210 protein-coding genes, 5 tRNA genes and 4 pseudogenes (1 of these 219 running past the window's edge) are annotated in these 229,413 nt (G+C 72.7%); 118 read left to right on the top strand and 101 right to left on the bottom strand.

Translation table 11 applies throughout. The features are described from left to right. The 4 genes in view from P696_RS46340 to P696_RS0117695 are tightly spaced (each overlapping or abutting the next) and all read left to right on the top strand, a layout consistent with a single transcriptional unit that may run on beyond the window. Positions 1-357: the final stretch of an alpha/beta fold hydrolase gene (locus P696_RS46340; protein WP_064744053.1), read on the top strand. It extends 564 nt beyond the left edge of the window; only the last 357 of its 921 coding nucleotides appear in the window; its start codon lies off the left edge, out of view; it ends in the stop codon at positions 355-357. Further along, complete coding sequence (locus tag P696_RS0117705; protein ID WP_026413366.1) at positions 354-1,520, top strand: glycosyltransferase; 1,167 nt, start codon at positions 354-356, stop codon at positions 1,518-1,520. Before P696_RS46340 ends, P696_RS0117705 begins: the two co-directional genes overlap by 4 nt. Continuing rightward, positions 1,517-3,364 carry a class I SAM-dependent methyltransferase gene (locus P696_RS0117700; protein WP_051467807.1) on the top strand — a complete coding sequence of 616 codons (1,848 nt, stop codon included), beginning with the start codon at positions 1,517-1,519 and terminating at the stop codon, positions 3,362-3,364. Before P696_RS0117705 ends, P696_RS0117700 begins: the two co-directional genes overlap by 4 nt. Beyond that, positions 3,357-4,520 carry a hypothetical protein gene (locus P696_RS0117695; protein WP_026413364.1) on the top strand — a complete coding sequence of 388 codons (1,164 nt, stop codon included), beginning with the start codon at positions 3,357-3,359 and terminating at the stop codon, positions 4,518-4,520. The genes P696_RS0117700 and P696_RS0117695 overlap by 8 nt, the downstream gene beginning before the upstream one ends. Before the next feature lie 15 nt (positions 4,521-4,535). On the opposite strand, the gene P696_RS0117690 is transcribed toward P696_RS0117695, so the two are convergent. Next, a complete protein-coding gene (locus tag P696_RS0117690; RefSeq protein WP_034485367.1) occupies positions 4,536-5,264 on the bottom strand; it encodes a LysR family substrate-binding domain-containing protein in 729 nt (242 codons plus the stop codon). Positions 5,265-5,319: 55 nt separating this feature from the next. Between P696_RS0117690 and P696_RS0117685 the strand changes: the two genes are divergently transcribed. Next, a complete protein-coding gene (locus P696_RS0117685) occupies positions 5,320-5,703 on the top strand; it encodes a DUF5997 family protein (RefSeq protein WP_026413362.1) in 384 nt (127 codons plus the stop codon). 93 nt (positions 5,704-5,796) lie between these two features. Here the strand turns inward: P696_RS0117685 and P696_RS0117680 are convergent, their stop codons facing one another. After that, positions 5,797-7,380, bottom strand: coding sequence for an MBL fold metallo-hydrolase (locus P696_RS0117680; protein WP_026413361.1), 1,584 nt, complete (start codon positions 7,378-7,380; stop codon positions 5,797-5,799). A gap of 118 nt (positions 7,381-7,498) precedes the next feature. Here P696_RS0117680 and P696_RS0117675 point away from each other — a divergent pair, with 118 nt between their 5' ends. The 3 genes from P696_RS0117675 to P696_RS46330 all read left to right on the top strand — a co-directional run bounded on the left by P696_RS0117675 (position 7,499) and on the right by P696_RS46330 (position 22,284). Further along, positions 7,499-12,316, top strand: coding sequence for a non-ribosomal peptide synthetase (locus tag P696_RS0117675; RefSeq protein ID WP_084337681.1), 4,818 nt, complete (start codon positions 7,499-7,501; stop codon positions 12,314-12,316). Further along, positions 12,313-20,469, top strand: coding sequence for a non-ribosomal peptide synthetase/MFS transporter (locus P696_RS46335; protein ID WP_051467806.1), 8,157 nt, complete (start codon positions 12,313-12,315; stop codon positions 20,467-20,469). The genes P696_RS0117675 and P696_RS46335 overlap by 4 nt, the downstream gene beginning before the upstream one ends. A 90-nt stretch (positions 20,470-20,559) precedes the next feature. Next, a complete protein-coding gene (locus P696_RS46330) occupies positions 20,560-22,284 on the top strand; it encodes an AfsR/SARP family transcriptional regulator (RefSeq protein WP_051467805.1) in 1,725 nt (574 codons plus the stop codon). 111 nt (positions 22,285-22,395) lie between these two features. On the opposite strand, the gene P696_RS0117660 is transcribed toward P696_RS46330, so the two are convergent. The 4 genes from P696_RS0117660 to P696_RS46325 all read right to left on the bottom strand — a co-directional run bounded on the left by P696_RS0117660 (position 22,396) and on the right by P696_RS46325 (position 25,789). After that, positions 22,396-22,587 (bottom strand): DUF1059 domain-containing protein, encoded by a 192-nt coding sequence (locus tag P696_RS0117660; RefSeq protein ID WP_026413359.1) that lies wholly within the window; start codon positions 22,585-22,587, stop codon positions 22,396-22,398. 239 nt (positions 22,588-22,826) lie between these two features. Further along, complete coding sequence (locus tag P696_RS0117655; protein ID WP_026413358.1) at positions 22,827-23,051, bottom strand: hypothetical protein; 225 nt, start codon at positions 23,049-23,051, stop codon at positions 22,827-22,829. Between the two features lie 27 nt (positions 23,052-23,078). Further along, positions 23,079-24,581 carry a class I adenylate-forming enzyme family protein gene (locus tag P696_RS0117650; RefSeq protein WP_281174954.1) on the bottom strand — a complete coding sequence of 501 codons (1,503 nt, stop codon included), beginning with the start codon at positions 24,579-24,581 and terminating at the stop codon, positions 23,079-23,081. A 116-nt stretch (positions 24,582-24,697) separates the two neighbouring features. Further along, on the bottom strand, positions 24,698-25,789 hold the full coding sequence (locus P696_RS46325; protein WP_170026491.1) for a cucumopine synthase-related protein: 1,092 nt from the start codon (positions 25,787-25,789) through the stop codon (positions 24,698-24,700). 452 nt (positions 25,790-26,241) lie between these two features. Between P696_RS46325 and P696_RS46320 the strand changes: the two genes are divergently transcribed. The 3 genes from P696_RS46320 to P696_RS0117630 are packed head-to-tail and all read left to right on the top strand — an operon-like array spanning position 26,242 to position 29,639. Beyond that, a complete protein-coding gene (locus P696_RS46320; protein WP_051467804.1) occupies positions 26,242-27,351 on the top strand; it encodes an NAD(P)/FAD-dependent oxidoreductase in 1,110 nt (369 codons plus the stop codon). Beyond that, positions 27,352-28,590: a cytochrome P450 family protein gene (locus P696_RS0117635; RefSeq protein WP_026413356.1), complete on the top strand. Its 1,239-nt coding sequence runs from the start codon at positions 27,352-27,354 to the stop codon at positions 28,588-28,590. It abuts the gene before it with no gap. A gap of 44 nt (positions 28,591-28,634) precedes the next feature. After that, positions 28,635-29,639: a methyltransferase gene (locus P696_RS0117630; RefSeq protein WP_026413355.1), complete on the top strand. Its 1,005-nt coding sequence runs from the start codon at positions 28,635-28,637 to the stop codon at positions 29,637-29,639. A gap of 48 nt (positions 29,640-29,687) precedes the next feature. Here the strand turns inward: P696_RS0117630 and P696_RS46315 are convergent, their stop codons facing one another. The 4 genes from P696_RS46315 to P696_RS0117610 all read right to left on the bottom strand — a co-directional run bounded on the left by P696_RS46315 (position 29,688) and on the right by P696_RS0117610 (position 33,677). Further along, a complete protein-coding gene (locus P696_RS46315; protein WP_211245774.1) occupies positions 29,688-31,148 on the bottom strand; it encodes an MFS transporter in 1,461 nt (486 codons plus the stop codon). Further along, entirely contained in the window at positions 31,145-31,849 is a 705-nt protein-coding gene (locus tag P696_RS0117620; RefSeq protein ID WP_026413354.1) for an SGNH/GDSL hydrolase family protein, read from the bottom strand. The genes P696_RS46315 and P696_RS0117620 overlap by 4 nt, the downstream gene beginning before the upstream one ends. 139 nt (positions 31,850-31,988) lie before the next feature. Then, positions 31,989-32,333, bottom strand: a complete 345-nt coding sequence (locus P696_RS57455) for a hypothetical protein (RefSeq protein WP_026413353.1) — start codon at positions 32,331-32,333, stop codon at positions 31,989-31,991. A gap of 204 nt (positions 32,334-32,537) precedes the next feature. Continuing rightward, positions 32,538-33,677: a phosphodiester glycosidase family protein gene (locus P696_RS0117610; RefSeq protein WP_211245773.1), complete on the bottom strand. Its 1,140-nt coding sequence runs from the start codon at positions 33,675-33,677 to the stop codon at positions 32,538-32,540. A gap of 118 nt (positions 33,678-33,795) precedes the next feature. On the opposite strand from P696_RS0117610, the gene P696_RS58775 reads away from it, so the two are divergent. Then, on the top strand, positions 33,796-33,930 hold the full coding sequence (locus P696_RS58775) for a hypothetical protein (protein WP_281174949.1): 135 nt from the start codon (positions 33,796-33,798) through the stop codon (positions 33,928-33,930). A 123-nt stretch (positions 33,931-34,053) separates the two neighbouring features. Here the strand turns inward: P696_RS58775 and P696_RS0117605 are convergent, their stop codons facing one another. Further along, a complete protein-coding gene (locus tag P696_RS0117605; protein ID WP_026413351.1) occupies positions 34,054-34,587 on the bottom strand; it encodes a hypothetical protein in 534 nt (177 codons plus the stop codon). A gap of 239 nt (positions 34,588-34,826) precedes the next feature. On the opposite strand from P696_RS0117605, the gene P696_RS0117600 reads away from it, so the two are divergent. Then, positions 34,827-35,015, top strand: a complete 189-nt coding sequence (locus tag P696_RS0117600; RefSeq protein ID WP_026413350.1) for a hypothetical protein — start codon at positions 34,827-34,829, stop codon at positions 35,013-35,015. A gap of 40 nt (positions 35,016-35,055) precedes the next feature. Continuing rightward, complete coding sequence (locus P696_RS0117595; protein ID WP_026413349.1) at positions 35,056-35,439, top strand: hypothetical protein; 384 nt, start codon at positions 35,056-35,058, stop codon at positions 35,437-35,439. A 15-nt stretch (positions 35,440-35,454) separates the two neighbouring features. Here the strand turns inward: P696_RS0117595 and P696_RS46310 are convergent, their stop codons facing one another. After that, positions 35,455-36,612, bottom strand: coding sequence for an ROK family protein (locus tag P696_RS46310; RefSeq protein WP_034485364.1), 1,158 nt, complete (start codon positions 36,610-36,612; stop codon positions 35,455-35,457). A gap of 116 nt (positions 36,613-36,728) precedes the next feature. Between P696_RS46310 and P696_RS0117585 the strand changes: the two genes are divergently transcribed. The 7 genes from P696_RS0117585 (at position 36,729) to P696_RS58155 (ending at position 42,248) form a co-directional block, all read left to right on the top strand. After that, on the top strand, positions 36,729-37,457 hold the full coding sequence (locus P696_RS0117585) for an amino acid ABC transporter ATP-binding protein (protein WP_026413348.1): 729 nt from the start codon (positions 36,729-36,731) through the stop codon (positions 37,455-37,457). A gap of 125 nt (positions 37,458-37,582) precedes the next feature. Continuing rightward, positions 37,583-38,521, top strand: a complete 939-nt coding sequence (locus P696_RS0117580; RefSeq protein WP_026413347.1) for a glutamate ABC transporter substrate-binding protein — start codon at positions 37,583-37,585, stop codon at positions 38,519-38,521. A 36-nt stretch (positions 38,522-38,557) separates the two neighbouring features. Then, positions 38,558-39,202, top strand: coding sequence for an amino acid ABC transporter permease (locus P696_RS0117575; RefSeq protein WP_026413346.1), 645 nt, complete (start codon positions 38,558-38,560; stop codon positions 39,200-39,202). Further along, positions 39,199-40,074, top strand: coding sequence for an amino acid ABC transporter permease (locus tag P696_RS0117570; RefSeq protein ID WP_026413345.1), 876 nt, complete (start codon positions 39,199-39,201; stop codon positions 40,072-40,074). The genes P696_RS0117575 and P696_RS0117570 overlap by 4 nt, the downstream gene beginning before the upstream one ends. Before the next feature lie 11 nt (positions 40,075-40,085). Continuing rightward, entirely contained in the window at positions 40,086-41,030 is a 945-nt protein-coding gene (locus tag P696_RS0117565) for an asparaginase (RefSeq protein ID WP_245627705.1), read from the top strand. Continuing rightward, positions 41,027-41,773 carry a copper homeostasis protein CutC gene (locus P696_RS46305; RefSeq protein ID WP_034485361.1) on the top strand — a complete coding sequence of 249 codons (747 nt, stop codon included), beginning with the start codon at positions 41,027-41,029 and terminating at the stop codon, positions 41,771-41,773. The genes P696_RS0117565 and P696_RS46305 overlap by 4 nt, the downstream gene beginning before the upstream one ends. A 265-nt stretch (positions 41,774-42,038) precedes the next feature. Further along, a complete protein-coding gene (locus P696_RS58155; protein WP_245627704.1) occupies positions 42,039-42,248 on the top strand; it encodes a zinc-binding dehydrogenase in 210 nt (69 codons plus the stop codon). Here the strand turns inward: P696_RS58155 and P696_RS46300 are convergent. Next, positions 42,220-42,735 (bottom strand): Lrp/AsnC family transcriptional regulator, encoded by a 516-nt coding sequence (locus tag P696_RS46300; protein WP_051467802.1) that lies wholly within the window; start codon positions 42,733-42,735, stop codon positions 42,220-42,222. The two genes, P696_RS58155 and P696_RS46300, sit on opposite strands and share 29 nt — an antisense overlap. A gap of 94 nt (positions 42,736-42,829) precedes the next feature. Here P696_RS46300 and P696_RS0117545 point away from each other — a divergent pair, with 94 nt between their 5' ends. Further along, positions 42,830-44,287, top strand: coding sequence for a pyridoxal phosphate-dependent decarboxylase family protein (locus tag P696_RS0117545; RefSeq protein ID WP_051467801.1), 1,458 nt, complete (start codon positions 42,830-42,832; stop codon positions 44,285-44,287). Between the two features lie 75 nt (positions 44,288-44,362). On the opposite strand, the gene P696_RS46295 is transcribed toward P696_RS0117545, so the two are convergent. The 11 genes from P696_RS46295 to P696_RS58150 form a co-directional block, all read right to left on the bottom strand. Next, the gene (locus P696_RS46295; protein WP_051467800.1) at positions 44,363-45,127 is read right to left on the bottom strand and encodes a metallophosphoesterase family protein; all 765 of its coding nucleotides are present in this window, start codon (positions 45,125-45,127) and stop codon (positions 44,363-44,365) included. Continuing rightward, positions 45,124-45,369, bottom strand: a complete 246-nt coding sequence (locus tag P696_RS0117535) for a BON domain-containing protein (protein ID WP_026413343.1) — start codon at positions 45,367-45,369, stop codon at positions 45,124-45,126. Before P696_RS0117535 ends, P696_RS46295 begins: the two co-directional genes overlap by 4 nt. After that, on the bottom strand, positions 45,366-45,491 hold the full coding sequence (locus P696_RS58770) for a hypothetical protein (RefSeq protein ID WP_281174948.1): 126 nt from the start codon (positions 45,489-45,491) through the stop codon (positions 45,366-45,368). Before P696_RS58770 ends, P696_RS0117535 begins: the two co-directional genes overlap by 4 nt. A gap of 275 nt (positions 45,492-45,766) precedes the next feature. Further along, positions 45,767-46,429 carry a response regulator gene (locus tag P696_RS0117525; protein ID WP_051467799.1) on the bottom strand — a complete coding sequence of 221 codons (663 nt, stop codon included), beginning with the start codon at positions 46,427-46,429 and terminating at the stop codon, positions 45,767-45,769. Next, positions 46,422-47,795, bottom strand: a complete 1,374-nt coding sequence (locus P696_RS0117520; RefSeq protein WP_245627703.1) for a sensor histidine kinase — start codon at positions 47,793-47,795, stop codon at positions 46,422-46,424. The genes P696_RS0117525 and P696_RS0117520 overlap by 8 nt, the downstream gene beginning before the upstream one ends. 23 nt (positions 47,796-47,818) lie before the next feature. Further along, entirely contained in the window at positions 47,819-48,559 is a 741-nt protein-coding gene (locus P696_RS0117515; RefSeq protein ID WP_026413340.1) for an ABC transporter permease, read from the bottom strand. 1 nt (position 48,560) lies between these two features. Then, complete coding sequence (locus P696_RS0117510; protein ID WP_026413339.1) at positions 48,561-49,466, bottom strand: ABC transporter ATP-binding protein; 906 nt, start codon at positions 49,464-49,466, stop codon at positions 48,561-48,563. Between the two features lie 114 nt (positions 49,467-49,580). Next, positions 49,581-50,819 (bottom strand): ferritin-like domain-containing protein, encoded by a 1,239-nt coding sequence (locus P696_RS0117505; RefSeq protein WP_026413338.1) that lies wholly within the window; start codon positions 50,817-50,819, stop codon positions 49,581-49,583. After that, complete coding sequence (locus tag P696_RS55975; RefSeq protein ID WP_026413337.1) at positions 50,816-51,760, bottom strand: HvfC/BufC N-terminal domain-containing protein; 945 nt, start codon at positions 51,758-51,760, stop codon at positions 50,816-50,818. Before P696_RS55975 ends, P696_RS0117505 begins: the two co-directional genes overlap by 4 nt. Next, the gene (gene bufB, locus P696_RS46290; protein WP_064744051.1) at positions 51,753-52,745 is read right to left on the bottom strand and encodes an MNIO family bufferin maturase; all 993 of its coding nucleotides are present in this window, start codon (positions 52,743-52,745) and stop codon (positions 51,753-51,755) included. Before bufB ends, P696_RS55975 begins: the two co-directional genes overlap by 8 nt. Next, positions 52,742-53,308, bottom strand: coding sequence for a hypothetical protein (locus P696_RS58150; protein WP_051467798.1), 567 nt, complete (start codon positions 53,306-53,308; stop codon positions 52,742-52,744). The genes bufB and P696_RS58150 overlap by 4 nt, the downstream gene beginning before the upstream one ends. A gap of 436 nt (positions 53,309-53,744) precedes the next feature. On the opposite strand from P696_RS58150, the gene P696_RS52595 reads away from it, so the two are divergent. From P696_RS52595 to P696_RS0117460, 6 genes and pseudogenes are all read left to right on the top strand, one after another. Continuing rightward, entirely contained in the window at positions 53,745-54,074 is a 330-nt protein-coding gene (locus P696_RS52595; RefSeq protein WP_157429753.1) for a hypothetical protein, read from the top strand. Positions 54,075-54,103: 29 nt separating this feature from the next. Next, positions 54,104-54,880, top strand: coding sequence for an MFS transporter (locus P696_RS46280; protein WP_026413335.1), 777 nt, complete (start codon positions 54,104-54,106; stop codon positions 54,878-54,880). Continuing rightward, complete coding sequence (locus tag P696_RS46275; protein WP_034485358.1) at positions 54,814-55,356, top strand: cytochrome P450; 543 nt, start codon at positions 54,814-54,816, stop codon at positions 55,354-55,356. The genes P696_RS46280 and P696_RS46275 overlap by 67 nt, the downstream gene beginning before the upstream one ends. Before the next feature lie 458 nt (positions 55,357-55,814). Continuing rightward, positions 55,815-56,132: pseudogene (locus P696_RS59320) on the top strand (PA domain-containing protein); the annotation flags it as partial. Between the two features lie 100 nt (positions 56,133-56,232). Continuing rightward, positions 56,233-56,898: a M28 family peptidase gene (locus P696_RS59315; protein WP_425394154.1), complete on the top strand. Its 666-nt coding sequence runs from the start codon at positions 56,233-56,235 to the stop codon at positions 56,896-56,898. Between the two features lie 426 nt (positions 56,899-57,324). Next, a complete protein-coding gene (locus P696_RS0117460; protein WP_157429751.1) occupies positions 57,325-57,747 on the top strand; it encodes a hypothetical protein in 423 nt (140 codons plus the stop codon). 155 nt (positions 57,748-57,902) lie between these two features. Here P696_RS0117460 and P696_RS52580 read toward each other — a convergent pair whose 3' ends face one another. Beyond that, positions 57,903-59,552 (bottom strand): M28 family peptidase, encoded by a 1,650-nt coding sequence (locus P696_RS52580; protein WP_051467795.1) that lies wholly within the window; start codon positions 59,550-59,552, stop codon positions 57,903-57,905. A gap of 496 nt (positions 59,553-60,048) precedes the next feature. Here P696_RS52580 and P696_RS0117450 point away from each other — a divergent pair, with 496 nt between their 5' ends. Continuing rightward, a complete protein-coding gene (locus P696_RS0117450; RefSeq protein WP_084337663.1) occupies positions 60,049-61,905 on the top strand; it encodes a bifunctional metallophosphatase/5'-nucleotidase in 1,857 nt (618 codons plus the stop codon). A gap of 224 nt (positions 61,906-62,129) precedes the next feature. Then, a complete protein-coding gene (locus tag P696_RS0117445; RefSeq protein ID WP_026413331.1) occupies positions 62,130-63,068 on the top strand; it encodes a hypothetical protein in 939 nt (312 codons plus the stop codon). A gap of 31 nt (positions 63,069-63,099) precedes the next feature. Here the strand turns inward: P696_RS0117445 and P696_RS57450 are convergent, their stop codons facing one another. From P696_RS57450 to P696_RS0117400, 8 genes are all read right to left on the bottom strand, one after another. Beyond that, positions 63,100-64,137, bottom strand: a complete 1,038-nt coding sequence (locus P696_RS57450; protein WP_051467793.1) for a helix-turn-helix domain-containing protein — start codon at positions 64,135-64,137, stop codon at positions 63,100-63,102. 157 nt (positions 64,138-64,294) lie between these two features. Further along, the gene (locus tag P696_RS46255; protein ID WP_051467792.1) at positions 64,295-64,747 is read right to left on the bottom strand and encodes a S26 family signal peptidase; all 453 of its coding nucleotides are present in this window, start codon (positions 64,745-64,747) and stop codon (positions 64,295-64,297) included. Then, on the bottom strand, positions 64,744-66,609 hold the full coding sequence (locus P696_RS0117430; protein WP_026413330.1) for an ATP-binding cassette domain-containing protein: 1,866 nt from the start codon (positions 66,607-66,609) through the stop codon (positions 64,744-64,746). Before P696_RS0117430 ends, P696_RS46255 begins: the two co-directional genes overlap by 4 nt. Next, complete coding sequence (locus tag P696_RS52570; protein ID WP_026413329.1) at positions 66,606-67,202, bottom strand: TlpA family protein disulfide reductase; 597 nt, start codon at positions 67,200-67,202, stop codon at positions 66,606-66,608. Before P696_RS52570 ends, P696_RS0117430 begins: the two co-directional genes overlap by 4 nt. Before the next feature lie 34 nt (positions 67,203-67,236). After that, on the bottom strand, positions 67,237-67,779 hold the full coding sequence (locus P696_RS0117420; protein WP_157429750.1) for a MauE/DoxX family redox-associated membrane protein: 543 nt from the start codon (positions 67,777-67,779) through the stop codon (positions 67,237-67,239). A gap of 169 nt (positions 67,780-67,948) precedes the next feature. Then, positions 67,949-68,152: a hypothetical protein gene (locus P696_RS0117415; protein ID WP_026413327.1), complete on the bottom strand. Its 204-nt coding sequence runs from the start codon at positions 68,150-68,152 to the stop codon at positions 67,949-67,951. 197 nt (positions 68,153-68,349) lie between these two features. Then, complete coding sequence (locus P696_RS0117405) at positions 68,350-68,892, bottom strand: TlpA disulfide reductase family protein (RefSeq protein ID WP_026413326.1); 543 nt, start codon at positions 68,890-68,892, stop codon at positions 68,350-68,352. 368 nt (positions 68,893-69,260) lie between these two features. Continuing rightward, entirely contained in the window at positions 69,261-69,731 is a 471-nt protein-coding gene (locus tag P696_RS0117400) for a MarR family winged helix-turn-helix transcriptional regulator (RefSeq protein WP_245627701.1), read from the bottom strand. Positions 69,732-69,908: 177 nt separating this feature from the next. Here P696_RS0117400 and P696_RS0117395 point away from each other — a divergent pair, with 177 nt between their 5' ends. Beyond that, positions 69,909-70,106 carry a hypothetical protein gene (locus P696_RS0117395; RefSeq protein WP_026413324.1) on the top strand — a complete coding sequence of 66 codons (198 nt, stop codon included), beginning with the start codon at positions 69,909-69,911 and terminating at the stop codon, positions 70,104-70,106. Positions 70,107-70,246: 140 nt separating this feature from the next. On the opposite strand, the gene P696_RS46245 is transcribed toward P696_RS0117395, so the two are convergent. Further along, positions 70,247-70,870, bottom strand: coding sequence for a GNAT family N-acetyltransferase (locus tag P696_RS46245; protein ID WP_051467791.1), 624 nt, complete (start codon positions 70,868-70,870; stop codon positions 70,247-70,249). Between the two features lie 132 nt (positions 70,871-71,002). On the opposite strand from P696_RS46245, the gene P696_RS0117385 reads away from it, so the two are divergent. The 3 genes from P696_RS0117385 to P696_RS55965 all read left to right on the top strand — a co-directional run bounded on the left by P696_RS0117385 (position 71,003) and on the right by P696_RS55965 (position 74,332). After that, a complete protein-coding gene (locus P696_RS0117385) occupies positions 71,003-72,034 on the top strand; it encodes a hypothetical protein (RefSeq protein ID WP_026413323.1) in 1,032 nt (343 codons plus the stop codon). A gap of 55 nt (positions 72,035-72,089) precedes the next feature. After that, positions 72,090-73,235: an acyl-CoA dehydrogenase family protein gene (locus tag P696_RS0117380; RefSeq protein WP_034485353.1), complete on the top strand. Its 1,146-nt coding sequence runs from the start codon at positions 72,090-72,092 to the stop codon at positions 73,233-73,235. A gap of 590 nt (positions 73,236-73,825) precedes the next feature. After that, complete coding sequence (locus P696_RS55965) at positions 73,826-74,332, top strand: hypothetical protein (protein ID WP_157429749.1); 507 nt, start codon at positions 73,826-73,828, stop codon at positions 74,330-74,332. Here P696_RS55965 and P696_RS59310 read toward each other — a convergent pair. The 3 genes and pseudogenes from P696_RS59310 to P696_RS0117360 all read right to left on the bottom strand — a co-directional run. Next, positions 74,280-74,645: pseudogene (locus P696_RS59310) on the bottom strand (DUF3995 domain-containing protein); the annotation flags it as partial. The gene P696_RS55965 and the pseudogene P696_RS59310 overlap by 53 nt on opposite strands. 126 nt (positions 74,646-74,771) lie before the next feature. After that, positions 74,772-75,257, bottom strand: a complete 486-nt coding sequence (locus P696_RS0117365) for a hypothetical protein (protein WP_026413320.1) — start codon at positions 75,255-75,257, stop codon at positions 74,772-74,774. Positions 75,258-75,439: 182 nt separating this feature from the next. Continuing rightward, positions 75,440-75,982, bottom strand: coding sequence for a hypothetical protein (locus P696_RS0117360; protein ID WP_034485350.1), 543 nt, complete (start codon positions 75,980-75,982; stop codon positions 75,440-75,442). Positions 75,983-76,260: 278 nt separating this feature from the next. Here P696_RS0117360 and P696_RS46235 point away from each other — a divergent pair, with 278 nt between their 5' ends. Further along, positions 76,261-77,202: a hypothetical protein gene (locus tag P696_RS46235; RefSeq protein ID WP_034485346.1), complete on the top strand. Its 942-nt coding sequence runs from the start codon at positions 76,261-76,263 to the stop codon at positions 77,200-77,202. 232 nt (positions 77,203-77,434) lie between these two features. On the opposite strand, the gene P696_RS0117350 is transcribed toward P696_RS46235, so the two are convergent. Beyond that, positions 77,435-77,944 (bottom strand): RICIN domain-containing protein, encoded by a 510-nt coding sequence (locus tag P696_RS0117350; RefSeq protein WP_084337659.1) that lies wholly within the window; start codon positions 77,942-77,944, stop codon positions 77,435-77,437. 201 nt (positions 77,945-78,145) lie between these two features. Between P696_RS0117350 and P696_RS0117345 the strand changes: the two genes are divergently transcribed. Next, on the top strand, positions 78,146-79,192 hold the full coding sequence (locus P696_RS0117345) for a helix-turn-helix transcriptional regulator (RefSeq protein ID WP_051467788.1): 1,047 nt from the start codon (positions 78,146-78,148) through the stop codon (positions 79,190-79,192). Positions 79,193-79,369: 177 nt separating this feature from the next. Here P696_RS0117345 and P696_RS0117340 read toward each other — a convergent pair whose 3' ends face one another. The 3 genes from P696_RS0117340 to P696_RS0117330 form a co-directional block, all read right to left on the bottom strand. Further along, positions 79,370-79,672, bottom strand: a complete 303-nt coding sequence (locus tag P696_RS0117340; RefSeq protein WP_026413316.1) for a hypothetical protein — start codon at positions 79,670-79,672, stop codon at positions 79,370-79,372. A 39-nt stretch (positions 79,673-79,711) separates the two neighbouring features. Next, positions 79,712-80,122 carry a hypothetical protein gene (locus P696_RS0117335; protein ID WP_026413315.1) on the bottom strand — a complete coding sequence of 137 codons (411 nt, stop codon included), beginning with the start codon at positions 80,120-80,122 and terminating at the stop codon, positions 79,712-79,714. A 74-nt stretch (positions 80,123-80,196) separates the two neighbouring features. Further along, positions 80,197-80,715, bottom strand: a complete 519-nt coding sequence (locus P696_RS0117330; RefSeq protein WP_026413314.1) for a DUF2231 domain-containing protein — start codon at positions 80,713-80,715, stop codon at positions 80,197-80,199. A gap of 117 nt (positions 80,716-80,832) precedes the next feature. Here P696_RS0117330 and P696_RS0117325 point away from each other — a divergent pair, with 117 nt between their 5' ends. The 3 genes from P696_RS0117325 to P696_RS0117310 all read left to right on the top strand — a co-directional run bounded on the left by P696_RS0117325 (position 80,833) and on the right by P696_RS0117310 (position 83,989). Beyond that, a complete protein-coding gene (locus tag P696_RS0117325) occupies positions 80,833-81,555 on the top strand; it encodes a helix-turn-helix transcriptional regulator (protein ID WP_026413313.1) in 723 nt (240 codons plus the stop codon). Between the two features lie 28 nt (positions 81,556-81,583). Then, on the top strand, positions 81,584-82,810 hold the full coding sequence (locus P696_RS0117320; RefSeq protein ID WP_245627700.1) for an NAD(P)/FAD-dependent oxidoreductase: 1,227 nt from the start codon (positions 81,584-81,586) through the stop codon (positions 82,808-82,810). Positions 82,811-82,963: 153 nt separating this feature from the next. Beyond that, complete coding sequence (locus P696_RS0117310; protein WP_034485344.1) at positions 82,964-83,989, top strand: DUF2804 domain-containing protein; 1,026 nt, start codon at positions 82,964-82,966, stop codon at positions 83,987-83,989. 16 nt (positions 83,990-84,005) lie between these two features. Here P696_RS0117310 and P696_RS0117305 read toward each other — a convergent pair whose 3' ends face one another. Further along, complete coding sequence (locus P696_RS0117305; RefSeq protein WP_084337657.1) at positions 84,006-84,827, bottom strand: SAM-dependent methyltransferase; 822 nt, start codon at positions 84,825-84,827, stop codon at positions 84,006-84,008. Between the two features lie 111 nt (positions 84,828-84,938). Beyond that, positions 84,939-86,150 (bottom strand): DUF5753 domain-containing protein, encoded by a 1,212-nt coding sequence (locus P696_RS52560; protein ID WP_051467787.1) that lies wholly within the window; start codon positions 86,148-86,150, stop codon positions 84,939-84,941. Positions 86,151-86,446: 296 nt separating this feature from the next. On the opposite strand from P696_RS52560, the gene P696_RS0117295 reads away from it, so the two are divergent. Continuing rightward, the gene (locus P696_RS0117295) at positions 86,447-86,752 is read left to right on the top strand and encodes a hypothetical protein (RefSeq protein ID WP_026413309.1); all 306 of its coding nucleotides are present in this window, start codon (positions 86,447-86,449) and stop codon (positions 86,750-86,752) included. A 25-nt stretch (positions 86,753-86,777) separates the two neighbouring features. Here P696_RS0117295 and P696_RS0117290 read toward each other — a convergent pair whose 3' ends face one another. Then, entirely contained in the window at positions 86,778-87,044 is a 267-nt protein-coding gene (locus P696_RS0117290) for a helix-turn-helix transcriptional regulator (protein ID WP_026413308.1), read from the bottom strand. 86 nt (positions 87,045-87,130) lie between these two features. Between P696_RS0117290 and map the strand changes: the two genes are divergently transcribed. Further along, positions 87,131-87,931 carry a type I methionyl aminopeptidase gene (map, locus tag P696_RS0117285; protein WP_026413307.1) on the top strand — a complete coding sequence of 267 codons (801 nt, stop codon included), beginning with the start codon at positions 87,131-87,133 and terminating at the stop codon, positions 87,929-87,931. A gap of 71 nt (positions 87,932-88,002) precedes the next feature. Here the strand turns inward: map and P696_RS52555 are convergent, their stop codons facing one another. Together P696_RS52555 and P696_RS46220 are read right to left on the bottom strand one after the other, a co-directional pair. Next, complete coding sequence (locus P696_RS52555) at positions 88,003-89,934, bottom strand: hypothetical protein (protein ID WP_157429748.1); 1,932 nt, start codon at positions 89,932-89,934, stop codon at positions 88,003-88,005. A gap of 219 nt (positions 89,935-90,153) precedes the next feature. After that, a complete protein-coding gene (locus P696_RS46220; protein ID WP_051467785.1) occupies positions 90,154-90,531 on the bottom strand; it encodes an HGxxPAAW family protein in 378 nt (125 codons plus the stop codon). 177 nt (positions 90,532-90,708) lie between these two features. On the opposite strand from P696_RS46220, the gene P696_RS0117270 reads away from it, so the two are divergent. Then, positions 90,709-92,034, top strand: a complete 1,326-nt coding sequence (locus P696_RS0117270) for a hypothetical protein (RefSeq protein ID WP_026413306.1) — start codon at positions 90,709-90,711, stop codon at positions 92,032-92,034. A 52-nt stretch (positions 92,035-92,086) separates the two neighbouring features. On the opposite strand, the gene P696_RS0117265 is transcribed toward P696_RS0117270, so the two are convergent. Continuing rightward, the gene (locus P696_RS0117265) at positions 92,087-92,992 is read right to left on the bottom strand and encodes an NADP-dependent oxidoreductase (RefSeq protein ID WP_026413305.1); all 906 of its coding nucleotides are present in this window, start codon (positions 92,990-92,992) and stop codon (positions 92,087-92,089) included. Between the two features lie 330 nt (positions 92,993-93,322). On the opposite strand from P696_RS0117265, the gene P696_RS46215 reads away from it, so the two are divergent. Together P696_RS46215 and P696_RS0117255 are read left to right on the top strand one after the other, a co-directional pair. After that, on the top strand, positions 93,323-94,396 hold the full coding sequence (locus P696_RS46215; RefSeq protein ID WP_051467784.1) for a rod shape-determining protein: 1,074 nt from the start codon (positions 93,323-93,325) through the stop codon (positions 94,394-94,396). An 83-nt stretch (positions 94,397-94,479) separates the two neighbouring features. Next, entirely contained in the window at positions 94,480-95,019 is a 540-nt protein-coding gene (locus P696_RS0117255; protein WP_026413304.1) for a toxin-antitoxin system HicB family antitoxin, read from the top strand. A 79-nt stretch (positions 95,020-95,098) separates the two neighbouring features. Here P696_RS0117255 and P696_RS46210 read toward each other — a convergent pair whose 3' ends face one another. Next, entirely contained in the window at positions 95,099-98,086 is a 2,988-nt protein-coding gene (locus tag P696_RS46210; protein WP_051467783.1) for an ATP-binding protein, read from the bottom strand. Between the two features lie 74 nt (positions 98,087-98,160). On the opposite strand from P696_RS46210, the gene P696_RS0117245 reads away from it, so the two are divergent. Beyond that, a complete protein-coding gene (locus P696_RS0117245) occupies positions 98,161-98,685 on the top strand; it encodes a hypothetical protein (RefSeq protein WP_034485341.1) in 525 nt (174 codons plus the stop codon). Between the two features lie 150 nt (positions 98,686-98,835). Then, positions 98,836-99,360 carry a hypothetical protein gene (locus tag P696_RS52550; protein ID WP_051467782.1) on the top strand — a complete coding sequence of 175 codons (525 nt, stop codon included), beginning with the start codon at positions 98,836-98,838 and terminating at the stop codon, positions 99,358-99,360. 115 nt (positions 99,361-99,475) lie between these two features. Here the strand turns inward: P696_RS52550 and P696_RS46200 are convergent, their stop codons facing one another. From P696_RS46200 to P696_RS46195, 4 genes are all read right to left on the bottom strand, one after another. Beyond that, entirely contained in the window at positions 99,476-100,045 is a 570-nt protein-coding gene (locus P696_RS46200) for an HdeD family acid-resistance protein (protein WP_034485339.1), read from the bottom strand. A gap of 113 nt (positions 100,046-100,158) precedes the next feature. After that, entirely contained in the window at positions 100,159-100,836 is a 678-nt protein-coding gene (locus P696_RS0117230) for a VIT1/CCC1 transporter family protein (RefSeq protein ID WP_026413302.1), read from the bottom strand. A gap of 20 nt (positions 100,837-100,856) precedes the next feature. After that, positions 100,857-103,439: an ATP-dependent Clp protease ATP-binding subunit gene (locus P696_RS0117225; RefSeq protein ID WP_026413301.1), complete on the bottom strand. Its 2,583-nt coding sequence runs from the start codon at positions 103,437-103,439 to the stop codon at positions 100,857-100,859. A 120-nt stretch (positions 103,440-103,559) separates the two neighbouring features. Then, entirely contained in the window at positions 103,560-103,850 is a 291-nt protein-coding gene (locus P696_RS46195; RefSeq protein ID WP_034485338.1) for a PGPGW domain-containing protein, read from the bottom strand. A gap of 364 nt (positions 103,851-104,214) precedes the next feature. Between P696_RS46195 and P696_RS0117215 the strand changes: the two genes are divergently transcribed. Continuing rightward, on the top strand, positions 104,215-104,634 hold the full coding sequence (locus P696_RS0117215) for an SsgA family sporulation/cell division regulator (protein ID WP_026413300.1): 420 nt from the start codon (positions 104,215-104,217) through the stop codon (positions 104,632-104,634). A gap of 144 nt (positions 104,635-104,778) precedes the next feature. On the opposite strand, the gene sthA is transcribed toward P696_RS0117215, so the two are convergent. After that, a complete protein-coding gene (gene sthA / locus P696_RS46190) occupies positions 104,779-106,278 on the bottom strand; it encodes a Si-specific NAD(P)(+) transhydrogenase (protein ID WP_084337653.1) in 1,500 nt (499 codons plus the stop codon). A 94-nt stretch (positions 106,279-106,372) separates the two neighbouring features. Between sthA and ppgK the strand changes: the two genes are divergently transcribed. Continuing rightward, positions 106,373-107,203 (top strand): polyphosphate--glucose phosphotransferase, encoded by an 831-nt coding sequence (gene ppgK, locus P696_RS46185; protein WP_034485542.1) that lies wholly within the window; start codon positions 106,373-106,375, stop codon positions 107,201-107,203. 46 nt (positions 107,204-107,249) lie between these two features. Here ppgK and P696_RS0117200 read toward each other — a convergent pair whose 3' ends face one another. The 9 genes from P696_RS0117200 to P696_RS0117160 all read right to left on the bottom strand — a co-directional run bounded on the left by P696_RS0117200 (position 107,250) and on the right by P696_RS0117160 (position 117,818). Further along, positions 107,250-109,622, bottom strand: a complete 2,373-nt coding sequence (locus P696_RS0117200; protein ID WP_026413299.1) for a glycoside hydrolase family 38 N-terminal domain-containing protein — start codon at positions 109,620-109,622, stop codon at positions 107,250-107,252. Then, positions 109,613-110,815, bottom strand: a complete 1,203-nt coding sequence (locus P696_RS0117195; protein ID WP_034485335.1) for a CehA/McbA family metallohydrolase — start codon at positions 110,813-110,815, stop codon at positions 109,613-109,615. The genes P696_RS0117200 and P696_RS0117195 overlap by 10 nt, the downstream gene beginning before the upstream one ends. Then, positions 110,812-111,891, bottom strand: a complete 1,080-nt coding sequence (locus P696_RS0117190) for an ABC transporter ATP-binding protein (RefSeq protein WP_026413297.1) — start codon at positions 111,889-111,891, stop codon at positions 110,812-110,814. Before P696_RS0117190 ends, P696_RS0117195 begins: the two co-directional genes overlap by 4 nt. After that, positions 111,888-112,703 (bottom strand): carbohydrate ABC transporter permease, encoded by an 816-nt coding sequence (locus P696_RS0117185; RefSeq protein WP_034485334.1) that lies wholly within the window; start codon positions 112,701-112,703, stop codon positions 111,888-111,890. The genes P696_RS0117190 and P696_RS0117185 overlap by 4 nt, the downstream gene beginning before the upstream one ends. Beyond that, on the bottom strand, positions 112,700-113,617 hold the full coding sequence (locus tag P696_RS46180; RefSeq protein WP_034485333.1) for a carbohydrate ABC transporter permease: 918 nt from the start codon (positions 113,615-113,617) through the stop codon (positions 112,700-112,702). Before P696_RS46180 ends, P696_RS0117185 begins: the two co-directional genes overlap by 4 nt. Further along, positions 113,589-115,061 (bottom strand): extracellular solute-binding protein, encoded by a 1,473-nt coding sequence (locus tag P696_RS46175; protein WP_245627699.1) that lies wholly within the window; start codon positions 115,059-115,061, stop codon positions 113,589-113,591. Before P696_RS46175 ends, P696_RS46180 begins: the two co-directional genes overlap by 29 nt. Positions 115,062-115,163: 102 nt before the next feature. After that, positions 115,164-116,003 carry an aminotransferase class IV gene (locus P696_RS0117170; RefSeq protein ID WP_026413295.1) on the bottom strand — a complete coding sequence of 280 codons (840 nt, stop codon included), beginning with the start codon at positions 116,001-116,003 and terminating at the stop codon, positions 115,164-115,166. Next, positions 115,993-116,970: a chorismate-binding protein gene (locus P696_RS0117165; RefSeq protein ID WP_026413294.1), complete on the bottom strand. Its 978-nt coding sequence runs from the start codon at positions 116,968-116,970 to the stop codon at positions 115,993-115,995. Before P696_RS0117165 ends, P696_RS0117170 begins: the two co-directional genes overlap by 11 nt. Positions 116,971-117,095: 125 nt before the next feature. Next, positions 117,096-117,818 (bottom strand): ArsR/SmtB family transcription factor, encoded by a 723-nt coding sequence (locus P696_RS0117160; RefSeq protein WP_026413293.1) that lies wholly within the window; start codon positions 117,816-117,818, stop codon positions 117,096-117,098. A gap of 135 nt (positions 117,819-117,953) precedes the next feature. Here P696_RS0117160 and P696_RS0117155 point away from each other — a divergent pair. The 4 genes from P696_RS0117155 (at position 117,954) to P696_RS52545 (ending at position 119,808) form a co-directional block, all read left to right on the top strand. Continuing rightward, positions 117,954-118,025: transfer RNA gene (locus P696_RS0117155), tRNA-Gly, on the top strand. Between the two features lie 27 nt (positions 118,026-118,052). Next, positions 118,053-118,126: transfer RNA gene (locus tag P696_RS0117150), tRNA-Cys, on the top strand. A 1-nt stretch (position 118,127) separates the two neighbouring features. Further along, positions 118,128-118,202 (top strand) — tRNA-Val (locus tag P696_RS0117145). A 196-nt stretch (positions 118,203-118,398) separates the two neighbouring features. Beyond that, positions 118,399-119,808, top strand: coding sequence for an RICIN domain-containing protein (locus P696_RS52545; protein ID WP_051467781.1), 1,410 nt, complete (start codon positions 118,399-118,401; stop codon positions 119,806-119,808). Between the two features lie 137 nt (positions 119,809-119,945). Here P696_RS52545 and P696_RS0117135 read toward each other — a convergent pair whose 3' ends face one another. After that, entirely contained in the window at positions 119,946-120,269 is a 324-nt protein-coding gene (locus P696_RS0117135) for a thioredoxin family protein (protein ID WP_026413292.1), read from the bottom strand. A 255-nt stretch (positions 120,270-120,524) separates the two neighbouring features. Here P696_RS0117135 and P696_RS46165 point away from each other — a divergent pair, with 255 nt between their 5' ends. The 3 genes from P696_RS46165 to P696_RS0117120 all read left to right on the top strand — a co-directional run bounded on the left by P696_RS46165 (position 120,525) and on the right by P696_RS0117120 (position 124,245). Continuing rightward, complete coding sequence (locus P696_RS46165; RefSeq protein ID WP_051467780.1) at positions 120,525-121,745, top strand: SGNH/GDSL hydrolase family protein; 1,221 nt, start codon at positions 120,525-120,527, stop codon at positions 121,743-121,745. 200 nt (positions 121,746-121,945) lie between these two features. Further along, a complete protein-coding gene (locus P696_RS0117125) occupies positions 121,946-122,416 on the top strand; it encodes a VOC family protein (protein WP_026413291.1) in 471 nt (156 codons plus the stop codon). Between the two features lie 191 nt (positions 122,417-122,607). Continuing rightward, on the top strand, positions 122,608-124,245 hold the full coding sequence (locus P696_RS0117120) for an ABC-F family ATP-binding cassette domain-containing protein (protein WP_026413290.1): 1,638 nt from the start codon (positions 122,608-122,610) through the stop codon (positions 124,243-124,245). A gap of 12 nt (positions 124,246-124,257) precedes the next feature. Here P696_RS0117120 and P696_RS46160 read toward each other — a convergent pair whose 3' ends face one another. Further along, positions 124,258-125,112, bottom strand: coding sequence for a hypothetical protein (locus tag P696_RS46160; RefSeq protein ID WP_034485331.1), 855 nt, complete (start codon positions 125,110-125,112; stop codon positions 124,258-124,260). A 145-nt stretch (positions 125,113-125,257) separates the two neighbouring features. Between P696_RS46160 and P696_RS0117110 the strand changes: the two genes are divergently transcribed. From P696_RS0117110 to P696_RS0117100, 3 genes are all read left to right on the top strand, one after another. Beyond that, positions 125,258-126,556, top strand: a complete 1,299-nt coding sequence (locus P696_RS0117110; protein ID WP_026413289.1) for an alkaline phosphatase family protein — start codon at positions 125,258-125,260, stop codon at positions 126,554-126,556. Between the two features lie 174 nt (positions 126,557-126,730). Next, positions 126,731-126,802: transfer RNA gene (locus P696_RS0117105), tRNA-Gly, on the top strand. Between the two features lie 29 nt (positions 126,803-126,831). Beyond that, positions 126,832-126,906: transfer RNA gene (locus tag P696_RS0117100), tRNA-Val, on the top strand. Positions 126,907-127,127: 221 nt separating this feature from the next. Here the strand turns inward: P696_RS0117100 and P696_RS0117095 are convergent. Then, entirely contained in the window at positions 127,128-127,394 is a 267-nt protein-coding gene (locus P696_RS0117095; RefSeq protein WP_157429747.1) for a hypothetical protein, read from the bottom strand. Positions 127,395-128,074: 680 nt separating this feature from the next. On the opposite strand from P696_RS0117095, the gene P696_RS46155 reads away from it, so the two are divergent. Beyond that, complete coding sequence (locus P696_RS46155) at positions 128,075-128,584, top strand: VOC family protein (RefSeq protein ID WP_051467779.1); 510 nt, start codon at positions 128,075-128,077, stop codon at positions 128,582-128,584. A gap of 69 nt (positions 128,585-128,653) precedes the next feature. Here P696_RS46155 and pdxR read toward each other — a convergent pair whose 3' ends face one another. Next, complete coding sequence (pdxR, locus tag P696_RS0117085) at positions 128,654-130,105, bottom strand: MocR-like pyridoxine biosynthesis transcription factor PdxR (RefSeq protein WP_245627698.1); 1,452 nt, start codon at positions 130,103-130,105, stop codon at positions 128,654-128,656. A gap of 87 nt (positions 130,106-130,192) precedes the next feature. Between pdxR and P696_RS0117080 the strand changes: the two genes are divergently transcribed. Together P696_RS0117080 and P696_RS46150 are read left to right on the top strand one after the other, a co-directional pair. Continuing rightward, positions 130,193-130,795 (top strand): DsbA family protein, encoded by a 603-nt coding sequence (locus P696_RS0117080; protein WP_034485528.1) that lies wholly within the window; start codon positions 130,193-130,195, stop codon positions 130,793-130,795. Further along, a complete protein-coding gene (locus P696_RS46150) occupies positions 130,792-132,060 on the top strand; it encodes an MFS transporter (protein ID WP_051467778.1) in 1,269 nt (422 codons plus the stop codon). The genes P696_RS0117080 and P696_RS46150 overlap by 4 nt, the downstream gene beginning before the upstream one ends. Positions 132,061-132,078: 18 nt before the next feature. On the opposite strand, the gene P696_RS0117070 is transcribed toward P696_RS46150, so the two are convergent. Further along, complete coding sequence (locus tag P696_RS0117070) at positions 132,079-132,534, bottom strand: carboxymuconolactone decarboxylase family protein (RefSeq protein ID WP_026413285.1); 456 nt, start codon at positions 132,532-132,534, stop codon at positions 132,079-132,081. 141 nt (positions 132,535-132,675) lie between these two features. Between P696_RS0117070 and P696_RS0117065 the strand changes: the two genes are divergently transcribed. After that, on the top strand, positions 132,676-133,545 hold the full coding sequence (locus P696_RS0117065) for a sigma-70 family RNA polymerase sigma factor (RefSeq protein ID WP_026413284.1): 870 nt from the start codon (positions 132,676-132,678) through the stop codon (positions 133,543-133,545). A 116-nt stretch (positions 133,546-133,661) separates the two neighbouring features. Further along, positions 133,662-134,297 carry a DUF6518 family protein gene (locus P696_RS46145; protein ID WP_051467777.1) on the top strand — a complete coding sequence of 212 codons (636 nt, stop codon included), beginning with the start codon at positions 133,662-133,664 and terminating at the stop codon, positions 134,295-134,297. Between the two features lie 28 nt (positions 134,298-134,325). Here P696_RS46145 and P696_RS54515 read toward each other — a convergent pair whose 3' ends face one another. Then, positions 134,326-134,496 carry a DUF3073 family protein gene (locus P696_RS54515; protein WP_084337651.1) on the bottom strand — a complete coding sequence of 57 codons (171 nt, stop codon included), beginning with the start codon at positions 134,494-134,496 and terminating at the stop codon, positions 134,326-134,328. Positions 134,497-134,666: 170 nt separating this feature from the next. Here P696_RS54515 and P696_RS0117050 point away from each other — a divergent pair, with 170 nt between their 5' ends. The 7 genes from P696_RS0117050 (at position 134,667) to P696_RS0117020 (ending at position 142,225) form a co-directional block, all read left to right on the top strand. Beyond that, a complete protein-coding gene (locus P696_RS0117050; RefSeq protein ID WP_026413283.1) occupies positions 134,667-135,011 on the top strand; it encodes an ArsR/SmtB family transcription factor in 345 nt (114 codons plus the stop codon). Positions 135,012-135,124: 113 nt separating this feature from the next. Further along, the gene (locus P696_RS0117045; protein ID WP_026413282.1) at positions 135,125-135,610 is read left to right on the top strand and encodes an NADH-quinone oxidoreductase subunit B family protein; all 486 of its coding nucleotides are present in this window, start codon (positions 135,125-135,127) and stop codon (positions 135,608-135,610) included. Then, the gene (locus tag P696_RS0117040; protein WP_026413281.1) at positions 135,607-137,622 is read left to right on the top strand and encodes a proton-conducting transporter transmembrane domain-containing protein; all 2,016 of its coding nucleotides are present in this window, start codon (positions 135,607-135,609) and stop codon (positions 137,620-137,622) included. The genes P696_RS0117045 and P696_RS0117040 overlap by 4 nt, the downstream gene beginning before the upstream one ends. After that, the gene (locus tag P696_RS0117035) at positions 137,619-138,563 is read left to right on the top strand and encodes a respiratory chain complex I subunit 1 family protein (protein WP_026413280.1); all 945 of its coding nucleotides are present in this window, start codon (positions 137,619-137,621) and stop codon (positions 138,561-138,563) included. Before P696_RS0117040 ends, P696_RS0117035 begins: the two co-directional genes overlap by 4 nt. Positions 138,564-138,573: 10 nt before the next feature. Then, positions 138,574-139,233 carry a hypothetical protein gene (locus P696_RS0117030; RefSeq protein ID WP_026413279.1) on the top strand — a complete coding sequence of 220 codons (660 nt, stop codon included), beginning with the start codon at positions 138,574-138,576 and terminating at the stop codon, positions 139,231-139,233. Then, positions 139,233-140,729 carry a proton-conducting transporter transmembrane domain-containing protein gene (locus tag P696_RS0117025; protein WP_026413278.1) on the top strand — a complete coding sequence of 499 codons (1,497 nt, stop codon included), beginning with the start codon at positions 139,233-139,235 and terminating at the stop codon, positions 140,727-140,729. The genes P696_RS0117030 and P696_RS0117025 overlap by 1 nt, the downstream gene beginning before the upstream one ends. Further along, positions 140,726-142,225 (top strand): hydrogenase large subunit, encoded by a 1,500-nt coding sequence (locus P696_RS0117020; protein ID WP_051467776.1) that lies wholly within the window; start codon positions 140,726-140,728, stop codon positions 142,223-142,225. The genes P696_RS0117025 and P696_RS0117020 overlap by 4 nt, the downstream gene beginning before the upstream one ends. A gap of 49 nt (positions 142,226-142,274) precedes the next feature. Here P696_RS0117020 and P696_RS0117015 read toward each other — a convergent pair whose 3' ends face one another. Next, a complete protein-coding gene (locus P696_RS0117015) occupies positions 142,275-142,820 on the bottom strand; it encodes an NADPH-dependent FMN reductase (RefSeq protein WP_026413276.1) in 546 nt (181 codons plus the stop codon). A 131-nt stretch (positions 142,821-142,951) separates the two neighbouring features. Between P696_RS0117015 and P696_RS0117010 the strand changes: the two genes are divergently transcribed. The 5 genes from P696_RS0117010 (at position 142,952) to P696_RS0116990 (ending at position 149,522) form a co-directional block, all read left to right on the top strand. Beyond that, positions 142,952-143,545, top strand: a complete 594-nt coding sequence (locus tag P696_RS0117010; RefSeq protein WP_026413275.1) for a TetR/AcrR family transcriptional regulator — start codon at positions 142,952-142,954, stop codon at positions 143,543-143,545. Next, on the top strand, positions 143,542-144,939 hold the full coding sequence (locus P696_RS46140) for an MFS transporter (RefSeq protein ID WP_084337647.1): 1,398 nt from the start codon (positions 143,542-143,544) through the stop codon (positions 144,937-144,939). Before P696_RS0117010 ends, P696_RS46140 begins: the two co-directional genes overlap by 4 nt. Further along, the gene (locus tag P696_RS0117000) at positions 144,929-146,410 is read left to right on the top strand and encodes a pyridoxal phosphate-dependent decarboxylase family protein (protein ID WP_051467775.1); all 1,482 of its coding nucleotides are present in this window, start codon (positions 144,929-144,931) and stop codon (positions 146,408-146,410) included. The genes P696_RS46140 and P696_RS0117000 overlap by 11 nt, the downstream gene beginning before the upstream one ends. 61 nt (positions 146,411-146,471) lie before the next feature. Beyond that, the gene (locus tag P696_RS0116995) at positions 146,472-147,197 is read left to right on the top strand and encodes a DUF981 family protein (protein ID WP_026413273.1); all 726 of its coding nucleotides are present in this window, start codon (positions 146,472-146,474) and stop codon (positions 147,195-147,197) included. A 222-nt stretch (positions 147,198-147,419) separates the two neighbouring features. Then, the gene (locus tag P696_RS0116990) at positions 147,420-149,522 is read left to right on the top strand and encodes a hypothetical protein (RefSeq protein WP_026413272.1); all 2,103 of its coding nucleotides are present in this window, start codon (positions 147,420-147,422) and stop codon (positions 149,520-149,522) included. Positions 149,523-149,611: 89 nt separating this feature from the next. On the opposite strand, the gene P696_RS52540 is transcribed toward P696_RS0116990, so the two are convergent. From P696_RS52540 to P696_RS0116975, 3 genes are all read right to left on the bottom strand, one after another. Continuing rightward, positions 149,612-151,438 carry a relaxase family protein gene (locus P696_RS52540; RefSeq protein WP_051467774.1) on the bottom strand — a complete coding sequence of 609 codons (1,827 nt, stop codon included), beginning with the start codon at positions 151,436-151,438 and terminating at the stop codon, positions 149,612-149,614. Positions 151,439-151,460: 22 nt separating this feature from the next. Beyond that, positions 151,461-151,895 carry a plasmid mobilization protein gene (locus P696_RS0116980; RefSeq protein ID WP_026413271.1) on the bottom strand — a complete coding sequence of 145 codons (435 nt, stop codon included), beginning with the start codon at positions 151,893-151,895 and terminating at the stop codon, positions 151,461-151,463. 165 nt (positions 151,896-152,060) lie between these two features. Then, complete coding sequence (locus tag P696_RS0116975) at positions 152,061-152,747, bottom strand: methyltransferase domain-containing protein (protein ID WP_026413270.1); 687 nt, start codon at positions 152,745-152,747, stop codon at positions 152,061-152,063. Positions 152,748-152,775: 28 nt separating this feature from the next. Between P696_RS0116975 and P696_RS54510 the strand changes: the two genes are divergently transcribed. Continuing rightward, a complete protein-coding gene (locus P696_RS54510) occupies positions 152,776-153,195 on the top strand; it encodes a MerR family transcriptional regulator (RefSeq protein WP_084337645.1) in 420 nt (139 codons plus the stop codon). Here the strand turns inward: P696_RS54510 and P696_RS46130 are convergent. Beyond that, positions 153,098-153,733, bottom strand: a complete 636-nt coding sequence (locus tag P696_RS46130) for a helix-turn-helix domain-containing protein (RefSeq protein WP_051467773.1) — start codon at positions 153,731-153,733, stop codon at positions 153,098-153,100. The genes P696_RS54510 and P696_RS46130 overlap by 98 nt on opposite strands. Positions 153,734-153,777: 44 nt before the next feature. On the opposite strand from P696_RS46130, the gene P696_RS0116960 reads away from it, so the two are divergent. From P696_RS0116960 to P696_RS52535, 4 genes are all read left to right on the top strand, one after another. Then, entirely contained in the window at positions 153,778-154,425 is a 648-nt protein-coding gene (locus tag P696_RS0116960; RefSeq protein ID WP_026413268.1) for an HAD-IA family hydrolase, read from the top strand. Between the two features lie 67 nt (positions 154,426-154,492). Continuing rightward, complete coding sequence (gene ligA, locus P696_RS0116955) at positions 154,493-156,583, top strand: NAD-dependent DNA ligase LigA (RefSeq protein ID WP_026413267.1); 2,091 nt, start codon at positions 154,493-154,495, stop codon at positions 156,581-156,583. Positions 156,584-156,630: 47 nt separating this feature from the next. Beyond that, positions 156,631-157,611, top strand: coding sequence for a TY-Chap domain-containing protein (locus P696_RS0116950; RefSeq protein ID WP_026413266.1), 981 nt, complete (start codon positions 156,631-156,633; stop codon positions 157,609-157,611). Positions 157,612-157,799: 188 nt separating this feature from the next. Continuing rightward, entirely contained in the window at positions 157,800-158,456 is a 657-nt protein-coding gene (locus tag P696_RS52535) for a DNA/RNA non-specific endonuclease (protein WP_026413265.1), read from the top strand. A 62-nt stretch (positions 158,457-158,518) separates the two neighbouring features. On the opposite strand, the gene P696_RS46120 is transcribed toward P696_RS52535, so the two are convergent. Then, positions 158,519-159,745: a cation:proton antiporter domain-containing protein gene (locus P696_RS46120; protein WP_034485503.1), complete on the bottom strand. Its 1,227-nt coding sequence runs from the start codon at positions 159,743-159,745 to the stop codon at positions 158,519-158,521. A gap of 94 nt (positions 159,746-159,839) precedes the next feature. Between P696_RS46120 and P696_RS52530 the strand changes: the two genes are divergently transcribed. Together P696_RS52530 and P696_RS46115 are read left to right on the top strand one after the other, a co-directional pair. After that, on the top strand, positions 159,840-160,490 hold the full coding sequence (locus tag P696_RS52530) for a DNA topoisomerase subunit B (RefSeq protein WP_051467770.1): 651 nt from the start codon (positions 159,840-159,842) through the stop codon (positions 160,488-160,490). Positions 160,491-160,510: 20 nt separating this feature from the next. Further along, positions 160,511-160,984: a nucleoside phosphorylase-I family protein gene (locus P696_RS46115; protein WP_051467769.1), complete on the top strand. Its 474-nt coding sequence runs from the start codon at positions 160,511-160,513 to the stop codon at positions 160,982-160,984. Between the two features lie 15 nt (positions 160,985-160,999). Here the strand turns inward: P696_RS46115 and P696_RS0116930 are convergent, their stop codons facing one another. Further along, the gene (locus tag P696_RS0116930; protein WP_026413264.1) at positions 161,000-161,536 is read right to left on the bottom strand and encodes a MarR family winged helix-turn-helix transcriptional regulator; all 537 of its coding nucleotides are present in this window, start codon (positions 161,534-161,536) and stop codon (positions 161,000-161,002) included. Between the two features lie 123 nt (positions 161,537-161,659). Between P696_RS0116930 and P696_RS46110 the strand changes: the two genes are divergently transcribed. Beyond that, positions 161,660-162,535: an NAD-dependent epimerase/dehydratase family protein gene (locus P696_RS46110; protein WP_034485330.1), complete on the top strand. Its 876-nt coding sequence runs from the start codon at positions 161,660-161,662 to the stop codon at positions 162,533-162,535. Between the two features lie 129 nt (positions 162,536-162,664). Here P696_RS46110 and P696_RS0116920 read toward each other — a convergent pair whose 3' ends face one another. Further along, positions 162,665-163,678 carry a phytanoyl-CoA dioxygenase family protein gene (locus tag P696_RS0116920; RefSeq protein WP_084337639.1) on the bottom strand — a complete coding sequence of 338 codons (1,014 nt, stop codon included), beginning with the start codon at positions 163,676-163,678 and terminating at the stop codon, positions 162,665-162,667. A gap of 164 nt (positions 163,679-163,842) precedes the next feature. Here P696_RS0116920 and P696_RS46105 point away from each other — a divergent pair, with 164 nt between their 5' ends. Further along, entirely contained in the window at positions 163,843-164,676 is an 834-nt protein-coding gene (locus P696_RS46105) for a response regulator (RefSeq protein WP_051467768.1), read from the top strand. Positions 164,677-164,678: 2 nt separating this feature from the next. Then, positions 164,679-166,457 (top strand): sensor histidine kinase, encoded by a 1,779-nt coding sequence (locus P696_RS0116905; RefSeq protein WP_034485329.1) that lies wholly within the window; start codon positions 164,679-164,681, stop codon positions 166,455-166,457. A 50-nt stretch (positions 166,458-166,507) separates the two neighbouring features. Here the strand turns inward: P696_RS0116905 and P696_RS46100 are convergent, their stop codons facing one another. Further along, on the bottom strand, positions 166,508-167,524 hold the full coding sequence (locus P696_RS46100; RefSeq protein WP_051467834.1) for a helix-turn-helix transcriptional regulator: 1,017 nt from the start codon (positions 167,522-167,524) through the stop codon (positions 166,508-166,510). A 63-nt stretch (positions 167,525-167,587) separates the two neighbouring features. On the opposite strand from P696_RS46100, the gene P696_RS0116895 reads away from it, so the two are divergent. The 5 genes from P696_RS0116895 to P696_RS0116875 all read left to right on the top strand — a co-directional run bounded on the left by P696_RS0116895 (position 167,588) and on the right by P696_RS0116875 (position 172,520). Continuing rightward, positions 167,588-168,724: an epoxide hydrolase family protein gene (locus tag P696_RS0116895; protein WP_026413262.1), complete on the top strand. Its 1,137-nt coding sequence runs from the start codon at positions 167,588-167,590 to the stop codon at positions 168,722-168,724. A gap of 431 nt (positions 168,725-169,155) precedes the next feature. Next, a complete protein-coding gene (locus tag P696_RS52525; RefSeq protein WP_084337637.1) occupies positions 169,156-170,310 on the top strand; it encodes a pentapeptide repeat-containing protein in 1,155 nt (384 codons plus the stop codon). Positions 170,311-170,478: 168 nt separating this feature from the next. Beyond that, entirely contained in the window at positions 170,479-171,003 is a 525-nt protein-coding gene (locus tag P696_RS0116885) for a carboxymuconolactone decarboxylase family protein (protein ID WP_026413261.1), read from the top strand. 62 nt (positions 171,004-171,065) lie between these two features. Beyond that, a complete protein-coding gene (locus P696_RS0116880; protein WP_026413260.1) occupies positions 171,066-171,911 on the top strand; it encodes an alpha/beta fold hydrolase in 846 nt (281 codons plus the stop codon). 180 nt (positions 171,912-172,091) lie between these two features. Beyond that, entirely contained in the window at positions 172,092-172,520 is a 429-nt protein-coding gene (locus P696_RS0116875; protein WP_026413259.1) for a hypothetical protein, read from the top strand. 36 nt (positions 172,521-172,556) lie between these two features. Here P696_RS0116875 and P696_RS0116870 read toward each other — a convergent pair whose 3' ends face one another. Next, complete coding sequence (locus P696_RS0116870) at positions 172,557-173,129, bottom strand: TetR/AcrR family transcriptional regulator (RefSeq protein WP_026413258.1); 573 nt, start codon at positions 173,127-173,129, stop codon at positions 172,557-172,559. Positions 173,130-173,200: 71 nt separating this feature from the next. On the opposite strand from P696_RS0116870, the gene P696_RS0116865 reads away from it, so the two are divergent. The 3 genes from P696_RS0116865 to P696_RS0116855 all read left to right on the top strand — a co-directional run bounded on the left by P696_RS0116865 (position 173,201) and on the right by P696_RS0116855 (position 175,862). After that, a complete protein-coding gene (locus tag P696_RS0116865; RefSeq protein ID WP_026413257.1) occupies positions 173,201-173,698 on the top strand; it encodes an FBP domain-containing protein in 498 nt (165 codons plus the stop codon). 159 nt (positions 173,699-173,857) lie between these two features. After that, on the top strand, positions 173,858-174,064 hold the full coding sequence (locus P696_RS0116860) for a cold-shock protein (protein ID WP_026413256.1): 207 nt from the start codon (positions 173,858-173,860) through the stop codon (positions 174,062-174,064). A gap of 88 nt (positions 174,065-174,152) precedes the next feature. Continuing rightward, positions 174,153-175,862 (top strand): DEAD/DEAH box helicase, encoded by a 1,710-nt coding sequence (locus tag P696_RS0116855; protein WP_026413255.1) that lies wholly within the window; start codon positions 174,153-174,155, stop codon positions 175,860-175,862. Positions 175,863-176,091: 229 nt separating this feature from the next. On the opposite strand, the gene P696_RS0116850 is transcribed toward P696_RS0116855, so the two are convergent. From P696_RS0116850 to P696_RS0116840, 3 genes are all read right to left on the bottom strand, one after another. Beyond that, the gene (locus tag P696_RS0116850) at positions 176,092-176,841 is read right to left on the bottom strand and encodes a hypothetical protein (protein ID WP_026413254.1); all 750 of its coding nucleotides are present in this window, start codon (positions 176,839-176,841) and stop codon (positions 176,092-176,094) included. Next, on the bottom strand, positions 176,784-178,313 hold the full coding sequence (locus P696_RS0116845) for a HEAT repeat domain-containing protein (RefSeq protein ID WP_026413253.1): 1,530 nt from the start codon (positions 178,311-178,313) through the stop codon (positions 176,784-176,786). Before P696_RS0116845 ends, P696_RS0116850 begins: the two co-directional genes overlap by 58 nt. A gap of 101 nt (positions 178,314-178,414) precedes the next feature. Next, positions 178,415-178,621 (bottom strand): hypothetical protein, encoded by a 207-nt coding sequence (locus P696_RS0116840; protein WP_157429746.1) that lies wholly within the window; start codon positions 178,619-178,621, stop codon positions 178,415-178,417. Between the two features lie 214 nt (positions 178,622-178,835). Between P696_RS0116840 and P696_RS0116835 the strand changes: the two genes are divergently transcribed. After that, a complete protein-coding gene (locus P696_RS0116835; RefSeq protein WP_026413251.1) occupies positions 178,836-179,801 on the top strand; it encodes an MBL fold metallo-hydrolase in 966 nt (321 codons plus the stop codon). Positions 179,802-179,876: 75 nt separating this feature from the next. Here the strand turns inward: P696_RS0116835 and P696_RS0116830 are convergent, their stop codons facing one another. The 7 genes from P696_RS0116830 to P696_RS0116800 all read right to left on the bottom strand — a co-directional run bounded on the left by P696_RS0116830 (position 179,877) and on the right by P696_RS0116800 (position 188,022). Continuing rightward, positions 179,877-180,911 (bottom strand): 2-hydroxyacid dehydrogenase, encoded by a 1,035-nt coding sequence (locus tag P696_RS0116830; protein ID WP_026413250.1) that lies wholly within the window; start codon positions 180,909-180,911, stop codon positions 179,877-179,879. Between the two features lie 9 nt (positions 180,912-180,920). Then, positions 180,921-181,580: a histidine phosphatase family protein gene (locus tag P696_RS46090; protein ID WP_051467766.1), complete on the bottom strand. Its 660-nt coding sequence runs from the start codon at positions 181,578-181,580 to the stop codon at positions 180,921-180,923. Next, positions 181,577-183,070 carry an FGGY-family carbohydrate kinase gene (locus tag P696_RS0116820; RefSeq protein ID WP_026413249.1) on the bottom strand — a complete coding sequence of 498 codons (1,494 nt, stop codon included), beginning with the start codon at positions 183,068-183,070 and terminating at the stop codon, positions 181,577-181,579. The genes P696_RS46090 and P696_RS0116820 overlap by 4 nt, the downstream gene beginning before the upstream one ends. Next, positions 183,067-184,584, bottom strand: a complete 1,518-nt coding sequence (locus P696_RS0116815; RefSeq protein ID WP_026413248.1) for an FGGY-family carbohydrate kinase — start codon at positions 184,582-184,584, stop codon at positions 183,067-183,069. Before P696_RS0116815 ends, P696_RS0116820 begins: the two co-directional genes overlap by 4 nt. A gap of 18 nt (positions 184,585-184,602) precedes the next feature. Beyond that, the gene (locus P696_RS0116810; RefSeq protein ID WP_026413247.1) at positions 184,603-185,853 is read right to left on the bottom strand and encodes a sugar ABC transporter permease; all 1,251 of its coding nucleotides are present in this window, start codon (positions 185,851-185,853) and stop codon (positions 184,603-184,605) included. Then, positions 185,846-186,742 carry an ATP-binding cassette domain-containing protein gene (locus P696_RS46085; protein WP_051467765.1) on the bottom strand — a complete coding sequence of 299 codons (897 nt, stop codon included), beginning with the start codon at positions 186,740-186,742 and terminating at the stop codon, positions 185,846-185,848. Before P696_RS46085 ends, P696_RS0116810 begins: the two co-directional genes overlap by 8 nt. Before the next feature lie 203 nt (positions 186,743-186,945). Further along, a complete protein-coding gene (locus P696_RS0116800) occupies positions 186,946-188,022 on the bottom strand; it encodes a substrate-binding domain-containing protein (RefSeq protein WP_026413246.1) in 1,077 nt (358 codons plus the stop codon). A gap of 354 nt (positions 188,023-188,376) precedes the next feature. On the opposite strand from P696_RS0116800, the gene P696_RS46080 reads away from it, so the two are divergent. Next, positions 188,377-189,225, top strand: a complete 849-nt coding sequence (locus tag P696_RS46080; protein ID WP_245627697.1) for a DeoR/GlpR family DNA-binding transcription regulator — start codon at positions 188,377-188,379, stop codon at positions 189,223-189,225. 195 nt (positions 189,226-189,420) lie between these two features. Beyond that, positions 189,421-190,578 (top strand): hypothetical protein, encoded by a 1,158-nt coding sequence (locus P696_RS0116790; protein ID WP_026413245.1) that lies wholly within the window; start codon positions 189,421-189,423, stop codon positions 190,576-190,578. 144 nt (positions 190,579-190,722) lie between these two features. Here P696_RS0116790 and P696_RS58145 read toward each other — a convergent pair whose 3' ends face one another. Next, positions 190,723-191,094: a hypothetical protein gene (locus P696_RS58145; RefSeq protein WP_026413244.1), complete on the bottom strand. Its 372-nt coding sequence runs from the start codon at positions 191,092-191,094 to the stop codon at positions 190,723-190,725. On the opposite strand from P696_RS58145, the pseudogene P696_RS59065 reads away from it, so the two are divergent. Beyond that, a pseudogene (locus P696_RS59065) lies at positions 190,976-191,458 on the top strand (MMPL family transporter); the annotation flags it as partial. The gene P696_RS58145 and the pseudogene P696_RS59065 sit on opposite strands and share 119 nt — an antisense overlap. 71 nt (positions 191,459-191,529) lie before the next feature. Here the strand turns inward: P696_RS59065 and P696_RS59060 are convergent. Both P696_RS59060 and P696_RS0116775 read right to left on the bottom strand, forming a co-directional pair. Next, positions 191,530-192,165 (bottom strand): annotated as a pseudogene (locus P696_RS59060) (sensor histidine kinase); the annotation flags it as partial. 418 nt (positions 192,166-192,583) lie between these two features. After that, positions 192,584-193,963 (bottom strand): outer membrane protein assembly factor BamB family protein, encoded by a 1,380-nt coding sequence (locus P696_RS0116775; RefSeq protein ID WP_026413243.1) that lies wholly within the window; start codon positions 193,961-193,963, stop codon positions 192,584-192,586. A 180-nt stretch (positions 193,964-194,143) separates the two neighbouring features. Here P696_RS0116775 and P696_RS46070 point away from each other — a divergent pair, with 180 nt between their 5' ends. Next, the gene (locus P696_RS46070; protein WP_211245772.1) at positions 194,144-194,572 is read left to right on the top strand and encodes an RNA-binding S4 domain-containing protein; all 429 of its coding nucleotides are present in this window, start codon (positions 194,144-194,146) and stop codon (positions 194,570-194,572) included. Here P696_RS46070 and P696_RS0116765 read toward each other — a convergent pair. Continuing rightward, on the bottom strand, positions 194,547-195,887 hold the full coding sequence (locus tag P696_RS0116765; RefSeq protein WP_034485324.1) for a cytochrome P450: 1,341 nt from the start codon (positions 195,885-195,887) through the stop codon (positions 194,547-194,549). The genes P696_RS46070 and P696_RS0116765 overlap by 26 nt on opposite strands. 58 nt (positions 195,888-195,945) lie before the next feature. Beyond that, positions 195,946-196,962, bottom strand: a complete 1,017-nt coding sequence (locus tag P696_RS0116760; protein ID WP_026413241.1) for a zinc-binding dehydrogenase — start codon at positions 196,960-196,962, stop codon at positions 195,946-195,948. Positions 196,963-197,117: 155 nt separating this feature from the next. On the opposite strand from P696_RS0116760, the gene P696_RS0116755 reads away from it, so the two are divergent. Both P696_RS0116755 and P696_RS0116750 read left to right on the top strand, forming a co-directional pair. Then, positions 197,118-197,750, top strand: coding sequence for a TetR/AcrR family transcriptional regulator (locus P696_RS0116755; protein WP_026413240.1), 633 nt, complete (start codon positions 197,118-197,120; stop codon positions 197,748-197,750). A 214-nt stretch (positions 197,751-197,964) separates the two neighbouring features. After that, positions 197,965-203,496 (top strand): ATP-binding protein, encoded by a 5,532-nt coding sequence (locus P696_RS0116750; RefSeq protein WP_026413239.1) that lies wholly within the window; start codon positions 197,965-197,967, stop codon positions 203,494-203,496. A 26-nt stretch (positions 203,497-203,522) separates the two neighbouring features. Here the strand turns inward: P696_RS0116750 and P696_RS0116745 are convergent, their stop codons facing one another. After that, on the bottom strand, positions 203,523-204,455 hold the full coding sequence (locus tag P696_RS0116745) for an MBL fold metallo-hydrolase (protein ID WP_026413238.1): 933 nt from the start codon (positions 204,453-204,455) through the stop codon (positions 203,523-203,525). Between the two features lie 179 nt (positions 204,456-204,634). Between P696_RS0116745 and P696_RS0116740 the strand changes: the two genes are divergently transcribed. Beyond that, positions 204,635-204,856, top strand: a complete 222-nt coding sequence (locus tag P696_RS0116740; protein WP_026413237.1) for a hypothetical protein — start codon at positions 204,635-204,637, stop codon at positions 204,854-204,856. Between the two features lie 20 nt (positions 204,857-204,876). On the opposite strand, the gene P696_RS0116735 is transcribed toward P696_RS0116740, so the two are convergent. Continuing rightward, positions 204,877-205,314 carry an SRPBCC family protein gene (locus P696_RS0116735; protein ID WP_026413236.1) on the bottom strand — a complete coding sequence of 146 codons (438 nt, stop codon included), beginning with the start codon at positions 205,312-205,314 and terminating at the stop codon, positions 204,877-204,879. Between the two features lie 122 nt (positions 205,315-205,436). On the opposite strand from P696_RS0116735, the gene P696_RS0116730 reads away from it, so the two are divergent. From P696_RS0116730 to P696_RS0116690, 9 genes are all read left to right on the top strand, one after another. Beyond that, positions 205,437-206,645, top strand: a complete 1,209-nt coding sequence (locus tag P696_RS0116730; RefSeq protein WP_026413235.1) for a Tm-1-like ATP-binding domain-containing protein — start codon at positions 205,437-205,439, stop codon at positions 206,643-206,645. Then, positions 206,642-207,472 (top strand): phosphoenolpyruvate hydrolase family protein, encoded by an 831-nt coding sequence (locus P696_RS0116725; RefSeq protein ID WP_026413234.1) that lies wholly within the window; start codon positions 206,642-206,644, stop codon positions 207,470-207,472. The genes P696_RS0116730 and P696_RS0116725 overlap by 4 nt, the downstream gene beginning before the upstream one ends. A gap of 162 nt (positions 207,473-207,634) precedes the next feature. Continuing rightward, positions 207,635-208,972, top strand: a complete 1,338-nt coding sequence (locus P696_RS46065) for a cytochrome P450 (RefSeq protein WP_157429744.1) — start codon at positions 207,635-207,637, stop codon at positions 208,970-208,972. A gap of 140 nt (positions 208,973-209,112) precedes the next feature. Then, a complete protein-coding gene (locus tag P696_RS52520; protein ID WP_051467761.1) occupies positions 209,113-209,883 on the top strand; it encodes a class I SAM-dependent methyltransferase in 771 nt (256 codons plus the stop codon). Further along, the gene (locus tag P696_RS0116710) at positions 209,880-210,875 is read left to right on the top strand and encodes an aspartyl/asparaginyl beta-hydroxylase domain-containing protein (protein ID WP_034485320.1); all 996 of its coding nucleotides are present in this window, start codon (positions 209,880-209,882) and stop codon (positions 210,873-210,875) included. Before P696_RS52520 ends, P696_RS0116710 begins: the two co-directional genes overlap by 4 nt. 35 nt (positions 210,876-210,910) lie before the next feature. Further along, positions 210,911-212,137: a cytochrome P450 family protein gene (locus P696_RS46055; RefSeq protein WP_034485316.1), complete on the top strand. Its 1,227-nt coding sequence runs from the start codon at positions 210,911-210,913 to the stop codon at positions 212,135-212,137. Positions 212,138-212,161: 24 nt separating this feature from the next. Then, positions 212,162-213,088 carry a LysR family transcriptional regulator gene (locus tag P696_RS0116700; RefSeq protein WP_026413232.1) on the top strand — a complete coding sequence of 309 codons (927 nt, stop codon included), beginning with the start codon at positions 212,162-212,164 and terminating at the stop codon, positions 213,086-213,088. 135 nt (positions 213,089-213,223) lie between these two features. After that, a complete protein-coding gene (locus P696_RS0116695; RefSeq protein ID WP_026413231.1) occupies positions 213,224-213,916 on the top strand; it encodes a type 1 glutamine amidotransferase domain-containing protein in 693 nt (230 codons plus the stop codon). Positions 213,917-213,944: 28 nt separating this feature from the next. Continuing rightward, a complete protein-coding gene (locus tag P696_RS0116690; RefSeq protein WP_026413230.1) occupies positions 213,945-214,958 on the top strand; it encodes an NADP-dependent oxidoreductase in 1,014 nt (337 codons plus the stop codon). Positions 214,959-215,072: 114 nt separating this feature from the next. Here the strand turns inward: P696_RS0116690 and P696_RS0116685 are convergent, their stop codons facing one another. The 5 genes from P696_RS0116685 to P696_RS0116665 form a co-directional block, all read right to left on the bottom strand. Then, entirely contained in the window at positions 215,073-215,972 is a 900-nt protein-coding gene (locus tag P696_RS0116685) for an alkaline phosphatase family protein (RefSeq protein WP_026413229.1), read from the bottom strand. A 217-nt stretch (positions 215,973-216,189) separates the two neighbouring features. Next, on the bottom strand, positions 216,190-216,885 hold the full coding sequence (locus tag P696_RS55955) for a DUF5666 domain-containing protein (RefSeq protein WP_051467760.1): 696 nt from the start codon (positions 216,883-216,885) through the stop codon (positions 216,190-216,192). Positions 216,886-216,925: 40 nt separating this feature from the next. Further along, positions 216,926-218,242 (bottom strand): ABC transporter permease, encoded by a 1,317-nt coding sequence (locus P696_RS0116675; RefSeq protein WP_026413228.1) that lies wholly within the window; start codon positions 218,240-218,242, stop codon positions 216,926-216,928. Further along, positions 218,239-219,060: an ATP-binding cassette domain-containing protein gene (locus P696_RS46045; RefSeq protein WP_051467759.1), complete on the bottom strand. Its 822-nt coding sequence runs from the start codon at positions 219,058-219,060 to the stop codon at positions 218,239-218,241. The genes P696_RS0116675 and P696_RS46045 overlap by 4 nt, the downstream gene beginning before the upstream one ends. Further along, positions 219,057-220,298, bottom strand: coding sequence for an efflux RND transporter periplasmic adaptor subunit (locus tag P696_RS0116665; RefSeq protein WP_026413227.1), 1,242 nt, complete (start codon positions 220,296-220,298; stop codon positions 219,057-219,059). The genes P696_RS46045 and P696_RS0116665 overlap by 4 nt, the downstream gene beginning before the upstream one ends. 168 nt (positions 220,299-220,466) lie before the next feature. On the opposite strand from P696_RS0116665, the gene P696_RS46040 reads away from it, so the two are divergent. After that, positions 220,467-222,077, top strand: a complete 1,611-nt coding sequence (locus tag P696_RS46040) for an MFS transporter (protein ID WP_064744049.1) — start codon at positions 220,467-220,469, stop codon at positions 222,075-222,077. Here the strand turns inward: P696_RS46040 and P696_RS0116655 are convergent. Continuing rightward, the gene (locus P696_RS0116655; protein ID WP_211245771.1) at positions 222,049-222,735 is read right to left on the bottom strand and encodes a TetR/AcrR family transcriptional regulator; all 687 of its coding nucleotides are present in this window, start codon (positions 222,733-222,735) and stop codon (positions 222,049-222,051) included. The two genes, P696_RS46040 and P696_RS0116655, sit on opposite strands and share 29 nt — an antisense overlap. Before the next feature lie 92 nt (positions 222,736-222,827). Between P696_RS0116655 and P696_RS52515 the strand changes: the two genes are divergently transcribed. The 7 genes from P696_RS52515 to P696_RS0116620 all read left to right on the top strand — a co-directional run bounded on the left by P696_RS52515 (position 222,828) and on the right by P696_RS0116620 (position 229,235). Then, complete coding sequence (locus tag P696_RS52515; protein WP_051467758.1) at positions 222,828-223,283, top strand: hypothetical protein; 456 nt, start codon at positions 222,828-222,830, stop codon at positions 223,281-223,283. A gap of 40 nt (positions 223,284-223,323) precedes the next feature. After that, positions 223,324-224,148 carry an SMP-30/gluconolactonase/LRE family protein gene (locus P696_RS46030; protein ID WP_051467757.1) on the top strand — a complete coding sequence of 275 codons (825 nt, stop codon included), beginning with the start codon at positions 223,324-223,326 and terminating at the stop codon, positions 224,146-224,148. 104 nt (positions 224,149-224,252) lie between these two features. Next, positions 224,253-224,822 (top strand): bifunctional 4-hydroxy-2-oxoglutarate aldolase/2-dehydro-3-deoxy-phosphogluconate aldolase, encoded by a 570-nt coding sequence (locus P696_RS46025; protein WP_034485313.1) that lies wholly within the window; start codon positions 224,253-224,255, stop codon positions 224,820-224,822. A gap of 107 nt (positions 224,823-224,929) precedes the next feature. Further along, complete coding sequence (locus P696_RS46020; RefSeq protein WP_084337622.1) at positions 224,930-226,183, top strand: MFS transporter; 1,254 nt, start codon at positions 224,930-224,932, stop codon at positions 226,181-226,183. 42 nt (positions 226,184-226,225) lie between these two features. After that, on the top strand, positions 226,226-227,221 hold the full coding sequence (locus tag P696_RS0116630; protein ID WP_026413225.1) for a WD40 repeat domain-containing protein: 996 nt from the start codon (positions 226,226-226,228) through the stop codon (positions 227,219-227,221). A 111-nt stretch (positions 227,222-227,332) separates the two neighbouring features. Then, the gene (locus tag P696_RS0116625; RefSeq protein ID WP_026413224.1) at positions 227,333-228,256 is read left to right on the top strand and encodes a hypothetical protein; all 924 of its coding nucleotides are present in this window, start codon (positions 227,333-227,335) and stop codon (positions 228,254-228,256) included. 421 nt (positions 228,257-228,677) lie between these two features. Continuing rightward, positions 228,678-229,235, top strand: coding sequence for a hypothetical protein (locus P696_RS0116620; RefSeq protein ID WP_026413223.1), 558 nt, complete (start codon positions 228,678-228,680; stop codon positions 229,233-229,235). The last annotated feature ends 178 nt before the right edge of the window (positions 229,236-229,413 follow it).

Raw genomic sequence — 229,413 nt, 5'->3', positions numbered from 1 at the left:
GACGTGGCGGCCGAACGGCCACTGCGCGACGACGAACTCGCCGCGATCCGCTGCCCCGTCCTCGGCGTGTACGGCGAGCGATCCGAGCTGGTCGGAGCCGCCGCCGAGCTGGAACGGCACGTGCCGGACTGCACGATCGAGATCCTGCCGGGCCTGGCGCACACCGTCCTGCGCGAGGCGACCGGCACGCTCCGCGACATCCTGCTGTCCTGGCTCGCCGAGCAGCCCATCCGGGCCGAGCAGCCCGTCGGGGCCGAGCAGCCCGTCGGGGCCGAGCAGCCCGTCGGGGCCGAGCAGCTCATCGGGGCCGAGCAGCCCGTCCAGGCGGCGAAGAGCCCGATCCGGGAGGGCGCGTGAGCCGGTTCCTGTTCACCGTGCCGCCGCTGGCGGGCCATATCAACCCGACCGCCGCGGTCGGCGCGGAGCTGATCCGGCGCGGTCACCAGGTCGCCTGGGCCGGGCATCCCGGCACGTTGGAGCCACTGCTCCCGGCGGGAGCCCGCGTCCTGCCGGTCATCGACGACGCGCTCGACCACCGGCTGCGCGAGGCGCGGACGGAGTGGCTGGCGCTGCGCGGCGCCGCGGAGCTCAGGTTCCTGTGGGAGGAGTTCATCATCCCCCTCGGCCGCGCGATGCTGCCCGGCGTGGACGCCGCCATCGACGCCTTCGCGCCGGACGTGCTCGTCGCCGACCAGCAGGCCGTCGCCGGTCCCGTCGCCGCCCGCCGCGCGGGGATCACCTGGGCGACCTCGGCGAGCACGCCCGCCGAGGTGCTGCGCCCGCTGGCGGCGATGCCGAAGGTCGAGGCGTGGATCTCCTCGCTCCTGGACGGCTTCCAGGCCGAGGCGGGCCTGGACGACCCCGTCGACCTGCTGTTCTCCGACCGTCTCGTGCTGGTGTTCACGACCGGCGCGCTCGCCGGGGACGTGTCACGGTTCCCCGGCCACTGGGTCTTCACCGGTCCCGCGCTGGCCGGACGCCCCGACCGGGGCGCGTTCCCGTGGGACCGGCTCGACCCGCGTCGCCGCAAGGTCCTGGTCTCGCTCGGCACCCTGAACGGCCCGGCGGGCGAGCGCTTCTACCGCGTCGCCGCCGAGGCGCTCGACGGACTCGGCGCGGACGTCCAGGCGATCGTCGTCGCCCCGCCCGGCATGATCGACGAGCCGCCGCCGAACGTCCTGGTCACCGGCCACGTCCCGCAACTGGCCCTCCTGCCCCATCTGGACGCGGTCGTGACGCACGGCGGCCACAACACCGTGTCCGAGGCGCTCGCGCACGCCCTCCCGCTGGTCGTGTGCCCGATCCGCGACGACCAGCCGATCATCGCGGGCCAGGTCGTCGCGTCCGGGGCCGGGACGCGCGTCCGGTTCGGCCGGGTCCGGCCCGCGGACCTGCGCGCCGCGCTGCTCGCGGTGCTCGACAGCCCGTCCTACCGCGCCGCCGCCCGGCGCGTCCGAGAGTCCTTCGCGGCCGCCGGGGGCTCCGCGGCGGCAGCAGACCACCTGGAGGAACTGCCGTGATCGCCATCTCCCTCGCCGCCCTGCTCATCGTGGGCCTGCTCCTCAACGCGGCGCGCATGCGCGGCCGCGCGGCGGCGCTGTCCGCGCTCGAAGCGCCCGGCGACGACCCCGGCCGTGCGCGGGACGGTGACGAGGACCTCCGCTTCCTGGTCGCCGAGGGCGTCGTCCTGGACGAGGAGGCCCGCCTGGCCGCCGCCGCGCACGCCCACCGGCACGGCGCCGACATCGTCGACCTCGTCCCCCGGACCCTGCCGGTGACGGCCGCCCGCGACCTCGTCCGGCACATGTCGCCGCCGAAGGACGGAGGCCCGGGCAACGGGCGCGGCCCGGGCGCGGCCGTGCTCGTCACCGCCGACGTGCTCGAACGCGCCGAGACCGCCGTGCCGGACGCGATCTCCCCACCGGACCTGATCGTCCTGGCGCGGCGGCTGAAGCACTTCGCGCGCGACCGCCACGCCCTGGTCGTCGCGCCCACGCTGCGTCCGGCGGCGGGCGACCTGGCGCGGCGCCGATCCCGGCTGCGCGCGAGTGGCACGATCGTCCCGGTCGACCTGGCGCTGGCGGCCATCCCGTTCGCGCTGCTCGTCGCCGAGGCGTTCGTCTCCTGGCCGCTGGCCCTGGCGTGCCTGGCGGTCTACTGCCTCCAGCCGTACCTGGTCTTCGCGGGCACGGCGCTGCGTCCGAGCGGCCTCCACCTGGCCGCCCTCGGACGTCCGCTGTACGAGCCGTACGTGTGGGTGCGCACGGCGTTCGGCCGGTGGACGTCGGAGACCGAGCGGCAGGAGGCCGCCATGCGCACGGACGCGCAGCCGTACTACGACGCCGAGCTGGCCGAGGGCGTCGAACGTTTCCTGGAGGAGCGGCGCGACACCTGTCCCTGGTGCGGAGCGGACGACCTGTCGGTCCAGGTGCGCGGCGAGGACCTCGTCTACCACAAGCCCGGCTCGTTCACGCTGGAGCGGTGCGGCGGCTGCGGGCACATCTTCCAGAACCCCCGGCTGACCCCGGACGGCCTGGACTTCTACTACCGGGACTTCTACGACGGCATCGGAGCCGCCGCCGCCGAGACCATCTTCACCACCTCGGCGCACGACTACCTGGGCCGCGCCCGGATGCTGGAGCCGTTCGCGACGCCGAAGCGCTGGCTGGACGTGGGGGCGGGCCACGCCCACTTCTGCGCCGCCGCGCGCGAGGTCTGGCCCGACACCGTCTTCGACGGGCTGGACTGGGGCGCGGAGATCGAGGAGGCCGTCCGGCGCGGCTGGATCGAGCACGCGCACCGCGGGATGTTCCCCGACCTGGCGGACGAGATCCGGGGCGTCTACGACGTGGTGAGCATGCACCACTACCTGGAGCACACCCGCGCGCCGTTCGCCGAGCTGGACGCCGCGGCGAGGGTCCTGCCGCCCGGCGGGCACCTGCTGATCGAGCTGCCCGACCCCGAATGGCGGCTCGGGCGGCTGTTCGGCAAGTACTGGGTGCCCTGGTTCCAGCCGCAGCACCAGCACATGATGCCGATCGGGAACCTCAAGCGGGCGCTCGCCGACCGCGGCCTGACCCCGGTCGCCGAGGAGCGCGCCGAGGCCCACCAGCGCAACGACTTCGTCCTCGCGGCGTACCAGTGGTTCGCCCGCCTGGCGCCGGACCGGAACCTGCCGTGGTCGGCGAAGCGCCGCACCCCGGCGTGGCGGGTGTGGCGCGGCCTGGTCTGGATCGTCGGCGTCCCGGCCGTCCTCGCCGGTCTCCTGGTGGACAACACGTTCGGCGCCCTGGTGTCGCGCCGGACCGGCACCGGCAGCGCCTACCGGGTCCTGGCCCGCAAGGACGACCACACCGATGCCTGAGACCCCGCACCCCGCCGTGACACCGCACCGGGCAGAGACACCGCACCCGGCCGAAGCCCCCCACCCCGCCGAAGCCCCGCACCCGGCCGAGACACCGCGCCCGGCCGAAAACCCGCGCCGCACCGAGACGCCGCGTCGCGGTGATGCTCTCGCGGGACGGCTGGACCTCGCGCCTGAGGTCCGGCTCGTCCCGGCCGCGTTCCACGAGGCGTACGGCTACGGGGCGACGGGAGTCTGGCGTGCACCCGGCTCGGTGACGCTGCTGTCCGACGGCGAGGCGAGCCTGTCCATGGCGGCGCGCTGGGGAACGATCGTCGCGGCGCACCCGCGCGACGACGGCGCGGTCGAGCTGGCGCTGATGAACAGGCCCGCCGAGCGTGAACGGATCGACCTCGCCGCCCTCCGCCCCGGCTCCACCGAGCCGTGGGCGGCGGCGGCGCTCAGCCCGGCCTGGGCCCTCCGCGAGGCCGGGTTCCCGCTCGGCGGCACGACCCTGCTCGCGGGCGTCGACCTGCCCGAGGGCACAGGACTGGCGGCTCCCACCTCGACGGCATGCGGGGTGGCTCTGGCGCTGCGCGACCTGTACGCGCCGGAACTGCCGCTGGACGCCCTGGCCACGCTGGTGGAGCACGGCCTGCGCGCCTTCGACGCGGCAGGCGGCCGCCAGGCGGGCCGGTGCCGCGCGACGCTGCTCGCCCGTCCCGGCGCGCTGTTCCTGGACGAGGGGCCGGACGCCGCGTTCGTCCCGCTCGACCTGGAAACCGCCGGGCTCCGGCTGCTCGTGGCCGACACCCGGGTGCGCGACCGGCCGCTCACACCGGCGGCCGAACGGACGCGTCTCCGCGAGGTGGCGCTGCGCCTGCGCGCGGGCGACGCGGCCGTCCTGGGCGCCGAACTCACCGCCGCCCACAACCGGCTGGCCGACGCGGGCCTGGCGTCAAGGGAGCAGAGCGCGGTGGTCGCGGCGGCCCTGGACGCCGGTGCGCTGGGAGGCCGCATGATCTGGGACGGCCCCGGCCGTCCGGCGCTGCTGCTGGTCCGCGCCGACGACCTGGCCCCGATCCGGACGGCCATCACCAAGGCCCGCGCGTCCGGGCGGCTGCCCACGCCGCGCTTCCTCACCGTGACCCCTTACGGCCCCGCGGCGCAGAATTAAGGGCCGCGATCCCGTTCAGCCCCGGCGGCGCGTCCGGCGGGGCGGCTTCGGAGCGGAACGCTTCTGCGGGGCCTTCTTGCGGGCGGGCTGTTTCTGGGCGGGCTGCTTTTGGGCGCGTTGCTGCTGGTCGGGCCGCTGTTGGGCGGTGCGGCCACGGGAGCTGTTGACGGTGCGACCGCGGACGATCCCGATCAGCTCCTCCATGAGATCGGTCGTCTCGGCCTCGAGCCAGGCCAGGCCGATCTGGGACTGCGGGGCGTCGGTCACCTCGCGGTAGGTGAGGTCCTTGCGGTGGTGGAGGCGGGCCAGGGACTGAGGGAGCAGGACGACACCGGCCCCCGACGCCACCAGCTCGACCGCCTCCGCGGTGGTCCCGGGACGGGTGAAGGCGGGCTGCCCGGGACGTTCGTCCCAGGTCAGGACCTCGTCGTGCGGCTCCAGCACGTCCTCGTCGGCGAGATCGGCGAGCTCCACCTGCTCGGCCGCGGCCACCGCGTGGTCCTTCGGGACCACCACCACGGTCGTCTCCACGTACAGGGGGATCACGTGGAGGGCCTCACGGTCGACGGGCAGGCGCACGAACGCCGCGTCCACACCACCCTCCCGCAGCAGGGGGACGGCCTCGTCGGCGGGCGTCTGGATCAGCCGAAGCGGCACCTCCGGCACCCGTTCGGCCCACACCCGGGCCCATTTCGCGGGCGTCACACCCGGCGCGTAGGCCAGCCGGAACTCAGCTTCGGTCACCGTCCCAGCCTAGCCGCGTCCGGACGGCTCCCTTCCGCTGGCTACCCTTGACGTCATGAGCACGTCCAAGGCGAAGACGCCGCAGACCATGAAGCCGGCCACCGCGGCGAAGAAGCTGGGGATCCTGCTGTCGGCGGCGCCCGCCGAGTTCCAGGAGGGCGTCGTCTCCCGGGACGAGCTGAACGCGCTCCAGGCCGACCCGCCCGCGTGGCTGGCCGACCTGCGCCGCGAGGGTCCCCACCCCCGCCAGGTCGTGGCCGCCAGGCTCCGCGTCTCGGCGTCCGGCCTGGCCCGCGCGGGCATCACGGGCCCCCTCACCACCGCCGAGATCGAGGCCCTGAAGGACGAGAAGCCCGAGTGGCTGGAGCGTGAGCAGGCCACCCTGGCCAAGGTCCGCCAGGAGGAGCTGCGCCTCAAGCAGCAGCGCGCCAAGGGCTGACCCACGCGCGCCGCCGCCCCGGCGACCGCCGAAGCCGCCTGAAAAGGCCGGTTCCGATCAGGGAACCGGCCTTCTCGCTTGTCTACCGGACGGTCACCAGCGCCATTCGCGGCGGCCGTAGAGGTGCTCGGAGCGGACGTTGTTCTCGTCGCACCAGGACTCGAACTTCTCGATCTGCTTGAGCTGGTAGGAGTCCTCGTTGTAGCTGGTGGCCATGACGTGTCCCAGCCAGGGCTCCTCGCCCATCGCGTAGACGTAGGCCTCGTCGGCGCCCAGTTCGGTGACGATGGCGGCGGCCTGCGCGGCGTCCGATCCGGAGAGCTTGCGGGAGAGGTTCATCTCGCGGGGGACGGGCTTGGTCAGCAGGGCCTGGTAGAGCCAGGTCATGGGCGCGCCGTCGCACTCCATCCCGACGAAGGCGACGTCGGCCTTGCCGAGGTGGCCGCGGATGTTGCGGTAGAGCATCGGGTCGACGCCGGACGAGTCGGCACCGACGAAGATCTTCCGGCCCGCGAGCTCGATCCAGTAGGTCGACTTGGCGCGGATGTCGAGGTCGGCGTGCTCGCCGAGGAACGGGGTCGCGGTCACGCGTCCGCCGGGGAAGGGGACCTCGTCGAAGGAGTCGACCTCCACGACCGGGAATCCCGCGCCCGCGAGGAACAGCTTGAGGGACGGGTCGGTCAGCCCTCCGCCGTCCGAGCGGGGCACGACGACCGCGCCCACCCGTCCCCGGAGCTGGAGCAGGGTCTCCAGGACGACGTGGTCCTGGTGGCCGTGGGTGAGGAGCACCAGGTCGATGCGGTCGGGGAGGTCGGCGAGCGTGTAGCGGTCCCCGGCCGTGGTGTCGGCGCTGATGAACGGGTCGGTGAGGATCGCCGCCTCGGGCGTCTGGAACAGCACGCAGGCGTGGCCGAGGTAGCGGATCCGTCCGCCGCCCTCGATGTGCCGGTCGGCGGCCTGCGAGGGCCCGCCGGTGAGGAGCCCGGACAGCTGCGCGGCGCCCGCGTCGTCGAGTTCCAGCGCTTCGCGGAGGGAGGCGAGGGTCGCCGGCCGCAGGCGCGCGCCGAACAGGGCGTCGAGTCCCGGGTGCCGGAACGGGATCTTCAGGTCGAGGACGTCCGGCGAGGACAGCCGCGGGGTGCTGAGGACGAACGGGCGCTCGACGCCCGGCTCGATGGACAGCTGGACCGACTGGCGCGCCTCGGTGTGCGCCGGGCTCCGGTACACCAGCGGTTCCAGGAAGCGCAGCGACGCCTGGTTGTCGGTGTCGTAGACGAGCTCGACGAGCCCGGCCAGCTCCGGCGGGAGCTTGGCGTAGAGCGGGGTCAGGTCGTAGCCGGCCGCGTTGTCGCGGAGCAGGTCCTCGGCCTCGGCGATGGCCTCGGCGAAGCGCAGCATCGGGGCGCGGTCGCGGCGGACGGCGTCCAGCAGCGCCCGGACCTCGTCCGCGCGCTCCTCGTCGACGCCGATGAAGTAGCCACCGCGCAGGGCCGGGTTCCGGCTGGCCTCGGCGTGCGTCGACGGGGAGTCCAGGTAGGACTCCAGGAGCGGGACCTGCAGGAAGGCGAGGTTCATCGCGGCCTGGACGGGCGCCACCGAGTGGAACCACGCGGAGAACCCGTCGACCAGCGGCTCGATGATGACGTTCGGCCGGAGGAAGAGCTCTTCAGTGTTCATGGCCGACAGAATCCCGACCGTCGCTACAAAAGTGCTTCCGCCCTTATATACCGCCTTTATAGGGAGGATATGGTGAGGCCACTTCCGGTTTCGCCCGATCTGCTTAGAGTCTGCTGCCGTGAACATTCAGCAGGCGGTTGCGGAGCAGGTCAGGCGGAACCCCGGCCGGGTCGCCCTCGTCGCAGGGGATGCGCGCGTCACCTACGAGCAGCTGGAGCAGCGGTCCAACCGGATCGCGCACACGCTGCTTCGACACGGTGTCCGTCCAGGTGAAGCGGTCGGGGTCCTCATGGACCGGGGGGTGGACCTGGTTCCCGCCCTCCTCGGGACGCTCAAGAGCGGGGCCTCCTACGTGCCCCTCGACCCCGCATACCCACTCGACCGGCTGGCCTACACGGTCGCGGACAGTGGCCTGCGCCACGTCCTCACGCCTCCCTCCCTCGCCGGGCGGGTCCCGGCCGGCGCCTCGCCGGTGTCGGTGCAGGACGACGGGCCGTCGGACGACCCCGGGGTGCCCGTCCCGCCGGACTCACCGGCGTATGTGATCTACACCTCAGGGTCGACGGGGAAGCCGAAGGGCGTCGTCGTCGAGCACCGCAGCGCGCTGAACCTGCTGGCGTGGCTGGGCGATGCCTGGGGGGACGCCGCCGGGGGCTGGCTGGCGTCCACGTCGATCGGTTTCGACCCGTCGGTGATGGAGATCTTCGGGCCGCTGGTCCACGGCGGGACGGTCATCCTCGCCGACGACCTGCTCGCGCTGCCGTCGCTTCCGGCGGCGGACGAGGTGACGGCGCTCGGCGGGCCTCCGTCGGTGCTCGCCGCGCTGCTGCGGTCGGGGCCGCTGCCGTCCTCGTTGCGGCTGGTCTACTCGGGCGGCGAGGCGCTGCCGGGTGACCTGGTGGCGCGGTTCACCGCGGCGGCGCCCGGCATCCGCTTCTTCAACTGCTACGGGCCGACCGAGTGCACCACGCAGGTCCTGGTCCACGAGGTGTCGCCGGGTGAGAACCCCGTTCCGATCGGGCTGCCGATCGCGGGCGCGGTCGTCAGCGTGCGGGACGCTTCGGGACGTGAGGTCGCGCCCGGTGAGACGGGCGAGCTCGTGGTGGCCGGGCCGGTCCTGGCCCGCGGCTACGTCGGGTCGGACCCCGGCGGTTTCACCGAGCTGGAGGGGGTCGGCCGGGCCTACCGGACGGGTGACCTGGCGCGGTTCGAGGACGGCGTCTTCTGGTTCGCGGGACGGTCCGACGCCCAGGTGAAGGTTCGCGGACACCGGGTGGAGCCGGGAGAGGTCGAGCACGCGCTGGCCGGGCATCCCGCGGTGACGGAGGCGGCCGTCGTGGCCGTGCCGGACGCCGACGCCACGCACCGCCTGATCGGCTACGCCGTGGCCACCGCGTCCGAACGGGAACTCCTCGGCCATCTGGCCGACCGGCTGCCCTCGCCGCTGGTCCCCGACCGGATCGTGATCCTGCCGTCGCTTCCGCTCGGCCCCGGCGGCAAGCTCGACCGGGACGCCCTGCCCGCGCCCACCGCGGCGCCGGTCGGACGGGCGCCCGGCACCGCCGACGAGCGCCGGGTCGCCGCGATCGTCGCCGACGTCCTGGGCCTGCCCGAGGTGGGCGTGGACGACGGCTTCGCCTCCCTGGGCGGGCACTCCCTGGCCGCGGCCCGCGTCGTCGCCAGGGTCGCGTCCGACCTCGGCGTCCGGGTGCCGCTGCACGACTTCCTGGCCGCACCGACGGTGGCCGAGCTGGCGGCTCTCGTCTCCGCCGCGCCGCGCGCCGTCGCACCGTCCCGGCCGCGCACCGGGACCCACCCCTTGACCGAGGTCCAGCGCGGCCTGTGGGCGATGCGCCAGATCGACCCCACGACCCACGCCACCACGATCGGCCTGCGCCTCCGGCTGACCGGCCCGGTCGACGCCGCCGCCCTCCGTTCGGCCCTCGACGGCATCGTCGGACGCCACGAGGCGCTCCGAAGCCGCCTGGAGCTTCTGGACGGGGAGCCGGTCGTCCGCGTCGCCGCACCCGCCCCGGTGCCGGTGACCGAACACGACCTGCGATCGCTCGACCCGGCCCGGCGAGAGGAGGAGTTGTCGCGTCTGACCGCGACACTGAAGCCTTTCGATCTGACTGCGGACACACCACTTCTGCACGCTATTTGCGCATGGACAGGTCCTGAGACCGCCGAATTGCTGCTCGTCACCGACCACATCGCCTTCGACGGCTGGTCGGAGCGCGTCCTCCGCGAGGAGCTGGCGGCGGAGCTCGCCGGGCTGACGCCCGAAGCGCCCGACCTGCAGTTCGGCGACCTCGTCCACGACGAGGCCGAGGCCACCGAGCGCCGCGAGGACGGCTACTGGCGCGAGGAGCTCGCCGGGGCCGTGGTGCCGTACGACCTGCTCGGCGACCCGGCGTCCGTCCCGGGGCCGCGCGGGCGGCGCATCACCCGGCCCGTCGACCCCGTGCTGCTGGACGGCGTCCGGGAGCTCGCCGCGCGTCTCGGGCTCACCCCGGCGGCGGTGCAGCTCGCGGCGCTGGCCACGGTCGTCGGCGGCCTGTCGGGACGCACGGAGACGACCCTCGGGCTGACCGCGACCGTCCGTGACCGCCCGGGTCTGGACCGCGTCATCGGCCCGCTGCTCGACGTCCTGCCCGTCCGGGCCGACTTCGCCGACGACCCCGGTCTCGCCGCCCTCGCCTCACGCGTGGGCGAACGCATCACCCGGGCGTTCGCCCACCGGGACGGCCTGGCCGCCGCGGTAGCGGACGCGATCCCGCGCGCCCACGGAGCCAACCCCCTGCCGGTGGTGCTGGCGTTCCAGCCCGACGAGGACCCCGTGACGCGGGCCGGGGCCGTCGCGGTCGAGCTGGTGGGCGAGCTGGACCTCGGCGGCGCGGTCACCGAGCTCACCCTGCTGATGAACACCGGGGCCAAGGGCCCGGAGCTGGTGGCGGAGTACGCGACCGACCGGTACACCGAGTCGGAGGCCGCGCTGGTCGCCGACGCCTTCCTCGACGCCCTCGCCCGGACGGTCGCCGAGCCCGACCGCAAGGTCTCCTCGCTGGCGCTGGTCTCCCCCGCCGAGGACGAGCGCCTGCGGGCCCTCGGCACCGGCCCCGCCCTGTCCGGCCCTGCTCCTTCCGGCACGGCCACCACGGCGACGATCGTCGAGTCGATCCTGAGCGTCGACCCGGCTCGTCCGGCGGTCGCCTCGGCGAGCGGCGTGCTCACCTATGGCGAGCTGGTCGACCTGTCCGCGAGGGTCGCGTCCGCGCTGGTGAAGGCGGGCGTCGGTCTCGGCGAGCCGGTCGGCGTGAGCCTTCCGCGCGACCACCGGATGCCCGCGATCATGCTGGGCGTCCTGCGCGCGGGCGCGGCCTACGTCGCCATGGACGCCGACCTGCCCACCCGCAGGCTGGCCCTGATCGCGGAGGACTGCGGCATCCGCCACGCGGTCGTGCTCGGCGACCACGCGCTTCCGGACGAGCTGATCCTCCACGACGCCGAGACCCTGATGGCCGCGCCCGCCACCGGGCCGCTGCCCGCGCCCGATCCCGGACGGCTGGCGTACCTCATCTTCACCTCGGGCTCGACGGGACGCCCCAAGGGCATCCAGATCCCGCACCGCGCGATCGCGGCCTTCGCGGACGCGGTCCGCGCCGATCCCGGGATGACCGAGGACGACGTGGTCGTCGCGATGGCCCCGCTGGTGTTCGACATGTCCAGCTTCGAGTTCTGGGCGACGCTCTCGACCGGCGCCCGCGTGTTCGTGGCCGACTCGGCCACCGCGCGGGACGGCCGGGCGCTGGCCACGCTCCTCGACACCGTCGAGGCGACGCTGATCATCGCGACGCCGAGCAGGCTCCGCCTGCTGGTCGCCGACGGCTGGGCGGGACGTCCCGTCCTGCGCGTCCTGATCGGCGGCGAGCTCCTGGACGAGACGCTCGCCAGGGAGCTGACGGCGCGCACGGCGGGCGCGTGGAACGTCTACGGCCCGTCGGAGGTGACCGTGGTCTCGACGGTCCATCCGGTGGCCGCGCCGCCGCACGGCCCCCAGATCGCGATCGGCCACCCGATCCCCGGCGAGCGGATGGTCGTCGTCGACCCGCTCGGACGCCTGCTGCCGCTGGGCGTCCCGGGAGAGCTCTGGCTGGGCGGTCCCGGCGTGGCGGACGGCTACCGGGGCCGTCCCGAGCTGACGTCGGCGGCGTTCGTCCCCGCCGGGGACGGCACCATGCTCTACCGCTCGGGCGACCGGGTCGCCTGGCGGCCGGACGGCTCGGGCGGCCACGTCCTGGTCTTCCTGGGCCGACGCGACAACCAGATCAAGCTCCGCGGGTACCGGATCGAGCTGGACGAGATCGACGCCGTCCTCCGCGGGCACCCGTCCGTCACCGACGTGGCGACCAACCCCTCGCTGGGCGCCGACGCCGCCCTCCGGGCGCACGTCGTGGCCCCCGGCCACATCCCCGACGAGACGCTGTTCCCCGACCTCGAGGCGCACGCCCGGGACCGCCTTCCGGCCTACATGGTCCCCCGCACCTGGATCAGGCACTCCGAGCTTCCCCGCACCATCAGCGGCAAGCTCGACCGGCGCGCCCTGGATCCCGTCGCCGACGGGCCCGACGAACCCGACGAGGTCGCGGCCGACGACGCCGAAGCGGCGGACTCCGGCGGGGGCGCGCTGGTGGAGCTGATCGCGGAGGTCTGGGGGGCCGTGCTGAGGACGCGCGGACTCGGGCCGGACGACGAGTTCTTCGCGCTCGGCGGGACGTCGCTGGTGGCCACGCGGGCGACCGTGCGGCTGCGGGAGGCGCTGGGCTGCGACGTGCCGGTGATGGTGCTGTTCGACCATCCCGTGCTGGCCGACTACGCGGCCGAGGTGGAGCGGATCGTCCTGGCGGGACTCGAGGAAGAGGAGGCCGGGGCGTGACCGAGGCCGCGAAGGACCGCATGCGTGAACTGCTCGACCGGCGGGTCGCCGCGGCGCGCCAGGCGCCCGCGGGCATCCCGCGCGGCGTGGGCGACGGGCGGCTCTCGCCGGTGCAGCGCCGGATGTGGCTGGCGGGCGCGGCGGAGCCCGACAATCCGGCGTACAACGTCCCGGTCGTCCTGCGGCTGCGCGGGCCGCTGGACGTCCCCGCGCTCGAGGCGGCCCTGGCCGACCTCGCGGCGCGGCACGAGGTGCTGCACTCGCGGATCGCCGGGGACGACGACGGGCCCCGGGCCGTCCCGGGCGGCGCGCCGACGGTCTCCCACGCGCGGATCGACCCCTCCGAGCTGGACGGACGGCTGACCGCGCTCGTCGCACGGCCGTTCCGCCCGGCCGAGGAGATCCCGTTCCGTCCCGCGCTCCTGGAGCTCGGCGACGAGGACCACGTGCTGGCGCTCATCGTCCACCACCTGGCGGTCGACGCGGGCTCGCTGCCGCTCCTGGTGGACGAGCTGGCCGCGCTCTACCGGTTCAGGACGGGCGGCGGCCCCGCGCTCGACGCGCCCGCGCTGCAGTACGGCGACGCCGCCGCCTGGCTCAACGAGCGCGCCGGGTCCCCGGCGGCCGAGCGGGCGCTGGAGTGGTGGACCGACCGGCTCGCCGAGCTCGACCCCGCCCCGGTGCTGGCTCCGGTGCCCCGCACGGGCTGGTCGTCCGCGGAGCTCGACATCGAGCTGGACGCGGCGACGGTCGCGGCGGTCCGGGACCTCGCCCGGGGCGGGTCGGTCTTCCATGTGCTGCTGGCCGCCCTGCAGGTCCTGCTCGCCCGGATCGGCGACCCCGACGTGGCGGTGGGCGTCCCGGAGGCGGGCCGCAGGCATCCCGACCTCGAGGACGTCATGGGGTGCTTCATCGAGACCCTCGTCGTCCGGGACACCGTCGACGTCGCCGCCACCGGCCGCGAGCTGGTCCAGCGGGCCCGCGCGGCGGCCCTGGACGCCGTCAGTCGCGCCGAGGTGCCGTTCGACCGGGTCGCCGAGCGCGTGGCACCGGGACGTCCGCTGTTCGGCACGCTCCTCAACGTCGTCCCGCCGCCGCCCGTCCCGACGGGGTTCCCCGGCCTGTCCGCGGAGTTCGTCGACATCCCGATGACCGCGGTGAAGACCGCGCTGACCTGGACGTTCGTGGAGGATGGCTCGGACCTGCGCGGCCGTCTCGCCTACCGGACCGACCTCTACGACGCCGAGACCGCGCGCCGCCTGGCGGGCTGGTTCACCGCCCTGCTGGGCGGCCTGGCCGCCGATCCGGACCGCGCCGCCGGGGACCTCCCCCTGGAGCCCGGGGCCGACCACGTTCTCAGCGCCCCGGCGGCCGTCCGGGACCCGCGCGCCGTCCACGAGCGCTTCCTCGACCAGGCCCGTCTGGTTCCCGACGCGTGCGCCGTCGTGGCCGCCGACGGTGTCCTCACCTATGCCGAACTGGCCGACCGCGCGCGGCGTCTGGCCGGACGGCTGCGCGCGCTCGGCGTCGTCCGGGGCGACCACGTCGGCGTTCTCATGGAACGCACGCGGGATCTCCCGGTGGCTCTGCTCGGCGTCCTCATCGCGGGCGCCGCCTATGTGCCCGTGGACGAGACCGCGCCCGCCGCGCGCGTGGTCCAGGTGCTCTCGGGCAGCAAGATCGCCATCGCCTCCCCCGCCCTGGCCGACCGCCTGCCGCCGGGGCTGACCGTCCTGTCGGTGGACGACGCCCCGGCGGCGCATGCTTCGGAGGGCGCGGAGGACGTGTCCGGCTCGCCCGACCCCGCGGACCCGGCGTACGTGATCTTCACCTCGGGTTCCACCGGCACGCCCAAGCAGGTCGTCGTGGGCCACGGCAACCTCGCCGCGTACCTGGACGCCGTCGCGACCCGCGTCGGCGGCTCCTCGTCGTACGCGCTGGTCTCCACGATCGCCGCCGACCTCGGCCTGCTGAACGTGTTCGGCGCGCTGACGACGGGCGCGACGCTCCACCTGCTGGACCTGACCGCGTCGACCGACCCGGCGCTGTTCGCCGAGCGCGTCCGTGGCGTGGAGACCTTCAAGTGCGTCCCGAGCCATCTGGAGGGGCTGGCCACCCACGCGCCGCTCGCCTCCCTCCTGCCGGAACGGCTGCTCGTCCTCGCGGGCGAGGCCGTCCCGTGGTCGTTGGTGGATCGAATCGCGCAGGAGCGTCCGGATCTGGAGGTGCAGGTCCACTACGGGCCGACGGAGACCACCGTCTCCGTCCTCGGCTGCCTCGCGGGCGACGCCGCGCGCGAGTCGGCGAACGTGCCGCTGGGCACGCCGTTCCCGGGAGTGAGCTGTTTCGTCGCCGACGCCACGGGCCGTCCGCTGCCCCACGGCGTGCCCGGCGAGCTGTGGATCGGCGGGCCACAGGTGGCGCGGGGAGATCTGCACCGGTCGGGTGACCGGGCGCGGATCCGTCCCGACGGGATGGTGGAGTTCCTCGGGCGGATCGACGACCAGGTGAAGGTGCGCGGCCACCGCGTCGATCCGGGCGAGGTCGCCGCCGCCTGCCGCGCCGTCCCCGGGGTCGCCGAGGCGGTCGTCCTGGGCGTGCCGGAGGGCCTCGCCGCGTGGCTGGTCGCCCCCGGCCTGGACGAGGCGACCGTTCGGCGGGAGTTGCGGCGCACCCTGCCGGACGCCATGGTCCCGTCCTCGTTCACGTTCCTTGAGGCCCTCCCGCTGACCGTCAACGGGAAGATCGACCGGGGGCGTCTCCCAGCCCCGGCCAGGGCCGTCCGGGAGGCCGCGGTTCCGTCCTCGGCCGCCGAACTGCTCGTGGCCGAGGTCTGGAGCGAGATGCTCGGCGTCCCCGGCGCCGGGCCCGAGGACGACTTCTTCGGCCTCGGCGGCGACTCCTTCTCGGCCGTCCGCGCGGCGGCGCGGTTCGCCGAGCGCCTCGACGCCGCGGTGCCGCCGCGCCTGCTGTTCGACCACCCGAACCTCGCCGACCTGGCCCGCGAACTGGAATCCCTGACCGGGACGGCCGAGGAGCCGATCCCCCGGCGCGCCGAGACCGGGCCCTGGCCGCTGACCCCGCTGCAACGCCGCCTCTGGCTGGCGGGCGAGATGGACCCCGAGTCCACCGCGTACAACGTCCCGGTCCTGCTGCGGCTGCGCGGCGACCTCGACCTTCCGGCCCTGCGCGCGGCGGTGAGCGGGCTGGCGCGTCGCCACGAGATGCTCCGCACCCGGGTCGTCCTCCTGGACGGCGAGCCGCACGGGATCACCGACGACCCCGCCGAGGTCCCCCTCGAAACGGTGGATCTGGAACAGGCGGAGGAACTCGAAGCCCGCCTGGCGGAGCTGACCGGGCGTCCGTTCGCGTTGGCCGAGGAGCATCCGTACCGCGCGACGCTGCTCGTCCTCGGCCCTGACGAGCACGTCCTGGTCCTGCTCCTGCACCACATCGCCAGCGACGCCCGGTCCCGGGCCGTCCTCCTCCGGGATCTGGCGGCGTTGTACTCCGGCCGGGCCCTGAGCCCGCTCGACGTCGGCTTTCCCGACGTCGCCGCGTGGCAGCACGGCCGTCCCGCCTCCACGTGGTGGACCGAGCAGCTGGCGGACCTTCCCCCCGAACTCGACCTACCGACCGAACTGGACCGTTCAGCCGACCTCGGACAGGAGGAGGGGTCCACTGCGGGCTTCCTCCGGCTGGACCTCGGCGAGGAGCTGGTGGCGGGCGTTCGCGGCCTGGCCGCCGACGCCGGGGCGACCGTCTTCATGGTGCTGCTGACGGCGTTGCAGACGACGCTCGCCCGCGTCTCGGGAAGCGAGGACGTGGCGGTAGCCGTCCCCGAGGCGGGACGGCGTCATCGCGATGCGGAGAACGTCCTCGGATGCCTGCTGGACACGCTGGTCGTCCGGACCCGGCTGAACGGCGTCCGCACCGGCCGTGAGCTGCTGACCCGGACCCGGGGCGAGGTACTCGAGGCGTTCGCGCACGCCGCCGAACCGTACGAGCCGCCGCCGCTGCAGGTCCTGCTGAACCTCTACCAGGCGCCAGGCGCCGTGACCGGGTTCGACGGCCTCGCCGTCGAGGCCCTGGAGACGCTGCCCACGACCGCCCGATTCGACCTGAGCTGGACGGTCCAGGACGACGGATCCGGGTTGCGCGGCGGGCTCACCTACCGGCGCGACCTGTTCGACGACGGCACCGCCCACCGGATCGCGGGATTCTTCACCTCCGTCCTCACCCAGCTCGTCGCCACGCCGGACGGCCCGCTGGACGAGTTCGTCCTCGAACCCGGAGCCGACCCGATCCTCGTCGGGCCGCCCGCATCCGACCCGGACGAGCCGCTCGGCCTTCACGAGCGGATCGAACGCCAGGCCGCCCTGGTCCCGGAGGCCACCGCGGTCGCCGCCTTCGACGGCGCCTACTCCTACCGCGAGCTCGACGGCCTCGCCGACGCCCTGGCCGCGCGACTGTCGTCCTCCGGGGTGAGCCGGGGCGACCGGGTCGCGGTGCTCCTGCCGCGCTCCCGCGACCTGCCGGTCGCCCTGCTCGGCGTCCTCAAGGCGCGGGCCGCGTTCGTCCCGCTGGACGACGCCGCGCCCGCCGACCGCATCGCCGCCATGTGCGCGACGGCCGACGTCGGCGTCGCCGTCACGACCGCCGACCTCGCCGAACACCTTCCCCCGCACGTGACGCCCCTCCTGCTCGGCGCAATCACCGAGCAGGACCGCGCGGGATCGGAGAACACCGAAGGCGTCACGGGAGGCGACCTCGCGTACGTGATCTTCACGTCCGGATCGACGGGCGCGCCCAAGGGTGTCGCCGTCGAGCACGGCAACATCGCCACCTACCTCGACGGGGTGCTGCCGAGGGTCGGGACGCACCGCTCCTGGGCGCTGGTCTCCACGATCGCCGCCGATCTCGGGATGCTGAACGTCTTCGGAGCGCTGACGACCGGCGGGACGCTGCACCTGTTCGACCGCGACACGGCCGCCGATCCGGAGGCGTTCGCCGCCCGGATGCAGGGCGTGGACTTCCTCAAGTGCGTGCCGAGCCATCTGGAGCTGCTGGCGTCCCACGGGGACCTGGCTGCGGTGCTGCCCGAGCGGCTGCTGGTGCTGGCGGGCGAGGCGGTGCCCTGGTCGCTCGTCGACCTGATCGCCAAGGCGCGTCCGGAGCTGGAGGTCCAGGTCCACTACGGGCCCACGGAGACGACGGTGGCCGTGCTGACCTGCACGGCGCTGAACGGGACCGGGGAAGAAGGACGAGGCTCGGCGAACGTCCCGCTCGGCCGTCCGCTGCCCGGCGTCCGGTGCCTCGTGGCCGACGCCAGGGGACGCCCGCAGCCGCACGGCCTGCCCGGCGAGCTGTGGATCGGCGGCCCCCAGGTCGCGCGCGGCTACCTCCGCGCCGCCGACTTCGGGGAGTTCTACAGGTCGGGCGACAAGGCACGCGTCAGGCCGGACGGCGTGGTCGAGTTCCTGGGACGGATCGACGACCAGGCGAAGATCCGGGGCTACCGCGTCGAGCCCGGCGAGGTCGCGGCCGTCTGCCGCACCCTCCCCGGTGTCACGGCGGCGGTCGTCCTGGCCGTCGGGACGGGATCGGCGCGGCGCCTGGCCGCCTGGCTCGTCGCCGACGGGCTGGACGCCGCCGGGGCGCGCGCCGCCCTCCGCGCCCTGCTGCCCGACTACATGGTCCCCTCGACGATCACGTTCCTGCCGGAGCTGCCGCTCAACCCCAACGGCAAGGTGGACCGCAAGCGCCTCCCCCTGGACACGCCCGAGACCGACTTCGCGGAGCCGGAGACCGAGGCGGAGAAGCGGATCGCGCGGATCTGGGCCGACCTGCTGGACGTCGAACGCGTGGGAGCCGACGACGACTTCTTCGCCCTGGGCGGCGACTCGTTCCTGGCGGTCAAGGCCGTCCAGGAGATCGACCCCGATCTGCGGGTCATCGACCTGGTCACCAACCCGACCGTCCGGGAGCTGGCCGCGAGGCTCGGCACGACCGGCGAGGCCGGACTCCTGCACCGCCTGAGCGGCCCGCGCCAGGGCACGCCGACGGCCACGGTCGTCTGCGTCCCGTACGGAGGCGGATCGGCCGCCGTCTACCGTCCGCTGGCGGAGGCGCTGCCCGAGGGAACCGAGGTCCTCGCCCTGGAGCTGCCGGGCCACGACCCGGCCCGTCCGGACGAGCCGATGCGTCCCCTGGAGGAGGTCGTCGACCTGTGCGTGGCGGAACTGGCCACGCGGACGACGGGCCCGATCGCGGTCTACGGCCACTGCGTCGGCTCCGCGATGGCGACCGCCCTCGCCCTGCGCCTGGAGGAGACCGGCGTCGACGTGACGGGCGTCCACGTCGGCGGCAGCTTCCCCACCGCGCGACTGCCCGGACGGGTGTCCGCGTGGTTCAACCGGAGGCTTCCAGCCGACCGGTGGCTGTCCGACCGCGCCTACCGCGACGCGCTCCGTTCCATGGGCGGCCTCCCCGAGGACCTCGAGGGTCCCGCCGTGGAGACCGCGGTCCGCGCAATCCGGCACGACGCCCGGCAGGCCCAGGACTGGTTCACCCGGCGCCTGAGCGACCCGCGACGGCTCCGCGCGCCGATCCAGGTCATCGTCGGGGAGAGCGACGGCGCGACCGACCTCTACCAGGAGCGCTATCGCGAATGGGAGGCGTTCTCCCCCAGCGTCTCCCTCTCCGTCGTCCCCTTGGCGGGGCACTACTTCCTCCGCCACCAGCCCGAGACCCTCGCCTCCTTCGTCGCCGACCCGCCGTCCGCGCGGGCCGACGCGGCGCCCGCGCGGGCCGGGACCCCGCCCCTGCCGAAGACCGAGCTCCGCAGGTTCCACATCGTCGCGGCGGGACAGCTGGCGTCCATGGTCGGCAGCTCGCTCAGCTCCTTCGCCCTGGGCGTCTGGACGTACCAGCGGAGCGGCCGGGTGCTGGACTTCGCCCTCGTGACGATGCTGGCGCTCCTCCCGGCGGTGCTCGCCGGGCCTCTCGGCGGCGCGGTCGCCGACCGCAACGACCGGCGCAAGGTGATGCTCGCCTGCGACGCGGTGAGCGCCCTCGCCATGGCGGCCACAGCGCTCCTGCTCTGGCGGGACGCCCTGACGTTCGCTGCGGTCTGCGGCATCGTGACGCTCCTGTCGGTCGTGTCGGCCTTCCACCGGCCCGCCTACCTGGCGGCCGTCGCGCAGCTCGTCCCGAAGCCCTACCTCCCGCAGGCCAACGCGCTGGCGCAGGCCGGTCTCGGCCTCGGCACCCTGGTCGCCCCGCTGGCCGGAGGCGCGCTCATCGGCATGGCCGGTCTCCCGACCGTCGTCGCGGTCGACGTGGGCACCTTCGCCATCGCGCTGGTGACCCTGGCGGCCGTCCGCTTCCCCGACCGGATGTTCCGCAGGAGGGAGGAGTCGTTCCGCTCGGCGCTCGCCGGAGGCTGGCGGTTCATCGCCAAGCGTCCGCCCCTGATGGTGATGGCGGGCTACTTCATGGGCGTCAACTACTTCACGGCGCTCACCCTCGCGGTCGTCTCCCCGATGGTCCTGGCGCAGGACGGCGCCGTCGAGCTGGGCGTCGTCACGGCGGCGGGCGGACTCGGCGCGGTGCTGGGCAGCGTCCTGATGGTCCGGTGGGGCGGCACGCGACGGCTCGCGGACGGCATGGTCGGCTTCGTGGCCGTCGCGGGGGTCGCGACCGTGCTCACCGGGCTCGCGGGCGTCGCCTCCCTCGTTCCGCTGGTCGCCTTCGGCCTGGCACTGCGCTGGGGCTCGACGAGCGTCATCAACGCCCACTGGCTGGCGATCATCCAGCTCAAGGTGCGGATGGAGCTGCAGGGCCGGGTCCTTTCGACCAACCAGATGCTGGCCACGGCCATGACCCCGCTCGGCTACCTCAGCACGGCCCCCCTCGCGGCGGGCGCCGGGGCCGTCACGGGAACCGAGGGCGGCACGTCGCTCGGCTGGCTGCTGGCCGTCATGGGCGTCCTGCTGACGGGCTGGGGCCTCGCCGGTCTCCGCATGCGGCGGCTGCGCCACCTCGAGGACCTGCTGCCGGACGCGCTGCCCACCGCCGAGAGCACCCGTGACCTGGACGAGCTACAGGAGGAGGCCGACCGGTCACTGACCGCCGAACACCACGATCGCTGACCGCCGACACGCGGTCACAGCCCGGCGTTTCGCGCACAGTGAAGGAGGAAAAGGGGGCGCTTTCTTGATCTTCGAGCGTACCCTCGCAGGGTGTACGTCAGCCTGCTCGGCGAGATCGAAGCCCAGGTGGCGGGCCGTCCCCTACCCCTCGGCGGACCGCACCGGATCTCGCTCCTCGTCCTGCTCGCACTGAGGGCGGGTAGCGTCGTTCCCGCCTCGGAACTGATCGAGGCGCTCTGGGACGGCGCGCCACCGCGCAGCGCCCTCGCCAATGTGCACGGCCACATCAGCGCCCTGCGCAACGCGATGAGGGTCTCGGGCCACCCGGACGCCCCGGAGCGGGTGCTCGTCACCCGCTCCCCCGGCTACCTGCTCGACCCGGCGCTCTGCCAGACCGACCTCGGCCTGTTCGAGGAACTCAGGGAACAGGCCTGGTCGGTGCGCGCCGACCCGGCCGCGTCGGCGGGCCTGTACGCCAAGGCCCTGGCCTGCTGGCGCGGCCCCGCGCTGCTGGACGTCGGCAGCGCCTTCCTCCGCAGGCACGCCGAGCACCTGGAGCACCGGCGCCTGCAGACCGTCTGCGACATGGCGGAGGCGCAGCTCGAGCTGGGACTGCACGACACCGTCGCGCTCGAACTGCGTCCGCTCGTCGACGCCAACCCCTATGACGAGCGCCTGCGCGCGGTCCTGATGCTGGCGTTGTACCGCGGCAGCCGCCAGGCGGAGGCGCTGACCGTCTACCGCGAGGGACGCCGCGCCCTGATCCAGGACCTGGGCCTGGAGCCCGGTCCCGAACTCCGCCAGCTCGAGGCCGCGATCCTGACCCAGGAGTCGGTCCGTCCCGCGACCGTCCCCTCCCTGCGCACCACGCTCACACCGCGTCAGCTGCCGCCCGCCCCGCCGCTCCTGGTCGGCCGGTCCGCGCAGCTCGACGCCCTGCACGCCGCCCTGGACGGCGCGTCCCCCACGTCCCTTCCCGTGCTGACCATCACGGGGCCGGTCGGATCGGGAAAGTCCGCCCTGGCCCTGCACCTGGCCCACCGGCTCCAGGAGGCCCACCCCGACGGGCAGCTCTACGCCGACCTGATCGAGGACCCGGACCGGATCCTCGGCCGTTTCCTCGGCTCCCTCGGCGTCCCTCCGGACTCGATCCCGGACCCGCTGCCCGACCGCATGGCCCTCTTCCGGACGCTGACCGCCGACCGACGCCTCCTTCTTCTCCTCGACGACGCCGCCGACGAGTCCCGGGTCCGTTCGCTCCTTCCCGGCGGGCCCACCTGCTCGGTCGTCATCACGGCCCGGCGCGCTCTGACCGCCCTGGACACCACCGCCACGATCCGCCTGGAGCCGCTGCCCGACCACGAGGCCGCCACCCTCTTCACCGCTCTCACCGGCACCACGCCGGGCCCGGCGGTCGTCGGCCTCTGCGGCGGGCTCCCGTCCGCGATCCGGGCCGCGGCCGCCCTCCTGCAGTCCCGGCCGCACTGGCTCCCGTCCGACCTGGCCGCCTGGCTCAGCGACGACCACCGCCGCTTCAACCTCCTCACGATCGGCGACCAGAACCTCCAGACCTCCTACACCCGGGTCACCTCGGTTCTCTGCGCCCCGGCCCGCCAGGCCCTCGCCGTCCTGGCCCGGGGACCGGCCACGCCCGCCCACCTGTCCAGAGTCCTCTCCCTCCCCCGGGCCCACGCCGAGGACCTCCTGGAGTACCTCGTCGAGCACCACCTGGCCACCCCCAGACGCTCCGGCGACACCTGGACCTACGTCCTGCCCGCGCTCCTGCGCCTCCACCTCACCCGGATCGCCGCCTGACACGCCGAACGGGGCCCGGGTCGTCGACCGACCCGGGCCCCGTTCGACATCCGGCCTCGTCTCCTGGCCGGGATCGACTGTGCTCGCCGTACGCTCCGTCGGGACGACGGGCTAGGCGTGCTGCGGCACCTCGTCCTTCAGCATCCCTCGTAGCTGCTCGCGCATTTCGGGAGTGTCGGTGTGCCCGTGCACGGAGACCGCGTGCTGGACGGCCGCCTGCATGACCTCGTCCTCCTCGCCGGAGATGGTCAGCGTGCAGTTGGTCTCGCTCGGGAATTGCCTGCAGTCGGCTACCTTGCGCATTTCCTACCTCCCCTCCGCCGGTCCCGTTCGGCCGACGGACGACGGTGAATACGTGCAAACCCGTATCAGGCAGGTCCGTCCGGTCCCGCGAGATCATCTCTCCGGGAGCGGTCTCTTCCAGCCTAAAACCCCTGGTCAGCGTCGGCAAGGTGGGCACCCGCCCTGATCCGGGGCATCTCGGGGCCAGACCCGCCCCGTCCCCAGGAACCGCCTCCCGACGCCCCGGCGCCGCTCCCCGCTCAGCCGCTGACGTGCTGCTTGTGGTAGATCCCGTCGATGCACGTGAGCCCGATGAAGGGCAGGTTGTGGACGGTGCCTCCGCCGTCGCGGCACTGCTGGGCCGTGACGTCGGCGGGCGCGGACGCCGAGGCCGGAAGCGCACCCGGCAGCACGCCGGTGAACACCGCCGCGGCAGGAAGGACGATCAAGGCCCGAGACCCGAGCCGGCGCACGGAACCGTTCATTTGCCTGAACACTCCTTCACTCTGCTTTCACTCACCCTTCTCGGCGGGCCTGCCGTGAGCGGGGTGGAGTCGCTGGAGGGCTTCTCGGTCGAGCTTCCCGCCGGGAGTGCGCGGGAGGGCGTCCGTCAGCCGGAGGTGCTGGGGGTGGGTGCTCGCGGGATGGGACCGGTGGAGGTGGGCGTGGAGGTCGGCCAGGCTCGTCGTGTGCCCGGCTCGGGGAACCACCGCGACGGCGGTGGCGCCGTCCGGCAGGGCGTAGACCGCGGCCTCGATGACGGCGGGGTGCTCGCTGATGCAGTTCTCCAGGGGCTGCGGATAGGCGCCGGACGGCAGGCGCTCGGTGAGCCGTCCCGCCAGGAACAGGTAGCCGTCCTCGTCGAGGTGAGCGGCGTCGCCGGTGGGGAGCCACTCCGGCTGGCCGTCCGCGAGGACGCCGAGCCGGTCGGCGATCGCGACGCCGGGCTGGTCGGACGGCGTTCCGGTCGCGAGGTCGATGTAACCGGCCATGTTCTGGGCGGAGCGCACCCAGAGCTGCCCGACGTGCCCAGGTGGCAGAGGGGTTCCGTCCGGGGCGCAGATCTTGGTCTGCATGTGTGGAGCGGGACGGCCGACCGAACCGAGCAGTTCGCGACGCCGGTGGTCGGCGGGGCTCAGCGTGGCGATCAGGGCGGCTTCGCTGCTGCCGTAGTTCTGCATGAGCACGTCGGGAATCTGCTCGGCGATGGCGGCCAGGCGTGCGGGGACGACCGGGGTCCCGCCGTAGAGCAGCAGCCGCAGTTCACCCAGGTCGGAGCCGGTGGCGGCCAGATGATCGGCCAGGGCGTACAGCACGGCGGGACGTCCGATCTCGCACTGCCGTACGCGTTCTCGGCGGATGAGGCCGGTCATCGTGGCGGCGTGGTCGTCCTCCGCCAGGATCGCGGTGCCGCCGGTGGCCAGAGCCCACTGAGCCATCAGGTCGGGCAGGAACGGCCCCGGAGCGACCAGGAGTCGCCAGGGGGACGGCCCATAGGCGGCCAGCGCAGTGGCGAACTGGGCGGCTTCGGCATGGTTGGTGTAGGCGATGGCCTTGGCTGCGCCGGTCGTACCGCTGCTGAAGATGACCGACGCGAGCGCCTCAGGCCGTGCCTGCGCAGAGGGGGACGGATCGGTGCGCCGTCCGGTGACCTGCTCGGGCTCCAGATACAGGCAGGGGTTGCCGAACCCGGCGGCCGTCAGCGCCTCCGCATGCTGACGGCGGGACGGGTCGACCAGGAGGACAGGCACCGGGAACCGGCGCAGCGCCCTGTCGACGTCCTCGAGCGGCATGCGCGGCAGCAGGTACACGTACGGGCAGCCGAGGATGTACGCGGCCAGCCGGCTGATGGTCGATTCCAGGTTCGGCCCGTACAGGCAGGCCACGGTGTCACCGGGCTGGACGCCGTGCTCGACGAGGCGGGCGGCGAGTGCATGCGCATCGGCAAACACCTGCTCGCCGGTCAGGCGGCGCGTCCCGCGCACCAGGACCTCCCGAGCGCCGGCCGCCCGCACCCCCGCCACGAGCGCCCGCCCGAAGGCACCGCCCACCGCCGCGCCGGTCGCCGGCCCACCATCCCCCGGTGCGCCGGGGGATGGTGGGCCGGTTTCCGGACGCTCCTCGGCTGAGGTCACCCGAGGCTCTCCTCACCGGCCGGTTCCCCGGCCTGCCGGGGGACGTTCCGACGGCCTGCCGTGCGACCGCTCACGGCGCGGTCGCTCGGCTGGTCGTTCGCCTGGCCGAGGGCGACGCCCTGCCGGTCGGACGACCGCAGCTGGTCGTCGAGGTGCCAGGGGAACAGGTGCAGGTTCCAGCCGCCGAGGCAGTTGATGTACAGCGCCATGTGCGACATGAGCGCGATGAAGTCGTCGCGACCGCCGTCCTGGCCGGGGTCGAGGTGCTGCAGGCAGTCCATGAGCCGGTCGGTGAAGTCGCCCAGGCGCTGCAGCCCGCAGTAGGCGAGGAACTCGGCGGGGACGGCGCCGAACAGGCGGGCCATCTGCCGCAGCGAGTCCAGCGGCATCCCCTGACGGGCCGCCTGCACCAGCCCGGAGTAGACGTTGTAGCCGAGGGGCCGGGTCTCGCCGTTGACGAACAGCATGGTGGTCAGCTTCGTCCCGTAGCTGCCCGCGCCGGAGGCGATCAGCCCGGCGTGCAGGTCGACCAGTTCGGCGGGCGCCTGCAGCCAGATCCGGTCGGTCTCGGTGTGCAGGTCGCCGATCAGCTCGTCGACCAGCGGGTCCGACGCGGGGAGGCGCGGGATCCCGTTGTCCTGCTCGTCCGGCCGCCGCCAGGGGCCCTCTCCGGCCTGGCGGACCTCCACCGGGATCGGTTCCTTGGTCTGGTAGACCGCGCTCCAGACCGCCGCCCCGACCCGGGCGAGCCGTTCCACGTCCCCGGCCGCGACCTGCCCGACCGGCGTGGCCGGCATCGGCTCGGTCAGGTCACCGTATTTGATCCCCAGGTGCTGGAGACGCGAGCAGAAGATCGTCCCGTCCGGCGCCGTCCTCCGGTCCACCCGCTGCGAGCCCCGCAGATGGAGCAGCTGGTGGATCGGAGCGACGTGGAACAGGTGATGTCCGGCCACGAGGGCGTGGCCCTGGAGGCTGCGGTAGGGCAGGGCGTCCCACAGCGCGTCGGCCAGGGCCGGGTTGCGCTGGTCCAGTTCGGCGGTCACTGACAGGCCAAGGGTCGGCCACTCGAGCGTCAAGCGTCTGTTCACGACGAGTGACTATAAGCTACGGACAGTCATCACGGCAGGACTTTGATTCGCGCGGAGGTCCGTTCAGAGCTCGGCGGAAGCGATTCCCCAGGCTCGCGCGTCGCGCGTCCAGCTCCGACACAGCCCGCCAGGGCCCCGGACGGAGACAGAGTGACCCCGAGGGAGCACATCTCCCTTACCCGCAGGACCGCCCCCACCAGCGAGACGGCAATACAGCCGCCGACGCCGCTCAATTACTGTGCGTATCGAAATCACCACTCCAAGCCTTGAGGGCGTGATGCCGCGATGGCGGATCCAGCACTGAACGGCCCGGCCGCCGCGACCGTGGAGAGCGCGGCGACGGGCTTTGACGGTCGCCGCGTCGCCTCCGGCACGGCGGGAAGCGGGCGGGCCCTTCGGAGTCCGCGCGGCCCGGCCCCCTGGATCCGGCGGCACCGGCGGGTGGAGGCGGCATGAGCGACCGGGCCGAGGTGGTGGTCATCGGCGGCGGGATGATCGGGCTGTCGATCGCCGCGCACCTGGCCGAGGACGGGTGCGACACGGTCCTGCTGGAACGCGGTGCGCTGGGGTCGGGAGCCTCACGCGCCACCGCCGACGTCGTCCGCACCTACTTCGGCGGCGACCCGGAGGGATCGCGGCTTGCCGTCCGGAGCCTGGCGGCCTACCGCCGCCGCGGCGTGCCGCTGCACCAGGTCGGGTACCTGGTGCTGTTCACCGAGCCCGAGCAGGTCGAGGCGTTCGAGGCCGAGCTCGCCGAGCAGCACGCCGCCGGGGTGCGGGTGGAGCTGATCACCGCGGACGAGGCCCTGCGGCGCAACCCGCTGGTCGACGAGCCGTCCCTGCTGGCGGCGGCCTGGTCGCCCGACGCCTACATCAGCGACACCCGGCGGATCGTGGTCGGCTTCGAGCAGGCGGCGCGGCGGGCGGGCGCCCGCCTGCACACCGGACGCCCGGCCATCGGCATCGACCTGGACGCCGGGGTCGTCGCCACTCCGAACGGGGGCGTCACCACGGACGCGATCGTGTGCGCGGCGGGCCCGTGGTCGTCCTGGATCACCGCCGCGGCGGGCGTCGAGGCGCCGCTGGCCGAGCCCTCCGTGCAGGAGCTGCTCGGCACGGGGCCGCTCCCGGCCCTGCCCGACATCCCGGTCACCCTGCACGCCGCGAGCCGCCTGCTGATCCGCAGAAGGGGCGAGGGACTGCTGATCGGCATGGGCTCCCCCGGTCCCGACCGGCGGGAGTGGCTGGACCAGGCCACCGCCCAGCTGGCACGCACCTACCCGAGCGTGGACCTCACCGGCCTGCACACCGCGGTGACCGGTCCCAAGGACGCCAGCCCGAACCGCATGGCCTCGCTGGGACGCCGTCCGGGGGTCACGCCGTTCCTGCACGCCACGGGGTTCTCCGGCCACGGGCTGTGTCAGGCCCCGGCGGCCGGCGAGCTGGTCCGCGCCCTGTACCGCGGTGACGACCTGACCGCCTTCGGCATCGGCGCGGACGGCCCCACGGCCGCCCGCGAACCCGACCCGAACCGACCGGCCCGATCGAGAAAGGGCTTGTGAATGGACGCCCCGGCTCCTGACGTGATCACCATCGACGCCCAGATGCGTGACGTGCACGCCCAGAACGAACGGCTCCGCCGCGCCGGACCCCTCGTCCGGGTCGAGCTGCCCGGAGGCGTGCGCGCCTGGGCCGCCACCCGCCACGACACCGTCCTGACCGTCCTCACCCACCCGGACCTGTCCAAGGAGCTGCGCCACTGGGCCGACTGGGCCGAGGGCGCCGTCCCCGCCGACTGGCCGCTGAACAACATCATCACCGCCCAGTCCATGATCGCCAAGGAGGGCGAGGAGCACCGGCGGCTGCGCCGCATGGTGAGCCGGACCTTCACCGCCCGGCACGTGCACCGGCTGCGTCCGCGCGTCGCCGAGGTCGCGGGCGAGCTGCTCGACGCCCTGGCCGTCCACGGGCCCGGCCCGGTCGACCTGCGCCGCCACTACTGCTACCCGCTGCCCCGCGACATCATCTGCGAGCTCATGGGCGTGCCGCGCGCCTGGCACACCGACGGGACCAGGCTCACCGACTCGCTCGTCCGCAGCACCGACGAGGCGGGCTACGCCGCCGTCCGGATGAGGACGCTCCACGCGATGTTCGCCGACGTGATCGCGCTGCGCCGCACCGAGCCCGGCGACGACCTGACCACCGCGCTCATCAACGTGCGCGACGAGGACGGCGACCGGCTGAGCGAGCCGGAGCTGCACGACATGGTGATGACCCTGTTCATCTCCGGGCACGAGACCACCATCAACCTGATCAGCAACACCGTCCGCGCCCTGCTCGCCCACCCCGACCAGCTCGCGATCCTGCTCAGCGGGACCATGCCGTGGAGCGCGGCGGTCGAGGAGACGCTGCGCTGGCAGTCCCCCGTCGCCTACTTCCCCATGCGTTACGCCGTCCGCGACGTCGAGATCGAGGGCGTCCGTCTCGCCGCGGGCGACGCGGTGCTGATCTGCTACGCCGCCGCCGGACGCGACCCCGCCCACTACGGCCGCCGGGCGGACCGGTTCCGCCTGTCCGACCCCGCGGCCGAGCACCTGTCCTTCGGGCACGGCGAGCACTTCTGCCTCGGCGCCGCCCTGTCCCGGGTGGAGGCGGAGGTCGCCGTCCAGGCCCTGTTCACCGCCTTCCCCGACCTGGCCCTGGCCACGCCGCCCGACACGCTCCCGCCCCTCACCACCGCCCTGAGCAACAGCGTCCGCACCCTGCCGGTCCTGCTCGGCCCGCGTTCCCCGCGGACATGAGCGCCAGGCCCGAAGGCATCAGTCCGCCGATGGAGACCCGAGAGATGGCTGAACGAGACCCGAGTCCCTCGCACATCCGGCCGTTGGCGGATCTGACGATCCCCATGGCGATCCGGGTCGCCGCGACCCTGCGGCTGGCCGACCATGTCGCCTGCGGCGTCCACACGACCACCGAACTCGCCAAGGTCGTCGACGCCGATCCGGACGCCCTCGACGTCACCATGCGCCACCTGGTGACGGCCGGTGTCCTCACCCGTGACGCCGAGGACCGCTACCGCCTCACGCACCTGGGAGACCAGCTCCGCGACGAGCACCCCGAGCGCATGCGCGACGCCCTGGACATCGAGGGCGCGATCGGCCGCGCCGAACTCTCCTTCGCGGCCCTGCTCCAGACCGTCCGCACCGGCCTGGCCGCCTACCCTCACCACTACGGGCGGACGTTGTGGGACGACCTGGTCGACTCCCCCTCGCTCGCGGCGTCGTTCGACGCGTTCATCGGGTTCAAGACCGCCACCATCGCGCCCGCCGTCGCCTCCAGCTCCGTCTGGGCGGGCCTGGACCATGTGATCGACGTCGGCGGCGGCGACGGCACTCTGGCCGCCGCCCTGTTGACGAGCCACCCCCGGCTGCGGGTCACCGTCCTCGAACAACCCGGCCCCGCGGCCACCGCCCGCGCCGCCCTGGCCGCCCGCGGCCTCGCCGATCGCGCCGAGGTCACCGTCGGCAGCTTCTTCGATCCGCTGCCCGCCGGTGCCGACGGCTACATCCTCAGCCACGTCCTTCACGACTGGGACGACGAGGCCGCCACGACGATCCTGTGCCACTGCTCCGACGCCGCGGGCCCGGACGGATCGGTGTTCGTGGTCGAGATCGGGTCCGGCCCCGACGGCCCCAGCAGCGGCATGAACCTGCGGATGCTGGCCTGGTTCGGAGGACGTGAACGCACCCCCGAGGGCATCGCCCGCCTCGCGGGCAACGCCGGGCTGGCGGTCAGGACCGTCCACGAGGCACCGCCGCTGCACATCATCGAACTGGCGAGACCCGAGTGACGGGCGGGCCGCACGACCAGGCTCTGACCGGTCGTGCGGCCCGCTTCGTCACGGCTTCTGAGCCGGGACGGGCTCGGACGCCTGCGCGGGACGCGGCGCCTTCGCCGTCCGGGACGATCCGCGCAGCAGGAACACCAGGAGCGTCGCGGCCGCGCCGACGGCGCAGGTGGCCAGGGACGCCGCCGCCAGGGCGTGTCCGGCGGCGTTCGCGCGTCCGTGGGTGGCGGGGTCGAAGGCGGCGAAGAACACCGCGCCGATGACCGCGACGCCGAGCGCGCCTCCGATCTGCTGGACGGTCGAGAGCGCTCCCGAGGCCACTCCGGCGTCGTCCGGGGAGATCCGGCTCAGCACCGTGTTGAGCGACGGCGTGATGACCAGCCCGCCGCCCGCGCTCTGCAGCACGAGCGTCGGGATGACCACCGCCGGCGTGAAGGGCGCGCCGCCGAGCAGCAGGACGGCGGTGGCGGCGTAGCCGAGCGTGAGGACGATCGCCCCGACCTTCAGCACCCGGTTCCCGTGGACGGGGACCAGACGGCTCGCGAGCAGGCTGAACAGGAAGAAGGCCACGGCCGACGGCGTGTAGACCAGGCCCGCGCCGAGCGCCGACATGCCCAGCCCGTCCTGCAGCGACACCGACAGGACGAGGTAGTAGGACGTCACCACCGTGTAGAGCAGCAGGACCAGGACGAGCCCGACGGAGAACGACCGGGTGCGGAACAGTCCGATGCGGACCAGCGGGTCGCCGCCGCGCGCGGCGATCCGGCGTTCGAGGACGACGAAGGCTCCGAGGACCGGCAGGCTCGCGGCGAGGCACACCCAGACCCAGCCCGGCCAGCCCGCCTGCCGTCCCTGGATCAGCGGGAACGCCACCAGCGCCAGGGTGGCGCTCAGCAGGGCCACGCCGGGCAGGTCGAGGCGGCGCGCCCGCGGCGCGGTGGACTCCGGCAGCCACCGGACGGCGAGGCCCATCATGACCAGCCCGATCGGCACGTTGATCCAGAACACCGAGCGCCAGCCGGAGCTCAGCACGTCCGACCCGATCAGCAGCCCGCCGACGACCTGGCCCGCGACGGCGGCGAGCCCGAGCACCATGCCGAGCACCCCGAAGGCGCGGTGCCGGTCGCGGTCCGGGACCAGGACGGTCAGGGAGGCGTAGACCTGGGGCAGCATCAGCGCCGCCCCGAGCCCCTGGACGAGCCGCGCCGCGATGAGCGTGGCCGCGCCGTCCGCCATGGCGCACACCACCGAGGAGAGGGTGAAGGCGCCCATGCCGATGAGGAAGACCCGGCGGCGTCCGTGCAGGTCGCCGAGCCGTCCGCCGGTGATGAGCAGGACGGCGTAGGTCAGCTGGTACCCGGCGAGGACCCATTGCAGCGCCCCGTCACCGATGTGCAGGTCCGCCTGGATCGAGGGACCGGCGACGATGACGATGAACGCGTCGAGCACCGCCATGAACGCGCCCGCCAGCACGACCGCGACCGCACGCCACGGCGTCGTCACCGCACTCACCGCCGCACCCCGCCGTCCACCGCGCCTCGTGCGCCGTCGAGCAGGTGGGCGAGGCCCTTGACGACCTCGGCGGCCATGACCGCCTGGCCGGGGGCGGCGAAGTGGATGCCGTCCGCGCTGAGCAGGTCCGGACGGTCGTTGACGGGGTGGTCCCACATGTCGACCAGGACCGCGCCGTGCCGTTCCGCCAGGTCGCGGACGATGTCGTTGACCCGGCGCACCCGGTCGGTCCAGTCGGGGAAGCGCGGCACGACGAACGCCCGTCCGAGGGTGAACACCGTCAGCTGCGCCCCGGTCGCCGCGGCGCGCCGGAACACCTCGCCCAGCGCGGCGGCGATGCCGGTGAAGTCGGGGTCGGCGCGGAACAGGTCGTTCGCGCCGGAAGGGACATGGACCAGGTCCGGTTCGACGTCGGCGAGCCGGTCCATCTGCGTGCGCAGGGTCCGGGAGGTGGTCGCGCCGACCTCGGCGACGTTCAGGTAGGCCAGGTCGGGGTGGACGCGTCGCAGGACGTTCGCGACGCGCTCGGGCCAGCCGAGCCCGCCGTACCCGGGCCGGGGGTCGCCGGTTCCGGCCGACAGGCTGTCACCGAGGGTGGCGAAGCTCCGCCAGGGAGCGCGTTCGAGCAGGTCGGCGGCCTGATCGGAGGACAGGCACCAGGGATCGTCCGCTTCGGAGCGGGGAAGGGGAGGCGTTCTCACGAAACAAAACGTACGATCGTTCGCACTTTTTTGGCAAGCCCTGCCCCGAGGGGCGCGCACGCGGCAGGCATCACGCCGCGTCCGAGGTGCGGGCTCCCCGCCGGGCTGCGGCGTCCGGCGGGGAGATATGTCCGGCGCGTCAGATGGAGACCTCGTACGTGCAGCGCGTTGCGGTGATCTGCTCCGGATAGTCGTGGAGGTCGTACGACGAGCAGTCCGCGGCCCCGAGGGTGGGGACGGCGATCCTGACCCGCCCCTCGTGGCGACCCGACGTCGGCGAACCCTCCAGTGCCGCGCAATGCCGGCCGACCGTCTTGTCCGGCTCATTGAACGGCGTGCTGAGGGCCGTGCACTCGTAGCTCGCCGAGCGGACCGCGACGCCCCCGCCGGACGAGGCGGCCAGCGCGGACGAGGCGGCCACCGCGCTCACGGCGGGCGAGCCCGCGGCAAGGCCGGCGGCCAGGATGATCGAAGCAGGTTTCATGGAGCCCTCCCAGGAGCCGACGCTCGGAATTCGATCGACTACACACTGTGCCGACCCCGAAGTTCCCCGCCCCATGACCGCGAAAACCCGCCACACCCCGCCCTGCGACGACCTTGGCCAGGCGCGCGCCCAACGCGACACTCGCGTCGCCGAACGGCCCCGAGGGCCGGGCACGTCGCCGGCGACGCTCGCGCCCAGCGGCGCCTAGTAGATGGCGAGGCCGTTCGGGACGGCGCGTTCGTGGCCGTCCGACGGGGTGTTGCGGACGGTGGCGGTGGGCTTGCCCGGCATGCGGACGGCCAGGGTGGACGATCCACCGCCGTCCAGGAGCACCGCGTCGCGGGCCCCGAGCCGGAGCATCATCGCGGCCAGGCCCGCCGCCGTTTCCCCGGAGCCGGTCTCGCGCCGTCCGTCCAGCACCACCACATACATCCGGCGCCCATCCGGCGCGAGACCGACGGCGGTGCGAGGGCTGCGGAAGCGCGCGTCCAGACCCGGTAGCGGCTCGCCCCCACGCAGCAGCGGCAGCCCACCCAGCGCATCACGGAACCGAACCGATCCGGACAACGCGGACGAGATCCGCACCTTCTGACCGGGACGGAACGTCCGCAACTCGGCCGCTCCTGCCTCACGGCCGAGCAACAGGCTCGTCCCGGACGGCAGCTGGCCGCCGGGATCGGCCGTCCCCGCCACCTTGCCGTCGCGAACCAGAACGGCGGCGGTGTCAAGAGTGCAGGGCGCGTTGCGGGCCAGGTCGTTCCCGCAGAACGCGCGGGCGCGCGAGGCCGGACCCCACGCGGGCGTGTAGAGGCCAACGCCGCCGACCGGCAACGCGAACTGGTTGAGCCCGCGCAGCCGAATCGTCCGCGCGCCCGTACGCACCGTCCCACTCAGCGCCAGCCGGGCCACCCGGCCCACGCCGCGCCGATCCACACCGATCACCGTGCCGGACGTCCCGGGCGGCGCATCGGGCCCGAACCTCTGCCCGTCCGGAACCGCCGCGCGCACCGGCCGCCCATCGGCCACCTCCGGCCCGTCCGGCGCGAACGTCGGCGGGACACCTGGATGAGCCCGCTCGGAGATGTCGAAGAAGTCGCCATTGACCCCCGCGACGGCCCCCGCCCCGTTCACCATGTCCGACACGCGCGCCCGCGCAACCCCCGACGGCGGCCGCAACACCCCGACCCGCGCCCGCTCCAGGTCAACCTCCAGCACCGTCCCCGAGACCTGCCCGTCCTGGATCTCCCGAGCGACGACACCAGGAGAAACCCACAGAACAGGGTCAGGCGACGCGACGGGCACAAGGGCCAGCGTGAGCGCGATCCGCATCAGCACCCGCCCCATGCTGGCGGAAGATCCCCTCCCCCACGCCCCGTTCGACCCGAGCACACCGCCGACCGAGCCCAGACGGACGGCCCACCGGGTCCCCCGGACGAACGAACCCCGCCCGGAGTGTCGGCACGTGTCTCACGGCGTGGGCGGAATCCAGGCGGTGGGACTTGCCCTGAACACCGCCCATGCCGTGCTCGAAGCCTTCGACCGCCCTGGAGCCGCTCTGCGCTGGAACGGCGAGGAGAACCTCGGTTTCACACCCTGACCTGCGAGGACGGTCCGGGCCTGCACACATCTGCCGGACGGCGCGGACCAATACCCCAAGAGTCGGCGCCAACCAGGAATCTGTGCGCTCGGCGTGAGTGCATCCCGGTCCGGAACGCGATCGTCACGGGTAGGAGGTGTCGTGGACTCCCACCGACGCGCCCATGGCCTCCTGCAGTGACTCCAGGAGCTTCGCCAGGTCGCGTCCCTCGGGCTCGTCCAGGAAGGCGATCACGGCGGCGTGGACGTCCACCGTCGCATCCGGATGATCCTCGTCGTACCCGCCCATGAGGAACCGGGCGAAGGTAGGTGATTCCGGATTCTCGTCGAGCACCCACCCGCCACCGACGTCACTGAACATGTACTCGGCGCAGTACGTGGTCAGAAGCAGGTCGAAGGGCTTGTAGCCGATCATCTCGAACGGGGTCAGATCCTCGGACGCGCAGATCATGCTCATGTGCATGAGGCCGTGGCTAGGGTGTTCGAGAAGCGTCTCGGGCGGGTCCCACCGGGACAGCGCGCCCAGGTGGACCACCAGATCACGGCTCGCTTCGATCCAGGCGGGCAGCAGTTCCCGGCGTTCGTCGCGGACGCGGGTCGCCGCGTCCGGGGTCAGCGGGTCCGGCAGCGGCTGCTCCGGATCGAACGGGTACGCCATGGGCTCTCCTGATCTTGGAACGGTCGAGGAGGCACCCTAATGCACCCGGGGCGGATGATCAGCCCGGAATCGTCCCGTCCGCCCGGCGGCGACACCGTCCGACGGGGGGCATTTGGATGTCGTTGTGCGCAATTGCTAATTTTGACAATTGAACGCAGCCGAGGCCGCCGGAGCGAACCGGGGTCGCGGATCCGCCGTCCGGACGCCCGCCCCGTCCTCCCACATCGCAAGGAGCCCCGATGGCCTTCAAACGTCCGTCCTTCCTGCCCAGCCTGGACGAGCTGGAAGACCAGGCGCAGCGCCGCTCCGTCGAGGGCGCCACGCCCAAGGGGCAGTTCGACCACCCCACCGCCAAGTACATCTTCTTCGCGGGCCTCGTCCTGGTGGTCGTGGGCCACGCCGCCGGAGCCTTCTTCCTGTTCCTCTGAACGCCGGTTCGACGGCTTCGAGCACGGGCTCCTGGTCAGCATGTCGGACTCCTCCGAGCGATGGGCCCGGGATCAGCTGCCCGCGACGATCGACGGCATGCCGGTCCGCCACGTCCCCTGGGACACCGTGCGCGCGGCCGTGCGGGCGAGCCGCGCGGCCACGCGTGGCCGGGAACGGCCGTGGTTGGACCGCGTGAAGCGCTTCGAGGTCGTCCCGCGGCTGGGCGACCGATGGCCCGCGATCACCCGCGAGGAGTCCGACGGCCCGCACATCGTCTACGGCCTCGGCCCCGACATCCCCATCCCCGAGATCAGCACGAAGGGCACCTCCCCCACCGGCCGCGTCTGGTGCCTGCTCGACCAGCTCCTCGTCCACCCGCCCCTCACCGACGCGGTCCGAGCCAGCAAGCGACTCGGCACGTAGGACTCGCGGCGCGGGTCAGCGGTCGAGGGTCTGGTCGATCCAGGTGTCGGACTGGGCGAGGAGGAGGTGGCCGGCGCCGAGGATGCTGGCGTCGCGGCCGGAGCGGGAGGTGCTGATCTCCAGGTTGCGGGTCGCGAGGGGGAGGCAGCGCTGGTAGATGGCGCCGCGGATGGTCGCGACCAGGGGTTCGGCGTTGGAGAGGCTGCCGCCGATGACCAGCGCGTCGGGGTTGAAGAAGTTCACCAGGGCGGTGAGGACGTCGCCGATGAGGTGTCCGGCGTTGCGGACGGCGGCGGTGGCCTGGGGGACGCCGTCGGTGACCAGGTCGACGATCTGGGACGGGGAGTCGGCGGTGAAGCCCTGGGCGGCGAGGGTCGCGGCCAGGGCGGCGCCGCTGGCGTGCGCCTCCAGGCAGTCGGGGTGGCCGCAGGAGCAGTCGACGGTCGCCTCGGAGCGGATACGGACGTGGCTGATGTCGCCCGCCGCGCCACGGCCGCGGTGCAGGCGGCCGTCCACGATGATGCCGCAGCCGATGCCGCTGCCGAGCTTGATGACCATCACGTTGTCGAGGTCGGGCCAGGAGGCGCGGTGCTCGCCGACGGCCATCAGGTTGGCGTCGTTCTCCACCAGGACGGGGACGCCCGCGCGCGCGGCGGCGAACTCGCGGACGGGGAAGTCGTTCCAGCCCGGCATGCGCGACGGTGAGACGACCTGACCCGTCGCCGGGTCGACGGGCCCCGGCATCCCGATGGCGAGGCCGCGGACGGGGACGTCGTGCAGGCCGTGCTCGCCGGTGAGGGCGCGGAGGCTGTCGAGGACGGCGGTCAGGGTGGCCTCGGGGCCGACCGCGATGTCGCAGGCGAGGTCGGCGGTCGCGCGCGGAGCGCCGCTCAGGTCGACGGCGGCGAGCCGGGCGTGGTGGGCGCCGAGGTCGGCGACCAGGAAGACGCCGGCCTCGCGCGCGAGGCGGAGGCGGCGCGGGCGGCGACCGCCGCGGGACGCGCCGGCGCCCTCCTCGGCGAACAGGCCGGCCCCGATGAGCTGCTCGACGCGGAGCGAGACGCTCGATGCGGCGAGGCCGGAGAGGCGGGCGAGTTCGGCCCGCGACTCGGCCTGGCCGGTGGCGACCAGCCGCACGAGTGCGGCCGGTCCGTCGTCTCTGCTGTTGCGCACCCCAGATAGATAGCATGCGCGCACTTGGTACAGCAATGCGTTGACTTCCATCGATTTGTAGGTCTAATGTCCAGTTCGGCTTCGATTTCGAAGGAAGTTGGATCGAGGATGACCGAATGATCGAGGTTCGCGGCCTGCACAAGCGCTTCGGCGCGCACACCGCCCTCCACGAAGTGGACCTGGACGTCGCCCGCGGTGAGGTGGTCGTCGTGGTCGGCCCGTCCGGATCGGGCAAGTCCACGCTCTGCCGTTGCCTCAACCGGCTGGAGACGCCGGACGGCGGCGTGATCCGCATCGACGGCGCCGAGCTGCCCGAGGAGGGGCGCGCGCTCGCCCGGCTGCGCGCGGACGTCGGCATGGTGTTCCAGTCGTTCAACCTCTTCCAGCACAAGACGATCCTGGACAACCTGACGCTGGCGCCCGTCCGCGTGCGCGGACTGTCCAAGGACGAGGCCGAGAGGAACGCCCGCGAGCTGCTCGACCGGGTCGGCATCGGCGCGCAGGCGGAGAAGCTGCCCGCGCAGTTGTCGGGCGGCCAGCAGCAGCGCGCCGCGATCGCGCGCGCCCTGGCGATGCGTCCGAAGGCGATGCTGTTCGACGAGCCGACGTCCGCGCTCGACCCGGAGATGGTCGGCGAGGTCCTGGACGTCATGACCGACCTGGCCCGGGACGGGATGACGATGGTGGTCGTCACCCACGAGATGGGGTTCGCCCGCCAGGTCGCCGACCGCGTGGTTTTCATGGCGGACGGCGAGGTCGTCGAGACCGGCACGCCGGCCGCGTTCTTCGACTCCCCCACCTCCGACCGGGCCCGGGACTTCCTGGCCAAGGTCCTCAGCCACTAGCCGTCCCGAGGCCTCCGGCAGGCCACGTCCGAAGCCGTGACTTCCGGCCGGGTGCCAGGGCACCCGGCCGGGTTCCACCCCCGGCGCGCCGCGCGCGGCGCGCCACCCGAGAAAGGTTGTTCATCATGGTGCGTACGTCTGCGCGGAAGCGGTGGGCGGTTCCGGTCGCGGTCGCCGCGCTCTCGCTGGCGGGCCTGACGGCCTGTTCCGACGGCGACTCCGGCTCGTCCGTCCCGGGCGCCGCCGGCGGCGGGAAGCAGGACGACCTGATCGCCGCGGCGCCGGTCGCGGCGAACCTGCCGGCCGGCTCCACCATGGAGAAGATCAAGAAGCGCGGGCAGCTCGTCATCGGCGGCTCGCTGGACGCGCCGCTGCTGTCCCAGCAGAACCCGGGCACCAAGAAGGTCGAGGGCCTGGACGCCGACTTCGGCCGGCTGCTCGCCAAGTACATCATCGGCAAGCCCGAGGTGAAGATCGTCAACTCGGCGTCGGAGACGCGCGAGGCGCTGCTGTCCAACGGCACCGTCGACGTGGTCTTCCAGACCTACTCCATCACGCCGGAGCGGGCCAAGCAGGTCGCGTTCGCCGGGCCGTACTACAGCTCCGGCCTGGTCATCGCCACCAAGAAGGACAAGACGGGCATCGCCGCGCCCGCCGACCTGAAGGGCAAGACGGTCATCGCGGGCGCCAACACCCCGGCGATCGCGGCGATCAAGAAGGTCGCCCCGGACGCCAAGATCGTCACGTTCGGCACCGACCCCGAGTGCGTCCAGGCGCTCAAGCAGGGCCGCGGCGACGCCTACGTCCAGGACGAGGCGCTGCTGCTGGCGACCGCCAAGCAGGACCCGACCGTCAAGATCCAGGGCAAGCCGTTCACCAGCGACCCGTACGGCATCGGCCTCAAGCACGGCGACACGCAGATGAAGCAGTTCGTCAACGACTGGCTCAAGCAGATCCAGGCGTCCGGCCTGTGGGCCAAGACCTGGAAGAACTCGATCGGGACGGTCGTCGAGGGCGAGGCGCCGCAGCCGCCGGCGCTCGGCTCCGCGCCGGGCTCCGAGTGAGCCTGACCTTCGAGTAGAAGGGAGCCTCGCCCCGCCATGAACGTCATCACCGACCATCTCTCCGAGTTCGGCGACGGGCTGCTGCTGACCGTCGAGCTGACGCTGCTGTCGCTGGCCGGAGCGCTCGTCGCCGGCATCGTGGTGGCCGCGATGCGGGTCTCGCCCGTGCGCGTCCTGCGCGCCGCGGGGATGGCCTACGTCGAGGTCCTGCAGAACATCCCGCTGCTGGTCTGGCTGGTCATCGCCGTGTTCGGGCTTCCGGAGATCGGCGTGATCGCCGGGCTGTTCACCACCTCGGTCGTCGTCATCGTGCTCTACCAGGGCGCGTACACGGCCGAGGCGATCCGGTCCGGGATCAACGCGGTGCCGGCGGGGCAGGGCGAGGCCGCCCGCGCGCTCGGGCTCACCTTCACGCAGTCGCTGCGGCTGGTGGTGCTGCCGCAGGCGCTGCGCACCGTCGTCCAGCCGCTCGGCAACATCGCGATCATGACGCTGATGAACACCGCGCTGGCCGCCGCGGTCGGCGTCGTGGAACTGACCTCCGCGGCGAACCGGGTCAACCTGGCCGAGGCGAAGCCGATCTGGATCTTCGTGACGGCGGGTCTGGCGTACATGGCGCTGTCCGGGCTGCTCGGCCTGACGACGGGCGTCCTCGAACGGAAGTGGGCGATCCTGCGATGAGCGCACCGTCCTCGCGGCTGCTGTTCGACGAGCCGGGGCCGCGCGCCCGGCGCCGCATCCGCGTCGCCACGACGCTGTCGGTGCTGGCCGGGATCGTCCTGGTCGCGCTCGCCCTGCGGCAGTTCGCCGACAACGGTCAGATGGCCGCCGACCGCTGGCGTCCGTACGGCACGTGGCCGATGTGGCGGTACCTGCTGGAGGGCCTCTGGTCCACGCTGCAGGCGGCCGCCGTGTCGATCGCGATCGCGGCGGCGGCGGGCGTGGTGCTCGCGCTCGGACGGGTCTCCCCGTCCCGGTGGCTGCGCATCCCGCCGGCCGCCTATGTCGAGATCGTCCGGACGATCCCGGCGCTGCTGCTGGTCTACATCGTCCTGTTCGCCCTCCCCCGCTACGGCGTCGACCTGCCGCTGTTCTGGAAGCTCGTCGTCCCGCTGTCGGTGTCCAACGCCGCCGCGTTCGCCGAGATCTTCCGCGCGGGCATCCGGTCGGTCGAGCGCGGGCAGCTGGAGGCGGGCCTCGCGCTCGGCCTCACCCGCGGCCGGGCCATGCGGACGGTCGTCCTGCCGCAGGCGGCGCGGCGCGTCCTGCCGTCGCTGGTCAGCCAGTCCGCCGGTCTGCTGAAGGACACCTCGCTCGGCTACGTCGTCAGCTACGCCGAGCTGCTCTACAGCGGCAAGGTGCTGGCGAACTTCAACCACCTGCTGATCCAGACCTACCTGGTGATCGCGCTGATCTACCTGGTCATCAACGCGTCGCTGGCCAAGCTCGCGCGGACGCTCGAGGCGCGGCAGCGCAACCGTCCGTCCCGCGCCGCCCGGACGGCCGTCGCCGCGGCCGTCCCCACGGCCGCGACCGACGCGGGGAATTCCTGATGAGGAGTCCGATGTACGAAGTGCTGGCCGAGGTCGTCCGCAACGACTTCGTCGAGAGCCGCCATTACGGCAGCGTCGTCGGGCTCGCCCCCGACCGGAGCGTGGTCTACGCGCGCGGCGACGTGGACGAGACCGTCCTGCCGCGCTCGACGACCAAGCCGTTCCAGGCCGTCGCCTGCCTGTCGGCGGGCGCGCCGCTGTCCGGCGAGCGCCTCGCGATCGCCGCAGGCAGCCACACCGGTGAGGACTTCCACGTCGAGGCGGTCAAGGCGATCCTCGCGGACGCCGGTCTCACCGTGGACGCGCTGCAGTGCCCGCCGACCTGGCCCGAGGACGAGCCGACCAAGGCCGCGCTGATCCGCGCCGGTGAGGGCGAGTCCCGCGAGCGGATGAACTGCTCGGGCAAGCACGCCGGGATGCTCGCCGCCTGCGTCGCCAACGGATGGCCGACCGAGGACTACCTCGACCCCGCCCACCCGCTGCAGCGCGAGGTCGCGCGCATCATGGGCGAGGCCGCGGGCGAGACGCCGTCGCCGGTCGCGATCGACGGCTGCGGCGCCCCGCTGTTCGGGCTCACGCTGACCGGCCTCGCCCGCGCGATGGTCACCCTCGTCCAGGCGGACGGCCCGTACCGCGCGGTCGCCGACGCCATGCGCGCCCACCCCGAGTACGTCGGGGGCACCGGCCACGCCAACACCGAGTTCATGCGGCTGCTCCCCGGTTGCGTGGCCAAGGGCGGCGCGGAGGGCGTGTTCGTCGCCGCGACCGCGGACGGCCACGCCGTCGCGGTCAAGGTCATCGACGGCAGCCCGCGCGCCACCACCGCCATCGCGCTGAGCGCGCTCGCCGCGCTCGGCGTCGACACCACACCCGCCACGCCGCTCGGCGTCGTCCCCGTCCTCGGCGGCGGACGGCCCGTCGGCGAGATCCGCACGACCCCGGAAGGACATCTGTGAGCCTCACCCACGAGATCTGCATCGACAGCGTCGAGGGCGCCATCGCGGCCGAGAGGGCGGGCGCCCAGCGCGTGGAGCTGTGCGCGGCGCTGTTCGACGGCGGGCTCACCCCCACTCTGGGAACGGTCCGAGCGGCGCTCGCCGCCGTGTCCACGATCCGGGTGCACGTCATCATCCGCCCGCGCGGCGGCGACTTCATCTTCGACGAGCACGAGATCGCGGCGATGGAGGACGACGTCGTCGTGGCCCGCGAGGCCGGCGCGCACGGCGTGGTGATCGGCGCGCTCACCCCGGACGGCGCGGTCGACCGCGCGGTCTGCGAGCGGCTCATCGAGGCCGCCGGGGACCTGTCGATCACCTTCCACCGCGCCTTCGACATGACCGCCGACCCGTTCGCCGCCCTGGACACGCTCATCGACCTCGGCGTCGACCGCGTCCTGACCTCCGGGCAGGACACGACCGCGCTGGAGGGCGCGCCGCTGATCGCCGACCTGATCCGGCACGCGGGCGACCGCATCGTCATCATGCCGGGCGGCGGCATCACCGACCGCAACGTCGCCCGGGTCGTCGCCGAGACCGGCGCCCGCGAGATCCACTTCGCCGCGCTCGCCCCGGAGCCGAGCCCCGCCGTCCACCGCAACCCGTACCCGTTCATGGGCGGCGAGCTGCGCCGCCCCGAGTACGAGCGCCTCGTCACCAGCGGCGCGGACATCACCTCCGTCATGACCGCCGCCGCCCGCTGAGCGGTCTCCCCGAGGGCGCCCCGCCCTCCCCATGACCCGGCCGGCGGACGTCGGGGGGCGACCCCGCCGGCCGAGCCGAAGCCCGCTGAACACCCCTGTTCAGCGGGCTTCGACGTCGAAACGGTGGCCGCGCGCCCCAGGGCGCTCGCCCGGCCACCACCCTCAGCTCGTCCCCCTGAACCTCGACGCTCCGCCGAGCCCACCAACGGGCTCGACGGAGCGTCATTTCGCGCTGGCCCTGTCTGCGGCGGCGCAGAACTCGGCGATGTACCGGACGCGTACGTCCACCCCGATCAACCACGCCGCAGTGAGCCGCGCCCGGCTGCGCACCGACCTCACCGAGGTCTTCGCCGCGCTGCGCCGGGGCGAGATCAGCGCGCCCATCGCCGCGGAACTGCCGCTCGCCAGAGCGGGCGAGGCGCTGCGCCTGGCCGAGTCCGGAACCGTCACCGGCAAGGTCGTCCTGACTCCCTGAAGGCGGAGTCGCGCGGTGCGCCTTCGGCGAGGTCGCGGGTGACCGTGCGGTCGGTGATGACGGTGGAGTAGGCGACGGTCGTGGAGGTCGATCCGAAGCGGGCGAGCCCGGCGACGACCTCTTCGAGGTGACGCATCGACCGCGCCGCCACCTTGGCGATGAAGCAGTCGTCGCCGGTGACGTGGTGACACTCGATGATCTCGTGGACGCCGTCGAGGCGGCGCAGGTACTCGCGGTGGTCGCTGCCGGGGAACCGGATCATGACGAAGGCCAGGATGGGCAGCCCGACGCGTTCCAGGTTGATCCGCGCGGAGAAGCCCTCCAGGACGCCGCGTTCGGTCAGGCGGCGGACGCGTTCGGCGACGGCCGGGGCCGTCAGGGAGACCCGGCGTCCGAGCTCGCTGAAACTCATGCGGGCGTCCTGCTGGAGTTCGGTGAGGATGCGCCAGTCCGTCGCGTCCAGCTCTGCTTTCGAGTCTGCGGCCACGTGGCGACTCTACGTCCAGAACCGAAAGCCGATGGGCCATATTGCCTTTGAACCTGCCTGTAAGGCCAGGCTGCGGGCTCGGTACCTTCCAGACATGGACGGATCACTCGCGGAGTTCAAGCCGAACACGGCCCTGGAGATGGACGCGGACGAGCGGCGCCGGTTGTTCACCCACGCCTTCGACCTGATCGACAGGCACGCCGGGGAGGTGCGCGACCTGCCCGTCACCCCGGACGCCGATCCTCTCGCCGTGCGGCATCACCTGCGGCGATACGACTTCGACGCCCCGCTGGAGGCGGAGGCGGTGCTCGACGACACCGCCGCGCTGCTGCGCCGCTGGACCGTCCACACCACCCATCCCGGATACTTCGGGCTCTTCAATCCCAACCCGGCGCCGATGGGCGTCCTCGGCGACCTGCTGACGGCGGCGTTCAACCCGCAGCTGGCGGCCTGGTCGCACGCGCCCGCAGCGGCCGAGATCGACCGGCACGTGGTGGCCCACCTGGGCGGACGGCTCGGCCTGCCGGGCGATCCGGTGGCCGGGCACTTCACCAGCGGCGGCGCCGAGGCCAACCTCACCGGCGTCCTGCTCGCCCTCACCCGGACGTTCCCCGAGGTCGCGGAGGACGGGGTCGCCGCCCTCCCCGGACGGCCCGTCCTGTACGCGAGCGCCGAGAGCCACCTGGCCTGGCTGAAGATCGCGCACATGTGCGGGCTGGGACGCGGCGCGGTGCGGCTCGTCCCGGTCACGCCCGACCTGCGGATGGATCCGCGCGCGCTGGCGTCCGCCGTCGCGGCCGACCGCGCGCAGGGGCACCTGCCGTTCCTGGTGGTCGGCACCGCGGGAACGACCAGCGCCGGTGTCATCGACCCGCTCCCCGAGCTGGCCGACCTGGCCGCCGCCGAGGGGATGCGGTTCCATGTGGACGCGGCGTGGGCCGGTGCGGTCGCGCTGTCGGACCGGCTCCGTCCCGTCCTGGACGGGATCGAGCGAGCGGACTCGGTCACCCTGGACGCGCACAAGTGGCTGTCGATGCCCATGGGCGCGGGCACGTTCCTGACCTCCGACGCCGAGGGACTCCAGGAGACCTTCCGAATCTCCACGTCCTACATGCCCGAGGGGATCTCCGGCGCGCCCGACCCCTACGCCTCGTCCGTCCAGTGGTCCCGCCGGGCGATCGGCCTCAAGCTCTTCGTCACCCTCGCCACGATCGGACGCGAAGGCTACGCCCAGGCGATCGAACGCCAGACCGACCTGGGCGATCTCCTGCGCCGCCGCCTCACCGAAGCGGGGTGGCGCGTCCTCAACCACACCCCGCTCCCGGTCGTCTGCTTCACCGACGGCCGCGACCGCCCGTCCGACGGCCCGTCCGACGTTCACGCCGACGCCGAGCGCCTCCAGTCCATCGCCGAACGCGTCCTGGCCACCGGCCGCGCCTGGATCTCCACCACCAGCCTCGCGGGCACCCCCGCCCTCAGGGCCTGCATCACCAACTTCGCCACCACCGAGTCCGACGTGGAGTCCCTCGCCACCGACCTCACCCGCGGCTGACGGCACTCCGTCAGCCGGTGACCGGAGTGATTCCCCTGCCGTCCAGGCCGGTGCTCAGGCCGGTCCCGGTCAGGCTCACCCCAGTGGCTCGGGCTGACTGGCGAGGGGCTCGTCCGGGGCGGTCTCGCCGGGCGCGAGGCGGTAGACGGCGTACGCCTGCCTGATCACCGGAAGCGCCACGTTCCGGACGCGCGTCCCGCCGGGCGTGACGCCCTTCTCGGTGCCGTGGTGCGCGTGTCCGTGGACGGCCAGGTCGGCGTGCGCGCAGTCGATCGCCTCGGCGAGCAGGTAGCTGCCCAGGAACGGGTAGATCTCCAGCGGCTCGCCCGCGAGGGTGCCCGCGACCGGCGAGTAGTGCGTGAGCGCCACCCGCAGGTCGCAGTCGAGCCCGAGCAGCGCCGAGCCGAACCGGTCGGCGAACTCGCGGGTGTGCCGGACGAACGCCTTCATCTCCGGCTCCCCGAAGTCGGACGCCGACCCGCCCGGGAAGCCGCCGCCGAACCCCTTGCCGCCCGCGACGCCCAGCCGCACGCCGCCGCGGTCGACCACCGTCCCGGTTCCCTCGAGCACGGTGATCCCGGCGTCGCGCAGGATCCCGGCGATCTCGTCCTGACGGTCGGAGTGGTAGTCGTGGTTGCCGAGCACCGCGATCACCGGCACGTCCGCGTGGGACAGCTCGGCGGCGACGACCTCGCCCTCCTCGGGCGTCCCGTGCCGGGTCAGATCGCCCGCGACCAGCAGGACGTCGGCGTGCTCGGACAGCCCGGCGAGGCGCGGGCCGTAGCTTCCGGCGGACTCCGGACCCAGGTGGACGTCCCCGACGGCGGCGAGCCGGATCATGACAGCGTCTCCTCTCCGTCCGGGGCCCGGACCGGGACCACCGACACCTCGTTGTGGATCTCACGGCCCTCGGCGGCCTCGCGCGCGGCCTCCTCCAGCTCGCGCCGCTGGTCGTCCGAGACGACCTCGCCGTGAAGGTAAACCACGTCGTCCCGGACGTCCACCCTGATGCCCAGCTCGTGCGCGCGCGTGGCGAGCCGTTCGGAGATGTGGGCCTCCAGGTAGTCGGGTTGGTCGGTCACAGGAACTCCCCCTTGATGACGCCCAGTCTGGCGAGCAGGGTCAGGAACGCGTAGGCGTACGGCGAGTCGGCGGTGCGGCGTCCGACCTCGGCCAGTCCACCAGCTCCCGGAGCGACCGGCACACGTGGAGGTGGCCGCCGAAGTCGCAGGCCGTCTCGGTGAACGCGCGCAGCCGCATGACCACCAGGTCGTCCGCCGCCGACCCGGAACCGCCCGTGTCCAAGTCCCCCACGCGTTCCTCTGGTTGCATGGCGATCACCGGACCGATACCCGGAGAACGGCCTCCTACTCGGAGGCGACGCGGAGGAGTCCTGCGAGGTCAGGCCCTCGTTCCCGGCCGACCGGCCCGTCCCCTGGGGCCTGAACGCGTCGGCCGCCGCCGTCCTTCCGAGCCCGGTCAGCCGAGGATGCCGCGGTCGTAGGCGGTGGCGACGGCGGCGGCGCGGTCCTTGGCGTTGAGTTTGCCGTAGATGTGAGTGAGGTGGCTCTTGACGGTGGCCTCGCTGATGAACAGGAGCGCGGCGATCTCGCGGTTGGAGGTCCCCTGGGCGACCAGGCGCAGGACGTCGCGCTCGCGGGCGCTCAGGGTCTCGTTGGCCGGAGCGCGCATCCGGGAGACCAGGCGGGCGGTGATGGCCGGGGACAGCACCGTCCGGCCCTCGGCGGCGGCCCGCGTGGCGTCGAAGAGGTCGTCGCGCGGGGTGTCCTTGAGCAGGTAGCCGGTCGCCCCGGCCTCGATGGCAGCGACGGTGTCGGAGTCGGTGTCGTAGGTGGTGAGGACGAGCACCCTGGTCCGGACGTCGCGGCGGACCAGTTCCCCGATCGCCTCCACGCCACCGCCGCCGGGCATGCGCAGGTCCATCAGGACGACGTCCGGGTCCAGGCGGGTGACCAGCGCGACCGCCTCCGGCCCGTCGGCGGCCTCGCCCAGCACGGCGAAGTCCGGCGAGGACGCGAAGATGCTGCGCAGGCCGTGCCGGACGACGGGGTGGTCGTCCGCGATGACCAGCGTGACGGGACGCCGGGACGAGGGGCCTGCGGGGGCGAGGGGATCAGTCATGGCGCACCAACGGTACTTGCGCGGACAAAGCGGTACCGAACCCCGGCGCGGACTCGACGATGAGCGTCCCGGCGACCCGTTCGGCGCGGGCCCGCATCCCGCTGAGCCCGAAACCGCCCGTATGGTCGCGCGCGGGCGGGGTGCGGGGGTCGAAGCCGCCGCCGTCGTCGCGGACGTCCAGGCTCACCTCGTCGTCCATGTAGGAGAGGGTGACCCCGGTCCGGCGGGCGTCCGCGTGGCGGGCGACGTTGGTCAGCGCCTCCTGGACGATGCGCAGCAACGCCGCCTCGATCTCGTCATGGAGGGGTTCGGCGGTCCCGGTGACGACGAACTCGCCCTGGACGCCCGTCTCGTCCGACCAGCCCTTGACGACCTTCTCCAGCGCCGTGGGCAGGGGATCCTGCTCCAGCTGCGCGGGGCCGAGGTCCTGGACGGACCGGCGGGCCTCACCCAGGCTGTGCCGGGCGAGCGCGGACGCGCGCTGGACGTGGTCGCGCGTCGTGGCCGGGTCGGCGCTGTCGGCCGCCGCCTGAAGCTGGGTGACGATCCCGGTCAGCCCCTGGGCGAGCGTGTCGTGGATCTCGGCCGCCAGCCGCCGGCGTTCGTCGGCGACGCCCGCCTCCCTGGCCTGGACGAGAAGCTGGGCGTGCAGGCCCGCGTTCTCCTGGAGCGCCCGGGCGAGGCGGACGTTCGCCAGCCGCGCCTCGGCCAGGGCCGCCGCCCTCGACGCGGCCTGCTCGGCGTCCTTGACCGCGATGTGGTCGAAGCCGAGGGCGAGCCCGGCGTGCAGGGCCAGCAGCGCGACGAACGCCAGCCAGTGCCTGCCCTCCGTGGGCGGCAGACCGCCCGCGTTGGAACCCGCCATGGTGACCGCCGTGGCGAACAGCGCGGGACGCACCAGGTGGCGCGGCAGCAGCCTGCCCGCGTCGTAGTAGCCGAGCAGCGCGTAGACCCCGAACAGGGGATTGCACCAGGTGAGCGCGAACCCGGCCGCCCACCGCAGCAGGTAGTAGACGCGATGCGCCGGACCACGTGGACGCCGCCGCCCGCCCACGAGGCTCCACCACGCCTGAAGGGCGAGCGCGGCCACCGCGAGGACGATGGCGGCGCGCTCCCTGCCGGGCGTCATCAGCGCGTCCGCGCTGACGGTCGCGAGCACCCCGCCCACCCCCAGCAGCACGAACGGCCCGCCGTTCAGAAGCCGCCGCTGCCACGACGCGGCCCCGTCCGTCACAGCCCCGTCCGCAGTCGCGACCGCCGCGGCCCCGTCCGCCGCGGTCCCGTCCGCCGCGGTCGCGTCCGTCGTGGCTCCGTCCGCAGTCGCGTCCAGCGTGCCGTCCAGCGTCGCATCCGGCGTCGCGTTCAATGTGCCGTCCCCCCGAGCCTGGATCATTCCCAGCGGAACCAGCGGGCCGAGACTCCGCCCAGCACCACGGTCCACACCAGCATGATCGCCAGGTGGGACGGGTTCGGCCAACCCCCGGAGGCGGCCTGGTGGAGGGCCTGGGACGCGGCGCCGAACGGGGTGAGTTCCACGACGCGCCGCAGGTCCTCCGACATGGACTGGACCGGGACGTAGACCCCGGCGGTGAACGCGACGGGGAAGAAGAGGATCGTGGCCGTGGTCGTGGAGCCCTTGGCCGTCCGCGACAGCGCGGCGACGAGCGCCCCCGCGACCAGCGCGGTGAGCGTGGCGAGGGCCAGCGTCGCCGTGTAGGCGGCGGGATTGGCCGGGAGGCGGACGCCGTACAGCAGGCGGCCGGCCGCGACGACGACGATCCCGCCGGCCAGGGCGGCGGCGCCGTGCACGATCACCTGGGCGGCCAGGAGCGCGGCCGGACGGACCGGCGTGGTGGACATCCGGCGCAGGATCCCCTTCTCGCGGTAGCCCGCCAGGGTCGGCGGCAGCGACTGGAGACCGGCCATGACCAGTCCGAGCAGCACGGTGACCGGGACGTACAGGTCGATGGTCCGTCCCCCGCCGGGAGCCGGGGCGTCGGCCCGGAAGGACGGGACGAGGCCGACCAGCGTCAGCAGCAGGCCGGGGAAGGCGAGGATCCAGAACACGCTGGCCGGTTCGCGGGACAGCAGCCGGGCCTCGGCCCTGAGGACGGCGACGGACGCGGACATGTCAGTGCTCCCCGCGGGTGAGGTCGAGATAGGCGTCGTCGAGGGTGGCGGTCTCCACCCGGAGGTTGTGCGCGACGATCCCGTCGCGCGCGAGCAGGGACATCAGCGCCTCGACGGTCGCGTCCGTCCCGCTGACGACCAGCCGCCCGTCGCCCGGACGCCGGACGGTCCGGAGGGCGGGCAGCGCGGCCAGCGCGTCGTCGTCGGGCGGCCGCGAGGGGGTGAACGACACGATCGTCGCGCTCCTGGCGTGCTCGATCAGCCGGGCGGGGCTGTCCAGCGCGGCCAGGACGCCCGAGCGGAGCACCGCGACCCGGTCGCACAGCCGCTGCGCCTCTTCCATGAAGTGGGTGACGAGCAGGATCGTCACGCCGTCGTTCCGGAGGCCGTCGATCAGCTCCCAGGTGTCGCGGCGCGCGTTCGGGTCCAGGCCGGTGGTCAGCTCGTCCAGGACCACCACCCTCGGACGGCCGATCAGCGCGAGCGCGATGAACAGGCGCTGCTTCTGCCCGCCGGACAGCGTCCCGAAGCGGTGGCCGAGCAGGTCGGTCAGGCCGAGCCGTCCGGCCAGGGCCCGCCCGTCCGCCGGATGCGGGTAGAAGGCGGCGTAGAGCCCCAGCGCCTCGCCGACGGTGAGCCTGTCCTGCAGGTCGCTGTGCTGGAGCTGGACGCCCAGGATCCGCGTGACGCCCTTCCGGTCGGCGGCCGGGTCCAGGCCGGCGACCCGCACACTGCCGGAGTCGGGCCTGCGCAGCCCCTCGACGCACTCGACCGTGGTGGTCTTGCCCGCGCCGTTGGGGCCGAGCAGTCCGAAGATCTCGCCCTCCTCGACGGCGAAGGAGACCCCGTCCAGCACCGTCCGGCCGTCGTAGGACTTCCGCAGCCCGTCGACCTCGATGATCGCCATGCGGGGAGCCTCCCGCGCCGCTCCCCCGCCGGGCATCGTCCGTCACGCTGGAAGCCGCATCAGCCGATCGGCTGATGCCGTCCTACGACCCCGTTGTCTTCGCTGCCCCCTCGGTCAGATGTCGGGCATCTTGTTGAGCAGCCACAGGGTGCTGTTGTCGCCGCCGAGCTGGGGGAAGTGGGGAATCGCCTTGTTGCACAGGTCGATGAGGTGCTTCTTCTTGCCCGTGGCGGGGAGGTCGACGTACTCGAAGGTCGGAGCGATCTGCGGATCGTCCAGACCTCCGGGAGCGAGGGTGCGGGCGACCATCGCCTCGGCGATGCCGCTCAGGACGCCCTGCATGGCGGCCATGAAGGAGCGTTCGAGGCCGTAGCGCCTGCTCCTGGCGCCTGGGGCGATGTCCTCGGCCGAGGTGCTGTAGATGACGTCGATCATGTGGAGCACGTAGCAGTAGGCGGCGTTGAACAGGTCGTTGATGCTGGACGCCGCAGGGTCCTCGAGGTACTGGAGGGACTTGGGGTCGGTGTCCACGACCCAGACCGGGCCGATCGGCTCGATCCCGTCCGCGATCCGCTGGAACTTGGTGTAGTGCGGGAGTTCGTCGAGTCCCGGCTTGGGGTTGAGCGGGTCGATGGGCACCGACGGCTTCTTGGGGTCGACCCCCTCGCCCTGGTCGACGATCATCTTCAGCGCCTGGGTGGCGGTCTTGAGGTTCTCGACGACGAAGGGCTCCCCGCCACCGTCCTTGTTCCAGTACGCCCCCATGTACTGAAGCTCGCGCTGGGTGTTGCCCCAGAGATTCTGCTTTCCGTCCAGGTATTCCAGGCCCTTCATGATGGACTTGTAGAAGAGGCCGATCGTGGCGTACTGCCCCTTCGGCGGCTTCCCCTCACCCGGCTTGGCCTTGGGACGCTCGAACTCCATGAACACCGTCCGTACGAGTTCGGTGTCGCACTTGCCGAGATGCAGCACCAGATCCGGGTGGCGGTGCAGCATCAGTTCGGGATAGTCGGGGATGAACTGCTTGTTGTAGAACTTCGCCTTCCCGCCCTGCCCGAGGGCTACGAGGATGTTGCGGACCATGCACAGGTGCAGCATCTCCTCGACGACGATGCTGCGGATGAGCCGCTGCGCGCCGATCCCGGGGTCCCATCGCGAGTTGCCACGCCCGGACAGGGAGAACATGGCGTACAGGTACATCGGGATGGTCTGCATCTCCACGGCCGCGGCCTGGAGCAGGTGGTTGACGAGCTGCTCCAGGGTCTTGATCCCCTTGCGGGCGTCGACCGGGAACTCGTCCAGGATGGTGGACAGCGTGACGGCGGGCTGCTCGATGTTCGTCTGCGTGCTCACTGCGTGCTCCCGTGTGGTGCTGGTGGTGTGGACGACGCGGCGGGCTCGCGCCGCGCCCCCGGCGTCGCAGGCGTTTCCGATGTCTCCGGTGTCTGCGGTGGTGGCGGGGGCTCGGTGAACGCGCTGATCCAGCCGCACGCGGACCATTCGCGCACATGCCCCCAGGCCACGGCCGGTTCCAGGGCCGCCGTGGCGCGGGCTTCGCGGAAGGCGGCCCCGCCGAGCAGGGCTTCGAGCAGAGCGTGGGCCTGCGGAGCGAGAGCGGTCACCCGGACGCGGTAATCGCGGCGCCAGAGGGCCAGATATGTCGGCTGTGGGGTGAGCGGTGGCGGGTTCGTCCCGCCGCGCACGGCCGCGTGGTACTCGTGGACGGCGGCGCCGACCCGCAGCGAGCGCACGCAGGGCGCCATGACGATCCGCCGCTCGCCGAGGGCCGCCGCGAGGGCGGGCCGTCCGGCAGGCCACTCCGGGACCTGGCCGGTGAGCAGGTCGGTGAGTGGGCCGTCCTGCTCGGTTCCCGGGCCGTCGTAGACCTCGGCGAAGGCACGTTCGTAGCGGGCGAGGTCGATGAGGATGTCGACCCATGCCTGCGAGCCGTCGGAGTCCGGCCGTCCGGCCGACAGGTAGCCGGCGAACCCCTCGTCCAGGCGCGCCATCGTGTAGGCACGCGACGGACGGGCCTCCAGGTACCCGGACGCGAAGTCGTCGAACAGTTCGTCCCCGAGGAGATGGCGCAGCGCAGGATGCAGGTGCGCCATCGTCTCCAGCTGACGGTTCCGGCAGCCGTTCCGGTAGATCTCCAGGCGTCGCGCCGCGCTCAGCTCCGGCGTCCCCGCCAGCATCGCTTCGGCCTGCTCAGCCGGTGCCCCGGGGTCGAGGAGGGCGTACTGCAGGCGGTGCTGGACGTCGGTGAGCGTCGGCGCGTCCGCCGCATCACCCATGGGTGGCCGCCGTGACCCCGCCCGCCACCGTGACGCCGCCCGCCACCGTGACGCCGCCCGCCGCCGTGACGCCGCCGAACGCTGGGGCGCCACCTGATGCCGCGACGCCGCTCGCCGCTGGGGCGCCGTCCGTCGCCGGGTGGCGCGCTTCGACGTAGGGACGTGCCTTGGCCAGTTCCGCGAGCAGGTCGGGAAACGCCGGGAGCCTGTCGTCCCACTCCAGGAGCGTGGGGGTCGGGCCCGCCAGGGCGATCGCCCGGCCGTACAGGTCCCACACGCTGTCGGGAACCGGGCGATCGTGGGTGTCGATCCGATGGGTGCCGTGGTCGGCGTGGCCCGCGAGATGGATCTGCGCGATCCGGTCGTGCGGCAGCGCCCGCACGTACTCGTCCGGGTCGAAGCCGTGGTTGAAGGCCGACACGACGACGTTGTTGACGTCGAGCAGGAGCAGGCAGCCCGACTCCTCGCACAGGCGGCCCAGGAACTCCCACTCCGTCATCGCCGAATGGGCGAACGAGGCGTAGGTGCTGGGGTTCTCCAGGACCAGCGGCCGCTGGAGGACGTCCTGGACGACCTCGACACGGCGCGCGACGTGACGCAGCGACTCCTCGGTGAACGGGATCGGCAGCAGCTCGTGGGTGTTCAGCCCGGCGACGCCCGTCCAGCACACGTGGTCGGAGACCCAGGCCGCCGGAAGGGAGTCGGCCAGGGCGCGCAGCCGCGCCAGGTAGTCCATGTCGAGGGGGTCGCTGCCGCCGATCGACAGGGACACCCCGTGCATGACGATCGGATACCGCTCGGCGATCCGGTCCAGCGCGTGCCGGGGATAGCCGCCGGAGTCCATGAAGTTCTCGGAGATGATCTCGAACCAGTCGACCTGGGGCCACTCGGCGAGGACGTACGCCAGGTGGGGGGACCTCAGCCCCAGGCCCAGCCCCAGATTCGGCAGGCCGGTCGCGTCCCGTTCGGGCCTCGGGCCGGTCACTGGGGCGTGCCGTGGGGCCGCGGACGCTCGTAGGGCGGAACCAGGTCGTCGGGGATCCCCGCGCCGGGGGACGGCCCGAACGGGACCCCGGCCTCGTACATGCGCTGCTCGAACACCTTGCGGGCCCGCTTCCACACGCTCGTCCCGCGGAAGGGCCCCGCCGCGTGGACCCGGCTCTCGTTGATCGGGCTCGCGCAGCTGCCCGAGTACCGGCAGTGCTGCGCCCCGGGGATGGCCTGCTCGGCGTCGTGCCCGCTGTAGCCGCACCCTCCCTGGCCGCGGCATTCGTTGGCGCCGTGGCACACGTGGGTGACCGTGGCGCACTCCCCCATCCCGGCCATCATCCCGCTGCCCTTCGCGCCGTGCCCGACGCAGGCGTTCAGCCCCATGCACACGTGCAGGTCCGTCGCCTCCGTCTCCTGGGCCGCGGCCCCGCGCTCGGGCCCGGACTCCTGGACCCGGTGCCGCTGCTGAAGGCCGTTCTCACCGCCCTTGACGAACGCCTCGATGTCCTTCGCCGTCAGCCGTCCGTCGTGACCGTCCTGGCCTTTGTCCTTCGCCATGGCAAGCAACCTCGTCCTGTGAATTCGAGCCTTCCGGCACCGCCCGGAACGACCGGCGGATCGACCACGTCCATGCTTCCCGGAGCATCTCGCGGACAAACGCCAGACGAAACAAGGGAGCATTTCCCTCACCTTTCCGCGAGAAGCGGACACTTCACTCCGGACGCCTGCAAACAATTGCCACTGTTCGCCATATATCAGGGCAAATTACCCCAACCGTCGCGGGCGAAGCCGGTGACGGCTCCGCCGTCGGCCATCAGGCCACCGGGAATGTCATGGACGCCGGTCATCCGTCAACGGGCACTCGTGGCGAATTCCGAAGGGGCGGCACAGCAGATCCTGCCGAATGGAAGACCCCCCGTCGCGGTGTCCTCGGGCTGATTCGTCGTGGGACGAATCGTTGGCCTTGATCGGGGTCGCGTGCGACGTTCATGTCATGACTGTGGCGTCGGTTCAGCAGAGTCGTTACCGGGACGCGTTGGCCGTCGGGGAGTTCCGCGCGATCTTCGGGTCGTTCGTGATCTCGATGCTGGGCACGGTGGTCGCCGAGCTGGCCCTGACGGTGCTGGCGTTCGTCCTGGGACTCATCGCGCCGGTCTTCGCGAGCACGCGGGCGGCCACGATCGCGGACGCGCTGCCCGAGGCGGCCTACGCGCCGGGGCGGAGCCTGCTGCGCGTCTTCACCCAGGGCGCGCAGATCGGAGGCTTCGCGATCGGCGGTGCGCGCTGCTCACGGTCATCTCCCCGAGCGGCGCGCTGCTGCTGAACGCGGCGTGCTTCGCGGGCTCGGCGGTCGTGCTGCGGCTGGGGACCAGGGAGCGCCGCCCCGACACCGGCGCCCGTCCGCCCCTGCTGCGGGACTCGCTGTCGGGGCTCGGGGAGGTCATGAGGTTCCGGCCGGTCGGCCAGATCCTGGTCATCGGCTGGATACTGCCGATGCTGGCGAGCGCGCCCGAGGCGCTGGTGATCCCGTACGCGCACGAGCTCCACGTGGGGAAGGTCCAGACCGGGATTCTCATGGGCGCGCTGCCCGCGGGGTTCGTGCTCGGCGAGGTGCTGATGACGTGGCTCGGCAGCGCGGCTCTGCAGGTGAGGCTGGTGCCGGTGCTCACCACGGTGATGTTCGTGCCGCTGCTGGTGTACGTGACGCGCCCTGGCCTGCTCGTCACTCTGGTCGTCCTGGTGGTGTCGGGGATCGGCGGGGCCCAGCACCTCGGGCTGGACCGGTTGCTCCTGGCCAGCGCCCCGGAACCGCTGCGCGCCCGCGCGCTCGGTCTCCAGACCGCCGGGCTGATGTTCTGGCAGGGGACGGGGTTCGCGTTGTCGGGGGCCGTCGCCGAGTTCGTCCCGCTGCACCTGGTCGTGTTCGCGGCCTCGGTGACCGGCGTGATCGCGGCTTTCCTCACCACCCGGGGCCTCCCCCGCACCCGGCGCACGACGCCCCTGTCCACGCGTTTCGTCTCTGTCCACGCGTTTCGTACCTGCCCACGCGTTTCGTCTCTGGCATGGCGATCCTGCTCGTCCTGGCCGGTCACGAGACCACCGTCAACCTCGTCGGCATGGGCGTCATGACGTTGCTGCTCCACCCCGGGCAGCTCGCCGTCCTGCGCGCCGACGCCGCGCTTCTGCCGTCCGCCGTCGAGGAGCTGATCCGCCACACCGGGCCGATCGGCACGGGACTGGCCCGCTTCGCGACCACCGACCTCGACCTCGCGGGCACGCGCGTCCGCCGGGGGGACCTCGTCGTCACCTCGCTGGCCGCCGCCAACCGGGCCCCCGCCCGGTTCACCGACCCGCACCGGTTCGACGTCCGGCGCGGCGAGGCGCCGCACGTCGGGTTCGGACACGGCATCCACTTCTGCCTCGGGGCCGCGCTCGCCCGCCTCGAGGCCGAGGTGGCCATCGGCACCACCCTCCGCCGCCTCCCGGACCTGGCTCTGGCCAAGCCCGCCGAACGACTGGAATGGCGCACCTCGTCCCTGCGCGGCCTCGCCGAGCTCCCCGTGACCTTCACCCCGTCCCCTCCCCTCGCCCGTCCACCTCACTGAGCGCCCGCACACCCGTCCGCCAGATCGGACGGAGCACACCCGCACGCCCGCACCCACCTTGTCCGCGCCCGACCACACCTCTCGGAGAGCACCCATGTCATCCCCGAAGAGCCGCACCCGCCGCCCACTGCCGAGCCGCCTCCTCCGATCCGCCGCGCTCGACGCCCCCGTGGCGCTCGCGAGCGTGATCGCCCTGTCGGCCCGAGCGCCTCGGCCACCCCCTCACGCGGCGGCCTCGCCGACCGGCTGGCCACCGCGGTGACGGGCGACGCCGTCACCCGGCACCTGGACGCCTTCCAGCGCATCGCCGACGCCAACAACGGCAACCGCGCGGTCGGCACCCGGGGGGTCACCGCGTCCGAGGACTACGTGATGCGGCGCTCACCGCCGCCGGCTACCACCCGACCAAGCAGCCGGTCCCCTACAGCCGTTTCGACGTCCAGGCCGAGCGGACCGACGTGCAGTCCCCCGCCACCTCGCTGCGCACCCTCCTGCTGGACCAGTCGCCGCCGCTCCCTGAGGGCGGCGTCTCCACACGGCTCGTCATCGGCCCGGCGTCCGGCTGCCAGGCCGCGGACTACGACGGCCTGGACGTCCGCGACGCCGTCGTCCTCCTCGGCCGCGCGTCCTGTGGCCACGGCCAGCAGCTCAACGTCGCCGCCGGCGCGGGAGCGCGCGCCGTGCTGCTCTACATCCCCACCACGACCCCGCAGGACGTCTGGCGGCTGCACTGGTTCGGGGCCGCGCCGCCGCCGATCCCGCTGGCCTCCATCTCGCAGCAGCAGGGCCGACTGGCTTCGGGCCCAGGCCGCGTCCGGTCCGCTCACCCTCAACCTCGACTGGCGCGGACGGACCGTCTCCGGCGTCACCAACAACCTGATCGCCGAGACGACGAGCGGCGACAAGGACCGTGTGGTGATCGCCGGCGGCCATCTCGACAGCGTGGGCGAGGGCCCCGGCATCAACGACAACGGCTCCACCGCGGCCGCCCTCCTGCAGACCGCGCTCAAGCTCGCGCCGATGCAGCACACCGCCACCAACCGCGTGCGGTTCATCTGGTGGGGCGCCGAGGAACTGGTGGACGTGGGGTCGGACTACTACGTCGACCAGCTCACCCCCGCGCAGAAGCAGTCCATCCTGCTGTACCTCAACGCCGAGATGATCGGCGCGCCCAACTTCGTCAGCTTCGTCATGAACGGCCCCGGAGCGACCTCGGTCCCGTTCGACGCCTACTTCACCCAGCGCCACCTGCCGTACGAGCTGGCCCCCACCACCGCGGTCGGCTCGGACCACGAGCCGTTCATGAAGGCCGGGATCCCGGTCGGCGGCATGTTCGGAGGCTCGGTCGGAGCCAAGACCGCTGACCAGGCCGCCCGGTTCGGCGGCATCGCCGGCCAGGCCTACGACCCCTGCTACCACCAGCCCTGCGACACCACCGCCAACATCAACCCGCTCGCCCTCGACCGCCACAGCCGCGCCTTCGCCTACGCCGTCGGCTGGGCGGCCACCACCCCCACCATCACCGTCCCCCAGACCCCCTGACCACCACGCCCACCCAACGACGGCGGCGCGCGCACGGAACCCCTCCGTGCACGCGCCGCCGTCGCCGTCCACCACTCGCGGCACCGATCGTCCGCTTCGAATTCACTGATTGACCGATATAGGAATGGCCACTGCGAGGCACGCGCATTCGGTACACACCGTCGCGCGGAGGAAGCTTCGAGGGGATGTCGAATTCTCCAGCGCCCGCATGTTCGCCGACCGGCGCGAGGTTCCTTCAGGCGCAGGTTAGCGTAACGTTTTCAGTGTCCATACGTGACGTTGATATGGACCGGTCACGGGCCTCGATCACGCCCTCCGAAAATGGCCGGCTGACATGTGACACACGTCACATGATTGATGTTTAACCTCTTGCGTAAGCGTGGCATCTAACGTCTCGTCCACCAAGAAACGAGACAGGAGTTGCTGATGCGACGCAAGCTCATCCTCACCGCGGGCGTCCTCGCGACCGCCGGGACGGTCACGCTGGGCACGGCCGGGGCGGCCTCGGCGAAGGAAAGCTTCACCCTGACGGCGGGACACAAGACCGTCCACCCCCGCGGCGCGGTCGCGTTCCAGATGGCGGCGGCCTCGGACTCGGCCGGGGAGCACCTCAGCGGCCTGCGCTTCTGCCTCCAGCGCTCGGCCGGCAAGGCGAAGTTCACGACCGTGAAGTGCACGACCCAAAGCCACTGGAGCCGCAAGGACAAGGCGCAGGTCTACACCCTCGGGTACCGCTTCGGAACGAAGAAGGGCGCCTACACCTTCCGTGGCGTCGTCCAGTCCAGGGACCGCCACCACCACTGGAACCACACCTACAAGACCAGCTCGGTTGTGGTCCACGTCAAGTGAACGGCCTGAACGGACGCTGACGCGCGTGCCGTAGGCCGGCAGGGGAACGCTCCTCCGGCGCGCAGGTCAGCAAGGCCAGAAGCGGGACGGCCCCGGCAGCGATGAAGCTGCCGGGGCCGACTCCGTCTGAGGAATGAGGTTCGAGAGTTCGCAGGTCAGCGTGCGGGTGCGCCTCGGCTGGCCGGATGGGCCTTCGGGGCCAGGGGGCGGACGCGTGGATTGGTCGCCGCGCCCAGCACCTTGGTGTCGAAGGCCATGTCGACCACCATGCTCGCGAACCCCTTGGACATGAAGGTCAGGACCTTCGGGTCGTTGTTGGAGAGGTTGTCGCACCAGCGGAACGGGTTGTCGACGCAGCCGCCGTCGTCGCTCGGGACCTTCCCCTCGAAGTTGCCGAGGGTTCCGCCGAACAGGTCGACGTCCGACTGGAGCTTGCAGCAGTCCTGCCCGGTCAGGACGCCGCTCGCGGGGACCCCGGCCAGGTTGAACTGTTCGGCGTCGGTTCCGATCGGGGAGAACAGGATCTGTTTCTTCCCGATGGAGTTGAAGTAGTCGATCCCCACGTCCCGGGCGACCTTCGAAGGCTCGTAGACCTGCGGCGGGAACTGTGTCGAGACGACGCGGGTGAACAGGTCCACCCCGGCCGGATCGAGGACGCCGACGACGTAGTTCGGTGTCGCGGTCACGTCCGCGTCCAGGTCGTAGCCGATCTTGCCCAGCTCGCTGGGGCTGAGGTTGTTGACGTAGTACGACGAACCGAGCTCGCCCAGTTCCTCACCGCCGAACCAGATGAAGCGCAGCTTGTTGCGCGGCGTGACCTTGCGCATCAGCTGGGCGACGTTGAGGATCGTCGCGGAGCCGGACGCGTTGTCGAGCATCCCGGCGCCGTAGATCGCGTCGAGGTGGGCGTCCACGACCACGACGTGGTTCGGGTCGCCGCCCTTGGAGTCGGCGATGACGTTGTAGTCGTCGGCCTCGGGGTCGACCTTCGCCTGGATGTCGAGGTTCATCACCGGCGGCGACGCCGGGTTCTGCCTGTACTGGGAGAGCAGGTCGCTGCCGGACGCGAACGAGGTGAACGACACCGGGATGGTCGGGACGATCCGGTTGCCGTCGGCGTCCGAGAGGCTGCCGGCGATCACGCCGGTCCGGCCCGGGTTGCCCTCGTTGAAGATGACGACGCCGGAGGCGCCGGCGGCCTGCGCGTTCAGGACCTTGACGCCGTAGTTGCACCCGCCGCGCTGGACGAGCGCGACGCGTCCGGCCGTGAAGCCGCTGAAGTCGGACGCCTTGCACCCGCTGGACGAGCTGGGCGTCGGGGTCGGCGGGAGGACGATGCCGCCTGCGGGCTGGAGGGCCGCCGAGGCCGTCCCGGTGCTCTGACCAGGGTTCCAGTCGCTGACGACGGTGTAGTCGTGCGGCGTCGGCGACACCTCGCGGAACGTCGGCACCCCGACGTAGGCGAAGTAGAAGAACTTGTACTTCTGGATCGTGACGTCGTACCCGGCCTGGCGCATCAGCTTGGCGACATAGTCGACGGACGCCTTGTACCCCGGTTCGCCGGAGTTGCGCGACGCGTGCCCGTCCGGGCCGGGGTTGGCGTCGGCGATCGACTGGAACGCCTGCATGTGGCGCCACAGGTCCTCGGTCCGGACGCACTCGACCAGTTTGCGCGCCGTGTCGTTGACCCGGTTGGCGCATCCGGCGGGGCTCGGCCCCTGGCCGGCGTCCGCGGCCGAGGGCGCGGCCCCGGCGGGCGCGGTGGCGAGCGCCGCGACGAGCGCGGCCCCCGCCCCCAGCACCATGAATGGACGCGACGACCAACGATGTCGACGTGACATGCGACAGCTCCCCTCGCACACCAATGACATTCGGCAACAGCCGAATGAGGATCACTGTGACACAACTTCAACCCCCTGGAAACCATTCGGGCTTTAACTGACCTTCTCCGGCCAACTCTCGCCTTCAATTCAGCGGCGAATTCTTCGCTCCTCCACCTTTGCCGACGATCACTCGGGCCATTGAAATTGACCTCGCGAAGGAAATTCGACGGCGGACGGACGAATTGAGGCAGCCTGTCCGCGCGGACGGGTCCCGGCGCGTGGGGCGGTCCCGGGACGGCGGGTCGAGCTCGCGTCCCGGCGGCGGGCGTCCGTCCCCGGGACGCCGGTCGCAGGGCGCCCGACGCGGGACAAGGTGTGCCAACGCGCGGGGGCGAAGATTGCGGGATACCGCCAGGTTGTCGCCGGATCCCGGACGGCTATCGTGTCGCCTTGCCCTCAGAGAGAAGGAATGTGAAGCATGGTTGATGCGGGGAACATGTCCGGTCCGACGCCGCGCTGGTGTTCGTGCCGTGTACCGGACGACGCGGAGCAGTCGTCCGGTGTGAGCCGCAGGAAGGTCCTCGGCGGGCTGACGGCCGCCGGGGCGCTGGCGCTGGCGGGCTGGCCGGGGACCGCGCAGGCCGCGGCGCCCGGCAAGGACAAGTCGGTCACCATCACCGTGATGGGGACGTCCGACCTGCACAGCCACGCGGTCAACTGGGACTACTACACCGACGCGGCGTACGCCGACAGCGCCGGGAACGTCGTCGGCCTCGCGCGGGTGTCGAGCCTGGTGGAGAAGATCCGCGCCGAGCGCGGACGCGACCACACGCTGCTGTTCGACGCGGGCGACACCATCCAGGGCACCCCGCTCGGCTACTACTACGCCACCGTCGAGCCCATCACCAAGACCGGCGACGTCCACCCGATGGCGCGGCTGATGAACGCCATCGGCTACGACGCCGTGGCGCTCGGCAACCACGAGTTCAACTACGGGCTGCCGCTGCTGGAGAAGTGGATCGGCCAGATGGACGCGCCGGCGCTCGCCGCCAACGCCGTCCACGCGGGGACGACCCGTCCGGCGTTCCATCCCTTCGTCATCAAGCGGATGCACGTGGACGGCCACCCGCCGGTCAAGGTCGGGCTGCTGGGCCTCACCAACCCCGGCGTCGCGATCTGGGACAAGGCCAACGTCTCCGGCAAGCTGGAGTTCCTCGACCTGGTCGAGACCGCCAAGCGCTGGGTGCCGGTCATGCGCGCCCAGGGGGCGGACGTCGTGATCGTCAGCGCCCACGCCGGGGACAGCGGACTGTCGTCCTACGGCACCGACCTCCCGGTGGAGAACGCCTCGGCGATGGTGGCCGAGCAGGTCCCCGGCATCGACGCGATCCTGTTCGGGCACGCCCACCTCGACATCCCCGTGCGGTACGTGACGAACAAGACCACCGGCCAGAGCGTCGTGATGAGCGAACCCAAGTGCTGGGGCGAGCGGCTGTCGGTCTTCGACCTCACCCTCACCCGCGACAAGGGCCGCTGGACGGTCACCGGGAAGTCCGCGACGACGGTGAACACCAACACCGTCCAGGAGGACCCGGCGATCGCCCGCCTGGTCAGGAAGCAGCACGACGCCGTCGTCGGCTACGTCAACCAGAAGGTGGCGACCTCCACCCAGGCGCTGTCGGCGGCCGAGTCCTGCTGGAAGGACACCGCGATCCTCGACTACGTCCAGCTCGTCCAGACCGCGAAGGTCACCGAGGCGATCGCCGGGACGGAGCACGCGTCGCTGCCGGTGCTGTCGATCGCCGCCCCCTTCAGCCGGGCCGCGACCTTCCCCGCCGGGCAGGTCACCATCAGGGACATCGCCGGGCTCTACATCTACGACAACACCCTGCTGGGCAGCGTCCTGACCGGCGCCCAGATCAAGGACTACCTGGAGTACTCGGCGCGGTACTTCAAGAAGACCGCCCCGGACGCGCCCGTCGACCCCGCCTCGTGGACCAACGAGGCGGGCCGTCCCGACTACAACTACGACCAGTTCGCGGGCGTCGACTACGACGTCGACATCTCCAAGGACCCCGGTTCGCGGATCGCCAACCTGACCTACAAGGGCGCGCCGATCGCCGCGGACCAGAAGTTCGTCGTGGCGGTCAACAACTACCGCCAGTCCGGCGGCGGCGGCTTCCCCCACATCAGCACCGCGCCGGTGGTCTACAACGCCCAGGTCGCCATCCGCGAGGCCATCGTCGCCCACGCGTCCGCGTCCGGCGCCATCGACCCCGACGCCTTCCACACCGTGAACTGGAAGCTCACCCGCAACGGCACCCCCGTCTTCTGACCCCCGTGTCGCGTGCCCGCGCCCCTACACGCGGGCACGCGGCCCGGGGCCGTCGGCACGGACACGGCTTCTCCATGTTCGGAATCGGTCGGTGAACGTCGTGGTCACGGGCGGGCCTGTTGTCAGCGGTTGTCCGGGACTGTCCGGACAACCGGTTGAGCTGGCCGAATGGGCGGGTCACCGGGCCGGACGGCGGCCCGGACCCCAGTGGACTGGAGCCGCCCATGTACGACCGGCCCGCCTTCCCGGCCACCCGGCCGGGTCGCCGCCTCATCCCCGAACAGGTGCACGCCGCGGCGTTCCTCGCCTACACGCTGGCAGCGTCGATGTTCGGCTTCGCGGTCGCCGGAAGCGTCGCCACCTTCGCCGAGCCGACGGGACAGACCTTCGACGGCACGCCCTGTTACGGCACCACCGGCGACGGGATCTGCCAGAAGAACCCGTCGGGTGCGCCGGCGGGAATGGTGCTCGCGCTGCTCCTGCTGGGGCTGTTCACCGCGGGCGCCGGGCTGGCGGTGCACCTGGGGATCCAGCGGGCTCGGCTCGCCCTGGTCTTCGTGGCCGCTCTGGGCGGGATCGGCAGTCTGCTGCTGCTCAACGCCCCCGGAGCCGGGACGAAGGTCGCGGCGTTCATCTCCGTGGGCGCGTGCGTGGCGATGGCGCGCCTGCCCTACGGACTCGCGGGCGCACGATATTTCGGCGGTCACACTCAGACACGCGCGGAGGCGCTGAACGCGGTGGATCGCGCACGACCGTCGACCGCTCCGGGATCGGTGTGGCTGGCGGCGGCGTACTTCACGGCGCTGACCGCGATCGGCCTGTTCGGGAGCCTGGTGGCGCTGGCGCTCGCACCCGCCGTCTTCCCCGGCGCCGCGGCCGGGGCCGCGCTCACGGGCTCGGTGGCGGTCGGGCTCGTCCGGGGCAGGCTGTGGGCCCGCGCGTACGCGATCACGGCGCTCATCTTGGGGCTGGCCGGTGGGGTGGCCGTGCTGGTTCAGCTGTGGGACGTCGCGACGCCCCGGCACGAGCCGTTCGCCTCCAAGCCGCCGTCGGTCGCCGGTGGGGTCGTCCTCACCCTGGTTCTGATGGCGGTGGACGCCCTCGTGTTGTGGTCGGTGGCGGGAGAGCGGCGGGCGGCCGACTTCTTCGCGCGGGGCGCCTGAGGAACGCGACGCGGTCAGGAAGGTGACGCGGTCAGGGGCGTCCCAGGCACTTGGTGTGGGCGCTGCCGACCGCGTCCTGGCCCGTCATCCGCACGGTGGCGCCGGCCGTCACGCAGCCGACGCCGACCAGCAGCAGATTGGAGTACATCGAGTCGACGTGCCCCATCCGCCAGAGCGAGGATGTGCCGTCGATCGGACGGTCCACCTGGACCGACACCGACGCCGCCGACGTCTCGTTCGGGTCGGGATTGAGGCCGGGCGTCGGGGCGAACCTGGCCCACGCCCCGGCGCACCTCACCGAGTAGATCAGGTACACCGTCCCGACTTGCGTCCCGGCGGGCAGGACGCGGCTGTGCAGCCGTGCCGGGCGGTCGAGTCTGACCGGAATGTTGTCGCGGGGATAGGCGTCCGTGGTGCATCCGGCGACCTTGGGGTCGGTGCCGTCGTCGACCTGGGCGGACGCGGGGGCGGACGGGCCGGTCGCGGCGGCGGGCGCGGACGAGGTGGCGGGACGCAGCCACCAGCCGCACGTCCCCGCGAGGACCGCGACGACGGCGGCGACCGCCGCGTGACGGACGATCCCGCCGATCGGCCGTGTCCCAGGCGGACGGCCCGGAGGCGTCCCTCCCGGCACGGACGCCGCCGTGCGATCCGATGTCCCGTGCGCCGGTGGTGCCGCGCCCTCAAGGGACGTGGCGTCCATGGCGGACGCCGAGGTTCCCGAGGCCACCGTGTCAGCCGCTGCCGCGTCGACCGTGTCCGCCAGATCGGCGGTGTTCGCGGCGGGCTGCACGAGAAGGCCCTCGGCGAGCTGGCGGTGCAGGTGCCAGCGGACCTCCCATTCGGCGGGATCGCCCCCACAGGCGCGGACGAACGCCAGCGTCACCGCGAGGGTGGGCAGGCGTTCACCGCGGGTCGCGTCCGACAGGACCGTGTGGGAGTAGTTCGCTCGCGCGGCGAGCACCCTGTAGGACGGGCTGCCCGCCTTCCGGCGCAGCTTCCGGAGCTCGTCCGCGAACGCGGGCACAGGCCCGGCGTCACGGTCCAGCGGCCGCTCGGGTCTGCCCACCGGTCGGCCTCCTGGGACGCGCGCCTCTTCTCAAGTGATCGCCCGCATTCAAGCCGCACACGGCCGTCCGATCAACCGGTGGGGAGATACGGCGCGCACCCGTGAGAGAAAGCTGCCTTCCGAATACCGGTTTGAGGAGACCCGGGGCTTTCGCCGGTCAACGAGCGGGATCACTGGAGGCTGTTCTCAGGCGGAAGAGGACGACGCCGTACATCTGGGACGTTGGGCAGAGGCCCCACTGCTTGGAGTCTTCGGAGCGGGGGTGGTCGCCGCGGAGGGCGAGCATGGACGGCGGGACGCGGTCGGGTTGGTCTCCCGCGACCCAGGACGGTGTGGGGTCGCCGGGGGCGGCGATGACCCGCTTGACGTACCAGGCCGTTCTGGTCGGGGCGGCGGTCCAGCCCGTCACGGGGTCGGGGCGTGGGACGACGACGATCCGGCCAGGTCGGGCGCGGCGCCGGTGGCGCAGGACGAGCAGGACGTCGCCGTCGTCCAGGGTCGGGGTCATGCTGCCGCCCCGGACGGTGACCACGGAGAGGAGTGACCGGGCGGCCAGCGCGGCGCCGAGGAGGACGGCCGGAACGGCGGCCCAGGTCAGGGCCCCGGTCATTCGGCGGCCACCGGGGTCGGGTCCGCCTGGTAGCCCTCGGCCTGGCTGGTGAAGAGCCGGGCGTAGGCGCCGTCCGGGGTTGCCATGAGGGTGGTGTGGTCGCCGCTTTCCAGGATCCGGCCGTCCTGGACGACGACGATGTGATCGGCTCGGCGGACGGCGCTGAGGCGGTGGGAGACCAGGATGCTGGTGGAGCCGGTGCGGAGTTCACGCAGCCGGTCGTGGACGGCGGTCTCGGCGATGGCGTCGAGGCCGGAGCTGGGCTCGTCCAGGATCATCAGGTCGCGGCCCTGGCGCATCAGGCCGCGGGCCAGGGCGAGGCGCTGCCACTGGCCGCCGGAGAGGTGCACGCCGTTGACCTGCGCGTCGCCCTCCTCGTCGCCCGCGTGGAAGACCCGGCTGAGGAGCGTGTCGTATCCCGCCGGGAGGCGTTCGACGATCTCGTCGACGCCGGCGCGTTCGGCGGAGGTGCGGATCCGGTCGAGGTCGTCGATGGCGGTGAGGTCGCCGAGGCCGATGTTCTCGGCTGCGGTGAGGTCGTAGTCCATGTAGTCCTGGAACACCGCGCCGATGCGTTGGCGGAACTCCGCGACCGGGATGTCGCGGATGTCGACACCGTCCCAGAGGACGGCGCCGCGCTGCGGGTCGTAGAAGCGGCAGAGGAGTTTGACGAGGGTGCTCTTGCCCGCGCCGTTGAGGCCGACGACGGCGAGGCTGGTGCCGTGCGGGATGGTCAGGTTCAGGCCGCGCAGCACCCACGGCGCGTCCTCGTTGTACCGGAACCACACGTCGCGGAGTTCGATGCCGCCGGTCAGCGGGGCGGCCTCACCGCCGGATGCGGGCGGGGCCAGGTCGTCCTCGGCGTCGACCACCGTCAGGTAGTGGTGGAAGACCAGGGCGGACTGGTGTCCGGTCGCGATGCCCTGGACGAGCACGCTGAGTCCACCCTGAAGCCCGGCGAGGGCGCCGATGAACACCGAGACGTCGCCGATGCTGATCGTCCTCTGGGCAGCGGCGTGGACGGCCCACACCAGTCCGACCGCGGCGAGCAGCGCCCCCAGCGCGGCGAGGAAAACCTGGACGCGGACGACGCCGCGTTCGAGCCGGTCCTCGGCGTCGTTGGTGGCGCGCAGCTCGGTGAGCATCCGGCCGTGCAGGAAGCCGCCCAGCCCGAACAGGCGGATCTCCTTGGCGGCCTGCAGATCGCTCAGCAGCATCTGGTAGAAGAGCTTGCGCCGCAGGCCGGGGCTGGTCTGCCACAGCAGCCCGGCCCGACGGCGGCTCAGCATCAGGTGAGCGATCAGGGCGGGGACGGCGGCCACCAGGGCGGCACCGGCCATGATCGGGTTGATCATCAGCAGCGTGCTGACGAAGCCGATGACGCCGAGCGTTCCCTGCAGGGTGGACAGGCCCATCTGGACGAGCTGGTCCGGGGCGTGCTCGGCGGACTGCTGGGCCAGCCGCAGCCGGTCGTGGAACCGCGGGTCCTCCAGGCGGGCCAGTCCGTTCATGCGGTTGACCGCGGCGAACACACGGTCCTGGGACAGCAGGCCGATGGCCCGCCTGGCGCGTCCCTGCGCGTAGGTCGTGACGGCCGCCGATGAGGCCATGGCGATGCCGAGAACGCCGATGCCGGACGCCGTCCACGCCAGCGCCCCCATCCGGGGGTGGAACGCGGTGAGCTCGTCGAGCGCGACCTTGGTCAGCCACGCGGTGGCGACCGGCGCCATGCCGCCGACCATGGCCGTGACCAGCTGGAGGAGCAGCGTTCCGGGGCTCGCCTGCCAGGCGAGCGCGTACGCCGCCCTCATCCCCCGGACGACCGAGACGCGGGGCTCCGCCCTGTCGTCGGCGCCGCTCACGGCAGCGAGGGCAGGGACGAGGGCACGGTCTCGTCCAGCTCCCGCGGGCTGAGGCCGGCGGCGGTCACGACCCCGTCGGGGCCGTAGTGGGCGAACCCCGGGTAGAGGCGCGCGCCGAACGCCGTCCCGACGGGCGCGTCGAGGAACTCGGGGACGATGTGGTCTGCGATTCCGACGAGCCGCGAGGTCAGCTCACCGTCGGACGCGTCGACCCCGACCACCGTCGCCAGGACGCGACCTCCCGCGTTCTGGACCAGGCGTGCCCGCTCGGCGAGCGCCGGGACGCTCTCGTCGCAGGTCGAGCAGTCCAGCGACAGGAAGGCGACGAGCGTTGGACGGCCGGCCAGCTCGTCCGCGCCGACCGTCGTGCCGTCCAGGGTGGTCGCGGTGAAGTCGGGCATCCGGTCGCCGGGCGCGATGCCCAGCTCCGGCTCCCGGCCATCCCCGCCGTCGTCGTGGCCGTGGTCGTGGTCATGGTCCGCCGGTGGGGTGCTCCCGCGGGCGCGCCAGCGGCGCACCAGGGCCAGGGTCAGCACGAGGTTCAGCCCGGTGAGCACCGTGACCAGGACGAGCCCGGCGACGAGGAAGTCCACAGATGTCCTTTCCGGCTCCGGAGGTTCCGGCCGCTCACCGGCCGCGGCCCCCGGTCACGACCGGGGTCTGGAAGAGCGCGGCGATATCGTCGACGAAGACGGTCAGAGCGGTCAGCAGGCCCGCCGCGACCACGGCCAGCACGATCCCGGCCACCTCGCCGGGAACGCCGCCGCCGACGGAGAACGTCACGATCGAGCCCAGGACCGCCGCCGCCAGCAGCACCGCGTTGCGGGCGATGTGCCAGCCGCTCATGGGCACCTCACTGGCGCCGAAGCAGGCGCATTTCACCTGCGTCCCGCGGAGCACGACCACGGTCGGGATCGCGGTCAGGCCCACGCAGAACAGCGCGGCGGCGACGAAGCCGACCGTGACGGTGGCGGGCACGGCGAGCAGCAGCGTGATGAGCAGTTCGGCCGCGGGGACGAGCCAGGTCAGTGGACGGCGCGACCACACCGGAATGAAGTCGAAGTTCTTCAGGGAATCGGCGAAATCACCGGGTGAACGCAGTTTGGCCACCGCCGCGAGCGTCATCACCATGGCCAGCGTGATGCGGCAGGCAAGCGATACGTACAGCACGGATGCTCCTGGATGAGAGGGTGCCGAAAGCTTAGACCGCCCTCGCCCGGATTCTCGGGTTCGGACGGCCTCCGAACCGGTTTCCGGTGTCTTCGCCGGGTCCGCGTGGCCGTCCTCGGAGGGGCGGCCACGCGGATTTCAAGCGAGTGTCACGCGAGCCGGTCCGTCATCAGCAGTTGTTGTTGTTGGTGCTGTACCAGGGGCCGCAGTAGACCGAGCAGTCGCCCCTGTAGGAGCAGACGCGAACGAAACAGACGCCGCCTATGAGTTTGTATTGCTGGTATGTGTCCGGCGGGCACCCGGCGTCTGCGGCGGTCGAGGGAAGCAGCACCTCGATGGCGCGGGTGACACGCTCGGTCATGCTCTTCAGCATGGGTCCTCCTTCTGGAAGGGGTGGATGGGTTCCTCCACGCGGGCCGAGCACGCCGAGCAGGGTTCGATCACGGCGGACATGGCCGGCGAGGCATGGGGGGGCGGCTCCTCGAGCGCGCCCAGGGTTCGGCACGTCACTCGTGGCCAGGGTGTTCGGCGCCTCGATGGCGCCCCGGGCGGTTCGGTACTCGTGACCGGCTAGGGGACGGCCATCTCAGTGCGCAGGGCGGCGACTCCCACGCCCGCCGAGGTCACCCTGCCGTTGGAGTCGTACCAGGCGTAGGTCGGGTAGTGCTTGGCCCCGTACCTCCTCGACAACTCGGCCTTCTCGTCCTCGGCGATCACGATGTCCATGGCGTCGCGGAGCATGACGACGAGGTCACTGCCGGCCGCGTCGATCCCGTGGACGACCGCCAGGGACGTCCCGCCGGTGGCGCGGAGCCGTTCGGCGTGGTCCGCGAAGAGGGGAACGGCGTCGCGGCATGCCTTGCAGGTGAGCGAGAAGAATCCGACGAGGGCCTCTTTCCCGAGAAGGGCTCTCTCGGTGACCGGAGTCCCGTCCAGAGCCCGGGCCGAGAAATTCGGGATCCGGTCGATCGTCCTGACACGGATACCGGACGCATCTGTGAGAAGGGCTGCCGCATCGCCTTCCCGCCACTTGCGGAGGACCACCAGGAGAATGGCCAGGTTCAGGACACCGACAACACCGACAAGTACCAAGCCGACAACAGCCAGAACCATGTCAGAGATCCTCCCCCAGAACCGGACAGGCACCGGTGGGCCGCAGCCACTCGTTCATGATCACCCAAAAGCGGTCCGGCCGCAATGGTGGATATGGCAAATCCGCAGAGGTATTGACGTTTACCGTCCTCACGACCGGGGGCTGTAACGCGGGCGTGGTCAGAACGATGTCCTCGCGGCGGAACCGGCGGAAGGCTCGGCCGCCGACGCTTCCGCGGGCCTGATCAGCGCGGCCGTGGACGGCCGCGACCGCCGCGTCCGGCCACGCGCCGAGGCCCTGGGCCGGCGCTTCCCGGGCCTCCTCGCCCCGTCCTCCGCCTCGCCGAGGCCGAGGCCGACCAACTCCTGGCCGCGACGGTGTCGTGGGATCAGGTGGTGCCGGGGGTGGGGGCTTCCGCTGCGGCGGCGATGACGCGGGTGAGGGTGCGGTGGAGGTCCTGGAGCTCGTCCAGGCTCATGCCCAGGCGCTCCATGATCGTGGCGGGGATGTTCTCCGCCTCCTTCCGCAGGGCCTCGCCCGCGGGCGTGACCGTGACGGCCAGCAGGCGCTCGTCGCGGACGTCCCGCGCGCGGCGGATGAGCCCGGCGGCCTCCAGGCGCTTGAGCAGCGGCGACAGCGTGCCGGGGTCGAGCTGGAGCAGGGCGCTGAGCTTCTTGATCGACAGCTGGCGGTGCTCCCAGAGCGCCAGCATCACCAGGTACTGCGGGTGGGTCAGGCCCATCGGCTCGAGGATCGGGCGGTAGTGCGCCAGGACGCTCCGCGAGGCCACCACCAGGGCGAAGCAGACCTGGTTCTCCAACGCCAACGGGTTGGGGATGTCGCGCAGATCACCGGCCACGATTCCTCCAGACGCGCTCTTGTGGGGTACAAAGATAGTACTGCAATGTTTTGTACACCAACGATTTGCGCGTCAACAGAGACCGCCCGGGTCCGCTGGACGCGTCCGCCCCGCCCGTCCCGCCCGTCCCGCCGGAACCGTCGCCCCGACGGCCGTCCAGCGCCCCGAGGAGAGTGGATGTCCCTCAAGCGACCGTCCTTCCTGCCGTCCCTGGACGAACTGGAGAACCAGGCGCTGAAGCGCTCCGCCGCGCCGGCCGAGGCGGGCTCGCAGTTCGACCATCCCACCGCGAAGAAGCTGTTCTGGGCCGTCGGCATCCTCACCGTCATCGCGCACGTGGTCGGCGGCGTCATCTTCTTCTTCCTCGGCTTCTGAGCCCCCGCCCTGCCCACGGGGCGGTCCCCCGCGCCGGCGTCGCACCTCGGATCCGCCATCCCGACGCGCGACGCCGGCCCCCGTCCTCCCGCACGCGGCCGACCCGGCACTGACCTTCGAATCGGCACCCCCGCCCGCCTTCAGGTGCGTCCCGTCGCCGCGCAGGTCGTCGGGCCCGCGACGGTGCTCGCGTACCAGGCGGCGGGGACGATGCGGCCGTCCGGAAGGTGGTGGACGTCCGAGCCCGTGGCCGCCGCGAATCCCGCGCGCTCCAGCGACACCGCGCACGCGAGGTTGCCGGTCTCGGTGCCCGCCCTGACCTCCGCGTACCCCAGGTGCTCGTGCGCCAGCCGAAGGACACCGGCGAACAGTTCCGCGCCCAGCCCGTGCCCCCGGTACTCCGGTCCGAGGTAGCCGCCGACCTCGCACGTGCGCGCATCGACGGACGTGACGCTGGCCATCCCCACATAAGCGCGTTGCCGCAGGTCGATCGCGACCAGGCACATGGACAGCGCGGGATGGACCGCACCGGACGGCCGTCCACGCCGGGCCCGGGTGCCCGCGAGACGACGTCGCACCACGTCCGGCGCGACGTGCCGCGCCTCCCAGCCGAGCCAGCGCTGCGCCTCCGCGTCGCTCCCCGCAGCGGACGCGACCTGTGCCTCGAACACCGTCGGCGTGCGCAGCAACAGCCGCGCCGACTCCAGCGTGTGCCGACCCTCGGCGCAGGCCGGACCGCGCCGCCGGAGGACGGAAATCCTCATGCTTCGTTCCTTCGTGGATCCGATTCGCCCCCCGAGCCGCTCAGAGGTTACGGCCCCGGACGCGACGCCCGGCGGCGAGATGGTCTCCATCGGCTGAGAACTCCCGGTGCGTCCTGCGGCAGGATGTGCCTCATGTGGGGAAAGGTCTTCAAGCGCCGGGGGCACGGGCCTGGCGCGCGTGACGGCGCGGACGGCACCGAGGCCAGGGAACTCGAGGCGCGGGTCGTCGCGTTCGGGGAGGCTCTGCGGGCCCACCCCTTCACCCCCGACACCGACCCCTCGACCCGGCGCGAGCTGGGCAGGGCGCTGGACGCGTATGACGAGGCCACCAAGGCACTGAACAGCAGGGACGACAGCGGCGCTCCGGACGAGGACGGGGTCCTGCGAGCACTGGACGGCGGACGGCTGGCCCTCGATCGGCTCGACGCGCGACTCGCCGGACGGCCGCTGCCAGAGCAACTACCACTGTGCTTCTTCGACGCCCGGCACGGACCGGGGACCACCCGTGTTCGCTGGCCGCCGTCCAGGAGCGGGCGAATGGTCGCGGCGTGCGCCGCCGACGCCGTTCAGGTCCGGGAAGGTCGAGAGCCGCTCATGTCGCGCCGTGTGCGGGAGGCGTTGACGTCCGAAAGGCCAGGCCGAGGGACGACGTCCCACCAGGTCGAACTGCCGCGGGAGCGCCCGTCGGTGCTGGTCGTCCGCACCGACCAGGCCACGCGGGTCGAGGTGCGGTTCGAGGACAAGGTCGGGCGCAGCTCGCGCTTCTATCCGCTCGGCGGCGGCGTCGATCCGGTCATCGCCCGCGTTCCCGCTCCGGGCAAGCGCCGAACCCTGAAATTCACCGTGGCCTTCCCCGACGGCGACGAAATCAAGTGGACGGCCGACGCCGAGTCAGCACACGCCGTTCCCATCGTGGGCGACGACGGGATGCGGGGAGACGGGTCCGACGTCATCCGCTTCGAGGGCGCGGCGGAAGGCTGGAGGTTGCGGCATCGTGGGAACGGACCGGTCGCCCTGGAGGCCCTGGACGACGACCTGGCCTTCTGGACGCGCGTCGCGTCCGGCGACGGGGACGTAGACCTGGAGTTCCGCTGGCCGGGCCCCGGCTACTACCAGGTGCGGGCGGGCGGGACGTGGCTGCTCGAACCGGCAGGTGCCTCCTGACCGGACGTCGTGTTAGGTTCCGAATCTGATTCGGTCATCGACCTGGAGGGCGGCCGTGGCGGACGACGTGTGGAGCACTCCCGAGCGGACGGCCCTGCGGAAGATGGTGCGGGACTTCACCGAGCGCGAGGTCCTCCCCCACCTGGACGGATGGGAGGAGGCCGGGGAGCTGCCGCGGTCGCTGCACCGGAAGGCCGCCGGGGCGGGGCTGCTGGGCGTCGGGTTCCCCGAGGACGCCGGCGGGCAGGGCGGATCGGTCGTCGACGCGCTGATCGTGGCCGAGGAGATGATCCAGGCGGGCGGATCGGGCGGGCTGGTGGCCTCGCTGTTCACGCACGGGATCGCGCTTCCGCACATCGTGGCGTCCGGCGACCGGGACCTGATCGGACGGTTCGCCGCGCCGACGCTGGCGGGCGAGATGATCGGCGCGCTGGGCGTCACCGAGCCGGACGCCGGGTCGGACGTCGCGGGACTGCGGACGACGGCCGTCCGGGACGGCGACTCCTACGTCGTGAACGGGTCCAAGCTGTACATCACGTCCGGTGTCCGGGCGGACTTCGTGACCACGGCCGTGCGGACGGGCGGCCCGGGGTTCGGCGGCATCTCGCTGCTGGTCATCGAGAAGGGAACGCCCGGGTTCGCCGTCTCGCGGTCGCTCCGCAAGATGGGCTGGCTCTGCTCCGACACGGCCGAGCTGTCGTTCACGGACGTGCACGTACCGGTGGCGAACCTCGTCGGCCCGGAGAACAGCGGATTCGTCCAGATCGTGCAGAACTTCGTGGCCGAGCGGCTCTCGCTCGCCGTCCAGGCGAACGCCCACGCGCAACGATGCCTCGACCTCACGATGCGCTGGGTGCGTGACCGCGAGACGTTCGGACGTCCACTGTCGTCGCGGCAACTCGTCCGGCACAAGGTTGCCGAAATGGCGCGGCAGGTGGACGTCGCCCGCGTCTACACACGCCACGTCGCCGAGCGCTACGTGGCGGGCGAGGACGTGTTCACCGAAATGGCCTTCGCCAAGAACACCGCCGTCCAGGCATGCGAGTACGTCGTCAACGAGGCCGTCCAACTCCACGGCGGCATGGGCTACCTCCGCGAGTCCGAGGTCGAACGCCACTACCGCGACATCCGCATCCTCGGCATCGGCGGCGGCACCACCGAAATCATGAACGAAATAGCCGCCAAACGCCTAGGCCTATAACCCCCGCCCCGCACCTTCACACCCCAGGAAACCTCTCGCCCACACACGCGCGTGCCTTCATGAAGAAACTGAAGAAAACCTAGTGAGAGGTGCCGACCACCGCGAGGGATCACGGCGTCATGACGTCGCGAGCTCACGAGGCCGGACCCCAACGGCAGGGGCCGTCACTGCTCTCTCGCGCACGCGCACGTAAGGGCACTCCGGAAACTCCGGAAATGCAGCTCGCAGGGGCTCTCAGGCGATCCTGCTCGTACGTCCGACAGGCGCGCACAAGGCAGTCCGCTCCCGAACGTGCCCGAGCCGTCATGTAGCGGAACGTGCCCCCGTCTCCTCTGCCCGAGACGCCCGCGTCGTCCCTCGCCCCTGTGCCCGGACCACGGCGGCATTCGCGGGTGTGCGTGATCCCGCGTCCCGCCAAGTCCCGCTTTCGGACGCGTTACGGCAGGTCAGTGCGGTGCCGTCCCGATGATTCCCGGGCTCGTCCCGACCCCTTCCGGACGGCCGAGGGGACTGCCCAAGCTCGTCACGGACGGCAGGCGCAACCAGCGTCCGACCGCCACCTGACAGCAGAGGAAGCGACAGGAGTGACCATGCACAGCACCCACTCGCCCAGGCCCCGAATCCAGAAGTCCCGCGCGGCCCAGATCGCGACGACAGGGATCGCGGCGACCGCCGCGACCCTCACCCTGGCCGCCGCACCCGCCAACGCGGCCCCGGCCCGGCCGACGACTCCGCAGGCGACCGCGCACACGGCGACGTCCGCGCAGTCGGCGGCCAAGCGCGCCCACTGGTACAACCTCAAGCACGCCTCGAAGAGGGTGTACTTCAGCTGGGACCAGGACTGGCGCCGCCGGGGCTCTCGGATCATGCAGGTCAAGGCCCGCTGCTGGGGCGGCAACCGCATCAAGATGAACGTGATCTTCCAGTACAGGTCCAAGTGGACGGGGTGGCACAACATCAAGAGCGGCAGCCGCCGCTGCGACGGCCAGTACCTCGTCCTCAGCATCAGGAACGCCGGGTCCAGCGTGTACGGCGCACAGTTCATCATCGGTAAGCACACCCAGACCATCGAGTACTGGGCCCAGGCCTACGGCTGATCCTCCCTAAGTCCCGGGCGCGGCCAGGCCGCGCCCGGGCGGTCTCCCGCAGGCTGGGCCACGTCCCGCGCGCCGGAGCGGCCCGCGCAATCGCTTTGCCGCACCTGCGGTGGCCGAGGATGGTCAGCAGGCCGCCGGTGAGGAAGAAGGGTTCGTACAGCAGGGTCGCGAAGCGGTCCATGTCGCCGAGGTCGCTGATCGAGCGCTGTCCCAGCGCCAGTGAGATCCAGTCAGGCGCGGACGGCACCGCGTGGACGAGCAGCAGCCCGGTGGTGCCCCAGGCGCCCGCTGCCATCAGCCGCTGCGGATAGCGGCGTCCACTTCGGGCCGCCCGTGACGATCATGTCGCTCATGGGGACAAGCCTGTCGCGGCACGCCCGGCGAACATCCCCCCACAAGGGGCGACCAGGTCCCCCATACGGGTGAAAGATCCACGAGCTCACACGACGCTGATGGCGTGTCCAGAACGTTCGGCTGCCGGGAATGGCCGGCGGAGGCGCAGCAGCGCGACCGGTGTCAGTCGTAGACGCCTGACCTCGTCCCGTTCCTGCATGCGTGTCCCTCTCATCGCCTGCTTCAATACACCCGCCTGCTCAGCAGGGCCGATCAGGTCGCAGAGGTCGGCGGCGACGGTGGTTTCGTCGGGCCCTGGCGCGGCTTCCACGGCCGTGCTCGCCTCCAGCAACGCCGACAGTTCAGTCACCCCACCCGGGCGGGCCAGGACGAGAAGGAGATCATCGCTCAGGGGGAGACAGCCGGGGCTCACCATGGTTCCGAGAGGCTCAACGGGGGTCGAGATCTTCAGCAGGACCCCCGGCACGCCTGTGGACCGGCAGAGCACCACCCTGCCACGGGTGAGCCCGAACATCAGACGGTTGACCTGGCCGACGGCACTGAGCACTATCGCGTCCAGAATGCGGCGCATTCATCCCTCTCCGACCATGTGCAGGGTGACCGCTTGTTCAACGAACCGCACCGTGCGGGGTTCCCGGCGCTGCCGTGCTGGGGCGGCGGACGTGCGGCGGCCACGCAGCGCTCCGGGCTTCGTCTTGAGCGCCAGCGTTCTGAGTGGAGCGGGCCGGTATGTCGGGGGCGCGTGAATCTCGCTCAGCGACACATCGCGTCGATGAGATCTGAGAAATGCGGGAACTCCGCTCGTGCGGCGGTCACGATCTGGGTGGGGGCCCGGCTGCGCCCGGGTGCGTGGCGCTCGGCGACCGCATGGAAGGCATCGTTCGGCATCGTGGCGGAGTCGGGGTCCGTGAAGGCTTCGGCGGGGCCCAGACCGGCGGCGAACAGCCAGAGGAGGTCGCCGAGATCGCCGGCGATCACACCACGCTCGCCCTCGGAACCGATGTAGACGACGGGCTGGTCGGTGATCGGCGCATCGGGTCGTACGAGCCAGAAGCCGGTGTAGTCACCCGCCCCGGTCGTGCCGAAAAAGCGGAACTCGCCGCCGTCGACCTCTTGGTTGCCGGTCCACAGGCGGAACCACCACGCCGTCCGGTCGGGCTCCTCGAACTGGTCGTACAGCTCGAAGTCACAACCGCTGGCCTCGTCGGTCTCCTCGTCGTACTCCCACTCGAAGCCGACCTCGGCCACCTCGGCCAGGGCAGTGGGCAATGCGAGGTCGTCAGGTACGTCCGCCACCCCGGAAGATTAAGCGATCACCGGGAGCCGTGCCGCTGGAAACTCGGTGGAGGGCGTCGCGTTCGTCCTGCTGCTCGGCCTCGGGGCGTCCGGGTGTACCGCTGCCGCGCCCTCGCGCCAGCCGGAAGGAGCCGTGTGGTGGTGGCCGTTCTTGGTCGCAACTTGTGAAGTGCGCTTTTCTGGGCAGGCGGGGCAAACCGCATTTTGGAAGAAGAGTGGGGTGGGTGGCGGTGTCAGCCTGACGGCGGCAATCATCGCTCGAGGTCAGGAGTGACGTCATGGCCCAGCTTGCTAAGAACTTGCCTGCTCCCCCGACGGAAACGCCACGGCAACGGATCCTGGTCATCGCGCTCGGCGCCCTGATCGGGTTCGCGCTGACGGTGATCTGGTCCGCGGAGTTCGTCGATCAGACCATCGGCGACAACGTCGCCAACACCCTGCTCGGCCACGACGCGAAGGCGACGCCCATCACCGGGATGGCCACCGGCGTCCTGTTCGCCCTGGTCTCTGGGGTGGCGGGCACCTTCACCGCCTGCAACGTCGCCGCGTTCAGCGCGCTCACCCCGACCATGGCCGAGGGAGGGGCGACGGCGGGCGACCGGGTCCGCGGGACGTTCCGGCCGCTCGCCCTGCTCGCGGCCGGAATGATCCCGGTCTCCGCGCTGTACGGGGCCGTCGTCGGGGTCGTCGGCACCGACATGCCCCAGTTCCGGGCGGCGGCGGCCGGCGGCTCCGGGATCCCGCCGCGACTGGTCCAGGCGATGATCGTCTTCGGCGTGATCGGGTTGATCATGGTCGTGCTCGGTCTCGCCTCGGCCGGCGTGATCAAGGACCCGCTGGGGCCGCTGGAGGCGCGCTTCCCCGGTGCGCAGCTGGTCGTCATGGGCGCCCTCATCGGAGGATTCCTGATCGGACGGCCCTTCCCCCTGTTCCGGCAGCTGTTCCGGGACGCCGCCGAGAGCCACAACCCGCTGTACGGCGCGGCCGCGTTCGTCCTGCAGTCCATCGGCAACATCGCCATCATGGCGGTGCTCCTGATCGCGATCGCCCTGCTGACCGGCGGCCGTGTCAGCCGGTGGCTGACCGCCACGCACCGCAGGGCCGGCGCGATCACCACGGTCGGCTACATCGCCGCGGGCGTCTTCCTCCTCCTCTACTGGGACGTCCGCCTCCCGTCCGTCTTCGAGAAGTTCTGGTACCCCCTCGCCCCCTGGGTCTGACCACGTCCACGGCCGCCGCGGAAACCGCGGACCCCGGCTCCCGCGCCGGTGCGCCCGCGCCGCTCGATCATGCTCACGAGCAGTCCCCACCCGCCGCCGTCAGTCCCCTCGACCGAAGGCCGCGGGAGCGGGAGTATTCGGTCCAGCACTTGAGGGACGGCCCGAGACGAGCCGCTCGCCATCGCTGGGCGGTTCGCCTCGGGTCGCGCCGGACCTGCCTGGGCGTCGTTGGTCAGGACAGTCTCCAGTCCTGTTCGTCCTTGGCGACGCACTCCCAGTTCACGATGGCGCCCCCGCCGGCGTAGTTGGCGGCGACGGCGGTGAGGCAGTGGTTGTTGACCCCGCTGATCAGCCTGTTTCCGGCGACGTGCCACTGCTGCCCGCTCGCGCTGTTGCAGTCGTAGAGGTTGATGGCGGCCCCGTTGCCGCCGTTCCCGGCCCGGACGTCGAGGCACTTCTCGCCGGGGAGACCGCTCTTGATCCTGCCCCTGGCGTCGAAGATCCACCGCTGGTTGGCGGTGCCACGGCAGGGCCACAAGGTGACCAGGGCGCCGTTGCCGGTGTTGGCGTCGGCGACTTCGAGACACTGACCGCTGGCCGCCAGCGGCTTGATGAGGACCCCCTCGTCGAGCCGCTGGGACGCCGGACGAGCCGAGGACGCCGCCGAAGCCGACGAGACCGCCCACAGCCCGCCGAGCATGACGACGGTCGGCAGCAACACCACCCTCGTGAATCTGCGCATCGTGCTCTCCCTTCCCTTCCTTGGGGGTCATCCGCCGAACCGGCGGTGATCCGCCCTGTCGCCCTCAACGCTCCCCGAGCAGCGGGCGCGCGGGTATCCCCGGATCTTGGGGGTTGTCACGACCGCGAAGCCTCAGGCACGGGCAGGGGGTGATAGCGGCATGTGCCCACAGGACAGCGTTACGTGGCTGATACTGGTCGCGTGAGCACGAGAGAGTGCGCGTCCGGTGTCGCGCTGATCGGGGCCGCGACGGAGGTCGGCTCCGCCACGGAACTGGGCGGTGTGATCTCACGGTGGATCGGACGCGTGATACCGCACGAGGGGTACATGCTCGCCGCGGTGGACCCGGTCACCGGCGTTGGGTGCTTCCTGGCACGAGAGCACGGCTACAGCCCGGCGGCGGCCCGCCGGCTGACCCTGGGCGACCGCCTGGACGGCGACCATCCCTTCCCCTTCGAACGGCTGACGGAGGGGCCGTGCCGGGTGGGCGTCCTCAACACCGACGCCCCTGGCCTGCGCCGCAACGCCGCGATGCGCGCGGTGATGGCCGACCAGGGTGTCGGTAGCGAACTGCGTGTCGCGCTGGTCGACGCGGGAACCGTCTGGGGCGGACTGGTGCTGCTCCGCTCCCGGGGAGCCCGGCCGTTCTCAAGGGCCGAAGCGGCCAGAGCCCAGCGGCTCGGCCGGGACGTCGTCGCCGCGATGAGGCGCTATGCGACGGGCGCGCCGCCGGAGCCCAGCAGGCTCGACCAGCCACCGGGTGTGCTCGTCGTCGGAGCCGATGAGACGGTCGTGGCGGCCACACCGTCGGCGCGCGCGTGGATCGGCGAGCTGGAGACCGTGCCCGCCCGTGAACTCGCCGCGCCGCACCTGCCGATGGAAAGCACCGTCTGGCACCTCACCCAGGCCGCGCGCCGCCCGGACACGGGCGCGCTCACCCGCATCCCCACCCGGCGCGGATGGATCGTCCTGCGCGCCCAGCCCATGAGCGGCGAGGGAAGCAGCGCGGTGGCCGTGACGATCCAACCGGCCACCGGAACCGAACTGCTACCGGCGATGGCGCTCTGGCACGGCCTGACCCCCAAGGAACGCGCGGTCGTCGACCACGTCCTTGAGGGGCAGGCCACCAAACAGATCGCCCGGCGCCTGAAGATCTCGCCCCACACCGTCAACGACCACTTCAAGTCGATCTACCGCAAGATCGGCGTGTCCGCCCGCGACGAGCTCATCGCCAGACTCCTCGGCTGAGGGCCGCGCTCGAACTCCCCGAGGCTTTGCCGGGACGGCGTGGACGTCGTCGTCGCCCAGGGCTGGGAGGCAAGCGGGCACAACTACGGCGGACTGCCCACCCTGGGCCGCGTCCCCTCGGTCGTGGACGCGGCGGGCGACCGGGTCCCGGTCCTGGCCGCGGGGCAGGAGCCGGGGTCAGGTTCGCAGGGCCGCGCGGAGTGCGTTCAGGGAGGGGGCGCCTTCGGGGCGACCGCCGGTCTCGGACGGGTAGAGGCGGCACGCCAGGGTGACCGGCGTGTCAGGGGTGGCGAAGGGGTCGTGGCCGTCGATCAGCAGGGTCGGCGAGCCGTGCATGCCCCAGCGCTCCGCCTCGTCCTCGGTCCGGACCTCCTGCCGCCGGACGGTCACCGGCGGCCCGTCGGCCAGCACCAGCGCGAGCCGTTCCTCGAGCACGGGTCCGTTCGGGCAGTCCGGCACGGTCACCACCGTCAGTTCCACGCGGCTCTCCTTCGCAATGCGACGCCCGGCCCGGGGGACTCACTCCGAGACCGTGGCGATCAGTACCAGGACCAGTGTGGCGACCGCGAGGAGTCCGTGCGCCACGACGACCGGGAGCGGGATGGCCCGCTCGGGCGGGCCCGTCTCGGTCCGGGCGGCGCGGTGGGTCGGGAGCCAGCGCGTCAGCATCGTGAAGCCGAGCAGGGCGATGACCACCAGGAGGATCAGGGCGATCCAGGCGAGCGCGGTGGCGTCGGTGGCCATGTAGATGATCCAGATGATCAGCCCGGCCACCGCCAGCAGGAGGTGACCGAAGATCACCGGGACCGGGAAGCGGGTCGGCGGGGCGTCCGCCGGTGCGCGCATCCCGCCGCGGGCCAGCCAGAGGCCCAGCATGGTGAAGCCCCCGAGGGCGGTGAGCAGCCAGACGATGAGGGCGGCGACAGCCATTTCGGCCTCCTCGCCGGGTCGGAGCCTGGGCCGACCCGTGGATCGACGTCGATCGGATTCGGACGCGGACGGCTTCAGGGGTGCTTCGTGACGGTGAACCCCTCGGCCTGGGTGTTCTCGTCGGCGACCCGCACCCCGTAGCGGTAGGCGAGCCTGCCGCCCAGGTACCCGGAGCCGCCCAGGACGGCGAGGCAGACCACCGACAGCGTGATCTGCCCTGCCTCCACCTGGTCGTAGTGGTCGCTGAGCGCGCGCCAGGCCCATCCGGCGCCGTATCCGGCGGTGACGGCGAGGTTCAGCGCCATGTGCAGCAGGGCGGTGCGGAACGCGCGCGTGCCGGGGGTGATCACCAGCAGGTCCAGGAACCCGAACACGGCCGCGGCCAGCGCGCCGAACACCCCGACGGCGATCAGCCAGAGCGAGCCGCGGGTCAGGAAGGACGGGTCGTGGACGATCCGCGACGCCACGTCGAACACCAGGCTCGTCACCCACGCGCCGATCGGCATGGTCACCAGGATGGGGTGCAGGGGGTGACCGTACGTGCCCGACAGGAGCGTCACCGGGCGCTTCGCCTGCCGCAGAGGATCGGACATCACCACCCCCGTTTCACTAACAAGTGTTTGTCCAACGCGCCTGACCAGTCAATACTCCGCCGGTAAAGCCGTGTCGGGCCCTGTCCGCCGCGCGTCCGCCGGTGTAGCGTCCGCACTGTGAGTGACGAAGCCCCGGCCCTGCGGGCCGTGGCGGCGCTCAGTGACGAGCTGCGTCGCCGGATGTTCGAGTACATCCGCCGCGCCCCGGCGCCGGTGACCCGGGACGAGGCCGCCGGAAGCGTGGGGATCTCCCGCAAGCTCGCCGCGTTCCACCTGGACAAGCTCGTCGCCGTGGGCCTGCTGCGCGCGGGCTACGACCGTCCGGGCGGGACGCGCCGGGTGGGCCGCTCCCCCAAGGTCTACCGGCCCACCGGCCTGGACGTGAACGTCAGCATCCCGAGGCGCGAGCACGGCCTGCTCGCCGAGATCCTGCTGGACGGCGTCCGGCTCCAGGCGCCCGGCGAGACCGCGCGCGAGGGCGCCATCCGGGCGGCGGCGGAACGGGGACGGGCCTTCGGCACGGTCGAACGCGACCGCCTCCCGCCGGGACGACTCGACCCCGAACACGCGCTCACCTGCGCCGGAGACACGCTCGAACGGCACGGCTTCGACCCGCAGCGCGTGTCCCCGTCCCTGGTCAGGCTGGCCAACTGCCCGTTCCAGCCCCTCTCCGCCCGGAACCCCGACCTCGTCTGCCGCGTCAACCACGCCCTGCTCGGCGGACTCCTGGACGGCCTGGAGGCGTCCGGCGTGTCCGCGACGCGCGTCCCCCGTCCCGGCATGTGCTGCGTCGAGATGGGCATCCCCGCCCCCGGACCACAAGCCGGACCACGAGCCTGACCCACGACCCGTTCCCCGAGATGGAGAGGTGACGAACGCGATGGCGCACCCCGCGACGATCGTGATCGCCGGAGGCGGCCTGGCCGCCGCCAAGGGCGCCGAGGCGCTCCGCGAGGAGGGCTTCGACGGCCGGATCGTGCTGGCGAGCAGGGAACGGCACCTGCCCTACGAGCGTCCGCCGCTGTCGAAGGAGTACCTGCAGGGCGCGTCCGAGCGCGACAAGATCTTCGTCCACGACGAGGCGTGGTACCGCGACCACGACGTCGACCTGCGCCTCGGCGCCGAGGTCACCGCCGTCGACGCGTCCGGGCACCGGGTCACCCTCGCCGACGGCGACGACCTCGGCTACGACCGGCTGCTGCTGGCGACCGGTTCCACGCCGCGCCGCCTGCCCGTCCCCGGCGCGGACGGCGACAACGTCCGCTACCTGCGGACGGTCGACGACAGCGACCGCCTGCGCGACACCCTCGCCGCGGCCGGACGCGTCGTGGTCGTCGGCGCGGGGTGGATCGGCCTGGAGACCGCCGCCGCGGCACGCATCGCGGGCGCGCAGGTCACCGTGGTCGAGACGCAGCCGAAGCCGCTGGCGGCCGTCCTCGGCTCGCCCGTCTCCGACGTCTTCACCGCCCTGCACCGCGAGCACGGCGTCGACTTCGCCTTCAACGCCCGGACCAGCGAGATCACCGGCTCCGCCGTCGTCCTGGACGACGGCGCCCGCCTCGACGCCGACACCGTCATCGTCGGCGTCGGCGCCGCCCCGGACGTCGAGCTGGCCAGGTCCGCCGGCCTCTCCGTCGACGACGGCGTCACGGTCGGCGCCGACCTGCGCACCTCGAACCCGGACGTCTTCGCCGTCGGCGACATCGCCAACGCCTACCATCCGCTGCTCGGACGGCACGTCCGCGTGGAGCACTGGGCCAACGCGCTCAACCAGCCCTCAGTGGCCGCCCGCGCCATGCTCGGCAAGCCCGCGAGCTACGAGAACCTGCCGTACTTCTTCACCGACCAGTACGACCTCGGCATGGAGTACGTCGGCCTGCCCGACCCGACCCGCGACACCGAGGTGGTCATCCGCGGCGACCTGGACGCCCGCGAGTTCATCGCGTTCTGGCTGCAGAACGGCCAGGTCACGGCCGCGATGAACGTCAACGTCTGGGACGTCACCGACCAGACCCAGGCCCTCATCCGCGCCAGGACCCCCGTCGACCGCGCCGCCCTCGCCGACAAGAACGTGCCGCTCGCCGACCTCGAATGAGCAGCGTGTCGCGCGGAGGCGGCCGGGCCGTGGTCCGCTTCCGCGCGACACGCCGCGACACGCCCTGCGACCTGCTTCGCGACACGCGGTGAAGCCTGGCGCGGGATCGGCCGCGCGGCGTATGGTCACCCGACCGGGACGCGAGGGGCGGGAATGACTGATCGGCACGTGGTGGACGCGACGGACCGGCTCGTCGAGGACGGCCGCCGCCGCTGGGGAAGGCTGGCCGCCCGGCCCGCCGTCGTGAACCCGCTGGACGCGCCGTCCGCGGTGCCGCGCGCGCTGCGGCGGCTGCGGCTGAAGCAGTGGGTGGGGTGGACGCTCGTCCACCCCGAGGCGTGGTCCTCGATGATCATCCAGGACGCGCACTACCTCGCCAGCTCCGAGAGCTACGTGTACGACGCCGCCACGGGCGCGCTGACCGAGTACGCGGCGAGCGCGCGGGGCGGCTCGGCGGCCCTGCCCGCCACCCTGTACGGCAACCGGATGCAGTTCGGGCGGCGCGGCCTGCGGATCGGCTACGACCTCCAGGAGGAGGGCGGGCTGCACCGCGTCCGGATCGAGGCGCCCGCCACCGCCGACACCCCCGCCCTCACCGGCGACCTCGAACTCGACGGGACGGCCGGGACCGCGCCGCTGTCGGTCAGCTCACCCCTGCCCGGCGGCGCGATGTACACCCACAAACTCGTCCTGCCCGCGAGCGGCGTGCTGCGGGTCGGCGACCACGTCTACCGCTTCGAGCCCGACCGGGACCTGGCGATCCTGGACGAGCACCACACCTTCCTGCCGTACCGGACGCGCTGGCTGTGGGGCACGTTCGCGCAGCGCACCCCGGACGGGATCGTCGGGGCGAACTTCGCGCGGCGGCCGACCGTCCCGGGCAGCGAGGAGGAGTCCTGCCTGTGGCTGCCCGGCCTGGACGGTCCGCGCGCCGAGCCCCTCGCCGACATCGCCTTCACGCCCGTGTCGGACGCGCCGCTCGCGCGCTGGCGCATCGCGTCCGCCGACGGCCGCCTGGACGTGACGTTCGAGCCGGTCGGGCGCAAGGCCGTGAAACACCAGCTGGTCGCCGCGTCCATCGACTACTTCCAGCTGTACGGCACCTACACCGGGACGGTCGGCGGACGCGACGTCCGCGACGTCCACGGTGTCTGCGAGAGCATGCGCGCCCGCCTCTGACCAGGCCTTCCGCGGGTCACGGCTTGCGGCCGACCCCGCCGTAGGCGTCGACCTCGACCTTCTCGCCGTCCGCGTCGGGACGCCATAGCTGCAGTGGGACAACGCCCGGCCCGACCACGTCCAGGCCGTCGAAGAACGCCCGGATCTGGTCGGGGTGCCGCAGCCGGTACGGCACGGCGCCGGTCTCGTCGTACCCCTGCTGCGCCTCGAGGAACGCCTGGTCGGTCGCCGTCCCGTCGTACAGCACGAGGAAGCTGCCGGACGGCAGCGGCTCGAGCAGCCGCGTGATGATCGACCGCGCCTCCGCCGGGTCGTCGACGTGCCCGAGGATGCCCATCAGCATCAGCGCGACCGGCCGGGTGAGGTCCAGGTGCTCGCCCGCCCGGCCGGCGACGTCCTCCGGGTCGTGCAGGTCGGCCTCGACGTAGTGCGTCGCCCCCTCGGGACGGCTCGTCAGCAGGGCGCGCGCGTGCACGAGGACGAGCGGATCGTTGTCCACGTACACGATGTGGCTGTCGGGCGCGACGTCCTGCGCGATCTCGTGCGTGTTGCCCTCGGTCGGCAGGCCGGTGCCGACGTCCAGGAACTGCCGGACGCCCTCCTCCCCCGCCAGGTGCCGGACGGCCCGTCCGAGGAACGCCCGGGACGCCCGCGCCAGGTCCACGATCGCCGGGTACACCGCCGTGTAGTCGTCGCCCGCGCGCTGGTCCACGGGGAAGTTGTCCTTGCCGCCCAGCCAGTAGTTCCAGATCCGGGCCGAATGCGGGACCGTGGTGTCGAGGTCGCCCATCAGGTCCCGCTCGACCGCCGCCAGGATCTCGTGCTCGTCGCCGCTCATGATCCGCCTCCCTTGTGCCCCCATCACAGCAGAAGCGGACGCCCTCCGGGACGCGCTCCCCTGGCTGATGCCGGTCAGCGCGGGCCGGGCGGAGGACGGGCCGGGAACCCGCTACGGCGTCGGTGCGAGCTCGTCGAGCATGGCGTGCAACAGCGGCGGCGTCCGCTCCGGCGGACACGCCCGGATGAGCAGCCGCCCGTGCTGCGCGACGAAGTGCGCGATGACGCCCGGCTCCGCCGGATAGGTCGCCGTGCCGGGCTGCTCCACCCGCACCAGGTCGGGCCGGTCGCGGTCCGGGAACCTCATCACCGTGACCGCGCCGTCCAGGATGGCCGCGCCCGCGTCCGCGTCGTCCAGGATCTGCACGGTCACCCCCGGACGTCCCGCCATCCCGAGCAGATGCCGCAGCTGGCCGCGCCGCGCCGCGACATCACCCACGTCCAGCTCCAGGGCGCGCCGGGAGATGATCGCCCACAGCCGGGGCGGACGCGTCCGGTGCAGCACGTCCTGCCGGAACGCGAGCAGCTCGACGCGGCGGCGCAGCTCGTCCGGGTGGAGGTCCGGGCAGTCGAGCAGGATCAGGTGCCGCGCGTACTCCGCGGTCAGCAGCAGGTCGGGGACGCGGGCGGGCGCGAACACCCGGATGTCGGCGAGCTCCGGCTCCAGCGTCAGGTACAGCGCGACGTGCGGCGCCACGACATCGTCGTAGGCCCGCCACCAGGCATGATGCGCGCGCAGCTCGGCGTCGGCGAGCACCTGCCCCGCGCTCATGCCCCGCGCGGGCCCCGTCTCCGGCACCACGTCCGGCCACCGGTAGGAGGTGATCACGGACCCGGCCGGAGCGAGCCACGCCGGCGCCGCGCGGTCGGCGTCCTGAAGGAGCGGATACCGCGCCTGGGCAGGGACGGTCCGCGCCGGGGCGGCGAACGCCCGGACGCCCTCCGCGACGCCGCCGTCCACCGGACCGCCGTCCGGCGGAACGGACTCGGCGGGCACGCAGCGGTCGTAGAGGTCGCGCAGCTCGTCCAGGGTGACCATCGCCGAGACGTCCTGGCCCTTGTCGAGCGCGTGGGCGTAGATCACCGCCCAGACCGACTCGACCTTCTCCCGGCGCGGCCGGCGCGCCGGGACCAGGGTGAACAGGTCGCTGAGCGTCGACCGCGGGACGCCGATGACCGTGACGCCGTGCACCCGGTGCCCTTCGAGGCGCCGGGACAGCCGGTCGAGCGTGTTCAGTGTGGGCCGGCCCGCGAGGCGCAGGTTGCGCCGCAGGGCCTCGACGGCCGCACCGCAGGGGTGCCGCCGCAGGTCGGGATCGGGCATTCGCCGGTCCATTCGGACGAGTCGGGGCGGGCGCACGCCCATCGTCTCACCCGTCCCGCCCGCGCTTCCGGCCGCCTGACACATTCCCGGCCGGTTTCCCCGGACGGATTTCCGGATACCGAGGGAATCCGGTGGATCCGCCCGCGGCCTGTCCGAGATTGCCCGAATGTTGCGATTCGCGGCCGGACCATGCCGCAGAGTGAGTCAGGACGACATCCACCCGCAACTTCCACCCACCACAACCACCCGTCGGAACCACCCGACATCCACCCGCCGCCCGATCGGAGGTCCCGCCGTTGCGCGCCGCACCCCGCGCCGCTTCCGACGCCCCATCCGACACACCCCCCGAGGAACGACCGGACCCAGCCTCCGAGGCCGACCCCGGCTCCCACTCCGAAGCCGGGGATCCGGCGTCGTCCCGCAGCTCCGCCCCGGCCGACGCGGACCGGATGGCCCTGTCCCTGGTCACCCTGTGGGCCATGCGGACGGGCCGCACGCCCCCGCCCGCTCCCTACACCGCCCTGACGGGCGCCGAGCTGCTCACGTTCTGGGCCGACCCGCGCATGGACCCGGAGGAGGAACACCCCGCTCCCCCGACCTAGGCCCGCTCCCGGCGCGGGGCGGTCGTCAGGAGGCGGCTTCCAGGCGCGGGCCGTCGCGCCAGGCGGCGGCCAGGTCCTGGATCGGCAGGTCGAGGACGTCGCTGAGGCAGGCGATCGTGCCGAACCCGGGGCTGGGGAGCCGACCGGTCTCGATCTTGCGCAACGTCTCCGGCGAGATGCCGGCCGCGCGCGCCACGTCGCCGAGGTCCCGGTCCGCCCGCGCCTCACGCAGCAGCCTCCCGAGGCGCCTGCCGGCCTCGACCTGTTCGGGCGTGAGCGGATTGCGAACCATGCCGCAAGAGTACGGTTGGTATTTTAATACCGCAACCGCTACGTTGGTATTTTAATACCGACACACAGCGACGTGCGAGGGCACCCATGATCGAGTTGAAGTCGCCCGCGGAGATCGAGCGGATGCGCACCACCGGGCGGTTCGTCGCCCAGATCCTGTCCGAGCTCGGCGACATCGCGGACGTGGGCGTCAACCTGCTCGACCTGGAGCACCACGTCCGCGACCGGATCCGCGAGCGCGGGGCGAAGTCCTGCTACTGGGACTACGCGCCGTCCTTCGGCCGCGGCCCGTTCCGCAACGTCATCTGCCTGTCGGTCAACGACGCGGTGCTCCACGGGCTGCCCCACGACTACGCGCTGCGCGACGGCGACGTCCTCAGCATGGACATCGCCGTCGAGATCGACGGCTGGGTCGCCGACTCCGCCCGCACCGTCGTCGTGGGCACCCCGGCGGGCGACGACCTGCGGCTCATCCGCGCGACCGAGGAGGCGCTCGAGGCGGGCATCAAGGCCGCCGTCCCGGGCAACCGGCTCGGCGACATCTCGGCGGCGATCGAGGCGGTCACCACCGGCTACGGCTACCCGATCAACACCGAGTTCGGCGGCCACGGACTCGGAAGGACCATGCACGAGGACCCCCACGTCCCCAACAGGGGCCGCGCGGGCCGCGGACTCAAGCTCCGGTCGGGCCTGACCCTGGCGCTCGAACCCTGGATCGCCCGCACCACCGACCAGATCGTCTTCGACCCGGACGGCTGGACCATCCGGTCCGCCGACGGCTCACGCACCGCCCACTCCGAGCACACGATCGCGATCACCGAGGACGGCCCCCTGGTGCTCACCGAACGCCAGCCGCACCACGCGGACTCCGCCTCACCCTCGGCCTGACCGGCGGACGACCCCCACGCCCCGGCCGGACGGCCCGCGCGAGTCGACGCCACGACCGCGCGGGCCGACGGTCAGTTCGTCCGGCCGGTCGCCAGGTGCGGGCCCAGGTAGCCGATGTAGATCAGCCCGGTGTTGTCGGTGTCGTCGAAGAAGTGCAGCCGGGGGGCGGGGGGTTTGCAGCGCTCGAGCTTGATGTGGGCGGTGAAGCAGGCCCGGCCGGACGGATGCGTCGCCGGACGGACCGGGAACATCCGCGCCTGCCGGAACTTCTCCTGGTGCTCCACCCGGTCCGACTCCGCCAGCGCGATGATGTTCGCGCTGATCAGGGCGCCGGGGGCGCCCGACCGGACGAACGCCAGCAGATCCGACAGGTGGGGGCCGGGCGGGGTCCCGGCCCGGCGGGCCCGTTGCTTGGCCCGCGCGTAGGCGTCCAGCGTGGTGAGCGCGTCCCGCGCCTTGCGCCGCCACGACGCCGCCTTGGGATGCGGGTCGAGCGCGGCGGCCACCGAACCGTCCAGGTCGTCCAGCACGAGCAGCGGATGCCGCGCGGCGATCTCGGCGATCAGCGCCTCGAACGAGCCCGGCACCCGGTCGCCGGACGCGGCGGGCGGCGGCGCGCTCGCGACCGCCGGGGCGACGTCGGCGAGCCGCGCCGCCAGCACCCCCCGGTCCCGGACGGCCGCGTCGCGCTCGGCCTCCGCGTCGTCCAGCGCCTCCGCGAACAGGTCCCGCTCGGTGAGCGCCTCCGCGAGCTGCCCGGCGAGGTGGTCGGCGTGCTGCTCGGCCTGCGTCCGCGCCTGCTTCGCGGCGGACGCCTCGTCCTGGAGCAGCGTCAGCCGCCGCTCCGCGCGCCGCTCGACGCCGGCCAGCACCGACTCCATCTCGGCCACACGGGATCGCAGCCGGTCCAGCTCGGACGCCTCCGCCCCCTCACCGGACGCGGACGCGGGCGCCTGCTCGCCGGACGACTCCTGCTCCGGCGGCTTCGCCGGTGGCGGGACCTGCGGACGCAGCCGGCGCGGCAGGTGCTCGGTCAGCAGCGTCGCCGCGTCGACCGCGACGCCCGTCGGGGACGCCTCGGCCCGCACGGCCAGCGCGTCGTCGAGCAGCGCGGTCAGCAGGCCGTGCCGGTCCCGGACGGCCGCGCGGGTGAACGTCGTGTCGTCCTCGGCGTTCCCGGACGGGCCGAAGTACCGCGCCCCGCCCGCCGGTATGGCCCGCTCGGGCAGCAGCCCGGCCAGCACCCGGCGGCCCGGCTCGATCACCACCGCCACGCTCAGCAGTCCTGGCCAGTGCACCCGGAAGAGCGTGTCGATGCTGCTCAGCGCCTTGCGCGAGTCGAGCGACACGACCAGCACGCCGACGCTGCGCTCGGGATGCCCGAGGCTGCCCGCGACCAGCGCGAGCCGCTCGTCCTCGGCCCCGTCGTCCGGCGGGACGCCGTCCAGCGGGAACAGCTTCAGCGGCTCGCCGGTCACCGGCAGCCCGCCCGAGTCGCAGATGTGCTGCCGGTCGATGCCGAGCCGCACGCACGGGGGCACCGCGCGGTGCGTCCAGCCTCGTTCCGCGTGCGCGGCGACGCCCCACTCGACCAGCCCCCGGGGCGAGTCGCGCAGCACGATCGCCGCGCGGACGGCGCCCGCGGCCGGGTCGCTCCAGCGGGCGGTGGTGCGGGCGACCAGCCGGGGCGGATCCGCCCCGTCGCCCTCCTCACGGTCGAAGCGCCACGGCCGGATGCCCGCGTCGTCGCCGGGGAGCGGCGCGCGGGGCGGCGGTAGCGGCAGGGTCGCCGCACGGGAGCCGAGCAGGCGGCTCTGCGGCAGGGCGGTGGCGCGCGGGGCGCAGGCCTGGAGCACGCCGGTGCGCGCGGCGCCCTTCCCGAACGCCTCGAACAGGGCGTCGGCGAGGGCGCGGGTCGCGCGGCGGGGGCCGGCGTCGGCGATGCCGCGCATCCAGATCACTTTCACCCCGGCGCGAGCGGGGTCTGCGGGGTCGTCGATCACGGTGTGCTTCCCTCTCGTCACGGGTTCCGCACGCCCCTATCCAAACCCGAAGCGGGCCCTTCCCTCCGGCGAACGGCGTATGTCGCCGTTCTGAGAGTTTTCCGACGTTCCCCGCCGCGACCTCCGATGCGCCCGGTGCCGCCGCCCTTTACGAAGTAAGATCCGCCCCGGACGAACAGCCCGGGGCGGATCTTGAGCGGAAACGCGAGGTGGGGAGGGTCAGCCGTGTGGGAACTGCTGGGTGTCGGTGCGGACCGAGAAGCGCTTCGGCTCCTCGGCGGAACCGCCCCGCCGCCGCTCGGTGCTGTGCCCGAACAGCGAGTAGTCCACGATCTCCGGGATCACGCGCGGCGCGTCCACGACGACGTCGGAGAACAGGTGGACGACCCCGCAGGCCACGAGACCGACGGCGACGATCACCGCGCCGACGACGAACACCACCCAGTTCGGCCCGACGCACAGCGCCACGCCGCCGACCACGAACCCCAGGAAGACGATGGCGACGGCGACCCACGAGCTCGGCCTGCCCGCGTGCGATCCTCCGTGCTGGTGGTCGATCTCCTCCGTCGCGACGGCGGCGGCCTTTGCTTCTGACATGACAAATCCCCCATTCCCGGTGGAACCTTCCCGCAACGTCGCGGTGCGTAACCACGATCCCGAGTGCCTCGGGCCCGTCGCGCGGCACTTCGACGGCTTCGGACGTTGTCCGGGAAAGGGACCCTTTCCGGTGAACGGGGTGCCGGAGCGTCGTGTCGTGACTACGCTTCGTGCGCCATGAGGACCACGCACGGGCTCAGCGAGATCATCGTCGGGGAGGCGCTCGAACGGCGCAGTCCCGCCCAGGGAACGTCCTACCTGTCGGGGGCGGGGCCCGTCCCCGGCGCGCACATCCCCCCGGTGCTCGTCGCGCCCGTCCCCGAGCTGGTGGCGGCGCTGCGGGCGTGCGACATGTACGGGATGGTGAGCGCGCACGTCGACTGGGCGCGCCGGGGGCGCCCGCTCGTCCCGGACGGGGATCCGGTGCCGGACGACGTGCTCGCGCTCGTCCGGGAGCGGCTCCCCGACACCGCGCCGCGCGGTGACGCGCTGCGCCACGCGGCCCGGGTGTTCTGGGACGTCCTGGTCAGGGCGGGCATCCTGCACTCCGACCACGACACCGGGGTGCTGCGGCCCGGCGCGACCGCCCTCTCGCTGACCGGACCCGACGAGGACCTGGCGCTCGCCGCCTGGCACCGCACCGTGATCGCCCTGCTCGACGAGTGGGGCCAGGACGGGCGGCAGGGGCTCACCTCGAACCTGCTCGTCTCGATCTACACCTACGACCAGCCGATCCCCCGCACGAGCATCACCCCGTGGCTGGACGAGGACGGCCGGGCCACGATGGGTCACCACCTGGACGCGCTGCACGAGTGCGGGCTGGTGGAGTACACCGCCGCGAACGTCGGCATCACGCCGCTCGGCCGGTCGGTGACCCGCGTCCTGCTGGAGGACGCGACGGGGATCCGGGTGCCGATGGTCGGCGACCACGCGGACGGCGACGCGGCCGGGCTGCTGGAGGCGCTGCCGTTCTACCCGTCGTTCATGGTCGATCCGGAGGTGCGGCTGTGGCTCGTCCACGGCGGCCGGACGCAGGAGGACGGCGCGGCCGAGTTCGCCGCGGCGCTCCGGGGCGTCGCTCCCGGCGCCCGGCGCGCGGGGCTGGACATCCTGGGCGGCAAGTACGGCAGGGCGTTCGGCGAGGCGGGACGGCTCGCCCTGGTGGAACTCGCGGACGACCCGGCGCTCGGCGGCCTGGCCCGGAGCAGGCTGGACGACGGGGAGCGCGACGTCCTGCCCCGGCCCGCGCCGCCCGGGTCCGACGCCTGGGCCCTGATCGACATGGTCGCGGAGGGCATGGAGAGCGGCGAGCACACCCCGCACGCGATCATCACCGAACTGGGCTACACGGGCTGGCCCGGGGACAAGTTCGCCAAGCTGCTGGGCCTGTTCGCCGAGTCCGACCACCCGTGGACGGACCGCGTCCTGGCCCTGATGGCCGAGCACCATCCCGAACCGTCCAGCGCCGCCGCCGCCCGCGCCCTTCTCGACCAGAACGCCTGAGCCCCCGGTCCTCCGGCCCCGATCCCCCGGGCCGGAGGACCAGGGGTCCGGCTCAGAAGGTCAGGACGATCTTCCCGGTGAGGCCGCCCTCGTGGAAGCGCTCGTGCGCGGCCTGGACGTCGTGGACGCTGAACGTGGCGTGCACGCGCAGCCGCAGGGCTCCGTGGTCGACGAGCTCGGTGAGCTCGTCCAGTCCGGCGCCGTCCTCGCGCACCTGGTGGACGGTGGTGCGGACGCCGCGTCCGGACAGGTCGGGGACGGGCCCGGCCTGGGTGGCGATCGAGGCGTACCGGCCGCCGTCGGCCACCGCCTCGGTCGCGAAGGCGCCGAAGGTGTCGAAGACGGCGTCGTAGGCGCGGTCCTCGAGGGCGGCGGCGTCGGTGACGACCCGGTCGGCGCCATGGGAACGGGCGAAGGCGGCCTGCGCGTCCCGGGAGACCAGGGCGTCGACCCTGACGCCCCGCGCCCGGGCGATCTGCAGGGCCAGTCCGCCGACCGCGCCCGCCGCGCCCGCGATCAGCAGGCGCTCCCCGGGGGAGACCGCGAGCCAGTCGAGGGTCTGCAGGGCCGTCAGGCCGGGCAGCGGCAGGGTGGCGGCCTCGGCCAGGGTGACCGCGTGCGGGGCGAAGCCGACCGCCTGCGCGGGCAGCGCGACCAGGTCGGCCCAGGTGCCCCGGCCGCTGCCGAGCTGGTGCGACATCGCGATGACGCGTTCCCCGGCGGCCAGGCCGCTGTCCCCGCCGTCGACGACGACTCCGGCCAGGTCCCAGCCGAGCGTCATCGGCAGCGGGGGCGTCCCGTCGCCGATGGACCCCTCCCGCGTCTTGTCGTCCACGGGGTTGATGCTGGTCGCGATGGTCCGGATCAGGATGTCCCCGGGCCCCTGCTTGGGCCGCGGGGCCTCGGTGAGGCCGAGGATGCCGGGGGCACCGAACCGGTCGATCTGTATGGCGCGCACAAAGAGCCCTTCACACGTTCTGCCGCTGACCCGCGCTGCAACACCGAAGATGATCAGGTGATTCCCCGGGACGAGAACCCTCCGGGGTCGCCGCGCCGCCCGCCGGGCCGGTTTTGAGCCGAATCATGAGCGGGCTTTGACTTGGTCCGGACCCCGTCGCGGGCAAGAAACGATCATGGGCATTCCCGCGCTGCGCGCTCCCCTTCCGGTCCACCGCCGTCCGGCCTCCCGAACCCCGGCCCTCCGGGCCCCAGGCCCCACGGCCCATCCCTCCCCGCCGCCCCCGCGACCAGTGCGGACGGGCGCCAGGCCACGGGGAGGGCGACGGACATGAACCCGGTCTTCTCCCCCGACATCGCCATCGACCTCGGGTCCCGCAGCGTGCGGGTGCACGTCCGGGGACGCGGGAAGGTCGTCGCGCAGCCGCCGCTGCTGGCGACCTGCGCGCGCACCGGGCGGATGCTGGCCGCCGGGGACTCGGCCGCCGAGATGCGGCGGCGCGCGCTGCCCTGGGTCCGGTTCGAGCGGCCGTTCGAGGCCGGGATCCCGGTCGACACCGAGCCCGCCTCCCGGCTGCTGCGCCGCCTGGTCCGGGCCGCGCAGGGCAGGCGTCCGTACCTGGTGAAGCCGCGGCTGGCGGTGGCCGTGCCGACGACGCTGACCGACGTCCAGGAGCGGGCGCTGCGGGAGGTGCTGTACTCGGTCGGCACCCGGCAGGCGCATCTGGTCCCGACCCCGATGGCCGCCGCGCTCGGCGCGGACCTGCCGGTGGAGGGCACGCACGCGACCATGGTCGTGGACGTCGGGGCGACCGCGACCAGCGTGGCGGTGCTCGCCTGGGGCGGGCTGATCTGCGCGCACCACTCCCTGGCCGGGGGCGACGCGCTGTCCCGCGCGATCGCCACCCTGATCCGGCACCGGGACGGGCTGCTCATCGCCGAGCAGACCGCCGACGAGGCCAAGCTCAGGGTCGGCGCGGCGCGTCCGCGCGGGAAGCAGCGCTCCCGCCGGATGGTCGTGCACGGCCGGAACCTCGTGACGGGGCTGCCCGGCGCGACCGTGCTGTCGTCCACCGACGTGGAGCGGGCCGTCGCGGCCCCGGTCGCCGACATCGTCCGGACGGTCCGGACGGCGCTCGCGCTGTGCCCGCCGGAGCTGTCGGCCGACATCATCCCGACGGGCATGCTGCTCACGGGCGGCGGTTCGCGGCTGAAGGGGCTGCCCCTGGTGCTCCGCGAGGCGACCGGCCTCCCCGTCCGGGTGGCGGTGGACGCCGAGGACGCGGTGGTCACCGGCGTGGCCCGCTACCTTGAGACCCTGCCCCCGGCGGTGCGGCGGTTCTACGCCGGGTCGCCCCGGCTGATCTGGCCGGGGGCCAGGCCGTCCTGGCTCCCCGCGTCCTGACCTGCGCGTCCCTGCCGACCCACGAGGGCGTGTGACGTCATTCTGGCTTGACGTGACGTCAATGTGGCGTCATAGTTGTGCGCATGGATCTGCTGCCCTACGTGGAGAACCTTCGCCGGGAGTTCGCGGTCGCCGCCGAGGCGGGCGGGCCGGAGGCGCGCGCGCTGGCCGAGCGGCTGTCGGGCGTGCTCGAGGCGTCGGTCCGGCTGACGCTGCTGGAGGCGTTGTCGGCCGCGGCGGACGAGATCACCAGCGACCTCGCGCCGGGTTCGGTCGAGGTGCGGCTGCGCGGCGGCGACCCCGCGTTCGTCGTGACGCCGCCGGAGACCGCGCCGCCCGTCGGGCAGCCGTCCGGCGCCGGGATGGAGGGCGTCCACGAGGCCGTCGCGCCGCCCGCCGGGCCCCCGCCCGTGGAGGACGGCGGCACCGCGCGGATGACCCTGCGGCTGCCCGAGCACCTCAAGACGCGCGTGGAGGAGGCGGCCGGACGCCAGGGCCTCTCGGTCAACGCCTGGCTGGTCCGCGCCATCGCCGGAGCGTTCGAGCGGGGCCCCGCCACCGGCGCCGCCGAACGGCCGCCGCAGACCCAGAGCGTGCGCGGATACACCGGCTGGGTGCGCTGACCCTGCGGACGACCCGGCGGTTCAGGTTCCAGCAGCCCAGGTTCCGACGGTTCAGGCCCGGCGGGTCAGGCCTGGCGGTTCAGGTTCCGGCGGCCCAGGCTCGGGCGCGGTCGGTCAGGGATCTGAGGGCCCGGGGCGACCAGGTCGCGGACGGGTCCGGCGGACGCGCCGACGGGTCGATTCCGAAGGCTTCCTTGACCTGGGCGGACAGCCCGAGGGGCGCGGCCAGTCCGGCCGGGGCGCGCAGGGCGTCCCAGCGGCGGGCGAGGTCGGGGCCCGCGGCGTCGCCGAGGCCCGCGGCGGTGAGCGCGGCGATCACGACGGCGGTCAGCGCGGACAGGTGGTTGCTGCCGCGCGCCGCGCCGTCGAGGGCGCGGGCCAGGTGGGGACGCGCCTCGTCCGGACGGCCCGTCCGGCGGAGCGACTCGGCGAGCAGCGCGCGCAGCGGGAACGTCGCCGCGTACGCGCCGGGGTAGGCGGCGTCGAGGGCGTCGATGGCGGCGCGGAGTTCGCGGCGGGCGGCGTCCGGGTCGTCCTCGGCGAGCAGGCGGAGGGCGACCGTCCATGCGAGGCGCTGCGGATGCGTGGCCGGGCCGCGCAGGACGTGCCGGTCGCGCAGGGCGTCCTCCCAGCGACGGGCCTCGGCGAGGTCGCCGCGTTCGAGGGCGAGCAGGCAGCGCGTCCGGACGGCGATGACCTGGGCGATGACCGGCGCGCCCGCCCGGTCGGCGTCGAACCGGTCCAGGAGCGCGGCGGCCAGGTCCGGGCGTCCCCACTCGGTGAGGCCGCCCGCGGCGCGGGTGCGGCCCTCGGCGAGGTCGTGGCGGCCGAGCCCGGCGAGGATCGCCTCGTGGCCGGTCAGGGCGCGCGGGTCGGCGGTGCGGAACATGCACTCCAGCAGCGTGATCGGCGTGTCGGTGTGCGGGACCGGGCAGCTGCCCGCCAGGCCGTCCATGCTGCTCCGCAGCAGCTCGGCGGCCTCGGCGAACTCGCCGCGCCAGACGCGCATGGCGCCGCGGGTGAGGTCGACGGCCGGACGGAGCCGGGCGGGCGCGGACGCGGCGGCCCGTTCCGCCCAGCGTTCGAACTCGCCGAGGTGGGTGACCTCCAGGACCCAGAACAGCCCGAGCGCGTGGACCAGCTCGGCGGCCCGCGTGGTATCCCCGGCGGCGAAGCCGTGGCCGAGCGCGGCGCGCAGGTTGCCGACCTCCGGGCCGAGGGCGCGCAGCCCCTCGAGCCGGTCGTCCGGGGCGCGGCCGTGGACGGCGCGGGCCCGGTCGAGCCAGTACGCCAGGTGCCGGTCGCGCAGGACGGCGGTCTCACCGCGCTCGTCCAGCCGGTCACGCGCGTGGTCGCGGACGGTCTCCAGCAGCCGGAACCGGGGCCCGGCGGCGCCCCGGTAGGGCTGGACGAGCGAGTCGTCCACCAGCGCGGCGAGGACGGCCGGGACGCGTTTGCCCGGAAGGTCCGGACCGGAGCAGACCCGGCGGGCGGTGTCGGCGGTGAACCCGTCGTGGAACACCGACAGCCGCGCGAGCAGGACGCGGCCCGGTTCGTCCAGCAGGCGGCAGGACCAGTCGATGGTGGCGGCGAGGGTCCGGTGCCGGGGCTCGACGGCCGTGCCGCCCGCCGACAGCAGCGCGAGGTCGTCCTCCAGGTGGTTCGCGAGCTCGTCGGGGGCGAACGCGCGCAGCCGCGCGGCGGCGAGTTCGAGGGCGAGGGGCAGGCCGTCCACCGCCCGGCAGACGCGGCCCGCCGCGCCGGGGAAGGCCTCCAGGTCCACGCCGGGCGCGGACTCCGAGGCCCGTCGCGTGAACAGCCGGACGGCGTCGGTGACCTCGCCCGCGGCGGGCACCGGCAGCGGCGCGAGCGGCCGGACGACCTCGCCGGGCACCCCGAGCGGACGCCGCCCGGTCGCGAGGATCCGCAGGTCAGGGCAGGCGGCGAGGAGGCGGGCGACCAGCCGGGCGCACGCGTGGGCCAGGTGTTCGCAGTTGTCCAGGACGAGCAGCCGCCCGCGTCCGCGCAGCCGTTCCTCGACGCCGAGCCGGGCGGCCTCGCCGTTCCCGGCGACGTCGAGCAGCGCGGCGAGCTCGGCGAACACGTCGTCGTCGGGGGACAGGTGCGCGAGCGCCAGCACCGCGACCCCGCCGGGCGGCGCGTCCCGGGCGGCGACCCGGAGCGCGACCGTGGTCTTGCCGACGCCGCCGGGCCCGGTGACCGTGACCAGGCGGCGCGTCCGGACGAGCCGGGCGAGGTCGGCGCACTCGCGGTCGCGGCCGATGACGTCCTCGACCGGGCAGCGCGGCCCGCGCCAGGGCGGCGTCTCCTCGAGATCGAGTGCCGGGTCGCCGGTCAGGACGGCCTGGTGCGTCCCGCGCAGCGTGGGCGAGGGGTCCAGGCCGAGCTCGTCGGCGAGCCGCGCCCGGACCTCGCGGTACACCTCCAGCGCCTCGGCGCGCCGCCCGGAACGGTAGAGCGCGACCATGAGCTGCGCGGCGGGACGCTCCCGAAGCGGATGGTTCCGGACGAGCGCGGACAGTTCCGGGACGAGCCGCTCGTGCCGTCCGAGCGCGAGGTCGGCCTCGACGTGCTCCTCGACGACCGTCAGGCGCAGTTCGTCCAGCCGCAGCGCCTCGTCCCGGAGCCGGGCGGAGTCGGCGTGGCCGGAGAAGGCCGCGCCGCGCCACAGCCCGAGGGCCTCGGCGAACAGCGCGCCGCGCCGCCGCGGGTCGCCGGTCTCGCGCGCCCGCGCGACGAGGTCCTCGAAGCGTCGCGCGTCGACCTCCCCGTCCGCGGCGGTCAGGCGGTACCCGGTGTCGTCCCGGACGATCCGTCCCGGATCGTCCATGATCTGGCGCAGTTGGTGCACGTAGGAGTGCAGGTTCTTGCGCGCGGACGCAGGCGGGCCGTCCGGCCACAGCCCGTCGGTGAGCGCGTCGTCGGTGACCGTCCGGTTCGCCGCGGCCAGCAGCATGAGCAGCAGCAGCCGCGGCCGTCCGGCGCCGACGGCCACCGGGCGCTCCCCGTCCCGCACCTCCAGGGAGCCCAGGACGCTGAACTTCACAGCACGCGTTATACCCGTCCTGTACCGGAGATCGGGAGGCTGGTCCGGCAGACCCAGCGAACCGGAGGTGCCAATTGTTCGATTCACGAAGTGCCGGGCGGCGGGCGGCCCTCGCCGCGACGGCCCTGGCGTGCGGCGCGGGCGTGGTGGGAGCCGGGCCGTCCGCGTCGGCCGACGGCCGCGGGGACTGGCGACCGTACCGGGCCAAGCCGTTCGTCGACGTCGGGGTGTGCGCGTTCACGGTGCGCGTCGACATCCTCAGGGACGAGGAGGAGGTGCGGACGCTCTCCACCTATCCGGACGGCAAGGTCGAGTGGGAGGAGTTCCGGGGGCCGCTCGTCCTGCTCTTCTCCGGCAACGGCCACTCGGTAGTGCGGGACGTGTCGGGGTACGCCTGGTTCCACCACCTCAAGGACGGCGGGCTGCGCGCCCGACTCGACGGCGGGTTCAGCTTCAGGATCAAGCAAGGCAACGTCGGCTACCCGGCGGGCGACTACATCCTGCACGGCCGCTTCAGCGCGGAGGTCAAGGCGGACGGCAACCGGATCGTCCACCCGGCCCACGCCACGGTCGAGAACCTCTGCGACACCCTGTCCTGACACCGACACGGTCCTGACACCGACACGCGGCCGGGCGCCGACACGTCCGCCTGACACCGGCATGTCCTGAACGTCGTGGCGCGCGCCGTTCCCCTTCCGTACCGGGGGTGCGAAGCTGGTTCGGCAGACTCAGCGAACTGGAGGTGCCTCTTGTTCGATTCACGGAGTGCCGGACGGCGCGCGGCGCTGGCCGCGACGACCCTCGCCTGCGGTGCGGGCCTCGTCTGGGCGGGATCGCCGGCGTCGGCCGACGAACGCGGGGACTGGCAGCCGTACCGCGCCCAGCCGTTCGTCGACGTCGGGGTGTGCGCGTTCCCCGTGAGCGGCGACATCGTCAAGGACGAGGAGGAGGTGCGGACCCTCTCCACCTACCCGGACGGCACGATCCAGTGGCAGGAGTTCCGGGGGGATCTGGTCGTCCGCTTCACCGGCAACGGCCACTCGGTGGAGCGGGACGTACCGGGATACGGGTGGTTCCACTACCTCAAGGACGGCACGCTGCGCATGCGGATCGACGGCGGAATCACCCTCGGGATCAAGCAGGGCAACGTCGGGTATCCGGCAGGCGAATACGTCGTGCACGGCCGCTTCAGCGTGGAGCGCACGGCGGACGGGAACAAGATCATCCATCCCGCGGGCGCCACGGTCGAGAATCTCTGCGACACGCTGAGCTGACGCTCCCGCGGACGGAGCCGACACTCCCGCGGGTGGGGCGCAGGCGACGAGCCCGGGTCCGCGCGCCGGACCCGGGTTCACCCGCACGCGCGCGCGAGTGTCACGCGCGCGAGTGTCAGCTGAGCTGGCCGCCGACGCGGTGCGCGTTCATCTGCTCGCCGAGCTTGCGCAGCCGGAACGCCGCGCCGATCATCACCGCGCCCATCACGATCGCGAACAGCCCGATCAGCCAGGCCAGGGCGACCGCGCTCGACGCGGGCCAGATGAACAGCGCCAGGCCGAACAGCACCGACACCACACCGGCCAGGGCGAGCAGCCACACGTCGTCCAGCTCCGCGCGGAGCCGGATCGCGCCGACGATCTCCAGGACGCCGACGATCACCGCCCAGAACGCGATCAGCAGGAGCAGCACCAGCGCGGTGGCGGCGGGCCAGATGAAGGCCATGAGGCCGAGCAGGATGCCGCAGACCCCGGCGACCGCGAGCCAGCCGCGCGACTCGCCCTCCACGCCGCTGAACGCCCCGGCCAGCGCGATCACGCCGTCCACCAGGGCGTACGCGCCGAACAGGACGGTGAGCGCCCAGACCGTGATGCCGGGCCAGAACAACGCCAGGACGCCGAACAGGATCGCGAAGACGCCCCGGATGAGCAGTGCCCACCAATGGCGGCTGAGTTGACCGATCATGCCGGAGACCTGTCCGCGTCCGGCTGCGCGCAACACCAGCGCCGCGCCCAGGATGGGCAAAATCTCACGGACACGAAGATCGGGGCCGCGCTCCAAGCCCGGTCGGGCGCCGGTCAGGCGCCGATCAGGCTGCCCGCGGCGTAGGTGATCGCCATCGCGATCAACCCGCCGAGGACGTTGCGCAGCACGGCCCGTCCCGGCGGCGCGTCCCCGAGGCGCGCGCTCGTCCAGCCGCAGATCACGAGCCCGATCACGACCGAGACGACGGTGATCCACACGCGCACGGACGGCGGCGGCAGGACGATCGCGAGCAGCGGCAGCAGCGCGCCGACGGTGAACGCGACGAAGCTCGCCAGCGCCGCCTCCCACGGTTTGGCGAGCCCGTAGGGGTCGACGCCCGCCTCCATCGCGGCGTGCGCGGCGAGCGGATCGCGGGCGGTCAGCTCGATCGCGACCTGCCGGGCCACCTTCCGTGACAGGCCCTTGTCCACGTACGCCTCGGTGAGCTCGTCGAGCTCGGCCTCCGGCTCGTCCTCGAGCTCGCGCCGCTCGGTCGCCAGGAAGGCCCGCTCGGTGTCGCGCTGGGTGCTCACCGACACGTACTCCCCCGCCGCCATCGACAGCGACCCGGCGAGCAGGCCGGACAGTCCCGCGAGCAGCAGCGTGGACTCGTGGGCCGTCGCGCCCGCGACGCCGACGACGATCCCGGCCGTCGAGACGATGCCGTCGTTCGCGCCGAGCACCCCCGCGCGCAGCCAGTTCAGGCGGTCGTTGAAGTTGTCGTTCCCCACCGGGTCCTCCCGACGTCCGGTCAGGTGCCGTCGGGCCCCGGGCCCCCGGCGCCGGACGTGGCCGGGGCGGCGCCGGACCTCTCGCGCCCGTGGTCGACGCGGTAGTCCAGGCCGCCGTCGATGTAGTCCACGATGGCGGTGTCGCCATCGGTCAGCTCGCCGCCCAGCAGCATGCGGGACAGCTGGTTGTCGACCTGGCGCTGGACGGTCCGGCGCAGCGGACGGGCCCCGAACTGCGGCTGGTAGCCCTGTTCGGCGAGGTCCTCCTTGGCCGGGACGGTCACGATGAGCTCGACGCCCTGCCCCCTGAGCCTCCGCTCGGTGTCGTCCAGCAGCAGGTCGACGATCTGCAGCAGCTCCTCGCGGCCGAGCCGGTCGAAGATCACGACCTCGTCGATCCGGTTCAGCAGCTCCGGGCGCAGGGTGTGCTGGAGCAGGTCCATGAGCTTCTCGCGCAGCTCGTCCTCGCCGCCGGTGTTGTCCAGGATCATCTGCGCGCCGATGTTGCTCGTCATGATGACGAGCGTGTTGGAGAAGTCGACCGTCCGGCCCTGGCCGTCGGTGAGCCGCCCGTCGTCGAGCACCTGGAGCAGGATGTTCATCACGTCCGGGTGGGCCTTCTCGATCTCGTCGAACAGCACCACGCTGTGCGGGCGCCGCCGGACGGCCTCGGTGAGCTGGCCCGCCTCCTCGTAGCCGACGTAGCCGGGCGGCGCGCCGACCAGCCGGGCGACGGTGTGCTTCTCCTGGTACTCCGACATGTCGATGCGGATCATGTGGTCGACGCCGCCGAACAGCACGTCCGCGAGGGCGCGCGCCAGCTCGGTCTTGCCGACGCCGGTCGGGCCGAGGAACAGGAAGCTGCCGATCGGACGGCCCGGGTCGGCCAGGCCCGCGCGGGACCGGCGGACCGCCTCGGCGACCGCGTCGACCGCCCGGTCCTGGCCGATGACCCGCTCGTGCAGGTGCTCCTCCAGCCGCAGCAGCCGGTCCCGCTCCTCCTCGGTGAGCTGGGCGACCGGGATGCCGGTCCGCCGTGACACCACCTCGGCGATGTCGGTGGCGGTGACCTCGGGCGAGCGGTCGTGGCCGCGCCGGGCCGACTCCAGTTCCGGCCGCAGGCGGTCGATCTCGGCGGTCAGCTCCTTGGCCCGGTCGTAGTCCTCGCCGGAGACGGCCTGGTCCTTGTCGCGGTGCAGCGTGTCGAGCCGGTCCTCCAGCTCGCGGACGTCGGCGGCGGGCACCGACGAGCGCAGCCGGACCCGCGCGGACGCCTGGTCCATCAGGTCGATCGCCTTGTCCGGCAGGAACCGGTCGGTGATGTACCGGTCGGACATGGTCGCGGCGGCGTCCAGCGCGTCGTCGGTGATCCGCACCTGGTGGTGCGCCTCGTAGGCGTCGCGCAGCCCGGCGAGGATCTCCACGGTCTGCTCGACCGTCGGCTCGGACACCAGGACGGGCTGGAACCGGCGCTCGAGCGCGGCGTCCTTCTCGATGTTCTTGCGGTACTCGTCGATCGTGGTGGCCGCGACGACGTGCAGCTCGCCGCGGGCCAGGGCGGGCTTGAGGATGTTCGCCGCGTCCATGCCGCCCTCGGCCGAGCCCGCGCCGACCAGGGTGTGCACCTCGTCGATGAAGATGATCAGGTTGTCGGAGTCCTCGCGGATCTCGTCGATGACCTTCTTGATCCGCTCCTCGAACTCGCCGCGGTACTTGGACCCGGCGACCATGCCGGTGAGGTCGAGCGCGACGACGCGCTTGCCCTTGAGGGTGTCCGGGACGCCGCCGTTGACGATCCGCTGCGCGATGCCCTCGACGATCGCGGTCTTGCCGACGCCGGGCTCGCCGATCAGGCACGGGTTGTTCTTGGTCCGCCGGGACAGCACCTCGACGGCCTGCTCGATCTCGTCCTCGCGGCCGACGACCGCGTCCAGGCGGCCCTGCCGGGCCTCCTCGGTGAGGTCGCGGCCGTACTCGTCCAGGGTCGGGGTCTCGGCGCCGCCCTCTCCCCTGCGCTGCGTCCCGGCCGCGCGGGACGTCCCGCCGGACGTCGCGGACCGCTCCCGCTGCTCGCCCGCCAGGGCCCGCTGGAGGTCGTCCACGGTGACGCCCTGCGACGCCAGCAGCCGCGCGGACGCGGCGTCGGGGTTGGCGGCGAGCGCGAGGACGACGTGCTCGGGCCCGATGTAGGACGAGCCGAGCGCGTTGGAGATCCGCTGCGCGTCCAGCAGGGCGCGCTTGGCGGACGGCGTGAACGTGGTCGGCGGCGATCCCGGCGTTCCGGACAGCGCCTCGTCGATCGCCTTGGTCAGGCCGTCCGGGTCGGCGCCCGCCGCGCGGAGCAGCGACCGCGGCGGGTCGGCCTGGGCGGCGGCGTTCAGCATGTCGAGGGTGTCCAGGTCGGGCGCGCCGCGCTCGCCCGCGTTCTGCACGGCGCGCACCAGCAGCTCCCGGCCCTGCTCGCTGAGCAGGCGGCCGACGTCCACCCGCTGGACGCCGGGCCGCGCCGGCGGCCAGGACTCGCCGCCGAAGACGCGTCCGCCGAGCAGGTCGAAGCCCCGGAAGGGATCGTCGAAGAACGATCCGAACGGCGAGTTGGTCACGGAGCCCCCCAAGAACGACGACAAGGGCGTCGTTTCCGCCGAGGACGGGCCATAACACCAGGTCGGGCACCTGGTTGGGTAAACAGCCGCTCAGCCCCCGCTCCCGGCCGGGGCCTCCGGTCAGTCCTCTTCGGCGGCGGCGCGGCGGGAGCGCTTGCCGCGCGCCTTCGCCAACGCCTTCTCCTTGGCCTTGTCGGCGGCGACGCGGGCGCGGTGCAGGGCGCTCTGCGCCCAGACGAACTCGGTGGCGAGGATCGCCAGGCCGAGCACGATGCCGAGGATGCCCGGCCCCGGCGTGACCATCATGACCACGCCGACGGCGAGCACGGCGGTGCCGACGACCAGCACGCCCCCGCGCCAGGCGAGGTGGGTCGCCCGGTTGCGGCGGACGCGAGCCTGGAATCGCTCCATCCGGCGCCTCGGTCGATCCTTTTCCATGTCAATAGCCACGCTTTTACCCAAGGTCAGGGGGCGATGGTCATGATGCCCATCATGCCCGCTTTTTTTCGGTCCGGGACGGGCCCTGGCGGCCTTAGCGGGCCTGAGTCGGGTCCGTCTCAAGAACACAACGACCCGGAGCGCCGAAATGATCCGATTGCCCAGGTCAGCCCTTGAATGTTCGGACGTGATATTGGTCACACGATCCACCGGCGGCGGAATGTTCCCACAACTCGGCCCAGTTACGCGTCATAGATCGCGGGGACATCCGTGAGAGGAGTGAAGTTCCCACCCAACGCCCGCGCGCACCGCGGGACCGACGTCCGAAGGAATGGCCATGAACAGCAGCAGCACCACCGTCTCGGCCGAGCTGGGCCTCCGCCTCGTCGTCCCCGACCGCACCACCGTCCCCCTGCTCGCCGGCCTGTCCTACGCGGCCGACGACCCCTACGCGATCCGGATGGCCTTCTACGTCGGCGACGACGAGCCGGTCGAGTGGATCTTCGCGCGCGAGCTCCTCACGGTCGGCATCGTGCGCCGCGTCGGGGACGGCGACGTGGCGGTCTGGCCCTCGGCCGACGACGACGAGACCCTCGACATCGCGCTCAGCTCGCCGTTCGGCGACGCGCTCTTCGAGGCCCCGCTCAGCCCGCTGGCCGACTTCCTGCACCGCACCTACCAGGTGGTGCCCGCCGGGCAGGAGCCGCGCTTCATCGACATCGACGCGGAGCTCGCCACGCTGCTCTGGTCGTCCTGACCGGCCCGGGACGGCCCGGCCCTCCGGACCTCGCCCGCCGTCCCCACAGCGCCGCACAGGAACGTCGCCCGCACGACGCGGCGGGACTTCACTCCCCCGGTTCCCCGCCCCCTCCGGCCCACACGCGCCCGGCCCGCCGACCGGTCAACCGGTCGGCCCGGCGTCCGCCTCTGCGACCGGCGCCGCGCCCGGCTCGGCGGTCATCCCGCCGGGCGACTCCCCGGTGAGCTCCGTGAGCCGCGCCACGTGCCGCATCTTGTTCATCGCGTCGAGCGCGGCGACCTTGTACGACTCGGCGAGGGTCGGGTAGTTGAACACCGCGTTGACCAGGTAGTCCACGGTGCCGCCGCAGCCCATCACGGTCTGCCCGATGTGCACCAGCTCGGTGGCCCCGGTGCCGAACACGTGCACGCCGAGCAGCGACCGGTCCTCCGGCGAGACCAGCAGCTTCAGCATCCCGTAGGAGTCCCCGATGATCTGGCCGCGGGCCAGCTCCCGGTACCGCGACACCCCGACCTCGAACGGGATCTTCGCCTCGGTCAGCTCGTCCTCGGTGCGCCCGACGAAGCTGATCTCGGGGATGGTGTAGATCCCGATCGGCTGGTGCTCGGCCATCCGGGCGACCGGCTCGCCGCACGCGTGGTGCGCGGCGAGCCGTCCCTGCTCCATCGACGTCGCCGCCAGGGACGGGAACCCGATCACGTCGCCGACCGCGTAGATGTGCGGGACCTCGGTGGCGTAGTCGCCGTCCACGGCGATCCGCCCGCGCCGGTCCGCGCCCAGCCCGGCGGCGGCGAGGTTCAGCCGGTCGGTCTCCCCGGTCCGGCCCGCCGAGTACATCACCGTGTCGGCCGGTATGCGCTTGCCGCTCTCCAGGACGGTGATCGCGCCCCGGCCGCGCCGCTCGACGGACGCGACGGTCTCCCGGAACCGGAAGGTGACCGCGAGGTCGCGCAGGTGGTACTTCAGCGCCTCGACGATCTCCAGGTCGCAGAAGTCGAGCATCCGCTCGCGCCGCTCGACCACGGTGACCTTGGTGCCGAGCGCGGCGAACATCGAGGCGTACTCGATCCCGATCACGCCCGCGCCGACGACCACCATGGACCGTGGGATGTGCTCCAGATGGATGATCCCGTCGGAGTCGATCACCGTCCGGTCGTCGAAGGCCACCGAGTCCGGACGCGCCGGACGGGTGCCCGTCGCGATCACGATCCGCTCCGCGCTCACCTTGGTCTCCCGGCCCGCCGCCTCGGGCGTCGCGCCCGAGGTCACCCCGACCGTGTGCGGGTCGAGGAACCGCCCGGTGCCGGGCAGGACGGTCACGTGGTTGCGGGCGAGCTGGCTGCGCACCACGTCGACCTCGCGTCCGACGACGTGCCGGGTGCGCATCCCGAGGTCGGCGACGGTGATGTCCTCCTTGACCCGGTAGCTCTGCCCGTACAGCTCCCGCTGGCTCAGCCCGGTGAGGTACAGCACCGCCTCGCGCAGCGTCTTGGACGGGATCGTCCCGGTGTTGATGCAGACTCCGCCGATCATGTCGCGGCGGTCCACGACCGCCACCCGGCGGCCCAGCTTGGCCGCGGCGATGGCGGCGCGCTGCCCGCCGGGGCCGGACCCGAGCACGAGCATGTCGAAGTCGTACACGCCCCCCAGTGTGGCGAAGGTCCCGTGTTCCCGTAAGGCCCGTCTTGGAATGATCTTTAGCCTGGACCGGGACGAGCGGGGGTAGGCAGTGGGCATGGAGATGCTGGGCGTCGACGTGGGTGGGTCGGGCATCAAGGGCGCGCCGGTCGACCTTGCCACGGGCGAGCTGACGGCCGAGCGGCTGCGGGTGCCGACGCCCGAGCCGTCCGCCCCGGAGGCTGTCGCGGGGGCGGTCGCGCAGGTCGTCGAGCACTTCGGCGGGGACGGCCCGATCGGGGTGACCTACCCGGGCGTGGTGATCGACGGCACCACCATGACCGCCGCGAACGTGGACCCGGGCTGGATCGGGCTGGACGCGGCGGGCCTGCTCACCCGGGTCACCGGGCGGCCGGTCACCCTCCTCAACGACGCGGACGCGGCCGGGGTCGCGGAGATGACGCACGGAGCGGGCCGCGGGCGGGCCGGGACGGTCGTCCTGCTGACGCTCGGCACCGGCATCGGCAGCGCGCTGTTCGTCGACGGCGCCCTGGTGCCGAACACCGAGTTCGGGCACATCGAGATCCGCGGCAAGGACGCCGAGCATCGCGCGGCGGCGCGCGTGCGCAAGGACAAGGACCTCAGCTGGGAGCAATGGGCCGGACGGCTGAGCGAGTACCTGACGCGGCTGGAGGGCCTCATCAGCCCGTCGCTGATCATCCTCGGCGGGGGCGTGAGCCGGAAGGCGGACAGGTTCCTGCCGCTGATCGAGGGCGTCCGGGCGCCGATCGTGCCCGCCGGTCTGCAGAACACGGCCGGGATCGTCGGCGCGGCCATGGCCGCGGCGCGGGCCGCTGGGAAGGCCACTCCCAAGCCGGCCGGGAAAGCCGCTCTGGCCGCCGCCGCGAAGGCCGCCGAGGCCGAACGTCCTCCCGTTCCGGGGGACTGACCCCGTTCGGGCCGGGCGGTGCGGGCACCACCCGGCCCGGGTCGGCTCAGCTCAGGGTGACGGTCGCGATCTCCCAGGGCCGCAGCGGCAGGACGCACCGTCCGGACGCGACGTCCACCTCCCCGGCCGGACGGCCCGCCAGGTCGCAGCGGGTCGCCGACCCGAAGTCGCCGGTCACGACGACCTCGCCCGGCTCGGGACGTTCGTTCACCACACGCAGTTCGAGCCTCCCGTCGCGGCGGCGCAGGGACGACAGGACCACGCCGTCCCCCTCGATCCCGAGGCCGGAGCGCGGAGCGGGCGCGGGCGTGCCCTCGGGCGCGATCCCCCGCACGGCCCTCAGCTCGTGCCCGTACAGCTCGGCCGCCGCGAGCACCTCGGGCCCCGGACGGTCGCCGTCGTAGCGCATCAGCGCCAGCTCGAAGGCGTGGGGGCCGAGGCACTGGGCGTCCGGGGTGGCGATCTGGGGCCCGGCGGGCTCCTCCCGCAGGCCGTTGTCGTCGCGGGACAGCCAGTTCACCGACCGCAGCAGCGTCAGCGCCAGCTCGGCTCCGTCGTTGACGATCTCGTACTCGGTGACGTGCCTGAGCAGCACCGCGAGGCCGCCCGCCGCGACGAACGCGTGCGCGGTGAAGGTCGGGACCGGGACCTCCCCGTGCCCGCCCTCTCCGGTCAGCCCGCGCTCGACGACCGCGAACTGCCCCTCCCCGAACGAGCTCGCCGCGCGGCGCGGCAGGGGCAGGTGCAGCCGGACGCGGTGGTCGCGGGACGGGTTGTCGAACGCGACGGTCATCCGGGTGAAGGGCTCGTCCGCGTGGACCTCCGCGAGCGTCCGCACCACGACCGTCGCCGTCGCGTCCGAGCGGGCGTCCGCGTCGGCTTCGACCGGCCAGCGGTACTCGCGGTCGACGGCGACGGACGCGACGAGCGGCCCTGTCTCGACGACCCGGACCTGCTCGGACAGCGGCTCATCCACCACGACGTCGTGCTTCGGCGGCGCGTAGTTGTAGGTGTCTCCGACGTCGCCGCCGTCCACGATCCGGCCCAGGTCCCGGACGTCGACCAGATCGTTCGCCGGACGGTCCGCCTCGACACGCGCCGGGTGGCGCGGCTGGACGGCCGCCGCCCTCGCGGTCGCGACGCCGAGCGGCGGCACCTCCACGAGCACCGGTTCGCCGCCCTGAAGCCCGCCTCCCCGGAGCCTGCCGTCCCGGAGCTCGCCGTCCCGGGGCCCGCCGACGCGGATCACGCCGCGCCGCAGCACCGGCGACGGGTTCACGACCAGGTGGTCGCTTCTGTCGACCTCGGCGGCGAGACGGCCTGTGACCAGGTCGAACACGGCGTGCCCGAGCTGTTCGGCCTCGGCCATGCGGGCGGCGACCTGCTGTGCCGTGGCGTCGCTGCCGCACCCGGTGACCGAGTCGTGGCAGCTCACCTCGATCAGCTTCCGCCACGCGAGTTCGAGGAACCGGTCGGCCGAGCCGTCCGCGAGCCAGAGCGCGGCGAGCGGCTCGGCGTAGCGGGCGACGCGCCGTTCGGCCGCGCCCATCGCCGCCTTCAGCGGGATGCGCACGGAGAACACGCCGGGCAGGATGTTCGCGCGCGCGTGGGAGCGCATCTCGCCTTCCACCACGGGCAGGCCGTCAAGGGACGCGTCCGTGAGGAACTCGCCCAACGTCGCCAGCCGCATGGGCAGTGAGGCGTTCTCCACCTGTTCGGCCAGGTCGGCGGCAGGAGCGGTGTGGTCGGACCCGTACATCGCCAGCGACGGCCCGCCCTCCGGACGCCACTCGCGCAGCCACGCCGCGACCTCCTCGGCGCGGCCGTCCACCAGGCCCGCGTCGCCGAACATGTGGACGGCGTTGCCGTACCCGCCGGGCAGGTACTCGGTGCGGACCGCCGAGCCGTCCGGGGCCCGCCAGGCGAACGCGTGCGTCGTCACCCGCTCCGGGACGCCCCGCCACACACACGCCCGGTCGAGCCCGAACCCGCGCAGGATCTGCGGCATCTGCGCGATGTGCCCGAACATGTCGGGCAGGTAGCCGAGCCGCATCGCGCCGCCGAGGTCGTCCGCGCGGCGCAGCCCGAGCTCCAGGTTCCGCACGATCGTCTCGCCCGAGCACAGGAACTCGTCCATGAGGATCTGCCACGGCCCGACCGCGAGCCGCCCGTCCCGGACGAGCCGTCCGACCAGTTCGGCGCGCTCGGGCCGGATCTCCAGGTAGTCGTCCACGGCGGCCATCTGGCCGTCCAGGGTGAACCGCAGCCGGGGGTCGCGGTCCATCCGCTCCAGCACGTCGTCCAGCAGCCCGACCAGCCGCAGCCGGAACCGCTGGAACGGCAGGTACCACTCGCGGTCCCAGTGCGTGTGCGGGACCACCACAAGGCCGTCGTCAATCGCCGAGTCCGTCAACCGCATAGTGCGATCACCTCGTTCCTGTCAGTTTCGAGGCGGTGTGTTCCGGTTCCGAGGGCGGGCAGGGTCACCCGGTCGCCGCGCACGGCGGCGCGACGGCCGTCCGGCCCGCACAGGACGGTCCCGTCCGCGTCCAGCGCGTGCAGTTCGTCGCCGACGCGCAGCAGGATCGGGCCGCCGCGCGGGCCGGGGGTGACGGCGGTCCGTCCGGCGGCGATCGCGGCGACGACCGCGTCCGGGGAGTCGTCCTCGGCGAGCACCCATGTGGTCGGCTCGCCGAGCGTCTTGTGCTGGGACGGATCGTGGAAGTCGCTGCCGCCGAGCGCGACCGTGTCGTCCCGCCAGAGCGCGGCCCACGCGAGCGGCGCGCCCCACGTCCGGTCCCACCAGGACGAATGCCACAGTTCGACGTGCCGGGCCCGCGCGTCCGGCGGGACGTCGTGCCGCCACGCGCAGTCCCCGGACAGGGGATGGTTGATCGACAGGACGCCGCCGTCACCCGGGTCCCACTCGGCCGCCGGACGCCGGAAGTCGACCCACCCCACGTCGCCGAACACGTTCGCGTGCCCGTAGTCGGTCGTGACCTCCTGCCCCGGAACCAGGACGATCCCCGCGTGCTTGGACACCCCGGGCAGCTCCGGATGGTGGCTGACCGTGTTGTGGTCGGTCACGGCGAGGAAGTCGAGCCCCTGCTTCACCGCGAGCCCGGCCAGCTCGGGCACGGTCAGCGTCCCGTCGCTGTGGACGGTGTGCGCGTGCAGGTCACCGGCGAACCACCGCATCCCGGACGGCTCGGGCAGCCCGTCCCGCCGCGCCGGACGGTCGGTCACCACAGGCGGCGTCAGCGTCTCCGGACGCTCCGGCGCGCGATCGCGCAGGGTGACCGTGACCTCGTACGGAGTGCCGTCCGGCGGGATCCGGTGCAGCCGCAGCCACACGTGCCACTCCCCCGGCTCCAGCTCACCCGGCAGGTAGCCGGGCGTCGCCCAGTCGGCGGCGATCGTGTAGGTGTCGCGCGCGCCGCCCGACCAGCCCCGGAACCCGTCCGGCCCGCCGCAACCGAGGTCGATCACCCCGCCGACGAAACTCAGCCGGACGGTCAGCGCCGCGGTGCCCGGCGGCACCTCGAACGCGAGCTCGCGCATGATCTGGTCGAGCCGGTCCTCCAGCGTCCAGACGCCCTCGAACCGGATCATGCCGCCGCCGCCACGTCGTTGGTCAAGAGATCTCCTTCGCGGTAGAGCAGGGATCGGCCGGGGCGGGGGCTCGCCCAGCCCTCGTCCCCCGGCGCCGGTTCGGCGTCCTCGGGGACGACGACGTGGACGAGCACGCCGCCCTCGGTCTCGAGGGTCACCAGTGAGCTGGTACCCAGGTTCTCCACGACCACGACACGTCCGTGGAACGCCTCGTCCACGGGCGCCGCGGAGTAGTCGAGGTACTCGGGCCGGACGCCGTACACGACGGGCACGCCGTCCTCGACCCGCACGGGCGGGCGCAGCCGCGCGCCCGCCGCCTCGACCAGGCCGTCCGCGACGCGCGCCTCGACGAGGTTCATCGGGGTCGAGCCGATGAACGACGCGACGAACAGGTTCGCGGGCCTCCGGAACACCTCGGCGGGCGTCCCGACCTGGCGGATCCGCCCGGCCTCCATGACGGCGATCAGGTCGGCCATCGCGAGCGCCTCCGCCTGGTCGTGGGTGACGAACAGCGTGGTCACGCCCAGCTCGTGCTGGAGCTTCTTGAGGAACGTGCGGGCTTCGAGGCGCAGCCGCGCGTCCAGGTTGGAGAGCGGCTCGTCCAGCAGGAACACCGTCGGACGCGCCGCCATCGCGCGGGCCAGCGCGACGCGCTGCTGCTGCCCGCCGCTCAGCTCCGCCGGACGGCGTTCCAGCAGGTCGGAAAGACCGAGCGAGGCCGCGACGTCGGCCGCCGCCGCGTGCCTCTCGGCCTTCCCCGTCTTCTTGATGCGCAGCGGGTAGGCGATGTTGTCGGCGACGGTCATGTGCGGGAACAGCGCGTAGTCCTGGAAGACCATGCCGACGTCGCGGCGTCCCGGCGGCAGCCGCGTCACGTCGCGGTCGCCGATCCGGACCGTCCCGGACGTCGCGGTCTCCAGTCCCGCGATCGTCCGCAGCAACGTCGTCTTCCCGCACCCGGACGGCCCGAGCAGCGCGAAGAACGCGCCGTCCGGGACGGCCAGGTCCAGCCCGTCCACGGCCCGGACGCCGCCCGGGTAGTCCTTGGTCAGCGCGCTCAGTTCGACCCCGGTCACCGTTTGATCCCTCCGTGGAACCGGAACCCGTACCGGCGGCTGACCAGCAGGTACATCAGCACGACGGGCACCGAGTAGAGCAGCGAGAACGTCGAGATCAGGGCCAGGTCCGGCTGCCCGCCCTCGGTGTAGAAGGTGTACATGATCACCGAGGCCGGGGCCTTGTCCGGATCGCGCAGCAGCAGGAACGGCATGAGGAAGTCGCCCCACACCTGCGCGACCGTCCAGATCCCGACCATCGCCAGGCCCGGACGGATCACCGGGACGACCACGTGCCGCAGCGTCTGCAGCGGCGACGCCCCGAACACCCGCGCGGCCTCCTCGTAGGACGCGGGCGTGGCGTCGGTGAAGTCCTTGAGCAGGAAGATCGCGGTCGGCAGCAGCCCGCCGGACAGCACCAGCACGACCCCGAGGTGCGAGTCGACCAGGTGCAGCTGGGTGGCGAGCAGGAAGATCGGCACCATCGCGGCCGTCCCGGTGATGATGGACGACAGCAGGAGCAGCAGGTACAGCAGGACGTCCCGGCCGGGCAGCCGCACCCGGCTGAGCGCGTACGCGGCGAGCGCCGCGAACACCACGACGATCGCCGCCGTCCCGGCCGCGAGGACCACCGAGTTGCGTAGCGACCGCAGCGCGTACGGGTCGTCCAGCAGGACGCGGAAGTTCTCCAGCGTGAAGCTCGGCAGCGACACATGGATCTTCGGGTCCGCGTTGAACGGCGCGCTCGCCAGCCACAGCATCGGCAGCGCGAAGAACGCGAGGACGAGCGACACGAACGTGGTCGCGGCGATCCGCCGCAGCGCCGTCCTCATGCCCGCCTCCGTCGCAGCGCTTGGAGATAGGCGAACGCGATCAGCAGATTGATCAGCAGCATGACCAGCGAGATCGCCGCGCCGAAGCCGAGCCGTCCCTCGCCGAGCGCGGTCCGGTACACGTAGGCCGACATGACCTCCGACCGGTTCTCCGGCCCGCCCGCCGTGATCAGGAACGGGGTGAAGTCGTTGAACGTCCACAGGCTGACCAGCAGCAGGCTCGTCAGCGCGTGGCCCCGGATCTTCGGCAGCACCGCGTCCCGCAGCGTCTGCCAGGTGGACGCGCCCGCCAGCTTCGCCGTCTCCAGATGGGACGGCGGAACGTTCCCGAGCGCGGCCGTGTAGAGCATCATCGAGAACGCCGTCCCGCGCCAGACGTTGAACACGATGACGCAGGCCATCGGGTGGTCGAGCAGCCAGGCCGTGCCGGGCGTGCCGAGCATCGCGTTCAGCGTCCCGCCGTCCCGGTCGAGCAGCGCCAGCCACAGGAACGCCACGACCGACCCCGGCAGGATCCAGGCGAGCAGCACGAGCGCCTCGACCGTCCGCCGGACGGCCGCCGGACGCTCCCGCATCACCCACGCGATCGCGAACCCGAACAGTGTCTGCCCGAGCACCGCCGACCCGCCGACGAACTGCAGGGTCAGCCACAGCGAGTTGTGGAACCGGCCGTCCGCGAGCACGTCGGTGTAGTTCCGGACGCCGAGGAAGCGCGGATGCGTCGCCTCCAGCCCGGTCAGCCGGTAGTCGGTGACGCCCAGGTACAGCGTCCAGAGCGCCGGGAACACCAGGAACACGACGATGAGCACGAGCGCCGGGGCGACGAACGCGGCCGCGCGCCGCCGCCCCAGCCCGACGACGTCGGTCGCCTCCGCCCTCGCGGGCTCAGTTCGCGTCGACGTTGCCGGAACCACCGACGATGCCTTCCAGCTTCTTGGTGTACTGCCCGGCCGCGTCGTCGGGGCTCCGCCCGGCGACCACACTCGCCGTCGCCTCCTGCAACGCCGTCGACACCTGCGTGTACGCGGCGAGGCCCGGCCGGAACAGCGTGATCGGCAGCACCTTCTGCGCGACGAAGGTCAGGAACGGGTCGTCCCTCAGCGCCTCGGCGTTGACGTCGTTCCTCGAGGTGACCTCGGGGTTCCCGGCGATGCGCGCCTTCACCACGTCCGGCTGGTTCAGGTACGCGAGCAGGTCGAACGCCTGCTGCGGGTACTTGGTGTGCGGGTTGATCGCGGCGACCGACCCGCCGGACATGCTGACGAACGACTGCCCCTTGACGCCCTTGCCGGGGGTCACCGCCGGGATCAGCGCGTACCCGACCGCCTGGTCGCGGTCCGCCATCTTGGCGATGCCGTCCTTCGGGTTCAGCACCCCGCGCCACAGGTAGACGCCCTCCAGCAGGACGCCGATCTTGTTGTTCGCGAACTCCTCGAACGACTTGTCCCGGCCCTTCGCCTCCTCCTGCAGCTTCTTGTCACCGAGCCCGTCCGGCCCGTAGAGCTGCCGGTAGAAGCCGAGGACCTGCTTCATCGCGGCCCCGCCACCGGCCCACTTGCCGTTCGCGTAGATCTCCGAGCCCGCGCCCGCGAGCAGCGGCAGGACGCCCTGCATCGTCGACGCCTCGCCCATCGCCGTCCCGGCGTTGATCTGGAGCGGCGTCACGCCGGGCAGCTTCTTCAGCGCGCGCCCGGCGGCGAGGATCTCGTCCCAGCTCTTGGGCTGCCAGTTCGCCGGCAGCCCGGCCTGCGCGAACAGCTTCTTGTTGTAGAAGAGCACGCGGCCGTCGGTGCTCGGCGGGATGCCGTACCGCTTGCCCTGGAACGATCCCAACTGCTGGACGGACGAACCGATCTGGCCCCAGCCGTCCCAGGAGTCGGCCCGCGCGCCGACGACGTCAGTCAGCGGCCTGACGTACCCCGCCTGCGCGAACTCGCCGACCCAGATCCCGTCCAGGCTGACGATGTCGGCCCCGGCCTTGGACTTCAGGTCGAGCGCGGTCTTGGTCTTGTACGCCTCGTCGTCCACCCCGTAGCCGTGGTACACGACCTTGACGCGCAGGCCCTTGGCCTTCTCGGCGGCGACGAACCCGGGGATGACGGTCTTGGTGATCCACGACGCCTCGGCGTCGTTCTTGCCGCCGACGATGGCGTTGCGGGCGATCGTGAGGGTGAACGACCTGGCCTTGGCGTTGCGCTGCGGGTCGGTCGAGGACGAACCGCCCCCGCAGGACGAGACGGCCGCGCCCGCCAGCAGGAGGGCGAGCGCGGCCGTGAGCCGTGAGCGGAACCGTGAGTCGAGGTGCGGATGGGGTCGGGAGCGTTCCAGCCGTCCGGAGATGTCCACGGTGACCTCCAATAGGCGTCACCGTTAACGTGAACGATGGGACGGATGACGTAAAGACCTAACTGATCTTCAATCCGCGCTCCGGCCCGCTCGCCGATCCGTCCCCGCCCGCGATCACGGGTCGGTCAGCTCGGCGGAACGGGACGCGAAGACCTCCATCGCCGCGCGGGTGACCGGGCCCGGCGCGGCCGGCAGCAGCGTGCCGTCCACCTTCCGGATCGGCTGGACGTCCCTGGTCGTGGAGGTCAGGAATGCCTCCTCGGCGCGGTACAGCTCGGCGAGCGGCAGGTCGCCCTCGACGCCGCCGCACCACTCCAGGACGAGCCCGCGCGTGACGCCCGCGAGGCAGCCCGCCTCCAGGGGCGGGGTGATCAGCTCGCCGTCCAGGACGACGAAGAGGTTCGTGCCGGTGCCCTCGCACAGGTTCCCGGCGAGGTTGGCGAAGATCGCCTCGCCGCCGCCGCGCTCCCTGGCGTAGGCGAGCGCCAGCGCGTTCTCGGCGTAGGACGTCGTCTTCAGCCCGGCCAGCGCGCCGTGCTCGTTCCGCTTCCACGGGACGACGACCACGTCGGCGGTCGCCGGGAACGGCGTCTGCTCGGCCACGATGATCGTCGTGGTCGTGCCCTCCGTGCCGCGCTGGGAGCCGAGCGGACCCGGCCCGGACGTGTGGGTGATCCGGATGCGGGAGAACGGCCAGTCCGGGGCCGCCGCGAGCGCCGCGCGGCAGCCCTCGGCGAGCTCCTCCACGTCCGGCGCGGCCAGGCCGAGCCCCTCGGCGGACCGGCCGAGCCGCTCCAGGTGCCGGGTCATCGCGAACGGCTCGCCCCGCACCACCTTGACCGTCTCGAACACGCCGTCGCCGACCAGCACGCCGTGGTCGAAGACCGACACGACCGCCTTGTCGGGATCCAGCAGGGTCCCGTTGACCCACACCTTCGCCCGCTCACCGCTCACCGGATGCCACCTCCAGAAGCCGAGCCGCCTTCAGCTCGGTCTCGTCCCATTCTCCCAGCGGGTCCGAACCCCAGGTGATCCCGGCCCCCGTCCCGAAACGCAGCAGGCCGTCCTCCGCCCAGAACGTCCGGATCCCGACCGCGAGCGCGCCGCGCCGCCGGTCCGCGTCCACCCAGCCGACCGCCCCGCAGTACGGCCCGCGCGGGACCGGCTCGAGCACCTCCAGCAGCGACAGCGCGCTCGCCTTCGGCGCGCCGGTCACCGAGCCCGGCGGGAACGTCGCCTCGATCAGCTCCGGCCACCCCGCCCCCGGCTCCAGCTCCGCCCGGACGGTCGAGACCAGGTGCACCAGCCCCGGGTGCTCCTCCAGCGCCAGCAGCTCCGGCACCGCCACCGACCCGACCGCCGCGACCCGTCCGAGGTCGTTCCGGACGAGGTCGACGATCATCACGTTCTCGGAGCGGTCCTTGGGCAGCAGGTCGGCCTCGGTGCGCCCGGTGCCCTTGATCGGCTTGGACGTGACGACCCGCCCGTCCCGCGCCAGGTACAGCTCGGGCGACGCGGACGCGACCGCCATCCCCGGCAGCCGGAGCGTCATCGCGTACGGAGCGGGATTCCCCCGGGCCAGCCGCGCGCCCAGGCCCGCGATGTCGGCCCCGTCCGGCAGCGGCGCGGACAGCACCCGGCACAGGTTCGCCTGGTAGACGACGCCGTCGGCGATCGCCGCGCGGATACGCTCGACGCCCCGCATGTACTCGCCCCGGTCCAGCGACGAGCGCCACTCTCCCGGCGCGCGCCACGGGCCGTCCGGATGCGGCGCGGGCCGGACGTCCTCGAACCGCGCGCAGGTGATCTTGCCCTCGTAGGTGACGACGACCGCCCACCACCCACGCGAGTCCAGGGCCGCCGGGTCGCTGGTCACCTCCGCGAGCCCGGTCGCCAGCATCCCCCCGACGTGCGCGAACATCCCCCCAGTCTGCCGCCCCCGGCCCCGACCCCGGCCACGCCACTCCCCCACAAGCCGTCCCCGCAGCCCCCGGCCCCACCACCAGCCCCGGCGCGGCCCGGACCTCGGCCCGGCCGCGGCGCGGGCTAGTGGGGCGCGAGGACGCAGCCGAAGGAGTCGGCGAGGCCGGTGAGGCCGTCGTCGGTGACCAGGAGCGCGCGGCGCTCGCGGCCGCGTTCGAACCAGCCGAGGTCGATCATCCGGGTGGTCAGCGCCGCGCCGAGCGCCCCGTTCAGGTGCGGGCGGCGTTCCGTCCAGTCCAGGCAGGCCCCCGCGAACCGCCGCCGCCTCCCGCGCAGCGCGGGCAGGTCGAGCCCGATCTCCTCGAACCGGTGCTCGCCCTTGTCGGTCGTCTCGTACGGGACGCCCGTCTCGACCGGGCGTCCCGCGTCCGGTTCGATCATGCCGCCGTCCACCAGGGCCGCGAACAGCGCCACCCCGGCCTCCCCGGCCAGGTGGTCGTAGCAGGTGCGGGCGGTGTGCAGCCGCCGCGCGAGCCGCGACTGCCGCAGCCCCTTCACCTCGACGTCCGGGCTGATCCGGCTGAGCGCCTCGATCACCGCCGCGACCTCGTCCCCGGCCAGCCGGTAGTACCGCCACCGGCCCTGCTGGACGACGCTCACCAGGCCGCCGTCCAGCAGCTTCCCCAGGTGCGCGCTCGCGGTCTGCGGGCTCACCCCGGCGACCCGCGCGAGTTCCCCGGCCGCCAGCGGACGCCCGTCCAGCAGGGCCGTCAGCATCGCCGCCCGCGCCCGGTCGGCCATCAGCGCGGCCATCGGGGCGATGTCGGAGTCGTACGCCAGGCTCATGCCCCCGAGGCTAGTCGGCGGACGCTTCGACGCCGGTCGAAGCGTCCCCGCGCCACCGGATCACGTAATCCGGTTTGGGGAAGCGGCCCGGACACGCTAATGTTCTCTGTGTCGCCGGGGAGACCCGGAGGGCATGCGGAAGTGGCTCAGGGGTAGAGCATCACCTTGCCAAGGTGAGGGTCGCGGGTTCAAATCCCGTCTTCCGCTCTGAGAGGCCGGACACGGCCTCGCTCTGGTGGAGTGGCCGAGAGGCGAGGCAACGGCCTGCAAAGCCGTGTACACGGGTTCAAATCCCGTCTCCACCTCCAAGGGCGATTAGCTCAGTGGGAGAGCGCTACCTTGACACGGTAGAGGTCACTGGTTCAATCCCAGTATCGCCCACCACACGTAAGTCGGAAGCCCCGCTTCTCCCCGGAGAAGCGGGGCTTCCGCGTTTCCCGGCCGATGATCTCGCCGCAGGCGGACGCCGCGCTTGACCTGCGCGTTGATCGGGTGAACATCCGGTGCTGATCGACGCGCCGTAGCTCTGGTCCCCGGAGCGGACGGAACCACCGTCCGCGAACACCGGGAGACATCACTCGTGGGAATCCATCCCCCCGCCTCGCGCGCCGTCATGGCGCTCCTCGCCGGAGCCGCGCTGGTCGCCACCGCGAGCACCGCCGCCACCGCTTCGGCGTCCGCCCCTGGCACACCCCCGCCGCCAGGCGGTGGGCACGTCTCCGGCCGCCAAGTTTCGGCACTGCGCGGGGCCGCCCTCAACAGGACGGTCCCGAAGCAGGTCACGCAGCGCTTCCTCAACCACCGCAAGGGCGTCGAGTTCATGAAGGGCTCGCCGCGGACCCTGGCCCCGGCCGTCTCCGGCTGGGACGGCGCGCAGCACCTCACCTGGGGCGTCACCATGAAGGGCACCGGCGTCGCGGGCGGCGTCACCACGCAGTCGGTGAACCCGGGCGGACGGCTGCGGAACCCGTCCGACCCGGACACCGTCTACGCTCCGACCTTCCTCCCGAACGCCAAGCAGGGCTGCATCGAGGTCACCACCTGGTACAACGCGGGCAGCGCCCAGATCGGCGCGTGGAACTGGTGCGACCCGAGGGGCCAGTACGGCTTCCAGGCGGGCGTCCCGATCGACCAGAACTTCCTCGGCACCTACACCAACGGCGACTCGGCCTACCGCGTCTGGCAGCAGCAGACCGACGCCTCGTCCAACACCTGGACGGCCTACCTCTACAACTACAAAACCCAGGCGTGGGACTCCCTGTTCACCAGTTCCGGCACGTCCGGGCTGACGAACTATCCGGCGGGCTTCGGCTGGAACATGTGGGAGGTCTACACCAACTACAACACCTCCACCGGCCAGGGCTGGTACTGCGGCGACTTCACGCCCCAGCGCTGGACGAGCCGGGACCTGGCCCTGCTGCCCCCGGGCGGTAGCTGGACCAAGGCGGACGGGGCGAGCACCAACACCGACACTCCCCGGACCGACAACGGCCTGTGCAACGACGGCCGCGCCTTCCGCACCACCGACGGCCCCGCCGCCTGGGAGGTCGTCCCCACGTCCGGGACCTTCCCGACGCAGCGCGTGAAGCTGCACTCGGCCACCGGCTACAACGCCGACGTGGACGGCGCGCTGACCACCAACGGCACCAAGGTGAAGGCCGAGGTCGACAACGGCAACGACGCTCAGCGCTGGAACCTGGTCGGCCAGGGCGACGGCAGCTACGAGGTCCAGTCGGTCATCGCCACCGGCAGCGCCCTGGACGCCAACACCAACACCGCGTCCACCGTGGACGGCACCACCTACTACACGCGGCTGTGGTCCTTCGGCGGCGGCAACAACCAGAAGTGGCGGTTCAACGCGCAGCCGGACGGCACCTACACGATCACCGCGTACGACGGCGGCTGCCTGACCACCAACGGCCAGGGCACCGTGCTCGGCTACTGGAAATGCACCGGAGCCGACAACCAGAAGTGGCAGATCACCCAGTAAGCCGCGCCCGCCCCGGCGCCCCGTCCGGCAGGCCGCGCCGCTGAGCGAGCAGCACCACACGGCAGGAGGCCCGACCACCCGGGTCGGGCCTCCTATCCGCAATGAGCCGCCCCCCGTTCGGTTCCTACTCGGCCTCGCTACAGAGCGGCGTTGATGAGCGCGTAGATCTGCGTTTTGGACATGGCCCCGGTCTTCGTCGCTTCCTCGTAGCCGTTCTTGTACACGGCGAGCGTCGGAATGCGTGGAACCTTAAGCCTCGCCTGGAGGTCAGGGCAGTCGTCGATGTTGAGCAGGACGACCTTGACCCTGTCGCTGTACTCCTCGGCGGCCGCCCTGAGAATCTCCACGACCTGCTTGGAGGGCGCCGACCACGGCGCCCAGAACACCAGGAGCACCGGAAGGTCCGACTTGATGACCTCTGCCTCGAACGAACTCTCCGTCACGTCCACGATCTGCGCCATGTGCACTCCCGCGATCACGCTCGGTACTGTCATCGCCACTTTAGGGCCGGACGCGCGGTCGCGCCCGGAAGCCCCTGATCGCCGAGGCCAGAGCGTCCACGAGGACGCCCGTGCGGGCGTCGGACACGAACAGGCAACGGATCTAACCTCCTTCTTGTCTGGTTCGCTGCGTGGTGTCACATTTCGGCCGGGATGACCGCGCGGTCGCGGTTCTCCGGGGGTCCCATCGCACCCAGCCTTCTTGGAGGACCGGCCGTGGCCCGATCTCGTGTCGCCCTCCGGCGCGTCGGCGCGCTCGCCCTGGCGGCGGGCCTGCTGACCACCGGACTCACCGCCCCGCCCGCCCACGCCGACGGCCCCGGATCCGGGTCGCCGTGGGTCGTCACCCTCGGCGACTCCTACATCTCCGGCGAGGCGGGCCGCTGGGCGGGCAACAGCAACGACGGCGAGTCGCTGATCGACGCCCTGGGCTCGACGGCCTACTACGACAACGCCACGCACACCGCCGAGCAGATCACCCGGTGCCACCGCTCGCGGTCGGCCGAGGCGTACATCGGCGGCGGCGTGAACGGCATGAACCTCGCCTGCTCCGGGGCCACGACCAGCACCCACAGCGACTCCAGCGGGAACTTCAAGCCCGGGATCGACTTCTACAGCAGCGGCGGCGACCAGGGCCAGGCGCTCATGCTGCAGAACTTCGCCGCGTCGCACAACGTCACGATGGTCGCGGTCTCCATCGGCGGGAACGACTTCGGCTTCGGCTCCATCGTCCAGAAGTGCGTCACCGACTTCCTCACCTCGCCCTCGTGGCTGCCCAACTACTGCAACGACGACTCCGCGGTGACGTCCAACTTCACGTCCTCCAACATCACCGCGCAGCGGGCCAAGATCGCCCAGGCGTTCCGGAACGTCGCCCAGGCCATGACGAACGCCGGGTACTCCCCGTCCTCCTACAAGATCGTCGTGCAGGACTACCCGTCGCCGATCCCCACGGGCTCGGGCTTCCGCTACTCGCAGTCCGGCTACACCCGGCAGTCGACGGGCGGCTGCGGCTTCTGGAACAACGACGCGAACTACGCCAACTCCACCGCGCTGACGCTGATCGACCAGGCCGTGGCGGGCGCCGCGTCCGACAGCGGCCTGTCCAACCTGGTGACCCTGCGCCTGGCCTCGGCGTTCAACTCCCGGCGGCTGTGCGAGAACACCGTCGGCCTCATCGAGGAGGAGGGCCTGAGCTCCTGGAGGAGCGCGGGCGCGGTGGACAGGACCGAGTGGATCAACCAGATCCGCACCGTCACCACCATCGGCTCGAACTTCTACATCCAGGAGTCCATCCACCCGAACTACTGGGGCCAGCTGGCCCTGCGCAACTGCCTGCGCCAGGCGTACAACGGCGGCTCCCCCCGCGGCGGCGTCTGCACCCGCAGCGGCACCGGCACCAACACCAACGGCGAACCCGTCATGGCCTTGAACTGACGGCAGGCGTCACGATCGGCTCGTCCGCGTGAAAGCGCGAGTAGACGCCGGGTGGGAGTTCCCGCCCGGCGTCTACTGATTCCCTCCGTCACAGGCCCAGCTGTCATATCCCGGTCGAGACACCCATTGTCGAGTTGACCTCAAGTTTGATTGAGGTTCTAGCGTTCTCGCCAGCAAGTACTACTCAGAAAGGCACTGTGATGACGTCCGTTCCCGAGCGCTACCGGTACGCCGCTGTTCCGCATGTCATGGTGGACGGCGCCGCGGAGGCCATCAGGTTCTACGCCGAGGCCTTCGGCGGCGAGGAACTGTTCCGCATCGCCACCCCGGAAGGCCAGATCATTCACGCCGAGGTCGCCATCCAGGGCTCGGTCATCATGGTCGGGGACGCCGACGGCCCGTTCAGAGCTCCGAGTGCCTCGGGTGGCTCGACCACGGGGCTCCATGTCTATGTCGATGACGTGGACGCCTTCAGCGCCCAGGCCGTCCGTGCCGGCGCCGAGGTCCTCCAGCCTCCCACCGACATGTTCTACGGGGCCCGGCAGGTCATGCTGCGCGACCCGTTCGGGCACCTCTGGGTCTTCCTCACCCACACCGAGGACCTGTCGCCCGAGGAGATCGCTCGCCGGGGAACCGAGCTGTTCAAGGCGAACGCCCCACTCGCCGACTGAGGATCTGGAACGTTCCTTTGCGGCATGCGCGCGTTCACGCCGAGTTGCTCGGCGAAGTGACCACCAAGCCAGGACCGGAGGCCCTGTACCCGGTGGGCCGACCGGCGACCGGTCGGCGGCGGGTCTGGTGATCGTGTGGGGTGGCGTTCTGGTGCGGCTTGGCGGGGTGATCGGGCCGGTAGCGTTGGGGGGTGAGCGCCACTCTCGTTGCCAAGGAACTCGTCGCCGGGCACGGCGATCGGCTTTTGTTCTCCGGGTTGGACCTGGTCGTCGCCCCTGGGGACGTCGTGGGGCTGGTCGGGGTCAACGGGGCGGGGAAGTCGTCGTTGTTGCGGCTGCTCGCCGGGGTGGACGTGCCGGAGGCCGGGTCGGTGCGGCTCAGTCCGCCCACGGCGCTCGTGGGGTATCTGCCGCAGGAGCCGGAGCGGCGGCCCGGGGAGACGGTCGAGGCGTTCCTGGGGCGCCGGACGGGCGTGACGCAGGCTCAGGCCGATCTGGACGAGGCGACGAAGGGCCTGGTCGACGCGGTCGAGGGCGCGGACGACGCGTACGCCGAGGCGCTGGAGCGGTGGCTCGCGCTGGGCGGCGCCGACCTGGCCGACCGGGCGGGTGAGGTGGCGGCGGAGCTCGGACTCACCGTGGATCTCGCTCAGCCGATGACGTCGCTGTCGGGTGGGCAGGCGGCGCGGGCCGGGCTGGCGTCGCTGCTGCTCAGCCGGTACGACATCTTCCTTCTGGACGAGCCGACCAACGATCTCGACCTGGAGGGGCTGGAGCGGCTGGAGCGGTTCGTCACCGATCTTCGGGCGGGGACGGTGCTCGTCAGCCATGACCGCGAGTTCCTGACCCGGACGGTCACCCGCGTCCTCGAACTGGACCTCGCGCAGCAGCAGGTGAACGCCTTCGGCGGCGGGTACGAGTCGTACCTGGCCGAGCGGGACGTCGCGCGGCGGCACGCGCGGGCCGACTTCGAGGAGTACGCCGACAAGCTGTCGTCGCTCAAGGACCGGGCGCAGACGCAGCGGGCGTGGATGGACAAGGGCGTCAAGAACGCGCGCCGGAAGGCGGCCGACAACGACAAGATCGGCCGGAAGTTCCGGTCGGAGGCGAGCGAGAAGCAGGCGGCCAAGGCGCGGCAGACCGAGAAGGCGATCGAGCGGCTGGAGGTCGTCGCGGAGCCGCGCAAGGAGTGGGAGCTGCGGATGGAAATCGCCGCCGCTCCACGCTCGGGCGCGGTCGCGGCCACCCTGCGGGGCGCGGTCGTGCGGCGCGGGTCGTTCACGCTGGGACCGGCCGACCTGGAGATCCGCTGGGCCGACCGGGTCGCGATCACGGGTGCGAACGGCGCGGGCAAGACGACGCTGCTCGGCGCCCTGCTGGGACGGATCCCGGTGGACGAGGGCCATGCCGGGCTCGGCCCCGGCGTCCTGGTCGGCGAGATCGACCAGGCGCGCGGGCTGTTCCTCGGCGACGCGGCGCTGCTGGAGGCGTTCGGCGCGGCCGTGCCCGAGATGACCGACGCCGACGTCCGGACGCTGCTGGCCAAGTTCGGCCTGCGCGCCGACCATGTGCTGCGTCCGGCGGGCACCCTCTCCCCCGGCGAGCGGACGCGCGCGGCGCTGGCGCTGCTCCAGGCCAAGGGGGTCAACCTGCTCGTCCTGGACGAGCCGACCAACCACCTCGACCTGCCCGCGATCGAGCAGCTGGAGCAGGCCCTCGACTCCTACACCGGCACGCTCCTGCTGGTCACCCACGACCGGCGCATGCTGGACGCCGTCCGGACGACGCGCCGGCTACGCGTCGAGGACGGCAAGGTCGTCGAGCTCTGAGCTCGGGCCGGGTCAGCGGGGCCTGGGTTCGGGGCGGGTGGCGCGGGCGGCGAGGCGGACGATCCTCGTGTGGCCGCTCGGCCGGACGGCGAGCCAGTCGGCGGGCCAGGCGTAGCTGGGCAGGCCGTCGCGGTGGAGGTCGGCGACGCGCGGTTCGTCCAGGGACGCGGCGGTGAAGCGGTAGAGCGCGGCGGCGCGTTCGTTGATCACGCCGTAGTCGAGCAGGCGGGGCAGGCCGCCCTCCGCGCCGATCAGTGACTCGGCGCTGAGGCCGGTGAGCGGATAGCGCTCGGGGAAGGCCCGGCGCAGGTCGAGGAAGAAGCCGACCGTCCCCTTGCGCGGATCGCCGAGGAGGGGTCCGAGCGGGGCCAGCGGGCCGAGGGCGAGGCGCGGGTGAGCGACCATCGCGTGCGTGTAGAGGACGCGCATGAGCGCCACGTTCATCATGAAGCGTTCGGCGGGCAGCTCGGCGAGGGCCAGGGGCAGGTTCTCCAGGTAGCCCGCGACGACGCTGGCGTTGTGCGCGCGGTACCAGGACGCCGGGGACGGCCTGCGGAGGAAGGTCTGCCAGAGCGCCACGCGAGGGTTGGCGGGCGGGGCTCCGTCCAGGAGCGCGGCCTCGGTCTTGTCGTGGAGGAGGCGCTCGTTGACGGCCCGCCACCAGGGGCTTCCGGGCGGGTCGCCGTCCGGCGGGTTGAGGACGCCGCGGGCGATCGTCCAGCGCAGGAAGCTCAGCTCGGCCCGGCCGTAGCGGACGTGGCGGTCGCGGTAGAAGGCGGCGGCCAGGCGCAGGCGGCCCACCGGAGGGCCGTCCCGGACGGCGCCGACCCGCGCTGCCGCCTCCGCGGCCGCACCCCTGTCTCCCACCCGTCCAGTGTGACAAAAAGCTCCGGACGCGATTCGGGTGCGGGCTTTTCGGGGTTTTGTCCCTCGCCATTCCTGTCCCGTTCTTCCGCTGACGCCCCTCGCGTGGTGATACTCCTCACGCGATCCGGTGAGTGGAGGGAGTCCCATGGGCATCGACGACCTGACACGGCGCGGTTTCCTCGCGGGGACGGCGGGCGCGGCCGCCGTGCTGGCGGCGGGCGGCGCCGAGGCCGACGCGGCGGCGTCCACCCGGGCCCCCGTCTCGGCCCTCCCGGAGCCGTCGAGATCGGGGATCGACCACATCGTCGTCGTGATGATGGAGAACCGCTCCTTCGACCACTACCTGGGCTGGCTTCCGGGCGCGGACGGCAAACAGGACGGCCTGACCTTCACCGACGCCCAGGGCGCGGAGCACTCCACGCACCACCTGACCGTCCCGTGGGGCTGCGGCTTCAACGACCCCGACCACTCCTACGGCGGCGGACGCGTCGAGTACAACGGCGGCAAGTGCGACGGCTGGCTGCGCGCCGGGCACAACGACGTGTTCTCGATCGGCTACTACAAGGGCGCCGACCTGGGCTTCCACGGCCACGCCGCCCGCGACTGGACGGTCTGCGACCGCTACTTCCCGGCGATCATGTCGTCCACCTTCCCGAACCGGATCTTCCAGCACGCGGGGCAGACCGACCGGACGTCCAACACGTTCACGATCTCCGAGCTCACCACGATCTGGGACCGCCTGAAGGCGAAGAAGATCTCCTGCCGGTACTACTTCAGCGACGTCCCGTTCACCGCCCTCTGGGGCCTGAAACACCTGGACGTCAGCCGGAACATCGGCGAGTTCTACGCCGACGCCAAGGCCGGGCGCCTGCCCGCCGTCAGCTTCGTCGAGCCCGGCTTCCTCGGCGAGGCGCTGCCCGGGATGTCCGAGGACGAGCACCCGCTCGCCGACATCCGGCTCGGCCAGAGCTTCCTGAACCGGGTCTACACGGCCGTCACCACGTCCCCGAACTGGCCGCGCACCCTGTTCGTGATCAACTACGACGAGTGGGGCGGCTTCTTCGACCACGTCCCGCCGCCGGCCGGGCCGGACCCGCGCCCCGACCTCGGCACCGGCCTGCGCGGGTTCCGCGTCCCCTGCCTGCTGATCTCCCCCAGGGCCCGCCGCCGCTCGATCGCCCACGAGGTCTACGACCACACCTCCGTCCTCAAGGCCATCGAGTGGCGCTGGGGCCTCGCGCCCCTCTCCGTCCGGGACGCCGCCGCCCGCAACATCGCCGAGGTCCTGGACTTCCACTCCAAGCCGAACCTGGACGCCCCGCGCTACACGGTTCCGCGGCCGATCACTCTCGGCTGCCTCGATCCCCACGCCCACACCGGCGACGACTGGCACGACCTGGCCGCCTACGCCGCCCGCCACGGCTTCGCCGCCAAGCGCCGCTGACCCTCCACCTTGGGCATCCGCCCTGGGGCCACCCTGGGTCCACCCTGGCCACCGCCGCGGAGCCGGGCCGCCGGCCGGCCCGGCTCCGATGTCACATGCACTCGGAATCCACGCTAAAGTTTTCCTTGTCGCCGCGAGGGACCGGCCCGAAAGGGAAGGCACCGAGCAGCACACGCGGAAGTGGCTCAGGGGTAGAGCATCACCTTGCCAAGGTGAGGGTCGCGGGTTCAAATCCCGTCTTCCGCTCTCCGGCCCACCCTCTCGGGTGGACGTCCGGGCGATTAGCTCAGTGGGAGAGCACTACCTTGACACGGTAGGGGTCACTGGTTCAATCCCAGTATCGCCCACCATAACGGTGCAGGTCAGGCAATTCGCCTGGCCTGCATTTTCCTTTTCGTCCCGGTTCTGGGGCTCCTCGGCGAGATCGCTGCGCGATTCGCTGATCATGCGGCTTCGGAGCGGAGCGTGACGTCCAGGGGCCGCCCTGGACGAGGTGGGCGTGACCGGCGGCGGAGGCGGGACGAACGGGAAAGACCCCGGCCGTGGTCGGCCGAGGTCTTCGCCGGTGCCGCTACTGCACGTACAGGGCCCAGCCGCGCCAGGGGTCGAGCTGGCAGATGTAGCTGCTGTACCCGCTGCGCATGTAGTACTCGCCGCCGCCCACGCACTGCGCCTGGTTCGGGTAGAAGGCGACGAAGAAGTAGCCGGACGCGGCGGCCGTCGTCGAGGACTCGGCGGCCGGGGCGGCGGAGGCGGTTCCGGCGAGCGCGGCGCCGGTCACGCCGAACATGGCGGCGGCGCCGAGTGCGGCGGCGACACGGGCAATACGTCGAGACATGGGGATCTCCCTGTTCAGAGACGACCTATCGCTGATCTCCGTCCGGCCGGACGATCAGATGATCGCTTCGCCGTCATCCGGAGGTCAACCGCGTCGATCAATTACGCCACGTGATCGTCACTGGTCCCATGCCCCTCATAAGTCAGGTTCCTCATCACCGAGCTTGACTTTCGCCGCTGTCATGACTCCGGTCACGGCCGGGTCCGGCGGCACGAAGGCATGCGTTCGGACACGCCGGGGCGTTCACGCCAAGTCGAGCGTCAACGGGGAACCGCACGTCAGGGACAGGACGGGCGGCGGCCAGGCGCGAGGCCGCGGTGTCGAAACGGTCGAGTGGCCCCAAGAACGCGCCGATGTCTTTTCGGATGCACTTGACAGTATAGGCTGCCGCCTTACGCAAAGGCGCAAACATTCTGCGAATGATGCGGATGGGGCGCGCTATACGCGAGTCATACGAGAACGATACCGGTGCGAGAAACGGGGACGGGCGGGCCGCGCGCCGATCGGGTGAACAAAGCGCAGAGTGAGGCCGTCGCGCCACCCGGTGAACAAGGCACTGCCGTTGCGGAACCGGAAGTACTTACTGGTCGGAAGGGTGTGCGCATCGGGTTGGCGGGGTGGCACACTGCGGGCGGGGACGGCATTCATCCGGGGGCGAGGACTTTTGGAGAAGGAGTTTCATGGCCGGGATGACGCGGCGGTCGGAGAAGGAGCCGCTGCTGAAGACGCGGTTCCTTTCGCACGGGACGCTGGAGGTGATCGACCTTCAGGAGTCGCGGCGGTTCTATGAGGAGGTGCTCGGGCTCGAGGTGCTCCAGCACGCGCCGATCGGACTGCTCGTGCGCCTCGGAGGCGACCACGTGTACGTCGCCGTCGAGACGCCGAAGGCCGAGCAGCACGAGATGCCGCTGCTCGGGCACAACGGGCTCGACGTGGGCACCCGCGAGGAGGTCGACGACGCGCACGCCACGCTCTCGGCCGTCCGCGAGGAGTACGGCATCCGGAAGATGACCAAGCCCGTCGACCAGCACGGGACGTACGCGTTCTACGTGCAGGACCTCGACAGGAACTGGTGGGAGATCGGGCACATGCCGCCCGGCGGCCACGCGTTCCGCTTCCGCGACCCGCAGAAGTACGACCTGACCGTCCGCGACGAGCCGCAGGGCGCGCCGGAGGAGCAGGCCGAATAGGCCGGACGTCTCGGCGGCACCCAGGCTCTGCGGGCCGTCCTGGCCGGGGACGGGTGCCGTCCGGTGTGACTAGACGTCGTTGAACGACCTGGCGAGGAGGGCGAGGCCCGTCCGGACGCGGTCGGTCGGGATGGCGCCGTAGCCGAGGACGATGCCGGGGCGGCGGACGTCGTCGCAGTAGTTCGTCAGGTCCTCGGCGGCGACGCCGAGTTCTCTGGCCCTGAGCAGCACGGCGGGGACGTCGACCGGGGCGTCCGGTTTGAGGAGGGCGCACAGGTGCAGGCCCGCCGTTGACGGGACGGGGTCGAGCCAGGCGGCCAGGTCGCCGGTGAGGGCCTCGGCGATCAGCTCGTGGCGGGCGGCGTAGGTGCGGGTGGCCTTGCGGATGTGGCGCGGCAGCTCACCCGAGTCGATGAAGCGGGCGAGCGCGCCCTGGGTCGCGGGATCGCCGTGCCAGTCGGTGAGTTGCCTGGCCGCGCGCAGCGCCGGTCGCAGCGAGGCGGGCGCGACGAGGAAGCCGACGCGCAGCATCGGCAGGAGGGTCTTGGAGAAGGTCCCGACGTAGATGACGCGTCCGGTGCGGTCAAGGCTCTGGAGCGGATCCAGGGGACGGTCGGAGAAGCGGAACTCGCTGTCGTAGTCGTCCTCGACGATCACCGCGTCGTGGCGTCCGGCCCAGTCGAGCAGGGCGGCGCGGCGGGCCAGCGACATCGGCGTGCCCAGCGGGAACTGGTGCGAGGGTGTCACGTAGACCAGGCGCGCGCCGTCCGGGAGCGCGTTCACGTCGAGCCCCTCGCGGTCGACGGGGACGGGCGTGACGCGGGCGCCGTGCGTGCGGAACAGGTGGCGGGCGGGCGGGTAGCCGGGGTCCTCGACGGCCACGGTGTCGCCGGGCTCGATCAGGACGCGTCCGATGAGGTCGAGCGCCTGCTGCGCGCCCTGGGTGACCAGCACGTCGTCGGCGCTCGCGCGGACCGAGCGGGAGAGCCCGGTGGAGCGGGCGACGGCCTCGCGCAGGCCGTGGTGCCCGGCGGGGTCGCCGTATCCGGTGGTCCTGACGGTCGCGGCGCGCCACTCGGCGGTGAGCAGCCGCCGCCAGACGGGGAGCGGGAACAGGTCCGGGTCGGGCGTGCCGACGCGGAAGTCGTAGGGGAAGGACGCCGATCCGGCGTTCGGGGGCCGCGCCGGGACGTCCCAGATCGGACGCGGGCGGGCGGCATGGCCTTCCGGGACGTCGCGGGGACGCCCGACGGGCGCGCGGCCGACGAACGTGCCGGATCCGACCCGGGCGACCAGCAGGCCCTCGGCGGTCAGGCGTTCGTAGGCGACGGAGACGGTGTTGCGCGACACGTCCAGGCGGCGCGCGAGCTCGCGGGTGGGAGGGAGGCGCTCCCCCGGCCGCAGGCGTCCGTCCAGGATCGCGTCCAGGATCCGCCGGTGGATGCGGGTGGCGAGGTCGCCGGGTCCGTCGAGGCTGATGTGCAGGTCGATCGCGATTGGCCCATCGAGGTATGCGGTCATTGGCACTTCCTGACGCCAATCGTAGGCCGTTGACTGGGATCACCGGAAAATGAACGACCTTGGAGTACGTCCTTGACCTCCGTCGACATGTGGTTCGACCCGAAGTGCCCCTGGGCCTGGAACACCTCCCGCTGGCTGCTCGAAGTGGAACGCGTCCGCGACGTGGAGGTGCGGTTCCGCGTGATGAGCCTCTGGCTGCTGAACGACGGCCGCGAGGGGCTGGAGGAGTGGTACGAGCGCTGGCTCGCCGACACGCTCGGGCCGGTCCGCGTGGCGATCGCGGCCGAGCAGAAGTACGGGACGCCCGTCCTGCGGGACCTGTACACCGCGCTCGGAAACCGCATCCACCACGACAAGACGCCGATCGGGCGGGAGCTGTACCTCAGCGCCCTGGACGAGATCGGCCTGGACGCCGGGCTCGCCGACGCCGCCGAGGCCGACGACTTCGACGAGGCGCTGCGGGCGAGTCATCACGCCGGGCTCGACCCGGTCGGCGAGAACCTCGGGACGCCCTCGATCCACGTCCCGGGGCCGGACGGGAAGGTCAACGCGTTCTTCGGGCCGGTCGTCACGCCCGTCCCGCGCGGTGAGGACGCCGGACGCCTCTGGGACGGCGTCCTGCTCGTCACGGCCGCGCCGGGGTTCTTCGAGCTGAAGCGCGGACGCACCGAATCCCCGCGCGTCGGATGAGGCGTCCGGCCCGGGGGTTCCCGGGGCTCCCGCCCGCGGGGCCGGGACGCGTCCTGGCGCTCGGGCAGCTGGCCAACTCGATCGGGGACGGGGCGTTCTACGCGACCTCGGCGCTGTTCTTCACGCGGGTCGTGGGGGTCTCGCCGTCCCGGGTCGGGATCGCGCTCACGGTCGGCTGGGCCTGCGGGATGCTGGCCGGGGTCCCGCTCGGCCACCTGGCCGACCGCCGGGGCCCGCGCCGCGTCACGGTGGCGCTGGCCCTCGCGACCGCGGCGGCCCTCGGCGGGCTGCTCGTCGTGAGGTCGTTCCCGCTGTTCGTCCTCGTCGTGTGCGTGTACGCGTGCTGCCAGGGCGGGCTGAACTCGGCGCGGCAGGCGCTGCTCGCGGGCCTGGTGGAACCCGCCCGGCGGACGGTCGTCCGGGCCCACCTGCAGTCCACGCTCAACGCGGGGCTGGCCGTCGGCGCCGGTCTGGGGGGACTGGCCCTGACCTTCGACGACGCCGCGTCCTACCGGGCGGTCCTCGCCATGGACGCGGTGAGTTTCGTCGTCGCGGCCGTCATCCTCCGGCGGCTTCCCGAGGTCGTTCCGGGCGACACCGGGCGTCCGCCGGGCGGGCCTCGCGCGGCCGTGCTGCGGGACCGTCCGTACGCGATGCTCATGCTGCTGAGCGCCGTCATGTACCTGAACATGCCGATCCTCAGCCTCGGGCTGCCGCTGTGGATCGTCCGGCGCACCGAGGCCCCGGGCTCGACGGCCGCGGTGATCCTGGTGGTCAACATGCTGACCGTCGTGCTGTTCCAGGTCCGCGTGAGCAGGCGGGTGGACGGTCCGCGCGGGGCCGTCCGGGCCTCCCGTCGGGCCGGGGCGCTGATGCTCGCGGCCTGCGCGGTCTTCGCGTCGTCGGCGGCCCCTGTGGGGGCGGTCGCCGCCGTCGCGATCCTCGTCGCCGCCGCCCTGATCCAGGTGTTCGCCGAGATGCTGCACGGCGCGAGCGCCGCGGAGCTCGGCTTCGGGCTCGCGCCGGACGGGCGGCAGGGGCAGTACCAGGGCTTCTTCGGCATGGCCCCGCAGCTCGCGCGGATGGCGGGGCCTTTGGTCCTGACCTGGCTGCTCGTCGGCCAGGGGCCCTCGGGCTGGCTGGTGCTGGGCGCGTTGTTCCTGCTCAGTGGGCTTGCCGTGGGTCCGGTCGTCCGGCTCGCCCTGGCCGGTTCGACCGGGGAGCGACCGGCCCGGACGGCACGCGCGGCACGTGCCGTCCGGTGACCGGTCATGGGCCGGGCGTCAGTTCCACGCCGTCCCGGCGGGGGTGCGGAAGGTGGTGTTGATGCGGTTGAAGAGGTTGGTGATCGCCACCATCAGCACCAGGGAGCCGAGCTGGCGTTCGTCGTAGTGCTTGGCGGCCTCGTCCCAGATCTCGTCGGTGACCGCGCCGGGACGGTCCGCCAGCCGGGTCGCCGCCTCGGCGAGCGCCAGCGCGGCCCGCTCGGCGTCGTCGAAGACCGGGTTCTCGTACCAGGCGGCGACGCCGTGCAGCTTGTCCGGGGAGACGCCCGCCTTGGTCGCCCCGGTGACACCGGCGTCGACGCAGGCGCTGCACCCGTTGATCTGGCTCGCGCGCAGGTGGACCAGCTCCAGCGTCTCGCGCGGGACGCCGCCGGAGTACACGTCCTTGAAGAGATGCTGGACGCCCTTGGTGAAGTCGGGTGAGACCGCCGCGTTCTGGATGCGCGAAGTCATCTGTCCTCCAGGAGGATGGTGATCGATCGGTGTACGCGACCACGACGTCCGGGCCCGGCGAGAGGTAACGCGGGCCCGGGGGTCACCTTTCCGGCGTCCGGCGCGTCCTTGTGGTGACACCGCCGCACGCCAGGGAGAACAGTGACCGACCAGGACGATCTCGCCGCGCGGTTCGAGATCCAGCGCCCCTACCTGCACGCGATCGCGTTCCGCGTGCTCGGCTCACACGCCGACGCGGACGACGCCGTCCAGGAGACGTGGCTCCGGCTCGCGCGGACCGGCCTCGGCGACATCGAGGACCTGCGCGGCTGGCTCACCACGGTGACCGGCCGGATCTGCCTGGACGTCCTGCGCCGGCGCGGGGTGCGGGGCGAGCAGCCGCTCGAACTGCACGTGGGCTCGCTCCCCCGGGAACCGGACGGGAACGCCCGGATCGACCCCGAGCGCGAGGCCGTCCTCGCCGACTCGGTCGGCCTCGCGCTGTACGTCGTCATGGACGCCCTGACCCCGGCGGAACGGGTGTCGTTCGTGCTTCACGACGTCTTCGACGTCCCCTTCAGCGGGATCGCGGCCATCCTCGGCCGGAGCACCGCCGCGACCAAGATGCTCGCGAGCCGGGCGCGCGGACGGCTGCGTTCAGGGACCCCCACCGACACCAACGCCGCCGCCCGTGAGGTCGTCGACGCGTTCCTGGCCGCCGCCGGGAGAGGCGACGTCGCCGGGCTCCTGAGCGCCCTCGCGCCCGAGGTCGAACTGCGGGCCCAGGGCCCCGAGGGCCTGGCCGTCATCCGCGGCGCGTCCAAGGTCGCCGCCCAGGCGGCACGGTTCGCCGTCCCGCACGCCCGGTCGCACCCGGCCCTCGTGGACGGCGTCCCCGGCGTCCTCATCACCGTGAACGGCCGCCCGGTCACGGTGATGGCCTTCACGGTCGAAAGCGGCGCCGTCACCGCCATCCACGGCCTGACCGACCCCGCCCGCCTCGGCCAACTCGTCCCCTCCTGGGTCACCTGACCCTCGCGGGCTCCGCCGATGTGTGGATTGTTCACTTCGGGTCTTTTGTCGTGTTGGGTGTTGGATCATTGGGGAGGGCGGAGCGCCGACAGGCGGGCGGTTCAGGGAGGGGATCTGTGACTGAGGGGCGGACGGGGCTGGTGCGGGCGCGGGCCTTGGGCGTGGCCCTGGTGGTCGGGGCGGGGTTCGGGGCGGCTACCTCGCTGCTCAATGGGCTGTCCGCGCACTTCGCGGATCTGGACAGCCGGGCCGCCACGACCCACGGGGCGTCGCCGCTGGAGATCGCCAGCACGTTGCTGGACTCCGGGTGGGCCTGGGCGGGGCTGGCGGTCGCGCTGGGCTGGCTGGTCACCCGGTCCGAGCGCGACGCCCGGGTGGCGATGCTGCTGGGCGCCGCGGCCGGTGCGTTGAGCCTGATCGCGGCCACGACCACCTACAGCATGGTGGACGCCGTCCGTGGGGCGGTCCACTGGTACGAGTCCGAGCCGGTGTTCTGGTACCTGGCCAGCGTCGTGTTCGGGATCCCGCTGGGGCTCGCGGGCGTGTGGACCCGGCGGCCCACCGTGGTCGGGCTGCTCGCGCGGCTGACCGTTCCGGTCGGGGCGCTCATGCAGATGGTGGTGGTTCCGCCCGGCCGCAACCTGCGGATCGTCGCGATCGGGCAGCTGATCGTGGTGACGGCGGCGATCGCGTGCATCGTGCTCGTCACCGTCACATGGCGGCGCGGCGTGAGGGGCCGCGGCGCGGTGTGAAGGCGCCGCCGGGCGGCGCCTTCACGGCTCAGTGGTTCGCCTGTTCCGGGGCGTGGTCCTGGTCGTCCCGGGGCGCGGGCGCGGGGACCGGCGGGGTGGCCAGTTCGCGGCTCAGCCGGTCCAGGTCGGTCGTGTGCTCGGTGTACTTCAGCTTGCGTGCGACCTTGGCCTGCTTGGCCTTGGCTCGGCCTCGTCCCATGGGTGTCCGTCCTCCCGGCGCCTGCTGTGCGGTTTGCCAGTATAGGCAATTGCACAATTCGGCAACTCGTCTCGGGGTCGGGGACGATCAGTGGCTTGCTAGTCTCGCGACCTGAGGGTTCGCGGAGGACAGGTGATCGGTTTGGGGGCGACGTCGATGGGTCGGAAGCCGTGAGCGCGCCGCTGTACCAGCTGAAGGCCGAGTTCTTCAAAACCCTGGGGCACCCGGCGCGGATCCGGGTGCTGGAGCTGCTCAGCGAGCGCGATCACGCGGTCGCCGAGATGCTGCCCGTGGTCGGGATCGAGCCCGCGCACCTGTCCCAGCAGCTGGCCGTGCTGCGGCGCGCCGGGCTGGTGGCGTCCCGCAAGGAGGGCGCGACGGTGATCTACTCCCTGACCAGCCCGCGGATCGCCGAACTACTGGCGGTGGCCCGGGGGATCCTGACCGGGGTGCTCTCCGAGCAGGCCGGTCTCCTGGACGATCTACGCGCGTCCGGGCGGCCCGGCTCGTCCTGATGGTCTGAAGTGGCGGGTGTGGCACGAGCGTCCCGAGCAATTGCTAAAATCAGCAATTGCGCACATCGGCATCTCGTGCGCGCCACCACGAGGACCCACTCTCCGAGGACGCCGTGAGACAGCTGCTGCGCAAGATCCGCGCGACCGGCCGGGTGGCCGAGCCCCCGCCGGAGCGGCCGGACGCCGAGATGCCGGACAAGGCCCGTGAGCTGGGCGGATCGGTCCAGATCCGGCATGTGGACGCCGGGTCGTGCAACGGCTGCGAGGTGGAGATCGCCTCGGCGTTCGGGCCGGTGTACGACGCCGAGCGGTACGGCGCGCGGCTGGTGGCCTCGCCCCGGCACGCCGACGCGCTGGTGGTGACCGGGCCGGTGACCCGGAACATGCGGATGGCGCTGCGCCGCACCTACGAGGCCGTCCCGGAGCCGCGGCTGGTGGTCGCCCTCGGCGACTGCGCGCGCAACTGCGGGGTGTTCGCGGAGGCCTACGGGGTCGAGGGCGCGGTGTCGGACGTGGTGCCCGTGGACGTCGAGGTGCCGGGCTGCCCGCCCGCGCCCGAGGCGATCGTGGCCGCGCTTCGCGGGCTCACCGGCCGGTGACGGGGTCGTCGGCCCCGTTCGTGGTGGCCTTGGCGGCCGGGCTGCTCGGCGCGGTCGCGGGGATCGCGCTGCCGCGGCGGGTCCGTCCGCTGGGGGCCGGGGTGTGCACGGCCGTCTCGGGCGCGGCGGGTGTGGTCGCGGGCGTCGCGGCGTTCGCGGGGCACCCCTGGTCGGCGTGGCTGCCGGACGTGGTGCCGCTGGCCGGGACGCGGCTGGCGGTGGACGGCCTCGGCGGGTTGTTCATCGCCGTCACCGGGGCCGTCGGGGTTTGCGCCGGGGTCTACGGGATCGCCTACTGCCGTCCGCATGGGGATCACGCGCTGGACGGACGGGCCGTCCAGGCGGTGACGCCGTTGTTCCTGGCGTCCATGCTGCTGGTGCCCGCAGCGGCGAGCGTGACGACGTTCCTGCTGGCCTGGGAGCTGATGGCGGTCGCGTCGTTGCTGCTGGTGCTGGCCGAGCACCGGCATCGGACGAGCGTCCGGGAGGCCGGGCTCTGGTACGCGGTGATGACGCAGCTGGGCATGGTCGTCCTGCTCGGCGGGCTGGTCGGGTTCGCGGCGGCGGCGCACGGCGAGTCGTTCGCGCGGCTGCGGGAGGCGGGGCGGGGGCTGTCCCCCGGCGTGCGGGCGGCGGTGTTCCTGGCCGTGTTCGTCGGGTGCGCGTCCAAGGCGGGGATCGTCCCGCTGCACGTGTGGCTGCCGCGCGCGCATCCCGAGGCGCCCGCTCACGTGTCGGCGCTGATGAGCGCCGCGATGGTGAACCTCGGCGTGTACGGGATCGTCCGGGTGGGGTTCGACCTGCTGGGCGGCGGTCCGGCGTGGTGGTGGCTTCTGGTCCTCGCGGCGGGCGCGGGGTCGGCGCTGTACGGGATCCTGCAGGCGGCCGTGGCGACCGACCTCAAGCGGTTGCTGGCCTATTCGACCTGCGAGAACATGGGGCTCGTCCTGATCGGGGTGGGGGCGGCCGGGCTGCTCGACCGCGCGGGCGCGAGGCCGCTGGCGGCGCTGGCGATGACCGCCGCGCTGCTGCACCTGGTGAACCATTCAGGCTTCAAGACACTGTTGTTCCTGGCCGCCGGGTCGGTGGTGCGGGCGGCCGGGACCGGTGACCTGGACGCGCTGGGCGGGCTCCGGACGCGGATGCCGGTCACGACCGTCCTGTTCGGGCTGGGCGCGCTGGGAGCGTCGGCGCTGCCGCTCGGCAACGGGTTCGTGAGCGAGTGGCTGCTGCTTCAGGGCCTGGTCAAGGCGCTCGGGTCGGGCGGGACGGCCGTGGCCGTCACGATGCCGCTGGCCGTCGCGGTCGTCGCGTTGACGGCCGGGCTGGCCGTGGCGACGTTCGTGAAGGCGTTCGGCGTCGGATTCCTCGCGCGGGCGCGTAGTGAGAAGGCTGAGAGGGCCACCGAAAGCCCGCGCGCGATGCTGCTTGGGATGTCGCTCGCGGCGGCGTGCTGCGTGGTGCTCGCGCTCGGTCCGGTCTCCGTGCTTCCGGGGATCGCGCGGGCCGTCCGGGTGGTGGTTCCGGGGCCGGACGCGGTGACCGGGCCGGTGACGCTGCGTTTGCACGGGGTGGCGAGCACGCTGTCGCCGCTGTGGATCGCGGTGGCGTTGATCCTGGTCCTGGCCGTCCTGCGGGTGACCGTGATGCGGCGGGCGCGGCGCCGGGCCCGGCTCTGGGACTGCGGCATGGGGCCGACGTCGGCGCGCATGGAGTACACGGCGACGTCGTTCGCCGAGCCCCTGCAGCGGGTCTTCGACAACGTCCTCGCGCCCGAGACGGACGTGGACGTCACGCCGCTCGCCGAGTCGGCCTACCTGGTGGAGAGCGTGACCTACCGGGCGCGGCTCGGCGACCGGATCGAGCACCGGATCTACCGTCCGGTGATCGCGGCGGCGGCGTGGTTCGGCCGGGTCGCGCGAGGGTTGGGGAACGGCAGCGTGCACCGCTATCTCGGCTACGGCTTCTGCGCCTTCACCGGCGTCCTGATCGTCCTGGCGGTGACCCGATGACGGCGGCCGGGATCGTCGGCGCGACGGCGCAGGTGCTGCTGGTCGGCGCGGGCTCGCCGCTGCTGGTCGGGCTGATGCGGCAGGTGCGCGCCCGCATGGAGGGGCGCGCCGGGCCGGGCGTCTGGCAGCCATGGCGTGACCTGCGGAAACTACTGCGCAAGGAGGCCATCGCCCCGGACGGCACCGGGCCGGTGTTCCGGCTCGCGCCGCTCGTCCTGGCGGGCACCGCGCTGGTCGCGGCGGCCGTGGTGCCGATCGTGACCACCGCGTCCCCGCTGGACGGCTCGGCCGACCTGTTCGCCGTCACGGCGCTGCTGGCGCTCGGGACGGTCGCCCTCGCGCTCGCCGGGCTGGACACCGCGACGGCGTTCGGCGGGATGGGCGCGAGCCGGGAGGTGGTCGTCCTGGCGCTGGTGGAGCCGACGATCCTGATGTCGGTGTTCGCGCTGTCGGCGCGGGTCGGGTCCACCGACCTCGGCGCGATCGTGACGTCCACGCTGCACCGGCCCGAGCTGGTGGTCTCGCCGGTCAGCCTGCTGGCGGCGGTCGCGCTCGCGGTCGTCGTCATCGCCGAGACCGGGCGGCTGCCGGTGGACAACCCGTCCACGCACCTGGAGCTGACGATGATCCACGAGGCGATGGTGCTGGAGTACGCGGGGCCGGACCTGGCGCTGGTCGAGTGGGCTTCGGCGATGCGGCTGACCGTCCTGCTGGGGCTGTTCGCGAACCTCTTCGCGCCGTGGGGCATCGCCGGGGCGTCCCTGGTGATGCTGCCGGTCGCGGTCGTGGTGTTCGCGCTGAAGGTGGCGCTGCTCGGCGGGACGCTGGCGGCCGGTGAGGTGTTCATGGCCAAGCTGCGGATGTTCCGCGTGCCCGAGCTGCTGGCCGGTTCGTTCGTCATGGCGGTGCTCGCCGTCGCCGCGTCCTACTTCCTGGTCTGAGGCGGAGGCGATGACCGAGACCGTGTACGTCCAACTGCTGGACCTGACCTGCGGCGCGCTGGTGCTCGCGGCCGTGCTGGTGCTGTGGCGGCGCGACCTGCGGGCGATCGTCCGGCTGTTCGCCGCGCAGGGCGTCGCGCTGGCCGCGCTGGTCGCCGTGCTCGGCGTCCACGCGCACGACGCGGGCCTGGTGGCGCTGGCCGCCGGGGCCGGGGTGCTGCGCGGCCTGCTGCTCCCGCTGCTGCTGCGCCGCGCGATGCGGGCGGGCGGCGCGGGCCGCGAGACCGAGCCGCTGGTGAACGTGGCCGCCTCGCTCGTGGTCGCGGCGCTGCTGGCGCTGCTCTCCTACGCCGTGACGCGTCCGGTCGTGGCGCTCGAGCCGTCGCCCGCGACGCACGCCGCGCCGGTCGCGGTGACCGTGGTGCTCATCGGGTTCTTCGTGCTGGTGACGCGCCGCCGCGCGCTGTCCCAGGTGGTCGGGTTCCTGCTGGTGGACAACGGGATCACGGCGCTGGCCTTCCTCACCACCTCGGGCGTGCCGCTGGCGGTGGAGCTCGGGGTGTCCCTGGACGTCCTGCTCGCGGTACTGGTGCTGCGGGTGCTGACCACGCGGATGCGCGCCGCGTTCGGCGGCACCGACCTCGACGACCTGCGGGAGCTGCGCGACTGATGACCGTTCTGCTGCTGGTTCCGCCCGTCCTGCCGCTGCTCGCCGCCGGACTGCACGCCGTGTTCGGCTGGCGGCGTGGCACGGCCTGGCTGGGCGTCCTCGCCTCGGCCGGGCTGCTGGGCGCGGGGATCGCGCTGGCCGCGTCCGTCTCGTCCCGTCCGCGCACCGGGCTGGACGGGTTCCTCCGGGCGGACGCGTTGAGCGCCTACATGGTGATCGTCATCGGGGCGGTGGCGTTGCTGGCGTCGCTGGCCGCGCCGTCCTATCTGGCCGCCGAGAAGGCCGAGGGGCACGCCACGGACGCCGATCTACGGCGGTACGGGATGCTCAGCCAGGCGTTCGTCGCGGCGATGGCGCTGGCCGTGCTGGCGGCGAGCCTCGGCATCCTGTGGGTCGCGGTCGAGGCGACGACGATCCTGACGGCGTTCCTCGTCGGGTTCCGGCGAACGCGCAACGCGACCGAGGCCGCGTGGAAGTACGTCGTGATCTGCTCGGCCGGGATCGCGCTGGCGTTCCTCGGGGTGGTGCTGCTGCACTTCGCCGCGCGGCACGCGCACGTCCCCGAGGCCGGGGCGCTGGACTGGGCGTCCCTGGTGCGGCACGCGGACGGCCTGGACGCCGGCGTGACGCGGATCGCGGTCGCGCTGCTGGTGCTCGGGTTCGGCACCAAGGCCGGGCTGGCGCCGATGCACGCGTGGCTGCCGGACGCGCACAGTCAGGCCCCCGCGCCGGTGTCGGCGCTGATGTCCGGGGTGCTGCTGTCGGTCGCGTTCTACGCGGTGCTGCGCGTCCGGGTGATCGCGGACGCGGCGCTCGGCGCCGGCTTCACGCGGACGCTGCTGCTGATCGTCGCCCTGGCGTCCCTGGCCGTCGCCGCCTCGCTGCTGCTGGCCCAGCGCGACTACAAGCGGCTGCTCGCCTACTCCAGCATCGAGCACATGGGACTGCTCGCGCTCGGCACGGCGATCGGGACGCCGCTGGCCCTGACCGCCGTGCTGCTGCACGTCCTCGGGCACGGGCTGGCCAAGTCCGTCGCCTTCCTGGCGTCCGGGTTCGTGCACCAGGCGGTCGGGAGCAGCCGGATCGAGGCGGCCCGCGGCCTGCTCACGCGCGGCCCCCTGGTCGCGGGGTGCTTCGGCGCCGGGCTGCTCGCGCTGCTGGGTTTCCCGCCGTTCAGCCTGTTCGCCAGCGAGCTCGGGATCTTCCGCGCCGGGTTCGACGCCGGGCTCGGCTGGGCGGTCGGGATCGCGCTCGCGCTGCTGGCCGTCGTCCTCGCCGGGATCGCCGCCCGGACGGGGCGTATGCTGCTCGGCGCTCCGTCCCGGCAACCGGGACCGGGGGCGGCGACCATCCCCGCGGCTCCGATCCGTCCCGCCGTCTCCGCCGCCCTGGCCCTGCTGCTGGGGCTCGCCGCCTGTGCGGCGCTGGGCGTCACCGCCTGGCCGCTGGACTCGCTCCTGAACCACGCCGCCGCCGTTCTAGAAGGCCGTCCTTGAACGTCACCGTCACCGAGGTCCCCGCCGGCCGGCTGCCCGCGCGCGCCGCCGCGCTGCTGGACGCCGGGCACCGGCTCGCCCTGACCGCCGCGCACGAGGACCCGGACGGGTCGCTGCGCGTGGTGTACCTGTTCACCCTGGCCGCGTCCGGGGACTCCCCCGACCGGCGGGCCGAGCTGCACGTCCGGCTCGACCCGTCCGACCCGGTGGTGCCGAGCCTGGCGCACCTGAGCTTCCCGGCCGGACGGTTCGAACGCGAGATGCGGGACCTGTACGGGATCGTCCCGGCGGACCACCCGCTGCCGCACCGGCTCGTCCGGCACCACCACTGGCCGCGCGGCTGGTACCCGATGCGCGCCGACGCCGGGCCGCCGCCGGAGTTCGGCGACCCCGAGGGCCCCTACCCGTTCATGGAGGTCGGGGGCGCGGGCGTGTACGAGATCCCGGTCGGGCCGGTGCACGCCGGGATGATCGAACCCGGCCACTTCCGGTTCTCGGTCGTCGGCGAGAGCATCCTGAAGCTGAAGGCGCGGCTCTGGTTCGTCCACAAGGGCCTGGAGAAGCTGTTCGAGGGCCGTCTCCCGGTGGACGCGCTGCCGCTCGCCGAGCGGGTCAGCGGCGACACCGCCGTCGGTCACGCGCTGGCGTTCTGCCTGGCCGTCGAGGACGCGGCGGGCGTGCGGGTCTCCCCCGGCGCGCAGCGGGCGCGGGCCCTGCTGCTGGAGCTCGAACGCCTCTACAACCACGTCACCGACCTCGGCGCGCTGTGCAACGACGTGGGCCACTCGATCCTGAACGCCCAGTTCGGCCGGGTCCGGGAGCAGCTGCTCAGGCTGAACGCGGCCACCACCGGGCACCGGCTGCTGCGCGGCGGCGTCGTGCCGGGCGGGGCCCTGCTGCTCGCGGTCCCCGACGCCGCCGCCCTGAGGGCGCTGGCCGCCGACGTCGCCGAACTGGTCGACCTGGCCCTCGGACACACCGTCGTCCTCGACCGCTTCACCGGGACCGCGCCGCTCCCCCTGGACGCGGCCCGCGACCTCGGCACACTCGGGTACGTCGCCCGCGCGAGCGGGCTCGACGTCGACGCCCGCCGCGACCACCCGATCACCGACCTTCGTCCGGCGCTGGCCGTCGCGACCCGGACGTCCGGGGACGTGCTGGCGCGCTTCCAGGTCCGGGCGGAGGAGATCGCGGCGTCCGTCGCGCTGGTGACCGACCTGGCCTACGGCATGTCCCCCGGCCTGACCAGCTACTGGCCTCCGCTGTCGGCCCCGGGCGAACGGGCGTCCGGGATCGGCGTGGCCGAGGGCTGGCGCGGGACGATCGTCCACCGGGTCGAGCTGGCCGCCGACGGGACGCTGTCCCGCACGAAGATCGTCGACCCGTCCTTCTTCAACTGGCCCGCCCTGCCGGTGGCCCTGACCGGCGCGATCGTCCCGGACTTCCCGCTGGTCAACAAGAGCTTCAACCTCTCCTACGCGGGCAACGACCTCTGACGCGGCCGCTGCGCCGCGACGGCCTCGGACTCTCGCGGCGCACCGCAGGTCACGCTTCGGCAGAGGCTGCGCTCAGCAGGCTGTCCATCGCCTTCGCCAGACGGGCTCTGACCTCGGGGTCGGTGATGACGCCGTCGTCGTTCACCTGGCCGCGGTCGACCGGGAGGCGGACGCACGCCTCGTCCACGATCGCCGCGCCCGTGTAGCCGAGGACGGTGCGCAACGTGGCCTCGGCGCCGCCGCCACGCCCCGGAGCCGCGACGTTCACCCAGGCGGACGGCTTGTCGCCGATCTCGTTGCCGCCGACGGTCCAGTCGAGCAGGTTCTTGAACGAACCGGGCAGGGTGCCCGCGTACTCGGGGGTGCAGATCAGCAGCGCGTCCGCCTCGTCGATCGCGGCGCGCAGACCGGTCACCGGCGCCGGGAGCGGGTCGGCGTCGTCGTCGGGGTTGAAGTGGGGCAGGTCGGCCAGCCCGGTGTAGCGGACCGCGCGGACGCCGGGCGGGGCCACGTCCAGGGCCGTCCGCAGCATGACCTCGTTGGACGAATCGGCACGCAGGCTGCCGCTCAGTAGCAAGATCACAGAATTCTCCATCACCTCAACGTAGCGCCCCGCCACCTCGCCCGAATGCCTCCCCGGCACCGGAAAATCCCCGCCCCACCGGGGACGACGGGGTTCCATCAAGTGATTGACGGATGCGCGGGAGGGGTTCTAGGTTGTGCGCCATGAGCGTCGACTCCGCCCGTGAGCGGATCCTCGATGTCGCGACCGGGCTCTTCGCGGAGCTCGGGTACGACGGAACGTCCACGCGCCTGATCGCGGAGGCCGCCGGGCTGAACATCGCCACGGTCGCCTACCACGTCGGCAACAAGCGGGACCTGTACCTGGCCATCATGGAGCGGGCGCACCAGCGGGAGCGCGCCGCCCTGGAGGAGGCGACCGCCGACCTCACCCCGGACGTGGAGGGGGTGATGCGGCTGCTCGACCGCTACGTCGACTTCTGCGCGGCGAACCCCGACATCCCGTCCCTGTGGGTGCACCGGTGGCTGTCGGACGCGTCGGACGTGGCGCACCTGGAGAACGCCTACGTCCAGCCCCTGATGCAGATGGTCGCCGACGCCGTCGGCAGGGTCGCCGGGGACGACATCGACGTCGAGTACCTGGTGTGGAGCGTCATCTGGTGCACCCACGGGTTCGCGCGCGGCGGGGTGCTGCGCGGCGACGGGCGACGGCACCGGATGGACGACCCGAGCGCCCTGATCCGCTTCCGCGCCCACATGCGGCGCATGGTGACCGCCACGCTCGGGCTCGCGCCGTGACCGGGCCGTCCCGGGTTCCTTCGCCTTCCCGGGAGACCGAGCCGTCCCAGGCGACCGCGTTGTCGCGGCGGCGGCTGCTCGGCTACGGGATCGGGTCGGTCGGCACCGGCGTGTTCTCCGCCGTCCCCGGGCTGCTGCTCCTGTACTACCTGACCGATGTCATGGGCGTCGCGGCCGGGGTCGCGGGCGCGGTCCTGGTCGTCCCGAAGGCGTGGGACGTCCTGCTCAACCCGGTCGTCGGCGCGGCCAGCGACCGGGAGGCCGTCCGCACCGGACGGCGCACCCGGCTGCTGCTCGCCGGGGCGGTGACGCTGCCGGTGCTGTTCGCCGCGATGTTCGCCGCTCCGGTGGACGGCGCGGGGTTCGCCGCGATCTGGTCGGGCCTGGCGTTCCTGCTCGCCGCCAGCGCGTTCGCCTGCTTCCAGGTGCCGTACGTCGCGCTGCCCGCCGAGATCTCGGGAGTGCCCGCCGAGCGGGGCCGCGCGATGGCGTGGCGGATCGTCTGCCTGACGGCCGGGATCCTGCTGGCGGGCGGCGCGGCCCCCGCGCTGTCGGACGCCGCCGGAGGGGGACGCGGCGGGCACGCCGTCATGGGTGTGGCCGTCGGGCTGCTGATGGGCGCGGCGATGGTCGCCAGCGCGCTCGCGACCCGCTGGATCCCGGCGCGTCCGGGGCCGCGTCCGCTCGGGCTGGCCGCCGCGCTGCGCGCCGCCCGGGGCAACCGGCCCTTCTTCGCGCTGCTCGGCGCGTACGCGGCGCAGTCGCTCGCCATCGCGGTGATGCTCGCCGGGGCGCCCTACATCGCGGTGTACCGGCTGGACGATCACGGCCTGACCTCGGTGATGTTCGTGTGCATGGTCGGCCCGAGCGCGCTGGCCGTCCCGCTGTGGCGACGGCTCGCCGCGAAGTACGGTCACGTCGGCTGCTATGTCGCCGCGGTCGTGCTGTTCGCGGTGGCGGACGTTGCGCTGCTGCCCGCCGTCACGTCCGGGACCACGGGGGTCGTCCTCGCGCTGACGGCACTGGTCGGCGTCTGCTACGCGGCCCTGCAGCTCCTTCCCCTGTCCCTGCTGCCCGAGACCGTCCACGCCGACGCCGGACGGACCGGGCAGGCGCAGCCGGGCGCGTTCACCGGCATCTGGACGGCCGCCGAGACCGGCGCGATGGCCCTCGGGCCGGGCGTGTTCGCGCTGATCCTCGCGGTGACGTCCTTCCACTCGTCCGACCTGGACGCGCCCGTCCGGCAGCCGGACTCGGCGCTGACCGGGCTGACCGCCGGGTACACGGTCGTCCCGGCCGTCCTGCTGCTGCTCAGCGTCCCGATGCTGCTGGCCTATCGCGGGCTGGCCGCCGCCCACCGATCCACCGGGGAGCCGCAACCTCATGCCGTCTGAATCCACGCAGTCCACACCCGTCCTGCCGGAAACCGCCCTGCCCGAGAGCGGGCGTCCGGCGGACGCCGTCCTGGCCGAGCTCGCGCGCCTGCGCGAAGGGGACCTGCCCGTGCGCGGCGGCAAGGTGACCGCCTACGTCTACGACACCGGACGCGACGCCGTGCACGACCTGGCCGCCACCGCGCACCGCGAACTGCTGGAGGTGAACTGCCTGGACCCGACGGCGTTCCCCAGCATCGTCGCGCTGGAGCGGGCGGTCGTCGCGGCGGTCGCGGCGCGGCTCGGCGGCGACGCGGGCACGCCCGGCGTGTTCACCAGCGGCGGCACCGAGTCGATCATGCTGGCGGTGAAGGCCGCGCGGGACGCCCGGCCCGTCGAGGGGCGTCCGGAGCTGGTCCTGCCGTCCACGGCCCATCCCGCGTTCCGGAAGGCCGCGCACTACCTGGGGCTGGAGGTCGTGACCGTCCCGGTCGACCCGGAGACCTTCCGCGCGGACGCCGAGGCCACCCGCGCCGCGCTCACCCCGCGGACCGTCCTGGTCGTGTGCTCCGCGCCGTCCTACCCCCAAGGCGTCCTGGACCCGGTCGAGGAGATCGCCGCGATCGCCGCCGGAGCCGGGGTGCTGTGCCACGTGGACGCGTGCGTCGGCGGCTGGGTCCTGCCGTTCCTGGACGGAGCGGACGGACGCGAGGTCCCGCCGTTCGACCTGTCGGTGCCGGGCGTCACGTCCCTCTCCTGTGACCTGCACAAATACGGTTATGCGCCTAAGGGCGCATCGGTCGTGCTGTTCGCGGACGAGGCGCTGCGCCGCCGCGCCTACTACGCGTCCGCCGAGTGGCCGGGCTACACGGTGATCAACTCGACCGTGCAGAGCAGCCGGAGCGCGGGCCCGCTCGCCGCGGCCTGGGCGACGCTGCGCGCGCTCGGCGCGGACGGCTACCGCGAGCTGGCCGCGTCGGCGATGGCCGCCGCCGACCGGCTGCGCGCGGGCGTGGCCGAGATCCCCGGACTCCGCGTCCTCGGCGACCCGGCCGTGCCGCTCGTCGCGGTCACCTCCGACGATCCCGCGCTGGACGTCTTCGTCGTCGCCGACGAGGCCCGCGCGCGCGGCTGGTTCTTCCAGCCGCAGCTCAGCCACCAGGGGATCCCCGCGAACCTGCACTTCACCCTGACCGGCGTCACCGACGTCGAGGCCCTGCTGGAGGCCCTCGCCGAGGCCGCGGAGGCCGCCCGCGCGGTGGGCCCGCCCGACGTCCCGTCCGACCTGGTGGACGCGCTGCGCTCCCTCGACCTGGACGGCATGACCGACGCCGACTTCGCGGGCCTGCTCAGCGCGGTGGGCGTCCAGCTGGACGGCGGCGCCGAGCCGGAGATGGCGTTCGTCAACACCGTCCTGGACGCGCTCCCGGCCGCCACCCGCGAGGGCCTGCTGGTCCGCTTCCTGTCCGTTCTGTACTCCGACGCCCTCTGACCAGGCGGAACGACCACCCCGAGACATTACTCAACAGATTCGCGTTGCTACTCTGCGTAGCATGAATGATCTTGCCTGGATGGCGGCGGCCGGGCCCGAGTTGAGGATCGACTGGGCCCGGATGCCGACCTACAACACGATCATGGCGGTCGCCGCGGGCGCGGGACTGCTCCTGGTCGTGGGGCTGGCACGGCGGCTGCTGAGCCCGCACCGGGTCGAACCCGCGGGGTGGGCGCTGGCCTTCACCGCGCTCGGCCTCGTCCTCACCCTCACGGGCCTCCACATGACGCTCACCTGGCCGCTGGCCGGTCAGGGCTTCCCGTTCGACAACGTCATCTTCGGGGAGCCGTCCCTGGCGTTCGGCGTGATGCTGCTGGTCGCCGCGCTCTTCCTCTGGAAGCGCGGCGAGGCGGTCAACGAGGCCCCGGACCGGCCCGAGCTGGTCGCCCGGCTCGCCGGGCCGCTCTCGATCTTCGTGTTCGGCATGGGCCTGGCGTGCTTCGGCATCGCCGCGGCGGGGTGGAAGTACCAGCTCTTCGCCGCCCCGCCCCAGGAGCCGATCTCGGGCCAGTTCGCCGACCAGAAGTGGCTGGAGGCGACGTTCATCTCCGGCCTGTACGTGCTGGTCGGCATCGGCGCGGTGCTCTTCCCGTTCGCGCTGCGCACCCCGTCGGGCTGGATCGTCAAGGTGATCGGCGTCGTCTGGACGGTCGCGGGCGTCCTGTTCCTGCTCTTCGGCGCGCTGAACTACTTCACCCACATCGGCCTCATCATCAACACGTCCTGACGCCGCGTCCCACACGGGGGGCTTCGGCATAGCAGAGGCCGCCGCCGAAACGCTCGGAAAACGGCATCGTCGTGATGGCCAAGTGCTGCCAAAGCGGACGATTTATTCGATCACGCCTTCGCGGGATGATGGGCGGGCACGTCCCGTTCGGGGAGTCACGGCGGCCGTCCCAGGGCGATCCAGGCCCGCGGGGGGACGCCCTCACCTGGGGAGCGGTGGGCGATGGCGCTGGTCGAGGCGGAGTTCAGGGAGGCGTTCTTCCGCGACGTCCTGCTGCTCATGCTCACCGAGTCGCCCGTCCGGGTGCGGACGTTCCGCGGGCTCCCGGACGGCCAGCTCGTCACGGGCATCGACTGGGCCGGTCCCGGCTCGCTCCGGCTGGACGCGACACCCGACGGGTCGCCGCCGCCCGCGAACATGATGACCGCCCGCGCGGACGTGACCGTCCGGCACCTCTCGATCGCCGACCTGGAGGCCGACCCGCACGCGGAACCGCACGGGACGGCCGCGGTGTTCTGGCTCCGCATCTGGATCCTGGGTGCGGTGCTGGAGATCGACCTGCGGCGCGTCGACATCCCCGGGCAGGCCCCGCAGGACATCGGGCTGCCGCTCTGGCAGTTCAGCCTCGCCCTCGACGCGGCCGGCCTCGTCGAGGGCGCCGTCCACCACGCGGGCGGATACGTGACGCTCCGGTTCTCCACGACCGGGACCGACGACCTCACGGCCCCGCCCGCCAACCACCTGGACCAGGCCCCGCACGACGGCAACCCGTTCCTCGTCCGGCTCTCCGGCGAGGTGTTCGCGGACGCCCTCGCGGGCCAGCTGGCCAAGCAGCTGTCGCCGCCGCCCCAGGGCACGGTGGTGGAGGAGAACCCCCACGCCGCCTGGGGGAACTGGGCGCCCATCCTCGACTGGCAGCCCGAGTGGGGATGGGCCGCCGTCGCCAACTGCGCCCTGAGGAAACCGAACGCGTGCCCGGCCCTCTTCGGCCCGGTGGACCTCTCGGTGGACGTCACCGCCAACCTGTCGGTCCGCATCGTCGGGCTGGGGCCCAGCCCGGAGCACCCCGACCAGCCTCCGGCGTCCGACCCGCCGAAGGCGGTCCTCGAGGAGAACCTCCACATCGCCGGCGACGCCTCGGACTGGGACGCCTTCCGCTGCTTCCTCGGATCCGGCGGCATCGGCGGACTGCTCATCGGCATCGCCAGCCCCGTCGTGGGCGTGATCATCGCCGCGACCGACCTCATCGTCCTCGGCGAGGTCGTCCGCGGCATGGTCAAGAGCAAGATCCGGGACGTGGACGCCGTGGGCTTCCAGCACCTCGGAAGCGACGACAGCGGCAACCGCTACCAGCGCCACAGCGACCTCCCCGACATCCTGCAAGGGCTGGTCCGCCTGACCTGGAGCATGGACCGGAGCGGTCTCATGGTCAGCGGCTACCGCCTCGTCCTCCCCGGGAGGCACGTCCCGAACCTCCAGCCGCCCCCGGGGCCGCTGCCCGGCTCCTGGGGAGGCGGACGCTACAACTGCGACACCGGCCAGTGGGAACCGGACAACCGGTACACCCTCCAGCCGATCTCCATCTCCGACAAGGTGTTCGTCCTCGACCAGTTCCTGCTCGACACGAAGGTGGAGGTCTTCTCCGCCCTGTCCCTCCCCGCCGGGCAGTGGCTCGTGAACTGGATCCCCGCCGGGCCGCAGCAGCCGAACCCCCAGGTGATGGTGTCCTCGAACGGCACTCCCGCCGAAGGCGCGACCGGCCGCGTCTACGTGCACACCAACGTCGGGCTCGTGCGCTACGACATCGGGCCCGTCCCCGCGCCGCAGCCGCCGACGCCGGAACGGCTGCAGGCGGAGAGGATCGCGTGCGCCAAGCAGACCGTCAGGGCGCTGAGAGCGCAGGGAGAGCCCAGCCGGCCGGCCCTCGCCGCCGCCCTGATCGCGTTGGACGGATTGCTGTCCCAGGCCGGCCGGATCTCCGAAGCGGTGATTGCCATGGAAGAAGCGGTTCAGGCGTACCGGGACGTGGCCGCGGCGCATCCCGACAACATCGACTACCTCGGCAGCCTCATCTCCTCGCTGCACATCCTGACGGCCCGGTACAGCCAGGCCGGGCAGCCGGGCAAGGGCGCCGGGCTCGGCGACGAGGCCATCAAGGCCGCCACCAGGCTGGAGGCCGCGGGCGCGAACGAGGAGGCCCGCAAGAGCGCGGCGTTCAACCTTGACGCCATCTCCGGCTACCTCCCGCCCGGCGAGGAGGCCATCCGGGCCGCCGAGAAGGCCACCGCCATCTATCGCGCCCTCGCCGGCCCCGGCACAGGCTGACCCCGGCATCGCCCGACTCGGTGGCCGGTCGGCTCAAGCATCGGAAGCGGCGAACAAGCGGGTTCGGGCACTCGTCGGGCCGGGCCCGCTCAGCCACGGCGGCCTGGGGAACGCCGGGGCGGCTGCGTTGCGTGTCGTCCTGGGGGCGGAGCCTGGGGAACACCGAGGGGCGGAGCCGTCCACGGGTGGGGATGGTCCGCCATCGCCACCTGCGCGGCGGTGCGCTGCTCGTCGCCGCCGGACACGGGCCACGCGGACCGGCCCCGGGCGACCGCGGCGAGGTGCCGGGACGCCGTGGTCGCGGCGGCGACCTGAGCCCGCTGACGGGTGCGGTGGTAGAAGTCGCGGATGGCGTCGACGAGGGCCTGAAGCGCGGACGCCAGCGCGACGAGGATCTGAGGGCCGGGGCGGGGGCCGGGGCGGGGGCCGGGGCGGGGGCCGGGACCCTCGCCTGCTGAGGTGATGGCCAGGACGCGGGCCATACCGCGCAGCCGGTCACCTCCGACCGTGGGGCCGGGGATGCGACCGTGGGGCGGACGGGCCGCACGGTCGTAGGCGTCGGCGGTGCGACCGAGGTGGCGGTCTCCGGTCGCGAGTGCGGCGGAGTGGAGCAGGTCGGCCGTGGCCCAGCAGACGTCGCGAGCGGCCTGGGAGCCGGTGACGCAGTGGCCCCGAACCTCGGCCGCGGCGAACGCGACCGCGCGAACGGCGTCCTGGTGGATCGCACGGCATTCGTCGTCCGACGGTTCGGCGGCCGGTGACGGGGCTGGGAGGCCCCGGTTCCAGGCCCGGCACAGCCCGGTCCAGGACAGGTCGGCGGCGAGGTCGTCCCCGGAGTGCCACGCGGGCCGTCCTTGGGCGTCGTGATGGCCGGGGAGGGTGACTGCGTACCGAGTGATCTGAGCCGGATCGACGTCGCTGCGCGTCGCCTGGACGACGACGCCCGCGGCACGCAGACCGGCGAGGAACTCGCCACCGTCCCGGCTTCCCCTGGCGGCTCGGCGGATGGTGGCCCGCAGGTAGGCGCGGACGGTCAGCGCGTTCAGATCCCGTCCGGACACCGGCGGGACGAGCGTGGGCCAGCGGGCACGGAGCTTGGGCAAGGTCAGATCGGCGGCCAGCTTGGCGCCGCCGTACCAGACCGCCGGTCCGGTGGCGGTCCGGTGGTCCGGCAACGCGACCGCGTACCCGATCACCTGTTCCGGGGACTCCCTGCTGTGCCGGTACCGCACCAGCACCCCGGCCTCGCGCAGCAGCTCGAAGAACTCGTGTTCCGTCCGCGCGATGGCGGCGGCCTCCTGGACGTGACGGCGCAACGTCGCGCGGGGGTGTTCCGTACGGCCTTCACGTCGGGCCTTCTCCATCTCACCGCGGGTGGGGGCGGGGGCGGCCGTCCGGTCGATCGGGGCGGACCACCGCAGCCCCAGCTCGTCCTCCACCGCCCGGCAGCCGTCCCGGACCAGGCGGGCGCTCTTCCAGACGTCCGGCCGGAGCCCGTCGACACAGGCGAGCGTGGCGACCACGTGGACGTGGTCGACGGCGTGCCGGACGGCCACCCAGCGGACGGCGTCCGGATCGCCCAGCGGCGCGAGCCCGACCCGGTCCATCATGCGGCGCGCGATCCGGGCCCACTGCGCGTCGGTCAGGACGGGATCCTCGGGTGCGGCGCGCAGAGACAGGTGCCAGACGGGCTTCCGGTAGTTCCGCTCCCCCAGCACCTTCACCGGCTGGTTGAGCAGCGTGCCGAGCCGGCGCAGGTCACGGCGGCCGTCCGTCCGCCATCCCGGCTCGAGCTCGGCGGGCGCGCGGAACCCCGCGACGATGTGCGCGTCGCGGGGTTCGCCCTCGGCATCCGGACCGAACAGGTACCGCAGGAGCCCTTCCACGTGCGTGCCCCGCCGGAGTTTGCCGATCACGCCGCCCGCTCCGTCCGCGTCGTCATGGCAGGCGACGGCAGATCTCTTCGGCGAGCCGGTCGAGCCGGTCCACCAGGCGGGCACACGACCGTGCGCAGGAGCCGGGCCACTGCGCCGGACCGTCCGAACGCGGTGCCGTGGACGCCCGGTCGAGGGCCTCCGCCAAGCGCCGGACCCGCTCACCGACGCGCATCAGCTCACTCAGCGCGGCGCGCAGCTCGGCGTGGGCGGGGTCCCGGGCCCCTCTCGCCTCCGCCAACGCCGCCCGCGCGACGAAGGCGGCCATGGACAGGTTCGAGCGGGACGAGCCGTCCCGGATGATCTCGGACTCCGGCTCGGACAGCGTGATGTTGAGCCTCTTGCTCCGCCGCGGCGACCGGAGTCCGCGCCGGTTCCGGTCAGTGCCGGGCCGCCTCTTCGGCGCCCGCTCGTGCTTCGACGCACCGTGCTCGCTCATGAAGGAACTCCGTCATCAGAGAGGGACTGATCATCTGGACTTCCTTCCTGTGAGCCTGGCCATGGATGACGCGCACAGAGATGAAGCGGCGCGCTCTGCGCTCCATGTTCACCCAGCCATTGCTTATAGTCAACAACTGTGAGCACAGTGTCATTGAGGGGACGGTCAAGGGAGGCGGGTGCCGGAGGCCAGGAAGATCGGGAGGGCGACGAACAGGCGGTCGTCGCGTCCCCTCTCGGCCTGCTCGTCGAGCCAGGGGCCCTCTCCGAGGTTGGCGAGCAGCGGCAGGATGGCGGGGTCCGTCCAGACGAACGTGTGCACCTCCACGGTGACGTCGGTGAAGCCGTGGTCGAGGAGGAGGTTCCGGTACCGGCGGGCGACCCGCGGGTGGGGCAGGCGGTCCGCGCGGGCGTGGACGAGCGTCCGGACGAGCTCGGGGTCGTCGGAGTCGATCAGGAACGTGTCCCAGTCCTGGCCGAGGAGGACGGCACGGCCGTTCACGGCCAGGACGCGGCGGGCCTCGGCGACGGCCCGTTCGGGTTCGGCGAGGGCGTGCAGGAGCTTGTCGGCACGGTATCCGGTGACCGAGCCGTCCTCGAGGGGCAGGTCGGTGGCGTCGGCGACGTGGAACTCGGCCGTCGGCCAGCGCTCGGCGGCGACCTCCAGCATGGCGGGATCCAGGTCGACGCCGATGGCCCGCGCGCCTCGGGCGGCGAGTTCACCGACGGCGCGTCCGGCGCCGCAGCCGACGTCGACGACGGTGTCACCGAGGGCTTCATAGGAACGTTCGCGCAGCTTGCGGGACTGAGGCAGGTCGTCGAAGGCGTCAAGGAGCGTGAGCATCGTGGACATGCCCGAGATTGTGCGACTTAATGTCGACATGAAGTCAATCGGCGAGGTGGCGGCCCGGTTCGGGCTGCCGACGCACGTGCTGCGGTACTGGGAGGCGGAGGGACTCCTGAAGCCGGCCCGCGCGGGCGACCGCCGCCGCTACTCCGACGCGGACCTGCACCGGGTGGCGGCGATCCTGATCTCGAAGGAGGCGGGCTTCGAACTCGCGGACATCCGGACGATGCTGGCCGCCCGGTCCGCGACGTCCCGCCGCGAGGTGACCGAGCGGCACCGCGAGAGGCTGCTGGAGCGGATCGCGCGGGCGCAGGCGGCCCTTGACCTGCTCGACGGCGACTGCCCCCACGACGACATCATGACGTGCCCGCGTTTCCAGGGACTTCTGGACGACCGGATGGAGCCCGCCGGTGGACGGGAAAGCGGGGGTCGGGGGCCTCGGCGTAGAGCATGACGACGGTGTAGAAGGCGTCCGGCCCCTGGTCGCCGGCCGGGTTGCGGTAGCTGTGCGGACGGTCGCCGCGCACCATCAGGCCGTCGCCCGCCGGGACGGTGAAGACCGCGCCGCCGACGTCCACCTCGAGCGTCCCCTCGGTGACGTGGAGGAGTTCGCGGGTGCCGGGAGGATGCCCGGTGTCGTGGATCGGGTGGCCGGGGCGCAGGGTGTGGGTCCACAGCTCCTGCCTGCCGTCGGAGTACAGCAGCGCCGCCGTGCTGCGGCCGAACCGGCTGACACGCGCGCCCGCGCGGGGAGCGGGGGCGCCGAGCTGGGCGGGGATCTCGACCAGCTCGCTGATGGGGACGCCGAGCGCGGCGGAGAGCTTGGCGAGGGTCGCGACGCTGGGATGGGTGCGGGCGGCCTCGATGCGGTGGATCATGCCACGGCTGACGCCGCTGGCCTCGGCCAGGTCGTCCAGCCGCCAGCCTCGGTGCGCGCGGGCCGCGCGGAGGTTGGCGGCGACGGTGCGGCCGACCTCGTCCACGATGTCCATGGTGACAATATAGTGCTATTGACACTCATCATAGTGTCATCGGCATGGACTACGAGGTGGTGCTGTTCGACCTGGACGGCGTGCTGGCCGACTCGCTCGGGACGATCGAGCGGATCCTGCGTGACTGGGCGGCGGCCAACGGGATCGACGGTGATCGCGCGGTGGCGCTGTCCCACGGGCGGCGCGACGTCGACCTGATCCGGCTGCTCGCTCCGCGTCTGGACGCCGAGGCGGAGGCGGCGCTCATCGTCGCCCGGGAGGAGACCGACACGGCGGGGGTCCGGGCCGCGCCCGGGGCCGCCCGCCTGCTGGGGACGCTCACGCCGAGGATGTGGGCGATCGTGACCTCCGGGACGCGCGCCGTGGCGACCGCGCGGCTCCGCGCGTCCGGGCTGCCCGTCCCGGGCGTGCTCGTCGCCGCCGACGACGTGGCCGTGGGGAAGCCCGACCCCACCGGGTACCGGCTGGCGGCCCGCCTCATGGGCCGTCCGCCGGAACGCTGCCTCGTCGTCGAGGACGCGGTGGCCGGCGCCGAGGCCGCGCGCGCCGCGGGCATGGACTGCCTCGGCGTCGGCCCCGCCCTGGAGGGCTCGCCGCTCGTCGTCGCCTGGTCCGCGTCCCTGGCCGAGGCGCGCGTCGACGTCTCGGCGGGCGGGATCTCGCTGGGCGTCGGCAGCACCTCTGGCCGGTGACGGACACGGCCCGGGACATGGCCCCGGGCCAGGGGAAAGTGTCGGTGGGGGCCGGGAAGATGTTCTCGTGACTTCTGCTGCGATCACTGAGATCTCCGACGAGGCCGCCTACACCGCGGCCGTCCAGACCGCCCTGGACGCGGCGTCCGCGTACTACGGCGACGGCACGTCCACGCTGGACGACGACGACTACGACCGCCTGGTGCGGGGCATCGCCGCCTACGAGGCCGAGCATCCGGAACTGGTGCGGGCCGACTCGCCGACCGGCAAGGTCGCCGGTGGCGCGGTGGTCGGGGACGTGCCGCACACGGTGCCGATGCTGTCACTGGACAACGTGTTCGGCGCCGAGGAGCTGGCCACGTGGGCGGCGGGCCTGGAGCGGCGTCTGGACGGCCCCGTCGAGCGCTGGAGCGTCGAGCCGAAGCTGGACGGCCTGGCCATCTCGGCGCGGTACGTGGACGGCCGTCTCGTCCAGTTGGTGACGCGTGGAGACGGGACGGCCGGGGAGGACGTGTCGCACGGCATCGGCAGCGTGCTCGGGTTGCCGCGCGAGCTGGCCGAGCCGGTCACGGTGGAGATCCGCGGCGAGATCCTGATGACGAACGCGCAGTTCACGGACGCCACCGAGAAGCGCGTCGCGGCCGGTGGGACGCCGTTCGCCAACCCGCGCAGCGCCGCCGCCGGGTCGCTGCGCGCCCAGGATCGTCCATATTCGGTGGAGATGACGTTCTTCGGTTACGGGGCGCTGCTCCTGCCGGGCGAGGCCGGGTTCGGCGCGGGGACGACGGGCGACCTCGCCGAGCGGCTTCCGGAGCTGGCGCACAGCGAGGTCATGGCGCTGGTGGAGTCCTGGGGCGTGCAGACGACCTCGGGCACGCCCGTCGCCGCGTCCACCGCGGACGCGCTGGAGGCCGTCCAGGCGCGGGTCGAGCAGATCGCCGAGGCCCGCGCCGACCTGGAGTTCGGCATCGACGGCATCGTCGTCAAGGCCGACAACGCGGCCGACCAGCGGCGGGCCGGGTTCTCGTCCCGCGCGCCGCGCTGGGCGATCGCCTACAAGCTGCCCGCCGCCGAGAAGATCACCAAGCTGGTGGGCGTGGAGTGGAACGTCGGCCGCACCGGCATCATCGCGCCGCGCGCGGTGCTGGAGCCGGTCGAGGTCGACGGCGTGACCATCACCTACGCGACGCTGCACAACGCCGCCGACATCGCGCGCCGCGGGCTGATGCTCGGCGACAGCGTGACGGTGTACCGCGCGGGCGACGTGATCCCGCGCGTGGAGGCGCCCGTCGTCCAGCTCCGGACGGGCGAGGAGACGGCGATCGAGATCCCCGAGGTGTGCCCGCGCTGCGGTGACGCGATCGACTCCTCGCAGGAGCGGTGGCGGTGCGTCCGCGGGCGGGCCTGCCACGCGGTCGCCTCGATCCGGTACGCCGTCGGACGCGACACCCTCGACATCGAGGGCCTGGGCGAGAAGATCATCGACCAACTGGTCGACGCCGGGCACGTCACCGACTTCGCCGACCTGTTCACCCTGGAGCGCGAACAGCTCCTCGGGCTGGAGCGGATGGGCGAGACCAGCACGACCAACCTGCTCGCCGCGATCGAGGCCGCCAAGGCCAAGCCGTTGAACAAGGTGTTCTGCGCGCTGGGCGTCCGCGGCACCGGACGGTCGATGTCCCGGCGCATCGCGCGGCACTTCGCCACGATGGACGCCATCCGCGCCGCGGACGCCGAGGCGTTCACCGAGGTCGACGGGATCGGCCCGGAGAAGGCCCCGGTCATCGTCGCCGAGCTCACCGACCTCGCGCCGCTGGTCGACAAGCTGGTCGCGGCCGGGCTGACCATGACCGAGCCGGGGGCGCTCGCCCCTGGCACCGAGGAAGAAACGGAGGACGAGGGGCCCGCGCTGCCGCTCGCGGGCATGACCGTGGTCGTCACGGGAGCGATGACGGGCGCGCTCGCCGAACTGTCCCGCAACGAGATGAACGAGCTCATCGAACGGGCGGGCGGGAAGTCGTCCTCGTCGGTGTCGGCGCGCACGTCCCTGCTGGTCGCCGGGGAGAAGGCGGGGTCGAAGAAGGCGAAGGCCGAGGGGCTCGGCGTCCCGGTCGCCACGCCGGAGGAGTTCGCCGACCGCGTCCGCGACCTGCTCTGACCTCTCGCCGGATATCCGGCATGACGGGATCTATAAGATCATCCGCCATGGCCCCCACCGACGACCAGGCACGCGACCTCGTCCGCCGCTTCGCGACGCTCGACATGACCGGATGGGACGACCCGGCGTTCGACCGCGCCGCCGCCCACCTCGGCTGGCGGCCGAAGGACGCCGCCGAGGGGCGGGGGTCGCGGTCGGAGGACTACGACGCCGGTCCAGGAACCTCATACGGGCTCTTCTTCCGCGGTGGCGCGGACCATCACGAGACCAGGGTCCTCGTCCGCGTGGGAGAGGGCGACGAGCTCTTCCTGCGCGTCCGCTCGGCGCTCATGGACGAGCTGGGCGCGCCCTCGATCATGCGAGGGCCGGGCCCGCTGCTGCGATGGCGCGGGCCCGTTCGGCTGCTGGAGCTCGAGCGGATCGGTGACGGCGCGTTCCTGACGGCGCGTCCCACCGAGGCCGTCGAGAACGACGAGTACCGCACGGCGAAGTGGGCCGAGCCCGAGGACGGGCTCGGCCTCCTCGGCCACTGGCAGGTGGTCGGCCGGGGACCCGAGTTGGACGGCCTGTTCCTCCCGGGCGGCTACTGGGCCGACGACTGGACGGAGTTCGAGGAGCGGCTGGCGACGACGCTCCACTCCGTCGTCCGCGACTTCGCGCTCATGGACGGCCCCGGCCACTTCACCGTGGTCGTGCGCACCCCCGAGGACCACTACGTCCAGTGGACCACCCACCCGGACTGGACGCTGGAGATCCACGCGTCCCTCACCGGCGACCGCGACTCCGCCTGGGCTGACACCATGACCGGGCTCGGCTGGCTCCTCTCGGACGTCACCGAGGACGATTTCTGCGTGACGCGCGAGTTCCCGGCACTCGACGACGAGGACGCCAAGACCGCGGCGCGCATGCTCGTCGGCGCCCTGCGATCCCACGGCGTCGCGTTCGAGGACCTCTGGCACGAGGTCATCTCACCGAACGTCGACCTGCTCGGCATCGGCATCCCGACGCGTCACGGCGCCCGCTTCTGACGCTCCGTCGTTCCACGCCGTCCGTGCCGTGCCGTCCTCGCACGGCCACATACTTCGCATGTCCACACATACGCACACATAGATGCATGTAGGACGCTCATAGCCCGTCACCCCAGTTGTCAGTAATGGGGTGATTTGTGTTTTCCTTCTCGGCGGACGTTCCGCTCCCCCGTCGAAAGGAAACGCCCGTGACCCGAGCACGAGCCGCACTCGCCCTTGTCGCCGTCGCCACCGCCGCGACGGCCTGCACGTCGTCCGCGGGCGCCGCCCCGCACTCGAAGGCGGGCGAGGTCGCCTCGTCCTCGAAGGTGGACCAGGTGCCGTGCGCCGAGCACCTCAAGCCCAACGCGACCTACCACGCGAACGGCGCGAGCTACCACACCGACTCCAAGGGCCGTCCCGAGCGCGCCGAGGCCAGCGACCTGAAGTCGAGCGTCGCCGACCGCGGCAGCTGCCAGGGCAAGGCGGGACACATGTCCGGCACGACCGGCTACGACGGCGGTCACCTCATCGCGGCGACGCTGAAGGGCGTGGACGAGCGCTACGACCTCGTCCCGCAGTGGGCCAGCCTCAACCGGGGGCTCTACGAGCGCATGGAGGCCGGGACCAAGCGCTGCCTGACCAAGCCCGGCGGCCGCATCCTGCACTACCGGATCAGGGTCACCTACGCCAACGCCACGACGTTGACCCCCAACCGCTACAGCACCGACATCCAGGTCGGCACCCGCGGCCACAGCGCGCAGACCATCAAGCTCACCATGGCCAACCGCGCGCTCACCACGACCGAGAACACGCGTCTACGCGCCCAGCTGGACAAGAGCCTCACGGCCGCCGGATGTAAGTAGCCCTCCCCCACACCGTCGGCGGGCACCGGGAATCCCCACATGCGCCCGCCGACGGGCATGGGTCAGCCGGAGGCGGGTTCCTCGCCGCGGGCGGAGAACCGGTGGAGGCCGAAGGGGATCGCGATGCCGTGCAGCAGGATGCTGCCGAGGACGACGACCGTCATGACGTAGAGGACGACGTCCGCGTCGTCCTGCCGGGTGGCGTTGTAGGCGAGCAGCCCGAACACGATCGACGTGGTGCCGCGCGGGCCGAGGACCCCGAGCAGGGTGCGGTCGCGCCAGCGCACCGGCGAGCCGAGCATCGAGACGTACACCGGGACCATGCGGACGAGCGTCAGCGCGAGCAGGCCGTAGAGCACGCGCGGCCAGTCGAGCCCCAGCCTGAAGACGAGCACCGCGGCGGCGCCGAACACGAACCACATGATCGTCGAGGAGATCACGCTGAGGTCCTCGACGCTGGAGAGCTCGCGACGCGCGAGGTCGCGGTACTCGCCGCGCTCGCCCATCCGGCCCGCCTTGTAGGCGATCCCGGCGAGAAACGCCGCGACGAAGCCGTTGCCGCCGACGCCGATCGCGAGCGCGTAGGTGATGATCGGGACGAGGGCCATCGCGACGCGGACGGCCGGTGCGCCCGTCCAGCGGGCGGCCACGGCCAGGCGGTGCGCGAGGCCGGTGAGCGCGCCCATGCCAACGCCGACGGCCGCGGCCCCCAGAGCGGCGTGGACGGCGCCGAACAGCGGCCCCGAAGAGGAGTGCTCGACCGGGGAGCCGATCGTCAGGAGGGCGAAGGCGAACACCGGCGAGAAGAGCCCGTCGTTGTAGCCGCTCTCGACGGCGAGCGCGTGCCGTAGGCCGCGGTCCAGCCGCCGGTCCCGGAGGAGGTCGGCCGCGGGGGCGAAGTCGAGCGGCATCACCACGCACGCGATCGCGAGGACCACGCCCCAGGACGAGACGCCGAGCATCGGCCCCCCGACGGCGAACGCGGCGGCGATCGACAGCGGCAGCGCCAGCACCAGCAGGCGCAGCACCGCCCCCCGCTCACCGCCGAGGAAGCCGCCGCGCACCTCGACGGCGTCGACGAACAGCAGGACCGCGAGGACCAACTCCACCGCCCGCTCCGCGAGGTGGGTGTTGAGCTGGTGCCTGACCTCGTCCCCGAACACCAGGCCCGCGACGACCCCGAAGGCGACCATGAACACGGGCGCGGAGACGTGCAGGTCGCCCAGCCGCTTCGCGCCGAAGGTCCACAGGAGTATCGCGACCAGGCTGAACACGATCAACGGGATCACCCGCGCGAGCATACTCACCCACCGTGACGAACAAGCGACGTGACGCGTTCCCCCGGCGGTGGACACGGCGCGGCCTTCCATGGGGGGATGGGGGATGGACTTCGACGCGTCCCGGATCAGGGTCACCACCGCGCTCGACGCGATTCGCCGCCGTCCGTTGATGTACTTCGGCATGGCGGCCGACGATCCCGGACTGCCGGGCGCGGCGCTCTCCCTGGCCGTCCAGGACGCGCTGACCGAGACGCCCTTCGAAGCCACGCTGCACGTCGAGGTCGTCATCGAGGGCCCACTCCGGTTCAGCGTCGAGGACGACGGCCCCGGTCTTCCGATCGAACCGGCGGACCCGCGCGATCCCCCAGTGATCACCGAACTGATGACGACGCCGCTCTGCGGTCGTCAGCCCATCCACCGAACGGGAATGGCGGCGGTGACCGCCGTGTCCACCGAGGCCGTCGCGGACGTGTGGCGCGACGGCCGCCACTACAGGCAGCGCGCCGACCGAACCGGCGAGCAGCTCCCCCTGGAAGTCCTCAAAGAGACCGGCCGCCACGGAACCCGGTTGACCTACCGCCTGGACGATTCCTACCTGGCCCCCGCAGCGGAACTCCCCCGCGACGTCGCACCGTTGCTGAGCGGCATCTTCGCCCTCCCCCAGCACCCGTCCCACGTCCCCCGTCCCGCCCCGGGAACCACCCTCACCCTCCACGACCACCGCACCGACACCAGAACCCACCTCCGCCACTGACCGGGGCGTCGGGCCAGGTCGTGATCGGCCAGGAGGTCGTCTACTACGAGCTGCGCAAGGAGACGGCGTCAGGGGTGCGACGGCGGAGTGAGGGGCACCAGATCCCGGCCTGGGTCCGCCGGGAGGTGAACGACTTCTTCACCGACCACGGCGAACCCTGCGTCCTACCCTCCGGCACGGCGAAGGTCCTCGCCGGTCCCGTCGGCACGGGCGAGGCCGTCGTCGCGGACGCCTCCTCGCCGATCCGGCGCCACCTCGTGTCCGTCAACGACAAGACCCTCGCCCTCGACATGGAGGCCGGAGGGCTCGCCCTGGACTTCCACGCGCAGACCGGACAGCACAGGGCCAAGGGCTGGCTGGTCATCCGCGGCATCTCCGACAACGCCGACGCGAACAAAGACGACGCCTGCCACCAGGTCGCCGCGGAGAACGCGGCGGTCGTGCTGCAGGGACTCATCCCGTATTTGGCGGAGGGGGCGCGTCATCAGGGGTGAGCGCTTGGGAGCGAGTCAGGGTTGGTCGGGGGCGGTGTCGCCGAGGTCGAGGAGGAGGGTGCGGAGGGCTTCGGCCAGGTGGGTCTGCTGGTCGGCGGAGAGGGCGGCGAGGAGGCGGCGTTCGTTGGCCACGTGGTGCTCGAGGACGTCGTTGGCCACGCGGAGGCCCTTGTCCGAGAGGGAGACGAGGACGCGGCGGCGGTGGGACGGGTCGACGCGGCGTTCGACGAGGCCCTTGTCGAGGAGGCGGTCGACGCGGTTGGTGAGGGCCGCGGAGCTGACCATGGCGGCGGCGCTGAGGTCGCCGGCGCAGAGGACGTGCGGGGGCCCGGAGCGCAGGAGGGTGCCGAGGACGTCGAACTCCCAGGGTTCGATGCCGTGCCGGGCGAACTCGTCCTTGAGGGCGCGTTCGAGCAGGCGGGACGCGCGGGAGATGCGCCCGACGATGCCCATGGGCGCGCAGTCCAGGTCGGGGCGCGCCCCCTTCCACTGGTCCAGGATCGCGTCGACTCCGTCGCGCGCGGGCGCCGGGGGCGCGGTGCGGTCGGCCACTTCGGGGACCTCCGGTCTCGGTGAGGGTGCCCGTCCAATCTAACCTTCGTCGTCCAATAGTTTGACGCCGAAACGTGGAGCGGTCTAAAGTTTCGACATCGAAATTTTTGATGGAGGTGCGTTATGCGGGTTCTGGTCATCGGAGCGGGCGGGTACGTGGGGTCCGCGCTGACCGGGCGGCTGGTGGAGGCGGGACACGAGGTCGTGGCGCTGGTGCGTCCGGGCCGGACGTCCGTCGCGGGGGCCGCCGAGCTGCGCGAGGGGGATCTCGCCGATCCCGCCTCGCTCACCGCCGCCGTCACGCCCGACATCGACGCCGTCGTCCACGCCGCCACGCCGAGCGGGGACGCGGCGCTGGACAAGGCCGCGATCGAGGCGCTGACCGCTCCGCTGCGGGACGGCGGACGGGCGTTCGTCTACACCAGCGGCGTCTGGGTGCTCGGCGCGACGGGCGCGGAGACGGCGGGTGAGGACGCCGCGACCGACCCGATCCCGATCGTGGGCTACCGGCCGGAGATCGAGCGGCAGGTGCTGGCCACCGCCGGGGACGGCGTCCGCGCGGCCGTGATCCGTCCGGGCATCGTGCACGGACGCGGTGGCGGGATTCCGGCGATGCTCGTCCAGTGGGCGGGCGAGGACGGCGCGCCCCGCGTCGTGGCCGACCCGGACGCGCGCTGGCCCATGGTGGACGTGGACGACCTCGCGGACCTCTACGTGGCGGTGCTGACCGACGCGTCCGCCGGGACGGTCTGGCACGGCGTCGCCGAGTCCGCCGTCCCCGTCCGGGATCTCGCGGTCGCGGCGGGTCGGGCGGCGGGTGTCGACGGCGAGCCGCGCGTCTGGCCGCTGGAGCAGGCCGCCGAGCAGCTGGGCGAGCCCTTCGCCGTGGCGCTCGCGCTCGACCAGTCCGTCGGCGCCGAGGCCACGCGTGACCGGCTGGGCTGGAGCCCGAAGCGGCCGGGCGGCGTCGCCGACCTCCGCGAAGGCTCCTACTCCTGACGCCTTCGAAGCGGGCATGACTGAGCCCCCGGTGTCGGGGCCGGGGGCTCAGGTCGGTTCCCGCCCGAGCGGGCGAGCTGCGGGCGGGCGTTCTCGGGGCGGTCCTCCCTCGGAGGTCCCCCATGGGCGTCAGCGGAGGAAGTGGCGGCTCCTGTCGAGGTGTCCGCGCTGCTTCAGTTCGGCGCGCAGCGGGATGGCGTCGTCCCACACGCCCGACTCGAGGGTGAAGCCGAAGTGGCTGGCGGCCTCGTCGCCGTCGCCGAGGAGCTGGCGGCGCAGCGGGCTCAGCGACCGCCACCACGCGCTGTGCCGGTCGATCGAGACGTCGTCCCGCCAGCGGATCCAGCGGTAGGTGTAGCAGAGGAAGACCATCTTCCGCGTGATCGCGGACTGGTTGGGCGACCGCGAGTGCCACAGGCGGCGGTCGAACACGAACGCGTCGCCGGGGTTCGCGGTGATCTCGACCGTGCCGGGCGGACGCGGGTACTCACCGTCCGGGCCGGGCTCGGTCCGCTCCAGGGTGTTGCTGTGCTGGCTCCCCGGCAGGACGAGGGTGCCCCCGCGACCCTCGTCCGCCAGGTCGCTCAGCACGTAGGCGACCTTCATCGAGAACATCGGCCGCGGCTCCATCTCCAGGTCGGCGTTCTGCCGGTAGCCGTCCTGGTGCCAGCTCCACTTGGGGGCCGGACGTTCGAGCGCGGGCGGGTTGACGTCGATGTGGCTGTGGTGGACGTAGATGTTCCAGCCCAGGTGCCCCCACAGGTGGGGGAAGGTCGTGGGCAGGTCCAGCAGTTCGGTGAACGCCTCGTCGCGGAACACCGCGCCGAGCACGTGCATCGAGCCGTTGTCCCCGAGCCGTCCGGCCCGGCCCTCGGACTCGTAGACGCGGTCGACGGCCGCCTCGATCCGGGCCCGCGCCTCCTCGTCCAGGGCGTTGCGGACCAGCAGGTAGCCCTGCTCGGCGAAGGCGCGGCGGCTGTCGGCGTCGATCGGCGCGAACCGGTCCGCCTGCGCGAACCGGTCTCCTTGCGCGGACCGGTCTCCTTGCGCGGACCGATCCTCGGGCGTGGGCCGATCCTCGTCGGTGGGCCGGTCCGCCTGGGTGAACGGGTCGGCCGCCACCTGGTTCAGCGTGTCGGTCATGGGCGTCTCCGCGGACGTGGTCGGTGGCGGCCCCCCGATGGCACCGCCGGACGAGGCGTCACTCAAGCCGAAGGCCGTGAAGTTCCCGTGAAGAACCCATGCGGAAATGATCTTTCTCCGCCTGGGCGATTCGTCCGGTACGCCCGCTCGGTATCGTCCTGATCATGTGGACGGCCGCCCGGATCCTGCTCGCCGAAGACGATCCCAAACAGGCCCGCCTGATCCAGGTCTACCTGGAACGGGAGGGGCATCGCGTCACCGCGGTCGGCGACGGCCGCCAGGCCCTCGAGCAGGCCCGCGCGCTCCGTCCGGACCTGCTCGTGCTGGACGTGATGATGCCGGGCGTCGACGGCCTGGACGTCTGCCGGATCCTGCGCGCCGAGTCGTCGGTCCCGATCCTGCTGCTGACCGCCCGCTCGACCGAGGACGACCAGCTCCTCGGCCTCGACCTGGGCGCCGACGACTACCTGACCAAGCCGTTCAGCCCCCGGGTGCTGACCGCCCGCGTCCGCGCCCTGCTCCGCCGCGCGGGCGTCGGGAAGGGCGCGGAGACGTCCGCCGAGGCCCTGCGCGTCGGCGACCTGGAGATCGACCCGGACCGCTTCGAGGTGCGGGTCGCCGGACGGAAGGTGGAGCTGACCGCCAAGGAGTTCGGCATCCTGCAGATCCTCGCCGCCGAGCCCCACCGCGTGTTCACCCGCGCGCACATCCTGGAACTGGCCTTCGGGTTCGACCACCACGTGCTCGAACGGACCGTCGACGCCCACGTCATGAACCTGCGCCGCAAGATCGAGGACGATCCGGCCGACCCGGTCTACGTGAAGACGGTCTACGGCCGCGGCTACCGTCTCGGCCCCCTCCCCGACCGCACCGACGCCGGGGCCGGGACCGTGGCCGACCCGGGTCCCGGCGGCGTGGACGGGCCGTCACCCGGCCGCTCCGGGGCGGACGCGACCGGCCTCGGGCCGGTCGCGCGGCCGGTCGAGCGGTCGGGCTGAACGTGTCCTGGGGATACCGGGCGCGTGTCTTCGCCGTCGTCGCGCTGGTCGCCGCGGCGGCGGTCGGCGCGACCGCGTGGCTCACCGTCCGGGCCACGCGCGCGGAGTTCGCCGAGTCGGCGGCGGTCGAGAAGCGGGTGGTGGACAGCGTCTACGACACGCTGAACGTCTACGGGGTCAAGCACGGCACCTGGGAGGGGGTCGTCCAGCCGGTCGTCCGGCTCGGGCGGGGCACCGGCCAGCGGATCCGCCTCACCACGCTGGACGGCGTGGTGATCGTCGACACCGACACCGAGGCGGCCCGGACGGCGCGTCCGGTCACCCGGCGGCCGTCCGGCGTGCTGGATCCGCGGCAGATCATCCTGCGCGCCCAGAGCGAACTGCCTCCCGCGCTGTCCGTGCCGCCGGCCACGGACCCGAACGTCGCCCACACGAAGATGATCGCGTCACAGGTCGCCTTTTACCGCCAGGCGATGCGCCTGCGGGCGTGCCTCACGCGCGGGGGCGTCGTCGACCTGAACGCCACGGATCCCGCCCGCTGGCCGAGAGACCCTCTGAGACCCGGCGCTTCACCGGGCCTTCCGCTGGAGGAGTTCGAGTCCTGCGCGAAGCTGGGCGCCAGCAGCGCCACGGAACTCAAAGCCGACAAGCAGGCGGTGGCCGACTGCCTGTACCAGGTCGGTGACAAGCCCTCGGGCAAGCAGGGCGCGGGCCCGCCGACCACGGCGCCGGGCGGACGCGCCACCACCCTGGTCAAGGTCTGCACCGAGCAGGCGTTGCAGCAGCGGCTGGAGGGGGTGGCCCCCCAGCCGCTGCTGCTGTGGCTCGGGTACGGGCAGGAGACGACCGGCCAGCGGCCGTTCCAGCCGGCGCGCGTCATCGTCGCGGCCATGGTGGTCGCCGTGCTCGTGATCACCTGCACGCTGCTGCTGAGCCGCCGCGTGCTCGCCCCGATCGGGGCGCTCGCCGTGGCGGCGCGGCGGCTCGGCGCGGGGAACCTGTCCGAACGGGTCGCCGTGCGCGGCCGGGACGAGATCGCCGAGCTCGCCCGCGGCTTCAACCGCATGGCCGACTCGCTCCAGCGCAGCGAGGAGGCGCAGCACCGCATGGTCAGCGACATCGCGCACGAGCTGCGCACCCCGCTGGCCAACATCCGCGGGTACCTGGAGGCCCTGCACGACGGCGTCCTGGAACCCGATCCCGACCTGCTCCTGTCGCTGCTGGAGGAGGCGGTGCTGCAACAGCGGCTCATCGACGACCTCCAGGACCTGGCGCTGGCCGAGTCGGGCGCGCTGCAGATGCTCCGCACCCCCCTGGACGTCCGGGAACTCCTCGAGATCTCACGGGTGGCGCACCGGGCGGTCGCCGAGTCGCACGGTGTGGAGCTCGGCGTCGAGGCGGACGTCGTGCCGCCGGTCAACGCCGACCCCGACCGGCTACGCCAGGTCATCGGCAACCTCGTGACCAACGCGATGGCCGCGACCCCGCCCGGCGGGACGGTCACGCTGCGCGCCTTGTCCGCCGGGGACGCGGTGGGGATCCAGGTCGCCGACACCGGGCGCGGCATAGCGCCCGACGAGCTGAAGCACGTGTTCGACCGGTTCTGGCGGGCGGACTCGGCGCGCGGGCGCGCGACCGGCGGACGCGGTCTCGGCCTGTCGATCGCCCAGGGGATCGTCCAGGCGCACGGCGGGAGCCTCACCGCCGAGAGCGAGCCCGGCCGCGGCTCGACCTTCACCATCGTCCTGCCGCGCGCGGACGCCCCGGCCAAGCCGGAGTGAGGGCCGAGGGCGGGACGCCGGGCGTCGTCGATGGGCCCCGGGCCATGGCCTCAGCGTCCCGCGACGTCCGCCGCCGCGCCTCCGGCCGCCTCCCCTGCCCCTGACGCGTCGGACCCCGCGTCGGAGGCCGCTTGGAGGCGGGAGGCCATGGCGGCGATCCGTTCGACCAGTTCGGGCGGTTCGTGCGCCTCGAAGGCGAGGTCCATCAGGGCGACGTAGACGACGATCTCGTCGAGGTTGTTCGAGCCGCACAGCAGGACGCAGGTGGACGCGTCGACGGGTTCGACCGTCGCGACCGTCGGCGGCATGTGCGCGGTCACGACGTCCGCCGGGGCGTGCACGGTGAGGCGCGCCTGATGGCGGTACGGGGCGCTGGAGATCGCGCGGGACGTGTACGCGGCGAGATCCTCGGCGGGCGGTTCTCTCGGGACGAAGCGCGGCCCGTTCGGTGTCTTCAAGGACAGCCGGTCGACGCGGTACGTCCGCCAGTCGCGCTTGTCGACGTCCCAGCCCACCAGGTACCAGCGGCGGCCGGAGTGGACGAGCCGGTGGGGTTCGGCCGAGCGACGGCTCTCCTGCCCCTGGTGCGACCGGTAGTCGAAGCGCAGGACCTCGTGGTCGCGGCAGGCCGCGGCGATGGCCGTCAGGACCTCGGGCGGCACCGGCGCGACGGCGGCCGTCATGGGGACGGTCATCGACTGCAGCGCGTTGACGCGGTGCCGGAGCCTCGCGGGCAGCACCCGTTCGAGCTTGGCGAGGGCCCGGACGGACGTCTCCTCGATCCCCTCGACCGTGCCTCCGGCGGCCGTCCTCAGCCCGACGGCGACGGCGACCGCCTCGTCGTCGTCGAGCAGCAGCGGAGGCAGCTCGGACCCCGCGCCCAGGCGGTAGCCGGGCGCGCCGGGAGTGGCGTCCACGGGGTAGCCCAGTTCGCGCAGGCGGTCGACGTCCCGCCGGACGGTCCGCGTCGTGACGCCGAGCCGTTCGGACAGCTCCGCGCCGGACCAGTCGCGGTGGGTCTGCAGAAGGGACAGCAGTCTGAGCAGTCGCGCCGAGGTCTCCAACATGTCCTTCATTCTGCCGACAACCTAGGACCGAAGTCGTCCTAGGCAGCTCGTAGAGTCTTGGACATGACGAAGATCAACCCCTTCCGCATCGATGTTCCCGCCGGCGACCTGGAGGACCTGAGGGTCCGGCTGGCCGGCACGCGCTGGCCGGACGAGCTGCCCGGCACCGGCTGGTCCTACGGCGTCCCATCCTCGTACGCGCAGGAGCTGGCCGAGTACTGGCGGACGGGCTTCGACTGGCGGAGGCAGGAGGCGGCGCTCAACGAGTTCCCGCAGTTCACGACCGAGATCGACGGGCAGAACATCCACTTCCTGCACGTCCGGTCGCCGGAGCCGGACGCGCTGCCGCTGATCCTCACGCACGGCTGGCCGGGGTCGGTCGCCGAGTTCATGAAGGTCGTCGGGCCGCTCACCGACCCCCGCGCGCACGGCGGCGACCCGGCCGACGCCTTCCACGTCGTCGCGCCGTCCCTGCCCGGCTTCGGCTTCTCCGGGCCGACCCGCGAGACCGGCTGGAGCCCGCGCCGCGTCGCCCGCGCGTGGGCCGAGCTGATGAGCCGCCTCGGCTACGAGCGGTACGGCGCGCAGGGCGGCGACACCGGCGCGGTGGTCTCCCCCGAGCTCGGACGCGTCGCCCCGGACAACGTCGTCGGCGTCCATGTGAACGGCGCGCTGGGCTTCCCGACCTTCGCCCCGGACGAGATGGAGGGGCTCACGGAGGTGGAACTGGGCAGGCTGGCGCAGTACTCCGACCAGGACCGCGCCGGGTACGCGATGATCCAGTCCACCCGTCCGCAGACGCTCGCGTTCGGCCTGAACGACTCCCCCGCCGGCCAGCTGGCCTGGATCGTGGAGAAGTTCAAGGAGTGGACCGACCCGGCCCACGACCTCCCCGAGGACGCCGTGGACCGCGACCAGCTGCTCACCGACGTCTCCATCTACTGGTTCACGGGCACCGCCGCCTCGTCGTCCCGCCTGTACCGGGAGGGCGCGGCCGACTGGGGACGGCCGGTCGAGAAGTCCGACGTGCCGACCGGGGTGGCGGTGTTCCCGGGCGACCCCGGCGTCCGCCGCATCGCCGAACGCGAGCACAACGTCGTCCACTGGTCGGAGTTCGACCGGGGCGGCCACTTCGCCGCGATGGAGGCCCCGGACCTGCTGGTCACCGACGTCCGCGCCTTCTTCCGCCTCGTCCGCTGAGAACACGACCGCCGGGCGTCGCGTCCGCCCGTCGTCCCGTCCGGCGGTCGCGTCCGTAGCCCCGCCGGACGTCTCGTCCGTCGTCCAGCCCGGCCGGGTGTTCCGGCCGGGCTGGACGCCGTCCCCCGCGGCCATGCCGCTCGCGCGCTGTGCGCCGGATCGGGGTGCAGTCGACGTGACCAGGTAGTCACCTCGAGGACACTCTCTGCCGACACCGCCTGATCGTCCACGCCTCCCCGAGCGCGGACGCCCGGACGCCAGACCGGCGTCCAGGGCGGGCCGCCGGGTGGCTCGCCCGCCGCCGCAGGGCCCTGACCTGGAGCGCTAGCCCCGAGGAGGGCCCGGCATGGTCCCTGCGGTTTGGGCCATGACGCTCTTGTTGTCGTAGAACAATCGATTCGGCTGCGGCACGTCTGAGGGGACATGGACTCATGCGGCTGGTTATGCAGTGGGCGGCGAGGGTACGGGTGCTGAGCGCACCCGGCGTCAGCCTGCTGGCCCTGGCGTACGGATGGGCGCTCTGGAAGACGCCCGATCTGATGCACCTGGCGGATCCGAAGGACCGGCACAACGCGCGGATGCTGGTGGTGTCGGTCGCCGGGGGAATCTTCGTGGCCCTGACGCTGCTCTACACCGCCCGCGGCTACCAGCTCGCGCACCGGGGCCAGGTCACCGACCGGTTCAGCAACGCGCTGGAGGCGCTGTCCGCCGACCACAGCGACCAGCGGCTGGGCGCGGTCTACGCCCTCCAGCATGTGGCGCGCGACTCCCGTCTGCACCGTGCCGAGGTCTTCGACGTGCTGGAGGCGTTCCTGCGCCGCAACACCTTCGGCGGCGGATCCCCCGACGTCCAGGCGGCCCTCCGGTCCATCCTGCGTCCACCCACGTGGGCGAGGCCGCTCAACCTCCCGGACGCGAACCTGACCGGCGCGAACCTCCACCACGCGAACCTGGCCGACGCGAGCCTGCCCGGCGCCGACCTGGCCAAAGCGACCCTGACCTGGGCGAACATGGCCCGCGTGACCCTGACGGGCGCGACCCTGCCCGGCGCCGACCTCACCGGCGCGGACCTGCACCGCGCGAACCTCACCGGCGCGAACATGACCAGCGCGAGCCTCATCCGGGCGGACCTCACCTGGGCCGACCTGACCGACGTGGACCTGACCTGGGCCGACCTCATCGGCGCGCTGCTGCGCCGGGCGACGCTGACCCGCGTGACGCTCGCCCAGGCGGACCTGAACCGCGCCGAACTGCCCGGCGCGAACCTGACCGGCGCCACCCTGACCGAGGCGACGCTGATCCGGACGGACCTGACCTGGGCGGATCTGAGCGGCGCGAACCTCATCCGCGCGAACCTGACCCACGCGGACCTCACCGACGCCGACCTCACCCGCGTCAACCTCACGGGCGCGGACCTCACCGGCGCGGACCTCACGGGCGCGAACCTCACCCGCGCGAACCTCACCGACACCGACCTCACCGGCGCGGACCTCACCGACGTCGACCTGACCGGCGCGCAGGGCGTCACCTCCAAACAACTCCGCGAGGCGGGAAAAACCGCCGGCCTCATCGGCTTCACCGCCTGACGAGGTCGGACGCCGAAGTGCGCGCGGGCCCCACCGGAGCGGAGGGGCGGGGCGGGCAGGGCCGCCGTCGTCCAACGTCCCGGCCGCCCTGGGAACACATACCCCCCGGAGGGTGTTACTGTCCTCCCATATACCCCCCATGGGTAAAAGTCGGGATCGGAGAAGAAGATGCGCAACCTGCGGCCCCTCACCCCCGAGGAAGCATCGGGCAAGTCCCAGGAACTGCTCGGCGACATCGTCGGACGGCACGGATCGGCCGGCGAGATGGTGAGCACGATGGCCCACTCCCCGGCGCTGCTGCAGGGCTACCTCGACCTCTCCCGGGCGATGAAGCGGGTCAAGATGCCCCGCGCGCTGAGCGAGAAGGTCTCCCTGACGCTCCAGGAGTGGATCGGCTGCGGCACCTGCATGGAGGCCCACATCGAGGCCGCCCGCGCGGCGGGGCTGACCGACACCGACATCGCCCTGGCCCGGCAGGGCACCTCGACCGACGTCCGGGAGGCGGCCCTGATGGGCTTCGCCCTCCGCGTCCTGAGCGAGCCGTCGTCCCTCACCTCCGACGACGTGGCGGCGCTGCGCGAGCACGGCTGGAGCGACCGGGTGATCTCCGAGATCGTCGGCCTGGTCACGCTCAACATGCTCACCGGCTCGTTCAACCTCGTCGCCGGGATCCAGCCCGACACCAGGCCGTAGGGGACTGTCCGACGCCCGGCGTAGGGTGTGGCGCGATCACGCAGGCGTCCTGGAGGTAGAGCATGCGTTCGACGTTCCGCACTCCCGACGGTGTCACGCTCGGGGTCGAGCACTTCGGCGACACGGCGGCGCCGCTCGTCCTGCTCGCGGGAGGCACGACCATGCTCTCCTGGCCCGACGCGCTCTGCGAGGCGCTCGCCCGCGGCGGACGGCACGTCGTCCGCTACGACCTGCGCGACTCCGGCGCGTCCACGACCGTCGACCCCGGCGCCCCGACGTACACGCTGCGCGACCTCGCCGCCGACGCCGCCGCGCTCGCCCGCGGCCTGGACGACCGTCCGGCGCACCTGGCGGGCATCGGCGTCGGCGGGATGGTCGCCCAGGTCGCCGCGCTCGACCACCCGGACGCGTTCTCGGCCCTCACCCTGGTCGCGACGCGGCCCGTCGCGCCGGGCCCGGTCGACGACGACCTCCCCGACCACGACGGCGCGACGATGGGCCGGTTGTTCTCGCGCCCGATGCCCGAGTGGTCCGACCGCGCCGCCGTGGCGGAGTTCGCCGCCGCAGGCGCGGAGGTCCTCGGAAACGATCCCGCCGCGGCACGCGCGAACGCCGAGCGCGTCTTCGACCGGACGCCGGGCACGGACCCCGCCCTCCAGATGGCCAACCAGCTGGGCATGGTCTTCTCGAAGCTCGACTGCGCGCCGCGCTGGCGCGAGCGCCTGCCCGAACTCGCCCTGCCCGCGCTCGTGGTCCACGGCCGCCGCGACCCGTTCTTCCCGGTCGGCAACGGCGAGGCGCTCGCACGCGAGATCCCCGGCGCACGTCTGCTCGTCCTCGAGGACGCCGCGACCGTGATCCCGAAGGCGGCGGCAAATGACGTCGCCGCAGCCATGCTCGCCCTTTGACCACCGATTGGCCGTACGTGGTCAGCTAGCCCCGATCCGGCGATTCAAGGGAACCCTCGGCGTTCCAAGAACACCTAACCCACATTGCACACGCACCGCGGTTCGCGGCGGCGCGTGCTCGACGGGGTGCTGTCGGAGCGTCCGCCCTGGGGCGGACGTCCACTACAAGGGGGTTCTCAATTGCCGGACACCGTTGCCACCGCCATCAAATGGATGTACTTCGGCGCAGTTGTCAGCCTGATCTTCCTGCCCATCAAGCTGTCCCTGATGGGCTCAATGCGTTCACGTCTCCAGGAGCAGGGCAACCTCAGCCCGGATCAGATTGATACCGTCGTCCGGGTCGGCACCGGCATGGCCGTCGTCTTCAGCCTGATCGGCACCGGGCTGTGGATATGGATGGCCAAGGTGTGCCGGGACGGACGCTCATGGGGACGGGTCCTGTCCACCGTCTTCATGGCCATCGGCACACTGTCCTTCTTCTACTCCCTGACACAGGACGCCCCCGGATGGGCGAAGCTCATCGACATCCTCCCCGTCGCCGTCGGAATCGCGGCCACCGTCTCGCTCTGGCGCGAGGAATCCCGGAGCCACTTCGACCCCTTCGCCTAGGCGGCGCGGGGCGGTGGGCGATGGCGCGGACGGAGGTCAGGCGGACGGGGACGGCCAGTTGCGCAGGGCGACGTCGAGGGCGTCCAAGGCTCTGGTCCAGGAGGTCTCCGGGTCGCCCGAGTGCTCGAAGCCGCCGGACGCCTCCAGGCTGACGAAGCCGTGGAACGTGCTGCCCAGCAGGCGGACGGCGTGGTTCTGCTCCTCGTCCGGGACGCCGTAGCCGCGCAGGATCGCGCGCGCCATCGCGGAGTGCCGGGGGCCCGCGCTTCGGGCCGCCGTTTCCGGGTCGAGGCGCAGGCGCGCGGCGGCATAGCGCCCCGGGTGCTGCTGCGCGTAGGCGCGGTAGGCGTTGCCGAAGGCGACCAGGGCGTCCTTGCCCGCGCGTCCGGTCACGGCGTCGCCGACCCGGTCGGCCAGTTCCTCAAGGGCGAGCAGCGCCACACGAACCCGCAGGTCATGGGCGTTGGCGACGTGCGCGTACAGGCTCGCCACCGTGACCCCGAACCCGCGCGCGACCGCCGAGGCCGTCACGTTGTCGAAGCCGACCTCGTCGGCGAGCTCCGCCGCCGCCCATGCCAGGCGTTCGGGTGTCACTCCGGCCCGCGCCATGAGCCCCCTCCCAGAAACTTAAGCCCTTTAACAATTTGCATAGTACCCCTAGCTTGACTACCTTCGCGACCATGAAGCCGCTCACCGAACGGGACGTCCGCACGTCCTTCGTCAACTGCTCCAAGGGCGAGGCCACCCGGCTCCACCTGCCCAGGGACTTCGCCGAGCTCGCCTGGGACGACCTGGACTTCCTCGGCTGGCGCGACCCCGCCGCCCCCGAGCGGGCCTACCTGGTCGCCGAGCACGACGGACGCCTCGTCGGGATCTCCCTGCGCGCCACCGCCGCGGCCTCCCGGGGCTTCACCACCCGCAGCATGTGCTCGCTGTGCCTGACCACCCGGACGGGCGGCGGCGTCGCCCTGATGACCGCGCGCCGCACCGGCGAGGACGGCCGCCAGGGCAACTCGGTCGGCCAGTACATGTGCTCCGACCTGGCCTGTTCCCTCTTCGTCCGCGGCCGGAGGGAGTCGGTCGGCGCCCGCGACATGGAGGAGACCCTCAGCCTGGACGACAAGATCGCCCGCACCCGCGCCAACCTCCACGCCCTGCTGGCCAAGGTCACCCGATGACGTTTCCCCGCAGTCCGCGAACTGTGCTACAGTGAAGGCGTTGCAGTTGTGGTACCCATGAAACTTATGTGCGCCTGACGGGAATGTTCATCCATCGGGCGCATTTGTTTTTTTCCGGCATCTCCGGATGGGGCCTCTGCCTACAGATCGGAGAAGGTCATGGCAACTCAGGGCACCGTGAAGTGGTTCAACTCTGAAAAGGGTTTCGGCTTCATCGAGCAGGACGGCGGCGGTCCCGACGTCTTCGCCCACTACTCCAACATCGCGACCCAGGGCTACCGTGAGCTCCAGGAGGGCCAGCGGGTCTCCTTCGACGTCACGCAGGGTCAGAAGGGCCCGCAGGCGGAGAACATCGTCCCCGCCTGATCGCCGGACGCGTATCCACTGACCGGGGTCCGCACCGCCATGGTGCAGGCCCCGGTTTTGTGCTGTTTCCAGGAAGGCTTACCACCGCATGTCCCGCAGGCCCCACCAGCCGAACCGGCGCGCCTCGTCATCCCCGCGGTCCGCGTCGTCCCCGCGGTCCGGGTCGTCCCCCCGGTCCGGGGCGGCTCCGAGGGAGTTCCGGCTGCCGGAGAGCACGACCCCCGCACTACCCGCCGTCGAGGAGTTCGCCGACCTCGACATGCCCGCGGGACTGCTGAAGACCCTCACCGAGCAGGGCCTCACCACTCCCTTCCCCATCCAGGCCGCCACGCTGCCCAACTCGCTCGCCGGCCGTGACGTGCTCGGACGGGGCCGCACCGGCTCCGGCAAGACCCTCGCGTTCGGGCTCGCGCTCCTGGCCCGCACCGCCGGACGGCGCGCCGCGCCCAAGGCGCCCCTCGCCCTCGTGCTGGTGCCCACGCGTGAACTCGCCCAGCAGGTGACCGACGCGCTGACCCCGTACGCGTCGGCCGTCGGCCTCCGGCTGGCCACCGTGGTCGGCGGCCTGTCCATCAGCAGGCAGGCCGCGGCGATCCGCGGCGGCGCCGAGGTGGTCGTGGCGACCCCCGGCAGGCTCAACGACCTCGTCGAACGCGGCGACTGCCTGCTCGGCGACATCCGCGTCACGGTGCTGGACGAGGCCGACCAGATGACCGACATGGGCTTCCTGCCGCAGATCACCAGGCTGATCCAGCAGGTGCGGCCCGACGGGCAGCGCATGCTCTTCTCGGCCACCCTGGACCGCAACATCGACCGCCTGGTGCAGCGCTTCCTGAACGACCCCGTGGTGCACTCGGTCGACCCGTCCGCGGGCGCCGTGACCACCATGGAGCACCACCTCCTCCACGTCCAGGACGAGACCGACAAGAAGGCCGTCACCACGCGCATCGCCGCCCGGGACGGCCGGGTCATCCTGTTCCTCGACACCAAGAGGTCCGCCGACCGGCTCGCCAAGCGGCTCCTCGCCGTCGGCGTCCGCGCGGCGGCGCTGCACGGGGGACGCTCCCAGCCGCAGCGCAACCGCACCCTGGAGCAGTTCAAGAACGGCCAGGTCACCGCGCTGGTGGCGACGAACGTCGCGGCCCGGGGCCTGCACATCGACGACCTCGACCTCGTCGTGAACGTCGATCCCCCGGGCGACCACAAGGACTACCTCCACCGAGGTGGACGCACGGCCCGCGCGGGCGGCTCCGGCGGCGTGGTCACGCTGGTCCTGCCCGACCAGAAGCGGGACGTCTCCCGGCTCATGTCGGACGCGGGCATCCGCCCGAAGACGGCGAGCGTCACCTCGGACGACACGGAGCTGGCGACCATCACGGGCGCCCGCGAACCGTCCGGCGTGCCCGTCACCATCGAGGTGCCGCAGCAGGCGTCCCCGGCGGGAACCCGTCCGGAGCAGAAGTCCGGCGCCGGGCGCGGCAGGCGGTCCGGCCGCCGACGCCGAGGCGCGGGGACGTCCGGCACCGGAACAGCCGCCACCGCCGGAACGGGCACCCGGAACTCGTCCTCGCAGGCGTCCGGCGGCGCGTCCGCGACCGGCGGTCGCCGTTCGGGATCCGGCAACGCCAAGGGCGGTGCCACCACGGCCGGTCGCGGCTCCGACCGCCAGGCCGCGGCCGGTTCGGAGGGCCGCAAGCCCCGCCGCCGGTCGACGTCCGGCGGAGCCGCGGGCAGCACCACCGGCACCGGCGCCCGCACCTCCAACCGCCAGGGCGCCCGCCGCACCCCGACCAACTAGGTCCTCGGCAGGGAGGGGTCGGCGCTGGGGATCACGCGCCGCGCAGCGTGGGCCATGGGTCGCTGACCAAGGGTGAGCGTGCGCGGGTTCACGTCCGGCGCTTGCGCAGGCCCAGGGGGCCGATACGACTGGCTGGGTGCGTTCTCGGACGCGCCCAGCCCTTCCCTTTACCGGGTCTGCCGCCTGCGGCTGCTGCTCACCGGCCACGCGAAGGCCCGGGGGCTGGGGCTCAGGGCTGTGGCGAGGCGGACAGGGCGGCCGTGGCCAGTTGCTGGGCCTCGTCGTCCAGGGCTATGCCGCGCCAGCCACCGTTGTCGCTGATCCGCTCGTCCCGGTCCAGGCATGCGTGCAGCAGCGGTGCGAGTGCCTGGGCTTCGGGCCCCATTTCTGCGACGTTGCGCAGCGCGGCCAGTTCGATCTGGCTGTAGGCCGCGCCGGGAGGTGCGTCCAGGACGCTTTGGAACACCTGGAGGGCCAGGTGGCTGTCGCCGGTCACCTTCCAGTGCGCCCGGGCGACGGGGATGGCCTCGTGGCTCCTCCACAACCGCTGGTTCGCCCGTAGCCACTGCTCAAGCCAGGTCGTGCGGCCCGTTCCGGCCCTTGGCCCCAGCGGGGAGAGGCAGCGGGCCAAGGCACTCGCGAGCGTCGCCACGTGCCAGCGCGCCGAAGCCTCCGTCGCCGAGGCTGGGCGGCTGTTCTTGAGTTCCGTTCCGGCGCCCTCGCGCAGAGGAGCCGTCAAGGTGAGCACCTCGTCCACGGTGCTCAGCAGGGCCGTCTCGTCGCCGGTGACGGCGAATCGGGTCCGCGCGACGGTCAGCGCGAGACCTGCGGAATCCGGCGTGGGAGGTCCCTCCAGGGCGTTGCGCTCCACCCGCTTGAGATGTGGGACGCAGTGCGCAGCCGCGGGCCCGACGGCTTCGATCACGGTGCACGCCAACTGCGGGTGCGTGGATTGGAGCAGCGCTTCCAACTCGGGCACCGCCACGTCCGCTGCGGGACCGCATGCCGCCAGGGCATCGCAGAGCAGGTGGAGTCGCGGCAGGCTGTCCGCAACGGTTGGCCGCTCCGCCAGGCACCGCGCGAGTGCGGACCGCAGTGCGGGGGCCAGCAGTGGTCCGTGCCGTCCGGCGCACGCGACAAGGGCTCGCGCAAGGGGGGTTGCGAGAACCAGTACCAGCGCCCGCTGTAGTGGCTGGACGCCCCGAACCCGCCGTCCTCCAGGTGGTCCAGGGCGTGCACCAGTGTGGGGACGGCACGCGCGTCCCCGTGCCTGGCCAACGCCCAGGCGGCCCGGGTCGCGGTCGGACGGTCCGGGTCGTCGAGCGCGGCGGCGAGGCGGTCATCGAACGCGGTACCGGCGGGGCCGACCGCCGCGAGGAGATCGGCGGCACTCCTGCGGTTCTCCGGTTCGGAATCCGTCAGGGCGGCCCCGACCGGCGGGACCAGCTCCGGCACGGCCGAGCGCCACCGCAGCATCGCGTCCCCGGCCGCCTGCAGAGCACCTGTGCGCACCTGCGGCCACTCGTGATCGATCAGTGCACGGATGATGTTCAGGTGTGCGTTCGTGTCGTCCTCGCACAAGGCACACAAGGCCCTGGCCAGGCGTGAACCGCCGTCGTCCCATGCCGAGTAGACCTCGTGGGGAGTGGTCGGCGCGAGGGCCTCCTCGAGCAGGTCCCGCCAGTGGACGGCGTCCGGGTCGAGACGCTTGTTCGCGGCCAGGCAGGCGAACTTGAGCGCGTCGGTGTCCCGGTCCGGTGCCGTGAGGCGGCGAACGGCCGCCGCGAGCGCGTCAGCCGAGGATGCGTTCGTTTCGCGCGCCCTGGCCGCTGCTCGCGCGCCGCGCAGTCTTAGGGACACGCGCAGGGCCAGGTCCGACTCCACCGCATCGCGGCTGATCAGGGCGGTCGTGGCGTCCTCTGCGCGGGGTGACCATCGGGCGTAGTCCCACAGCAGTGCGGCCATGGCAGTGCGGACCGCGCGGTCGGCGTCGTCCAGCAGCGCGACCAGCGTGTCGTGCTCGGCGACCAGCGCCGCCCGGCAGGACACGGCGTGCTTGTTCGACCGCCAGGGCTCGCGCATCTGGTTCTGCAGGGCCACGAACTGGCCGATCAACTCGACGATCTCTGCCTTCAGCGTCAGGCCGGGCGTCGCCGCCAGTTCGACAAGGAAGGGCACGGCCGCCGCGCCCGCCGAGTACACGGCCCCACCCTGGTGGTAGATCGAGGCGACCAGGTGATCCAGCAGTTCTTCACGTTCGGCGTCCCCGCCGGGACGTGCCAGCGCCCGAAGCGCCCCCGGAACATCCTCGGCCGCCCCGTACGCATGTCTGAGGTCAGCCCACGGGACGTCGTCAAGTCCGTCGAGCGACGCCAGAGCCTCGCCCGACGACGTGGACGCGGCGCACTGATCCGCGCCGCCGGAAGGTACGAATCGACCGACTATCGCCAACGCTTCCCTCAAGAAATCGGAGCCACCGGCCCCACGAACTCCGCAGGACGACCCCGCACGACCGCCGAGGCTACTCGACCGGCCCCCTGGAAGCCGAGAGGTCACCGCCAAGGTCTGTGGGCGTCCCATCGCAGGTCGGCGCATCGCACCGCCGGACCGTCGAACAGCTCCGGGGTGCCCCTGACCATCGACTCCCACACGTCGTCCATGGCCGCCAGGTCGGCATCGGACAGCCTCGGCGCCGAACCCTCACGAAAGCGGATCTGACCGACGTCCCACACCTCGACACGTGATCGTTCGATCGGCACATGCTCACTCTGCCAGGCACGATCGCGATCCCGCGGCGTGTGGCGGGCATGAGCGGAGTGACCAATGCGCCGCTGTCCTGGGACGGGCACTGGGTGGGGGTTTGGGGTGAGGGTTGGGGAAATGCGGTGCGGTTTTGGGGGGTTTGTGCGAGGGTTCTGCGGAATTGAGGCGGGCCGGGGGCAAGCCGGGCGCCCTCTTTGACACCCACGAGAGATGGCCACTCCTGACATGGTTCAGATCGACCACCCTGCCCGTCTGGAGCAAGGGCATCCGTTCCGGCAGTGGAAGACGTGGCGGATACCCGGGACCGGGCTGACGCTCACCGGCTACTCGCGCGCGAACGACAAGACGTTCTTTCACATCCCCGAGCTGCGGTGCAGCCTCGACGCCGGGCTCTGCGAGGGGCGGCAGGTCGACACGGTCTTCCTGACCCACACCCATCACGATCACGCCAAGGACCTCGACTACCTGGCGACCAATCCGTCCGGCGTGGACATCCACCTGCCCGCGGACGCCCTGCCTTACGCCGAGTCCTACATCCGCGCGAGCGCCGAGCTGAACCACGGCCCGGCGTACGATCCCGCCCTGGCGACGGGCCACCGGCTGCACAAGGTGCGAGGCGGCGACGAGTTCACCTTCGGACGCGCCGGGCACCACGTGCGGGTGGTCGAGTGCGATCACAAGGTGCCCTGCGTCGGGTACGCCTTCTCCCAGAGCACCAAGGCGCTGTCCCCAGAGTTCGACGAGCTGCGGCGTCGGCTGGTGGCCGAGGGCCGGGGCAAGGAGTTCGGGCGTCTCATCGCGCGCGCACGCGAGGACGGTGCCGTGGTCGAGCAGGAGGTCAAGCGGCCGTTGTTCGCCTTCCTCGGCGACACCCACGTCAGCGTGTTCGAGCGGAACCCCTGGCTGTTCGACTACCCGGTCATCATCACCGAGTGCACCTACCTGGACGAGGACCAGCGGGAACGCGCCGACCGCGTCGGCCACACCGTCTGGAGCCAGTTGCGTCCCGTGGTCGAGGCGCATCCGCGGACGCTGTTCGTCCTGACCCACTTCAGCCTGCGTCACTCGGACGCCGACGTCCTCGCGTTCTTCCAACAGGACGCCGAGACGCCCGCCAACGTCCTCCCCTGGGTCCACCCGGACAGCCACCTCCCGGAGCAGCACCAGCACCGCTGAGCAGGCGCGTCCACAAGAGCGGCCTGAGACGCGAAAGACCCCCGGCGCGGGCTGCGCCGGGGGCCGTTTCATGGGTCACTTGGTCTTGAGGACCTCGGGGTTGGCGCAGTGGAGGAGGGGCTCGCCCTTGAGGTGCCGGGCCACGTCCTTGGCGAGGATGCGGGCGGCGTTCATGGCGGTCTGCTTGCTGGCCCCGGCCAGGTGCGGGGTGACGGTGAGGTTCGGGGTGGTGAGGAGCCGGGACCCGGCCGGGATCGGCTCCTCGGGGAAGACGTCGCAGGCGGCGGCGTAGAGGTGGCCCTTGTCGAGCGCGTCGCAGAGGGCGTCGTAGTCGAGCAGCGCGCCACGGGCGCAGTTGACGACGACGGCCCCCTCGGGGAGGGCGGCGAGTTCGGCGGCGCCGATCATCCCGGTGGTCTCCGGGGTGACGCGGGCGTGCAGGGAGAGGATCTGCGCGCGGGAGAGCAGCTCGTCCAGCGGGACGAGCTCGGCGACGTCGCCGAGGTCGGTCGCGTAGGGGTCGTGGACGAGGACGCGCGCGCCGAGCGCGTTGAGCATGCGGGCGACGCGGCTGCCGACCGCGCCGTAGCCGACGAGGCCGACGGTGCTGCCCTCGATCTCCGGGCCGACGTCCTCGTAGCGGTAGTAGTCGCCGCGCCACTGGCCCGCGTGCAGGTCGGAGTGGGTCTGCGGGATCCGCCGGACGGCCGCCATGATCATGCCGAGGGTGTGCTCGGCGGTGGCGGCGGCGTTGCGTCCGGGGGCGAAGGCGACCGCGACGCCGTGTTCGGTCGCGGCCTCCAGGTTGGCGTTGACCGGTCCGCCGCGGCTGACGCCGAAGAACCGCAGGTCGGGGCAGGCCTCCAGGACGCGCCGCGTGAGCGGCGCCATCTGGGTGACGCAGACCTGGACGCCCTGGAGCGCCTCGATGAGCTCGTCCTCGGTGCCGGACGCCTCGTCCACCTCGGCGACGCGGCCGAACGGGACGACGGGCCAGGGCAGGGTGAGCTCGGTGAACTCCAGCTCGGCGGAGGTCTCGGCGCGGACGGCGTCGACCAGGAGCCGGTTGAGGACGAAGTGGTCGCCTGCGGCGAGGACACGGGTGGTCATCGTTGACTCCTAGCGCGCGGAGGTGGTCTGGGGGCGGTCGCCGTCGCAGGCGACGCCGAGGGCTCCGCGCAGCGGGGTGTTGAACACCAGCAGGGCGGCGCGCCCGTCGCTGATCTCGATCTCGTTGAGGGCGCAGTTGCCCACCGAGGGGAACACGCGGCGGTAGTCGCGCAGCGGGACGCCGAGGTAGTGGCACAGCACCAGGCGGATCGCGGTGGTGTGGGCGACGACCATGACGCGTCCGTCCGGGTGCCGGGCGACGATGTCGTCCAGGCACGAGGTGAAGCGCTCGGCGGCGGCCTGCGGATCCTCCCCGCCGGGGAGGTGGCCGCTGACCGGGTCGTCGTGGAACGCGCGGAGGGCGTCGGGGAAGCGTTCGCGCATCTCGGCGCGGGTGAGCCCCTCGGCGCGTCCGAAGTCCAGCTCGCGCAGGCGCGGGTCGACCTGCAGCGGCAGGCCGGTGGCCTCGGAGCTGAAGGACGCGGTGAGCCGGGCGCGGGTGAGGTCGGACGACCAGAGCGCCGACAGTCCCGCCCCCCGCGCCCAGCCGGCCAGGAGGCCGGCCTGCTCGAGCCCCCGCGGGGTCAGCGCGACGTCGGAGACCCCGGCGTACCGGTTCTCGGCGTGCCATTCGGTCTCGCCGTGGCGGACCAGGACCAGGCGGGTCATGCGGGCGTCCTTTCCCGTGCGTGCTCGGCGACCGGCTGAGGCAGCCAGCCGCGCCGTTCCAGTTCGGCGACCAGGCGGAGGTAGCCGTCGTCGAACCGGGTGTGGTGGGTGGGTCGGGGGTCCAGCGTCGCGCGGACGGAGACCATCCCGGCGGCGACCTCGGGCAGCGACCGTCCGGCCGAGGCGGCGAGGACGGCCGCGCCGAGCGCGGGCTCGGCGTGCTCGGGCAGGATCACGGGGCGGCCGAGGATGTCGGCGCGCAGCTGGGACCAGTAGGCGCTGCGGGCGGCGCCGCCGGTGAGGGTGAGGTCGCCGCCGACGGGCGCGCCGAGCATGGCGAGGTAGTCGAAGCACAGCCGCTCGACGTACCCGACGCCCTGGAGGATCGACGCGAACCGCTCGGCGTCGTCGCGGGGCTCGCCGAGGACGAAGCCGCGCGCGTCCGCCGCGACGAACGGGAACCGCTCCCCCGCCGACACCAGCGGGTAGGTCACCGCGTCGGACGGCTCGTACGCGGCTGCCGCACGGTCGAGTTCGGCCAGGTCACGGCCGGGGAAGTCGCGGGTGATGCGTCCCGCGCCCGTGCTGGACGCGCCGCCGGGCAGCCAGCGTCCGTCGGGCGCGCGGTGGGAGTAGACGACGCCGAGCGGGTCCTGGAGGAGGTCGTCGGTGACGCCCTTGAGGACCAGGGTCGTGCCGAGGACCGAGTTCCAGGAGCCGACCGTGAGGCGGCCGGTGCCGAGCTGGGACGCGCAGCCGTCGGTGCATCCGGAGACGACCGGGATCCCCGCGGGCAGCCCGGTGTGCTCGGCGGCGGACGCCGAGACGGTGCCGAGCGGGGTGCCGGAACGTTCCAACGCCGGGAGGAGGCCGTCGGGAACACCCAGGTCGGACAGGACGTCCCGGGGCCAGTCCTCGGCGACGAGGTCGGCACCGGTCTTCAGCGCGGTGCTGAGGTCGGTGGCGACGGGACCGCCGGTGAGGCGCATGTTGACGAAGTCGGTCTGGTGCGCGAGCCGGACGCCGTCCGCGACGAGCTCGCGACGGTGTTCCAGCAGCCACAGCAGGCGGGGCAGCGCCCAGGCGGGCTGCATCCGCTGGTAGCCGAGCCGCCCCCAGACGTGCCCGCCCGCGCGGTTGATGCGCTCGACCTGGTCGGCCGCGCGGGTGTCGTCGTACATCAGGCCGGGCGTCAGCGGACGGCCCGCTCCGTCGGCGAGCAGGATGGTGCCGGACGTGCCGTCCACGGCGACCGCTTGGACGGTCTCGGCGGGGACGTCGCGCAGCGCCTGGCGGCAGGCCGCGCCCACGGCCGTCCACCACTCCTCCGGGTCCTGCTCGTGCCGGGGGCCGTCGCGGTGGTCGGTCAGCGGGTGTCCGCCGGTTCCGAGCACCTCGCCCCCGGCCGTCACGGCGACGGCCCGGACGCTCTGGGTGCCCAGGTCGATGCCGATCCATACCGCCTCGTCCCGGGCGCTTGGCCGGGTCACAGGGTCCCCCCGTCGGTTCGGTTGCGGCGACGCGCGTCCGCCAGGATCGGCCAGGTGGCCGCCGCGGCGCTCCGCACGTCGAGGAAGGTCTGGTACATCCGCGCGTAGAACGCGGCGCGGTCCGGGTCGGGACGGTGGGCGTCGCCGACGTGGACGTGGGCGCGCGCGGCCTCGGCGATCGTGGCGGCCCGTCCGGTGGCGACCGCGCCGACCAGGAACGCGCCGCGCGCGCCCGCCTCGGCGTCGGTGGTGCGGACGACCGGGACGCCGGTGACGTCGGCCATCATCGCCAGCCACACCGGGCTGGCCGAGCCGCCGCCGCTGACGCGCAGCTCGGTGGCGGGCGTCCCCGCGGCGGCGAGGCAGTCGCGGACGACCATCGTCAGTCCCTCGAGGACGGCCCGCGCCATGTGCGGACGCTCGTGGTCGACGGTCAGCCCGTGGAACGCGCCGCGCGCCCGGGGGTCGAGGAACGGCACCCGCTCCCCCGCCTGGGACAGGTAGGGCAGGAACAGCAGGCCGTCGGCGCCGGGCGGAGCCTGCGCGGCCAGGTCGGCGAGGCCGCCGGGGTCGCCGTCCATGCCGAGCAGGCGGCAGGCCCAGTCGACGACCTGCCCGCCCGACAGCGTCGGGAAGGCCCGCAGGTAGCCGCCCGCGAGGCCGAGGGGCAGGGTCAGGCCGGTCGCCTCGCCGTCCAGGACGGGCGCGTCGACGATCGTCTCGGTGCACACGGTGGTGCCGAGGATGACGCACGCCTGGCCGGTCTCGGTGGCTCCCGCGCCGAACGCCGTCGAGGCGACGTCGTAGGGCGCGAGGGCCACCGGCGTGCCCGCGGGCAGGCCGAGCTCCGCCGCGGCCGAGGCCGTCAGCCCGGCGACGCGCCGGTCGTCGGACCGGATCTCGGGCAGCAGCGGACGCGCCCACTCCATGTCGTACAGGCGCAGCAGCTCGCCCGAGTAGTCGCGCGTGCGGATGTCCATGAAGGGGACCGACGCGTCCGACTCGTCCACCGCGATCTCGCCCGTGAACCGGGAGAAGATCCAGCCGCCGCAGGTGAGGGTGGCGGCGGAGCGGGCGAGCCGGTCCGGGTCGTGCGCGCGGAGCCAGGTGAGGATGCCGGTGGGCACCCCGGCGAACGACACCGAGCCGTTCGTCCGGAACGCGGTGTCCATGACGCCCGCGTCGGCCCAGCCTGCGACGGTGTCGGCGGCGCGGCCGTCGTTCCAGAGGATCGCCGGGCCGGTCGGACGGCCCGAGGCGTCCACCAGCCAGCAGCCGTCGCCCTGCGCGGTGACCGCGAGGTAGGACACCGGCGCGTCGCCGAGCCGCTCGCGCACCTCGCGCACGCCGCTCGCGACCGCCCGCCAGACCTCGTCCATGTCCTGCTCGACGTGGCCGGGCGCGGGCCGCCGCACCTCGGTGGGGCGGCGGACCACGACCCGCTCGGCGCCGTCGCCGTCGTACCCGACGACCTTGATCATCGTGGTGCCCGCGTCGACGCACACGACTGCCATCAGAGGTCTCCCGCTCCGCTAGGCCCGGCCCGCTGAGGCACGCGAGCGGCGGGCGACCGAGTCCAGCGCCACCGCCAGCATGAGGACGACGCCGGTGACCATGAACCGGTAGGACGAGTCCAGGTTCAGCAGCGTCAGCCCGTTGGAGATGGACTGGATGACCAGGATGCCCAGCAGGGAGGCCCACGCGCCGCCCCGTCCGCCGAACAGGCTCGTCCCGCCGATGACGGCGGCGGCGATCGCGTTCAGGTTGACGTCGCCCGCGCCGGTGCTCTGGTTGGCCGCGGCCAGCCGCGCGGCGGCGAGGATGCCGCCGATCGCCGCGAGCGTCGTGCAGATGACGAACGCCGAGGTGTAGATGGTGCGGACGTTGATGCCCGCGCGGCGCGCCGCCTCCACGTTGCCGCCGACCGCGTACACGGCCTTGCCGTACTTGGTGCGGGTCAGGACGTAGTTGGCGACGAGCACCAGGGCCAGGAAGAAGACGAACATCCAGCCGACGCCGCGGTCCCGGTTGAGGTACCAGACCGCCAGCGCGAGCCCGGCGAGGACGGCCACGCTGCGCAGGACCAGCATCCGCTGGGACGTCGCGGTCAGCCCGGCCTTGCGGCGCGCCGACGCGCGGGCCTGGCCGGTGCCGTACAGCGCGGCGGCGGCGATCACGACCAGCGTGTAGGCGAGCCACGGCGGGACGAAGTCCAGCTGGGCGAAGGTGACCAGCTTGGAGTCGAACGGCAGGTTGATCGCGCCCTTGGCGCCGAGGACGTGCAGCTGCAGGCCGAGGAAGCCGAGCAGGCCGGCGAGGGTGATGACGAAGCTCGGCACGCCGAACCGGTTGAAGACCTGCGCGTACACCCAGCCGATCAGGCAGGCGAGGGCGACGGCGGCGAGCACCGCCAGCCACGGGTTGAAGCCCTGGTCGACGAACAGCACGGCGGTGACCGCCGCGGAGACGCCGCTCAGCGAGCCGACCGACAGGTCGATCTGCCCGACCAGCAGCATGAAGACCACGCCGAGCGAGATGACGCCGACCGGCACCATCTCCATGGTGAGGTTCGACAGGTTGTCGCTGGACAGGAAGACCGGGTTGAGGATCTGCATGACCGTCCAGATGACGATCAGCCCGGCGACCACGGGCGCCACGCCCAGGTCGCCGCCGCGCATCCGGGCGGTGAGGGCGGAGAACGCGCCGCGCACGCCGGACGGCTCGTCCGCCGCGCCCGCGGTCCCGGTGGCCGCCGCGGGCGGCCGGACGTCGACGTCACTCATCGGCGTCACCTTCCTTGTCGGCGGTGGTCCCGGCGGGCTGCGCGGGGGTCTTGACGGCGGCGGCTCCGGCCGAGCGGAGGGCGCGGCGCGTCACCTCGTTGTCGGTGGCGCCGGTGATGGCCGCGACGAGCTCCTCGGCGGAGGTGGTGGCCGCGTCGAACACGCCGTTGTTGCGGCCGAGCCGCAGCACCGCGACGGTGTCGGCGACCGCCTTCACGTCGGCCATGTTGTGGCTGATCATGATGACGCCGTGGCCGCGCTCGCGGAGCCGCTCGATGAGGTTGAGGACCTCGGCGGTCTGCGCGACGCCGAGGGCGGCGGTCGGCTCGTCCAGGATGATGACCTTGGGGTCGCCGAGCAGCGACCGGGCGATCGCCACGGTCTGCCGCTGCCCGCCGGACAGCCCCGCGATCGGCACCCGCACCGACGGGATCTTCGCCGAGAGCTGCTTCAGCAGCTCACGGGAGCGGACCTCCATCGTGACGTCGTCCAGCCGCAGCCCGCGCAGCTCGCGGCCGAGGAACAGGTTCTCGATCACGTTGAGGTTCTCGCAGAGCGCGAGGTCCTGGAACACGGTGGCGATGCCGAGCTGCTGCGCCGCCGCCGGGCTGGTGACGCTCACCTCGCGCGACTCGAAGGTGATGGTCCCCGAGTCCGGCGGGTGCACCCCGGACAGCGTCTTGACCAGGGTGGACTTCCCGGCGCCGTTGTCGCCGACGAGGGCGACGACCTCGCCCGCGGAGACGTCGAGGTCGACGCCTGAGAGCGCGGCGACCGCGCCGAAGGACTTGCTGATGCCGCGCAGCGACAGCAGGGGCGCGGGCGTGCCGCCCGACGTCCCGGCGTCCGCCGCGACCGACCGGGTCGGCGAGGGTGGCGATGAGGACATGACGAACCTTCGTGAGGCTTTCGTGGGCAGAGGGGGCGGGCCGGAGGGTGGCGATCCGTGGGGTGGGGCGGCGTCCTCCTCGTGGATGGGGACGAGGAGGACGCCGCCGGGGTTCGCCACCCGGACGCCCCCTGCGGGACGTCCATTCCGGAGGTCTTCTCTGTGCGCCGGTCGACCGGGCTACCGGTCTTCCGGCTGCCGGGCTACTGGATGCCGAGCTTGGTGCACGCCTGGGCGTACACGCCGGTGCAGACCTGCTTGGGCTCGAGCGCGCCGCCCTGCTTCACCACGTCCTTGATGTTCTGCTGCGTCACCACGGTCGGGACGAACAGCTGGGACGGGGTGTCGAACAGCGTGGCGTTGCCCTGCGGCTTCTTGCCCTGGACGAAGTCGTAGGCGGCGACCGCCGCGGCCTCGGCCACGATCTTGATGGGCTTGGAGATGGTGTTGTACTGGTCGCCCGACACCACGCGCTGGACCGCGGCGAGCTCGGCGTCGTTGCCGGTGACCGGCGGGACCTTCGCGCCGGCGGCCTTGAACGCGGCGATCGAGCCGCCGCCGGTGCCGTCGTTGGCGGCGGCGACGCCGGCGATCTGGGTGTGGAACTTGCTGATCTGGCCGGACACCCACTCCTGGGCCTTGGACGGCTCCCAGTTCGGGGTGTCGTACTCGGCGAGCAGCTTGAAGCCGCTCGGGTCGACCGCGCTGTGCACGCCCTTCTTGATCAGGGCGGCGGCGGCGTCGGTCGGCGAGCCGTTGACCTGGAGCAGGCCGCCCTGGGCCTTGGACTCCTTCAGCCTGTCGACCAGCGACTGGCCGATCATCTGGCCGAGCTTCTCGTTGTCGAACGAGACGTAGTAGTCGGCCTTGGCGGCCGGGATGGGCCGGTCGTAGGCGATGACCGTGGCCTTGCGCGACTGCGCCATCCGGACGATCGAGGCGGCGGCGGCCGAGTCGACCGGGTCGATGACGATGACCTTGGCGCCCTGCGCGAGCGCGGAGGTGGCCTGCTGCTGCTGCTTGGCCGCGTCGGCGTTGGCGTTCTGGTAGAGCACCTCGCAGCCGCCGCAGAGTTCCTTCATCTTGGCCTTGAACAGCGGCGCGTCGTACTGCTCGTAACGGGTCGAGGCGATGTCGGGCATCAGGAACGCGACCTTGGCCTTGTCCCCGCCGCCGCCTCCGGATCCGGAGTCCTTGGACGAGCAGGCGGTGGCCGCCGGGGCCAGCACGGCCAGTGCCGCGACCGCTGCGGCGGCCGTGCGGAAGGACAGCTTCCTCACTGAGTTCTCCTCGATGCTCCGCCCGTGGAACCCGGGCGGCTGGGCCGGGGGTGGAACAGCGCCGACGTCGCGCCGCTGCGGTTGTGAAGACAACACCGGTTCACCTGCGAATGTCAACATGACGCCGTGAACTTCACATCGAATCCTGTGACTTAGACCGATCCGAGCGTGAAGATCGTCACTTCCAACGCTGCTGCTCACCGACTGTACCCGGGGATTTCTCCGCACCCATCGCGGTTCCGACCGGGGACGCCGTCACAGGCGTGCGGGGGTACGTAGTACGTTACTTCCAACACGAACGTCACATCGATGACCCCGCCGGCCCCGGCCGGCCACCCCCCGGAAGGGACCCCGGTGACCGACGACACGCCTCCGAGCACGACCGGACCGGACGCCGACGGCGGAAGCACCCGCCGCCGGCGCGAGGCCATCCGCAGGCAGGTGACCGACGAGGGCTTCGTCCGGATCAGGGACCTGGCCGCGGCGCACGGGGTCAGCACGATGACCATCCACCGCGACCTGGACGAGCTGCAGAGCACCGGGTGGCTGCGCAAGGTGCGCGGCGGGGCGACCGCCGAGCCGTCCGCGAGCTACCACGGCGACGTCCGGCACCGCCGCCAGGCCATGGCCGCCGAGAAGCGCGCGCTGGCCGGGGCCGCCGCGGGCCTGGTCGGCGCGGGCGCGACCGTGATGATCGACGAGAGCACCACCGCGCTGGAGCTGGCCGGGCTGCTGCCCGGACGCGGCCCGGTCACGGTGATCACCAACTTCCTGGCCGCGGTGAACGCGCTGACCGGCGAGTCCGGCGTCGACCTCATCGCCCTCGGCGGCGCGTACTACCCGGCCTACGACGCCTTCCTCGGCCTGCGCACGTCCGAGGCGATCCGGTCGCTGCGCGCGGACCTGCTGTTCATGTCCACGACGGCGATCACCAACGGCCAGTGCTACCACCAGTCGCAGGAGACGGTCGCGGTCAAGCGCGCGCTGATGGAGTCGGCCGACCGGCGGGTGCTCCTGGCCGACCACACGAAATTCACGAAAAACGGTCTCTTCCAGCTCGCGCCGCTGACCGACTTCGACCTGGTCATCGTGGACGCGGGCACGCCCGCGTCCGACGTGGAGGCGCTGCGGGCGCGGGGCGTCCACCTGCATGTCGCCGGACGGGACGGCACACCGTCCTGGCCCTTGCCGACAGAGCGCTGACCTGCGATTTCACCGGCCGTGACGGGCCGGTGCGCGCCGCCACGGCGAGAGTTCACCGGATCGTGGGGGACTTGACAGGCGGGGTACGTTTCCGGGCCAAACGGTGATCATCGGGCGAGGGGACGCTCTCGCCACCACCATCGGCCGGGGTTCAACCCTGTCCGAAACACCTCACACCCGGAGACCGAAACCCTCATGCGTACTGTGCTGCTGAGTTCCGTCCTGGGCGCGGCCCTCGCCGTCGCCGGTCCCACCGCCGCCCTCGCCGACTCCCCGTCCCGTCCGGGCGCGTCCTCGCGTCCCGACCTGCCGAAGGAGGTCTACGGCGGCGCGTGGAAGTCCCCCCACGTCCAGGGCATCGCCGTGGACCGGCGGCACGGCTTCATGTACTTCTCGTTCACCGACCTGCTGGTGAAGACCGACCTGTCCGGAAAGCCGATCGGCTCGGTCGTCGGCTTCACCGGCCACCTCGGCGACCTCGACTTCAACGACGAGGACGGCCGCGTCTACGGATCGCTGGAGTACAAGGAGGCCAAGTCCTTCTACATCGCGATCTTCGACGTCGACAAGATCGACCGCATGGGCATGAGCGCCGAGGAGTCGGGCGTCGTGTCGACCGTGTACCTCAAGGAGGTCGTGGACGACTACTCCGCCGACATGAACGGCGACGGCGTCTTCGACGGCAACATCGGCGCGACCCCCGACCACCGCTACGGCTGCAGCGGGATCGACGGCGTCGCGTTCGGCCCGGCCTTCGGCAAGCGCGGCGGCCCGCAGCGCCTGTCCGTCGCCTACGGGATCTACTCCAACACCGGACGCGCGGACAACGACTACCAGGTCGTCCTGCAGTACGACACCAAGCACTGGAAGAGCTACGAGAAGCCCCTCACGCAGGAGGCCCCGCACACCAGCGGGCCGTCCAGGACCGGCGGCAAGTACTTCGTCCACACCGGCAACACCACCTACGGCGTCCAGAACCTGGAGTACGACCCGAGCTCCGGCACCTGGCTGATGGCGGCGTACAAGGGCGTCAAGCCCGGCTTCCCGAACTACGCCCTGTTCGCCGTGGACGCCACGGCGAAGCCGAGGGTCGAGACGCTGAAGGGCCAGCCGAACGCCGAGAAGGGCAAGGTCATCCCCCTGTCCCCGCGCGGTGAGCTGGACGGCGCGACCGGCGTCCGCGGGTGGTCGGACTCGTCCGGCCAGTTCGGCCTGGTCGCCGTGGGCAAGGGCCTCTACTACGTCGTCGAGAGCGCCCAGATCACCGAGGGCGGCGTGAAGAAGCAGACCGCCCGCGCCCAGCTCCACCGGTTCACCGGCGCCACGCCCAACCCGTTCACCCGCGTGTCGTAGGTCCGCTCGTCCTGCTGCTCCGTCCGTACATCTCGCGGTGTACGGACGGGGCGGGGGTTACGGCTCGGGCTGTAAGCGGAGTGCCCTCTGAGGCCCGACGCGCCGGGACGGGGGGCGGAATGACGATGAGTGCCTGGTCGAGAGCTAGGAGGCACTCATCGTGAACGGAAGCCGGAAGGGTTCCGGAGGACGCCTGACGGCGGTCGTTTCGGGCAGGCGCGCCAAGTGGGGGGTGCTCGCGTTCTGGGTCGTTCTGCTGGTGGCGCTGGGGCCGCTTTCGGGGCGGCTCAAGGACGTCCAGAAGGACGACGCGGCGAGCTGGCTTCCGGCGGGCGCGCAGTCGACGCAGGTGGTGAAGCTGGACGAACGCTTCCGCTCCGGGGAGCCGGTCACCGCCGTGGTCGTGTACGAGCGTCCGGCGGGCGTCACCGCGGCGGACCAGGCCAAGGCGCGGGCCGACGCCGTGCAGAAGGCTCGGGACATCGCGTCGCGCGGGAGCGCGGGGCTGACCTTCAACGGGCAGACCTCGGGGATCCTGACCGTCCTGGTGTTCGGCGTCGCGACGGACTACGCGCTGCTGCTGGTCGCGCGGTACCGCGAGGAGCTGCGGCGGCACGCCGACCGGCACGAGGCGATGGCCGCCGCGCTGCGCCGCGTGGGCCCGGCGATCCTGGCCTCGGCGGGGACGGTCGCCGCCGGGATGCTGTGCCTGCTCGCCGCGACGATGAACAGCAACCGGGGTCTCGGGCCCGTGGCCGCCGCCGGTGTCATCGCCGCGCTCGCGGCGATGACGACCCTGCTGCCCGCGCTGCTGGTGACGCTCGGCCGGTGGATCTTCTGGCCGCTCGTCCCGAAGCACGAGCCGGGCGCTCCCCCGGCGGACGACGTCCGGGGCCTGTGGGGACGCGTCGGACGGCTCGTCGCGCGCCCGCCACCGCCCGCCGCCGTCCCGTCCACCGGTCCCCGCCCGTCGTCGTCCACCTGCACCACCAGCGCTCCGGCGGACCGCTCGATCCGCACCGTGATCGTCCTCGCCCGCGCGTGCCGCACCGCGTTGGTCACCGCCTCCTGGACGATCCGGTACCCGGCCAGATCGACCTCGACGGGCAGCCCGGCCGCCGCGTCCCGTCCGTCCAGCCGGACCGCGAGGCCCGCCGCGACCGCCTGGTCCAGCAGCTCGTCGACCCGTTCCAGCGACGGCGCGGGCGCCACCGCCGCCACGTCCTCGTCCACCTGCCGGAGCACGCCGAGCGCCGTCCGCAGCTCCCGCAGCGTCTCGCGGCTCGCTTGCTTGATCGCCTCCAGCGCGGTGTAGGCCCGCTCCGGCTCGTCCCGCCGGTGCAGCGCCGCCCCCGCCTGGACGTTGATCAGCGAGATCTGGTGGGCGAGCACGTCATGCAGCTCCCGCGCGATCCGCAGCCTCTCCTGGACGGCCCGCCGCGCCGCCTCCTGCTCGCGCGTGGCCTCCGCCTCCGCCGCGCGCCGCTCCGCCTCCTCCGTCCGGGCCCGCCGTCCGCGCACGTAGTGACCGAGCCAGACCGTGATGAGCAGGCCCAGCGCCAGCCACGCCAGCGCGTTGTCGTCCATGAGCCGCCGGCCGCGAACGAGCCCCGCCCCCACGGCCACCCCCACGACGACCCCGGCGACGGTCAGCGCCACCCATAACCGGCGCTCCACCGCCACCGTGAACAACGCGACCGGGAACACCAGCGCGATCGCGCCGCCCGGATACCCGAGCGGGTAGTACAGAAGCACCGCCGACGTCACGACGACGAGCACCGAGACCGGGAACCGCCGCCGCACCGCCAGCGCCGCCGCCGCCACCAGAACCAGCACCCCACCCCAGGGCCACAACGCCCGCTCCCCGGCAAGCCCCCGAACAGCCGGAGCCCCTAACCCCACCAAAGCCGCCACCACCGCGAACACCACGTCCCCACGCGAAACCCGCAGCCGCCGGATCAGCTCCACCGCCCCACCGTAACCATCCCGGACGAACCAGGCGCCCCTATGTTCCGTCACCGAGAACGACCGTCTGGACGACGTCAGCCCGCGAGCCGGCCTCAAGGTTGCGCAGCCTCACCACGCCATCCCCCACCCCACCCAGTTGGAAGAGCCCTTCGGGCAGCGACAACGGAATCCGAGCGAGCACGGCACCGGTGCGAGCGTCGTTGATGGTCAGGCGGTCGGCGGACTCACCACCGCGGTCACTGCTCAGCGAGTAGACACGGCCGTCCGCCGCCGCCACCGGCATCGAGGTGTTCAGCACGTACTGCTCGTCCTCGCCCGGATACCAGTACGTCCACAGCCTGCGGCCGGACGACACGTCGTTCGCGCAGATCCCGGTGACGACCTTGTGGGCCCGGTCCGTCCAACACGTGCCGACCTGCACCCCGCCACTGAACACCAGGTCGTTGTTCCTGGTGACCGTCCCTTCGGCACCCCGGGACACGGCGAGTTCGCCTCCGGTCCGCGCGTCGTAGACCGCCTCGTGGTCGCGTATCCAGACCGCGACGCGGTCATGGTCGAGGGCCTCGACCCTCACGGGCAGCGAGCGGGCGAATTCGCGCCCCGGCCGCCACCTCGCGAAGGTCTTGCCCCACAGCCGCCGCCCGGTGGTCGCGTCGAAGGACTCCACGGTCTCGTCGTCATGGCAGACATGGTTGACGATCACCGTGCTCGCCGTGGCGACCAGCCCGGAGCGCTCGCAATCGTCGGGGATCTGCCAGCGCACGCGGCCGGTCGCCGGATCCAGCGCGACCACTTTTCCGTCGATCTGGATCACCGCCGAGGCCTCGATGTTCGGGGCCCAGAATCCGTCGGGGATCACCGCCTTCCGGTCGATCCCCCGGTCCCAGACGACCTTCCCCGTCCGGATGTCCAGCATCGTGACCCGCGCCGGCGCCTCGGTCATATCGCCGTCGTGGTCATGACGGGCCCACACCGCCATCAGACGGCCGGTGTTCTCGTCGAGCGCGGCGGCCACGACGCGCCGCCGATGGCCGGTGAACGTCCAGTACACGCGGCCGGAGCGCAGGTCGGACACGATGACCGACTCCGCGTCGTGAAGGGCCTTGATGGCCACTCCTTCGAAGACGGCCGGTGAGTAGCGAAACGACGCGATCGTCTTCGTCGGGTTCTTCGGAGCCCCTGACGCCACGGCCGCAGGGAACGCGCCGTGCGGACCGTCCATCGTCCAGTCCGGACGAGGCCGCTCGCCCCAGACCGTCAGCCCGAGGCCGGACGCGACCAGCAGCGCCACGGCTGCCGCCGCTCCGGCCTTCGCCCAGCGCGGGATGGACGACCAGCGCCTGCCCGTGCGGGGCGGGTGCGCTGGAGGGGGCTCGGCGGACGACAGGAGGCCGGGCCGGGCCTGGGGTTCGGGCATGCCACCACTTCCGTACGGCGAACGGACGACATGCGGGGTGATCCACTTATAGCAGGATCACTTCCACAGTTGCCGTCAATCCCGTCAATGGCCCAGTTATCCGGCCATCGAGTCGTCCGGGCGGGGGTGATCGGGAAAATGGGGCGGGGGTGGGTGGGGGGTGGGGTTAGTCTGCGGATCATGTCAGGTGAGGAGACGGTGCGGGTCGATCTGTGGATCTGGTCGGTCCGGCTGTTGAAGACCCGGTCGCAGGCGACGGCGGCGTGCAGGGCCGGGCACGTGCGGGTGAACGACGAGCGCGCGAAGCCCGCCACGACGGTCAAGGCCGGGGACGAGGTGCGGGTCCGGGTCGAGGGCCGCGAGCGGGTGGTCGAGGTGAAGAAGGTCATCCGCAAGCGGGTCGGGGCGCCGGTGGCCGCGGAGTGCCTGGTCGACAACAGCCCGCCTCCGCCGCCGCGTGAGCTGACCATGCCGGCCGGGCTGCGCGACCGGGGCGCGGGGCGTCCGACCAAGCGGGACCGGCGGGAGATGGAGCGTCTGCGGGAGCAGGTGAACGCGCCGGTGTTCGGCGATCCGGACAAGATCAGGCGCCGGCTCGAGGGGAAGTGACCCCGGCGCGGGGCGTGAGGTCCATGCGGATGTCGCCCTCGGCCCACAGGACGAAGCGCTCGATCGGCGTGATCGACCGTCCCGGCGTGAGGCGGAACCGGAAGCGCTTCAGCAGGACGGCCAGGACGAGCTGCGCCTCGACCATCGCCAGGGCCGCGCCCTCGCAGCTTCGCGGGCCGAGTCCGAACGGGATGTGGGCGAGGCGCGGACGTCCGGCCGACGCCTCCGGGGTGAAACGGTCGGGGTCGAACCGCTCCGGGTCGGGCCAGTACCGGGGGTTCTTGTGGACGGCCCAGATCGGAAGGAAGATCGTCGTGCCCGCCGGGACGGTGTACTCGCCGAGCGCCACGTCCTCGGTGGCCTCGCGGGCGCCGTACGGACCCGGCGGGAACAGGCGCATGGCCTCCTTGAGGGCTCGGTCCAGGTAGGTCATCCGCCGGAGGTCGGCGTATTCGGGGACGGATCGTCCGCCCAGGACGGCGTCGACCTCGGCGGCGGCGCGCGTGGCCGCGTCCGGGTGGCGGGACAGCAGGTAGAGCGTCCAGGAGATGGCGACGCCGGTGGTGTGGTGGGCGGCGAGCATGGTCATCAGCACCGTGTCGCGAATGCGGGCCGGAGGGATGTCGGCCCTGGCCAGGGCCGAGACGAGATCGCTGCGGCCGGGCGTCACGCGGTGGGCGGCGAGGACGTCGTCCACGGTGCGGCGCAGGTAGGCCAGCGAGGACGCGGCGCGCGCCCCGGGCCCGCCTTCGACCTGGTAGAGGCGGGCCAGGTACTCGGTCAGGACGTCCTCGAACGCCGCGACGACGCGTCCCGACCGTTCCGGGGACAGGCCGCCGCCGAGCGCGTAGGCGCTGATCATGCGCAGCGACAGTTCGCTGAGGTCCTTCTGCAGTTCGACCTCGCCCTGCCGCGCCCACCGGTCGGCCAGCTGGACGGTCAGCTCGGCGAGGCGGCCGAAGTGGGCCTCGTGCGAGGGCCGTCCGGCCAGGACGGACAGGAGCACCCGCCGCCACAGAGTGTGCTCGGCGGCCGGGAGCGTCTGGAGGTTGCCCGCCTCCTGGAGCGGGGCCAGGAAGGCGAACAGGGCCTCCGGACGCTTGTCGATCCCGGCCACCGCCTCCAGCAGGAGGGGGTCGGCGACCGACACCGCCGGGTCCGCGCCGGGCAGGGCGAACCGGACGACCGGGCCGTGCTCGGCGTGCAGTTTCAGCTGGTAGTTGTGCAGGCCACCGGCCGCGGCGACGGCCTCCGCGCCGTCCTGCGGGGGCGGGCCGGGGATCCGGTCCAGGTCCGGGGTGCGGTCGCCTCGCATGGTGCCCTCCCGTGTCGCCTCGGCACCAGGCCTACCCGGGGACGGCGTGGAGAAGCCGTCAGGGCTTGAGGACGATGCGGATCGGGTCGCCCTCCTTGGTCTCCAGCGCGTGGACGGCCCTGGCGGCGTCCGCGAGCGGCATGACGGCGCTGACCGAGCGCGAGAAGTCGAGCCGGTGCGTCCGCAGGAGCTTGACGAGCTCGACGACGTGCTCGGGCGTGGAGCCGTAGTGCCCGAGCAGCTTCTTCTGGAAGAAGCTGAACAGGGTGCCGTCGGTGATCGTGATGGGCTTGTCGGTGAGGCCGACGAGGGTGAGGCGTCCGCCGGGGGCGAGGACCGAGACGGCCTGCTCGCGGACGGCGGGCACCCCCGCGAAGTCGAACGCGGCGGCGACGCCCAGGCCGCCCGTGGCGGTGAGGATCCGGTCCCGGAAGGCGGGGTCGGCGGGGTCGAGGGCGAGGTCCGCGCCGAACTCGAGCGCGCGCTCGCGGGCGGCGGGCAGCGGGTCGACCGCGATGATCGGGGCGGCCCCGGCCATCCTCAGCAGCTGGACGCCGTGCGCGCCGAGCCCGCCGACGCCCCAGACGCCGGCCGCCTCGGCCGGGCGGACCCCGGCGGTCGCGGTGATCGCGCCCCACGGGGTGGAGACCGCGTCCGGGACGAAGCACGCCTGCTCGAACGGCAGGTCGTCCGGGATCGGGACGAGGGTGTCGACGCGGGCGAGGGCGTACTCGGCCCACCCGCCGTCGTAGTCGACGCCGCGCGTGTAGGTCATGCCGCCGCGTTCCTCGCCCGCCTGGAGCAGGACGCGGTCGCCGACCTTCGCGCCGGTGACGCCCGGGCCGAGGGCGTGGACGGTCCCCGCGGTCTCGTGGCCGAGGGTGACGGCGTCGTCGGTGAGCAGGAACGGGGTCAGGGTGCCGTCGATGAGGTGGACGTCGGACAGGCAGACCCCGGCCGCCTCGACCTTGACCAGCACGTGGTCCGGACCGGGCTCCGGCACCGGCACCTCGTCGATCCGGAACTCCCGTCCGCCCTCCCCGGTGAAGTGAAGCCGTCCGGCCAGCATGCTCATCGCCTCCCGATCCGCCGCATCCCTGGGACGGGCGCGACGTTTGTAGCTCTATGTCCCTTTATTCCCCCCAACTCTCAACACTGTGTCGATGTTCCCGACGTAGCGTAGATCTCGACACCGTGTCGACGGATTCGACGTTGTCTAGGATCGAGAACATGACGACGTCACGGGCCTCGCGCGGCCGCCGCCCGTCCCGCCCGTCGGGCGACGAGCGCGAGGCGGCCATCCTCGCGACGGCCGAACGGCTGCTGGCCGAGCGTCCGCTGACCGAGATCTCGATCGAGGACCTGGCGTCCGGCGCGGGCATCTCCCGCCCGACCTTCTACTTCTACTTCTCGGGCAAGAAGGACGTGTTGCTCTCGCTGCTCGACCGGGTGGCCGAGGAGGCCGACCGCGCGATCGTCCCGCGCCCGCCCTCCCCCATCGCCGACCCGGCGGCCTTCTGGCGGGACGTCCTGACCGCGTTCCTCGGCGCCTTCGGCTCGCACCGCGCGGTCACCGCCGCGGCGGACGCGGCGCGCGCGACCGATCCGGAGATCGGGGCGCTCTGGTCGCGGCTCATGACGGGCTGGGTCGACCGGGACGCGGCGATCATCGAGGCCGAGCGGGCCGCGGGCGCCGCCGCGGACGGCCCGCCCGCGCGCGATCTGGCGACCGCCCTGAGCCTCATGGTCGAACGCTCGATGACCGCCCTGTTCACCGGCCGGGAGCCCGTCCTCGACCAGGACGACCTGATCGACACCCTGCTGCACGTCGTCCTGAGCGCCGTTTACGGCCCGGCGGCATGATCGCCCCGAAGGGGCGAAACAGCACACGGTGATAAGACCGTCACCGAGAGGCGGCGTACCGTTTGTGGGGTTCCCACAAGGCAGAGGGCCCGGCACGTGTGGCCGCACGCATTGGTGTGCAGGGCCGGAATCGGACAGGCTGGAGGACGGACTAGGCGACATCCCGGTGCCGGGTGTCGCCCATCGTGTTCACGGGTGTTTGGAGGCTCGGCCGGTGTTCAGGCGAATCGCGATCGTCAACCGCGGAGAGGCCGCGATGCGGCTCATCCACGCGGTCCGGGACCTCGCGGCGGAGACGGGGGCGCGGATCGAGACCGTCGCGCTGTACACCGACGCCGACCGCGCCGCGACGTTCGTCCGGGAGGCGGACGTCGCCTACTCGCTCGGCGCGGCGGCGGACCGCCCGTACCTGGACCTCGCGGTGCTGGAGCGGGCGCTGGTGGAGACCGGCGCGGACGCGGCGTGGGTCGGCTGGGGCTTCGTCGCCGAGGACCCGGCCTTCGCCGAGCTGTGCGACCGGATCGGCGTGACGTTCGTCGGGCCGTCCGCGGAGGCGATGCGGCGGCTGGGCGACAAGATCGGCGCGAAGCTGATCGCCGAGGAGGTCGGCGTCCCGGTCGCGCCGTGGAGCCGCGGCGCGGTCGAGACCCTGGAGGACGCGCTGCGCGCCGGGGAGGAGATCGGCTACCCGCTGATGCTGAAGGCGACCGCGGGCGGCGGCGGGCGCGGCATCCGGAAGGTGTCGTCGCACGACGAGCTGACCGACGCCTACGAGCGGACGAGCCAGGAGGCGCTGCGCGCGTTCGGCTCGGGTGTGGTGTTCCTGGAGCGCCTGGTCACCGGGGCGCGGCACGTCGAGGTGCAGGTGATCGCGGACGGCCAGGGCACCGCCTGGGCGCTCGGCGTGCGGGACTGCTCGGTCCAGCGCCGCAACCAGAAGATCATCGAGGAGTCGGCGTCGCCGGTCCTGGACCCGGAGCAGGTCGCGGACCTGAAGGCGTCGGCGGAGCGGCTCGCGCTGGCGGTCGGGTACCGCGGCGCGTGCACGGTGGAGTTCCTGTACCACCCGGGCGACCGGCTGTTCGCGTTCCTGGAGGTCAACACCCGCCTCCAGGTCGAGCACCCGATCACCGAGATCACCACGGGCACCGACCTGGTCCGGCTGCAGCTGCACGTCGCGGACGGCGGGCGCCTGGAGGGCGAGCGGCCGGAGGAGCTCGGGCACGCGATCGAGGCGCGGCTGAACGCCGAGGACCCCGACCGCGACTTCGCGCCCGCGCCCGGACGCATCGCGCGGCTGGTGCTGCCCGCCGGTCCGGGCGTCCGGGTGGACACCGGGGTCGGCGAGGGCGACCGGATCCCGGCCGACTTCGACTCCATGATCGCCAAGATCATCGCGTTCGGCCGGGACCGCGACCAGGCGCTCGGCCGCCTGCGCCGGGCCATGGCCGAGACCACGGTCGTGATCGAGGGCGGCGCGACCAACAAGAGCTTCGTGCTGGACCTGCTGGACCGTCCCGAGGTGATCGACGCGTCCGCCGACACCGGCTGGATCGACCGGGTCCGCGCGGACGGCGGCCTGGTCGCGCACCGGCACGCGGCCGTGGCGCTCGCCGCCGCCGCGATCGAGGCGTACGAGGAGCAGGAGCGGGCCGAGCGGCAGCGGCTGGTGGCGACGGCGTCCGGCGGACGGCCGCAGGCGCGGCACGAGTCGGGACGTCCGCTGGAGCTGAAGCTGCGCGGCGCCGCCTACCGGGTGCGGGTCGCGCGGGTCGGCGCGCGGCGGTTCCGGGTCGGGCTGGAGGCGGGCGACCAGGTCCGCACCGCGGACGTGGAGCTCGACCGCTTCGACCGGCACGCCGGGCAGATCGTGGTGAACGGCGTCCGGTACCGGCTGCTCACCGGCACGCACGGGCCCGTCCACCTGGTCGAGGTCGACGGCGTCGCGCACCGGATCAGCCGGGACGAGGGCGGCGTCGTCCGCTCCCCCGCGCCCGCGCTGGTGGTGGCGACGCCGCTCGCGGTCGGCGCGGAGGTCGAGGCGGGCGCTCCGGTGCTGGTGCTGGAGTCGATGAAGATGGAGACGGTGCTGCGCGCGCCGTTCAAGGCCCGGCTGAAGGAATGCCTGGTGTCGGTCGGCGGCCAGGTCGAGACGGGCGCGCCGCTGCTGCGGCTCGAGCCGCTCGTGGACGACACGGCCGAGGACGAGGCCGGCGAGGCGTCCGCGGACCTGGACCTGCCCGCCGTCGCCGACTCGCAGCCGCCGCACGAGCGGGCCGCCCACGGCCGCGGCGAGCTGCTCGGCCTGCTGCTCGGCTTCGACGCCGACCCCTACGACGAGCGCCGGACGCTGGACGACTACCTGGCCTCGCGCCGGGCCGCCGTGCGGCACGGGGACCGTCCGCTGGCGGGCGAGCTCGGCCTGCTCACGGCGTTCGCCGACCTCACCGAGCTCGGCCGTGACCGCGCGGCGGCCACCTCCTTCGGCGGGAACGTCGGCCGGGACGGGCACGTGCACAGCCCGCGCGAGTACTTCCACACCTACCTGCAGTGCCTGGACGTCGAGCGGGCCGGGCTGCCCGAGGACTTCCAGGGCAGGCTCCGCACCGCGTTCGCGCACTACGGCGTCACCGAGCTGGACCGGTCGCCCGAGCTCGAGGCGGCGGTGTTCCGGATCTTCCTGGCGCAGCAGCGGGCGTCCGCGCACGCGTCGGTCGTGACCGCGCTGCTGCGCGCCTGGCTGGAGGGGCCGCCGCCGGAGGAGGCCCTCGCCGAGCCCGCCGCGCTGGCGCTGGAACGGCTGATCTCCGCGACGCAGGTGCGGTTCCCGACGGTGTCGGACCTGGCGCGCGGCGTGGTGTTCGCGTGGTTCGGGCAGCCGCTGCTGCGCCGCAACCGCGCCCGCGTGTACGCCGGGGTCCGCCGCCACCTGCGGCACCTGGACACGATGCCGGAGTCGCCGGACCGCGCCGAGCGCGTCGCCGAGATGGTGCGCAGCACCGAGCCGCTGGTGCGGCTGCTCGGGCAGCGGCTGATCCGGAGCGGACGGAGCGGCGCGGGCGAGGCCGGACTGGACAACTCGGTCATGCTCGAGGTGCTGACCCGCCGCTACTACGGCAACAAGGAGCTGCTGGACGTCCGGACGGCGACGGCCTCGGGCTGCGCGTTCGTGGTCGCCCGGCGGCGGTCCGGTTCGTCGGTGGTGTCGGCGGCGGTCGGCTTCGAGCGGCTCGGCGCCGCGCTGGACGGCCTCGCCGAACTCGCCTCCGCCGACGGCGGCGGCGACAACGGCGACGCGATCGACGCCGACATCTACCTGTCCTGGGAGAAGCAGCCCGAGGACTTCGACGCCATGGCGGCGGCGCTTCAGCAGGTCCTGGCCGTCCACCCGCTGCCCGGGCGGGTGCGCCGCCTGACCGCGACGGTCGCGGGCAGCGGCGGCGCGGTGATGCACCACCACTTCACCTTCCGGCCGTCCCCGGACGGCATGGTCGAGGAGCGGCTGATCCGCGGCCTGCACCCGTACATCGCGCAGCGGATGCAGCTGGAACGCCTCAGCGCGTTCGACCTCACCCGGCTGCCGTCCTCCGACGAGGAGGTGTACCTGTTCCGGTGCGTCGCGCGGGAGAACCCGTCCGACGAGCGGCTCGTCGCGTTCGCGCAGGTCCGGGACCTGACCGCGCTGCGCGACCAGGACGGCGAGCACGTCGCGCTGCCGATGGCCGAGTACACGATCGCGACCTGCCTGGACTCGATCCGGCGGGCGCAGGCGCAGCGGCCGTCCAACAAGCGGTTCGCGACGAACCGGATCGTGGTCTACGTCTGGCCGCCGAGCGACCTGACCCGCGCCGAGCTGGAGCAGATCTTCGAGCGGGTGCTGCCGACGGCGGAGGCCGCGGGCCTGGAGGAGATGCTGTTCATCGGACGGCAGCGGGACACCGAGTCCGGCGAGCTGCGCAAGGTCGCCGTCCGGATCCGGTTCGACGCCGCGGGCGGGGTCGAGCTGACCGTGGGCGACCCGCCGGCCGAGCCGGTCGAGCCGCTGGACGACTACCGGCAGAAGGTGCTGCGGGCGCGCAGCCGCAGGACGGTGTACCCCTACGAGCTGACCGGGATGCTGGGCGACTTCGTCGAGCACGACCTGGACGAGGGCCCGGACGGGACGCACCGCCTGGTCCCGGTCGACCGTCCGAAGGGGCGCAACCGCGCCGCGATCGTCGCGGGCGTGGTGACGACGCCGACCGAGCGGCACCCCGAGGGCGTCGTGCGGGTCGTCCTGCTGGGCGACCCGACCAAGGCGCTCGGCGCGCTGTCGGAGCCGGAGTGCCGCCGCGTGATCGCCGCGCTGGACCTGGCCGCCGCGATGCGGGTGCCGCTGGAGTGGTACGCGCTGTCGGCCGGGGCCCGGATCTCCATGGAGTCCGGCACCGAGAACATGGACTGGGTGGCCGCGGCGCTCAAGCGGATCGTGGAGTTCACCCAGGACGGCGGCGAGATCAACGTCGTGGTCGCGGGCATCAACGTCGGCGCGCAGCCGTACTGGAACGCCGAGGCGACCATGCTCATGCACACCAAGGGCGTGCTGGTCATGACGCCGGACTCGGCGATGGTGCTGACCGGCAAGCAGTCGCTGGACTTCTCCGGCGGCGTGTCGGCCGAGGACAACTTCGGCATCGGCGGCTACGACCGGGTGATGGGCCCGAACGGCCAGGCGCAGTACTGGGCGCCGGACCTGCCGTCCGCGCGGGACGTCCTGATGGCGCACTACGACCACACCTACGTCGTCCCGGGCGAGACGGGGCCGCGCACGACCGGCACGTCCGACCCCGCCGACCGCGACATCCGGGACTTCCCGCACGTGGTCGAGGGCAGCGACTTCAGCCGGGTCGGCGACATCTTCTCGTCCGAGCACAACCCGGACCGCAAGAAGCCGTTCGACATCCGCACGGTCATGCGGGCGCTGTCCGACCAGGACCACCCGGTGCTGGAGCGGTGGGCCGGGATGGCCGACGCCGAGACCTCGGTGGTGCAGGACGTCCACATCGGCGGACGCCCGGTCTGCCTGGTCGGGATCGAGTCGCGGGCGGTGCCGCGGCGCGGCTTCCCGCCCACCGACGGCCCGGACTCCTACACGGCCGGGACGCTGTTCCCGCAGTCGTCGAAGAAGACCGCGCGGGCGATCAACGCCGCGTCCGGGAACCGTCCGCTGGTGGTGCTGGCGAACCTGTCGGGCTTCGACGGCTCGCCGGAGTCGATGCGCAAGCTCCAGCTGGAGTACGGCGCGGAGATCGGCCGGGCGATCGTGAACTTCGACGGCCCGATCGTGTTCACCGTGATCTCCCGCTACCACGGCGGGGCGTTCGTGGTGTTCTCCAAGGCGCTCAACCCGAACATGACGGTGCTGGCGCTGGAGGGGTCGTTCGCGTCGGTGCTGGGCGGCGCCCCGGCGGCGGCGGTCGTGTTCTCCGGCGAGGTCAACGCCCGGACGGCCAACGACCCGCGGGTCACGGGGCTGCAGGCGGAGATGTCGGGGGCGATGGGCGCCGAGGCGGTCGAGCTCATGGCGCGGCTGGCCGAGATCCGCGCGTCGGTCCGCGCCGAGAAGCTGGGCGAGGTCGCCGCCGAGTTCGACCGCGTGCACAGCATCCAGCGCGCCGTCGAGGTCGGCTCGGTCGACGCCATCGTGAGCGCCGCCGAGCTGCGTCCCCGGGTCATCGAGGCGATCGAGCGGGGCGTCCGGGGCTGACGTCCCCGGTGCGCCGCCCGGGCGCCTCAGGCCAGGCAGGTCAGGGGCCTCCCGCCGTTGTACTCGATCATCTCGAGGAAGGCGGCGCGGGTGTCGAGCGGCGCGCCGGGTTCGGCCCCGGCCCGCCCGGCCGCGCCGGGGAGTTCGTGGAAGGCCCGGTGCAGGTTGCCGACGACGCGTTCGGGGTCGGTCCAGTCGGCGAACTCGCCGAGGTCGGCCTCGCGGGCGGCCTGCAACGGGGTGAGTCCGGCGTCCGCGGCGTCCCGGGCGAGGGTCTGGATCCAGCGCAGGTAGCGCTCGGTCCGGTCGAACAGCTCGGGGCCGCCGACCGGCCCGTGCCCGGGCAGGACGTGCCGGGCCCCGAGCGCGCGCAGCCGGTCCAGCGCGGCGAGCGTCCCGGACACCGATCCCCACAGGACGAACGGGGTGCCGCCGTTGAACACGATGTCCCCGGCCAGCAGCGTCCGCCGCTCGGGGATCCACACCACGACGTCGTTGTCGGTGTGCGCCGGGCCCGCGTGGTGCAGCTCGACGCGGAGTTCCCCGAGGTGGAGGGTCATCCGTTCGGAGAAGGTGATGCTCGGCGGGGTGACCGGGACCTCGCCCCACTCCACGTCCGGCCACAGCCGCTTCACCAGCGTCCCCTGTTCGAGGACGGCGGGCGGGCACAGGTCGTGCCCGATCAGGCGCGCCCGGCCCGCGAACAGGTGGTTGCCGTGGGTGTGGTCGCCATGGTGGTGGGTGTTGACGACCGTCCGGACCGGCCGGTGGGTGACCGACGCGACGGCCTCGCGCAGCAGGCGCGTCCGCCGCTCGGTCGCGGCCGTGTCGACGAGCGTGACGGCGTCCGGTCCGACGAGCACGCCGGCGTTGCTGAGGCACCAGGTGCCGTCCGGCTGGATGTGGGCGTGGACTCCGTCGGCGATCTCCTGCAGGTACGGCTCGGGCACGGCGGGCATGCGCGTCTCCTCGGGGCGGGCGGGGCGATCGGCTCACAGAGAGATACCCGTGACCCCGGTCGCCAAGGGTCCGCTCCGGTGACGATCCGCGCGGCCTTGACGCCCGGCCCCCTTGACATGATCCACTACCGGAGTTGACTGTGCGCGAGGGATCATTCACCGGAAGGAGGCCCGGGGTCATGCCGACTCTGGACGCCGACGACGCCTACGCCGCGGCGCTGTCCGAGACCGCGCGACTTCTCAGGGAGGAGGCGCTGCTGAACGAGGCGCTCGCGGACCTCACCGGGGAGAACGCCGAACCCGGGCACCCGGGCTACGTGGAGCTCCCGGACCGCTCGGAGCACCTGGGCTTCGCCGGGTTCGCCGCGATCGGATCCCGGCCGCCGCGCGCCGACCCCTGAGGGGCAGCGCCCCTGGGGGATCAGCGGGACCCGGTGACGTGGGCCCCGAGTTCGGCGAGCCCCGCGGCGAAGACCTTGTCGCGGAAGAACGGCGTGAGCATGCCCGTCTCCGCCTCGTCCGCCTCGTAGTCGGCCCACCACTCGACGAAACTCGCGCCGGACGCGGTGACCGGCGCGACCCGGATCGTCGCGCGGTAGCGGCGGACCGGGAACGGGCTCTCGAGGAACTCGTAGGTCTGGGTGCGCTCGGCGTCGTCCAGCGCGGTCAGGCGCTCGACGAAGACGGCGTCGCCCGAGGTCAGGCGGCGGACGGCCCCGACGGTGCCGTCGTCGCCCTCCTGAAGGACGCAGGTCTCCAGCGCGGGGTGCCACTCGGCGATCCCGCCGAACGCGCGGACCCACGTCCACACGTCGTCCACCGGGGCGTCGATGACCGCGCTCGCGTAGGGCTTCGGCATGGCGCCATCATGGCCCACCCTCACGCCCCGTCCAAGGACCGGTGGCGCGCGCCCCGGGGCGGGGGCGTCCGACCGTGTCGCCCGAGGTAGCGTCGGGAGCGTCCAGGGAGGTGGGAAGCCTGATGGCTGGTGAAAACGGTCGGGTGGCCTATGTGGTCGGGACGTTCGACACCAAGGGCGCGGAACTGAGGTACGCGGCGGAGCTGGTGGCGGCGGCGGGGACGCCGGTCCGCACGGTGGACGTGTCGACCCGCGAGCATGACGCGAAGGGCGCGGACGTGACGGCGGCGGAGGTCGCGGCGTCCCATCCGGGCGGCGCGGAGGCGGTGTTCACCGGCGACCGCGGCACGGCCGTCTCGGCGATGGCCGTGGCGTTCGAGCGGTTCCTCACCGGACGCGGCGATGTGGCCGGGGTGCTCGGGCTCGGCGGCAGCGGCGGCACGGCGATGATCGCGCCCGCGCTGCGCGCGCTGCCCGTGGGCGTCCCGAAGCTGCTGGTCAGCACGGTCGCGGCCGGGGACGTCGCGCCGTACGTCGGGGTCAGCGACCTGGCCATGATGCACTCGGTGACCGACGTCGCCGGGCTGAACCGGATCTCCCGGCAGGTGATCGGGAACGCCGCGCACGCCCTCGCCGGGATGGTCACGCACCCGATCCCGCCCGCGAAGGACCGTCCGGCCGTGGCGCTGACGATGTTCGGCGTGACGACGCCGTGCGTGACGGCGGTCGCCGAGCGGCTGTCCGGCGGCCACGACACGCTGGTCTTCCACGCCGTCGGCACCGGAGGCCGGGCGATGGAGGCACTGGCCGGGGACGGCCTGATCAACGCCGTCCTGGACATCACCACCACCGAGATCTGCGACCTGGTCGGCGGCGGCGTGTTCAGCGCGGGCCCGGAACGGCTCGACGTGTTCGCTCGGGCGGACGTCCCGTACGTCGGATCGTGCGGCGCGCTCGACATGGTGAACTTCGGCGCGCGCGACACCGTCCCCGCGCGGTACGCCGACCGGCTGTTCTACGAGCACAACGCGCAGGTGACGCTCATGCGCACCAGCCCGGACGAGTGCCGCGAGATCGCGGAGTTCATCGCCGCGAAGCTGAACGCCATGGACGGGCCCGTGCGGTTCCTGCTCCCCGAGGGCGGGGTGTCCGCGCTGGACGCGCCGGGGCAGCCGTTCTGGGACCCGGAGGCCGACCGCGTCCTGTTCGAGACCCTGGAGGCCCGGGTCGAGCAGACCGCGGACCGGCGGCTCGTCCGGTCGCCGCACAACATCAACGATCCCGAGTTCGCCGCCGCGCTCGTCGCGGCCTTCCAGGAGGTCTCCCGATGAGTTTCGCGCGCGCTGAGCTGGTCGAGCGCTTCACCGACATGGCCCGGCGGGGCGAGCCGATCGTCGGCGGCGGCGCCGGGACGGGCCTGTCGGCCAAGTGCGAGGAGGCCGGTGGCATCGACCTCATCGTCATCTACAACTCCGGCCGGTACCGGATGGCCGGGCGCGGCTCGCTGGCGGGGCTGCTCGCCTACGGCAACGCCAACGAGATCGTCCTGGAGATGGCCGCCGAGGTGCTGCCCGTCGTGGAGCGCACGCCGGTGCTCGCCGGGGTGAACGGCACCGACCCGTTCCTGCTCCGCGGCCCCTTCCTGGCGAGACTGCGCGAACTGGGGTTCTCCGGCATCCAGAACTTCCCCACGGTCGGCCTCATCGACGGCGTGTTCCGCGCCAACCTCGAGGAGACCGGCATGGGCTACGCGCTGGAGGTCGAGCTGGTCGAGGCCGCCCGCGCCGCCGGCCTGCTGACGACGCCGTACGTGTTCTCGGCGGACGACGCGGTCGCGATGACCCGCGCGGGCGCCGACATCGTGGTCTGCCACATGGGCCTGACGACCGGCGGGGCGATCGGCGCGGAGACCGCCAAGTCGCTGGACGACTGCGTCGCGCTTATCGACGCGTGGTCCGAGGCGGCGCTGAACGAGCGCGACGACGTCCTGGTGCTGTGCCACGGCGGCCCGATCGCCGATCCCGAGGACGCGGCGTACGTTCTCGCGAACGCCAAGAACTGCCATGGGTTCTACGGCGCCAGCAGTATGGAGCGGCTGCCGACCGAGCGCGCCCTGACCGCGCAGACACGGGCGTTCAAACAGTTGCGCGGCCGGTAGGCCGGGTGGCCTCGGGCCGGGCGTCCGGTGGGCGTCCGGCCCGAGGGGGCGCGGTGGGGATTCTTCTTCGGCCATTCCTGACAATGGACATCGACCGGAGACAGGGTTAGTTTCCATGCAGTGATCACGGAAGCCCACTGTCCTCCTTGACCGGGGAGCCGCGTGGACAACGATGTGACACACGCTCGCACCGAGGAGAACCCCCGGTACGCACGTGGCCCGACTCCTGACCACCTGCCCGCCCCCTCACCCGCCGACTCCCGACCCGCCGCTCCCCCACCCGCCGCCTCCCGGCCCGCCTCCGGCGCCTCGTCGTTCGACCCCGTCCGCGCTCTGGCCGAGCCCGCGGCGCTCCCGAACCCGCACCCGGTGTTCGACGAGCTCCGTTCGCGCGACCCGGTCGCCTGGCACGACGGCCTCGGCACCTGGCTGCTGACCCGGCACGCCGACTGCGTCGCGGTGCTGCGGGACGGCGCGAGGTTCGGCGCCGACCCGCGCCGCGCCGGTGTCGCGATGCCGCCGCAGGCGGTGAGCGTCCAGACGCTCGACCCGCCCGGGCACACCGCCGCGCGCCGTCCGCTGGTGGACGCGCTGCGCGAGCTGGACCGCGCCGAGACCGCGCCGATGGTCGCCGAACGCGCCCGCGCCCTGCTGGACGGGCTGTCCGGACGGTCGTCCTTCGACGTCGTGACCGACTTCTGCGAACCGCTCACGGTGTCGACGATCTGCCGGTACCTGCGCGTCCCGGAGCCGGACCCGGCGTGGCTGGCGCCCGTGGCCGAGACCGTCGCGGCCGGGATGGACGGCGGGGTGTTCCCCGAGCGGCTCGAACCGGCGATGGCGGCGCGGGCGGACCTGTCGGCCCTCACCGACGGCTGGCTCGCCGACCCGCCGCCGGACGGGATCGTCCGGGCCGTGGCCGACGCGGTGAAGGCGGGCGAGCTGGACCGCGTGGTCGCCGCGAACACGCTGCGGGTGCTGCTGCACGCCGGGTACACCTCGGCGAGCAAGCTGCTGTCGCTCGCGGTCATCACGCTGCTGGAGCGGCCCGGCGCGCTCGAGGCGTTCGCCGCCGACCCGTCGCCGCGCGCGGTGGACGAGCTGGCGCGCTTCTGCTCGCCCGTCCAGGCGCTCGGCAGGGTGTGCGTCGCGCCCGCGGAGCTGGGCGGCAGGAAGATCGAGCCCGGCCAGGACGTGACGCTGTTCCTCGGCGCGGCCAACCGCGACCCGGCGCGGTTCGACGCCCCGCACGACCTCAGACCCGACCGGCATCCGAATCCGCACCTGGGGTTCGGCAGGGGCTCGCACTCCTGCCTCGGCGCGCCCTTCGCCGCCGTCCAGACGCGGACGGTGCTGGCCGTCCTCGCGGAGCGATCCGCGTCACTGCGCGCCCTGGGCGCGCCCGATTACCGGGTCGCCCTGACCCTGCGCAGCCCCGCCCGGATGCGTGTCGCGCTGGGCCGCGCAGGGTCGGACGTCCCGTCACCCATTGAGGAGTGAGAGAAGGGAGGACCCCATGAAGTACTGGCACTGATGAGCACCACATGAGGTTCGCGAGTTCGCGGCCGTCGTGCGACCGGCGGCCGCGAACGCCCGTCTTCCCACCGTCCACCCTACGCACAGATCCCGCAGGGAGAAACGTGTCGAACGGCGCCGCCCCGACCGCATTCAGCGATCCGTACGCTTTCACCCCCGGCTACTACGACCTGTTCCGCTCGGGCGAGGACGCGCTGCCGTCGGTGTCGTTCTTCGCCAACCTGACGCCGCCGGACGTGGACGCGCTGGAGATCGGGTCCGGCACGGGACGCCTCGCCCTCGCCGTCGCCGAGCGGGCCCGCACCCTGACCTGCCTGGAACGCTCCCCCACCATGCGGGCCGTGCTCATCTCCAAGCTCGCGCAGCGTCCCGACCTGCGGAGCAAGGTGACCGTGCTGCAGGGCACCGCGCCGGCCTTCGACCTCGGCCGCACCTTCGGCTACGTCTACATGGGCGGCGTGCTGGAGCACGTCCCGCCCGCCGAACGGCCGACGCTGTTCGCCGCGATCGCCGCGCACCTGGAACCGGGCGGCCTGTGCGTGATGGACACGGTGCTGCGCATGCCCGCGCCGGACCTCGAGGAACGCGTGATGGACGAGCAGGTCCTCGGCGACTGCCGGTACACCCTGTCGGCCGCGGCGGAACGGCTCGGCCCCGACCTGTCCCGGCTGCGCCAGACCTACCGGACGTACGTGCGCGGCGAGCTGATCGCGACCGAGCCGACCGAGCGGCTGCACAACATGCACCGGCCCGAGCCCGTCCTGAAGGACCTGGCCGCCGTGGGGCTGCACCCGGCGGAGGGCGACGGGCTCGCGCAGGCGACGCCCCTCCCGGACGATCCGGGCGCGGTGGTGGTGCGGAAGGCCGCGCCATGACGGCCGTCAGCGCGGAGACGCGGATCCCGACGGCCGTCCCGCTGGACCGGGTCTACGACGCGGACGTGCTCGCCGCCGAGGCGGAGGCGCTGCGCGACTCCACCTGGAAGGCGCAGCGCTCCTACGGCCAGGAGGGCCTGCGCCGGGAGGCGGAGATCGACTGGCGGATCCTGTCGCTGCGCTCCCCGGGCGGCGACCTCGCGCTCACGGACCCGGGCGGCGCGGGCCTGGTCCCGCACGCCGACACCCCGTACCTGGCGCGGACGCCGTACATGGCCGGGCTGCTCGCGGGCATCCCCGCCCCGCTGCGGGCCGTCCGGCTGATGGCGCTCGGGCCGGGCGCGCGCTGCCACGAGCACCGGGACGGCAAGTGCGGCTACCCGTGGGGCGCGATGCGGCTGCACGGCCCGGTCATCACCAACCCGGGCGCGGTCGTGGTCATCGGCGGCGAGGAGCGGCACGGGGACGCCGGACGGCTCTGGTTCGGCGACTTCGACCGGCTCCACTTCGTCCGCAACGACGGGGACGCGCCGCGCGTCCACCCGGTGATCGACGTCGGGCTCACGCCGGAGCTGCTCGCCCTGTTCCCCGCGGAGTTCCGCGACCGGCTGCCGTGGCGGGACGTCCTGTACGCGCGCTCCCCCAAGCCGCTGAGCCCCACCGACATGGACGCGCTGACCTGCGAGTTCGACATGCCCGCCGCGGTCCCGGACTGGTCGGAGGACGACGACGGGACGCCGCGTCCGGACGTGCCCGGCTCGGTGCGCGTCGCGGACGGACGGCTCGTCCTGTGCGGCGGGGACGGCGCCCCGCTGTTCGCGCTCGTCCACGTCGGGTCGGGCGAGTTCCGGTTCGAGGGCTGGACGGAGGAGCGCACCCTCCAGCTCGACCTCGACTCCGGCGAGCCGTGCGCGCGGTGCCGCGTGCGCCGCGGCACCTCGGTGACCGACGCCGTCCGCCCCGCCCGTCCCCACTCCTCCCGCCAGCCCTGACCGCCCCCCGAACACTCCGCCAGGAAAGGACCTGAATGACCACTGAAACCACGCACAAGGTCTTCGACCTCCCCCGGGACTTCGCGCAGTGGCTCGACCCGTACTCGCTGTTCGCCGAGATGCGCGCCGAGTCGCCCGTGCACCGCGTGCGGATGCGCGGCAAGGTCGACGCCTGGGCCGTCACGGGCTACGAGGAGGCCGTGTTCGCGCTCAACGACCCCCGGTTCTCCGCCGACCTGGAGGCCGCGCCGCGCATCGTCGCCGGGCTGCCGCCGGAGCGCCGCCGCAACGTCCTGATGGAGAGCCTGCTCGCGAGCGACCCGCCCGACCACTCCCGGATGCGCGCCATCGTGGCGAAGGCGTTCACCGCCCGCCGGGTCGCCGGGCTGGCCCCGCGCGTCCAGGAGATCGTGGACGAGCTGCTCGACACGTGCGCCGCGGACGGCCGGGGCGACCTGGTCGAGGGGCTGGCGCTGCCGCTGCCGATCGCGGTGATCTGCGAACTGCTCGGCGTGCCGTTGGCGCGCGAGCGGTTCCGGAACTGGTCGGTGGGCCTGGCGATGCCGCCCGCGGACGGCGCGACATTGGAACGTGCCGACGCCGCCCGCGCCGAGATGTCGGAGTTCTTCCTGGAGCAGATCGCGCTGAAGCGCGCGCGGCCGGGCGAGGACCTGCTGAGCGCCCTGGTCACCGCGCACGCCAACGAGGACGTCTCCGACGACGAGCTCGTCGGCCTGACGATCATGCTGTTCCTGTCCGGGCACGAGACCACGCTGTGCTTCCTCGCCAACGCCGTCGTCACGCTGCTCACCCATCCCGACCAGCTCGCCGCGCTGCGGGCCGACCCGGACCTCATCCCGCGCGCGGTGGACGAGCTGCTCCGCTTCGACGGCCCGGTCGCGCGCGGCGTCGCCCGGTTCACGCTGGAGGACGTCCCGATCGGCGGCACGGTCATCCCGCGCGGCGAGATGGTCATCGTGTCGATCGGCGCGGCGAACCGCGACCCGGCCCGCTACCCCGACCCGGACGTGCTGGACGTGTTCCGCGAGAACAACCCGCAGATCGGGTTCGGGCACGGGATCCACCACTGCCTGGGCGCGGCGCTGGCCCGGCTGGAGATCGTCACCGCGCTGACGACGCTGCTGCGCCGCTTCCCGGACCTGGCCCTCGCGGTCCCGGTCGCCGACCTGCCCCGCCATCCGGGGATGCTGCGCGGGCTGAAGCAAGTCCCGGTCACCTTCACACCCGACCGCTCACAATGACCGTTTCCCAATACACTCGAAGGTGTGAGCCATAGGAATTCCCATGGGCCGCTCGACCTGGCGCAGTTGCGGACGTTCCTCGCCGTCTACCGCGCCGGGTCGCTGACCGCCGCCGCGCGGCTCGTCGGGCTGTCCCAGCCGACCGTCACGACGCAGCTGCGCGCCCTGGAGGAACGCACCGGACGCCAGCTGTTCGAGCGGCTGCCGCGCGGGGTCACCCCCACCCCGGCCGCCGACGACCTGGCCGCGCGGCTGGCCGCCCCCATGGACGCCCTGGAGGCCGTCGCCGGGGGCGGCGCGGCCGACGAGCCCGCCCCGGAGCCGCCGGTCCTGCTGGCCGGGCCCGCCGAGTTCCTGTCGGCGGCGGTCGTCCCGGCGCTCGGGCCGCTGACCTCCCGTGGCGTGCGGCTGCGGATCGTCACCGGCGTCGCGGAGGACCTGCTGGCCGGGCTGCGCGCCGGACGCTTCGACCTGGTGGTGTCGACGATCCGCCCGCGCGGCCGGGCGCTGCTCGCCGAGCCGTTCGCGGACGAGACGTTCGTCCTGGTCGCGGCCCCGTCCTGGGCCGAGCGCGTCGGCCCGGAGCGCCTGGCCGCCGACGGGCCCGCGGCGCTGGCGGACGTCCCGCTGCTCTCCTACGCCGAGGACCTGCCCATCCTGCGCCGCTACTGGCGCCACGTCTTCGACACCAGGCTCACCGCGGAACCCGCCCTGGTCATGCCCGACCTGCGCGCGATCAAGGCCGCCGCCGTCGCGGGGCTCGGCGTGACCGTCCTGCCGCGCTACCTCTGCCAGGCCGAGCTGACCGATGGCTCACTGGTCCCCCTGCTCACCCCGGAGGACCCGCCGATCAACACCGCGTTCCTCGTCCAGCGCACCGGGGCCCACCCGTCCCCGCACGTCGGACTCGTCCGCGAGCACCTCCGGACGCTGGCCCACCTGTCCTGCTAACCCATCAGAATCCCAATGGACGGCATAGGACTGTCTATTGGTAGGGCCGAGAACACCCCGACTACGCTCCGGTCTGGTGAACGAACCCCCGGTTCGGGCACATCCTGATCCGAGACCATCCCTGGGAGCGCAGCCATGGCAAAGATCCTGTTCGTGATGACCGGCGTCGACCACTGGACCCTGGCCGACGGCACCAAGCACCCGACCGGCTTCTGGGCCGAGGAGGCCGTGGCGCCCTACGAGGCGTTCACCGAGGCCGGGCACACCGTCACGGTCGCCACGCCCGGCGGAGTCGTCCCCACCGCCGACGCGGGCAGCCTCACCGCCGACGCGAACGGTGGTCAGGAGGGCGCCGACCGGATCGCCGCGACCCTGGAGCACGAGGAGTTCCGCACCCCGGTCAGGCTGGCGGACGTCCGGCTCGCCGACTACGACGCCGTCTTCTACCCGGGCGGGCACGGCCCCATGGAGGACCTCGCGGTCAACGCCGACTCCGGACGCCTGCTCACCGAGGCCCTGGCGGGCGGCACGCCGCTCGGCATCGTCTGCCACGCCCCGGCCGCTATGCTGGCCGCGATCAAGGACGACGGGTCCAACGCGTTCGCCGGATACCGCGTGACCGCGTTCACCAACGCCGAGGAGACCCTCGCCGGGTTCGCGGAGAAGGCCAAGTGGCTCCTCCAGGACCGGCTCGTCGAGGCCGGGGTGGACTTCCAGGCGGGCGAGCCCTGGAAGCCCCACGTGGAGACCGACCGCACCCTGGCCACCGGCCAGAACCCGGCCTCGTCCGGGCCGCTCGCCGCCGAGATCCTCAAGATGCTGGCCTGACCAGCACGTCCTCACCGGGAGAGCCGCCATGTCCTTCACCAGCCGCGAATGGCGGCTCGCCGCCCGTCCCGAGGGCGAGCCCGAGGCGTCCGACGTCGCGTTCACGACCGTGACCGTCCCGGGCCCCGAGGAGGGGCAGGTCGTCGTCCGGAACGACTTCGTCTCCGTCGACCCGTACATGCGCGGGCGGATGAACGACGTCCCGTCCTACGTCCCGCCGTTCGGGCTGGACGAGCCGATGACCGGCGCGGCGGTCGGCACGGTCGTCGCGTCCGGCGCGGCGGACGTCCCGGTCGGCACGACCGTCACGCACTTCCTCGGCTGGCGCGAGTACGCGCTGCTGCGCGCGGCGGAGGTGCGGGCCGTGGACACCGCGCTCGCCCCCGCCCAGGCGTACCTGGGCGTCCTCGGCTCCACCGGGCTCACCGCCTACGCGGGCCTCACCGTGATCGCGCCGGTCCAGGACGGTGACACGGTGTTCGTCTCCGGCGCGGCGGGCGCGGTCGGGTCGGTGGCCGGGCAGATCGCCCGGCGGCTCGGCGCGACGCGCGTGATCGGCTCGGCGGGCGGCCCGGAGAAGGTGCGCCGTCTCACCGGGACGTACGGCTTCGACGCGGGGATCGACTACCGGCAGGGCGACCTGCCCGGCCAGCTCGCCAAGGCCGCGCCGGAGGGCGTGGACGTCTACTTCGACAACGTCGGCGGCGACCACCTCGAGGCCGCGATCGGCGCGATGAACACCTTCGGGCGGATCGCGCTGTGCGGGGCGATCTCCGCCTACAACGCCACCGAGCTCCCGTCCGGCCCGCGCAACCTGCCGCTCGCGGTCGGCAAGCGGCTCACCCTGCGCGGGATGATCGTCACCGACCACCTCGGGCTCGCGCCCGAGTACGCGGCACGGGCCGCGGGCTGGCTGCGGGACGGCTCGCTCGTCGCCGAGGAGACCGTGGTCGACGGCATCGAGAACGCCTTCGAGGCGTTCCGGGCGATGATGCGCGGCGCCAACATCGGCAAGATGCTCGTCCGCCTCGTCCACGACTGAGCCTCGCGCGCCGCACGAGCGGCGCATGAGCTTTGCGCGACGAACGGCCGGGCTTTCGGGGGCCCGGCCGTTCGCCGTGTTCGGACGGCCCTCAGGCGGGAGGGCCCGCCGCGCCTACTGCCAGATCTCGGTGATGGGGGTGGCGGTGGCGGCGCTGCCCGCGTGGGTGGTGCCGTTCATGTCCTCGAGGGTGCGCAGGACGTTGAAGTGGTTGTACCTGGTCGAGTACGCGCCCTGCTTCACGTGCGCGCCGTAGAAGATCGTCGCGATCCGGTTGCCGGACAGGCTGTTGTCCTCGTCGAAGGTGACGACCAGGACGCTGTTGTGGGTCGTCGCCCACTGGGCGTAGGCGTCCAGCTTGCTCTTCAGCCACGTGTCGCCCGTGGAGACCGAGCAGTCGTGCATGTCGTTGCACAGGTTCGGGACGACGAACGAGACGTTCGGCAGGGTCGTGTAGTCCGTCGGGAACTGCGCGAACGTGAACCCGGACGACGCCGGGACGTTGGTGAACGAGAACCACGGGTTGTGCTTGCGCGCGTACCTGCCCGCGCTGTTGGAGCAGGTCGTGGAGCCCTGGGACGGGAGCCCCTCGTTGTAGCTGGCCCAGGTCCGTCCGGCGGCCAGGAGTTCGGAGCCGAGGTTGGCGGTGGAGTAGGGGGAGCCGGGCGGGGGGCAGGTGTCGTTGGTGACGCCCTGCGTGCTGCCGGAGAACAGGTCGAAGTAGTTCGGCTGGCTCGGGTGGGTCAGGGCGTAGGACTGGGTGAGGTTGGCGCCGCCGTTGGCGAGGGAGGTGATGTACGGCGCGCTGGAGGTGCCCACGACCTGCGAGTACGAGTGGTTCTCGAAGACCACGACCACGGTGTGGTCCGGCGTCGGGACCGTGGCGGCCCTCGCCGCGCCGGGGGCGGTGGCGAGGCCCGCCGCGCCCGTGAGGGCGAGCGCGCACGCCGCGAGGGCGGCGCGGAGGCGGGAGCGGCCCGCACGCGGGAAGGCGGCGGTGGGAGCACCTGACATGTCGACCTCCGGGGGGAGAGATCCTGCCGGGGACCGAGCGGAACCCGGCAGTCGTCACCTTCCCACCGCACACCAAAGCATGACACTCTGGCACACTCCGGACTCCGGACGGTTCGGCGAACACCGCGTGAACGCCCGGCGCCCGCCGTCCCCTGCGCCCCGTCCCGCTGCTGCTCCCGCTGCCGCGCGCGCTCGTTCTCCGGCGCGTTTTCGGGTGTCAGTCGCCCTGCGGGGGCGGGCCGCCCGGGAAGCCCTGGTCACCTCCCGCGCCGCCCTGGCCACGGCGTCCGGCGAAGCCGCCGCCCTCGTTGACGCTGGTCGCCGTCACGGAGCCGTCGCTGCCGGCCTCCCCACGGACGATGAGCGTCTCGCCGGTCTTGAGGTCCTTGACCGTGCCTGCCCTGGTGATCTGGATCTTGGTAGAGCCGTTGGTCTTGACCGTGACCGTCTTGCCGTCGTTCGTCTTCAGGTAGAGGGTGTCGCCGTCGACCTTGGTGACGGTTCCGGCGGTCATCCCGCCGAAGCCGCCCCCGCCGTTGCGGCCACCGCCGTACCCGCCGCCGCCGTACCCTCCTCCGAAGCCGCGTCCGTTCGGGCCGCCTGCGGCGCGGTTGTCGGACGATCCGGACTTGCCGTCCGACATCGCCTTGTCCGTGAAGATCCCGCCGACGAACCCAGCGACGAGCAGGACGGCCGCGACGAGGTAGAGCGTCGGGCTGTTCGGTGACCGGCCGCTCGGGCCGCGGCCCGCGAGTTCCTTGTCCAGGTCGTCCTTGAACGGGGACGACTCCAGCACCTCCGACCGCGGCGACGGGGCCGACCCGCCGCCGGGCGGAGTTGGGCCGCCGGGCGGGGTCGGGGTGGGGCCCTGGGGCGGGAGGGGCGTGGGGCCGGGGGTGGTGCCGTCGTTCATCGGAGGCCTTTCGTTGGGTCGGTCATGGCGCGGTCCGGATTCAGTCATGGCGCAGCGCCTCGATGGGACGCAGCCCGGCCGCGCGGTGGGCGGGGAGGCTGCCGAACAGCAGCCCGACGGCGACCGAGACGCCGAGCGAGAGGACGATCGAGGACGGCATCAGCACCGGTTGCACCCCGACGATCGTGAACCGGCTGCAGATCACGCCCGCCGCGACGCCGAGCAGCCCGCCGATCAGGCTGAGCACGGTCGCCTCGGCGACGAACTGGCCGAGGATCGCGCCGCGCGGCGCGCCGAGCGCCTTGCGGATGCCGATCTCGCGGGTCCGCTCGGTGACGGTGACGAGCATGATGTTGGTGATGCCGATGCCGCCGACGAGCAGGCTGATCGCGGCGACAGCGCCGAGCAGCACGGTGAAGGTCCTGTTGGAGTCGGCCACGGCGGACTGGATGCCCGCCTGGCTGGTCACCTGGAAGTCGGCGGCGGCCGTCCCGGTGATGTCGTGCCGCTGGTTCAGCAGGTCGGTGACCTCGGCCTGGGCGCTGTCCACCCTGGACGCGTCGCGCGCCTCGACGAGGATCTGCGACAGCCCGCCGTAGGGCGCGAGCGTCCCGCGGACGGCGGTGATCGGCGCGATCACCACGCTGTCGGCGTCCTGGAAGCCGGACGATCCGGACCCGCTCGCCTTCAGCACCCCGACCACGGTGAACTCGGCGCCCGAGGCGGTGAACCGCTGCCCGACGGGGTTCACTCCGGCGAACAGGTCGCGGGCGACGCTGCTGCCGATCACGGCGACGCGCTGCCCCTGGGTGACGTCGTCGCCCGTGAACGCCGCGCCGCTCTGGATCCGCCGGTCGGCGGCGTCCAGGTAGGTCGGGGTCGTCCCGACGAACTGGCCGACGCTGGTGCTGGAACCGCCGAACGTGATGGTCGACTGCTGCGCGTTGACGACCGGCGACGCGCTCTTCACCGAGGGCGTGTTCACCTTGTCGACCAGCGCCTTCGCGTCGTCCATCGTCAGGTCGCGGGCCTGGGTGCGGGGACCGCTTGCCTGGCCACCGGAACCGGAACCGGAACCGGCGCCCGGGGCCCCGGCGAACCCGCCGCCACCACGGAATCCGCCGCCGCCCGGGCCGCCGAAGCCTCCGCCGCGTCCGGTGGTGGACTTGGTGACGGTCAGGGTGTTCGCGCCGAGCCGCTGGATGCTGTCGCGGACCGCCTTGGACGAGCCGTTCCCGACCGCGACCAGGGTGATCACGGCGGCGACGCCGATGAGGATGCCGAGCGTGGTGAGCCCGGTGCGCATCTTGTTCGCGCCGAGCCCGCGCAGCGCGAACCGCAGAACCTCGAAGATCATCGCGGGCCCTCCCGGAGGCCGCCGAGCTCGGGCGGCGTCCCGGTGGACGAGGCGCCGAGAGCGGGCGGCGGCGCGTCCACCGGGACGCGGCGCCGGTCGCCCGCGACCCGGCCGTCCACGAGCCGGACGACCCGCTTGGCGTGCGCGGCGACCTCCTCCTCGTGGGTGATCACGACGAGCGTCCGGCCGGACCGGCTGAGCCGGTCGAAGATGGCGAGGACGTCGGCGGTGGACGCGCTGTCCAGGGCGCCGGTCGGCTCGTCCGCGAGCAGCAGGGTCGGCGCGGTGACCAGGGCGCGGGCGACCGCGACGCGCTGCTGCTGGCCGCCGGACAGCTCGTTCGGCTCGTGCCGGACCCGGTCGGCGAGCCCGACCTCGGCGAGCGCGGCGAGCGCGCGGCGGCGGCGCTCGTCCCGGCGGACCCCGCCGTAGGCGAGCGGCAGTTCGACGTTCGCCAGCGCGGACATGCGCGGGATGAGGTTGAACGACTGGAACACGAACCCGATCCGGCGGTTCCGCAGGATCGCCAGGCGGCGCTCGTCGAGGCCGCCGACGTCCAGGCCGTCCAGCCGGTACCGGCCGCCGGACGGCACGTCCAGGCAGCCGACGATGTTCATGAGCGTGGACTTGCCGGACCCGGACGCGCCCATCACCGCGACGTAGTCGCCGCGCTCGACGGTCAGGGTGACACCGCGCAGGGCATGCACGGCAGTGTCGCCCGTGCCGTACACCTTGGTGACGGCCTGGAGGTCGAGGACGGGCGGCGCCGCGCCGCCCGGCCCGGCGGCGAGGGCGCGCGTCGCGTCGGTGGCGGTCACCGACGCCCTCCGCCGCCGAACCCGCTTCCGGCGCCGCCGCCCGGGAAGCCTCCGCCACCCGGCCCGCCACCGGGGAAGCCGCCTTGCCTTCCGGTGCCGGACGAGGTGGCGGCCGACACGACGACGACCTGGTCGCCCTCCTTCAGCCCGGATGTGATCACGGTGCCCTGGTTTCCGCGCAGGCCGGTCTTGACGGTCCGCAGAACCTGCTCGCCGTTCTGCATCACGGTGACCGTGCTGACGCCGTTGACCGTCCGGACGGCCGCGCTCGGGACGTAGAGCGCGTTCTCGGCGTGGCCGGTGGTGACCTGCACCGTGGAGGTCTGCCCGATCCGCACCCCGGACGGCACGTCGTCCAGCGCGGCCGTCACCTCGAACGTCACCACGTTGTTGGTGGTCGTCGGGCTGGTCGCGATCTGGGCGATCGTCCCGGACGCGGTCGTGCCGGACAGCGCGTCGAAGCCGACCGTCACGTCCTGGCCGACCTTCAGCTTGGCCGCGTCCGCCTCGGTGAAGTCGGCGACGACCTCCAGCGACCTGGTGTCGATCAGCGTCACGAACCCCGTGGCAGACCCACTGGACCCGCCGGAGCCGCTGGATCCGCCGGTGCCCGAGGAGCCGCCCGAACTCCCGGAGCCGCCTGTGCCGCCGGTGCCGCCCGAGCTTCCCGACGACCCGCCGGACGAGGACGAGCCGCCGCTCACCGTGTCGCCGACGCTGCCGTTGACCTCGGTGACCGTCCCGCTGAAGGGGGCCTTGAGGACGGTGGCGGACAGCCGGTCCTGGGCGGCGCGGTAGCTCTGCTTGGCCTGCACCCAGTCCGAGTACACCTTGGCGTACTGCGCGCTCGCGGTGTTCGAGGACGCCTTGCTGAGCGTGTCGGCCGCGGCGTTCAGGGTGAGCTTGGCGGCCTGGAGGCTCTCCAGCGCGTCGGTCTGGTCGAGGCGGGCGAGCTCGTCGCCCTTGGTGACCTTGTGCCCGGCCTTGGCGTACAGGTGCCTGACAGTGCCCGCCGTCCCGAAGTCCAGGGCCTTCTGTCTCGTGCTGGCCACCGAGCCGGACGCCGAGACGGTGGCCTCGACGGTGCCGCGGGCGACCGTGGTGAGGCGCTCCCGGCTCTGCGTGGCGCCCGCGCCGTCGTCGGCGAGGGTGAAGTAGGCGATCCCGGCTCCGCCCGCCAGCAGCACCACGAGCGTGCCGTTGACCAGGAGGGTCCGGCGCTTGAGCGACAGATCCATGGGCCGCAGGTTCGCGGTGCGATCTTTCCCGTCGATGATCCGAACCTGAGAATTCGATGAGGAAACAACGCTGACCAGGGAGGTCACAGCCCGGAACAAACAGTCAGTTCAAACTGTTCATATCGAGGTGTACAGTCTGAGCTGTCTAGTTTGGGGAGGTGGCCCGGCATGGGCGCGCGCGACGGCGGCGGGTTCGACCGCAGGCTGATCGCCCCGATGATCCTGGGTTCGGTGCTGAACCCGATCAACTCGGCGATGCTCGCGGTGGCGCTGATCCCCATCGGCCGCGCGTTCGAGGTCTCCCCCGCGCAGACGGCGTGGCTGGTCACCGGCCTGTACCTCGCGACCGCGATCGGCCAGCCGGTGATCGGACGGCTCGTCGACGCGTTCGGCCCGCGTCCGCTCTACCTCGCGGGGTCGGCCCTGGTCGGCCTCGCCGGACTCGTCGCCGCGCTCGCGCCCGGCCTCGGCCTGCTCGTCCTGTCCCGGGTGCTGCTCGGCTTCGGCACGTCGGCGGCCTACCCCGCGTCCATGGCCCTGCTGCGCTCGGAGTCCGACCGGACGGGCCGGACGAGCCCCGCCGGGATCCTCGCGGCACTGTCGGCGTCCGCGCAGGTCACCGCGGTGATCGGACCGACGCTCGGCGGCCTGCTGATCGGCCTCGGCGGCTGGCGGCTCATCTTCACCGTCAACGTCCCCCTGGCGATCGCCTGCCTCACCCTCGGCTGGATCTGGCTCCCACGCCCCCCGCACCCCACCCCCGCCACGTCCGACACCCGCACGACGTCTGGGACCCGCGCCACGTCGGGCTCTCGCGGCGCGTCGGGCTCTCGCGGCGCGTCCGGTGTCGGCTCGGCGCTGCGCCGGATCGATCTGCCGGGCATCGCGCTGTTCGCGGTCGCGCTCACCGCCTTCATGTTCTTCCTGATGGGTCCGCGCGTCGGCGCGTGGTACCTGCTCGTGGTCGCCGCCGTGGTCGGGACGGTGTTCGCGCTGCGCGAGCTGCGGTCCGCCGAACCGTTCATCGACCTGCGCGTCCTGCGCGGGAACGGTCCGTTGCTGGCGACCTACCTGCGGCAGTTCCTCGCGTACACGACGTCCTACGCGTTCCTGTACGGGTACACGCAGTGGCTCGAGGAGGGGCGCGGGTTATCGTCGACGTCGGCCGGGCTGCTCCTGCTCCCGCTGTCGCTGGCCGCGATCGGGGTCACCGCCCTCACCGGGCGGAACCCCGGGGTGCGCCGCAAGCTCCTCGTCGGGTCGGTCGTCCAGGTGGCCGGGGTCTCGGCGCTGCTGCTCGTCCACGTGTCCAGCCCGATCTGGACGCTGCTCGCGATCGGCGCCGTCATCGGCGTCCCGCAGGGGCTGACGGGCCTCGCCAACCAGAACGCCCTCTACGCGCAGGCCGACCCGGAGCGCATGGGGTCGTCCGCCGGGTTGCTGCGCACGTTCATGTACCTGGGCGCGCTGGCCGCCTCGGCGGCGAACGCCGCGGTCTTCCCCCACGGCGCGACGACCACGGGCCTGCACCACATGGCGTGGCTGCTGGTCGTGACCGCCGCGTTGTTCCTGGCCACCACCCTCGCCGACCCCTCCCTCCGCCACGTCGGCAGCACAACCGAGAGCAAGCCGTCGGGCAACCCGTCCGACGACACGCCCGACGGCACGTCCGGTGCCACGTCCGGTGCCACGTCCGACGGCACGTCCGGTGGGGCATCCGGCGGCACGTCCGGTGGGGCGCCGGGCGCGGTCACGGACGGGGGACCGACCCGGCGCTGAGGCGGTGCAGGCCCGCGCGGATGCGTTCGGGCGACATCGCGCGGGCGTCCCTCAGGTAGTCGATCACGTCGGCGCGGAGCGCGGTGAACACGGCGTGCGCGAGGTACTCGGCGTCGTCGCCCGGGTGGACGGCGGCCAGGCGGCGGCCCAGCTCGGCGACCCAGAACCGGCTCGCGTCGTTGGCGTAGTAGGCGTCCGGGCCACGGTGCTCCAGGGCGCGGATGAGGCCGCGGTTCGCCTGGACGAAGTCGAACAGCGCGTCGACGTAGCGGTGCAGGGACTCGCGCGGGTCGCCCCCGGGCCCGAGCGGCGGCGGGCCGGACTCGACGGCCTCGCGCAGCGTCCGGACGCGCGGTTCCAGGACGGCCTGGATCAGGCCCGTCCGGTCGCCGAAGCGGCGGAACACCGTCCCCTTGCCGACCCCGGCCGCCGCGGCGACGTCGTTGAGCGACACCGCGCCGACGTCCCGACGGTCGAACAACTCCGCCGCCGCGGCGAGGATCGCCTCCCGATTGCGCGCCGCGTCCGCCCTCTCACCACGAGACACCCCGCCCGCCACCTCCACCCGCTCCCCGCGAAGCACACCGCTCACTGCGTCCGCCTGGTCGGCGTTCGGTCGTTCGGCATTGGGCGCGTCCGTGTGTTCGGGTCTGGTCATCGTTACCCCTTGCTTATCCGGACCGGTGGTCCGTATCGTACCGGGCGGGAAATCCGGACCGCCGGTCCGGTTTATCGTGGGGAGGATGTGTCATGGAGCAGCCGACGGACTGGCGGGCAGCGGCGGCGCAGGCGATCAGGGAGGTTCGGGCCGCGCCCGTGCAGCCGTACCAGGAGGGGAAACCGGCGGTGCGGGTCGTCAGCGTCCTCGGACGCCGTTCCGGCGAGCCGCGGCCGTTCGGCATCAACGTGACGATGCTCGACGGCCGCCTGTACCTGTGCTCGGCGATCCGCCGCCGCGACTGGGTGCGCAACCTCGCCGCGGCCGGGACGTGCACGATCGAGCGCGACGCCCCGGACGGCACGGACGCCCGCTACACCGCCGCCCTGATCGAGGGCGTGGAGGCGGCACGGGCGCTGGCGGTCTACCTGCCGCAGGCCGGGTACGTCGATCCGGAGCTGCCGTTCGCGGCCGACGCCACGCTCGAGGAGATCGCGCCGCACACGGCGTCCACGACCGTGTTCCGGCTGGACCCCGCGCGCCCCTGACACCGGACGCGGGAACCGGACACGCGCCGGACGTCCAATCGTGATCTCCCTGGAGCAGAATCCCGGGGAGGCGAGCGAAAGGGCGGCGGGAACGGTGATCGAGGCCATCGGGCCGGTGCGGGCGCTGGTCGGCGAGGCGCCCGTGTGGGACGGCGAGCGCCTGCTCTGGGTGGACGTCCGCAGCGGGCACGTCCACCGCACGGACCTCGCGTCCGGGCACACCGGGACCGAGACGGTCGGGCCGCCCGTCTCGTTCGTCTGGCCGACGTCCGGCGGGACGCTCGTCGCGCACGGCTTCGACCTCCTCCTGGACGGCCGGACGGTCGCGACCGTCCCGGCGGGCCCGGGCGAGGAGCGTTGCAACGACGGCGTCGTGGACGACGCGGGCCGCATCTGGATCGGCACGATGGGCGCCCCGGGCGTGGCCCGCCTCTACCGCGTCGACCCGGGCGGCGAACCCGTCCCGGTGCTGGACGGGCTGACCGTCTCCAACGGCAGCCGCTTCAGCCCGGACGGCACGCGCCTCCACCTCGTGGACACGCCGACCGGACGCGTCGACGTCCTCGACGTCGATCCGTCGGGCGCGCTCTCCGGACGGCGTGTGTTCACGGAGATCGCCGGTCCCGGCAAACCCGACGGCATCGCCGTGGACGACGACGGCCTGGTCTGGGTCGCGGTCTGGAACGGCGGCGTCCTGCTCGCCCACACCCCGGACGGCGTCCTCGCGGAACGCGTCGAACTCCCGGTGCGCTACCCGACGAGCTGCGCGTTCGTGGGAAAACGACTGCTGGTCACCACCGCGTCCCGTCCGCTGGGCGACCAGGCCGGGCCGCTCGACGGGGCGCTGCTGGAGGTCGTCCGGTGAACCGCGCCAACGCCCGCGACGGCGGCCGGGGCGCGAGCGGCACGCCTAGCATGGGCGGAGAATCCGACATGGGCGGCGGGTTCTGACGTGGGCGGGGGTCTGGCATGAGCGGACGTGTGATCGCGGTCCTGCGGGGAACGGACGACCGGTACCTGCTTCCCGCCTCGCGCGTCCTGATGGACGCCGGTCTCATGCTGGAGGTCCAGCTGCCCACCCCCGGCGCGCTCGCCGCGATCGAGGCCCTGGACGGCGCCGGGGCGGGCACCGTCATCACGCGCTCCGACGCCGCCGACGCGATCGCCGCCGGGGCGTCCTTCCTGGTCACACCGGGGGTCATGACGGACGCCATCCGTTACGGCATCGACCACGGCGTGCCGGTCTACGCCGGAGCGCTCACCCCGACCGAGGTCTGGGACGCGCACCGCGCCGGAGCGACCTACGTCAAGGTCTTCCCGGCGGCCAGCGTCGGCCCCGGCTACATCTCCGCGCTGCGCCAGCCCTTCCCGGAGCCCAAGTACGTCGCGGTCGGCGGCATCAAGCTCGCCCAGGCCCACGAGTACCTCGCCGCCGGAGCCGTCGCCCTCGGCGCGGACGCGCCGCTGATCGGGGACGTCCTCACCACCGGCGACCTCGGCGGCCTGCGCGAACGCGCGAACGCCTGGGCCAGGATCTGACACCCACCCGTTCGGCCATCCCGGTTTCGGCAACGGCAATTGCCGTTGCGTGAAGCGCGGAATCAGCCTGGATCCGATGTCGATCACCGGATCCAGGAGAACCGCGCATGCACTCCCCCAACTCCGACCGGACGGCCGTTCCGTCACCGCCCCCTTCCGCACCCGATCCGGCCGTCCCGTCACGGGCCCCTTCCTCGTCCGGGGCGGGCGTCGCGCGCCGGGTCCTTCCTCTGCCCGTCTACCTGCTCGCCTTCAGCCTGTTCGGCATGGGCAGCTCGGAGTTCCTGGTCGCGGGAGTCCTGCCGGACATCGCGGGCGACCTGCGGATCTCGCTGCCGTCCGCCGGATGGCTGATCTCCCTGTACGCGATCGGCGTGGTCGTCGGCGGGCCGCCCCTGGCCGTCCTGACGCTGCGCTGGCCACGCCGGACGACCCTGGTCGCCACACAGCTCCTCTTCGCCGCCGCCCTGGCGACCGGCCTGCTGACCAGCGGCTACACCCTGTTCCTGGTGACCCGGTTCGTCTGCGGGCTCGCCTACGCCGGGTACTTCGCGGTCGCGGCGGTCAGCGCGGTCGGGCTCGTCCCGCCGGAGCGGACGGCCCGCGCGTCCGGCGTGGTCGTCAGCGGGCTCGGCCTCGCGATGGTGCTCGGCGGACCGGCCGGGGCGCTGCTGAGCCACTTCACCGGCTGGTGCGGCGGTTTCTGGGCCGTCGCCGCCCTGACCTGCGCGGGCGCCGTCCTGACCTGGGCCGCCGTGCCCGCCACCCGCGCGGGCGGCGAGCCGGGCGTCCGCCGCGAACTGCGCACGATGCGCCGTCCGCGGCTGTGGGTCGTGTTCGCCGCCACCCTGCTGAGCACCGCCGCGTACATGATCACGTACACCTACCTGGCGGCGCTGCTGAGGGACGTCACCGGCGTCGCGAACGTGTGGGTCCCGGCCGTCCTGACGCTGTTCGGAGCGGGCGCGTTCCTCGGCCTCTCGTGGGGCGGGAGGATCTCCGACGGACGCCCTCACCAGGCCCTCCTGACCGGAGCCGTCGGCATCGCGCTGGTCTCCGCGCTGCTCGCGTCGTTCGCCGGACGGGCCTCCATCGTCGTCCCGCTGGTGCTGCTGCTCGGGGTCGCCGGTTTCGTCCTGAACCCGGCCCTGTACGGACGCGTGTTCACGCTCGCGTCGCAGGCGCCCACGCTGGCCGGGGCCACCACCGTCTCCATGTTCCAGCTGGGCATCAGCCTCGTCCCGCTCATCGCGGGCGCCGCCCTGAACGCGGGCGCCGGGCTTGCGTCCCTGCCGTGGATCGGGGCGGGCCTGGCCCTGCTGACCGTCTCCGCCGTCCTGCTCGACCGGGCGAAATGTTGATCTTCCAGACAGAGCGTCCACGGGTGACTACGATCGTCCGGCATGTCGATCGAACGTCTGTTCAACAGCGGGGCCCTGCCGTCCGAGAGCACCATCGAGGATCTCGCCGTGGTCGAGTTCGAGGGCCGCCCCCTGGTGGTGTGCACCGCTCACGGGGACGACGTCTGGACGTGGGAGCCGCTCAAGGACGAGTGGACCGAGCGTCCTCTGGACCGGCTCCGCGAGTACGACGAGGAAGACGACGAAGAGGACGAGGACGAGGACGACCCCTCGCTCATGCCCGACTTCATGTTCCTCGGAGCCGAGGCAGTCGGCGGACGCGTCGTGGTCGCGACGGGCGGCCACCACCAGGGCCCGGCCCTGTGGGACCTGATGAGCGGCGAGCTGCTGAGCGGCGCGATGATCGGCCACCCCGGCGTCCACGCCCTGGACACCACCGTCCTCGACGGACGCCTGGCCCTCCTCGCGGGCCGCGTGTCCCCCGACCACTTCGACTGGGACCCGTCCTCCCCCGAGTGGCTCGAGGAGCGGCGGCGGGAGCTTCCCGCGAACTCCGACGACATGGACGACGCGGTGGTCGCCCGAGTCGGCGGACGGCTGCTCGTCGCGTCGGTGTCCCGCGACGAGGTCCAGGTCAGCGCCCTGGAACGTGCCGAGTCGCTCCACACGCTCACCGGTGCGGGACTGCTCACCGTCGCCCTGTCGGACACCATGGTCGTGGCGGCGAACACCGAGGGCGAGCTCTGGCGCTGGAACCTCGCGGACGGTCTCCCGGCCGGTGACCCGATCAAGGCGCACGACTCGGCGATCCGGGCCCTCGACACCATCACGGTCGAAGGCCGCGCCCTCGCGGTGACCGGCGCCGACGACGGCACCGCCCGCATCTGGGACCTGGCGACCGGCCTCCCGGAAGGCCCCGTCCTGAACGGCGACAAGGGCAGCGGCAGGACGGTCGTCACGACCTGGTTCCAGGGCCGTCCGGTGGCCGTGACCGGCGGCCGGGACGGCATCGTCCGCATCTGGAACCTCACCCCCTGACCCAGCAGGAATTCGCAGAGGTCTTCAACTTCGTGGCGGACGGCCGGGACTTCTAACACGCACTGCCCTTGCACCGAAAGCTCCCGAACGACAGCGGAAGAGGACACGTCGATGCGCGAACGCCGGAAAAGCTTCCACGGCCAGCCCGTGGTGGACTTCTCTTCGGACCATAAAGGCGGCGTCGCCGCGAACGAGGCGGCCTGGCATCTGGTCGGCGAGATCTCCGGGCCGCCGGAGCTCTCCGAGCTCTTCGAGTCGTTCCTCGACAAGGTCGACAGCACCGAGGTGACCGCGCTTCTCCTCGGTTTCCCCGGATGGGACGGGCCGACCGGCGCCGAGATCCTGACCGGCTTCGCCGACCGGTTCCCCCGGCTGCGGGCCCTGTCGCTCGGCCACGAGGAGGACTTCAACCTCCTGCAGAGCTCCGACGACTTCACGCCCGTCCTCGAACGCTTCCCGGAACTCCAGCGGCTGGACGTCCGGGGGAAGTTCGACCTGGAGTTCCAGCCCGTCCGGCACGAGGCGTTGCGAACGCTGCGGGTGGAGTCGTGCAACCTGCCGGGCAAGGTCATACGCGCGATCGCGGCCAGCGACCTTCCCGCGCTGGAACGCCTCGACGTGTGGCTCGGCGTCGAAGACGATCGGGTCGAGGTCGCCGACGAGCGCGACCTGGGGGCCGTCCTCACGGGCGAGAGGCTGCCGTCACTGCGTTCCCTCGCCCTGGAGAACAGCGGCGTCCAGGACGAGATCGCCGAGGAGATCGCGACCGCGCCCGTAGTCGCCCGCCTCCGCCGACTGAGCCTGGCCCGAGGCACCTTCAGCGACCGAGGCGCCGAAGCCCTCCTCACCGGCCAGCCCCTCACCCACCTCGAACACCTCGACCTCCACCACCACTACCTCTCCGACGCCATGATGGACCGCCTGCGAACCGCCCTCCCCACCACCGAACTCAACCTCCGCGACGAACACGGCGAATGGCACGGCCCGTTCGACGAGGAAGTCTTCAACTACGTCGAAGACGGCCGAGACTTCTGACACACACTGTAGGGCCCGCCCGTCACAAGGCGAGCGGGCCCCGCGAGGTTGACGCTGAGCCGCCTGCAGGCCGACATCACTCGCCGGAGTTCAAGGTGTCCCAGCCAGCATGGTCGCTATGAGCCGCAACTCTTGTGTCCCTGATTGAGCGCAGGCTTTTCGGGCCTTGATTCGCTGGAACCCGCAGCAACCGGTCGTCGTCCTAGTCCCAACCCAGTGCGCATCCGCCAGCGCGCCGGTGTCGTGCTGGAAATCAAGCATCCCTTGCTGGCAGCCCCGTCCTGATCAGGGAGTTCCGCTGCGAATCCGTCGTGCTCACGTGAAACTTTCCCGCCCCCACGCACCCGGACTGCTACTCGCCGGGGCGCTCACGCTCAGCGCTGTGACGGGCTGCGCTTCAGGATCCGACTCCCCGAGGCGCGTGGCGCCCTCCCCGACGTCTCCCACCGCGCAACCGACGTTCCGTCCAGGTGAGATCCAGTCCGCTCCCGACCTGCGCCGACTGCTGTCCCCTGCGCTGCGTAAGGCCCTGCGGTACGGCACCAACAAGGAATCCGAGTGCCAACTGGTGCAAACCGGCCCGGACTTGGACAAATGGCTCTGCCGTCTCGACGCGCCGTCCAGGAAAGCGCAGCCCGACTGGACCGAGATCAATCTCCAATGGTGCCACCCGACCATCAGACGGGACGCCACCGCCATCGCGAGTGGGTCGTTCGCCGAGGTGAAGCGGAGCCGTCCGGGCGGCAAGACATGGAAACGGGCCGCGTTCGGCGACGATGCCTACGCCTCGACCGACGACACACTCGGTCCCGTCGACGCCAGTTACGTCCTGCTCCGCGTGCAGAACGTGACGGTGCTGGTGACCACCTTCAATGGCGATGCCGACGAGAACGCCCACGATCGAGCGGTCGATCAGCAGAACCGCGCCCGGCGGGTCGCCTCCGACCTGACCGCCACCCTCAACCGTCTTCGCCACTAAGGAACACTCGGTCTCGCCCACACCCCCTCCGACGCGTGAACCATGTGCATCGCCACGTCCACACCGCCACCCTCACGACCGGACGCGGTATGCCGCACGGAATTCGTCACCAGCTCCGACACGCCCAGATCCACCACGTCCGTGTCCACCGGCAGGGCACGCGCCGTCACCCACGCCC

The organism is Actinomadura oligospora ATCC 43269, assembly GCF_000518265.1.
Classification (GTDB): domain Bacteria; phylum Actinomycetota; class Actinomycetes; order Streptosporangiales; family Streptosporangiaceae; genus Spirillospora; species Spirillospora oligospora.
The sequence above is the reverse complement of the archived record's forward strand: the minus strand, read 5'-3'. Positions and strand labels throughout refer to the sequence as shown.

Coding starts and splice junctions, on each gene's coding strand:
- P696_RS0116860 (WP_026413256.1), top strand. CDS start 173,858: ATGGCAACTCAGGGCACCGTGAAGTGGTTCAACTCTGAAAAGGGTTTC.
- P696_RS0117330 (WP_026413314.1), bottom strand. CDS start 80,715: ATGTCCGATCCTCTGCGGCAGGCGAAGCGCCCGGTGACGCTCCTGTCG.
- P696_RS0116980 (WP_026413271.1), bottom strand. CDS start 151,895: ATGAGCGAGCACGGTGCGTCGAAGCACGAGCGGGCGCCGAAGAGGCGG.
- P696_RS52560 (WP_051467787.1), bottom strand. CDS start 86,150: ATGCCCGATCCCGACCTGCGGCGGCACCCCTGCGGTGCGGCCGTCGAG.
- P696_RS0116975 (WP_026413270.1), bottom strand. CDS start 152,747: ATGTCCACGATGCTCACGCTCCTTGACGCCTTCGACGACCTGCCTCAG.
- pdxR (WP_245627698.1), bottom strand. CDS start 130,105: ATGACCGCATACCTCGATGGGCCAATCGCGATCGACCTGCACATCAGC.
- P696_RS54515 (WP_084337651.1), bottom strand. CDS start 134,496: ATGGGACGAGGCCGAGCCAAGGCCAAGCAGGCCAAGGTCGCACGCAAG.
- P696_RS0116950 (WP_026413266.1), top strand. CDS start 156,631: ATGGCCCCCACCGACGACCAGGCACGCGACCTCGTCCGCCGCTTCGCG.
- P696_RS0117445 (WP_026413331.1), top strand. CDS start 62,130: ATGTACGACCGGCCCGCCTTCCCGGCCACCCGGCCGGGTCGCCGCCTC.
- P696_RS57455 (WP_026413353.1), bottom strand. CDS start 32,333: ATGAAACCTGCTTCGATCATCCTGGCCGCCGGCCTTGCCGCGGGCTCG.
- P696_RS0117030 (WP_026413279.1), top strand. CDS start 138,574: ATGACCGAGACCGTGTACGTCCAACTGCTGGACCTGACCTGCGGCGCG.
- P696_RS0117510 (WP_026413339.1), bottom strand. CDS start 49,466: ATGGCGATCATCGAGGTCGACGGGCTGCGGAAGTCCTACGACGGCCGG.
- P696_RS0117525 (WP_051467799.1), bottom strand. CDS start 46,429: ATGACTGATCCCCTCGCCCCCGCAGGCCCCTCGTCCCGGCGTCCCGTC.
- P696_RS0117015 (WP_026413276.1), bottom strand. CDS start 142,820: ATGGAGAATTCTGTGATCTTGCTACTGAGCGGCAGCCTGCGTGCCGAT.
- P696_RS0117545 (WP_051467801.1), top strand. CDS start 42,830: ATGGACGGATCACTCGCGGAGTTCAAGCCGAACACGGCCCTGGAGATG.
- P696_RS58155 (WP_245627704.1), top strand. CDS start 42,039: ATGTACCGGACGCGTACGTCCACCCCGATCAACCACGCCGCAGTGAGC.
- P696_RS46275 (WP_034485358.1), top strand. CDS start 54,814: ATGGCGATCCTGCTCGTCCTGGCCGGTCACGAGACCACCGTCAACCTC.
- P696_RS0117195 (WP_034485335.1), bottom strand. CDS start 110,815: ATGATCCGGTTCGAGGGCGTCTGGACGCTGGAGGACCGGCTCGACCAG.
- P696_RS0116765 (WP_034485324.1), bottom strand. CDS start 195,887: ATGCGAGGCGACCGCACCCCGGACCTGGACCGGATCCCCGGCCCGCCC.
- P696_RS0117600 (WP_026413350.1), top strand. CDS start 34,827: ATGGCCTTCAAACGTCCGTCCTTCCTGCCCAGCCTGGACGAGCTGGAA.
- P696_RS0117580 (WP_026413347.1), top strand. CDS start 37,583: ATGGTGCGTACGTCTGCGCGGAAGCGGTGGGCGGTTCCGGTCGCGGTC.
- P696_RS0117335 (WP_026413315.1), bottom strand. CDS start 80,122: ATGGCTGTCGCCGCCCTCATCGTCTGGCTGCTCACCGCCCTCGGGGGC.
- P696_RS46150 (WP_051467778.1), top strand. CDS start 130,792: ATGAGGCGTCCGGCCCGGGGGTTCCCGGGGCTCCCGCCCGCGGGGCCG.
- P696_RS0116725 (WP_026413234.1), top strand. CDS start 206,642: ATGAGTTTCGCGCGCGCTGAGCTGGTCGAGCGCTTCACCGACATGGCC.
- P696_RS0116655 (WP_211245771.1), bottom strand. CDS start 222,735: ATGACCAGACCCGAACACACGGACGCGCCCAATGCCGAACGACCGAAC.
- P696_RS0117185 (WP_034485334.1), bottom strand. CDS start 112,703: ATGAGGACGGCGCTGCGGCGGATCGCCGCGACCACGTTCGTGTCGCTC.
- P696_RS0117595 (WP_026413349.1), top strand. CDS start 35,056: ATGTCGGACTCCTCCGAGCGATGGGCCCGGGATCAGCTGCCCGCGACG.
- P696_RS0116865 (WP_026413257.1), top strand. CDS start 173,201: ATGAAGCCGCTCACCGAACGGGACGTCCGCACGTCCTTCGTCAACTGC.
- P696_RS46220 (WP_051467785.1), bottom strand. CDS start 90,531: ATGTCAGAAGCAAAGGCCGCCGCCGTCGCGACGGAGGAGATCGACCAC.
- P696_RS0117160 (WP_026413293.1), bottom strand. CDS start 117,818: ATGAGCCTGGCGTACGACTCCGACATCGCCCCGATGGCCGCGCTGATG.
- P696_RS55965 (WP_157429749.1), top strand. CDS start 73,826: ATGCACAGCACCCACTCGCCCAGGCCCCGAATCCAGAAGTCCCGCGCG.
- P696_RS0117070 (WP_026413285.1), bottom strand. CDS start 132,534: ATGACTTCGCGCATCCAGAACGCGGCGGTCTCACCCGACTTCACCAAG.
- P696_RS0117350 (WP_084337659.1), bottom strand. CDS start 77,944: ATGCGCAGATTCACGAGGGTGGTGTTGCTGCCGACCGTCGTCATGCTC.
- P696_RS0116895 (WP_026413262.1), top strand. CDS start 167,588: ATGACGAAGATCAACCCCTTCCGCATCGATGTTCCCGCCGGCGACCTG.
- P696_RS0117010 (WP_026413275.1), top strand. CDS start 142,952: ATGAGCGTCGACTCCGCCCGTGAGCGGATCCTCGATGTCGCGACCGGG.
- map (WP_026413307.1), top strand. CDS start 87,131: ATGATCGAGTTGAAGTCGCCCGCGGAGATCGAGCGGATGCGCACCACC.
- ppgK (WP_034485542.1), top strand. CDS start 106,373: ATGGAGATGCTGGGCGTCGACGTGGGTGGGTCGGGCATCAAGGGCGCG.
- P696_RS0117630 (WP_026413355.1), top strand. CDS start 28,635: ATGGCTGAACGAGACCCGAGTCCCTCGCACATCCGGCCGTTGGCGGAT.
- P696_RS52530 (WP_051467770.1), top strand. CDS start 159,840: ATGGACTTCGACGCGTCCCGGATCAGGGTCACCACCGCGCTCGACGCG.
- P696_RS0117095 (WP_157429747.1), bottom strand. CDS start 127,394: ATGTCTCGACGTATTGCCCGTGTCGCCGCCGCACTCGGCGCCGCCGCC.
- P696_RS46100 (WP_051467834.1), bottom strand. CDS start 167,524: ATGTTGGAGACCTCGGCGCGACTGCTCAGACTGCTGTCCCTTCTGCAG.
- P696_RS0116735 (WP_026413236.1), bottom strand. CDS start 205,314: ATGCCGAAGCCCTACGCGAGCGCGGTCATCGACGCCCCGGTGGACGAC.
- P696_RS0116835 (WP_026413251.1), top strand. CDS start 178,836: ATGGCCACTCCTGACATGGTTCAGATCGACCACCCTGCCCGTCTGGAG.
- P696_RS0117605 (WP_026413351.1), bottom strand. CDS start 34,587: ATGGCGTACCCGTTCGATCCGGAGCAGCCGCTGCCGGACCCGCTGACC.
- P696_RS0116760 (WP_026413241.1), bottom strand. CDS start 196,962: ATGAGCATGCTGGCCGGACGGCTTCACTTCACCGGGGAGGGCGGACGG.
- P696_RS0117660 (WP_026413359.1), bottom strand. CDS start 22,587: ATGCGCAAGGTAGCCGACTGCAGGCAATTCCCGAGCGAGACCAACTGC.
- P696_RS0116685 (WP_026413229.1), bottom strand. CDS start 215,972: ATGTCAGGTGCTCCCACCGCCGCCTTCCCGCGTGCGGGCCGCTCCCGC.
- P696_RS0117415 (WP_026413327.1), bottom strand. CDS start 68,152: ATGCTGAAGAGCATGACCGAGCGTGTCACCCGCGCCATCGAGGTGCTG.
- P696_RS0117450 (WP_084337663.1), top strand. CDS start 60,049: ATGGTTGATGCGGGGAACATGTCCGGTCCGACGCCGCGCTGGTGTTCG.
- P696_RS0116675 (WP_026413228.1), bottom strand. CDS start 218,242: ATGATCTTCGAGGTTCTGCGGTTCGCGCTGCGCGGGCTCGGCGCGAAC.
- P696_RS0116790 (WP_026413245.1), top strand. CDS start 189,421: ATGCGTACTGTGCTGCTGAGTTCCGTCCTGGGCGCGGCCCTCGCCGTC.
- P696_RS0117290 (WP_026413308.1), bottom strand. CDS start 87,044: ATGGTTCGCAATCCGCTCACGCCCGAACAGGTCGAGGCCGGCAGGCGC.
- P696_RS0117255 (WP_026413304.1), top strand. CDS start 94,480: ATGGATCTGCTGCCCTACGTGGAGAACCTTCGCCGGGAGTTCGCGGTC.
- P696_RS0116695 (WP_026413231.1), top strand. CDS start 213,224: ATGGCAAAGATCCTGTTCGTGATGACCGGCGTCGACCACTGGACCCTG.
- P696_RS0116810 (WP_026413247.1), bottom strand. CDS start 185,853: ATGAGTGACGTCGACGTCCGGCCGCCCGCGGCGGCCACCGGGACCGCG.
- P696_RS0117035 (WP_026413280.1), top strand. CDS start 137,619: ATGACGGCGGCCGGGATCGTCGGCGCGACGGCGCAGGTGCTGCTGGTC.
- P696_RS0117460 (WP_157429751.1), top strand. CDS start 57,325: ATGCGACGCAAGCTCATCCTCACCGCGGGCGTCCTCGCGACCGCCGGG.
- P696_RS46320 (WP_051467804.1), top strand. CDS start 26,242: ATGAGCGACCGGGCCGAGGTGGTGGTCATCGGCGGCGGGATGATCGGG.
- P696_RS0117310 (WP_034485344.1), top strand. CDS start 82,964: ATGACTGATCGGCACGTGGTGGACGCGACGGACCGGCTCGTCGAGGAC.
- P696_RS0116885 (WP_026413261.1), top strand. CDS start 170,479: ATGCGCAACCTGCGGCCCCTCACCCCCGAGGAAGCATCGGGCAAGTCC.
- P696_RS0116990 (WP_026413272.1), top strand. CDS start 147,420: ATGGCGCTGGTCGAGGCGGAGTTCAGGGAGGCGTTCTTCCGCGACGTC.
- P696_RS46295 (WP_051467800.1), bottom strand. CDS start 45,127: ATGATCCGGCTCGCCGCCGTCGGGGACGTCCACCTGGGTCCGGAGTCC.
- P696_RS0117610 (WP_211245773.1), bottom strand. CDS start 33,677: ATGGGGCGGGTGCTGATGCGGATCGCGCTCACGCTGGCCCTTGTGCCC.
- P696_RS0117685 (WP_026413362.1), top strand. CDS start 5,320: ATGAGCACGTCCAAGGCGAAGACGCCGCAGACCATGAAGCCGGCCACC.
- P696_RS0117385 (WP_026413323.1), top strand. CDS start 71,003: ATGTGGGGAAAGGTCTTCAAGCGCCGGGGGCACGGGCCTGGCGCGCGT.
- P696_RS0117000 (WP_051467775.1), top strand. CDS start 144,929: ATGCCGTCTGAATCCACGCAGTCCACACCCGTCCTGCCGGAAACCGCC.
- P696_RS0116740 (WP_026413237.1), top strand. CDS start 204,635: ATGCCGACTCTGGACGCCGACGACGCCTACGCCGCGGCGCTGTCCGAG.
- P696_RS0117585 (WP_026413348.1), top strand. CDS start 36,729: ATGATCGAGGTTCGCGGCCTGCACAAGCGCTTCGGCGCGCACACCGCC.
- P696_RS0116880 (WP_026413260.1), top strand. CDS start 171,066: ATGCGTTCGACGTTCCGCACTCCCGACGGTGTCACGCTCGGGGTCGAG.
- P696_RS0116710 (WP_034485320.1), top strand. CDS start 209,880: ATGACGGCCGTCAGCGCGGAGACGCGGATCCCGACGGCCGTCCCGCTG.
- P696_RS0116730 (WP_026413235.1), top strand. CDS start 205,437: ATGGCTGGTGAAAACGGTCGGGTGGCCTATGTGGTCGGGACGTTCGAC.
- P696_RS46110 (WP_034485330.1), top strand. CDS start 161,660: ATGCGGGTTCTGGTCATCGGAGCGGGCGGGTACGTGGGGTCCGCGCTG.
- P696_RS46085 (WP_051467765.1), bottom strand. CDS start 186,742: ATGTCCTCATCGCCACCCTCGCCGACCCGGTCGGTCGCGGCGGACGCC.
- P696_RS58150 (WP_051467798.1), bottom strand. CDS start 53,308: ATGGCGAAGGACAAAGGCCAGGACGGTCACGACGGACGGCTGACGGCG.
- P696_RS0116855 (WP_026413255.1), top strand. CDS start 174,153: ATGTCCCGCAGGCCCCACCAGCCGAACCGGCGCGCCTCGTCATCCCCG.
- P696_RS0117110 (WP_026413289.1), top strand. CDS start 125,258: ATGGGCATCGACGACCTGACACGGCGCGGTTTCCTCGCGGGGACGGCG.
- P696_RS0117515 (WP_026413340.1), bottom strand. CDS start 48,559: ATGTCCGCGTCCGTCGCCGTCCTCAGGGCCGAGGCCCGGCTGCTGTCC.
- P696_RS46235 (WP_034485346.1), top strand. CDS start 76,261: ATGGCCCAGCTTGCTAAGAACTTGCCTGCTCCCCCGACGGAAACGCCA.
- P696_RS0116960 (WP_026413268.1), top strand. CDS start 153,778: ATGGACTACGAGGTGGTGCTGTTCGACCTGGACGGCGTGCTGGCCGAC.
- P696_RS46215 (WP_051467784.1), top strand. CDS start 93,323: ATGAACCCGGTCTTCTCCCCCGACATCGCCATCGACCTCGGGTCCCGC.
- P696_RS54510 (WP_084337645.1), top strand. CDS start 152,776: ATGAAGTCAATCGGCGAGGTGGCGGCCCGGTTCGGGCTGCCGACGCAC.
- P696_RS46040 (WP_064744049.1), top strand. CDS start 220,467: ATGGGCGCGCGCGACGGCGGCGGGTTCGACCGCAGGCTGATCGCCCCG.
- P696_RS52580 (WP_051467795.1), bottom strand. CDS start 59,552: ATGGTGCTGGGGGCGGGGGCCGCGCTCGTCGCGGCGCTCGCCACCGCG.
- P696_RS0117305 (WP_084337657.1), bottom strand. CDS start 84,827: ATGAGCGGCGACGAGCACGAGATCCTGGCGGCGGTCGAGCGGGACCTG.
- P696_RS0116775 (WP_026413243.1), bottom strand. CDS start 193,963: ATGCCCGAACCCCAGGCCCGGCCCGGCCTCCTGTCGTCCGCCGAGCCC.
- P696_RS0116755 (WP_026413240.1), top strand. CDS start 197,118: ATGACGACGTCACGGGCCTCGCGCGGCCGCCGCCCGTCCCGCCCGTCG.
- P696_RS0117405 (WP_026413326.1), bottom strand. CDS start 68,892: ATGGTTCTGGCTGTTGTCGGCTTGGTACTTGTCGGTGTTGTCGGTGTC.
- P696_RS0117215 (WP_026413300.1), top strand. CDS start 104,215: ATGAACAGCAGCAGCACCACCGTCTCGGCCGAGCTGGGCCTCCGCCTC.
- P696_RS0117270 (WP_026413306.1), top strand. CDS start 90,709: ATGAGGACCACGCACGGGCTCAGCGAGATCATCGTCGGGGAGGCGCTC.
- P696_RS46105 (WP_051467768.1), top strand. CDS start 163,843: ATGTGGACGGCCGCCCGGATCCTGCTCGCCGAAGACGATCCCAAACAG.
- P696_RS46245 (WP_051467791.1), bottom strand. CDS start 70,870: ATGAGGATTTCCGTCCTCCGGCGGCGCGGTCCGGCCTGCGCCGAGGGT.
- P696_RS52515 (WP_051467758.1), top strand. CDS start 222,828: ATGGAGCAGCCGACGGACTGGCGGGCAGCGGCGGCGCAGGCGATCAGG.
- P696_RS0116630 (WP_026413225.1), top strand. CDS start 226,226: ATGTCGATCGAACGTCTGTTCAACAGCGGGGCCCTGCCGTCCGAGAGC.
- P696_RS46155 (WP_051467779.1), top strand. CDS start 128,075: ATGGCCGGGATGACGCGGCGGTCGGAGAAGGAGCCGCTGCTGAAGACG.
- P696_RS0117680 (WP_026413361.1), bottom strand. CDS start 7,380: ATGAACACTGAAGAGCTCTTCCTCCGGCCGAACGTCATCATCGAGCCG.
- P696_RS0117575 (WP_026413346.1), top strand. CDS start 38,558: ATGAACGTCATCACCGACCATCTCTCCGAGTTCGGCGACGGGCTGCTG.
- P696_RS0116870 (WP_026413258.1), bottom strand. CDS start 173,129: ATGGCGCGGGCCGGAGTGACACCCGAACGCCTGGCATGGGCGGCGGCG.
- P696_RS46020 (WP_084337622.1), top strand. CDS start 224,930: ATGCACTCCCCCAACTCCGACCGGACGGCCGTTCCGTCACCGCCCCCT.
- P696_RS0116995 (WP_026413273.1), top strand. CDS start 146,472: ATGAATGATCTTGCCTGGATGGCGGCGGCCGGGCCCGAGTTGAGGATC.
- P696_RS0117135 (WP_026413292.1), bottom strand. CDS start 120,269: ATGGCGCAGATCGTGGACGTGACGGAGAGTTCGTTCGAGGCAGAGGTC.
- P696_RS46255 (WP_051467792.1), bottom strand. CDS start 64,747: ATGACCGGGGCCCTGACCTGGGCCGCCGTTCCGGCCGTCCTCCTCGGC.
- P696_RS0116745 (WP_026413238.1), bottom strand. CDS start 204,455: ATGCCCGCCGTGCCCGAGCCGTACCTGCAGGAGATCGCCGACGGAGTC.
- P696_RS46090 (WP_051467766.1), bottom strand. CDS start 181,580: ATGACCCGCCTGGTCCTGGTCCGCCACGGCGAGACCGAATGGCACGCC.
- P696_RS0117395 (WP_026413324.1), top strand. CDS start 69,909: ATGTCCCTCAAGCGACCGTCCTTCCTGCCGTCCCTGGACGAACTGGAG.
- P696_RS0117080 (WP_034485528.1), top strand. CDS start 130,193: ATGTGGTTCGACCCGAAGTGCCCCTGGGCCTGGAACACCTCCCGCTGG.
- P696_RS0117025 (WP_026413278.1), top strand. CDS start 139,233: ATGACCGTTCTGCTGCTGGTTCCGCCCGTCCTGCCGCTGCTCGCCGCC.
- P696_RS0117365 (WP_026413320.1), bottom strand. CDS start 75,257: ATGCGCCGCATTCTGGACGCGATAGTGCTCAGTGCCGTCGGCCAGGTC.
- P696_RS46200 (WP_034485339.1), bottom strand. CDS start 100,045: ATGATCGGTCAACTCAGCCGCCATTGGTGGGCACTGCTCATCCGGGGC.
- P696_RS55955 (WP_051467760.1), bottom strand. CDS start 216,885: ATGAACGACGGCACCACCCCCGGCCCCACGCCCCTCCCGCCCCAGGGC.
- P696_RS52525 (WP_084337637.1), top strand. CDS start 169,156: ATGCGGCTGGTTATGCAGTGGGCGGCGAGGGTACGGGTGCTGAGCGCA.
- P696_RS0117655 (WP_026413358.1), bottom strand. CDS start 23,051: ATGAACGGTTCCGTGCGCCGGCTCGGGTCTCGGGCCTTGATCGTCCTT.
- P696_RS0117570 (WP_026413345.1), top strand. CDS start 39,199: ATGAGCGCACCGTCCTCGCGGCTGCTGTTCGACGAGCCGGGGCCGCGC.
- P696_RS0117165 (WP_026413294.1), bottom strand. CDS start 116,970: ATGTTCGCGCACGTCGGGGGGATGCTGGCGACCGGGCTCGCGGAGGTG.
- P696_RS0117565 (WP_245627705.1), top strand. CDS start 40,086: ATGTACGAAGTGCTGGCCGAGGTCGTCCGCAACGACTTCGTCGAGAGC.
- P696_RS0116690 (WP_026413230.1), top strand. CDS start 213,945: ATGTCCTTCACCAGCCGCGAATGGCGGCTCGCCGCCCGTCCCGAGGGC.
- P696_RS0116920 (WP_084337639.1), bottom strand. CDS start 163,678: ATGACCGACACGCTGAACCAGGTGGCGGCCGACCCGTTCACCCAGGCG.
- P696_RS46130 (WP_051467773.1), bottom strand. CDS start 153,733: ATGGACATCGTGGACGAGGTCGGCCGCACCGTCGCCGCCAACCTCCGC.
- P696_RS46055 (WP_034485316.1), top strand. CDS start 210,911: ATGACCACTGAAACCACGCACAAGGTCTTCGACCTCCCCCGGGACTTC.
- P696_RS55975 (WP_026413337.1), bottom strand. CDS start 51,760: ATGGGTGATGCGGCGGACGCGCCGACGCTCACCGACGTCCAGCACCGC.
- P696_RS52595 (WP_157429753.1), top strand. CDS start 53,745: ATGACTGTGGCGTCGGTTCAGCAGAGTCGTTACCGGGACGCGTTGGCC.
- P696_RS0117695 (WP_026413364.1), top strand. CDS start 3,357: ATGCCTGAGACCCCGCACCCCGCCGTGACACCGCACCGGGCAGAGACA.
- P696_RS0117125 (WP_026413291.1), top strand. CDS start 121,946: ATGACGTCCGTTCCCGAGCGCTACCGGTACGCCGCTGTTCCGCATGTC.
- P696_RS46025 (WP_034485313.1), top strand. CDS start 224,253: ATGAGCGGACGTGTGATCGCGGTCCTGCGGGGAACGGACGACCGGTAC.
- P696_RS0116815 (WP_026413248.1), bottom strand. CDS start 184,584: ATGGCAGTCGTGTGCGTCGACGCGGGCACCACGATGATCAAGGTCGTC.
- P696_RS46195 (WP_034485338.1), bottom strand. CDS start 103,850: ATGGAGCGATTCCAGGCTCGCGTCCGCCGCAACCGGGCGACCCACCTC.
- P696_RS0116830 (WP_026413250.1), bottom strand. CDS start 180,911: ATGACCACCCGTGTCCTCGCCGCAGGCGACCACTTCGTCCTCAACCGG.
- P696_RS0116625 (WP_026413224.1), top strand. CDS start 227,333: ATGCGCGAACGCCGGAAAAGCTTCCACGGCCAGCCCGTGGTGGACTTC.
- P696_RS0117200 (WP_026413299.1), bottom strand. CDS start 109,622: ATGCGGTTGACGGACTCGGCGATTGACGACGGCCTTGTGGTGGTCCCG.
- P696_RS0116665 (WP_026413227.1), bottom strand. CDS start 220,298: ATGGATCTGTCGCTCAAGCGCCGGACCCTCCTGGTCAACGGCACGCTC.
- P696_RS46070 (WP_211245772.1), top strand. CDS start 194,144: ATGTCAGGTGAGGAGACGGTGCGGGTCGATCTGTGGATCTGGTCGGTC.
- P696_RS0117635 (WP_026413356.1), top strand. CDS start 27,352: ATGGACGCCCCGGCTCCTGACGTGATCACCATCGACGCCCAGATGCGT.